This is a genomic window from Stenotrophomonas sp. STEN046 (assembly GCF_056759755.1).
Genome location: NZ_JBRRDR010000001.1, coordinates 1 through 229,887, shown reverse-complemented (window position 1 = coordinate 229,887; position 229,887 = coordinate 1). Strand labels below are relative to the sequence as shown.

At 65.9% G+C, this 229,887-nt stretch carries 203 protein-coding genes and 4 pseudogenes; 148 read left to right on the top strand and 59 right to left on the bottom strand.

Annotated elements, in window-relative coordinates:
• Positions 1 to 56 precede the first annotated feature (56 nt).
• The 5 genes from ACVOLJ_RS01035 (at position 57) to ACVOLJ_RS01015 (ending at position 6,169) form a co-directional block, all read left to right on the top strand.
• The gene (locus ACVOLJ_RS01035) at positions 57 to 761 is read left to right on the top strand and encodes a hypothetical protein (protein WP_481563212.1); all 705 of its coding nucleotides are present in this window, start codon (positions 57 to 59) and stop codon (positions 759 to 761) included.
• Positions 762 to 935: 174 nt separating this feature from the next.
• On the top strand, positions 936 to 1,646 hold the full coding sequence (locus tag ACVOLJ_RS01030; protein ID WP_481563211.1) for a hypothetical protein: 711 nt from the start codon (positions 936 to 938) through the stop codon (positions 1,644 to 1,646).
• A 30-nt stretch (positions 1,647 to 1,676) separates the two neighbouring features.
• On the top strand, positions 1,677 to 5,405 hold the full coding sequence (locus ACVOLJ_RS01025) for a hypothetical protein (RefSeq protein ID WP_481563210.1): 3,729 nt from the start codon (positions 1,677 to 1,679) through the stop codon (positions 5,403 to 5,405).
• 53 nt (positions 5,406 to 5,458) lie between these two features.
• Positions 5,459 to 5,752, top strand: coding sequence for a hypothetical protein (locus ACVOLJ_RS01020; protein WP_475278846.1), 294 nt, complete (start codon positions 5,459 to 5,461; stop codon positions 5,750 to 5,752).
• Positions 5,753 to 5,887: 135 nt separating this feature from the next.
• Complete coding sequence (locus ACVOLJ_RS01015; protein ID WP_481563209.1) at positions 5,888 to 6,169, top strand: hypothetical protein; 282 nt, start codon at positions 5,888 to 5,890, stop codon at positions 6,167 to 6,169.
• Between the two features lie 9 nt (positions 6,170 to 6,178).
• Here the strand turns inward: ACVOLJ_RS01015 and ACVOLJ_RS01010 are convergent, their stop codons facing one another.
• The gene (locus ACVOLJ_RS01010) at positions 6,179 to 7,426 is read right to left on the bottom strand and encodes an arsenic transporter (RefSeq protein WP_481563208.1); all 1,248 of its coding nucleotides are present in this window, start codon (positions 7,424 to 7,426) and stop codon (positions 6,179 to 6,181) included.
• An 85-nt stretch (positions 7,427 to 7,511) separates the two neighbouring features.
• Here ACVOLJ_RS01010 and ACVOLJ_RS01005 point away from each other — a divergent pair, with 85 nt between their 5' ends.
• Both ACVOLJ_RS01005 and ACVOLJ_RS01000 read left to right on the top strand, forming a co-directional pair.
• A complete protein-coding gene (locus ACVOLJ_RS01005) occupies positions 7,512 to 7,658 on the top strand; it encodes a hypothetical protein (RefSeq protein ID WP_475278843.1) in 147 nt (48 codons plus the stop codon).
• Positions 7,659 to 7,767: 109 nt separating this feature from the next.
• Positions 7,768 to 9,102, top strand: a complete 1,335-nt coding sequence (locus ACVOLJ_RS01000) for a putative bifunctional diguanylate cyclase/phosphodiesterase (RefSeq protein WP_481563207.1) — start codon at positions 7,768 to 7,770, stop codon at positions 9,100 to 9,102.
• Positions 9,103 to 9,120: 18 nt separating this feature from the next.
• On the opposite strand, the gene ACVOLJ_RS00995 is transcribed toward ACVOLJ_RS01000, so the two are convergent.
• From ACVOLJ_RS00995 to ACVOLJ_RS00985, 3 genes are all read right to left on the bottom strand, one after another.
• Entirely contained in the window at positions 9,121 to 10,461 is a 1,341-nt protein-coding gene (locus ACVOLJ_RS00995) for a chloride channel protein (RefSeq protein WP_481563206.1), read from the bottom strand.
• A gap of 81 nt (positions 10,462 to 10,542) precedes the next feature.
• Complete coding sequence (locus ACVOLJ_RS00990) at positions 10,543 to 12,204, bottom strand: fatty acid--CoA ligase (protein ID WP_481563205.1); 1,662 nt, start codon at positions 12,202 to 12,204, stop codon at positions 10,543 to 10,545.
• A gap of 25 nt (positions 12,205 to 12,229) precedes the next feature.
• The gene (locus ACVOLJ_RS00985) at positions 12,230 to 14,065 is read right to left on the bottom strand and encodes a 3-hydroxybutyrate oligomer hydrolase family protein (RefSeq protein ID WP_481563204.1); all 1,836 of its coding nucleotides are present in this window, start codon (positions 14,063 to 14,065) and stop codon (positions 12,230 to 12,232) included.
• Between the two features lie 88 nt (positions 14,066 to 14,153).
• Between ACVOLJ_RS00985 and ACVOLJ_RS00980 the strand changes: the two genes are divergently transcribed.
• Positions 14,154 to 14,828, top strand: coding sequence for a response regulator transcription factor (locus ACVOLJ_RS00980; RefSeq protein ID WP_481563203.1), 675 nt, complete (start codon positions 14,154 to 14,156; stop codon positions 14,826 to 14,828).
• A gap of 7 nt (positions 14,829 to 14,835) precedes the next feature.
• Here the strand turns inward: ACVOLJ_RS00980 and ACVOLJ_RS00975 are convergent, their stop codons facing one another.
• The 4 genes from ACVOLJ_RS00975 to ACVOLJ_RS00960 are packed head-to-tail and all read right to left on the bottom strand — an operon-like array spanning position 14,836 to position 21,766.
• Positions 14,836 to 18,174, bottom strand: a complete 3,339-nt coding sequence (locus ACVOLJ_RS00975) for a hybrid sensor histidine kinase/response regulator (RefSeq protein ID WP_481563202.1) — start codon at positions 18,172 to 18,174, stop codon at positions 14,836 to 14,838.
• A gap of 46 nt (positions 18,175 to 18,220) precedes the next feature.
• Complete coding sequence (locus tag ACVOLJ_RS00970) at positions 18,221 to 18,706, bottom strand: MaoC family dehydratase (RefSeq protein ID WP_475278836.1); 486 nt, start codon at positions 18,704 to 18,706, stop codon at positions 18,221 to 18,223.
• Positions 18,703 to 19,581, bottom strand: coding sequence for an alpha/beta fold hydrolase (locus ACVOLJ_RS00965; RefSeq protein WP_481563201.1), 879 nt, complete (start codon positions 19,579 to 19,581; stop codon positions 18,703 to 18,705). The genes ACVOLJ_RS00970 and ACVOLJ_RS00965 overlap by 4 nt, the downstream gene beginning before the upstream one ends.
• 10 nt (positions 19,582 to 19,591) lie before the next feature.
• Positions 19,592 to 21,766 (bottom strand): TonB-dependent receptor, encoded by a 2,175-nt coding sequence (locus ACVOLJ_RS00960; RefSeq protein ID WP_481563256.1) that lies wholly within the window; start codon positions 21,764 to 21,766, stop codon positions 19,592 to 19,594.
• A gap of 181 nt (positions 21,767 to 21,947) precedes the next feature.
• On the opposite strand from ACVOLJ_RS00960, the gene ACVOLJ_RS00955 reads away from it, so the two are divergent.
• The 5 genes from ACVOLJ_RS00955 to ACVOLJ_RS00935 all read left to right on the top strand — a co-directional run bounded on the left by ACVOLJ_RS00955 (position 21,948) and on the right by ACVOLJ_RS00935 (position 26,227).
• Positions 21,948 to 23,351: a GntP family permease gene (locus ACVOLJ_RS00955; RefSeq protein WP_475278834.1), complete on the top strand. Its 1,404-nt coding sequence runs from the start codon at positions 21,948 to 21,950 to the stop codon at positions 23,349 to 23,351.
• A gap of 87 nt (positions 23,352 to 23,438) precedes the next feature.
• On the top strand, positions 23,439 to 24,443 hold the full coding sequence (locus ACVOLJ_RS00950; protein WP_475278833.1) for an extracellular catalytic domain type 1 short-chain-length polyhydroxyalkanoate depolymerase: 1,005 nt from the start codon (positions 23,439 to 23,441) through the stop codon (positions 24,441 to 24,443).
• A 219-nt stretch (positions 24,444 to 24,662) separates the two neighbouring features.
• Positions 24,663 to 25,022, top strand: a complete 360-nt coding sequence (locus ACVOLJ_RS00945) for an HVO_A0114 family putative DNA-binding protein (RefSeq protein WP_481563200.1) — start codon at positions 24,663 to 24,665, stop codon at positions 25,020 to 25,022.
• 96 nt (positions 25,023 to 25,118) lie between these two features.
• A complete protein-coding gene (locus ACVOLJ_RS00940) occupies positions 25,119 to 25,688 on the top strand; it encodes a TetR/AcrR family transcriptional regulator (protein WP_481563255.1) in 570 nt (189 codons plus the stop codon).
• A 62-nt stretch (positions 25,689 to 25,750) separates the two neighbouring features.
• On the top strand, positions 25,751 to 26,227 hold the full coding sequence (locus ACVOLJ_RS00935) for a nuclear transport factor 2 family protein (RefSeq protein WP_481563199.1): 477 nt from the start codon (positions 25,751 to 25,753) through the stop codon (positions 26,225 to 26,227).
• 39 nt (positions 26,228 to 26,266) lie between these two features.
• On the opposite strand, the gene gcvA is transcribed toward ACVOLJ_RS00935, so the two are convergent.
• Positions 26,267 to 27,166: a transcriptional regulator GcvA gene (gcvA, locus tag ACVOLJ_RS00930; protein WP_481563198.1), complete on the bottom strand. Its 900-nt coding sequence runs from the start codon at positions 27,164 to 27,166 to the stop codon at positions 26,267 to 26,269.
• A 131-nt stretch (positions 27,167 to 27,297) separates the two neighbouring features.
• Between gcvA and ACVOLJ_RS00925 the strand changes: the two genes are divergently transcribed.
• From ACVOLJ_RS00925 to ACVOLJ_RS00905, 5 genes are all read left to right on the top strand, one after another.
• A complete protein-coding gene (locus ACVOLJ_RS00925) occupies positions 27,298 to 28,119 on the top strand; it encodes an MBL fold metallo-hydrolase (protein WP_481563197.1) in 822 nt (273 codons plus the stop codon).
• Positions 28,120 to 28,214: 95 nt separating this feature from the next.
• The gene (locus tag ACVOLJ_RS00920; protein ID WP_481563196.1) at positions 28,215 to 28,982 is read left to right on the top strand and encodes an MBL fold metallo-hydrolase; all 768 of its coding nucleotides are present in this window, start codon (positions 28,215 to 28,217) and stop codon (positions 28,980 to 28,982) included.
• 43 nt (positions 28,983 to 29,025) lie between these two features.
• Complete coding sequence (locus ACVOLJ_RS00915) at positions 29,026 to 29,712, top strand: hypothetical protein (RefSeq protein ID WP_481563195.1); 687 nt, start codon at positions 29,026 to 29,028, stop codon at positions 29,710 to 29,712.
• A gap of 42 nt (positions 29,713 to 29,754) precedes the next feature.
• Positions 29,755 to 30,132: a nuclear transport factor 2 family protein gene (locus ACVOLJ_RS00910; RefSeq protein WP_481563194.1), complete on the top strand. Its 378-nt coding sequence runs from the start codon at positions 29,755 to 29,757 to the stop codon at positions 30,130 to 30,132.
• A gap of 170 nt (positions 30,133 to 30,302) precedes the next feature.
• Positions 30,303 to 31,301 carry a tetratricopeptide repeat protein gene (locus tag ACVOLJ_RS00905; RefSeq protein WP_481563193.1) on the top strand — a complete coding sequence of 333 codons (999 nt, stop codon included), beginning with the start codon at positions 30,303 to 30,305 and terminating at the stop codon, positions 31,299 to 31,301.
• Between the two features lie 28 nt (positions 31,302 to 31,329).
• Here ACVOLJ_RS00905 and ACVOLJ_RS00900 read toward each other — a convergent pair whose 3' ends face one another.
• A complete protein-coding gene (locus ACVOLJ_RS00900; RefSeq protein WP_481563192.1) occupies positions 31,330 to 31,608 on the bottom strand; it encodes a hypothetical protein in 279 nt (92 codons plus the stop codon).
• 213 nt (positions 31,609 to 31,821) lie between these two features.
• Here ACVOLJ_RS00900 and ACVOLJ_RS00895 point away from each other — a divergent pair, with 213 nt between their 5' ends.
• From ACVOLJ_RS00895 to ACVOLJ_RS00860, 8 genes are all read left to right on the top strand, one after another.
• The gene (locus ACVOLJ_RS00895) at positions 31,822 to 32,349 is read left to right on the top strand and encodes a DUF6622 family protein (protein ID WP_481563254.1); all 528 of its coding nucleotides are present in this window, start codon (positions 31,822 to 31,824) and stop codon (positions 32,347 to 32,349) included.
• A 126-nt stretch (positions 32,350 to 32,475) separates the two neighbouring features.
• Positions 32,476 to 33,093, top strand: a complete 618-nt coding sequence (locus ACVOLJ_RS00890; protein WP_481563191.1) for a TetR/AcrR family transcriptional regulator — start codon at positions 32,476 to 32,478, stop codon at positions 33,091 to 33,093.
• 81 nt (positions 33,094 to 33,174) lie between these two features.
• Entirely contained in the window at positions 33,175 to 34,293 is a 1,119-nt protein-coding gene (locus tag ACVOLJ_RS00885; RefSeq protein ID WP_481563190.1) for an efflux RND transporter periplasmic adaptor subunit, read from the top strand.
• Positions 34,290 to 37,358: an efflux RND transporter permease subunit gene (locus tag ACVOLJ_RS00880; protein ID WP_481563189.1), complete on the top strand. Its 3,069-nt coding sequence runs from the start codon at positions 34,290 to 34,292 to the stop codon at positions 37,356 to 37,358. Before ACVOLJ_RS00885 ends, ACVOLJ_RS00880 begins: the two co-directional genes overlap by 4 nt.
• Positions 37,358 to 38,638 (top strand): beta-ketoacyl-ACP synthase II, encoded by a 1,281-nt coding sequence (fabF, locus tag ACVOLJ_RS00875; protein WP_481563188.1) that lies wholly within the window; start codon positions 37,358 to 37,360, stop codon positions 38,636 to 38,638. The genes ACVOLJ_RS00880 and fabF overlap by 1 nt, the downstream gene beginning before the upstream one ends.
• 14 nt (positions 38,639 to 38,652) lie before the next feature.
• Positions 38,653 to 39,222, top strand: a complete 570-nt coding sequence (locus tag ACVOLJ_RS00870; protein ID WP_475278818.1) for a TetR/AcrR family transcriptional regulator — start codon at positions 38,653 to 38,655, stop codon at positions 39,220 to 39,222.
• An 87-nt stretch (positions 39,223 to 39,309) separates the two neighbouring features.
• Positions 39,310 to 40,203 carry an NAD(P)/FAD-dependent oxidoreductase gene (locus tag ACVOLJ_RS00865; protein ID WP_481563187.1) on the top strand — a complete coding sequence of 298 codons (894 nt, stop codon included), beginning with the start codon at positions 39,310 to 39,312 and terminating at the stop codon, positions 40,201 to 40,203.
• 193 nt (positions 40,204 to 40,396) lie between these two features.
• Positions 40,397 to 41,221 (top strand): S1 family peptidase, encoded by an 825-nt coding sequence (locus ACVOLJ_RS00860; protein WP_481563186.1) that lies wholly within the window; start codon positions 40,397 to 40,399, stop codon positions 41,219 to 41,221.
• Between the two features lie 17 nt (positions 41,222 to 41,238).
• On the opposite strand, the gene ACVOLJ_RS00855 is transcribed toward ACVOLJ_RS00860, so the two are convergent.
• Positions 41,239 to 41,982 (bottom strand): SDR family NAD(P)-dependent oxidoreductase, encoded by a 744-nt coding sequence (locus ACVOLJ_RS00855; RefSeq protein WP_481563185.1) that lies wholly within the window; start codon positions 41,980 to 41,982, stop codon positions 41,239 to 41,241.
• Positions 41,983 to 41,995: 13 nt separating this feature from the next.
• Complete coding sequence (locus ACVOLJ_RS00850) at positions 41,996 to 42,406, bottom strand: DoxX family protein (RefSeq protein WP_481563184.1); 411 nt, start codon at positions 42,404 to 42,406, stop codon at positions 41,996 to 41,998.
• Between the two features lie 93 nt (positions 42,407 to 42,499).
• Between ACVOLJ_RS00850 and ACVOLJ_RS00845 the strand changes: the two genes are divergently transcribed.
• A complete protein-coding gene (locus ACVOLJ_RS00845; protein ID WP_481563183.1) occupies positions 42,500 to 42,880 on the top strand; it encodes a winged helix-turn-helix transcriptional regulator in 381 nt (126 codons plus the stop codon).
• Between the two features lie 123 nt (positions 42,881 to 43,003).
• Here the strand turns inward: ACVOLJ_RS00845 and ACVOLJ_RS00840 are convergent, their stop codons facing one another.
• Complete coding sequence (locus ACVOLJ_RS00840) at positions 43,004 to 43,354, bottom strand: hypothetical protein (protein WP_475278812.1); 351 nt, start codon at positions 43,352 to 43,354, stop codon at positions 43,004 to 43,006.
• Between the two features lie 171 nt (positions 43,355 to 43,525).
• Entirely contained in the window at positions 43,526 to 43,882 is a 357-nt protein-coding gene (locus tag ACVOLJ_RS00835) for a hypothetical protein (protein ID WP_481563182.1), read from the bottom strand.
• Positions 43,883 to 44,572: 690 nt separating this feature from the next.
• Here ACVOLJ_RS00835 and ACVOLJ_RS00830 point away from each other — a divergent pair.
• Together ACVOLJ_RS00830 and ACVOLJ_RS00825 are read left to right on the top strand one after the other, a co-directional pair.
• Positions 44,573 to 45,328 (top strand): DUF72 domain-containing protein, encoded by a 756-nt coding sequence (locus ACVOLJ_RS00830; protein WP_481563181.1) that lies wholly within the window; start codon positions 44,573 to 44,575, stop codon positions 45,326 to 45,328.
• Positions 45,321 to 46,103: a DNA-formamidopyrimidine glycosylase family protein gene (locus ACVOLJ_RS00825; RefSeq protein ID WP_481563180.1), complete on the top strand. Its 783-nt coding sequence runs from the start codon at positions 45,321 to 45,323 to the stop codon at positions 46,101 to 46,103. Before ACVOLJ_RS00830 ends, ACVOLJ_RS00825 begins: the two co-directional genes overlap by 8 nt.
• Here the strand turns inward: ACVOLJ_RS00825 and ACVOLJ_RS00820 are convergent.
• The 3 genes and pseudogenes from ACVOLJ_RS00820 to ACVOLJ_RS00810 all read right to left on the bottom strand — a co-directional run.
• Positions 46,068 to 46,664, bottom strand: a complete 597-nt coding sequence (locus ACVOLJ_RS00820) for a cysteine hydrolase family protein (RefSeq protein ID WP_481563179.1) — start codon at positions 46,662 to 46,664, stop codon at positions 46,068 to 46,070. The two genes, ACVOLJ_RS00825 and ACVOLJ_RS00820, sit on opposite strands and share 36 nt — an antisense overlap.
• A 59-nt stretch (positions 46,665 to 46,723) precedes the next feature.
• Complete coding sequence (locus ACVOLJ_RS00815) at positions 46,724 to 47,221, bottom strand: YciE/YciF ferroxidase family protein (protein WP_481563178.1); 498 nt, start codon at positions 47,219 to 47,221, stop codon at positions 46,724 to 46,726.
• A 165-nt stretch (positions 47,222 to 47,386) separates the two neighbouring features.
• Positions 47,387 to 47,767: pseudogene (locus ACVOLJ_RS00810) on the bottom strand (DUF6766 family protein); the annotation flags it as partial.
• A gap of 400 nt (positions 47,768 to 48,167) precedes the next feature.
• Here ACVOLJ_RS00810 and ACVOLJ_RS00805 point away from each other — a divergent pair.
• On the top strand, positions 48,168 to 48,617 hold the full coding sequence (locus tag ACVOLJ_RS00805) for a BLUF domain-containing protein (protein WP_481563177.1): 450 nt from the start codon (positions 48,168 to 48,170) through the stop codon (positions 48,615 to 48,617).
• 99 nt (positions 48,618 to 48,716) lie between these two features.
• Here the strand turns inward: ACVOLJ_RS00805 and ACVOLJ_RS00800 are convergent, their stop codons facing one another.
• Positions 48,717 to 50,060, bottom strand: coding sequence for an SDR family oxidoreductase (locus tag ACVOLJ_RS00800; RefSeq protein WP_481563253.1), 1,344 nt, complete (start codon positions 50,058 to 50,060; stop codon positions 48,717 to 48,719).
• A gap of 132 nt (positions 50,061 to 50,192) precedes the next feature.
• On the opposite strand from ACVOLJ_RS00800, the gene ACVOLJ_RS00795 reads away from it, so the two are divergent.
• Positions 50,193 to 50,729, top strand: coding sequence for an NADPH-dependent FMN reductase (locus ACVOLJ_RS00795; RefSeq protein ID WP_475278805.1), 537 nt, complete (start codon positions 50,193 to 50,195; stop codon positions 50,727 to 50,729).
• Here the strand turns inward: ACVOLJ_RS00795 and chrA are convergent.
• Entirely contained in the window at positions 50,722 to 51,993 is a 1,272-nt protein-coding gene (gene chrA / locus ACVOLJ_RS00790; protein ID WP_481563176.1) for a chromate efflux transporter, read from the bottom strand. The two genes, ACVOLJ_RS00795 and chrA, sit on opposite strands and share 8 nt — an antisense overlap.
• A 139-nt stretch (positions 51,994 to 52,132) precedes the next feature.
• On the opposite strand from chrA, the gene ACVOLJ_RS00785 reads away from it, so the two are divergent.
• Positions 52,133 to 52,480 carry an RcnB family protein gene (locus ACVOLJ_RS00785; RefSeq protein WP_475278803.1) on the top strand — a complete coding sequence of 116 codons (348 nt, stop codon included), beginning with the start codon at positions 52,133 to 52,135 and terminating at the stop codon, positions 52,478 to 52,480.
• 79 nt (positions 52,481 to 52,559) lie between these two features.
• Here ACVOLJ_RS00785 and ACVOLJ_RS00780 read toward each other — a convergent pair whose 3' ends face one another.
• Positions 52,560 to 52,877: a hypothetical protein gene (locus ACVOLJ_RS00780; protein ID WP_481563175.1), complete on the bottom strand. Its 318-nt coding sequence runs from the start codon at positions 52,875 to 52,877 to the stop codon at positions 52,560 to 52,562.
• Between the two features lie 103 nt (positions 52,878 to 52,980).
• Here ACVOLJ_RS00780 and ACVOLJ_RS00775 point away from each other — a divergent pair, with 103 nt between their 5' ends.
• Together ACVOLJ_RS00775 and arsN2 are read left to right on the top strand one after the other, a co-directional pair.
• Entirely contained in the window at positions 52,981 to 53,628 is a 648-nt protein-coding gene (locus tag ACVOLJ_RS00775; protein ID WP_481563174.1) for a hypothetical protein, read from the top strand.
• 79 nt (positions 53,629 to 53,707) lie between these two features.
• On the top strand, positions 53,708 to 54,112 hold the full coding sequence (gene arsN2, locus ACVOLJ_RS00770) for an arsenic resistance N-acetyltransferase ArsN2 (RefSeq protein ID WP_481563173.1): 405 nt from the start codon (positions 53,708 to 53,710) through the stop codon (positions 54,110 to 54,112).
• 25 nt (positions 54,113 to 54,137) lie between these two features.
• Here arsN2 and ACVOLJ_RS00765 read toward each other — a convergent pair whose 3' ends face one another.
• Complete coding sequence (locus ACVOLJ_RS00765) at positions 54,138 to 55,175, bottom strand: LacI family DNA-binding transcriptional regulator (protein ID WP_481563172.1); 1,038 nt, start codon at positions 55,173 to 55,175, stop codon at positions 54,138 to 54,140.
• 15 nt (positions 55,176 to 55,190) lie between these two features.
• Between ACVOLJ_RS00765 and ACVOLJ_RS00760 the strand changes: the two genes are divergently transcribed.
• From ACVOLJ_RS00760 to ACVOLJ_RS00720, 9 genes are all read left to right on the top strand, one after another.
• A complete protein-coding gene (locus ACVOLJ_RS00760; protein ID WP_481563171.1) occupies positions 55,191 to 55,313 on the top strand; it encodes a hypothetical protein in 123 nt (40 codons plus the stop codon).
• Between the two features lie 265 nt (positions 55,314 to 55,578).
• Positions 55,579 to 58,710, top strand: a complete 3,132-nt coding sequence (locus ACVOLJ_RS00755; protein WP_481563170.1) for a TonB-dependent receptor — start codon at positions 55,579 to 55,581, stop codon at positions 58,708 to 58,710.
• Positions 58,711 to 58,778: 68 nt separating this feature from the next.
• Positions 58,779 to 59,537 carry a SapC family protein gene (locus tag ACVOLJ_RS00750; protein ID WP_481563169.1) on the top strand — a complete coding sequence of 253 codons (759 nt, stop codon included), beginning with the start codon at positions 58,779 to 58,781 and terminating at the stop codon, positions 59,535 to 59,537.
• A gap of 3 nt (positions 59,538 to 59,540) precedes the next feature.
• A complete protein-coding gene (locus ACVOLJ_RS00745) occupies positions 59,541 to 60,560 on the top strand; it encodes a cupin-like domain-containing protein (RefSeq protein WP_230109535.1) in 1,020 nt (339 codons plus the stop codon).
• On the top strand, positions 60,560 to 62,104 hold the full coding sequence (locus ACVOLJ_RS00740) for a tryptophan halogenase family protein (protein ID WP_481563168.1): 1,545 nt from the start codon (positions 60,560 to 60,562) through the stop codon (positions 62,102 to 62,104). Before ACVOLJ_RS00745 ends, ACVOLJ_RS00740 begins: the two co-directional genes overlap by 1 nt.
• Before the next feature lie 64 nt (positions 62,105 to 62,168).
• Positions 62,169 to 63,662: a xylulokinase gene (xylB, locus tag ACVOLJ_RS00735; protein ID WP_475278795.1), complete on the top strand. Its 1,494-nt coding sequence runs from the start codon at positions 62,169 to 62,171 to the stop codon at positions 63,660 to 63,662.
• 43 nt (positions 63,663 to 63,705) lie between these two features.
• Positions 63,706 to 65,040 carry a xylose isomerase gene (gene xylA, locus ACVOLJ_RS00730; protein ID WP_481563167.1) on the top strand — a complete coding sequence of 445 codons (1,335 nt, stop codon included), beginning with the start codon at positions 63,706 to 63,708 and terminating at the stop codon, positions 65,038 to 65,040.
• 47 nt (positions 65,041 to 65,087) lie between these two features.
• Entirely contained in the window at positions 65,088 to 66,497 is a 1,410-nt protein-coding gene (locus tag ACVOLJ_RS00725; protein ID WP_481563252.1) for a sugar porter family MFS transporter, read from the top strand.
• The gene (locus tag ACVOLJ_RS00720; protein WP_481563166.1) at positions 66,494 to 69,058 is read left to right on the top strand and encodes a glycoside hydrolase family 3 N-terminal domain-containing protein; all 2,565 of its coding nucleotides are present in this window, start codon (positions 66,494 to 66,496) and stop codon (positions 69,056 to 69,058) included. Before ACVOLJ_RS00725 ends, ACVOLJ_RS00720 begins: the two co-directional genes overlap by 4 nt.
• 20 nt (positions 69,059 to 69,078) lie before the next feature.
• Here ACVOLJ_RS00720 and ACVOLJ_RS00715 read toward each other — a convergent pair whose 3' ends face one another.
• Positions 69,079 to 70,137, bottom strand: a complete 1,059-nt coding sequence (locus tag ACVOLJ_RS00715) for a LacI family DNA-binding transcriptional regulator (protein WP_333622324.1) — start codon at positions 70,135 to 70,137, stop codon at positions 69,079 to 69,081.
• Positions 70,138 to 70,248: 111 nt separating this feature from the next.
• Here ACVOLJ_RS00715 and ACVOLJ_RS00710 point away from each other — a divergent pair, with 111 nt between their 5' ends.
• The 7 genes and pseudogenes from ACVOLJ_RS00710 (at position 70,249) to ACVOLJ_RS00680 (ending at position 82,019) form a co-directional block, all read left to right on the top strand.
• On the top strand, positions 70,249 to 72,363 hold the full coding sequence (locus ACVOLJ_RS00710) for an alpha-glucuronidase family glycosyl hydrolase (RefSeq protein ID WP_481563165.1): 2,115 nt from the start codon (positions 70,249 to 70,251) through the stop codon (positions 72,361 to 72,363).
• Positions 72,360 to 74,342: a sialate O-acetylesterase gene (locus ACVOLJ_RS00705; protein WP_481563164.1), complete on the top strand. Its 1,983-nt coding sequence runs from the start codon at positions 72,360 to 72,362 to the stop codon at positions 74,340 to 74,342. The genes ACVOLJ_RS00710 and ACVOLJ_RS00705 overlap by 4 nt, the downstream gene beginning before the upstream one ends.
• Complete coding sequence (locus ACVOLJ_RS00700; protein ID WP_481563163.1) at positions 74,342 to 76,033, top strand: glycoside hydrolase family 43 protein; 1,692 nt, start codon at positions 74,342 to 74,344, stop codon at positions 76,031 to 76,033. Before ACVOLJ_RS00705 ends, ACVOLJ_RS00700 begins: the two co-directional genes overlap by 1 nt.
• Positions 76,030 to 78,702, top strand: a complete 2,673-nt coding sequence (locus tag ACVOLJ_RS00695; RefSeq protein WP_481563162.1) for a glycoside hydrolase family 3 protein — start codon at positions 76,030 to 76,032, stop codon at positions 78,700 to 78,702. Before ACVOLJ_RS00700 ends, ACVOLJ_RS00695 begins: the two co-directional genes overlap by 4 nt.
• A 10-nt stretch (positions 78,703 to 78,712) precedes the next feature.
• Positions 78,713 to 80,194, top strand: a pseudogene (locus tag ACVOLJ_RS00690) (MFS transporter); the annotation flags it as partial.
• Positions 80,186 to 81,175 carry a glycoside hydrolase family 43 protein gene (locus tag ACVOLJ_RS00685; RefSeq protein WP_481563251.1) on the top strand — a complete coding sequence of 330 codons (990 nt, stop codon included), beginning with the start codon at positions 80,186 to 80,188 and terminating at the stop codon, positions 81,173 to 81,175. The pseudogene ACVOLJ_RS00690 and the gene ACVOLJ_RS00685, both read left to right, overlap by 9 nt.
• A complete protein-coding gene (locus ACVOLJ_RS00680; protein ID WP_481563161.1) occupies positions 81,165 to 82,019 on the top strand; it encodes an aldose epimerase family protein in 855 nt (284 codons plus the stop codon). Before ACVOLJ_RS00685 ends, ACVOLJ_RS00680 begins: the two co-directional genes overlap by 11 nt.
• Here the strand turns inward: ACVOLJ_RS00680 and ACVOLJ_RS00675 are convergent.
• A complete protein-coding gene (locus tag ACVOLJ_RS00675; protein WP_481563160.1) occupies positions 82,016 to 82,228 on the bottom strand; it encodes a hypothetical protein in 213 nt (70 codons plus the stop codon). The genes ACVOLJ_RS00680 and ACVOLJ_RS00675 overlap by 4 nt on opposite strands.
• A 234-nt stretch (positions 82,229 to 82,462) precedes the next feature.
• On the opposite strand from ACVOLJ_RS00675, the gene ACVOLJ_RS00670 reads away from it, so the two are divergent.
• Both ACVOLJ_RS00670 and ACVOLJ_RS00665 read left to right on the top strand, forming a co-directional pair.
• On the top strand, positions 82,463 to 83,515 hold the full coding sequence (locus ACVOLJ_RS00670) for a sensor domain-containing diguanylate cyclase (protein ID WP_481563159.1): 1,053 nt from the start codon (positions 82,463 to 82,465) through the stop codon (positions 83,513 to 83,515).
• A gap of 125 nt (positions 83,516 to 83,640) precedes the next feature.
• Positions 83,641 to 84,990, top strand: a complete 1,350-nt coding sequence (locus ACVOLJ_RS00665; RefSeq protein WP_222389619.1) for a chloride channel protein — start codon at positions 83,641 to 83,643, stop codon at positions 84,988 to 84,990.
• A 37-nt stretch (positions 84,991 to 85,027) separates the two neighbouring features.
• Here the strand turns inward: ACVOLJ_RS00665 and ACVOLJ_RS00660 are convergent, their stop codons facing one another.
• Entirely contained in the window at positions 85,028 to 86,275 is a 1,248-nt protein-coding gene (locus ACVOLJ_RS00660) for an arsenic transporter (RefSeq protein WP_481563158.1), read from the bottom strand.
• Positions 86,276 to 86,613: 338 nt separating this feature from the next.
• Here ACVOLJ_RS00660 and ACVOLJ_RS00655 point away from each other — a divergent pair, with 338 nt between their 5' ends.
• From ACVOLJ_RS00655 to ACVOLJ_RS00615, 9 genes are all read left to right on the top strand, one after another.
• Entirely contained in the window at positions 86,614 to 88,143 is a 1,530-nt protein-coding gene (locus tag ACVOLJ_RS00655; protein ID WP_481563157.1) for a serine hydrolase domain-containing protein, read from the top strand.
• Between the two features lie 230 nt (positions 88,144 to 88,373).
• On the top strand, positions 88,374 to 88,898 hold the full coding sequence (locus ACVOLJ_RS00650; protein WP_475278777.1) for a DUF6622 family protein: 525 nt from the start codon (positions 88,374 to 88,376) through the stop codon (positions 88,896 to 88,898).
• 130 nt (positions 88,899 to 89,028) lie between these two features.
• Positions 89,029 to 91,680, top strand: a complete 2,652-nt coding sequence (locus ACVOLJ_RS00645) for an excinuclease ABC subunit UvrA (RefSeq protein ID WP_481563156.1) — start codon at positions 89,029 to 89,031, stop codon at positions 91,678 to 91,680.
• A 48-nt stretch (positions 91,681 to 91,728) separates the two neighbouring features.
• On the top strand, positions 91,729 to 92,001 hold the full coding sequence (locus ACVOLJ_RS00640; protein ID WP_481563155.1) for a hypothetical protein: 273 nt from the start codon (positions 91,729 to 91,731) through the stop codon (positions 91,999 to 92,001).
• Between the two features lie 327 nt (positions 92,002 to 92,328).
• Entirely contained in the window at positions 92,329 to 92,997 is a 669-nt protein-coding gene (paoA, locus tag ACVOLJ_RS00635; protein ID WP_475279130.1) for an aldehyde dehydrogenase iron-sulfur subunit PaoA, read from the top strand.
• Positions 92,994 to 93,944 carry an FAD binding domain-containing protein gene (locus ACVOLJ_RS00630; protein WP_481563154.1) on the top strand — a complete coding sequence of 317 codons (951 nt, stop codon included), beginning with the start codon at positions 92,994 to 92,996 and terminating at the stop codon, positions 93,942 to 93,944. The genes paoA and ACVOLJ_RS00630 overlap by 4 nt, the downstream gene beginning before the upstream one ends.
• A complete protein-coding gene (gene paoC, locus ACVOLJ_RS00625) occupies positions 93,944 to 96,148 on the top strand; it encodes an aldehyde oxidoreductase molybdenum-binding subunit PaoC (RefSeq protein WP_481563153.1) in 2,205 nt (734 codons plus the stop codon). The genes ACVOLJ_RS00630 and paoC overlap by 1 nt, the downstream gene beginning before the upstream one ends.
• A 9-nt stretch (positions 96,149 to 96,157) precedes the next feature.
• A complete protein-coding gene (locus ACVOLJ_RS00620; RefSeq protein ID WP_481563152.1) occupies positions 96,158 to 97,219 on the top strand; it encodes an XdhC family protein in 1,062 nt (353 codons plus the stop codon).
• Complete coding sequence (locus tag ACVOLJ_RS00615) at positions 97,195 to 97,821, top strand: nucleotidyltransferase family protein (RefSeq protein WP_481563151.1); 627 nt, start codon at positions 97,195 to 97,197, stop codon at positions 97,819 to 97,821. The genes ACVOLJ_RS00620 and ACVOLJ_RS00615 overlap by 25 nt, the downstream gene beginning before the upstream one ends.
• Before the next feature lie 15 nt (positions 97,822 to 97,836).
• Here the strand turns inward: ACVOLJ_RS00615 and ACVOLJ_RS00610 are convergent, their stop codons facing one another.
• The 4 genes and pseudogenes from ACVOLJ_RS00610 to ACVOLJ_RS00595 all read right to left on the bottom strand — a co-directional run bounded on the left by ACVOLJ_RS00610 (position 97,837) and on the right by ACVOLJ_RS00595 (position 101,821).
• Positions 97,837 to 98,943, bottom strand: coding sequence for an XVIPCD domain-containing protein (locus tag ACVOLJ_RS00610; RefSeq protein ID WP_481563250.1), 1,107 nt, complete (start codon positions 98,941 to 98,943; stop codon positions 97,837 to 97,839).
• 339 nt (positions 98,944 to 99,282) lie between these two features.
• Positions 99,283 to 100,200 (bottom strand): annotated as a pseudogene (locus ACVOLJ_RS00605) (peptidoglycan-binding domain-containing protein); the annotation flags it as partial.
• A 54-nt stretch (positions 100,201 to 100,254) separates the two neighbouring features.
• The gene (locus tag ACVOLJ_RS00600) at positions 100,255 to 100,890 is read right to left on the bottom strand and encodes a lysozyme inhibitor LprI family protein (protein WP_475278770.1); all 636 of its coding nucleotides are present in this window, start codon (positions 100,888 to 100,890) and stop codon (positions 100,255 to 100,257) included.
• Positions 100,891 to 101,236: 346 nt separating this feature from the next.
• Positions 101,237 to 101,821 carry a GNAT family N-acetyltransferase gene (locus tag ACVOLJ_RS00595; protein WP_481563150.1) on the bottom strand — a complete coding sequence of 195 codons (585 nt, stop codon included), beginning with the start codon at positions 101,819 to 101,821 and terminating at the stop codon, positions 101,237 to 101,239.
• Between the two features lie 288 nt (positions 101,822 to 102,109).
• On the opposite strand from ACVOLJ_RS00595, the gene ACVOLJ_RS00590 reads away from it, so the two are divergent.
• Complete coding sequence (locus tag ACVOLJ_RS00590) at positions 102,110 to 102,958, top strand: S1 family peptidase (protein ID WP_481563149.1); 849 nt, start codon at positions 102,110 to 102,112, stop codon at positions 102,956 to 102,958.
• Positions 102,959 to 103,035: 77 nt separating this feature from the next.
• Here the strand turns inward: ACVOLJ_RS00590 and ACVOLJ_RS00585 are convergent, their stop codons facing one another.
• Both ACVOLJ_RS00585 and ACVOLJ_RS00580 read right to left on the bottom strand, forming a co-directional pair.
• The gene (locus ACVOLJ_RS00585; protein ID WP_481563148.1) at positions 103,036 to 103,509 is read right to left on the bottom strand and encodes a hypothetical protein; all 474 of its coding nucleotides are present in this window, start codon (positions 103,507 to 103,509) and stop codon (positions 103,036 to 103,038) included.
• A 42-nt stretch (positions 103,510 to 103,551) separates the two neighbouring features.
• Positions 103,552 to 103,908 (bottom strand): hypothetical protein, encoded by a 357-nt coding sequence (locus ACVOLJ_RS00580; protein ID WP_481563147.1) that lies wholly within the window; start codon positions 103,906 to 103,908, stop codon positions 103,552 to 103,554.
• A gap of 509 nt (positions 103,909 to 104,417) precedes the next feature.
• Between ACVOLJ_RS00580 and ACVOLJ_RS00575 the strand changes: the two genes are divergently transcribed.
• The 6 genes from ACVOLJ_RS00575 to ACVOLJ_RS00550 all read left to right on the top strand — a co-directional run bounded on the left by ACVOLJ_RS00575 (position 104,418) and on the right by ACVOLJ_RS00550 (position 111,316).
• A complete protein-coding gene (locus ACVOLJ_RS00575) occupies positions 104,418 to 105,128 on the top strand; it encodes a hypothetical protein (RefSeq protein WP_481563146.1) in 711 nt (236 codons plus the stop codon).
• Positions 105,129 to 105,457: 329 nt separating this feature from the next.
• Positions 105,458 to 105,967 (top strand): hypothetical protein, encoded by a 510-nt coding sequence (locus tag ACVOLJ_RS00570; protein WP_481563145.1) that lies wholly within the window; start codon positions 105,458 to 105,460, stop codon positions 105,965 to 105,967.
• A 155-nt stretch (positions 105,968 to 106,122) separates the two neighbouring features.
• Positions 106,123 to 106,671, top strand: coding sequence for a HEPN domain-containing protein (locus ACVOLJ_RS00565; protein ID WP_481563144.1), 549 nt, complete (start codon positions 106,123 to 106,125; stop codon positions 106,669 to 106,671).
• 204 nt (positions 106,672 to 106,875) lie between these two features.
• Entirely contained in the window at positions 106,876 to 107,616 is a 741-nt protein-coding gene (locus ACVOLJ_RS00560; RefSeq protein WP_481563143.1) for a S1 family peptidase, read from the top strand.
• A gap of 56 nt (positions 107,617 to 107,672) precedes the next feature.
• Positions 107,673 to 108,572, top strand: a complete 900-nt coding sequence (locus tag ACVOLJ_RS00555) for a toll/interleukin-1 receptor domain-containing protein (protein WP_481563142.1) — start codon at positions 107,673 to 107,675, stop codon at positions 108,570 to 108,572.
• A gap of 311 nt (positions 108,573 to 108,883) precedes the next feature.
• Positions 108,884 to 111,316 (top strand): hypothetical protein, encoded by a 2,433-nt coding sequence (locus tag ACVOLJ_RS00550; RefSeq protein WP_481563141.1) that lies wholly within the window; start codon positions 108,884 to 108,886, stop codon positions 111,314 to 111,316.
• A gap of 158 nt (positions 111,317 to 111,474) precedes the next feature.
• Here ACVOLJ_RS00550 and ACVOLJ_RS00545 read toward each other — a convergent pair whose 3' ends face one another.
• The 5 genes and pseudogenes from ACVOLJ_RS00545 to ACVOLJ_RS00525 all read right to left on the bottom strand — a co-directional run bounded on the left by ACVOLJ_RS00545 (position 111,475) and on the right by ACVOLJ_RS00525 (position 117,088).
• Entirely contained in the window at positions 111,475 to 112,149 is a 675-nt protein-coding gene (locus ACVOLJ_RS00545) for a hypothetical protein (protein ID WP_481563140.1), read from the bottom strand.
• Positions 112,149 to 113,330 carry a nucleotidyltransferase domain-containing protein gene (locus ACVOLJ_RS00540; protein WP_481563139.1) on the bottom strand — a complete coding sequence of 394 codons (1,182 nt, stop codon included), beginning with the start codon at positions 113,328 to 113,330 and terminating at the stop codon, positions 112,149 to 112,151. The genes ACVOLJ_RS00545 and ACVOLJ_RS00540 overlap by 1 nt, the downstream gene beginning before the upstream one ends.
• A gap of 10 nt (positions 113,331 to 113,340) precedes the next feature.
• Positions 113,341 to 114,501 carry an SAVED domain-containing protein gene (locus tag ACVOLJ_RS00535; RefSeq protein WP_481563138.1) on the bottom strand — a complete coding sequence of 387 codons (1,161 nt, stop codon included), beginning with the start codon at positions 114,499 to 114,501 and terminating at the stop codon, positions 113,341 to 113,343.
• 152 nt (positions 114,502 to 114,653) lie between these two features.
• Positions 114,654 to 114,908 (bottom strand): annotated as a pseudogene (locus ACVOLJ_RS00530) (site-specific integrase); the annotation flags it as partial.
• A gap of 914 nt (positions 114,909 to 115,822) precedes the next feature.
• Positions 115,823 to 117,088 carry a hypothetical protein gene (locus ACVOLJ_RS00525; RefSeq protein ID WP_481563137.1) on the bottom strand — a complete coding sequence of 422 codons (1,266 nt, stop codon included), beginning with the start codon at positions 117,086 to 117,088 and terminating at the stop codon, positions 115,823 to 115,825.
• A 212-nt stretch (positions 117,089 to 117,300) separates the two neighbouring features.
• Here ACVOLJ_RS00525 and ACVOLJ_RS00520 point away from each other — a divergent pair, with 212 nt between their 5' ends.
• Entirely contained in the window at positions 117,301 to 117,927 is a 627-nt protein-coding gene (locus tag ACVOLJ_RS00520; protein WP_475278753.1) for a response regulator, read from the top strand.
• Between the two features lie 2 nt (positions 117,928 to 117,929).
• Entirely contained in the window at positions 117,930 to 120,251 is a 2,322-nt protein-coding gene (locus tag ACVOLJ_RS00515) for an ATP-binding protein (RefSeq protein WP_481563136.1), read from the top strand.
• A 1-nt stretch (position 120,252) separates the two neighbouring features.
• Here the strand turns inward: ACVOLJ_RS00515 and ACVOLJ_RS00510 are convergent, their stop codons facing one another.
• The 10 genes from ACVOLJ_RS00510 to ACVOLJ_RS00465 form a co-directional block, all read right to left on the bottom strand.
• Entirely contained in the window at positions 120,253 to 121,008 is a 756-nt protein-coding gene (locus tag ACVOLJ_RS00510; protein WP_475279128.1) for a SapC family protein, read from the bottom strand.
• A 111-nt stretch (positions 121,009 to 121,119) separates the two neighbouring features.
• A complete protein-coding gene (locus tag ACVOLJ_RS00505) occupies positions 121,120 to 121,392 on the bottom strand; it encodes a hypothetical protein (protein WP_025877210.1) in 273 nt (90 codons plus the stop codon).
• A gap of 158 nt (positions 121,393 to 121,550) precedes the next feature.
• The gene (gene fusA, locus ACVOLJ_RS00500) at positions 121,551 to 123,587 is read right to left on the bottom strand and encodes an elongation factor G (protein ID WP_475278751.1); all 2,037 of its coding nucleotides are present in this window, start codon (positions 123,585 to 123,587) and stop codon (positions 121,551 to 121,553) included.
• A 399-nt stretch (positions 123,588 to 123,986) separates the two neighbouring features.
• Positions 123,987 to 124,727: a hypothetical protein gene (locus tag ACVOLJ_RS00495; RefSeq protein ID WP_481563135.1), complete on the bottom strand. Its 741-nt coding sequence runs from the start codon at positions 124,725 to 124,727 to the stop codon at positions 123,987 to 123,989.
• A gap of 104 nt (positions 124,728 to 124,831) precedes the next feature.
• Positions 124,832 to 125,335: an energy transducer TonB family protein gene (locus ACVOLJ_RS00490; protein ID WP_481563134.1), complete on the bottom strand. Its 504-nt coding sequence runs from the start codon at positions 125,333 to 125,335 to the stop codon at positions 124,832 to 124,834.
• A gap of 172 nt (positions 125,336 to 125,507) precedes the next feature.
• Positions 125,508 to 126,269, bottom strand: a complete 762-nt coding sequence (locus ACVOLJ_RS00485) for a heme ABC transporter ATP-binding protein (RefSeq protein WP_481563133.1) — start codon at positions 126,267 to 126,269, stop codon at positions 125,508 to 125,510.
• The gene (locus tag ACVOLJ_RS00480; RefSeq protein ID WP_475278747.1) at positions 126,266 to 127,309 is read right to left on the bottom strand and encodes a FecCD family ABC transporter permease; all 1,044 of its coding nucleotides are present in this window, start codon (positions 127,307 to 127,309) and stop codon (positions 126,266 to 126,268) included. Before ACVOLJ_RS00480 ends, ACVOLJ_RS00485 begins: the two co-directional genes overlap by 4 nt.
• Positions 127,306 to 128,352: a heme/hemin ABC transporter substrate-binding protein gene (locus ACVOLJ_RS00475; protein ID WP_475278746.1), complete on the bottom strand. Its 1,047-nt coding sequence runs from the start codon at positions 128,350 to 128,352 to the stop codon at positions 127,306 to 127,308. The genes ACVOLJ_RS00480 and ACVOLJ_RS00475 overlap by 4 nt, the downstream gene beginning before the upstream one ends.
• 51 nt (positions 128,353 to 128,403) lie before the next feature.
• Complete coding sequence (locus ACVOLJ_RS00470; RefSeq protein ID WP_481563132.1) at positions 128,404 to 129,783, bottom strand: YncE family protein; 1,380 nt, start codon at positions 129,781 to 129,783, stop codon at positions 128,404 to 128,406.
• Between the two features lie 122 nt (positions 129,784 to 129,905).
• A complete protein-coding gene (locus ACVOLJ_RS00465) occupies positions 129,906 to 130,934 on the bottom strand; it encodes an alpha/beta hydrolase (protein ID WP_481563131.1) in 1,029 nt (342 codons plus the stop codon).
• 283 nt (positions 130,935 to 131,217) lie between these two features.
• Here ACVOLJ_RS00465 and ACVOLJ_RS00460 point away from each other — a divergent pair, with 283 nt between their 5' ends.
• Positions 131,218 to 131,592, top strand: coding sequence for a hypothetical protein (locus ACVOLJ_RS00460; protein WP_481563130.1), 375 nt, complete (start codon positions 131,218 to 131,220; stop codon positions 131,590 to 131,592).
• An 83-nt stretch (positions 131,593 to 131,675) separates the two neighbouring features.
• On the opposite strand, the gene ACVOLJ_RS00455 is transcribed toward ACVOLJ_RS00460, so the two are convergent.
• Both ACVOLJ_RS00455 and ACVOLJ_RS00450 read right to left on the bottom strand, forming a co-directional pair.
• Positions 131,676 to 132,047 carry a DUF805 domain-containing protein gene (locus ACVOLJ_RS00455; protein ID WP_475278742.1) on the bottom strand — a complete coding sequence of 124 codons (372 nt, stop codon included), beginning with the start codon at positions 132,045 to 132,047 and terminating at the stop codon, positions 131,676 to 131,678.
• Positions 132,048 to 132,123: 76 nt separating this feature from the next.
• Positions 132,124 to 133,422 carry a replication-associated recombination protein A gene (locus tag ACVOLJ_RS00450; RefSeq protein ID WP_481563129.1) on the bottom strand — a complete coding sequence of 433 codons (1,299 nt, stop codon included), beginning with the start codon at positions 133,420 to 133,422 and terminating at the stop codon, positions 132,124 to 132,126.
• 304 nt (positions 133,423 to 133,726) lie between these two features.
• Here ACVOLJ_RS00450 and ACVOLJ_RS00445 point away from each other — a divergent pair, with 304 nt between their 5' ends.
• The gene (locus ACVOLJ_RS00445; RefSeq protein WP_481563128.1) at positions 133,727 to 134,896 is read left to right on the top strand and encodes a hypothetical protein; all 1,170 of its coding nucleotides are present in this window, start codon (positions 133,727 to 133,729) and stop codon (positions 134,894 to 134,896) included.
• Between the two features lie 90 nt (positions 134,897 to 134,986).
• On the opposite strand, the gene lolA is transcribed toward ACVOLJ_RS00445, so the two are convergent.
• The 3 genes from lolA to ACVOLJ_RS00430 all read right to left on the bottom strand — a co-directional run bounded on the left by lolA (position 134,987) and on the right by ACVOLJ_RS00430 (position 140,077).
• The gene (gene lolA, locus ACVOLJ_RS00440; RefSeq protein ID WP_481563127.1) at positions 134,987 to 135,625 is read right to left on the bottom strand and encodes an outer membrane lipoprotein periplasmic chaperone LolA; all 639 of its coding nucleotides are present in this window, start codon (positions 135,623 to 135,625) and stop codon (positions 134,987 to 134,989) included.
• Positions 135,626 to 135,736: 111 nt separating this feature from the next.
• On the bottom strand, positions 135,737 to 137,680 hold the full coding sequence (locus ACVOLJ_RS00435) for a DUF3857 domain-containing protein (RefSeq protein ID WP_481563126.1): 1,944 nt from the start codon (positions 137,678 to 137,680) through the stop codon (positions 135,737 to 135,739).
• 36 nt (positions 137,681 to 137,716) lie between these two features.
• Positions 137,717 to 140,077 (bottom strand): DNA translocase FtsK, encoded by a 2,361-nt coding sequence (locus tag ACVOLJ_RS00430; RefSeq protein WP_475278737.1) that lies wholly within the window; start codon positions 140,075 to 140,077, stop codon positions 137,717 to 137,719.
• Positions 140,078 to 140,309: 232 nt separating this feature from the next.
• Between ACVOLJ_RS00430 and trxB the strand changes: the two genes are divergently transcribed.
• A complete protein-coding gene (gene trxB / locus ACVOLJ_RS00425) occupies positions 140,310 to 141,281 on the top strand; it encodes a thioredoxin-disulfide reductase (RefSeq protein ID WP_475278736.1) in 972 nt (323 codons plus the stop codon).
• A 107-nt stretch (positions 141,282 to 141,388) separates the two neighbouring features.
• Here the strand turns inward: trxB and ACVOLJ_RS00420 are convergent, their stop codons facing one another.
• Positions 141,389 to 142,894 carry an N-acetylmuramoyl-L-alanine amidase family protein gene (locus ACVOLJ_RS00420; protein WP_475278735.1) on the bottom strand — a complete coding sequence of 502 codons (1,506 nt, stop codon included), beginning with the start codon at positions 142,892 to 142,894 and terminating at the stop codon, positions 141,389 to 141,391.
• A 191-nt stretch (positions 142,895 to 143,085) separates the two neighbouring features.
• On the opposite strand from ACVOLJ_RS00420, the gene ACVOLJ_RS00415 reads away from it, so the two are divergent.
• Positions 143,086 to 144,210: a GNAT family N-acetyltransferase gene (locus ACVOLJ_RS00415; RefSeq protein WP_481563125.1), complete on the top strand. Its 1,125-nt coding sequence runs from the start codon at positions 143,086 to 143,088 to the stop codon at positions 144,208 to 144,210.
• A gap of 172 nt (positions 144,211 to 144,382) precedes the next feature.
• Here ACVOLJ_RS00415 and ACVOLJ_RS00410 read toward each other — a convergent pair whose 3' ends face one another.
• Entirely contained in the window at positions 144,383 to 145,651 is a 1,269-nt protein-coding gene (locus ACVOLJ_RS00410; RefSeq protein ID WP_481563124.1) for a hypothetical protein, read from the bottom strand.
• Positions 145,652 to 145,708: 57 nt separating this feature from the next.
• Between ACVOLJ_RS00410 and aat the strand changes: the two genes are divergently transcribed.
• The 3 genes from aat to ACVOLJ_RS00395 all read left to right on the top strand — a co-directional run bounded on the left by aat (position 145,709) and on the right by ACVOLJ_RS00395 (position 147,353).
• The gene (gene aat / locus ACVOLJ_RS00405; RefSeq protein ID WP_475278732.1) at positions 145,709 to 146,449 is read left to right on the top strand and encodes a leucyl/phenylalanyl-tRNA--protein transferase; all 741 of its coding nucleotides are present in this window, start codon (positions 145,709 to 145,711) and stop codon (positions 146,447 to 146,449) included.
• An 86-nt stretch (positions 146,450 to 146,535) separates the two neighbouring features.
• Positions 146,536 to 146,754, top strand: coding sequence for a translation initiation factor IF-1 (gene infA, locus ACVOLJ_RS00400; protein WP_005409596.1), 219 nt, complete (start codon positions 146,536 to 146,538; stop codon positions 146,752 to 146,754).
• A 209-nt stretch (positions 146,755 to 146,963) separates the two neighbouring features.
• A complete protein-coding gene (locus ACVOLJ_RS00395) occupies positions 146,964 to 147,353 on the top strand; it encodes a hypothetical protein (protein ID WP_475278731.1) in 390 nt (129 codons plus the stop codon).
• A gap of 72 nt (positions 147,354 to 147,425) precedes the next feature.
• Here ACVOLJ_RS00395 and clpA read toward each other — a convergent pair whose 3' ends face one another.
• The gene (gene clpA, locus ACVOLJ_RS00390; protein WP_475278730.1) at positions 147,426 to 149,708 is read right to left on the bottom strand and encodes an ATP-dependent Clp protease ATP-binding subunit ClpA; all 2,283 of its coding nucleotides are present in this window, start codon (positions 149,706 to 149,708) and stop codon (positions 147,426 to 147,428) included.
• A 138-nt stretch (positions 149,709 to 149,846) separates the two neighbouring features.
• On the opposite strand from clpA, the gene ACVOLJ_RS00385 reads away from it, so the two are divergent.
• The gene (locus tag ACVOLJ_RS00385; protein WP_481563123.1) at positions 149,847 to 150,659 is read left to right on the top strand and encodes an APH(6) family putative aminoglycoside O-phosphotransferase; all 813 of its coding nucleotides are present in this window, start codon (positions 149,847 to 149,849) and stop codon (positions 150,657 to 150,659) included.
• Between the two features lie 100 nt (positions 150,660 to 150,759).
• Here ACVOLJ_RS00385 and clpS read toward each other — a convergent pair whose 3' ends face one another.
• On the bottom strand, positions 150,760 to 151,086 hold the full coding sequence (gene clpS, locus ACVOLJ_RS00380) for an ATP-dependent Clp protease adapter ClpS (protein ID WP_475278728.1): 327 nt from the start codon (positions 151,084 to 151,086) through the stop codon (positions 150,760 to 150,762).
• A gap of 111 nt (positions 151,087 to 151,197) precedes the next feature.
• On the opposite strand from clpS, the gene ACVOLJ_RS00375 reads away from it, so the two are divergent.
• The 9 genes from ACVOLJ_RS00375 (at position 151,198) to ACVOLJ_RS00335 (ending at position 158,033) form a co-directional block, all read left to right on the top strand.
• Positions 151,198 to 151,680, top strand: coding sequence for a hypothetical protein (locus ACVOLJ_RS00375; protein WP_481563122.1), 483 nt, complete (start codon positions 151,198 to 151,200; stop codon positions 151,678 to 151,680).
• Between the two features lies 1 nt (position 151,681).
• Positions 151,682 to 152,143, top strand: coding sequence for an NUDIX hydrolase (locus ACVOLJ_RS00370; protein WP_481563121.1), 462 nt, complete (start codon positions 151,682 to 151,684; stop codon positions 152,141 to 152,143).
• Positions 152,140 to 153,282 (top strand): tRNA 2-thiouridine(34) synthase MnmA, encoded by a 1,143-nt coding sequence (gene mnmA / locus ACVOLJ_RS00365; RefSeq protein WP_481563120.1) that lies wholly within the window; start codon positions 152,140 to 152,142, stop codon positions 153,280 to 153,282. The genes ACVOLJ_RS00370 and mnmA overlap by 4 nt, the downstream gene beginning before the upstream one ends.
• A complete protein-coding gene (hflD, locus tag ACVOLJ_RS00360; protein ID WP_481563119.1) occupies positions 153,279 to 153,893 on the top strand; it encodes a high frequency lysogenization protein HflD in 615 nt (204 codons plus the stop codon). The genes mnmA and hflD overlap by 4 nt, the downstream gene beginning before the upstream one ends.
• 136 nt (positions 153,894 to 154,029) lie before the next feature.
• On the top strand, positions 154,030 to 155,220 hold the full coding sequence (locus tag ACVOLJ_RS00355; RefSeq protein WP_475278723.1) for a methyl-accepting chemotaxis protein: 1,191 nt from the start codon (positions 154,030 to 154,032) through the stop codon (positions 155,218 to 155,220).
• Between the two features lie 98 nt (positions 155,221 to 155,318).
• The gene (locus ACVOLJ_RS00350) at positions 155,319 to 155,534 is read left to right on the top strand and encodes a hypothetical protein (protein WP_475278722.1); all 216 of its coding nucleotides are present in this window, start codon (positions 155,319 to 155,321) and stop codon (positions 155,532 to 155,534) included.
• 67 nt (positions 155,535 to 155,601) lie between these two features.
• Positions 155,602 to 156,129: a hypothetical protein gene (locus tag ACVOLJ_RS00345; protein WP_481563118.1), complete on the top strand. Its 528-nt coding sequence runs from the start codon at positions 155,602 to 155,604 to the stop codon at positions 156,127 to 156,129.
• A 122-nt stretch (positions 156,130 to 156,251) separates the two neighbouring features.
• Positions 156,252 to 157,367, top strand: coding sequence for a GAD-like domain-containing protein (locus ACVOLJ_RS00340; RefSeq protein ID WP_475278720.1), 1,116 nt, complete (start codon positions 156,252 to 156,254; stop codon positions 157,365 to 157,367).
• A 120-nt stretch (positions 157,368 to 157,487) separates the two neighbouring features.
• Positions 157,488 to 158,033: an Imm26 family immunity protein gene (locus tag ACVOLJ_RS00335; protein WP_475278719.1), complete on the top strand. Its 546-nt coding sequence runs from the start codon at positions 157,488 to 157,490 to the stop codon at positions 158,031 to 158,033.
• Positions 158,034 to 158,464: 431 nt separating this feature from the next.
• Here the strand turns inward: ACVOLJ_RS00335 and ACVOLJ_RS00330 are convergent, their stop codons facing one another.
• Positions 158,465 to 161,227, bottom strand: a complete 2,763-nt coding sequence (locus ACVOLJ_RS00330; protein ID WP_475278718.1) for a bifunctional diguanylate cyclase/phosphodiesterase — start codon at positions 161,225 to 161,227, stop codon at positions 158,465 to 158,467.
• A 132-nt stretch (positions 161,228 to 161,359) separates the two neighbouring features.
• On the opposite strand from ACVOLJ_RS00330, the gene ACVOLJ_RS00325 reads away from it, so the two are divergent.
• Together ACVOLJ_RS00325 and ACVOLJ_RS00320 are read left to right on the top strand one after the other, a co-directional pair.
• A complete protein-coding gene (locus tag ACVOLJ_RS00325) occupies positions 161,360 to 163,462 on the top strand; it encodes a sensor histidine kinase (protein ID WP_475278717.1) in 2,103 nt (700 codons plus the stop codon).
• 4 nt (positions 163,463 to 163,466) lie between these two features.
• Entirely contained in the window at positions 163,467 to 165,242 is a 1,776-nt protein-coding gene (locus ACVOLJ_RS00320; RefSeq protein WP_475278716.1) for an EAL domain-containing protein, read from the top strand.
• Between the two features lie 33 nt (positions 165,243 to 165,275).
• Here the strand turns inward: ACVOLJ_RS00320 and ACVOLJ_RS00315 are convergent, their stop codons facing one another.
• The 4 genes from ACVOLJ_RS00315 to flgA all read right to left on the bottom strand — a co-directional run bounded on the left by ACVOLJ_RS00315 (position 165,276) and on the right by flgA (position 167,960).
• The gene (locus ACVOLJ_RS00315; protein WP_481563117.1) at positions 165,276 to 166,493 is read right to left on the bottom strand and encodes an ATP-binding protein; all 1,218 of its coding nucleotides are present in this window, start codon (positions 166,491 to 166,493) and stop codon (positions 165,276 to 165,278) included.
• Positions 166,494 to 166,584: 91 nt separating this feature from the next.
• A complete protein-coding gene (locus ACVOLJ_RS00310; RefSeq protein WP_475278714.1) occupies positions 166,585 to 166,923 on the bottom strand; it encodes a flagellar protein FlgN in 339 nt (112 codons plus the stop codon).
• Positions 166,920 to 167,225, bottom strand: a complete 306-nt coding sequence (gene flgM / locus ACVOLJ_RS00305; RefSeq protein ID WP_025879113.1) for a flagellar biosynthesis anti-sigma factor FlgM — start codon at positions 167,223 to 167,225, stop codon at positions 166,920 to 166,922. The genes ACVOLJ_RS00310 and flgM overlap by 4 nt, the downstream gene beginning before the upstream one ends.
• A gap of 75 nt (positions 167,226 to 167,300) precedes the next feature.
• On the bottom strand, positions 167,301 to 167,960 hold the full coding sequence (gene flgA, locus ACVOLJ_RS00300) for a flagellar basal body P-ring formation chaperone FlgA (protein WP_481563116.1): 660 nt from the start codon (positions 167,958 to 167,960) through the stop codon (positions 167,301 to 167,303).
• A gap of 148 nt (positions 167,961 to 168,108) precedes the next feature.
• On the opposite strand from flgA, the gene ACVOLJ_RS00295 reads away from it, so the two are divergent.
• The 59 genes from ACVOLJ_RS00295 to ACVOLJ_RS00005 all read left to right on the top strand — a co-directional run bounded on the left by ACVOLJ_RS00295 (position 168,109) and on the right by ACVOLJ_RS00005 (position 229,698).
• Positions 168,109 to 169,053, top strand: coding sequence for a chemotaxis protein (locus ACVOLJ_RS00295; protein WP_475279127.1), 945 nt, complete (start codon positions 168,109 to 168,111; stop codon positions 169,051 to 169,053).
• 167 nt (positions 169,054 to 169,220) lie between these two features.
• Positions 169,221 to 169,616, top strand: a complete 396-nt coding sequence (flgB, locus tag ACVOLJ_RS00290; protein ID WP_089241053.1) for a flagellar basal body rod protein FlgB — start codon at positions 169,221 to 169,223, stop codon at positions 169,614 to 169,616.
• A 3-nt stretch (positions 169,617 to 169,619) separates the two neighbouring features.
• Positions 169,620 to 170,027 carry a flagellar basal body rod protein FlgC gene (gene flgC / locus ACVOLJ_RS00285; protein WP_475278712.1) on the top strand — a complete coding sequence of 136 codons (408 nt, stop codon included), beginning with the start codon at positions 169,620 to 169,622 and terminating at the stop codon, positions 170,025 to 170,027.
• 23 nt (positions 170,028 to 170,050) lie between these two features.
• The gene (locus ACVOLJ_RS00280; protein ID WP_481563115.1) at positions 170,051 to 170,734 is read left to right on the top strand and encodes a flagellar hook assembly protein FlgD; all 684 of its coding nucleotides are present in this window, start codon (positions 170,051 to 170,053) and stop codon (positions 170,732 to 170,734) included.
• Positions 170,735 to 170,766: 32 nt separating this feature from the next.
• A complete protein-coding gene (gene flgE / locus ACVOLJ_RS00275) occupies positions 170,767 to 171,990 on the top strand; it encodes a flagellar hook protein FlgE (protein WP_475278710.1) in 1,224 nt (407 codons plus the stop codon).
• Positions 171,991 to 172,022: 32 nt separating this feature from the next.
• Positions 172,023 to 172,772: a flagellar basal body rod protein FlgF gene (locus ACVOLJ_RS00270; protein WP_475278709.1), complete on the top strand. Its 750-nt coding sequence runs from the start codon at positions 172,023 to 172,025 to the stop codon at positions 172,770 to 172,772.
• Positions 172,773 to 172,875: 103 nt separating this feature from the next.
• Positions 172,876 to 173,661: a flagellar basal-body rod protein FlgG gene (gene flgG / locus ACVOLJ_RS00265; protein WP_025879105.1), complete on the top strand. Its 786-nt coding sequence runs from the start codon at positions 172,876 to 172,878 to the stop codon at positions 173,659 to 173,661.
• Positions 173,662 to 173,683: 22 nt separating this feature from the next.
• Entirely contained in the window at positions 173,684 to 174,376 is a 693-nt protein-coding gene (gene flgH / locus ACVOLJ_RS00260) for a flagellar basal body L-ring protein FlgH (protein WP_475278708.1), read from the top strand.
• A 2-nt stretch (positions 174,377 to 174,378) separates the two neighbouring features.
• Complete coding sequence (locus ACVOLJ_RS00255) at positions 174,379 to 175,521, top strand: flagellar basal body P-ring protein FlgI (protein ID WP_481563114.1); 1,143 nt, start codon at positions 174,379 to 174,381, stop codon at positions 175,519 to 175,521.
• A gap of 1 nt (position 175,522) precedes the next feature.
• Complete coding sequence (flgJ, locus tag ACVOLJ_RS00250; RefSeq protein ID WP_481563113.1) at positions 175,523 to 176,728, top strand: flagellar assembly peptidoglycan hydrolase FlgJ; 1,206 nt, start codon at positions 175,523 to 175,525, stop codon at positions 176,726 to 176,728.
• An 8-nt stretch (positions 176,729 to 176,736) separates the two neighbouring features.
• The gene (gene flgK / locus ACVOLJ_RS00245; protein ID WP_475278705.1) at positions 176,737 to 178,617 is read left to right on the top strand and encodes a flagellar hook-associated protein FlgK; all 1,881 of its coding nucleotides are present in this window, start codon (positions 176,737 to 176,739) and stop codon (positions 178,615 to 178,617) included.
• Positions 178,614 to 179,816, top strand: a complete 1,203-nt coding sequence (gene flgL / locus ACVOLJ_RS00240; protein ID WP_475278704.1) for a flagellar hook-associated protein FlgL — start codon at positions 178,614 to 178,616, stop codon at positions 179,814 to 179,816. The genes flgK and flgL overlap by 4 nt, the downstream gene beginning before the upstream one ends.
• A 392-nt stretch (positions 179,817 to 180,208) precedes the next feature.
• On the top strand, positions 180,209 to 181,432 hold the full coding sequence (locus ACVOLJ_RS00235; protein WP_475278703.1) for a flagellin: 1,224 nt from the start codon (positions 180,209 to 180,211) through the stop codon (positions 181,430 to 181,432).
• A 72-nt stretch (positions 181,433 to 181,504) separates the two neighbouring features.
• Complete coding sequence (locus ACVOLJ_RS00230) at positions 181,505 to 182,701, top strand: flagellin (RefSeq protein WP_481563112.1); 1,197 nt, start codon at positions 181,505 to 181,507, stop codon at positions 182,699 to 182,701.
• Between the two features lie 86 nt (positions 182,702 to 182,787).
• Positions 182,788 to 183,957, top strand: coding sequence for a flagellin (locus ACVOLJ_RS00225; RefSeq protein ID WP_481563111.1), 1,170 nt, complete (start codon positions 182,788 to 182,790; stop codon positions 183,955 to 183,957).
• A 445-nt stretch (positions 183,958 to 184,402) separates the two neighbouring features.
• Positions 184,403 to 185,821 carry a flagellar filament capping protein FliD gene (fliD, locus tag ACVOLJ_RS00220; protein WP_481563110.1) on the top strand — a complete coding sequence of 473 codons (1,419 nt, stop codon included), beginning with the start codon at positions 184,403 to 184,405 and terminating at the stop codon, positions 185,819 to 185,821.
• Between the two features lie 130 nt (positions 185,822 to 185,951).
• Entirely contained in the window at positions 185,952 to 186,368 is a 417-nt protein-coding gene (fliS, locus tag ACVOLJ_RS00215) for a flagellar export chaperone FliS (RefSeq protein ID WP_475279906.1), read from the top strand.
• The gene (locus ACVOLJ_RS00210; protein ID WP_012510978.1) at positions 186,365 to 186,658 is read left to right on the top strand and encodes a flagellar protein FliT; all 294 of its coding nucleotides are present in this window, start codon (positions 186,365 to 186,367) and stop codon (positions 186,656 to 186,658) included. Before fliS ends, ACVOLJ_RS00210 begins: the two co-directional genes overlap by 4 nt.
• Positions 186,655 to 187,233: a PilZ domain-containing protein gene (locus ACVOLJ_RS00205; RefSeq protein WP_481563109.1), complete on the top strand. Its 579-nt coding sequence runs from the start codon at positions 186,655 to 186,657 to the stop codon at positions 187,231 to 187,233. Before ACVOLJ_RS00210 ends, ACVOLJ_RS00205 begins: the two co-directional genes overlap by 4 nt.
• A gap of 91 nt (positions 187,234 to 187,324) precedes the next feature.
• Entirely contained in the window at positions 187,325 to 187,957 is a 633-nt protein-coding gene (locus ACVOLJ_RS00200) for a response regulator (RefSeq protein WP_475279918.1), read from the top strand.
• A 276-nt stretch (positions 187,958 to 188,233) separates the two neighbouring features.
• Positions 188,234 to 189,643: an RNA polymerase factor sigma-54 gene (gene rpoN, locus ACVOLJ_RS00195; protein ID WP_475279903.1), complete on the top strand. Its 1,410-nt coding sequence runs from the start codon at positions 188,234 to 188,236 to the stop codon at positions 189,641 to 189,643.
• A gap of 14 nt (positions 189,644 to 189,657) precedes the next feature.
• A complete protein-coding gene (locus ACVOLJ_RS00190) occupies positions 189,658 to 190,035 on the top strand; it encodes a response regulator (protein WP_049460600.1) in 378 nt (125 codons plus the stop codon).
• On the top strand, positions 190,032 to 191,540 hold the full coding sequence (locus ACVOLJ_RS00185; protein WP_475279902.1) for a sigma-54 dependent transcriptional regulator: 1,509 nt from the start codon (positions 190,032 to 190,034) through the stop codon (positions 191,538 to 191,540). The genes ACVOLJ_RS00190 and ACVOLJ_RS00185 overlap by 4 nt, the downstream gene beginning before the upstream one ends.
• Positions 191,541 to 191,746: 206 nt before the next feature.
• A complete protein-coding gene (locus ACVOLJ_RS00180; protein WP_481563108.1) occupies positions 191,747 to 192,163 on the top strand; it encodes a hypothetical protein in 417 nt (138 codons plus the stop codon).
• 457 nt (positions 192,164 to 192,620) lie between these two features.
• Complete coding sequence (gene fliE, locus ACVOLJ_RS00175; protein ID WP_303639075.1) at positions 192,621 to 192,986, top strand: flagellar hook-basal body complex protein FliE; 366 nt, start codon at positions 192,621 to 192,623, stop codon at positions 192,984 to 192,986.
• A 12-nt stretch (positions 192,987 to 192,998) separates the two neighbouring features.
• Positions 192,999 to 194,645 (top strand): flagellar basal-body MS-ring/collar protein FliF, encoded by a 1,647-nt coding sequence (fliF, locus tag ACVOLJ_RS00170; RefSeq protein WP_475279900.1) that lies wholly within the window; start codon positions 192,999 to 193,001, stop codon positions 194,643 to 194,645.
• A 10-nt stretch (positions 194,646 to 194,655) separates the two neighbouring features.
• Positions 194,656 to 195,642: a flagellar motor switch protein FliG gene (gene fliG, locus ACVOLJ_RS00165; RefSeq protein ID WP_475279917.1), complete on the top strand. Its 987-nt coding sequence runs from the start codon at positions 194,656 to 194,658 to the stop codon at positions 195,640 to 195,642.
• Complete coding sequence (locus ACVOLJ_RS00160; RefSeq protein WP_481563107.1) at positions 195,639 to 196,280, top strand: FliH/SctL family protein; 642 nt, start codon at positions 195,639 to 195,641, stop codon at positions 196,278 to 196,280. Before fliG ends, ACVOLJ_RS00160 begins: the two co-directional genes overlap by 4 nt.
• The gene (locus ACVOLJ_RS00155) at positions 196,277 to 197,674 is read left to right on the top strand and encodes a FliI/YscN family ATPase (protein ID WP_475279898.1); all 1,398 of its coding nucleotides are present in this window, start codon (positions 196,277 to 196,279) and stop codon (positions 197,672 to 197,674) included. Before ACVOLJ_RS00160 ends, ACVOLJ_RS00155 begins: the two co-directional genes overlap by 4 nt.
• A complete protein-coding gene (gene fliJ, locus ACVOLJ_RS00150) occupies positions 197,671 to 198,138 on the top strand; it encodes a flagellar export protein FliJ (RefSeq protein ID WP_481563106.1) in 468 nt (155 codons plus the stop codon). Before ACVOLJ_RS00155 ends, fliJ begins: the two co-directional genes overlap by 4 nt.
• The gene (locus ACVOLJ_RS00145) at positions 198,138 to 199,313 is read left to right on the top strand and encodes a flagellar hook-length control protein FliK (RefSeq protein ID WP_481563105.1); all 1,176 of its coding nucleotides are present in this window, start codon (positions 198,138 to 198,140) and stop codon (positions 199,311 to 199,313) included. Before fliJ ends, ACVOLJ_RS00145 begins: the two co-directional genes overlap by 1 nt.
• Before the next feature lie 172 nt (positions 199,314 to 199,485).
• Complete coding sequence (locus tag ACVOLJ_RS00140; protein ID WP_475279895.1) at positions 199,486 to 200,001, top strand: flagellar basal body-associated FliL family protein; 516 nt, start codon at positions 199,486 to 199,488, stop codon at positions 199,999 to 200,001.
• A gap of 10 nt (positions 200,002 to 200,011) precedes the next feature.
• A complete protein-coding gene (gene fliM, locus ACVOLJ_RS00135; RefSeq protein ID WP_475279894.1) occupies positions 200,012 to 201,016 on the top strand; it encodes a flagellar motor switch protein FliM in 1,005 nt (334 codons plus the stop codon).
• Positions 201,013 to 201,348: a flagellar motor switch protein FliN gene (fliN, locus tag ACVOLJ_RS00130; protein WP_089241007.1), complete on the top strand. Its 336-nt coding sequence runs from the start codon at positions 201,013 to 201,015 to the stop codon at positions 201,346 to 201,348. Before fliM ends, fliN begins: the two co-directional genes overlap by 4 nt.
• Complete coding sequence (gene fliO, locus ACVOLJ_RS00125; RefSeq protein ID WP_481563104.1) at positions 201,345 to 201,752, top strand: flagellar biosynthetic protein FliO; 408 nt, start codon at positions 201,345 to 201,347, stop codon at positions 201,750 to 201,752. The genes fliN and fliO overlap by 4 nt, the downstream gene beginning before the upstream one ends.
• Position 201,753: 1 nt before the next feature.
• A complete protein-coding gene (fliP, locus tag ACVOLJ_RS00120) occupies positions 201,754 to 202,533 on the top strand; it encodes a flagellar type III secretion system pore protein FliP (protein ID WP_481563103.1) in 780 nt (259 codons plus the stop codon).
• A 109-nt stretch (positions 202,534 to 202,642) separates the two neighbouring features.
• Entirely contained in the window at positions 202,643 to 202,912 is a 270-nt protein-coding gene (locus ACVOLJ_RS00115) for a flagellar biosynthetic protein FliQ (protein WP_005413254.1), read from the top strand.
• Between the two features lie 16 nt (positions 202,913 to 202,928).
• The gene (gene fliR, locus ACVOLJ_RS00110) at positions 202,929 to 203,720 is read left to right on the top strand and encodes a flagellar biosynthetic protein FliR (RefSeq protein ID WP_475279891.1); all 792 of its coding nucleotides are present in this window, start codon (positions 202,929 to 202,931) and stop codon (positions 203,718 to 203,720) included.
• Between the two features lie 224 nt (positions 203,721 to 203,944).
• Positions 203,945 to 206,077: a putative bifunctional diguanylate cyclase/phosphodiesterase gene (locus tag ACVOLJ_RS00105; RefSeq protein ID WP_475279890.1), complete on the top strand. Its 2,133-nt coding sequence runs from the start codon at positions 203,945 to 203,947 to the stop codon at positions 206,075 to 206,077.
• Between the two features lie 127 nt (positions 206,078 to 206,204).
• The gene (gene flhB / locus ACVOLJ_RS00100) at positions 206,205 to 207,335 is read left to right on the top strand and encodes a flagellar biosynthesis protein FlhB (protein ID WP_475279889.1); all 1,131 of its coding nucleotides are present in this window, start codon (positions 206,205 to 206,207) and stop codon (positions 207,333 to 207,335) included.
• The gene (flhA, locus tag ACVOLJ_RS00095; RefSeq protein ID WP_481563102.1) at positions 207,332 to 209,437 is read left to right on the top strand and encodes a flagellar biosynthesis protein FlhA; all 2,106 of its coding nucleotides are present in this window, start codon (positions 207,332 to 207,334) and stop codon (positions 209,435 to 209,437) included. The genes flhB and flhA overlap by 4 nt, the downstream gene beginning before the upstream one ends.
• 145 nt (positions 209,438 to 209,582) lie before the next feature.
• Positions 209,583 to 211,214 (top strand): flagellar biosynthesis GTPase FlhF, encoded by a 1,632-nt coding sequence (gene flhF, locus ACVOLJ_RS00090; RefSeq protein WP_481563101.1) that lies wholly within the window; start codon positions 209,583 to 209,585, stop codon positions 211,212 to 211,214.
• Positions 211,201 to 212,088, top strand: a complete 888-nt coding sequence (locus ACVOLJ_RS00085; RefSeq protein WP_176020780.1) for a MinD/ParA family ATP-binding protein — start codon at positions 211,201 to 211,203, stop codon at positions 212,086 to 212,088. The genes flhF and ACVOLJ_RS00085 overlap by 14 nt, the downstream gene beginning before the upstream one ends.
• A complete protein-coding gene (locus ACVOLJ_RS00080) occupies positions 212,085 to 212,828 on the top strand; it encodes an RNA polymerase sigma factor FliA (RefSeq protein ID WP_475279886.1) in 744 nt (247 codons plus the stop codon). Before ACVOLJ_RS00085 ends, ACVOLJ_RS00080 begins: the two co-directional genes overlap by 4 nt.
• 57 nt (positions 212,829 to 212,885) lie before the next feature.
• The gene (cheY, locus tag ACVOLJ_RS00075) at positions 212,886 to 213,278 is read left to right on the top strand and encodes a chemotaxis response regulator CheY (protein ID WP_005413247.1); all 393 of its coding nucleotides are present in this window, start codon (positions 212,886 to 212,888) and stop codon (positions 213,276 to 213,278) included.
• On the top strand, positions 213,278 to 213,883 hold the full coding sequence (locus ACVOLJ_RS00070; RefSeq protein WP_475279885.1) for a protein phosphatase CheZ: 606 nt from the start codon (positions 213,278 to 213,280) through the stop codon (positions 213,881 to 213,883). Before cheY ends, ACVOLJ_RS00070 begins: the two co-directional genes overlap by 1 nt.
• Positions 213,884 to 213,885: 2 nt before the next feature.
• A complete protein-coding gene (locus ACVOLJ_RS00065; RefSeq protein WP_481563100.1) occupies positions 213,886 to 215,724 on the top strand; it encodes a chemotaxis protein CheA in 1,839 nt (612 codons plus the stop codon).
• A gap of 146 nt (positions 215,725 to 215,870) precedes the next feature.
• Entirely contained in the window at positions 215,871 to 216,611 is a 741-nt protein-coding gene (locus ACVOLJ_RS00060; RefSeq protein ID WP_475279883.1) for a flagellar motor protein, read from the top strand.
• A 1-nt stretch (position 216,612) separates the two neighbouring features.
• Positions 216,613 to 217,656 carry a flagellar motor protein MotD gene (motD, locus tag ACVOLJ_RS00055; RefSeq protein ID WP_475279882.1) on the top strand — a complete coding sequence of 348 codons (1,044 nt, stop codon included), beginning with the start codon at positions 216,613 to 216,615 and terminating at the stop codon, positions 217,654 to 217,656.
• Between the two features lie 4 nt (positions 217,657 to 217,660).
• Positions 217,661 to 218,443: a ParA family protein gene (locus ACVOLJ_RS00050; protein ID WP_475279881.1), complete on the top strand. Its 783-nt coding sequence runs from the start codon at positions 217,661 to 217,663 to the stop codon at positions 218,441 to 218,443.
• The gene (locus ACVOLJ_RS00045) at positions 218,440 to 219,594 is read left to right on the top strand and encodes a chemotaxis protein CheW (RefSeq protein ID WP_481563099.1); all 1,155 of its coding nucleotides are present in this window, start codon (positions 218,440 to 218,442) and stop codon (positions 219,592 to 219,594) included. The genes ACVOLJ_RS00050 and ACVOLJ_RS00045 overlap by 4 nt, the downstream gene beginning before the upstream one ends.
• 222 nt (positions 219,595 to 219,816) lie before the next feature.
• A complete protein-coding gene (locus tag ACVOLJ_RS00040) occupies positions 219,817 to 220,125 on the top strand; it encodes an STAS domain-containing protein (protein WP_481563098.1) in 309 nt (102 codons plus the stop codon).
• On the top strand, positions 220,122 to 220,487 hold the full coding sequence (locus ACVOLJ_RS00035) for a response regulator (protein ID WP_025878971.1): 366 nt from the start codon (positions 220,122 to 220,124) through the stop codon (positions 220,485 to 220,487). Before ACVOLJ_RS00040 ends, ACVOLJ_RS00035 begins: the two co-directional genes overlap by 4 nt.
• Before the next feature lie 45 nt (positions 220,488 to 220,532).
• Positions 220,533 to 222,509: a chemotaxis protein CheA gene (locus ACVOLJ_RS00030; RefSeq protein ID WP_475279879.1), complete on the top strand. Its 1,977-nt coding sequence runs from the start codon at positions 220,533 to 220,535 to the stop codon at positions 222,507 to 222,509.
• Between the two features lie 364 nt (positions 222,510 to 222,873).
• The gene (locus ACVOLJ_RS00025) at positions 222,874 to 225,126 is read left to right on the top strand and encodes a methyl-accepting chemotaxis protein (RefSeq protein WP_475279878.1); all 2,253 of its coding nucleotides are present in this window, start codon (positions 222,874 to 222,876) and stop codon (positions 225,124 to 225,126) included.
• Between the two features lie 177 nt (positions 225,127 to 225,303).
• Positions 225,304 to 226,077 (top strand): flagellar brake protein, encoded by a 774-nt coding sequence (locus tag ACVOLJ_RS00020; protein ID WP_481563097.1) that lies wholly within the window; start codon positions 225,304 to 225,306, stop codon positions 226,075 to 226,077.
• 136 nt (positions 226,078 to 226,213) lie between these two features.
• Positions 226,214 to 226,705 carry a chemotaxis protein CheW gene (locus tag ACVOLJ_RS00015; RefSeq protein ID WP_475279876.1) on the top strand — a complete coding sequence of 164 codons (492 nt, stop codon included), beginning with the start codon at positions 226,214 to 226,216 and terminating at the stop codon, positions 226,703 to 226,705.
• Positions 226,706 to 226,840: 135 nt separating this feature from the next.
• The gene (locus tag ACVOLJ_RS00010; protein WP_025878966.1) at positions 226,841 to 227,224 is read left to right on the top strand and encodes a hypothetical protein; all 384 of its coding nucleotides are present in this window, start codon (positions 226,841 to 226,843) and stop codon (positions 227,222 to 227,224) included.
• A 98-nt stretch (positions 227,225 to 227,322) separates the two neighbouring features.
• Positions 227,323 to 229,698 (top strand): methyl-accepting chemotaxis protein, encoded by a 2,376-nt coding sequence (locus tag ACVOLJ_RS00005; RefSeq protein ID WP_475279875.1) that lies wholly within the window; start codon positions 227,323 to 227,325, stop codon positions 229,696 to 229,698.
• Positions 229,699 to 229,887 lie beyond the last annotated feature (189 nt).

The following is a 229,887-nucleotide window of genomic DNA, read 5'->3' as shown; positions in this document are numbered from 1 at the left end:
CAGGTAGCGCGCCTCTGCATCATTCGCACCGCCCACCCGCGGTGATGGCGCAGGCGATGATCGATCAGCCCGACGACATGCTTCCGATCGCTGCGTGGCAATGCGCCATGGCATCTGCGCCGCGTGATTATCCTTCACGCAAACGGATTATCTTCACTTTCATCTTTTGCGACGCCGCGCACGAAACTTCGATAATTTCGGATCATAATCCCGGCCAACTGCAGAAGCGGATGCAAGGTCCGCCATCCAGCCGGAGCGCAATCATCCGGCCCAGTGCAGATGCGGGGAAATACGCTCGGCGCGATACGAATGCAGGTTCATACGTACGTCCAAATGCGAGGGGGCAGGGGATGCGCACGCGAACGCTTGGAATGCTGGCCGTCGGCACGGTTGCCTTGTTGGGTTTCGAAGGCGCCGCGTTTGCCGATATGCCAAGGAACATGATCTTCTTCATGCCGGGCACCGACTGCCCCAAGGGCAGCAGCCGGCTTGCCAACGCCAACGGCCGCATGCTGCTGGTGGCCAACGATGCCGGCGCGATCGGCTCGACCTACGGAAAATCGCTGGCCGACCGCGAGGATCGCAAGCACAAGCACAAGGCAACGGTGTCGACCAAGCTCAACGAGCACTCGATTTCCGCTGCCAGCAGCTGCTGCAACAGCCAGTCGACCCGCAAGGGCGAACACTCGGCAACGCTGGATACCGATGAGGCCGCGTCCGCGCTTCCCTTTGTTCAACTGCTGGCCTGCAAAGTCGATTAGCACGCACGCCTGCACGCGCGTTTTCCACCGGGATGCTTGTCCTTTGCTTCCACCTACATCAACAGGTGCGACATGGCTATCACGCGTCGGTTACATCGGTTCTTCCTGCCCGCGGCCCATGCAGGCCTCCTTCTTTGCGTGATGGCGCCGCCGTTGGCAGCGGCAGCCGATGCAATGCCACTGTTCACCCAGGCCTATTTTGCCGGCACCTGCCCGGAGGGATGGATCGGCGTGGACGGTGCCAAGGGCCGCTTCATCGTGCCGGCGCCGCTGGGGGCCGGGGTGGGGGGCTTTGCGGGCGAAGCGCTGGATGGCAAGAAGGCGCCTCAGCACAAGCACCAGCGCATCGAAGGCAAGATATCGCTGCCATCGAAGAATTTCGTGCTCATTGGCGGCTGCTGCAACGGCAGCCTGGGTGATTCGGGCAACTACGATATCTCCGGGGCGTCCGACGAAGCCACCGGTGACCTGCCGTATGCCCAGTACGGGCTTTGCATGAAGACCACGCCTGACGATGGCTCGCCGGTTCCATCGGGAGTGATGACCTTCATGGCGCAGACCTTGTGCCCTGCAACCTGGAGCGTGGAGAACGCGGTGGCCGGGCGCTACATCGTTGCGCTTCCCGACAACGGCACGCCTTACTACCAGTTCGGCGGCAAGCCGCTGGAGCCCAGTGAAGTGCGCGCACACGCACATGGCATCCAGGGCAAGATTTCATTCGACGGCCATGACATCGCCGGCGCCAGTGGCTGCTGCGCCAGTGGCTACGCATCCAAGGGCGACTTCAGCGTGGTGGATGCCAAGACCGTGCCCGTTACCACGCAGCCGTTCGACAGCGCCGTGCAGGCGCCGTACTACACGGCCTTGATGTGCCGCAAGAACTGATGCCAGACAGACAGGCGCAGGGAGAGCACCATGACGCGGATACCGTGCGACAGCGAACGCGGACAAGCACCCCCTGCGCGATCGCCTGACGATGCCGTTGGGCCGCACCCGTCCAGCGCGTGCAGCCGCAGCCTGCGCGCCGTTGCGCGCGTACTTGCCACGATGTGCCTGGCCGTTGCCACCGGTGCGGCGGCCGAAGATGTACGCCCTGGCGAGACAGACCCCATCAACAACCCGAAGAAGCTCACGCTGTTTCCGGTCAGCACGGTCGGCCTGCTGGCCAGCCAGAATTCCTCGCTCTACAGCGACCTGTTCGACTACGCAGCGGCCGACGCACAGCTGAAGCAATGGACGGTATCGGCGCAGAAGCTGCAGGCTGGTGATACCTGCCAGCAGTCACAGCGCAGGCGCTTGGGTCATGGCCGGGTGTCCACGCCGGAGTTCGAACAGGCGGTGTGCATGACCAATTTTGGCCTGACCGTCTACACCAGCCCGCTGAAGATCAACGATGGCAGCCGCGCAACGCTGTCCTTCCCCAGCCCCTCCACCAGCGCGGCAGGGCGCAACTTCGACCTCGCCATCGGCGAACTGGTGCGTCGGCCCAGCCAGGACGAGCAACCGCGTCAGGCCATCGTCGCGGCATACGCCAACCTGGAGAACCGGCTGCAGATCGATGTGATCATCTGGGTGCCCGAAGCTGGCCAGCCGCCGAAAGCGGGCGCGCAGGGCAGGCTGGAATTGGCCGCCTCGTATGTGGGCCCGGCCGACGAAGCGCCAACCGGTGACGTGGCGGTAGCGCTGGGCGATTTCATGAATGACGGCACGCTGCAGATCATCAGCGCGGCCGATGCCACGGCCAGCCCGGGGCCCGGCCGGGTGCGCCTGGCTGCCTATCGCTACGCCAGCGATGGCGGCACCCACACACTGCAGCGCGTTGGCTCAGCCTATGCCTACGACGTCGCCGAAGGCAGGCCGAGCTCGCTGGCGCTGGCTGCGGCCGACTTCACCGGTCGCGGCCACGAGCAGTTCATCATGAGTTATCTGGTGCCGCGCGATGCCAGCACCCAGCAGATGGCGCTGGTGTACTTCGACCCCGCTACGCTGGATCGGATCGGTCCGGCCAAGGACAAGGCCGTGGTGGGCCCGGTCGCGGCCAACACCTACGCCGACATCGCAACGGGGCTGTTCAAGTTCGACCCCAAGGCAACCGCATCGGTACGCGATCCGTTCTTCCGGCGGCAACTGGCGATCGCCTATGTAGCACCGGATTCACGGGTGCTGGGCAGCGTGCTGCAGGTCAATGATGGCGATCCACCCCGCCTGCAGATGGGGCCGACGGCACAGTTTTCGGCGCAGAAGATGCCGGCGGCAACCCCTGCGCTGGGGCCGTTGATCGCGGCGGGCAACTTCATCGGCTTCAAGAACGATGGCGTCGATCCGCGCCACCAGATTGCCGTTGCGCTGCCCGGCCGTGGTCAGCAGCCCGGCCGGATCGTGCCGGAACTGGTTGTTGCCCGCGTCAACAACGAGACGATGGCGATCGATCCGGTGTACAGCCATCGCATGCCGAACTACGAGGCCAGCGGCCTGGTCTTCGGGGTACCGATCGTGGCCTATGACCGCGGCGGTGATTCGTTGTACCTCGGCAATCCGGCCCACATCACCATCCAGGACATGATCGATCCACAGTACGTGGTCGGCATGCCGCCGCGTCACGTCGATGCACTGCCGGTGCCCTCCGGCGAACAGCCCTATACGATCGTCAACCTGTTGGGCATGTCCGGGCCATCGTCGTTCAATGTGACCCTGCGCGACAGCGCCGACAACACGCTGACCGAAACATCGACCAACGCCAGCTCGGCCCGGTTCGGCAGCGGCACGACCCAGACCGTGGGCAGCACGGTGGGCGGCGGCTTCATGAACATCGCCAACTTCGAGGCCTCGCTGTCGGTCAGGGCCGGTGTTTCGTACGAGACCAACAGCATGGAGCGCAACCTCAACAGCGCCTATCAATCGGTCACCACGCAGAAGGCGGCGACAACCACCCAGGATGACCACCTCGTATTCAACATGCGCCTGCTGGATATATGGCGGTACCCGGTGTACGGGGTGAACCAGAAGCGTTCAGACCGTTTTCCGTTCTACGACATCGTCATTCCCGGGCAGATGATGGAGTACAGCGGCGGCGGCCTGAACTACGACTGGTACAACCCTTCGCACCAGAATTACAACGCCATCAGCTATCCCGAAATTCCGGCACAGGGCCTGTTCGCCACCGACATCGGTAAATTCAGTTACAGGAATGAAGCCGGCAAACAGGTGGAAGTGGCAGGCAAGCCGCTCAACAGCCCCATCGCGCGTGCGTTCGACGGCAATGCGCAGAGCTTGAGCCTGGATTACACCACCGAGTCGGGGTCCAGCAGCGAGAAATCGTTCTCCTACTCACTCAGCAGGAGCCTGGATATCACCACCGGTTTCCGGGCATCGGCGGACGTGCGCATGTTCAGCGGCAGTGCGAACTACGAGGGCACCGTCAGCCTGTCCGATACCTCCAGCTGGGAGAGCAGCGTGGTGTCCCAGCGCACCATGCGCAATTCGCGCGGCATCACCCTGGAACAGCCGGATGTCACCGGCATCGCATCGATGGCCTACCACTACCAGACGCTGATCTACGTCACCGGCAACGGCGGCATCAAGGTGGCGCATGGCACCGATTTCCTGCGTTCCAGCGGCGGTGCCCGCTGGTGGAAGAACACCTATGGGGGGCGGCCCGATCCGGCGCTGAACCTGCCGTGGCGAATGGCCTACGACCCGATGCAGGGTGCCTGGACGCTGGCGCCGGAGGATGCGTACTTCCGCCTGCGCGGGCTGAAGATCACCGAAGCGCTGCCGGACGCGGTGACGGGGGAGTACGCGCCGCTGCTGGGCGGCGTTGATGCGGGCACCAAGGTCAGGCTGGTGGTGCCGGTGCACAACAACTCCCTTGATACCGCCGCGCAGAAGGTCGTTGTCGCCTTTGCTTACCACGCACGCGCGGCGGACGCCGACAGGCTGGCCCATGGCAAGCGCGTGAAACCGGGTGAGGAAACATTTGTCGAGTTCGCACGCTCCAAGCCGATCACCATCGCGCCACGTGCAATCGCCAATGTCGAGGCGCTGTGGGATACCTCCCGGCTTGGCGGCAGTGATGCCGGCATCGCCTATGACATCAAGGTCACCGTGGATCCTGACGACACGATTCCCGACAAGCTGCACGGGTCGGACCCGGCAGCGGGCGCGCAGACCATCGGGCGCTGGCCCTGGAATGGCGGCTTCTGGATCTTCAACACCACCGCTGCCAGCGCCGCCGATGTCGCCGGCAAGCGTCGGGCGCCGCAGGCGCCACGCCTGGCGTTGCGCCTGCCGCCGCCAGCGGCAGCGGCGACAGGCCGGGGCAGGGCGGCTGCAGATACCGTCACGGTAACCATCGACATGCCCGTGGCGGACCGGTCGCTGCGGCGGGTGGTGATCAGCGGCGTGGATGCGGCCGGCAAGCACATCGCGCTGGCCTCGCGTTCGCTCTACGGCCTGGGCCCGGGCCAGCATCAGTTCGACATTGCGCTGGGGGCGCCCGATGCACTCGCCGGGCTGTCCTCGGTGAATGCCTGGTTGTCGTCGGGTGCGTTGCGTGGCGAGCCGCACGGCGGCATCGGTGCTGCGCTGGTCGGAGCGGCCGGCCCGGAAGCGAAGCAATCCCGTCCAGCACAGAAGGAGAAATAGCGCGTATGGCGCAGCAGCGGAACATCGACGTCAACTCAATCAGGAGTACTCCAATGAAAGCGATCTTCATGGCTGCGGTGCTGGTGATGGGCGCCATTCCCACCGCCAACGCGGTGCAGTGCTACCAGGGCAAGGCAACGGTGAAACAGTCCGCGCCCGCGAACATGTGCACACCCAAGGAAAAGGGCTATGCCAATACCGGCAAGGGCCCGCTCACGCATGCTGGCTGCACCGCTGCCAAGAACCAGGCGGCGGGCAAGCTCAGGCCACGTCTGCAGCAGTCATGCCGTGCGTACGTGCAGACCAATGAGCCGTGCACCGTCATCGAGCTTCCGGCCTGTACCTGAGGCGGGGGCTGCACCGGAGCCGCGGTGCATGCGGGGCGGCAGGGAACAGGTTGGCCCGGGGCGGTGTGCCTGGGCCAGTTCAATGGCACGCCGGGCGCAGCCATGCGCCGCGGTGATCGCAACCAGGAGAGTGCGATGAGCGACTGCAGAACATTCAACGGTGTTACCGAAGCCATCTTCAGTTGCGTCAAGAAGAAGAGCTTCGATGAACATGGCACCGTCTACGAGCCGGCGAACGGCAACCAAGGCAGGGCCACAACGAAGGTGCCGGTGGTCGGCACCGTCATCGTCAGCTTCAACTTCGATCCGGGCACCGCGGCCATCACCTACTGTATTGTTTCCAAGCCGTGGATCGTTTCCGCCAGCCAGGTCTTCGATGGCGTCGGCGATACCATCAACAGCTGCCGCAAGCAGTAGCCCGCCCCTTCAGAGCAGCAGCAGCGCTGCAATCAGGGCGGGTGGCATCACCAGCGCGCCGATGGCAAGAAAGCGCAGGCCGCTGACCTGCACGCCCTCGCGGCGCAGTGCCACCAGCCACAGCAGGGTGGCCAGCGAACCGGTCACCGACAGGTTCGGGCCCAGGTCCACGCCGATCAGCAGCGCGGCGCGGGTCTGCGCGGGAAGCTCGGCCATCTGCCCCAGCGAACCCGCAGCGAGCCCCACCGGAAGGTTGTTGGCCACGTTGCTGAGCAGTGCTGCGCTCGCCCCAGCCAGCCACGATGCCTGGCTGGGTGAGGTGCGCGCCAGCGCTTCCAGCGCGTCGGCCGCGGCGCGTATCACCCCGGTCTGCGCAACCGCTTCAACCAGTACGAACAGGCCCGCCACCAGCGGCAGCACCCCCCAGGAAACATGGCGCAGCAGGGACAGGGGGCTTCGGCGCTGCTGCACGGTCACAACGGCCACGCTCGCGGCGCCAGCGCAGAAGGTCGCCAGCCCCAGCGGGCCATCGAGCGCAGAGGTCAGCAGCAACACCGCGCCGGTGACGGTCACGCCGATGGCGCTCAATCGACCACCTGCCGACAGTGGGCGGTACGCCGGCGATGCCGTGAGCGGCTGCGCGATGTCGCGCCGATGGACCCAGCGCAGCACCAGATAGGTTGCGGCGATGGCGGCCAGCGAAGGCAGCGTGAACTGCGTCAGCCAGGCCGACAGCGGCGGCATGTGGCTGCCAAACACCACCAGGTTGGCCGGGTTGGAGATCGGCAGCACGAAACTGGCGGCATTGGCGATGAACGCGCAGACGAACAGATAGGGCATCGGGCTGGCCTTGGCCGCACGGCACGCGGCATAGACTGCCGGCGTGAGCACCACGGCGGTGGCATCGTTGGACAGGAAGATGGTGACCACCGTGCCCACCAGGAACACCAGGTCGAACAGCCGCCGGCCCGAGCCGCGTGCGTGCTGGACCGCGTACAGGGCCAGCCAGTCGAACAGGCCCTCGCGCCGCGCCAGCTCGGCCAACACCATCATGCCGATCAGGAACAGGTACACATCCGTGCCTTCGGCAACGGCGCCCAGCGCGGTGCCCAGCGGCAGCAACCCGCAGGCGGCAAGCAGCACCGCCGCACCCAGTGCCCATACGTACTCCGGCACGCGCCAGGGTCGGAAAATCACGCCGCCAGTGGCAACAGCAGCGACCAGCCAGATGATCAACGACGAAAGCGGAAAGGACATGCGGTGCTCTTGATGGCTTCAGGGGCAGGCGGATCTCGATGACGCCCGCGTTCCGGGTGACCGCGGCGCCAGCAGAAGGACCGGAATGGCAATCACCGCCAGCGCTGCGAAGGCGGCATCATACCCGGCCCGTCGATGCGCCAGCGAGGGGCTGCAGGCGGCGCCGGCCGAGGTGTTATCCGTACTTCATCGTGATGATGGCGTGGTGCACCGATACGCGGCGGAAATCTGACGCTGTTTGGTCTGGCCACATGCTTTGCTACTCTCGCTGGCGGCGCCGGTTCAGGCATGCGCCATGCGAAGTCTTCCAGGTCTGCTTGTGTAGAGAGGGGTTGCGAAGGATGAGAACCAAGCCTGGACACCCCAGGTTCCAGGACGCGGCACGCCGGGAGAAAGTAGCCGCGATTCTGTCGCTCACCGGTTTTTCCTGCATCAGCGTGGGCCTGGCATGGACGGCCTGCTACCTGTATTTCGGGCGCGCGGAACTGTCGGTCGTCTTCATCGTGCTGGTGGTGGTGGGCGTGCTCGCACTGTGGCGCAGCCGGCGCAGCGATGGCAGCTCGCTGCTGGTGGTCGCGCACGGCATCTTTTTCGCCATCTGTGCCATCGCGTTGATCGATGCGTCCATTGCCTGGGTACCGCGCTCGGTTCACCTGTTCCTGCTGCCACTGGCTGCGGGGGCGGCATTCACCTTCGAGCCACGCGAACGCTACGGCTCGACCGTCCTTCCACTGCTGTGCCTTGCCACATTCGTGGCCTTTGCCACCGGTGCCCTGGACCGGCTGGCGCCTGGCATCTCGCCGCCGCTGCAGGTGCGCGCCGTGGGTGCGATCACCAACACCACGCTGTCGATGGCACTGCTGGCAGCGATCTTCGCCATCTACCGCCGCGACAGCGGCAAGCGCCTGCGGCTCGAGCGCGAACTGGGCCGGGCCGTGCGCAATGGCGAAATCCAGGTGCACTACCAGCCGCAGGTGCTCGACAATGGTGCCGTCACCGGTGTCGAAGCCCTGGTGCGCTGGCGTCATCCATCAGGCGATCTGCTGCCGCCGGATACCTTCATTCCGCTTGCCGAAGAAAGCACGTTGATTCGTGACATCGGCCTGGAAGTGCTGCGGCAGGCCTGCCAGACCCTGTCGCAGTGGTCTGATGATCCTGGCCGGAACAACCTGCGGGTTGCGGTCAACATCAGCCCGGCGCAACTGCTCGATGATGCATTCGTAGCGGCCGTCTGCGCTGTCATCCAGTCGGCCGGTGTGCGCCCGCAACTGCTGGAGTTCGAACTGACCGAGTCGGCACTGTGCCTGGATGCCGCGTCGGTCATCCGCAAGATGAAGGCGCTTGAGTCGTTCGGCGTGGCCTGGGCGCTGGACGATTTCGGAACCGGCTATTCATCGCTGGCAACGTTGCGGACCCTGCCGGTGTGCAGGATCAAGATCGATCGGCAGTTCGTCGACGAAGCCACAAGCCAGGAACGTGCGCAGAAGCTGCTGGGAAAGATTGTCGAAATCTCCCATGTGATGGGCATGAGCGCGCTGGCCGAGGGGGTCGAAACAAGCGCGCAGCGTGATCTGCTGGTTGGCCTGGGCTGTCGTCATTTCCAGGGTTACCTGTTTGCCCGGCCCATGCCGCGTGCCGCGCTGGAGACCTGGCTGCAGGCCCGCCCGTCGCAGTAGCAACAACTGCGGCGGCGGTCAGCCCTTGCCGGACGCAGCGGCGGGCGGCTCTACCGTGGCGGTACCCGCCATCAGCGCCTCTGCCAACCCTCGATAGATCGGCACGCGGCAGACCAGGCCTGATACACCGCGTGCAATCAGCACCGTGGCCAGGATGGGCAGCAGCAGGTCGCCGCTGTCGGTCAGCTCCAGTGAAATCACCGCCGAGGTCAACGGCGCCTGGGTAACGCCGGTCAGGTAGGCACACATGCCCAGCAGGACGAACGCGCGCGAATCGACCGCCGGCATCAATACCGCCAGGTTGTGGCCGAGCCCTGCGCCCACCGCCAGCGCAGGGGAAAACAGGCCGCCGGGAATACCAGCCACATACGATGCCAGGTTGGCGAGCAGTTTCATCAGGCCGAATTCGTGGCCCACCAGGGCCTGGCCCTGTACCAGGCTGCGGGCCTGCTCGTAGCCGGTACCGAAGGCGCCTTCGCCGAAGGCCATCGCCAGCGCCACCACCACCAGCCCGCAGGTGGCGGCCAGCACGACCGGGTGCCGTTGCCGCAGCCGGCCCAGCCAGCGCGGCCGGCCCGCTACGGTCAGCAGCACCGTGCGTGCGAACAGGCCGCCGAGCAGGCCGGCCATCACGCCGCACAGCAGGATGGCCAGCCAGCCCTGGCCCAGTGGAAGCCGCGCCGATACATGGCCGAAGTAGGTGTAGTTGCCGAGCAGGCCAAGCGAGACCACGCCGCCGACGATCACAGCAGTCAGCAGGGTGCCCGAGAATCGATGCTCGAAGCGGCCACTCAGTTCTTCGATGGCGAACACGATGCCCGCCAGCGGCGTGTTGAACGCCGCAGCGATGCCTGCCGCGCCACCGGCCAGCAGAAAATGCGAAAGCTCGCGCGGGTCCTTGAACCCGAACCAGCGACCGAACAGATACATCAGGCTGGCGCCCACGTGCACCGTGGGTCCTTCGCGGCCCACCGACGCGCCGCCGAGCAGCGACAACGACGTCAGCAGCAGCTTTCCTGCCGACACGGCGGGCGAAAGATTGTTGGCCCGGAAGGACGCATCCGGACGCTCCAGCGCCGCAATGACCTGGGGAATGCCACTGCCACGGGTGGGCTTGAGCGCGCCACTGGTCAGCCAGGCAAGCAGCGCAAATACCCCGGGAGTCAGCAGCAGCGCCCACCACGGGGAATGGGCAATGGCCCGCTGGAACAGGTGGAACGCCGCATCGCTGGCCTTGGCGAACAGGATGGCCACCAGCGCAACAGCCACTGCGCCACTCCACAGGGCCGCGCGACGGCGCCAGGCCTCGCTGCCGATATGCGCTGCCAGATGGGCGCGGATTCTATGGAGGACGGCCATGGGCGCAGTATGGTCCGTGCTGCCGGCGGCCGAAAGCGGGCGCCGTGGCCGCTCACCTTGCCGCATCCGGCGGCTGGGGCGTCAACCCACGCCCGTCGCAACCTCCCGGTCATGCACGCTGCGCAGTTTCTTCTTGTTGATCTTTCCCACGCTGGTGCGCTCGATCGCGTCCACGAAGCTGACCCGGTCCGGGATCGCATAGCGGGAGATGTCACCGGCACGGCTGCGTGCGGCCACCAGCTCGATGATCTCCGCTTCGCTCACTTCTGTGCCGGCCTGCCGGACCACCAGCGGTAAGGGCCTTTCGCCCCATTTCGCGTCGGTGATACCGATCACCGCGACCTCGCTCACCGCCGGATGCAGGGCAATGATGTCTTCCAATGCCAGCGAGGAGATCCACTCGCCGCCGGTCTTGATCACGTCCTTGATCCGGTCGGTCACGCGCAGGTAGCCGCGCGCGTCGATGGTGCCGATATCGCCGGTATGCAGGTAGCCGCCGGCCCACAGGGCGGTCGAAGCATCCGGGTCATGCAGGTAGCCCTGGGTCAGCCAGGGTGCACGCACCACCACCTCGCCGGTGGCGATGCCATCGTGGGCGACATCGCCCATGTCCACGTCAACGATGCGCAGGTCCACCAGCGGCACCGGAATGCCGGCCTTGGTCCGCAGTGACACGGCTTCATCGCACGTGCCCAGTGCGTCCACATCGATCTGTGCAAGGGTAAGCAGGGGGCAGGTCTCGGACATGCCGTAGCCGCCGAAGATGTCGATGCCGCGTGCCAGCGCCTGCTGCGCCAGTGCCCGCGGCAGCGCTGCGCCACCGATGATCACCTTCCAGCCGTGCAGGTCGGTCGCGCTGGCGTCAGGATGGGAAAGCAGCATGTGCAGGATGGTCGGCACGCAGTGCGAGAAGGTCACTTTCTCGCGGGCGATCAAGGCCAGCAGCTGCGCGGGCACATAGCGGCCCGGGTAGACCTGCTTGATGCCCAGCAGCGTGGCCACGTACGGCACTCCCCAGGCGTGTACGTGGAACATCGGGGTGATCGGCATGTACACATCGCCGCGGTGCAGCCGGCCCTGGCTGGCTGCACTGCCCAGTGCCGCCATCGCCGCCAGCGAGTGCAGCACCAGTTGCCGATGGCTGAAGTACACCCCTTTGGGCAGACCGGTGGTGCCGGTCGTATAGAACGTCGTGGCGCGCGTGTTCTCGTCGAGGTCGGGGAAGTGGCTGACCGGCGTGGCATCGCGCAGCCCGGCTTCGTACTCGGTCACGAAACCTGGCGGCAGCGGGCCGCCGGCATCATCCAGCAACACCCGCGTGCGCAGGTCCGGCAGCTGGTCGGCGATGCCTTCCAGCAGCGGCAGGAACTCGCGGTTGGCCAGCACCACCCGTGCGCCGCTGTGGTTCAGCGTATAGGCAATCTGCTCGGGGGCCAGGCGGATGTTCACCATCATCAGCACCGCGCCGATCATCGGTACGGCGAAGTAGCTTTCCAGGTAGCGGTTGCTGTCCCAGTCCATCACCGCCACGGTATCGCCGTGTTCTACCCCCAGCGATTCCAGCAGCCCGGCCAGTTGGCCGATGCGTGCCTGCAGGGTGCGGTAGTCGAAGCGGACCGTGTCGCCGTAGACGATCTCCTGCTGTGGCTGCACGGCCAGCGACGACTGCAGCAGCTGCTTGATCAGCAGCGGGTAGGCAGCGGGATCGGGCCTGGGCACGTCTGCGGTGGTGTTCAGTGGCATGGGTTTGTTCCTGATGGGCGGCGTATCAGCGGCCGGGAATGGAGAGCTGCGCGCGCAGCAGCGGCGCCTCTGCACGGGGTGTCGGCTGGATGAGGGCATCCTGCGGAAATGCGTTGGCGGAATCCTCAAGATGACCCCACACCTGGTCCAGCGCCGCGAACATGTAGGGCAACAGCGGTACATAGCGCTTCCGGTAATCGGGGAAGGCCAGCAGCGAATCAAAATGCTGTGCGTTGTTCACCCGCCAATAGGCGATCTGCGCGCCGCCCTTGCGTGCAAGCGGCACGTAGCGGTCGCTGGTCATGCTGATCGGCACCAGCCCGTCGTCAACGCCGTGCACGACCACGATCGGCAGCCCGCGATGCGGCGCCTTGGCGACCGCGCCGGCGATGCCCGCACGGACCCGCTTGGCATCGGTGCTGTCGCTGCTGCCGAGCGCGCGCAGGCAGTGCAGGCCACGCAGTGGATCATCGGCCGGCGGTGTGGCGTTGCCTTCCAGCAGCACCACGCCGCTGCCCGGGGCAATACCGCTGGCTTCGCTCCACCAGCTGGCACGTACCTGCGCACTGGCCGGCCCGGGAGTGCCGTCCGCCGCAGCAGCCGAGAACCGGTACCCGCAGGGATGTTCTCCAGCGCTGTAATGCCCATAGGCCGAGGCATAGGTCACCGCGATGGCACGCCACAGATCGAACCCGGTCGGGAAGGCGCCGGCGCGAAGCACGGCGTCGCCCAGGCCGGCGTCTGCGAACTGCTGCCGCGCCGATCGCGCCTGTGCCGCCGTGTCATCGCCTTGTACCTGCCCGGCGGCTTTCAGCACGGCGCAGCGTTGCGTGCCTGCCGCTACGGCCTGCGCCTGCATCGGCGGTTGCGGCAGATCATCCACGGCCAGCAGCGCGCAGGGCATCAACAGTGCCGCCTGGGTTACGAAATCGTACAGGGGTGGCGCACCCGCTACTGAAACGTTGGGTTCACCGGCCACCATCGCATCGAACCCGTCGCCTTCGATCTCTGCGGCGCGCAGTACAGCGCCGCCGCCGTTGGATACCCCCACGCCCAGTGTGCGCGTGTTCGCTGCGGTGAACGGGGCGGCTGCAGGGTAGGCGCGGTCCAGTACCTGCCAGCCGAACTGCAGCGCCTGCTGCAGGTGCCGGCCCCAATCCGCTTCCGGGTTGTCACCGGAATGGGCGTGCTTGAAAGCGATGCCCTGTGTGCCGGTCGCAGCGGTGGGAACGAATGCCAGCGCGCCCTGGGTGGCAGGGGTGCCGTCGGCCTGGAATCCGCTTCCGGCGTCCAGATCGTAATAGTCACTGCCGGCGCCCTTGTCGGTATAGGCAACGGCGCATCCATGGGCCAGGCCCCAGCTGCCGGCAACCGCGATCGCGCCATAGATGCCACGCGAGCCGGAAGACGCGGCGACCACCAGGCAGCGTCGCGTGGCGTCGAAGTTGTCGGGCACCTGCACCAGCACGCGATGTGGGTGGCGGGCGCCGGGCACCCGCGCATAGGCGGAGAATTCGCGTCCGGGGGCCCCCTGCAGATTGCCGTAGACCTCGCCGAAGCCGCCGCCCGGGGTCAGATCGGCGATGCCGCGCCAGCTGCTCCAGATCGCGCGGCGGCGCGCCTCCTCGGCCGTGGGCTGGTCCGGATTGGCAAACAGCGGTGCGGTGGGCGAGCGCAGGGCGTCGATGGCCAGCCCCGCTGTCAGCAGATCGTCGTTGCCCTCGTGCCGGCTTTGCCGCCAGTGCTCGAACACCGGTGCGGAGACGGCAGGTTTCGGCGTGGCGGCAGTGGCCACGGACACGCAGCCGCACAACAGCGGCAACGCGACACACAGCAGGGTAACGGGGCGGCGGATGTTCATTGCCCCACACTAGCAATCCACCGGCCGGGCGCCAGCGTACCTAGGTACCTGTGCCCAAGCCCGGGCGATTTGCTAACCTCGCTTGCACATGCAGACCCTGCTTATCGCCGATGACCACCCCTTGTTCCGCGCTGCACTGCATCGCGCGGCCGAAGAGGCAGTCGCTGACCTGCAGATCAGCGAGGCCGATTCACTGGCAAGCGTGCTTGAAACCCTCGAGAGCCAGCAGATCGACCTGATGCTGCTGGACCTGCATATGCCCGGCAACCATGGCCTTGCCGGCTTGGCGACCATCCGGGCATTGCAGCCCGGGTTGGCGATCATCATCGTCTCGGCCAATGAAGAGCCGCATGTCATCCGCCGGGCCATCGACCTGGGTGCAGCCGGCTATCTGCCCAAGAGCTCAGGCCTGACCGACCTGCAGTGCGCGCTGCAGACCGTGCTGGAAGGTGAGCGCTGGATCCCCTCGATGCTGCGCGAAGCCGTGGCACGGGTGGCACCCTTCAGCAAGGACGCTGACCTCGCCGCACGCTTATCCAGCCTGTCCGCGCATCAATACAAGGTACTGAGCCTGGTGGCCGAAGGGCTGCTCAACAAGCAGATCGCCGATCGCCTGGGCGTGCAGCTGCGCACGGTCAAGGCACACATGACGCGCATCATGGAACGGCTGGGGGTGCGCAATCGGGCGCAGGCGATCCGTGTGCTGCACGAAATGGGGCTGGCCGACCCCTCCCGGCAGATCGAAGAAGCGCAGGACGCCTGATCCCGGGTCAGGGCGTTGCCGTGTCGGGCGTCGCCAGCAGATGGTTGATCGCCCAGCGCAGCGCCAGGGGCTTGAACGGCTTGTTCAACAGAGACAGGCCCACCCCACGCACCGCTTCGCGCGTATCGCTGCCGGTATCGGCGCTGAGGATGACGGTTGGCCGCGCCCCATGGGCGGCCACCAGCCGCTTCCACAGCGCCACGCCGGTATCGCCATCTTCAAGATGGTAGTCGAACAACCACAGCGCGGCCTGCTGCGCCGATGAATCGAGCGCGCCGATGTCGCGCACCGCGATGACATCGCAGCCCCATGAAACCAGCATCAGCCGCATGGCCTCCAGCGCATCCGCGTCGTTGTCCACCACCAGCACGCGGATTCCCTTGATGGTGCTGGTGCTGGTGCTGCCGGTGCCGGGCCCGGCATGCGGGCTCGCAGGCGGCGCGGCACGCGCAACGGCAATGGAGAACGCCGCACCTTGGCCGGGCGCGCTACGCAGTTCCAGTGGTGCATGCAGCAGACCGGCAATGCCGCTGGCGATGGACAGGCCAAGCCCCAGGCCCTGGCCATTGCTGCGGTCGCCGCGGTGGAACTCTTCGAAGACTACCGCCTGCTGCTCGGGCGCGATGCCGGGGCCACTGTCATGCACGCCAATGGACAGCTGGTCATCGTGTCGACGCACACCCAGCAGCACGCGCCCCTGGCGGGTGTAGCGGATGGCGTTGGCCAGGAAGTTCTGCAGCACCCGGCGCAGCAGCAACGGGTCGCTGTGCACCCACGCACGGGTGCGCACGTAGCGGAACTGCAGGCCACGCGCCGCCGCCAGCACGGCAAACTCCTGCGCAAGCGGATCCAGCACGGTCGACAGTGCGAACGGGCGCGGGTCGGCCACCAGTCCACCGGCCTGCAGCCGCGAGATATCCAGCAGGCCCGACAGCAGATCGTCGGTAGAGTCCAGCGCACCGCGGATCTGCCGCAGGAAGCTGTCCAGGAACTCCGATTCAATGTGCTGCGACATCGCATCGGCAAGCAGCTGTGCGGCGTGCAGTGGCTGCATCAGGTCGTGGCCCACGGCAGTCAGGAAGCGTGTTTTTGCCACGTTGGCACGCTCGGCTTCGTGCACGGCATGTTCCAGCCGGGCAGTGCGGTCCTGTACGCGGCGTTCCAGCGTCTCGTTGCTGCGCTTGAGTGCATCCTCGGCCCGGCGGAAGGCGGTGACATCGGTGAAGGTCGCCACGTAGCCGCCACCGGGCATCGGGTTGCCGCGGATCTCGACGATGGTGTTGTCCGGGAAGATGCGCTCGGACAGGTGCGGCGTGCCGCGCCGCATGTGCACTACGCGGCGTTGCAACGCCTTGTCGGGCGAATCGCCAGGCACATCGCCGATGTTCAGCTGTGCCACCGCCCAGGCGGTCAGGTTGGCCACCGGCTGCCCCACCTGCAGCAGTTCCGGAGGGAATCTGAACAACGCGGCATAGCGGCTGTTCCAGGCCACCAGCTGCAGCTGCGCATCGACCACGCTGATGCCCTGGCTCATGTTTTCCAGTGCCGCTTCCAGCAGGCGCTGGTTGAAGCGCAGCACCTGGGTGGCTTCACCCACGGCGCGGGTCACCGCATCCAGCGGCGCCGCACCGCCATCGCGTGCGGCTTCCACCAGCAGCCGCGCCATGCCGGCCCCGACCACGGCGGTCAACTCGCGTTCGATGGCGGTGACCCGGTCGTCATCCAGCATCTGCCCGGCGTGCCCGTCCATCAGCTGGCGTGCGCGTTCCTGGCCCAGGAAGCGTCCGGCCGTCTTGCGCAGCGACGCCGCCGCTACTGCATCCCGTTGCCGTGGCAGCGAGGGGCGCACCGCACGCGATACCAGCAGCACCGTCAGCAGATTGACCGCCAGGCTGGCGCCCATGCTGATGGCGATGTGGCCCGGCTGCAGGCGCAGCGAGAACATCGCCAGCCAGTGCAGCCCTTCGGCGCCGGACGAGGGCGGGGCGGGGACCACCATCGGCAGCAGCACCAGCCACAGCCATACCAGTGAACCCAGCACGATGCCGGCGATGATGGCCGGGGAGGGGGTGCGCGGGCGATACACCGCCAGCAGCACCGCCGGCGCCAGCTGCGAAAGCGCGGTGAACGACATCAGGCCGAAATCACTGAGCGCCTCGGTGCCGCTCATCGCACGGCTGTACAGCCACGACATGAGGAACACGGCGAGGATGCCGGCACGCCGGAAGGCCAGTACGCGTGGACGCAGGTCAACGCTGGTGACGCCGCCCACGATGCCGCCCAGCAGGCGTGAACCGAACCCATGGTTGCCGAGCATGATCGACAGCGTCAGCCCGGACAGGATCATCATGCCGGTGGCCGCACTCAGGCTGCCCAGGTAGGCCACCAGCGCCAGCAGGTGATGACCGCCGGCCTGCGGAAGGGCCAGCACGTACAGATCGGGCGAGACCGAGGGCGGCAACTGCGCGGCACCGTACAGCGCCATCGGTACCGACGGCAGGCCGATCAACAGCAGGTACAGCGGGAACAGCCAGCGGGCGGTCTTCAGGTCAGACGGCTGGCGCAGTTCCACCACGCCCACATGGAACTGATGGGGCAGGGTAAACGCGGCCATCGCACCGAGCGCCACCATGGTGAGGAAGTCCGGGACCACGGCCGGCGGCGGCAGGTGCGCCATCTTTTCCAGCAGCGGCGTGCCGGCCTGGCGTACCGATACGGCGGCATACAGGCCGATCGCCAGCAGCGCGGCCAGCTTCAATATCGATTCCAGGCCCAGCGCGACCACGATGCCGCGGTTGTGCTCGGTGGCAGATGCCTTGCGCGCACCGAACAGCAGGGTGAACGCGGCCATTGTCAGCGCGAACCAGAACGACATGTCCAGCTGCCAGCCAACCGGCGCGAAATCATTGCCGAGCAATGCGGCAAGCCCCTGGCTGACCGCTTTCAGCTGCAGTGCGATGTAGGGAATGATGCCGAACAGGGCAACCAGGGTGATGGTGATGCCCAGCCCCTGGTCCGTACGCAACCGTGCTACCACCAGGTCGGCGATGGTGGCGCTGTTGTGCTGCTTGGCCAGGCGCCCCAGCCGGGCAAGGAACGGCAGCCCCAGGGCGAAGATCAGCGCCATGCCGATCAGCGTCGGCGGCATCGCAAAACCCCATTGCACGCCCTGCGAAGCGGCCCCGTAGTAGGTCCATGCGGTGCAGTGCACGCCCAGCGACAGCGCGTAGATGGCCGGCCACAGACGCGCCAGCCGGTGCCCCTGGCGCTCGCCCCACAGGGCCACGCCAAACAGCAGTACGGTCCACGCAATGCAGGCGAACAGGACGATGGAAGGCGTCAACATCGCTCCAGTGTAGAGAGAACCCGCGCTGGCGTGCAGCGGGCCGGCGTCAGCCGGCGAGCACGATCAGTGACAGCTGCTCGGCGACCAGTGCCACATCGCCGCCGGGCAGCACTTCCACAGTCTTGTGCTGGGTCAGCAACCATTGCCCGGGCTGGCGGGGTTGCAGTGAAAGCAGCCGCGAGCGCACCTGCACCTGCGAACCGCTGGGCACCGGCGCCAGGAAACGCACCTTGTTCAAGCCGTAGTTCAACACGTGGGCGATGCCGGCAAAGCCAGCCAGAGCGGCCACATCGTCTTCCACGGTAAGCGACAGCAGCAGGAAGCCATGGGCGATGGTCTGCCCACCCGGCAACGCGGCCTGCGCACGCGCCGGATCGACATGGATCCAGTTGTGGTCGCCGGTGGCATCGGCAAAGGCATCGATGCGCGATTGCGTGACGTGCGTGCTGGCGGCCAGCCGCTCGCGTGCTGCCCAGTGCCGCAATGCCTGCAGGGCAGCGGGAAGCTCATCCATCGAAGTATCGGCATTCATTGAACGCGCTCCAGCAGCGCCAGGATCGCGTCACGCGCCTCCGGTTCGGACAGCATCGGCGCATGGCCCACATCCGGCACTTCCACCAGGCGGGCGGTGCCGGACGATGCTGCCATCTGCCGGGCAACATCGGCGGGCAGGATGTCTGACAGCGCACCGCGCACCACCAGTACAGGCACCCGCGCGGTCAGCCCGCGCACGGCCCGCCACAGCACCGGGCGCAGCAGCCACAGCACCCACGGCCGGGTGGTGCGGATCACTGCCGGGTCGTAGTCCAGCTCCAGCAGGCCGTCGTCGCGCCGGCGGAAGGTGCGCGTGGCCATGGCCTGCCAGTCCTCGGCGGTAAAGCGTGGGAAAGCGGCCTTGCCGATCGATTCCACATAGGCCGCCGCCTGCGCCTGGTCCATCGGCGGCACCGGCTTGCCGGCGTACTTGCCGATCCGCGCCAGCGCTTCGCGCGGCACCTTGGGGCCGGCATCGTTGAGCACCGCAGCGGCGATCCGCTCCGGTGCGCGCGCAGCCAGGGTGATGGTGACCAGCACGCCCAGCGAGGTGCCGATGAACACCGCCTTGTCGATGCCCTGCGAGCGCAGCAGGGCCACCATGTCATCGGCATACGCGCGCGGGTTGTAGCTGGACGGATCAGGCGCACGTTCCGAGCCTGCACGGCCCCGCAGGTCCACCGCGATCACCCGCCAGCCTGCCGCCGTCAGTGATGCGGCCAGGGCGTCGAAGTCGGCACCGTTGCGGGTCAGCCCGGGAATGCACACCACGGTGCCACGGGCAGGCTCGGCGCCTGCCGGTGCATGGTCACGTGCGTGCAGACGCAGGCCATCGGGGCTGTTCCAGTACAGATCTTCGTAAGACGGCGTCATGCAGGGCTTCCTAGAAATCGTAACGGGCGCTGAGACTATATTGGCGCGGCGGGCCGTAGAAGCCGATCAGCGTGCCGACCGCCGGAATGTTGTAACCGGTGGTGCGGTACTCCTTGTCGGCCAGGTTGGTGCCCTGCAGCGAGAACGTCCAGGCGTCATCCAGTTTCCAGATCACGCCGGCGTTGACCAACCCGTAGCCGTCCTGGCGGATCACCGGGCTCAGGTCCGTGGTCGGCCACACCTCGCTCTGGTAGCTGTAGCTCACCCGTGCCGACAGGTTGCCGCCGTTGCCCAGGTCGGTGCGGTACTCCACGTTCAGTGCGCCAGAGAAATCCGGGGCGTTGGTGAACTTCATCTGCTTGGCCACGTTGACGCCACGGTCCATGTATTCATCGTACTTGGCGTCCAGCCAGGCCAGGTTGCCGGAGATCAGCCAGTGCTGGGTCGGCAGGTACTGGTACTCGATTTCCAGGCCGTTGATGGTGCCGGCACCGGCATTGGTGAAGTCGCCGAAGAAGGAATCGTCCACGCCATCGCCATTGGTATCGATGCCGGTGAACACCGATAGCTGGATGTCCTTGTACTTGTTGTGGAAGGCCGACAGGTTCAGGAACAGGCGCTGATCGAAGAAGGCCATCTTGCTGCCGATCTCGAAGCTGTCCACGGTCTCGTCGTCGAACGGCTCGGCCGAGCGCGGCACCGCCACCGCATTGGCGCGGATGTTGTAGCCACCCGACTTGAAGCCGCGCGTGGCCAACCCATAGACCATGATGTCCGGGGTGATCTGGTAGTCCAGCGACACCTTGGGCGAGACGTTGCTGAAGTTGGTCTTCTTGTCGAAATCCGCGGCCACCGCGATGGGCCTGCTGAAGGTCGCATCGGCATAGAAGCGGTTCAATACGATCGCGCGCTTGTCCTCGTCGGTGTAGCGGGCGCCGACATCCAGCTTCAGCTTGCTGGTCAGGTCGAAGGTCCAGTCGGCATACAGCGCGATGCTGTCGGTCAGCACCTTGCCACGGGTATCGCCGAACTGCAGGTTGAAGAAATTGTTGCGGATCTGGCCGCCGGCTTCGCCGCTGAACTGGTAGAGGCCGACCACACCGCGCACCTTGCCGCCGGCATCATAGTTGAGCTGCACCTCGTTGCTGACCTGGTTGTCGGTGTAGGCGCCGCCCACATCGGCCAGCTTGACCGGCGTGCTGTCGAAGTCGATGTTGGCATCGCTGTCCGACTCGCGCTTGGCCACCACGTACTTCAGTGCGACGTCTTCATTGGGTCGCCAGTTCACCGTTGCCGACGCGCCCTTGGTCTCGACACTGTTGAGGTTGCGCATGCCCGAGCGAATATCGTAGCGATCGTCCATCGGCGGGTAGGCCGGGGTGAACGGATTGGGTGCCAGCATCTTCGAGCCGCGCATGCCGGACTGGTCGTCGATCCAGTCCAGGGCGAACTGCACGTCGAAATCGTCACCGGCATAGGCGCCCACGTTCAGCCGCGCCGCATTGATCTGCTTGTCGCTGACCGGCTGGCCGTTGAAGGTGTTCTCGCCGAAGCCGTCACGATTCATGCTGGCCACCGCCACCCGCGCGCGCAGGCCGCTGTCAGGCCCGCCGATGGGTCCACCAAGGGCCGCCTTTGCATCCAGCTGGCTGTAGTTGCCCACTGTGATCTGGGCGAATCCCTCGGTCTCGGTAGGCAGGCCGCGCGAAATGTACTTGATCGCACCGCCGATGGTGTTCTTGCCATACAGCGTGCCTTGCGGGCCACGCAGCACCTCGATGCGCGAGACATCGAACACGTCCAGCAGTGCACCCTGCGGGCGCGCGATGTAGACATCGTCCAGGTAGATGCCCACGCCCGGGTCAGCACCCCAGGTGGGATCGGACTGGCCGATGCCGCGGATGTAGGCGGTGACCGTGCTGCTGGCACCGCGAGCGGCGTAGATGGTGAGGTTCGGCACCTGGCCGTCCAGGTCACCGATGTCCTGGACGTTCATCTTGTCCAGCGCTTCAGAAGTGAACGCGGTGACTGCCACCGGCACTTCCTGCAGGGTTTCCTCGCGCTTGCGGGCGGTCACCTTGATGCTGTCCAGGGTGGTGGCCGAGGCCGTGCTGCCCGCATTCGGCGTGGACGATGGCGCGTCCTGCGCCAGTACCGGACCGGAAACCAACAGCGCGCCGATCATGAGACTCAAACAATTCCGTTGCATTCGGTCCTCCCCCAAGGCATGTGCGTGGCAGATGGCCCATTGCCACCCATGGACCCTAGGCTAACGGCGCCGTGCTGCCCCAGCGAGTGGACCTAGGTCCAGTCGGCAGCGGCCATCAGATCCGGATACTGGGCGCGACCTCCATGGGAAGCGCCGTATGTCGTTACTGATCGTACTTGCAGCGCTGGGCTTCCTCATCCTGGTGGCGTACCGCGGTTACAGCGTGATCCTGTTCGCGCCCGTCGCCGCCCTCGGTGCAGTGCTGCTGACCGATCCCTCGCTGGTGGCGCCGATGTTCACCGGCTTGTTCATGGACAAGATGGTCGGCTTCCTCAAACTCTACTTCCCGGTATTTCTACTGGGCGCGGTGTTCGGCAAGCTCATTGAACTGTCCGGCTTCTCCCGGTCGATTGTCGGCGCGGCCATCAAGCTGTTCGGCCCCCAGCGGGCCATGCTGTCGATCGTACTGGTCGCCGGCCTGCTCACTTACGGCGGGGTGTCGCTGTTTGTGGTGGTGTTTGCGGTGTATCCCTTCGCGGCGGAGATGTTCCGCCAGAGCAACATCCCCAAGCGCTTGATCCCGGCCACCTTGGCCGTCGGCGGTTTCAGCTTCACCATGGATGCGTTGCCGGGCACGCCGCAGATCCAGAACATCATCCCCACCGCATTCTTCGGCACCGATACATGGGCGGCGCCGGTACTGGGCACGCTGGGCGGCGTTTTCGTGCTTGCAGTGGGCATGACATACCTGGAGTGGCGCCGCCGCGTTGCGCTTCGCAACGGGGAGGGTTACGGCGATCCGGCGACCCTCGTCAACGAGCCGACACCCTTCGCCGGCACCCATCTGGCGCACGCCGGTGTTGCCGTGTTGCCGCTGGTGCTGGTGTTCGTCTCCAACAAGCTGTTCACCCTGGGCATGCCGCACTGGTATGGCAGCGCGCACAGCTTCGTGCCCGCCGTGATGGGCAGTGCCGCACCGGTGGTACAGGAGGTGTCGAAGATCGGTGCGATCTGGGCGGTGATCGGCGCGCTGCTGGTCGGCATCCTGTCGGTGCTGGCGCTGGCCTGGCGCCCGGTGGTTGCCCAGTTTGCCGAGGGCACCCGCAGTGCCATCGGCGGCGCGGTGCTGGCGGCCATGAACACCGCCTCCGAGTACGGCTTCGGTGCGGTCATCGCCGCGCTGCCGGGGTTCATGGTGGTCGCCAATGCACTGGGTGCCATCAAGGATCCGCTGCTGCATGAAGCGGTCACGGTCACCGGCCTGGCCGGCGTTACCGGTTCGGCGTCCGGCGGCATGAGCATCGCCCTGGCCGCCATGTCAGAGACCTTCATCGCCAACGCACAGGCGGCAGGCATTCCCATGGAAGTGCTGCATCGGGTGGCCTCGATGGCCTCTGGCGGCATGGACAGCCTGCCGCACAACGGCGCGGTCATCACCCTGCTGATGGTGACCGGGCTCACCCATCGCCAGGCCTACAAGGACATCTTCGCGGTCACCGTCATCAAGACCGTCGCGGTGTTCGTGGTGATCGGCATCCATTACGCCACCGGCTGGGTTTGACAGCGGCGTCGCAACACCCTCGGGAAGGCTGGTCCACGAGGCGTTCCGGTACCCCTTCATCCACGAACCACGCATGAGGATCTGGTCATGAAATCTGGAATCGATTCGTTCAAGACACTGCTGCTGGCGTTGTGCGCCTGGTTGGGTGCGGCCGGCAGCGCCGTTGCCGCCGACCCGGCCGGGCATTGGGATGTTGGCCTGTACGGCAATCTGTTCGGCGCCCGCGAGTACCAGGTGTGGGTGCCCGCCGGCTACGACGCAAGCCAACCGCTGCCGCTGCTGCTGGTACTGCATGGCTGCGTGACCGGGCCGAACCTGATGGGCGAGGCCTCCGGCTTCAACGACGTGGCCGATACCGAGGGCTTCATCGTGGTGTACCCGCGGCAGAACGTCACCTCCAACCCCGCACGTTGCTGGAACTGGCAGCTGCCGATCAACCAGGCACGTGACAGCGGCGAGCCCTCATTGCTGGCCGGCATCGTGGACAAGGTGAAGGCCGGTTACAGCATCGATCCGCACCGCGTTTATGTCACCGGCATCTCTGCTGGCGGCGCGATGACCTCCATCATGCTGGCCTGCTATTCGGACGTCTTCGCTGCAGGCGCCATCCATTCCGGCGGCATGTACAAGGGTGCCACCACCATCTCCGGCAGTGCCTACGCGCTGCTGGCCGGCAGCATCTACTCGCCGGAAAGCAACGGCCGGCTGGCCTGGCAGTGCTCGGGATCGCCGTCGCCACGGCCGATGCCGGTACTGGTGTTCCATGGCAGCGCCGACGCCACGGTCAACCCGGTAAACGGACAGCAGGCCGTGCGCCAGTTCCTGCAGACCAACGACCTGGCCGACGACGGGCTGGACAACGACTCGGTGAAGTACGTGCCGACCAGCACCTTCCATGGACAGGTGCCGGGTGGCCGTGCGTACACGGTCGACACCTACACCTATGGCGGCCGCACGCTGGCCCAGCATTACGTGGTGCAGGGAATGGGGCATGCCTGGAGTGGCAGCCAGTCCGGGCTGCCGTTCACCGACCCCAAGGGGCCGGATGCCACGCTGATTACGTGGTTGTTCCTGAAGGATCAGCAGCGCTGAGCGCAGGCGCTGCCATGGCGGCGCGCCTACTCGATCGAGGGTAGGGGGGCCATCGTCCGTGCAGCAGTCATCGGCTGCCGCACGGGCGCATGGTTCGCCAGTAACGAGCGCTGGCCCGGCAGATTCCATGGCGCAACGCCGTGGGAATGCGCGGTTTGTTCAATCGCAAAAGACAGTCGCGCGAGAGGATAGCCCCCTCCCTCATCCACCTGCGCACCCATGACAGATCCCCGCCTGCTTGCCCTGCCTGACGCCCACACGCTTCGACGATGCATCATCGATGGCGAACGCAGCGGCAGGTCAGCACCGCCGCAGGGTGGCCCCGGCACGATTGCGTTTGCATCGCTGTCTTCGCTGACGGCCGTACTCAGCGAGGGGAATCGCAGGCTGCTGCATATGCTCGGCGAGCTTCAGCCCAGCTCACTCACGGAGCTGTCCGAATACAGCGGCAGAAAGGTCCCAAGCCTCTCGCGGACCCTGCGCATGATGGAGGGCTACGGGCTTGTCCGGCTGGAGCGGGTGGGGGCCTCGATCAGGCCTTCGGCGCTGGCCACCCGGTTCGTCGTCATTCTGGACTGAGGTTGTGCCGGTGCCGATCCGGTGCACAAGCGCTGCAGTTTCCCGCCCCGCATCCCACCTGTTGACAATGTAGAACGCTCGTTCTACCTTGGAGCCATGAACAAGACGGCCAACGACACCCGGCAGAAGATCCTGACCACAGCGGAGGCGCTGATCTATCAGAACGGGATACATGCCACGGGCATGGACCTGTTGGTGAAGACCTCCGGCGTGGCACGCAAGAGCATCTACCGCCACTTCGAAAACAAGGACCAGGTCGCGGCCGCCGCATTGAATGCGCGGGACGTGCGTTGGCTCGACTGGTTCCAGCGCGAATGCAACAAGGCCGATACCCCGGCGCAGCGCATCCTGGCCATGTTCACCGTGCTCAAGACATGGTTTGAATCGGAAGGCTACCGCGGCTGTGCGTTCATCAATACGGCAGGCGAGGTCGGAGACCCGGATGATCCGATCCGGCACATCGCCAGGCACCACAAGCAGAAACTGCTTGATTACACGCTCGAGCTGACAGAGCAGTTGAACATCGAGCAGCCGGCCGCGCTGGCCCGGCAGCTGCTGGTTCTCATGGAAGGCGCAATCACCGTATCGCGGGTAATGGGCGACTACGACGCCGCAGACAACGCAAGGGACGTTGCGCAGCTGCTGTTGAAGCAGGTCCGCCGATAGCGCCTGCGTAACCCAGATCCACGGAAGCACCCCATCCATCCATTTCCACTGGAGGCCCCACCATGTCCGCTCCCCAGATCCGTCCGCCCCTTCCGCCGTTCACCCGCGAATCTGCAATCGAGAAAGTTCGTCTCGCCGAAGATGGCTGGAACACCCGCGATGCCGACAAGGTCTCGCTTGCCTATTCGCTCGACACCACGTGGCGCAACCGTGCCGAATTCACCAGCGGCCGGGAGCAGGCCCGGCAGTTCCTTGCCCGCAAGTGGAAGAAGGAACTGGACTATCGCCTGATCAAAGAGCTGTGGGCCTTCACCGAAAACCGTATCGCCGTGCGTTACGCCTACGAATGGCACGATGATTCCGGCAACTGGTTCCGCTCGTACGGGAATGAAAACTGGGAGTTCGGGGCCGATGGCTTGATGGAGCGTCGCTTCTCGTGCATCAACGACATGCCGATCCAGGAAGGCGAGCGCAAGTTCCACTGGCCGCTGGGGCGTCGCCCGGATGATCACCCGGGGCTGTCCGATCTGGGCATGTAAGTCGGGCTGGCCAGCACGGGGGCACGCCGCTCGCCTCCGTCATTGCTCATCGCCCAGCCACTTGCAGAACGCCTCCACATCGGGGCGATCCTGCTGCAGCTCGCGGCGGATCAGCCAGAACGCGTAGCTGTTCTCCAGCGCCAGGTCGAAGGGCTTCACCAGCCGGCCCGCTCGAAGATCGTCTTCCACCAGCGGCGCCACGCCAAGTGCCACGCCGTGGCCCGCCACGGCAGCGTCCTGTGCAAGATAGATGCTCGGAAAGACCGGCCCATTGCCGGCAATGACGCCGGTCGTGCCGGCAGCGGCCAGCCACTGTGGCCATGCCGGCACGCCGGGGCGGCCAGTGGCGCTTTCATCGTGCAGCAGCGTGTGGTGGCGAAGATCTTCCGGCTGCTGCAGCCGGTGCGGGCCATCGGCCAACAGTGCCGGCGAACACACCGGAAACACCGGCGCCTTCATCAGCAGCGCTGCGTGTACGCCGCTGTAGTTGCCGGCGCCATAGCGGATGCCCACGTCGAATCCCCCGCGCAGGAAATCGCCGTGTTCGTTGCCGGTATCGATACGCAGCCGGACATCGGCATGCGCGGCATGGAAGCGGTGCAGGCGCGGAGCCAGCCACTTGGCGGCGAAGGACTCCATGGTCGTCACCCGCAGCTCGCGCGGCGCGCGTGCCCTGGCCCGGTCCAGCGCCAGGTCCAGCTGCCCAAGCAGCTCGCCGACCGTTGTTGCCAGCGCAGCGCCCTCCGCGGTGAGCGTGACGGCGCGATGGTTGCGCTGGAACAGGCTCACGCCCAGATAGGCTTCGAGATGCTTGACCTGGTGGCTGACCGCGGCCGGGGTGACGAACAGCTCGCGCGCGGCCAGATTGAAGCTGAGGTGGCGTGCCGCCGCTTCGAACGTGCGCAGTGCATTGAGCGGGGCAGTGGGTCGGGCTTTCACGGGTACCTTCGCCGGCAGGATCGACGCCATCGTAGCGCGTTAGTTTTTCTCATGCGAAGCACAGAAGTACTCGTTTGTCAGGCCCTGCGGGGGCTGACGATGATGCAGGCCCTCCTTCAGGAATGCCCTTCGTGCGTATTCAGGAACTCGCTGCAGATGTTCTGATGTTCGTCGGCAACCACGTTGAATCGGTCGCCACTGCCTTCATCGATGGTGATCAGGTGCTGCTGGTCGACGCCTTGGGCAGCGAGGAAGACGCCGTCTGGCTCCGGGAGGTGCTGCATGGCCAGCTGGGCAAGGTGGTGCGGCTGGTTGCTGCCACCCATTTCATGAGTGACCACATCGCCGGACATACCTCCTTTCCCGAAGCGCTGACCCTGGCGCACCGGCACCACCGGCAGGCCTTTCTTTCGCAGAACCGGCAAGTGGCATCGCTGTACCGCGAACCGGATATCGTGTTCGACAATCTGGCCATGCGCTGGGGCCGTCACCAGCTGCGCTTCCTGTACAACCCCGGCAAGACGATGGACCACATGAGCGTGGATGTGCCGAGCGCCGATCTGGTCTGTGTGGGCGACAACATCGTCGGCAACATCGTCTATCTCTCCCGCTCGGACCCGGCCCTGCAGCGCGCTGCCATCGGGCGCATCCAGCAGTTCGGGCGCAGCAGGGTGGTGGGTGGGCACATCGGGGTTTTCGACGCACCGGTGCTCGACAACGCGCTTCACTACCTGCAGCGCATACAGCAGCTCGTCGTGGCGATCCGCCTGCAGGCAACCCCCGCCGAGGTTGCGCCGTTGATAGCCGATATCCGGCTGGAGGACTGCCTGGCGCCCGGGGTCGCACCGACAGCGTTCGAACGCGAATGGCATGGGCACAACCTCGGCACGATCGTCGCGCAGTCCATTTTTTCGCTGGACGCCGCGCTGGTGGCACGGGAGCAGGCCGCATGAAGCGTGATACGATGAAATCGCAGGTGTCGGGAAGTCGCAGGCGCTTCCTTGCAGGTTGCGCGGGCGCAGCTGCAGCAGCGTTGATCCCGCTCGGCATGGCCGCGCCACCCGCACCGGCGCCGACCCTGCGCGTGCAGCGGCTGGCGTGGGCCGGGATACGGCTGCAGCTGCCAGGCAGCACGCTGCTGATCGATCCACTGGTGAACCCTGCAACGTGGGGCAGCGCGCTGCCGGACACGCTGGTAGCGGTGAATGACCTTCCGGAAGAGCGCCACGTACTGATCACCCACACCCATTCGGACCACTTCGATGCAGACGCGGTAGCGGCAGCGCTGGCGAAAGGGGGCACCATCGCGTATCCCGCCGGGGTGCAGCCCGCACCGCTGCCAGCAGCCGCGCGGCCGCGACCGAGTGCGCCATGGGAGCCGCAGTTGCTGGGCGACTTCACCGCCACCCCGGTCCCGGCATCAGACGGCTACGGCGACACGCAGGTGTCCTGGGTGGTAACCGCCGGCGGCCGGCGCATTTTCCATGGCGGCGACACGCAATGGCACGGCCACTGGTGGCGCATCGGTCGTCAGTTCGGTCCCTTCGATGCAGTCTTCCTGCCCATCAATGGCGCCACGTTCGGTTGGCGCGAACCGGTAAGCGGGCAGCCGGGCGTGCTCACCCCGGAGCAGGCAGTGGCGGCAGCGACCATTCTTGGCGCCCGCGTTCTGGTACCCATTCACTACGGCATCACCGGCATGGACAAGTATGTGGAAGTGGGGGATGCGCTGGGCCGACTGCGCAGCGCTGCCCGCAACCGTGCGTTGCCTGTGCAGGTCATGCAGCCGGGCGCATGGCTGAGCTGGCCGGCGTAGCCCATTGCCAGCATGTGAATCATTCCTGCCCTTGGGAGCATCCATGAAACAAGCACATCGCATTGCAGTGACCCTCGCGCTTATCCCCACGTCCATGGGCGCCCTCGCGGCGGAAACGGACGGCCCCAAACGCCCCTCGGTCGAGCAGCTGCAGAAGCTGATCGTCAGCACCTCCCCGGGTACACAGGTGGATGCGCCGGACCAGGAGCGCATCACCGCGCGCCGCATCGATATCGTCGACGAGAAGGGCGTGATCCGAATGACCCTGTCCGGGCAGACACCAGCGCCCATCATCGATGGCATCCAGTACAAGCGTGCATTCAATGTCGCTGGCATGGTGCTGTACGACCAGAAGGGCAGCGAGCGCGGCGGCTTCGGTACCGCAGACGTGGAAGGCGGCATGGCGGTGCTGGCGTTGGACCACCCGGCCATGGATGCCATCGGCTGGCGCGTGTCGCCAGATGGCAACGTGCGATTCTCGATCAACCAGGCGCCGCCGTTGATCCGTGAGCCGCGCCTGGGCAACCGGTTGATTCCCGGCGTGCAGACACCCACCCGCATTGAGATGGTGGTCGCTGCCGACGGCACGCCGGCGATCGCGTTGAACGACCGGCAGGATCGCACCCGACTGCGCCTGACCGTAACCCCGGAAGGCTATGGCGCCATCGAATTCCTGGATGCGCAGGGCAAGGTGATCCATACCTTGGCGCCGGAGGCCCAGCGGCAATGACGGCGGCCCCCCAACGAAGCAGCATCGCCCAACGGAGGCAGCATGGACACTGAAATACGGCAACGTGAGGAAACGCTGCGCATCGCGATGCTCAGCAGTGATGTGGCAGCGCTGGATGCGCTGATCGCAGACGAACTGGTCTTCGTGGGCCCCTCAGGCGAGGTCTTTGGCAAGCAGGACGACCTGGCCCTGCACCGGTCAGGGCGCCAGCGGCTGAGCGTGGCCGAGTGGCAGTCGGTGGACGTGGTCCTGCATGATCAGGCGGCCATTGCGCTCACCACTGCAAAGCTGGCCGGAACCTTCGACGGCACAGCTTTCTCCGGCCGTTTCAGGTATTGCCGTTTCTGGGGGAAGCGCACTGGAACATGGCAGGTGCTGGGCGGTTCGGTGGTCGCGCTGCCGGCTGAGCAGACCGGCTGAGGCAACCCCATCTTTCCGCAGGGGCCGACGAGTGCAATATATCCCTTGATGTGACATGCATTGCACGGGCCGGCTTCGAGCGGTTTGCCGCCGAGCGCGTGCCGTTTCGTTATCCTTGCCCGCTACACACGGGGAACAAGCGCGCAGTGGTTGCATTCATGGAAGAGTCGATGGGCACCTTCAGTCGTGCCGCTCTCTGCGTCGGGCTGGCCGTCCTGGCCTGCAGCGCCCACGCCGTGGCCAGTGACAGCACGGGCTCTCTGGAAAGCGTGCGGGCAGCAGCAGAGGCGGGCAGCGCGAAGGCCGAGAATGAGTTGGGTGACCGCTATCTGCAAGGCAACGGCATCGCCCGGAATGCAGAGCAGGCGGCAGTCTGGTACCGCAAGGCGGCCGACCAGGGGTATGCGCGGGCGCAATCGGCTTTGGGGGCGCTGTACCTGCGCGGTGTTGGCGTACCCAAGGACGACGCCCAGGCCATCACCTGGGTGCGAAGGGCGGCCGAACAGGGCGAAGCGTTGGCGCAGTCCGATCTGGGCATGATGTATCTGCAGGGTATGGCCGTGCCACGCAGCGATGCCCAAGCAGTTTTCTGGCTGCGCAAAGCAGCCGAGCAGGGCTCGCCTGCGGGACAGCACAACCTTGCCAGCCAGTATCAGAAGGGATCGGCCGGCCTGCCCCAGGACGATGCTGAAGCCATCCGCTGGTATGCCAGAGCCGCGTTGCAGGACGCCTGGCAGCTGGGTGTCAGGCAATCCCGCCTGAAGCTGTGCGCTTATGGCGGGGTCAACGCGGTGTGGTGCGCCGAGGTCGACACGCCGGGGGCGTTCGGGCCGGTGCAGGATCTAACCGCAGCGGCCGAGCGCGGCGATGCCGCAACCCAGCACACACTGGGCAACATGTATCGCAGGGGCCTGGTCGTGCAGAAGGACGGAGCCCAAGCGGCCGCTTGGTATCGCAAGGCGGCGGAGCAGGGCTACGCACCGGCGCAGACCATGCTGGGCTACATGTATTCCAACGGGGTGGGCGTGCCCGAAAATGCCGAGGAAGGCCATTCCTGGTACTGCCAGGCGGCGGCGCAAGGCGACTTCCGGGCGCGCGCTAATCTGGAAATCATGCGGACCTACGATCTATTCGACCCGGATACCTGTGCCAACCGTCGTACACGATAAGCGCTGAGGCGCCTCGCGCCTCTCATGCTCAACCCGGTAGTTCGCACTGCATCTTGCCGTCCACGTAGTAGGGCTTGGGCACGTTCGGGTTGTCACTGGTCTTTTCGAAGACCACCGCGAATGACCCGGCGTCCGGCGTGCCCTTGCGGTCGGTGCAGGCGTCCTGCAGTTTCTTCTTGACCGCCGTGATACCCGCATCGCGGTTGGCGCCGTCAGCGCTGTTGGTCAGGTTCACCGTCTCGGCCGACGCCAACGGGCTGAGGGCAAGCAGGCAGCCGGCAACCATCAGGGTGTGCAGCTTGGTCATGGGGTGGCACCTCGCAGATATCCAATGAGGCCCTAGCATAGTGCGGGGCCGTTAACGGAACGTGGCCGGCGCCGGGCTCGGCCGGGCTTGCGGGCGTGCATGGGGGGAGCCCGCCTGCCCGATGACTGACAGGTGTCACTGGCTGCCGGGCATCCCAGCGCGAATAGTGAGTGCCACGGCGATGACGCCTCACCACTCACCAGGGGACCGACCATGTACATGCTCCAGCAACTTGCCTCGCAGACGCCACTCTGGGTCTGGCTGCTTCTGGCCTTTCTGATCACGCGCGGCGTGGCGGCCATGAGGCCGGGGCAGACCTCGCTGCAGAAGCTGGCCATCGTGCCGGTCCTGTTCACTGCTTGGGACGTGTGGTCGATCAGTCACCGCTACGGTGCATCTTGGGGTGCCTGGGGCGAGTGGTTGGCCGGCATTGGCACGGGCGCTGCGCTGGGCTGGCTGTTGCTGCATCGTGCGAAGCTGACAGTGAACGCTGCAACCGGCGCGTTGTGGCGCACCGCCGATTACAGCCTGCTGCCGCTGCTGCTGGTCACGTTCATGGTGAAGTACGGCTTCGAAACAGCGCTTGCCGTGTCACCGGGACTGAGTACTGATGCCGCGTTCAGTGCTGCCTATCTTCTGCTGTCGGGCGGGTTCACCGGCCTGTTCATTGGCAAGTACTGCCGCTACCTGGCCTCGTTGCGCCTGATTGCGGCGGGTAACGGGCTGAAGGTTGCCGGCTGACCGTTGCCGTCGATGCAGGGTGCGCTCGGCCGTGATGCATCACGTTAATTGCCGCTGAGCCAGGGTGACCAATGAATGTTCAGGTCACCATTTGTTGCAGTGCCGGCATGCCGGTAGACTCAGCGCATGAACAATGAAGCATCCCACTCGGCTTCAGCCCGGGGCCCTGAAGAGCACAACGTCCGCGACCAGATCGTGACCGCTGCAGCCGAGCATTTCAGCCATTACGGCTACACCAAGACCACGGTCTCCGACCTCGCCCGGACCATCGGCTTCTCCAAGGCGTACATCTACAAGTTCTTTGCGTCCAAGCAGGCCATAGGCGAGGCGATCTGCGAGACCTGCCTGCTTGGGATCGAGCAGCAGATCGAGGCGGCCATCGCCAGTGCAGAAAGCCCGCCTGAACAGCTGCGACGGATGTTCCGGGTCGCGGTGGAGGCCAGCGTGGAGCTGTTCAACCAGGACCGCAAGCTGTACGAAATCGCCGTCGCGGCGGCCACCGAGGGCTGGCCTACGGCCGTGGGCTACGAGGCCCGTGTGCGCACGCACCTGCAGAAGATCCTGGAGCGTGGCCGCGCCGCCGGGGATTTCGAGCGCAAGACGCCCCTGGACGAGACCTCGCACGCCATCTACCTGGTAATGCGCCCGTACCTGAACCCGCTGCTGCTGCAGGACAGCCTGCGTTACAGCGGCGAAGCACCGGCACAACTGTCCAGCCTCATTCTCAGAAGCCTGTCACCCTGACCGAAGCACTCCAGTGACTATTGACTATATTAGTCACTAGGAACAACAATGCCGGCCTGACCAGTTCCTTTTGGGTGCTTCATGCCGCTGCATCGTCGTTCGGGACCTCTGTCCCTGTCCGTCCTTTCCCTGGCCTTGGCCGCCTGTGGCGACACGCCACCTGCTGATCCCCGCATCGCGCCGCCACCGGTACGGGTCGCGGTCGTGCAGGCGGGCACCCAGCAGGCGCGGGCCTTCACCGGCACCGTGCAGGCCCGGGTGCAGAGCGACCTGGGATTCCGCGTTTCCGGCAAAGTGCTGGAGCGGCTGGTGGACGCCGGCCAGGAAGTGAAGCGTGGGCAGCCGCTGCTGCGCATGGACCCCGCTGACCTGGACCTGGCAGCCAGTGCCCAGCGGCAGGCGGTGGCGGCCGCCGGGGCGCGCGCCACGCAGGCCAGCCAGGACGAGGTGCGCTACAGGAGGCTGGCTGCCAGCCAGGTGGTTTCGCAGTCCGCCTACGACCAGATCAAGGCCGCGGCAGATACCGCACAGGCAGAACTGCGCGCATCGCGGGCACAGGCGGCGGTGGCCGCCAATGCCAGTGGCTACGCGGTACTGCTGGCCGATGCCGATGGCGTGGTGTCGCAGACCCTGGCCGAGCCAGGGCAAGTGGTGGCCGCCGGTCAGGTGGTGGTGCGACTGGCCCGTTCCGGCCCGCGCGAGGCGGTGCTGCAGCTGCCGGAGACCTTGCGTCCCGAACTCGGCTCCGTCGCCACCGCCAGCATCTTCGGCCGCGCCGGCGCACCCATCACAGCACGCCTGCGGGTGTTGTCCAGCACTGCCGACCCGCTCTCGCGCACGTTCGAAGCGCGCTATGTACTTGACGCACAGGGGCAGCCGGCACCGCTGGGCGCTACGGTGACGCTGCAACTGGCCACGCGCGCGAGTGCCACCGCGGAGGAGGGAGTGCGCGTGCCGCTGGCCGGACTCAGCGATGGCGGCAAGGGTTCGGGGGTGTGGCTCATTGCCGGAACACCGACGAAAGCCAGCTGGCGCCCGGTAAAGGTGCTGCGCATCGCCGATGACAGCGCCTACGTGTCCGGCAACCTGAAGGGTGGCGACCGCGTTGCCGCGCTGGGCCCACACCTGCTGCGCGAAGGCCAGGCGGTACGCGTTCTGGCGCCCGCCACCGCGGCACCCGCGGGAGCACCCACGCCGTGAGTGGTTTCAATCTATCCGCGTTGGCCGTGCGCGAACGCTCCATTACCGTCTTCCTGATTCTGCTGGTGTCGCTGGCCGGCATCATCGCGTTCTTCAAGCTGGGCCGCGCCGAAGATCCGGCATTCACTGTAAAGGTGATGACGGTCGTCACCGCCTGGCCCGGGGCCACGGCCCAGCAAATGCAGGACCAGGTGGCCGAAAAGCTGGAAAAGCGCCTGCAGGAACTGCGCTGGTACGACCGCAGCGAGACCTTCACTCGCCCCGGCCTGGCGTTTACCACGCTGAGCCTGCTGGACAGTACGCCGCCTGCGCAAGTGCAGGAAGAGTTCTACCAGGCGCGCAAGAAGCTGCAGGACGAGGCGGCGAACCTGCCTGCCGGCGTGATCGGGCCGATGGTCAATGATGAATATGCCGACGTCACCTTCGCGCTGTTCGCACTGAAGGCGAAGGGCGAGCCGCAGCGCGTGCTGGTCCGCGATGCGGAAGTACTGCGCCAGCGCATGCTGCACGTACCCGGGGTGAAGAAGGTCAACATCATCGGTGAGCAACCCGAGCGCATCTTCGTCGAGTTCTCGCATGATCGCCTGGCAACGCTGGGCATCAGCCCGCAGGACGTGTTCGCTGCGCTCAACGGGCAGAACGCGCTGACGCCGGCCGGTTCGGTGGAAACGCGGGGGCCGACGGTGTTCGTGCGACTGGACGGCGCGCTGGATGGGCTGGACAAGATCCGCAACACGCCGATTGTTTCCGCCGGCAAGACCCTCAAGCTGGCTGACATCGCCACGGTAAAGCGCGGCCATGAAGATCCCGCCACCTTCCTCATCCGCAATGGCGGTGAACCGGCGCTGCTGCTCGGCGTGGTCATGCGCGATGGCTGGAACGGCCTGGACCTGGGCAAGGCGCTGGACAGCGAAGTGGCGCAGATCAATGCCGAGCTGCCGCTGGGCATGTCGCTGGGCAAGGTCACCGACCAGTCGGACAACATCAGTTCCTCGGTCAACGAGTTCATGGTGAAGTTCTTCGTCGCTCTGGTGGTGGTGATGCTGGTCTGCTTCGTCAGTATGGGCTGGCGGGTGGGCGTGGTGGTGGCCGCAGCGGTGCCGCTGACGCTGGCCGCGGTATTCCTGGTGATGGCCGCCACCGGCAAGAACTTCGACCGCATCACCCTGGGCTCGCTGATCCTCGCGTTGGGCCTGCTGGTGGACGACGCCATCATCGCCATCGAGATGATGGTGGTGAAGATGGAGGAGGGCTTCAGCCGGGTGGCCGCCTCGGCCTACGCATGGAGCCACACCGCCGCACCCATGCTGTCGGGCACGCTGGTTACCGCCGTCGGCTTCATGCCCAACGGTTTCGCGCGTTCCACCGCCGGTGAGTACACCAGCAACATGTTCTGGATCGTCGGTATCGCGCTGATTGCTTCGTGGGTGGTAGCGGTGGTGTTCACGCCGTACCTGGGCGTGAAGCTGTTGCCACAGCTGAAACCGGCGCAGGGCGGCCATCAGGCGCTGTACGACACGCCGCGCTACAACCGCTTCCGTGGCGTGCTCAGCCGGGTCATCGAACGCAAGTGGTGGGTGGCCGGTTCAGTGGTGGCGCTGTTCGCACTGGCGATCCTCGGCATGGCCGCGGTGAAGAAGCAGTTCTTCCCGATTTCCGACCGCCCCGAAGTGCTGGTGGAAGTGCAGATGCCCTATGGCACCGCGATCGCGCAGACCAGTGCAGCCACGGCCAAGGTCGAAGCGTGGCTGGCCAAGCAGAAGGAAGCGCACATCGTCACCTCGTACATCGGCCAAGGCGCACCGCGCTTCTTCCTGGCGATGTCGCCGGAACTGCCCGATCCGGCCTTCGCCAAGGTCGTCATCCGCACCGACAGCCAGGAAGAGCGCGAGGCTCTGAAGCACCGGTTGCGCGAGGCGGTGGCGGCGGGCCTGGCGCCGGAAGCGCAGGTGCGGGTGAGCCAGCTGGTGTTTGGTCCGTATTCGCCGTTCCCGGTCGCCTACCGGGTGAGCGGCCCCGACCCGGACGTGCTGCGTGGCATCGCAGGCAGGGTTGAAGCGCAGCTGCAGGCCAGCCCGATGATGCGCACCGTCAACAGTGACTGGGGGGTGCGCACGCCGGCACTGCATTTCACCCTGGACCAGGACCGCCTGCAGGCGGTGGGGCTGAGCTCCAGCAGCGCATCGCAGCAGTTGCAGTTCCTGTTGAACGGCGTGCCGGTCACCTCGGTGCGCGAAGATATCCGTACGGTGCAGGTGCTGGCGCGATCCTCAGGCAGTACCCGCCTGGACCCGGCCACGGTGCAGGATTTCACCCTGACTGGTGCTTCGGGGCAGCGCATTCCGCTGTCGCAGATCGGCACGGTGGACGTGCGCATGGAAGCGCCGGTGATGCGCCGCCGTGATCGCGTACCCACCATCACCGTGCGCGGTGACATTGCCGAAGGCCTGCAGCCGCCGGATGTCTCCACTGCAATGACGGCCGCACTGCAGCCGTTGCGCGCAACCTTGCCCAAGGGCTACAGCATCACCGAGGCGGGCGCCATTGAAGAGTCCGGCAAGGCGATGGCGGCGATGCTGCCGCTGTTCCCGATCATGCTGGCGGCGACCCTGCTGATCATCGTGCTGCAGGTACGCTCGATGTCGGCGATGGTCATGGTGTTCCTGACCAGCCCGCTGGGCCTGATCGGCGTGGTGCCGACACTGCTGCTGTTCCAGCAACCGTTCGGCATCAATGCGCTGGTGGGCCTCATCGCGCTGTCCGGCATCCTGATGCGCAACACGCTGATCCTGATCGGCCAGATACACCACAACGAGGCCGAGGGCATGAGCCCGCGTGAGGCCTTGGTGGAGGCGACCGTGCAACGTGCGCGACCGGTGATCCTCACCGCCATGGCGGCCGTGCTCGCCTTCATCCCGCTCACCCACTCGGTGTTCTGGGGAACGCTGGCGTACACGCTGATCGGCGGCACTCTGGCCGGCACGGTGCTGACCCTGGTGTTCCTGCCCGCCATGTATTCCATCTGGTTCAAGATCCGCGCTGTTGCGGCGGAAGGAGCGAAGTAATGCAGGCACCCCACAGCCACCGCATCGTTGTCACCGGCATCGGTATCGTGTCGCCGCTGGGCACCGGCACCGAGGCGGTATGGTCGAAGCTCCTGCAAGGTGCTTCGGGCATTTCAATGCTGCCCGCCGATGTCTGTGAGGGCGTAGGCGTGTCCGTCGGTGGGCGCGTACACGGCGTGGACGAAGATCCCCTGACGGGCTACAACCGCCGGCGCAGCATCAGTGGCAAGGATCTGCGCAAGATGGATCGCTTCATCGAATTTGCGATCATCGCCGCCGAAGAAGCCCTGGCCCAGGCCGGCTGGTCGCCCGCCACCGAGCAGCAGCGCACCCGGACCGCGACTGTCATCGCGTCCGGCATCGGCGGCTTCGGCGCGATTGCAGAGGCAGTGGAAACCACCGAAAGGCGTGGCCCACGTCGCCTGTCGCCGTTCACCGCGCCGTCGTTCCTGGGCAACATGGCAGCGGGGCATGTGTCGATCCGCAATGGCTTCCAGGGGCCGATCGGCGCACCGGTTACAGCCTGCGCGGCGGGCGTGCAGGCCATCGGTGATGCGGCACGGATGATCCGCGCCGGTGAGGCCGACATCGCCATCTGCGGGGGAACCGAAGCCGCGCTGCATCGTGTTTCGCTAGGTGCGTTCGCTGCCGCCAAAGCATTGTCCACCGGCTATAACGACATGCCGCAATCTGCGTCGCGGCCTTTCGACCAGCATCGCGATGGATTCGTCATGGCCGAAGGCGCGGGCCTGCTGGTAATCGAATCGCTGTCCCATGCCCTGGCACGCGGCGCCACGCCGCTGGCCGAGCTGGTGGGGTACGGCACCAGTGCTGATGCCTACCACCTGACCGCAGGCCCGGAAGATGGTTCGGGCGCGCGGCGGGCGATGCAGCAAGCGTTGCAGCAGGCAGGCCTGCAGCCTAGCGATGTGCAGCACCTCAACGCGCATGCCACCTCCACCCAGGTGGGCGACCGCGCGGAACTGACCGCCATCCGGTCGCTGTTCGGCGCGGCATCGGGCTTGCAGATCACCTCTACCAAGGGAAGCACCGGCCATCTGCTGGGAGCAGCCGGCGGCATCGAGGCGGCCTTCACCGTGCTTGCGTTGCGCGACCAGATCGTGCCGCCCACGCTGAACCTGCAGACGCCCGATGCGCTGGCCGATGGCCTGGAAATTGTCAGCGGCCACGCGCGACCCGTGGCCATCGAGCATGCGTTGTCCAATGGCTTCGGCTTTGGCGGGGTCAACGCCAGCGTGCTTTTCAAGCGCTGGCCGTAGAGCGGGTCGCGACGATGGCTCCTGAACCGCGCGGGCAACGCTGGGCGCGCATACGCGCAGAACGACGCGAGCAGATCCTGGCGGGGGCGTCCCGTGTGTTCGCCCAGCACGGTCTGGACGATGCCAGCATGGCGTTGGTAGCGGCCGAGTGCCAGTTCAGCAAGGTGACCCTCTACGCGCACTTCCGCAACAAGGAGGTGCTTGCAGAGAAAGTGCTGCAGCGTTGGCTGAAGGCCGTTGAGTCTGATGTGAGTCAGGTCGGCGTTGATGCGGATGATCTCGGCGCACTCCTGTGGTCAATTGCCGAGGGCCTCACGCGGGTGAGCATGACAGATGACTACCGGTCACTATCCAGAGCGGTTCATCAAGGAATGGCGGTTCCCGAACCTGTCGTGGCGAGGTGGGAAAGGCGGTTCGATCGACAGTTCGGCACCCTGGCCAGCGCGTTCTCTTCCAAGGGATCGCAGGATGCCCGCATACACGCCAGCGCCTTCCTGGCGTTGATCGACCGGAATGGGCCCGCGCACGAGACCGGCGCGATAGTCAGGCTGTTCCTTGCCAACTATCAGGCCCACAAACAATGACCCTTCGCCTCAAGCGCGTATCGCAGGAACCGTCTGCACACGACGCACCTTCCATCCCCAGCCACCCACAACGCGGAGCCCATCACCATGGATGACGTCATCATCATCGGCGGCAGCTTTGCCGGTCTCGCCGCCGCGCTGCAACTCGGCCGTGCCCGCCGCAAGGTCACCGTTCTCGATACAGGTCTACCGCGCAATCGCTTCGCCGGCCACTCACATGGCCTGCTCGGTCACGATCACAAGCCGCCGCTGGACATTCTGGCCGAGGCGAGGAAGCAGTTGGCGCGATATCCAACCATCAGGCTGGTCAGTTCGCGGGCCGACAGCATCTCCGGCGCCATCGACAATTTTTCCGTCCTCACCGGCGATGGCCAGACCTTTGGGGGCCGCCGCCTGATTCTGAGCTATGGCGTCACCGACCAGATGCTGGATGTGCCAGGCTTTGCCGAAGGCTGGGGCGCGTCCATCGTGCCATGCCCCTATTGCGACGGCTTTGAAGCAGCCGGCCAGCATTGGGGCCTGGTCTGGTCCGGACCGCAGTCGCACAGCTATGTAAGGCTGTACCACGATTGGACGGACACGTTGACGGTGCTCGCCCATGGCCACGACATTGCCCCCGATATCCGGGCCGATCTGGCATGCCGCAACATACCTGTCATCGATGGCCGGATCACCGGGATCGTCCATCGAGGAGGCCACAACGCCACGATCAAGTTTGATACCGGTCCCGATATCGCGGTCGACATCCTGTTCGCGCATCCGCGCAACAGGCCATCCGCAAGCTTGCATGAGTCATTGGGCCTGGCCACGGTCGATACGCCTCTGGGCGTCGTCCTCAAGGTGGACGAGCGCCGCGAAACCAGCATTCCCGGCATCTACGCCGCCGGCGACCTCGCCAATCCGCTCATGCCCTCGGTCACGCTGGCATCCTCACATGGGGCCACGGCAGGCATCTCCGCGCAGCAGTCGATGTTGGTCTGAGAGCGCGCGATGAAGTTCGTTTCAGGCAGGGATGCTCCCGAACTCGGGTGTCATTTTCCGGCCTTCATCGCACCTGACGTTCGCTTGTCAGAAATCCGCTCCAAGGTTGTGCCTGCTCGGCTATATTGCAGCGCGACCCGCAAGAACACTGCGGAAGGCCCTCAGAGCGATCCCTGAAAGGAAGTGCGGACACATGAAGCGTCATCTCCTGGCTGCTCTCTTGATCCTGCCGTTGGCGGCGAACGCCGTTGTCATCCGTAGCGATGTTGACGATTCAGAGTATCGGATAGATCGCTCCGGGTTGTCAGCGCTGGCAGATATGCCCGGCGAAGGCCATGGCGTTCTCATCGCACGGAAGTGGGTTGTCACCGCCGCACACGCAGCGCCCATGGAAGGCATGGATGCCGAGGTGGCCATCAACGGAAACGCATACAAAGTTTCGCGCGTATTCGTGCATCCCGGCTACAAGCGAATGCCCGATGCGCTGGGCCAAGAGGCTTTGAAGACAGGCGATCCGTCCAGGATTCACACCTTCCTCGCCGGTTCGGATGACATAGCGCTGATCGAACTGGAGACGCCAGTGGAGAACATTGCACCGATAACGCTTTATCGAGCTAGCGATGAAGTCACGAACGTTGCCATGTTTGTTGGGAAAGGGGCAACCGGCAATGGCATCGAAGGGCAGAGTCCCAACGCTTCACATCGTGGCGTGCTGAGGCGGGCCTACAACGTCATCACCGGGGCGAACGATCGCTATGTCTGGTATCGATTCGATCCCCCCGCACAAGGCCTGCCGCTCGAGGGTGTTCTGGGGAGCGGCGACAGCGGCGGCCCGCTCGTTGTGGGCCGGAAGGACGCTTGGCAGCTCATTGGTCTGGGGTCGTGGATCACGGCGGTTCCAGAGCACGCCCTGGAAGCCGGCTTCTATGGACAGATGGTCTACAACGTCCGCATATCCCGATATGCCACGTGGATCGATGGTGTGATGTGCGCGGCCGATGGCAGCTCTTGCAGATAGGTTGGCCGATCTTCGATTCAACGTGCGCCGTCGATGACCATGCCACCATCGGGCGTGAGCGTATAGCCGGTCAGATATCTGGCATCGTCGCTCGCAAGGAACAGAACGACGGGCGCCACGTCATCCTCTGGCGAACCGTGCCGGCCGAGTGCGTTGGTTGCCGGCGGCGTGTTCGGCCCAGCGCCCCAAGTGTCGGCGACCGGTTGGATGTTGTTGACGGTAATGTTGTCAGGGCCCCATTCGCGCGCAGCGGTGCGTGTCAACGCGCGGATCGCTTCTTTCGCCATGCTATAGGGGGCGTATGGAGCCATGCCTAGCATCGCCGCGGGCGATCCGAAGTTGATGACGCGACCCGCCCCGCTGGCCTTGAGATAGGGATAGCAGGATTGCATCGTTCGGAGCGCGGCAATCGGACCGGTATCGAAGTTGCGCTGCAACTGTTCAACCGACAAGTCGATGACCGGCGAGCTGACCACCGACGGGTCGAAGGCATTATTTACCAGGATGTCGATGCGGCCATACGCCTCTACGACTTTTTCGACAGCGGCCTTGATCTGCGCAGCGTCACTGATGTCGCATGGCACGCCAAGCGCCGCTTCTCCCGCCGCTTCGATGTCGGCGACCACTGCATTGACGTTGGCCGGCGTAAGAGAAAGCACGGCCACTTTAGCGCCTTCCGCCGCGAAGAGCTTGGCGGTGGCGCGGCCGATGCCTCGGCCGGAACCAGTGACGATGGCTACTTTTCCTTTGAGTCGGGACATGAATTTCTCCTTCTTAGTTGAGGGCGGCAGCTCGCATTGCTGGCACCACGGCATAAGGCGTGGGGACATCGCGTGCGGTGTTCTGTGTGGTGAATGAGACGATCAGGAGCGCCAGGCCGATCGCGGCCGGTAGAGCGCCCTGGGGCTTGCGGACGCCGAGGTGGGCCGAACCTGAAAGAAGCAGGTGGAAGAAAATGCCGGCGTAAGCCAGGTCACTCAACAGCATGCTGAAGCGCGACAGTATCGCCAGCGGAGCCAGAACCTTCACGATCACCATGAGTGGCACCAGGTAGGGCGCTGGATAGTTCAGTTCGACAAGGGTCTTGCGCACCCAGCTCTTCTTGGCGATGTAGATCGTCGCTGACGACAGATAGAGCAATGCCAACAGCCCTGTACTTGTCCAGTATGCGTAGATCGCAGACACCAGAGATCTCCAGAAAGTGTTCCATATCGACTTGACCGAAGAATGTCGCCTAGCATGGAATCCATCAAGTAGGATCAATTAATGGTGGTTAGTATGAAAAAGCAGACCAGAGACGTCGATCAGGTCAACATGCACGAGGAGATGCGCCGGGCGTTTGCACTGCTTTCGGGCAAATGGAAACTGGAGATCATGTGGTTGCTCAACCAGCGGATCTACCGCTTCGGGGAGCTGCGCAAGGCAATCCCCGGTATCACCCAGCACATGCTGACAGCACAGCTTCGTGAGCTCGAAGCCGATGGCTTGGTAACGCGCACGGTGTATGCAGAGGTGCCTCCGCGAGTCGACTACGAGATCACCATCAAGGCACGTGGCCTCGGGCCGACGATGGCGGCGCTGACGGCTTGGTGGGAAGAGTACGGAGACACCATTCAGAAGAAGCCGGCCACACGCGGCCGCAAGCCCAATCTGGCTTGACTGGATTTCAAACGGATCGGCTCTGCTGATCGGCTCAAGCGGGGTGATCGTCATCCGTCCGTACCGCGATGGGACATATGTCGATGACTGGCGTCCGCTGCTGCCCGAAAGGCGGACGCAGTACTACGCTGGCACGCCACAGCGCGCATCCTCCGGCGCGGCACCCGCCCATACCAACCGCAGCCGATCCGTCACGGTAGGTTCCTGCACGCCCGCCAGGAACTGATCCAGGTACGGCAAGGGCTTCAGCGGCCACTGAAGTGTGGCCTGCAGATGAACGATTGCGGGCGCCCGCTGCCGGGCGCCCAGCGGCACCTTGATCAACAGGTGCGGTGGCTGGGTTTCCACGTGCAGCACCAAGGCACCCCTGCATAGCACCTGGAAGGAAGCCGCTGCCGGCGCGGCTTCCGCGAACTCGAAGCCTTCCCGCGACCGCGCCTCTGCGAAGCGGAGTGCGTGGGTGCGCAGCTTCAAGAACGCCTCCTCGGACACGCCACGGTAGGTGAAGGGTTCTGGGTCCACCGGCTTTGGCCAAAGCGTGAGTGCCACAATCACCACTGCCAGGCAGAGCGCCAGCACTGCCCAATGGCACGCCATCGCCAGGCGGCTGCCCGCATCTGCGCTCGGCCCCACAGCGACGGCCCTTCAACGTTCGGGCTGCAGTCGCTCGCTGGCATTGGCTACAAGGCCGAGGGCCGCCATGATCAACCCTTCCATCACCCGGTCGCCCACGTACTGGTCTGGGTCGCCGTTCTGGCGGGTGCGTTCGGCGGCCAGCAACACCTCCAGCACCACGCGCAGGCCTGTGAGCGAGCAGTCCGCATCGGCCAGGGCCATCTGCCGGCCGCGAAGCTGGTGGCGTTCCGGCCAGGGCTGGCCGTTGGCGGCAACACCGGCGCCGATGCTGTGCAGCAGGGCGATGAGGGTGTTGGGATCTGCGGCCGGCTCGGCCGAGGGCGCCTCGTGGATGGGCTGTGGGGCAGGGGAGTAGGACGTGGTCATGGCATGGCTCCTTGCGTGCAGGCAGAAGCCGCCACCGATAAAGGTGGCGGACGATGCGTGGTTCGAAACCCGGTCTACGCTAAAACCGGCAGGCACAAGGCCTCCACGCACCGCCCGCCATAGCCGGCCGACGGATTGCCAGCCGGCACCACCAGATAGGTGATGCCGGCTGGCAAGCGTTTACTTCAGCGTAAAACCGGGGTTTCGAAGCCCGACCACCGTTCTCGGTGGCGTGGCTAGGATTACGCCCGGTTGTGCGCGATGCCAATACAGTAAGGGCAATGCCGTCACCGCTTTCGACGTTTTCAGAATCGTTGCATAGCAGGGAGGGGGTAAGCTCCCTGAGCTGCAAGGCCTGCGCTGGCATTGCCTGATGTGGGCCTGATGGCTGGTGCCGCTCGACGATTGCAGCCAAGGGCAGGGCAGATGCGACAGAATGACTGCTGATTCGCAGCCGCCATCAGCCCTTCATCGCTGCCTTTGGCCCGTTTCAACCACGCCGTATTCGGGCCAGCGGCACGGGCATTTCATCGGTGCGAAGTGGCATGCCTGGACTCAACGGTTCTGGGCTTCAGGCCGCCAGCGCGAACGCCTTTCCAGCACCGCTGGCGTGGCGCAGGTGCCTGGGCTTCACACGATCACCGGGGTGCGTTCACCATCTGGCTACGGCGGTACCTACACCGTAGCGTCATGGTTACAACGGCATCCCACGATCATCGCATACGGGTCGGCTGTGCAGGCTGGTCGCTGCCGTCGCAGGTAGCGTCCGCCTTCGGTGCGGGTGACAGCGCCTTGCAGCGTTACGCTTCGCGCCTGCGCATCGTGGAAATCAACTCCTCGTTCTATCGGCCGCATCAGCCCGCCACGTATGCGCGTTGGGCGACGAGCGTGCCCGAGGGATTCCGTTTTTCGGTGAAGATGCCGCAGAGCATCTCCCATGTGGCCCGCCTGCGCGGCGCGTCACCGTTGCTCGACCCGTTCCTGCACGCTGTGCAGCACCTGGGCGACCGGCTGGGCGCGCTGCTGCTGCAGCTGCCGCCCAGCCTGGCCTATGATGGCCGCACCGCATCGGCATTCTTCCGCGCACTGCGTCGGCGCAGCACGCTGGCGGTCGCCTGCGAACCGCGCCATCCCAGCTGGTTCGAGGACAAGGCTGACGCACTGCTGTGTGCTCATGAGATCGCCCGCGTCGCAGCCGATCCCGCCCGTATCGCAGCGGCAGCTACGCCGGGAGGCGCGCGGCATTGGAGTTACTGGCGCTGGCACGGGCAGCCGCGTGTCTATTACAGCGCCTACGATGCCCCCAAGCTGCATCGCCTGGCCACAGCCGCGCAGCAGGCAGCGCGTCACGGTGATGCCTGGATCGTCTTCGACAATACCGCGCAGGGCCACGCAGTGCCCAACGCGCTGCAACTGCAGAAACTGCTGGAGCACGCCAATGCCTGAGGGTCCTTCGATCGTGCTGCTGCGCGAAGCGGCATCGCGCTTCAGGGGAAAGACCGTTCGCGAGGTCTCAGGCAACACCCGTCTGGATCTGAGCCCACTGGTCGGCCGCCGCCTCCGTGCCGTGCGCAGCTGGGGCAAGCACTTCCTGCTGGAATTCAGCCACCTCACGCTGCGCATCCACCTGATGATGTTTGGCAGCTGGCGCATCGACGAACGCAAGGACACGCCGCCGCGGGTCTCCCTGCGTTTCGATTCGGGCGAGCTGAATTTCTATGCCTGCTCGGTGAAGTTGATCGAAAAACCGCTGGACGAAGTCTACGACTGGCGCACCGATGTCATGAGCGAGAAATGCGACCCTGCGCTGGCATGTCGCCGCCTCAAGGCGATGCCCGACGTGATGGTCTGCGATGCGCTGCTGGACCAGGCGCTGTTCGCCGGTGTGGGAAACATCATCAAGAACGAAGTGCTGTACCGCATCCGCGTACACCCGGCCAACCGGGTCGGCGACCTGCCACCGCGCAGACTCACCGAGCTGGTCGCGCAGGCACAGCAGTACAGCGCCGACTTTTTGCGATGGAAGCGGGCATACGAGCTGAAAAGGCACTGGCAGGGGCATACAAAACGCACCTGCCCCGGCTGCGGCGGTCCAATCAGCAAACAGTACCTGGGCACCACGCACCGACGCACCTTCTACTGTCCGGTATGCCAGATCGACTATCGGGCGACCTCTGCGGCGCGCTCAGCGTCGGCCCGCGGCAGCCGTCTGGCGCGCTGATCGTTCTGGTGCTGGAAGCAGCCGCACGATCTGTGGGTTGTCGAGTACCTGCGCAGTGCCAGAGCGCTGCAAGGTCTGCAGTGCCGGCGCGCGTCGTCCGGGCAACGCTGCAGTCGCGCCTGATGCGACCACGGTGGCGAACTCTCGCGAATTGGCGTCCATGGCGGTGGCCAACACACAGGAATCCAATGCCATGCCGGCCAGAACGAGTCGGCCCACACCCAGCTTGGCCAGCAGCACCGGCAACGGCGTTGCCAGGAACGCGGAATGCTTGGGTTTCAGGATGAAATAGTCGCCCGTGCGCGGCGCCAGCTCGGTAGCTATCCGCGCCGACGCACCGCCCTTCAATCGGCATGCCTGCACCAGTTGTGGGAAGTCACGCTGCCAGTCGCCGAAGTTGTCGTTGGCATAGATGACCGGCAGATTGCGTGCATCGAATGCCGCCCGCAACGCCGCGGTCTGCACAGCCGCGCGCACCGCCAGTGGCGCCAGGCGACGCCCTTGGGGGAAGTCGAACAGGCTGAAAAAGTCGATGATGAGCAGGGCGACCGTCGAGTCCATGGCAGGTTTCCGGAGGCGGCGCCCACCCTGTTGCTGTCAGGGAAGGGCGCCTGTGGGGCTCAGGCTGCCTGTGCGGCCTTGGCGTTGCCACCGCCCTTGGCAAGCAGCGTCAGCTTCTCGTCGGTGGCCTTTTCTTCTTCCAGCGTTTCCAGCAGCAGTGGCAGGGCGTCCTTGTAGCCCAGCTGCTTGGCCAACGCTGCAGTGGTGCCGTAGGAGGCAATCTCATAGTGTTCGACCTTCTGCGCGCCACCGATCAGCGCAGCATCCCGTACCGGCCCCTTGTCGATACTGTCGATGGCGTCCTTGCCTTCTTCGACCAGGCCTTCCATCGCCGCGCACTTGATCCGCTTCAGGCGGATGCCCAGCAGTTCCACCACTTGGTCGATACGTTCGATCTGGCCTTGGGTTTCCTCCAGGTGGGTTTCGAATGCCATCGCCAGATCAGGGTTCTCGGCCGCCCGGGCCAGGCGGGGCAGCGCCTTGGTCAGCTGCTTTTCGGCGCTGTAGATGTCGGACAGTTCGTGGATGAACAGGTCTTCTGCGGTCTTGATGGCCATTGCTGTGTTCCAGATGGGTAGTGAGCGTTGAAGCTAGACCTGTCTGCGTTCGCGTAGGGCGCAGGATCAGTGAACAGCACATGCGCATCGGCATGCCCAGCGCATGCATCGCCCTCACGTGGCCAGGCCAATGCGGTCCACGCCACCCGTGGCAACGATGAGCCCTCAGTCTCCGGTCTGCGCGTGCGGCGCCCGCAGCCCCTTGGATTGGGGTGAATCCTTTTGCCGCAGGAAGATGGTCAGCACCACCAGCGCAAGGACGGCAAGAAACTCGCTCTGCCAGTTCTGCATGGATTCAAACCAGAACGTGCTGCCGGTCACGTGCTGCAGCAGGGTCGGCGGCGGCAGGCCCTACAGCGTCTGCTCAAGCTGTTGCGCGCGCCAGCTGCCCAGCGCGTGCAGGCAGAAACTGGCGAGAAAGAGCAGGCCGAAGGCGATTGCAAGAGAGTGTCCGTAAAGTGTCTTCCAGAGCCCACCACGCAACACCGGCCACGGCGTCGGCCCGTTCTCCACGCGCTCGCTCTCCTCGGCCGGATCCAGCGGGCGGATCCAGCGGGCGGGATTCGGCCGAACCGCGCTGCCGCTTGGCGGCCTCCGCACCGCGCACCGGCGAGCAACGTCCCATGGGGTATGGATTCGAGGTGGGCGCCGGTCGACCGGGTCACATGGTGGCAGTTGTTGCAGCGCACGCTGATGGCGACCACGCTTTGAATATTCCCCTGCTGGTCACGCATGGGATCAATGTCGAGAATGTAGAAAAGGCCTGTGTCAGGCATGGTCGGGTACCGGGAAGTCGGTGCATCCTGCAGGGGCGGGCGCCTTCATCTTGTGACGAAAGTCCGAATTCAGCACTCCACCAAGCTGAAGCGTTATGGATTCTGGATGCATCTCGACGCGCAGTTGAGCCCGGCCCTGTTAAGTTCGCTGCTTACCACGGAGGTGCGCCATGCCTGTCAGGGCGGTCGTATATGCCAGCGAAGCCAGTGCAGCGATCGCACTGGACAAGCCGGGGCAGGCCAGCGGCAAGTTGGACGCGATCGTGGACGATGCGTGCCGATTCAACCGGGACGCTGGCGTAACAGGCGTTCTGCTCTTCGATGGGCAGCGGTTTCTGCAGTACCTTGAAGGGCCGGAAGACGGACTTGCGGTAGCCTATTCGCGTGTCCTCGGCGCACGCAGCCACTCAGCATTGGTCGAGTTGCAGCGGGGCAGGGCCGGGCAGAGGCGTCTCCCTTTCTGGCCGATGCGCTGGCTGCCTGTAGAGGCCGCGGACTTGCGCACCCTTGCCCACGCGGACTGGACGGGTTTCAAGCAGCATGGCGATATCGAATCGACGAGCGCCACCGGCATGGATCGTCTGAAAACGCTGGTCGAGCGCTACGCGGTTGCTGCCTGATCGCCGCGTCCCGCCCGGTGATCGATCGAAGTGGCATCATCCAGCCAGCGCGGGCGCACCCTTTACGTGCTGGACGAACCCACCACCGGCCTGCATGTGTCAGACGCAGACAGGCTGCTGGTGCAGCTGCAGCTGCAGCGGCTGGTGGATGCGGGAAACACGGTGGTGATGATCGAGCACGACATGCGCGCGGTTGCGCAGGCGGACTGGGTGATTGATGTCGGGCCTGGCGCAGGCAGTGCGGGTGGCACCATTGTGGCCAAGGGAACGCCGCATCAGGTCGCCCGCGCCAGGGCGAGCAGGACGGCGCCGTTCCTTGCGTGGGAGCTGGGGCAGGGCGGCTGATCGAGGGGCGGATGCATCGAAGAAGACACCGGGCGCGACCGAGGTATCGGCGCCCGATGTCCTGCCGCCGGATCCTGCTTTGTCGAGCTGATCGCTCCCTTGGCCGCATGGTCGATCGTGTGGGCGGACCACCTTGGGCTGCGCCATGAAGACTGCATGGCTTGCCGAAACATTGGTGATGCGGGCGTTGATGCGCTCGCCCATGTGGATGAGCAACGGCTGGTCGAATGCCTGGTCTTCGGTGGCAATGACGGCCCAGCTGGCTTTCGTCCGCCAGGCGGCCTGTCTCGGCTTCGTGGCGAACGCCGACATGTTGATGGGCACCTGCGACTCGCGCAGGAATGCGGCGTCAGCGTCCGTGGTGTCGTATGCGAAGCCGGCCTTGAACGCGGTCTGGCTGATGAACCCGAAGCGGTCGCTCCCGGCTTCAATGACGAACCTGGGGGTGGGGGCGAACCCTTCGTACTGCTGCGCGGTGGTCTCACCTGCATCCGGTGCCAGCGCATCCATGACCATCTGCCTGGCACCTTCGTAGTCGGTGCCGGCATTGGCGGCGATGCCGCCGAGGAAATCGACCGCAGCTTCCGTCTCGATCCAACCCGGCAGGACACGGATCACGCGCACGCCCTTGGGAGTCACTTCCTTGGACAGTGCCTTGCTGTAGGTGGACAACGCCGCTTTGGCTGCGGCGCAGGTGCTCGTGGCGTCATGCAGCGGCAGCACGCTCTGGACCTGCCGCCCCTGGGCACGGCGGACCAGCGCCTTGATGCGCGCGTCCAGCTCCTTCAGGGAAAAGGGCTTGACCAGGTAATCATCCGCACCCAGCGCGAGCCCCTGCACGCGGTCTTCCACCGGAGCACGGGCGGTCAGCATCAGGACCGGCACCGGATTCTGGAATTCCTCGCGGAGTGTCTGGCACAGTGCCATGCCATCAAGGCGGGGCAGCACCAGGTCCAGCAGGATGGCATCGTAATCATTCTGCGTTGCCCTGCGCAGGCCGCTGGCACCATCTCTTGCATCGTCAAGTACGTAGCCCAGTGGTTCGAAGAACGCATCAAGGTTGGCAACCAGCTCGGGGTTGTCTTCAATGATGAGCAGTCACGTCATGGGCTACGCGCATCCGTGCATGAGCAGCGGACTTTGGACGACCACCGGTGGTTTGCCAAGTGCGGGGAGGTGCTGCAGGCCATCGTCGGACAGGGCGACAGGCGCCTGTGATAGCGTGCCGGGATGAAGATCCTTGCCATATCCGGCAGTGCTCGCCGGCTGTCCACCAACACCGCATTGCTGAGGGCGCTGGAAGGAATCGCGCCGCCGGATATCGCACTGGCCACCTACGCCGATCTTGGCGGACTTCCCGTTTTCTCTCCCGACCTTGAAGATCTGCCCTTGCCTGACAGCGTCGTGCGCTTCAAACAATGCATTGAAGCCAGCGATGGCATCCTGATTTCAAGCCCCGAGTACGCGAGAGGCATTCCCGGCGGCCTGAAGAACGCCATGGATTGGCTTGTATCGGGCGACCTTGTGGTTGCAAAGCCCATCGCCCTGGTACACGCCTCCCATCGCGGCGACGACATGCTCGCGTCTCTCCGGCTTGTGCTGTCGACCGTCAGTTCCCGCTTCAACGAGGAACTGTTCCTGCGCTTTCCCTTCATCAAGATGGAGCCGGAGGCCATTGCCAGTGCTGTACGACAACCGGACAATCGCACGCCGGCAGAGGCCTTTCTTCAGGCGTTCGCCCGCTACTGCGGGCGGACTGCTACATGAGCCGCTGTGCGGCCAGCGCAGCAAAGACGCACCACAGCACCACCCACGCCGCCGACATCCGCGCAACCGCCAGCAGTGCAAAGCCCACTGCGGCGATCGCAAGATCGATCGCCCCCCGCACGCCTTCGATCCACACCGGATCATGGAACGCGGCAGCCAGCAGGCCGACCACGGCCGCACCGGCTCCGGCCACTGCTCTGGCCGCCCACCGTCGGCACACCAACTGGTTCCATATCGGCAATACCGACAGCAGCAGCAGGAATCCCGGCAGGAAGATGGCCAGCAGCGCAATTGCTGCGCCCGCCACCGCTGGCAGGCCCGATGAAGCTTCTGCACCAAGGAACGCCGCAAGCGAGAACATCGGACCGGGCATCGCCTGCGCTGCACCGTAGCCGGCTAGGAACGTGTCCGGTTCTACCCAGCCGCTGTCGACCACCGCATGCTGCAGCAGTGGAAGTACGACGTGGCCTCCACCAAAGACCAAGGCCCCTGCCTGATAGAACGCGCCTGCAATGCGGGGCCCCGTCGGCGGGGTGGAGGAGGGCAGCGCCAGCGAAGCCGCCAACCCGACCACAAACAGCACCAGGCTGATGGCGGCGCCACGTGCGCCGTACCGAACCGGAAATACCGCAGCAACCGGCGCCCGTGCGTGGGTGCACAGCCACATGCCCAGCAGGCCGCCCAGCCCCACCGCGATCAACGATCCCCACGCGCTACCGGCCAGCACCGCTACGGCCAGTGCGAGGCAGGCAATCAACACGTGCCGCATATCGGGCAACAGTTGCCGCGCCATGCCCACCAGGCCGTGGGCGACCACCGCCACGGCCACCAGTTTCAGGCCGTGGATGACGGCCGGGTAGACTCCGTGATGCAGTCGAGAGGCTGCTGCGGCAGAACCAAACATCAACAGCGCAGAGGGCAGGGTGAATGCAGCGAATGCCGCAAACGCGCCCCGCCAGCCGCCCCGGAACAGGCCGATGGCGAGGCCCATCTGGCTGCTGGCCGGCCCCGGCAGGAACTGGCAGACCGTCAACAGTTGGGCGAAGCCGGCATCATCGAGCCAGCGACGGCGCTGCACGAATTCACGGTGGAAATAGCCGAGATGGGCGATAGGCCCACCAAAGGATGTCAGCCCCAGTTTGAGGAAGACAAAAAACACCTCCATGGCGCTGCCGCGGCCTTTCAACGCATCAGCGGCATCAGCTTCGGGCGGGGGCGGCGATCCGGTCACGGGCCGAGGATACACAGTCCCGATGTCGTTCATTGCAGTCGCCGTTCCGGACCGCGGAACGGGGCGGGGCACGCTGAACCGTTACCGGCCGAGCGCATGGACTCGTTCACAGGCGCTGTTCTATATTCCGGGCCAAGACGCCGCATGCCGCGGCTGTAGCGGGAGTCTTCCCATGAAAACCGGACGTTTGCTTGGCATTGCCCTGGGCGCGGCAGTCACCCTGGTGGCCGCCCCTGCCTGGGCCGATCCGCCGCACCATGCACGTGGCAACGGACCGCCGCCCCATGCAGGTGGCCCCCACAACCGCGACGCTCCCCCGCCGGGCTGGCAGAAAAAGGCATGGCGCCGCGGCGACCGCTTGCCCTGGACCGAGGTTGACCGCCGCTACTGGGTGGACGACTACGCGCATTACCGTCTGCGCGACCCCGGTCGCGGTCAGCGGTGGGTGCGGCAGTCGGATACGGAATACCTGCTGGTGGAGATCGCCACCGGCGTGATCATCGACGCCTTGCGTCGCTAGGGATTCCGGCACGCGCCCCCGGGCGGCACGCAGCCGCAGCGGGGGTAATGGCGGCACGACCGCCGGTGACATCGCGCTCTCACCCCGGCAACTCGCACTTCATCTTGCCGTCCACGTAATACGGCTTGGGTACGCTCGGGTTGTCGCTGGTCTTCTCAAAGACCACTTCGAACGACGCTGCGTTGGGCGAGCCCTTGCGATCGTTACACGCGTCGTGGAGTTTTTTCTTGACCGCAGCAATGCCGGCCTCGCGGTTGGCACCGTCGGCGCTGTTGGTCAGGTTTGCGGTTTCAGCCAGGGCCAATGGGCTGAAGGCAGACAGGCAGCCGGCGATCATCAGGGTATGCAGCTTGGTCAAGGGGGGCACCTCGCGGAAGTCCAATGAGGCGGTCAGCATAATGCGGGAGCGTTAACAGCACGTGCCCGTTTGCGGCAGTTGGCTTGGCTGCCGTTGTTTGGTACAAGCCAAGCTATCGAAGATCAGAGAATGGGCGCGAGCCATGTCCGAACCGTATTCGGCCCTGCTCAGGCTGCAGCTGCCGCGCGAGCGTCTTGCACGCTGGTTGGCTGCCCCGGTGCCTGCAGCATCGAGGTGGGATGACTGGCGATCCATCGCCGGCCGGTGGCGCCTGCCCGGCGGCGTCGATCTGGCTACGTCCAGTGATGTGGAGCTGGGTGATTTCCTCTCCGATTGCACTGCAATGCTGGCCCGGCATGCGGATAATCGCGCAGCGTTGGCCGCCTTCTTGGAATCGGCGCAGGCGGAGAACATCAAGGTTGCGGCCTACGATCGGGCCGGGGCTTACTTCGTTGCAGGGTCACTGACGTATTCCGAGAACCTCTATGACCTGGTCGTGTTTCTGGCCATGGCGCGCGGCGCCGCCGATTTCCTTGAGCCTGGCGAGCACGGCGTGGCACTGGTGCACGACTACCTATGGGCCGAGGACGGTGAACGAGAGACGGTTGCTGCGGTCCACCTCGCCGGCAAGGGCGATTCCGGCTTCATGACGCCGGCGCGGTCCGGCGAGGCCGCTGCAACCTTCGATCCAATGGTCGAGCTCATGCTGGATGGAGCGGACGACCCGCAGTTCACTCCACGCAATCAGTTCGACCGTATCCAGGACCGCGCCCACGCGGCGCAGAGATGACGATGAGCCCGCGCCGCCGCTGCAGGTCGCCGGACCGGAACGAAGGGGCTGCTGCCGCATGCGAGTGATGGAGACAGCGTTGTCTGCCGACGTGCTGGCCCTGCTGGAGGCCAGCGGCCTGCCTACGGAGGATCTGCGTGCAGGCCGGCCAATCACCTTTCTGGCAGCGTCGTTGAACGGAGAGCTGCTCGGTTGTGTGGGCTATGAATCGAGCCGCGACGTCGTGCTCCTGCGCTCGTTGGCGATCCAGCCGATGTCGCAGGGCAGGGGCCTGGGGCGGCAACTGGTGGTGGAACTGGAGCAGCATGCCAAGGCGGCGGGTGGCAGGACCGTGTTCCTTCTCACGACCACGGCAGCACCGTTCTTCGAGCAGCTTGGCTATGAGCGCGTCGCGCGCGATGCAGCACCGGGATTCATCGCTGCGTCGACGCAGTTCAGTGAACTGTGCCCAGGCTCCGCCCAGCTGATGATGCGTCGGCTGTAGGCCAACCGTGACCGGAGCGGGTGCTTCAGCGCTCTTCTCCAATGCTATCCGGGACTTGCCGCGTTGCGATCCGTGATCCCTCGAGTCCAGAGGACAGCTGCGGTGTCGATACCGAGGCGCGCGTGATCAACTGGTGCGCAAGCACGTGGTTGACGGTTGTGCGCCTTGAAGACGCGGAGCGGCGCATTTCCCGCAGCAGGATGTCTATCGCGTTGTCCGCCATCTCTGCGACCGGCTGATGGATGGTGGTCAGTTCCGGCCACACCATTGTCGCGGCGGAGGTGTCGTCGAAGCCCACCACCGAAAGATCCCCCGGCACCTGCAGGCCGCGGCGGTGGGCCACTGAAACAACCGCCGATGCCATGTCATCGTTGCTGGCGAAGATCGCACTGGGTGGCGGGCCCTGGGCCAGCAGCCGCTCGGCTGCCTCCAGGCCGGAACGGTAGGTGAAACAGCCGGGTTGCACGAGCGCGTCGTCGTAGCCGATGCCGGCGTCGGCCAGTGCATCCCGGTAGCCCTGCCAGCGGTGCGCGCTGGCGGTCTGGTTCGGGTCGCCCTTGATATAGCCGATGCGGGTATGCCCGTGGGCGATGAGGTGCGACACCATGTCATGGCTGGCCTGGCGGTCGTCGATGCGCACGCAGGAGATCCTGTCGCTGAAGCGGCTGGAGGCGATGGAGACGACGGGAATGCCCGCGTTGACGAATACCTCGACGATGTCCTTCGATTCACACAGCGGCGGCGGAAGAATCACGCCTGCCACGGTGGTGGTCAGTTGCCGTGCCGCCTCGCGACGCGCCGGGGTGCCCAGCTCATCCCAGGCAGCGATGACCAGCTGCGCCGCCGACCGGGTGGAACCGCGCAGCGCGCCGACCAGCAGTTCGCGCAGGTAGCTGGAGCTGGGGTTGGTGTAGATCAGGGCGATGCAGGTGTGCTGCGCCGCGGCCAGGGCGGAGGCAGCAGGGTTGGGCCGGTAGTCCAGAGCCAGCACGCTGCGCAGGACGCGTTCGCGGTTGCCTTCGCGTACCCCGGCATGGCCGTTGATGACGCGTGACACCGTCATGGCCGAAACACCTGCATGGGCAGCGACGTCATCGATGGTGATGGCGCTTGCTTTCCGACGGACCGCTTTATGGCCGCTTTTCAAGGCTGGATTCCTTTGCTGCGCTGCATGATGACAAGCGCGATTGCGGATGAGTAGTCTGCGCCCTGACGCGATGGTAGCGCTACCACTTGGCCGCTGTAAGGCCAGCGGATGCCCCCCTTTACCGCGCGGCTGTTCCGCAAGTCTGAAAGCGAGTTTGAGTCGCAGTGAATGCAAAGCGCACTGCGATGTTCGGTGTGGAAGACGGGCGTCGCCCGTACGTGCCCCCAGGAGGGGCGGTACATCCATTCGATCGTATGTCAGAGGGGAGAGTCATGAGCGCTGCTACTTTCCGTCGTACCCCAGGCCGGAGGGCTCGTCGATGAGCCGGACGCTGGCGAAGTTCACTTCCAGGGCCATGTTCACCTTTGTGGGTGGCGTCCTGGTCATCAACCCCGCATTCGCACAAGAGGCGTCAACGCCGGCGCCCGTCGCCGGGCAGCAGAATCCGCCCAGCCCGACACAGCTGGACACCGTGCAGGTCACCGGCATCCGCAACAGCCTCAGCCAAGCCATGGACATCAAGCGCGATTCGGCCGGCGTGGTCGATGCGATCAGTGCGGAGGACATCGGCAAGTTCCCCGATACCAACCTGGCCGAATCCCTGCAGCGCATCACCGGCATTTCGATCGAGCGCCGTGATGGTGAGGGCGCACAGGTAACGGCGCGTGGCTTCGGCCCTCAGTTCAACATGGTGACGCTCAACGGGCGGCAGATGCCTGGCGCCGATGCGTTCGGTGCGTCGGGGCAGGTCGCCATCGGTGGTGTCGATGGTGGCACCCGGGCCTTCAACTTCGCCCAGCTGGCCGCTGAAGCCGTCAATGGCATCGAGGTCTACAAGACCAGCCAGGCCAATGTCCCCAGTGGTGGCATCGGTGCCACCATCAACATCCTGACCTCGCGCCCGTTTGACCACGAGGGCATCGTCGCCAGCGCCGGGGCGAAAGCCGTCTCCGACCGCAGCCAGCCGTTCGGCGACGACCTGACGCCGGAGCTGTCCGGCATCTTCAGCTATGCCAATCCGGACAAGACCTTCGGCGTAGGCGTGAGCGCGAGCTACCAGAAGCGCAAGGGCGGTTCGGTGCAGGCCACCGACAACTACTGGAACGTGCAGCCGTGGACCGGCACGATGCCGGGCAACCCGAGGGTGGTCAATGCACCGGCGATCGGTGCGCTGTATGCGCGGCCGAACGACCTGCGCTATGCCTTCTCCGAATTCGAGCGTGAGCGCATCAACGGCCAGGCCGTGCTGCAGTTCGCGCCGACCGATGCGGTGACCTTGACCCTGGATTACACCTATTCGACCAACGAGATCACCGAAAATCGTGGCGAGCAGGGCATGTGGCTGCAGAACAGCAACTACACCGATGTCGAATTCGATACCAGCGGTGCGGTTGCCACGCCCATCTATATCCGTGAAATCGCCGGCACCAAGGACTTCGGCCTTGAGCAGCAGCGCAGCATGCAGAAGTACAAGCTGGGTTCGCTCGGCCTGAACGCGGTCTGGAATGTGACCGACCGCTTCAAGCTCAGCTTCGATGCGCACAACTCGAAGAACGAAAGCCGCCCGAACGATCCGCTCACCGGTGGCGGCTCCATCTTCAGCAGCATCGCCGGCACCAACAACTGCACCGCAGGACCGCATTGCGGTGGGTCATGGGTGCAGGAAATGAACTTCAACAACGGCCTGCCGGTGGGCACCCAGGTGTGGTTCCCGAGCACCGCCGATGCCATCGCCAACACCAATGGCGTGGTCAATCCGGGTTTCGCGCCGGGCGAAATCGGTTCGCAGGTGTTGCGCATCAACTCACAGACCCAGATCAGCGAGATCAAGCAGGGGCGTGTCGACGGTGAGTGGAGCTTCGACAAGGGGCGCTTCCAGTTCGGCGTGGACTCGAGCAAGCAGACCACCCACCGCATCCAGGCCGCGGAGAACTACAACACCCTGGGCGATTGGGGCGTGGCCAATGTTGACGGGGATGTGGCCAACGGGCTGATGGACCTGCTGCAGCCGGTCAACATCGTCGGGCTGTTCAACGACTTCAATGCCAACAGCTTCACGGCCTGGCGCGGCGACGCGGGTCGTCTCGCGCAGTGGGCGGCGGACAACTATGGCGCCAATCTCGGCGTGAGCCCGCAGCGCGCCGCCGACAACCTGGTGGAAGAGAAGACCAAGTCGGCCTACTTCCAGGTTGAGCTGGATGGTGAGCTGGGCGGCATGCGTACCAATACCCGACTGGGGGTGCGCTATGAAACCACCGACGTTGTCTCCACCTCGAACATTGCCATCCCGGAGGCCATCGAGTGGCAATCCAACAATGACTTCCGTGTCGTGCTCTCCGACGAACAGCAGCCGTTCACCGAGAAGAACAGCTACAGCTACATCCTGCCCAATCTGGATTTCAGCATCGATCTTCGCGAGGACCTGAAGGGGCGTGTCTCGTTCGGCAAGAGCATCGCACGCGCACCGATCGGCAACCTGTATGCCGGCCCGACCGCCCAGCAGCCGTTCGGCTCGGTCCTCATCGACCCGTCCTCGCGGGCCAGCGGTACCGCACAGAACCCGCAGCTGAAACCGCTGGAATCGGACAACCTGGATCTGGCGCTGGAGTGGTATTTCGCCGATGCGAGCTACGTCTCGCTGACCTACTGGAACAAATCGGTCGACAATTTCGTCGGCAACACCATTGTCCAGGAGAATCTGTACGGCCTGCGCGATCCTACCGCCGGTCCGGATGCGCAGGCGGCGCTGGCGTTCCTCACCAGCGGCGCCTGCGTCACACAGGTCGGCGCTGCCAATGCGGCGGCGTGCTCGGCCAATGACACCTCGCTGTTCACGGCCCTGGCCCTGCTGCGCAACAATCCCGCCGGGTTGGGCGCCTACAACGGTACCGATGCCCAGGTGCTGGCCACTGAAGCAGCCTACGACCTGTACGGTACGGCCGGCGATCCGCTGTACCAGTTCAACGTCAATCGTCCCATCAACCAGAACAAGGCCAAGCTCCACGGCTGGGAACTGGGCGGGCAGTACTTCTTCGGCGATACCGGCTTCGGCATCCTGGCCAACTACACCCTGGTCGATGGCGATGTGGGCTTCAACAACGCAGGCGATCCGGGTATCGACCAGTTCTCGCTCACCGGCCTGAGCGACACCGCCAACGCCGTGCTGATGTATGAGAAGTACGGCTGGTCGGTACGCCTTGCCTGGAACTGGCGCGACCAGTACCTGATCCTGGCCAACCAGGGTGCCAGCCGCAATCCGTACTATGTGGAGGCGTATGAGCAGTGGGATCTCAGCGTGAACTACACCCTGGATGATCACTGGTCGTTCGGCCTGGAGGCGATCAACCTGACCGGTGAGGATGTCCGCTGGCGCTCGCGCACCTCGCAGATGATCGTCAAGCTGGCCGACCAGAGTCCGCGGTATATGCTCGGCGTGCGCTACAAGTTCTGAACCGTGGGGGGTGCAGCTGCCACGGCAGCTGCACCGGTTGAAGGCATCTGACCGAACGGGACACGTCCATGCCGCGTTACGAAATGCTCAACAACGTTGCCCACCGCGATCTTCGCGTTGCCACCGGCTTCGGGCCGGAGTTCGGCGATGCGGTCGGCATGGTGCCGGCGTACCCGAGTGAATTTGCAGAACTGCAGCGGGAGTACCCGATCTTCCTGCGCAGGGATGCCGACACCGGTGGCTGGCAGTCGGTGGCTCTGCTGGGCTTCGAGCAGCACGAGAACCTGTTCCTGCAGGGCGACCGCTGGAATGCGGCGTACCTGCCCGGTGCGGCGGCCAAGGGGCCATTCCTGATCGGCTTCCAGGAGAACCACGTTGATGGCGCGCTCACCCGGGAGGCCGTGCTGCATGTGGATCTGGACCATCCGCGCGTGAGCGCGATGCAGGGGGAGCCGGTGTTCCTGCCGCAGGGAGGGAACTCGCCTTATCTCGAACACGTCGCCGGCGTGCTGCGCGGCATTCACGATGGCCATGCGTTTGCCGCGGAGATGTTCGCCGCCCTCGATGCGAACGGGCTGATCCAACCGGTCACGCTGGACGTGCGGATCGATCCGGAGCATCGGATCGGTGTCAACGGCCTGCATGCGATCGACCGTGATCGGCTGGCGCAGCTGGACGGTGCCGCGCTGGCCGCGCTCAACCGCGCCGGCTATCTGGAAGGCGCCTATCTGATGCTGGCGTCACTGCACAACATGCGCCGCCTCATCGCCGAGAAGCAGCGGCGACTGCGGGCGCAGGATGCCGCTGCTGCGGCAGGCAGGAACTGACCGGTGCTGGACGGCCTCCCGATGCGTACCCTGGAAGGGCTCGATGCCACTGCGCTGCCGCTGGAGTCGCTGGTGGCTGCCGGCGAACCGGTGGTGCTGCGCGGCATCGCGAACGGATGGGGGCTGGTGCAGGCCGGTGCACGTTCCCTGCAGGAGGCGATGGCCTACCTTCGCGGCTTCGACGCAGGCGTGCCGGTTCCCTATTCCTTCGGCGGCCCCGAGATCGAAGGGCGCCCGTTCTACAACGCCGACTTCACCCGCTTGAACTTCGAGGTCCGGCGTGGCGTGCTGACGGAGGTGCTGGACGCAATTGGCGATCATCTGGATTCGCCGAACCCGCCCACCTACTACGTCGCTTCGCTGCTGATCGCACGGGCGCTGCCCGGGTTCGCGCAGCACAACGATGCCGGCCTGGCCGGACAGGGCATCGATGCCTCGGCCAGCATCTGGATCGGCAACCGGGTGACGGCCTCCTGCCATTACGACATCCCCGACAACCTGGCGTGCTGTGCGGTGGGCCGGCGCCGCTTCACCCTGTTTCCGCCGGAGCAGATCGACAACCTCTACCCGGGGCCGATGGAGCCGACCCCGGGAGGACAGGTGGTCAGCACGGTGGACTTCGAACGCCCGGACGTCGACCGCCATCCGCGCTTCCGTGATGCCATGGCAAGCGCGCAGACCGCCACGCTTGAACCCGGGGATGCCATCTTCATCCCGGGCCTGTGGTGGCACCACGTGCGCAGCCTGGAACCGTTCAACGTGCTGGTGAATTACTGGTGGCGCAGCGCGCCGGCCTTCCTGGGCTCGCCCCTGCCGGCGCTGCAGCATGCGATGTGGGCCCTGCGTGATCTACCGGCACGCGAGAAACAGGCCTGGGCAAGGATCTTCGATTACTACGTGTTTGGTCCCGGCGAGCGGGCAGGGCAACACCTGCCCGAAGCCGCCCGGGGGGAGCTGGCACCGTTCGACGAGACGCAGGCGCGGCGCATGCGCGCGCAGCTGCTGGGTCGACTCAACCGCTGATGGGGAGCATCGCATTGAACGCTGCGGACACTACACAAGGGCGGATCCGGAGAGTGGTGATCGCCGGTGGCGGCACTGCCGGCTGGCTGGCCGGCTGCGCGCTGGCGCACCAGTTCCGCCAGCAGCTGGACATCACCCTGGTAGAGTCCGAGCAGATCGGTACCGTGGGTGTGGGCGAATCCACCGTGCCGCCCATCCGCACGTTCCACCGTTTCCTGCAGATCGATGAGCAGGAGTTCCTGCGTGCGGTCGCCGGCACGTTCAAGTTGTCGATCTCGTTCGAGAACTGGCGTCGCCCCGGTGAACGCTTCATCCATCCTTTCGGCACGATCGGGCAGGGCACCTGGGCCACGCCGTTCCATCACTTCTGGCTGGACAGCCTGCGCCGCGGCATGCACTCCGAGCTGGGCGGCTTCTGCCTGGAAAGCGCCGCTTCCCTGGCCGACAGGTTCTCGCTGCAGACCCAACCCCAGGTCAACTACGCCTACCATTTCGACGCCGGGCTCTATGCCAGGTTCCTGCGCGGCAAGGCCGAAGCAAACGGCCTGCGGCGGGTGGAGGGCAAGATCCGCGAAGTCCGCCAGCATCCCCATGACGGCTCGGTTGCGTCGCTTGTGCTGGACGACGGGCAGGTCATCGAAGGCGATCTGTTCATCGACTGCACGGGATTCCGCGGCCTGTTGACCGAGCAGACCCTGCATACCGGCTATGAAGACTGGAACCAATGGTTGCCCAGTGATCGCGCCGTTGCCGTGCAGACCGACTCGCCCGCGCCGCCGGTGCCCTACACCCGTGCCATCGCGCACGAGGCCGGGTGGCGCTGGCACATCGCGCTGCAGCACCGGGTCGGCTGCGGGCTGGTCTTCTCCAGCCGCCACATGTCCGATGACGAGGCGCAGGCCAAGCTGCTGCGTGATGTCGACGGACAGCCCCTGCGCGATCCGTGGCTGGTGCCGTTCCGCAGCGGGCGCCGGTTGCAGGCCTGGAACAGGAACGTGGTGGCGCTCGGGCTGGCCAGTGGCTTCATCGAGCCGCTGGAATCGACCAGCATCCACCTGACCATCAGCGCCGTGGTGCGCCTGATCCAGCTGTTCCCGTCCGACGGCATCACCCCTTCGCTGGTGGCGCTGTACAACGACGTGAGCCGCCAGGAGATGGAGCACGTGCGCGATTTCATCATCCTGCATTACCACGCCAACCAGCGCGACGAGCCGATGTGGAAGGCCTGCCGCGAGATGGCGCTGCCTGAATCGCTGCAGGTCCGCCTGCGCGCGTGGCGCGAGCGGGCCCATGCCTGGCAGGACCCTGGCGAGCTGTTCCGGGTCGACTCCTGGACCAGCGTCCTGATGGGCCAGGGTATCCAGCCCGGACCGCCGCACCCGCTTGCGCGGGCCATCGGTGATGCCGATCTGCGCACCCTATTGCGTCGCATCCGGCAGCCGGTGCAGGAAACGGTGGCGAAGATGCCGACGCAGGCAGAGTTCATCGAGCGCTACTGCAAGGCGGCGCCGGACGCATGGCAAAGGGGCAGGGCCGTGGCGTAGCCGCAGTGCGCGCTGTTGCATCGAATTGGTAGCGCTACCTTCAAACCACTACGGGGTGCAGTGAATGGAATTGGTTGCGGGAATCGACGCTGGTACGCAAAGCCTGAAGGTGGTCGTCTACGACCCTGAAGGGCGCAGTCTCGTGGCCAGCGCCAGCGCGCCATTGCAGCTGACCAGCGCTGCAGACGGCAGCCGGGAACAGCGGCCGGCCGATTGGGTGACGGCACTGCACGCCTGCTTTGCTGCGATCGATCCGGCGGTGCGCTCGCGGATTGCCGCGCTGGCAGTCTCAGGACAGCAGCATGGGTTCGTGCCGGTCGATGCGGCCGGGGAGGTGCTGGCACCGGCCAAGCTGTGGTGCGACACCAGCACCTCGGCCGAATGCGTGCAGATCATGGACGCCGCAGGCGGCACGGCGCGCACCATCGCGTTGGCCGGCAACCCGGTGCTTGCCGGTTACACCGCCTCCAAGCTGCCGTGGACGAAAACGCACCGGCCCGACGCCTACGCGCGGCTTGCCACCATCCTGCTGCCGCACGATTACCTCAATTTCGTGTTGACCGGCGAGCGCTTCTGCGAATACGGCGATGCGTCGGGCACCGGCTGGCTGGATGTGCGCACCCGAACCTGGTCGGCCGAGCTGCTGCACGCGACCGATCCGCAGCGCGATCTCGCCGACTGCCTGCCACGCATCGCCGCGCCCGAAGAGATGTTCGGCATCACCCCCGCCGCGGCGGCGGCGTTGGGCCTTCCCGCATCGGTGAAGGTGGCCGTCGGCGGTGGCGACAACATGATGGCGGCCGTGGGTACCGGCTGCGTCGTACCCGGTCGCCTGGTGATGAGCCTGGGTACATCCGGCACCCTGTTTGCCTTCTCGGACACGCCCGTGGTCGACCCGGGCGGAGCATGGGCCGCGTTCTGCTCGTCCACCGGCGGCTGGCTGCCGCTGATCTGCACGATGAACTGCACCGTGGTGACCGGACATGTCGCCGACACCTTCGGCTTCAGCAGTCCCGAGGGCGACCGGCACCTGCAGGCCACGCCGCCCGGTGCCGACGGTCTGGTCATGTTGCCGTTCCTCAACGGCGAACGCACGCCGGACCTGCCGCAGGGCAAGGGCGTGCTGGCGGGCCTGGACACGACCAACATGACGCCGGCGCACATCTACCGCGCGGCCATGGAAGGGGCCACCTACGCCCTGAAGTATGGCTACGACGCATTCGTCGGCGCAGGCATGCAGTTCGAACGCATCGTGCTGACCGGCGGCGGCAGCAACAGCGCGCAGTGGCGGCAACTGGTGGCCGATGTGTTCGGCCTGCCGGTGGACGTGCCGGCCCAGTCCGAAGGCGCGGCATTCGGTGCGGCATTGCAGGCCCTGTGGGCATTGGGCCACGGCCGCGGCGATGCCGCCTCCATCGCCGACGTCGCCGACCGCCACGTTGCGCTTGACCCGCTGCGTTCGGCACGCCCGGACCCGGCGCGCGCCGAAGCCTACGCCACGGCCTACGCCCGTTTCCTTCGACATCTCGACGCCATCACGCCGCTGTACCGCGGCTGATCTCCCTTCCGCGACACCTCGCACAACGACAGGAAGACGCACCATGAGCACGCAACCTTTCATCGGCGCCAAGGAATACTTCCCCGGCATCGGCCGCATTCCCTTCGAAGGCCGGGGCTCGGACAATCCGCTCGCGTTCAAGGTCTACGACGCGGACAAGGTCATCGGCGGCAGGACCATGCAGGAACATCTGCGCTTTGCAGTCTGTTACTGGCACACCTTCTGCAATGCCGGGCACGATCCGTTTGGTCCGGGTACCCGTCATTTCCCCTGGGAGGCCGGCTCGCCGATGGCGACCGCCGAGGCGAAGGTGGACGCGGCATTCGAGTTCTTCACCAAGCTGGGCGTGCCGTACTGGTGTTTCCACGATATCGACCTGGCGCCGGACGCCGAGGATGTCGGGCAGTACGAAAAGAACCTGAAGCACATGGTGGGCCTGGCCAAGGCGCGCCAGGATGCAACCGGCATGAAGCTGCTGTGGGGCACGGCCAACCTGTTCTCGCACCCGCGCTACATGAACGGTGCGTCCACCAACCCGGATTTCGCTGTGGTGGCGCGTGCCGCCGTGCAGGTAAAGGCGGCGCTGGAGGCCACCGTTGAACTGGGCGGCGAGCATTACGTGTTCTGGGGCGGCCGCGAAGGCTATGCCGCGCTGGCCAATACCCAGATGAAGCGCGAAGTCGACCACCTCGCGCGGTTCCTGACCATGGCGCGCGACCATGGCCGCAGCATCGGCCTGAAGGGCAACTTCCTGATCGAGCCCAAGCCGATGGAACCGATGAAGCACCAGTACGACTTCGACAGCGCCACCGTGGTGGGGTTCCTGAAGGAACATGGCCTGGACAAGGATTTCAAGCTCAACATCGAGGCCAACCACGCGACGCTGTCCGGCCACACCTTCGAACACGATCTGCAGGTCGCCTCGGACCACGGCCTGCTCGGCAGCATCGACGCCAACCGCGGCAACGCCCAGAACGGCTGGGATACCGACCAGTTCCCCACCGACCTGTACGACACCGTGGGCGCGATGCTGGTGGTGCTGCGCCAGGGCGGCCTGGAAGGCGGCTTGAACTTCGACGCCAAGGTGCGCCGTGAATCGACCGACCTGGAAGATCTGTTCATTGCCCACGTCGGCGGCATGGATGCCTTCGCCCGCGGGCTGGAAGTGGCCCATGCGCTGCTGAACGATTCGCCGCTGGAGCGGTGGCGCAAGGAGCGTTACGCCAGCTTCGACAGTGGTGCCGGAAAGGACTTCGCGGGCGGCGCGCTCAGTCTCGCAGAGCTGGCTGCACTGGGTGCCAAGGGCGGCGAGCCCAGGCAGATCAGCGGCAAGCAGGAGCGCTACGAGAACCTGATCAACCAGTACCTGCTGCGTTGAGCACAACGGCTCGCATCGATGACACCGAACCGGGGAGGGGCACGGCAATGCAGCAGGCAATGAGCGGTGGAGAGAACACCCGGCTGATCGTATTGATCAGCGTGGTGGCGACGATTGGCGGATTCCTGTTCGGGTTCGACAGCGGCGTGATCAACGGCACCCAGGACGGCCTGCACCAGGCGTTCAGATCCGGCGAGTGGATGCAGGGGTTCGAGATCGCCTCGATGTTGCTGGGCTGCGCCGTGGGTGCCTTCAGCGCCGGCCGGCTGGCCGATCGTCTTGGCCGGCGCAACGTGCTGATCGTCTCGGCAGTGTTGTTCCTGCTGTCGGCGATCGGCGCCGGCGCCGCATCCTCCTCGGCGATGTTCATCGTCGCGCGGGTGTTGGGGGGCTTTGCGGTGGGGGCTGCCAGTGTCATCTCCCCGGCCTACATCGCCGAAGTCGCGCCGGCGCGCTACCGTGGCCGACTCGCCACGGTCCAGCAGATCGCCATCATCAGCGGGCTGACCGTCGCGTTCCTGTCCAACTATCTGTTGGCGGCCACCGCCGGTGCGTCCACCGAGGCACTGTGGGGCGGGCACGCAGCGTGGCGCTGGATGTTCTGGATGCAGGGCGTGCCCTCGCTGCTGTTCCTGGCACTGCTGCTGACCATTCCGGAAAGCCCGCGCTACCTGATGGTGAAGCGCCGCAAGGACGAGGCGCTGCAGGTGCTTGCGCGGCTGTACGGCGGTGTCGAGGCGCAGGCGAAGCTTGCCGAGATCGACGCTTCGCTGTCGGCCGATCACCATCGGCCGCGGCTGTCGGACCTGCGCAGCAAGGCCACCGGCAGGATCCGCCCGATTGTCTGGGTCGGCATCGGCCTGGCCACCTTCCAGCAGCTGGTCGGCATCAACGTGGTGTTCTACTACGGCGCCGTGCTCTGGCAGGCCGTCGGCTTCTCCGAGAACGACGCGCTGCTGATCAACGTGCTGTCCGGTGCGCTCAGCATCGGCGCCTGCATCGTCACCGTGCTGTTGATCGATCGCATCGGGCGCAAGCCATTGCTGTGGGTTGGCTCGGCCGGCATGGCGGTGTCACTGGCGCTGCTGGTGGCCGCATTTGCCAGCGGCTCGCTGGTCGATACGCACCTGCAGCTGCCTGCGGGCATGGGCACGCTGGCGCTGGTGGCGGCCAATGCCTATGTCGTGTTCTTCAACATCTCGTGGGGCCCGGTCATGTGGGTGATGCTGGGCGAGATGTTCCCCAACCAGATCCGCGGTTCGGGCCTGGCGGTGGCCGGTGCGGCGCAGTGGACCGCCAATTTCGCCGTCACCGTGACCTTCCCGATTCTGCTGGCCGCCACCGGGCTGGCAGCCACGTACAGCATCTACCTGGTGGCAGCGGTCATTTCGGTGTTCTTCGTACTCAGGTATGTGCACGAAACCAAGGGCAAGGAACTGGAGCAGATGGAAGGATGAACGCGATGACCCTTCGACACGTTGGCCGCGCCCACGCTGGCGTGCTGCTGACCACGCTGCTGCTGGCACTGGCGGCCTGCGGCAAGGATGAAAACGTTGCCGCAACTGCAACCGCGACGCCGGACCCGTGGCCGCAGGTCGCCTGGCCACTGGCCGAGGACCCCGCGCTGGAAAAGCGCATCACCGACCTGATGGCCACCATGACAGTGGAGGAAAAGGTCGGCCAGCTGGTGCAGGGAGATATCGCCAGCATCACGCCCGACGACGTGCGCCACTATCGGTTGGGCTCGGTCCTGGCCGGCGGCAATTCCGATCCCGGTGGCCGTTACGATGCCGCGCCGGCCGAATGGCTGGCGCTGGCCGATGCGTTCTACGCAGCGTCGATGGACACCTCCACCGGTGGCAAAGCGATTCCGGTGCTGTTCGGCATTGATGCCGTGCACGGGCAGAGCAACATCATCGGCGCGACGCTGTTCCCGCACAACATCGGCCTGGGCGCGGCCCGCAACCCGGATTTGCTGCGCCGGATCGGCGAGGTGACCGCGCTGGAGACCCGTGCGACCGGGATGGAGTGGGCGTTCGCACCGACCGTGGCGGTACCGCAGGACGACCGCTGGGGGCGCACCTATGAGGGCTATTCCGAATCGCCCGAGGTGGTGGCCAGTTATGCCGGTGCAATGGTCGAAGGCATGCAGGGAAAAGTGGGTACGCCCGCCTTCCTTGATGGTCGTCATGTGATCGCCTCGGTGAAGCACTTCCTCGGCGACGGTGGCACTACCGATGGCAAGGACCAGGGGGATACCCGGATCAGCGAAGCGGACCTGGTGCGCATCCACGCGGCCGGCTATCCGCCGGCGATCGCTGCAGGCGCACAGACCGTCATGGCCTCCTTCAACAGCGTCAACGGCGAAAAAATGCATGGCCACAGGCAGTACCTGACCGATGCGTTGAAGGGCCGCATGCATTTCGGTGGGTTCGTGGTGGGCGACTGGAACGGCCACGGGCAGGTCAAGGGCTGCACGACCACCGATTGCCCGGCCACCATCAATGCGGGCCTGGACATGGCCATGGCCTCGGACAGCTGGAAGGGCTTCTACGAGACCACGCTGGCCGCCGTGAAGAACGGCACCATCAGCCAGCAACGGCTGGACGAGGCGGTGCGCCGGATCCTGCGAGTCAAGATGCGGCTGGGTCTGTTCGAGGCCGGCAAGCCGTCCACACGTGCGGTCGGCGGCCAGTTCGCCCTCATCGGCGCACCGGAACATCGTGCGCTGGCACGGCAGGCGGTGCGCGAATCGCTGGTACTGCTGAAGAACCAGGGGGGCGCGTTGCCACTGTCGCCCAGGCAACGGATCCTGGTCGCCGGAGACGGCGCCAACGACGTGGGCAAGCAGGCCGGCGGCTGGACACTGAACTGGCAGGGGACCGGCACGACCCGCAAGGACTTCCCCAATGCGGACACGATCTACGAGGGCATCGCCCAGCAGGCGTCGGCCGCGGGTGGCGAGGCAGTGCTGGCGGTCGATGGGAAATATGTGACGAAGCCGGATGTGGCCGTGGTGGTATTCGGCGAGAGCCCGTATGCCGAGTTCCAGGGCGATCTGCCAACGCTGGCCTACAAGCCGGGGGACGATGCCGACCTTGACCTGATCAAACGGCTGAAGGCCGACGGCATTCCGGTGGTGGCCGTGTTCCTGAGCGGACGCCCGCTGTGGGTCAACCGCGAGATCAACGCCGCTGATGCGTTCGTGGCGGCGTGGCTGCCCGGCTCGGAAGGTGCCGGTGTTGCCGACGTGTTGCTGCGCGGGCCTGATGGCAGCGTGCAGCACGATTTCAAGGGCAGGTTGAGCTTCAGCTGGCCGCGCACGGCGACGCAGTACGCCAACAATGTGGGGCAGAAGGATTACAACCCGCAGTTCGCCTTCGGCTTCGGCCTGTCCTACGCCGACAACGGCGATCTGCCGGCGCTGCCGGAAGTCTCCGGGGTAACTGGCAATGAAGGTGCCACCGGCGTGTTCTTCGCGCGCGGCGAAGCCGGTTCAGGCATGGCCCTGCGCCTGCAGAACAGCACGGGGCAGGGCGTTACGGTCACCAAGGTGCCGGAGGCCCTGGAGGGCGATCTGCTCAAGGTCACCGGCGTGGACCACCTGGCACAGGAAGACGGCCGCCGCCTGGCCTGGTCGGGCAAGGCTGAGGCAGTTGCCGCGCTGCAGTCACACACGGCACTGGACCTGCAGCGCGAAAGCAACGGCGACCTGATGCTGCTGACCACGTTGCGGGTGGAGTCTGCACCCCGTGGCGAGGCCTGGTTGGCGGTGGGCTGCGGCACGGGCTGCTCGGCCCGCATTGCGCTCACGCCGACGCTGGCAAAACTGCCGGTGGGCCAATGGACGCGCGTGGGCGTGCCGCTGAAGTGCCTTGCAGCCGCAGGTGCGGACGTCGGCAAGCTGGATCGCCCGTGGTCGATCGGAACGGCGGGGGCGATGACACTGTCGGTGTCACATGTCGCGCTGGGCGCCCTGAACGAGGCGGAGACCGGCATCGGGTGCGCAGGCGCGTGACCGTGACGCTGCGTCCTGCGCTATCGGGAACCGGGTGGGCGCGTGACCGAATCGCGCACCACCAGCCGGTGCGGCACCACGTGGTCGGTCAACACGCGCACGCCCTCGCTGCGGCGGCGGATGGTGCGCAGCAGGATCTCGATGGCGGCATCGGCCATCGAGGCGATGGGCTGATGGATGGTGGTGAGCTCGGGCCAGACCGTCGTGGCGGCGGAGCTGTCATCGAAGCCCACCACCGACAGGTCGCGGGGCACCTCCAGGCCACGCCGGTGCGCGACGGAGATCGCCGCCGCGCCCATATCGTCGTTGCTGGCCAGGATTGCGGTGGGCGGCCTGGGCTGGCACAGCAGTTTCTCGGCAGCGGCCAGCCCGGAGCGGTAGGTGTAGTCGCCCTGTTCGACCAGGGCGGGGTCAACCTCCAGCCCGGCGTCGTGCAGCGCGCTGACAAAGCCGTCATAGCGCCGCGCGCTGGCACTGAGGTCGGTGCGCCCGCAGATGAAGCCGATGCGGCGGTGGCCCTGCTGGATCAGGTGTTCAGCCAATTCCCTGCCGGCGTGGAAGTCATCGATGCGCACGCAGGAAATGTCATTGCCGAGGTGACCCGGCGCGATAGCCACCACCGGGATGCCGGCCTTGACCAGCTCGGTCACCACGGGCTTCGATTCGCACAGCGGCGGCGGCAGGATGACGCCGTCCACCCGCCCGGCCAGAGCACGCGCGGCCTTGCGCTGGGCCGCGGGGCCCGGCTCCTCCCAGTAGTCGATGACCAGCTGGATGGCAGCGTTGGACGCTACGCGCAGCAGGCCGACCAGCAGTTCGCGCAGGTAGGCACCGCTGGGGTCGGTGTAGATCAGTGCAATACGCGTGTGCTGCGCGGCGGCCAGCGAACTGGCGGCGAGGTTGGGCGTATAGCCCAGTTCACGCACTGCGCGCATCACGCGCTCGCGGGTGACGTCGCGCACCTTGCCCTGGTTGATCGCCCGCGACACCGTCATCGGCGACACTCCGGCCAGGGCCGCCACCTCGTCGATCGTCACGCCACTGGTTTTGCGGCGGACCGATTTCTTCGGCTTGTCCAATACGCGCTCCCGTTCTTCTCTGTGACGCTGCCGAAGCCCGCGCACGTTCGGAGCTTACAAGGTTTGCCGGCCGTCCAACGGTCCGGTCCGGATGGCGAGCGGTGTCATTGGATGTTCGCTGCCGTGCTGGCGCTGCTGGCCTGCATGGGCGACGCGCGCGCAGAGGACGGCCATGCCCTGTGGATGCGCTACGTTCCGCTCGAACCGGCCCTCGCTGCCGACTACCGCACCCGCCTGGGGCAGGTGGTGGCCCCTGATCACACAGCCACGCAGCGCGCCGCGCGCGATGAACTGCAGCGTGGACTGGCCGGGCTGCTCGGCAGCGCTCCGCAGTTGGCAGGTACGGCAGCCACCGGCCCCATGCTGGTGCTGGGTACGCCGCAGTCGTCGGCGTTGATCGCGCCGTTGCGTGCGCAGATGCAGCCGCTGGGCGAGGAAGGCTACCTGCTCAAGCGCACACGGGTAGGCGGGCGCGATGCGCTGCTGGTCGCCGCACCGCGGGATATCGGCGTGCTGTACGGGGTGTTCCACCTGCTGCGGCTGCTGCAGACGGGCGCGGCACTGGACGCCCTCGATGTGCGTCAATCGCCACGGCTCCGGCTGCGCGTGCTCAATCACTGGGACAACCTGGATGGCCATGTCGAACGTGGCTACGCAGGCCGTTCACTGTGGGACTGGCAGACGTTGCCGGAGTGGCGCGACCCGCGCTACACCGACTATGCACGCGCCAACGCATCCGTAGGCATCAACGGCACCGTGCTCAACAACGTGAATGCAAACGCACAGAGTCTTGCGCCGGACTATCTCGACAAAGCGGCGACACTGGCGGATCTGTTCCGGCCGTATGGCATCCGTGTCTACCTGAGTGCACGCTTCAGCGCACCCATCGAGCTGGGCGGACTCGACACCGCCGATCCGCTCGACCCGGCCGTGCAACGCTGGTGGCGCGACAAAGCCGGCCAGATCTACGCGCGCATTCCCGATTTCGGTGGCTTCCTGGTGAAGGCCAATTCGGAAGGGCAGCCCGGCCCGCAGGACTACGGCCGCTCGCACGCCGACGGCGCCAACCTGCTGGCCGATGCGCTGGCCCCGCACGGCGGCGTGGTGATGTGGCGCGCCTTCGTCTATGCGCACGACGTTCCTGCGGACCGCTCCACGCAGGCCTACAGCGAATTCGCCGGCCTGGATGGTGCGTTCCGCCCGAACGTGGTGCTGCAGGTGAAGAACGGGCCCATCGACTTCCAGCCGCGGGAGCCGTTCCATCCGCTGTTCGGGGCCATGCCGCGCACGCCGCTGGTGATGGAAGTGCAGATCACCAAGGAGTACCTGGGCTTTGCCACGCATCTGGTTTACCTGGGGCCGTTGTACGAGGAAGTGCTGCGGGCCGACACCCGCACACGCGGCAAGGGGGCCACCGTGGCGCAGTCCCTGGCCGGCATGGCCGGGGTCGCCAACATCGGCACCGACCGCACCTGGAGTGGATCGCACTTCGACCAGGCCAACTGGTACGCCTTCGGGCGTCTCGCGTGGGATCCGCGGCAATCGGCCCAGGACATCGCGGCAGACTGGGCGGCGCTGACGTTCTCGGCCGATCCCGGCGTGGTGCGGCCCATCGTCGGGATGATGATGGCCTCGCGCGAGGCTGCGGTGAACTACATGACGCCGCTGGGCCTGCACCATCTGATGGCGCGCGGGCACCACTATGGTCCCGGTCCATGGATCGATGGCGGCCCGCGCGCGGACTGGACGTCGGTGTACTACCACCGTGCGGATCACAACGGCATCGGCTTCGACCGCACCGCACGCGGCAGCAACGCCGTGGCCCAGTATTCCCCCGGCGTGGCCGAGCAGTATGGCGACCTGGCGCGGGTTCCGGAGCCGCTGCTGTTGTGGTTCCACCACGTGCCGTGGGATCACCGCATGGCCTCTGGGCGGACGCTGTGGGACGAACTGGTCGGGCGCTACTCACAAGGGGTACGGCAGGTGCAGGGCATGCAGGCCACCTGGGCGGGGCTGCAGGGCAAGGTGGATGCGCAACGGCATGCGCAGGTCACGGCCTTCCTGCGTATCCAGCAGCGCGAAGCACAGTGGTGGCGCGATGCCAGCGTGGCGTACTTCCAGTCGGTGAGCGGCAGACCGTTGCCCGCAGGCGAAGCCGCGCCGCCGCATCCGCTGGCCTGGTACCAGGCCCTGCAGTTTCCCTCCGCGCCAGGAGATGGCCGATGAAGCCGACCTCGTGGGTGGGCTGGATGCTGCTGGTTGCCATGGGCGGCAGCGCCACGCGTGCAGCGGCACAGGAACCAACGATGGCGCTGCTGCATCCGCTGTTCCAGGATCACGCCGTGCTGCAGCGTGACCGGCCGATTCCGGTATGGGGCCACGCCACGCCGGGTGCCCCGGTTTCCGTGGTGCTTGCAGGGCGTACTGTCAGCACGCTGGCGGCTGCCGATGGCCGCTGGCACGCAACGCTGCCGCCTGCCGCAGCCGGGGGACCCTACGACATGTCGGTCCGGTCCGGGCATGCCAGCCAGGTCGTGCGCGACGTGCAGATCGGCGATGTCTGGTTGTGTTCCGGGCAGTCGAACATGGAGCTTCCGGTGTGGCGCGCGCTTGATGCAGGCAGCGAGATCGCCTCCGCCACGGAACCGGGAATCCGCCTGTTCACCGTGCCGAAGGCGGCGGCGGTTTCACCCCTGAGTGATTTTCCGGCGCCGGTAGCATGGCGCCCCGCGTCACCGGACACCGTGCGTGACTTTTCCGCCGCGTGTTTCTACTTTGCGCGTGAACTGCGCAGGACCGTCGACGTTCCGATGGGGCTGATCCAGGCAGCGTGGGGCGGCTCGCGTATCGAGGCCTGGACCAGCAGCAATGCCCTGCGCATGCAGGGTGGCCTGGGCCCAGCGCTTGACGTGCTCGGGCTGCACGCGCGTGATCCGGCGGCGGCAAACGAACGGTGGGGCCAGCAGTGGCAACACTGGTGGACAACACGCGCCGATGCCGTCGCCGCCGATGCACCCTGGCAGCCAGGCAACGACAGCCGTGGATGGCAACGCGCACCCGCCACGCTCGGGGCGTGGGAGCGCTGGGGTGTACCAGCGTTGGCCGGTTACAACGGCATGGTCTGGTACCGCACCCAGGTAACCCTGAGCGCCGACCAGGCAGCCAAGCGCGCACAGCTTGAGCTCGGCCCCATCGACGAGACGGACATGACCTGGGTGAACGGCGTGGCCGTGGGCAGCCAGTCCGGCGCGGGTGAGCGGCGAACCTATGCGCTGCCAGCCGGGTTGCTGAAAGCCGGTGCCAACACCGTGGTGATCAATGTTCTGGACACCTACGGTGAGGGTGGCCTTGCCGGGCCCGCGAGCACGCACGCCATCGGCCTGGATGACGGTACGCGCATCGAACTGGATGCCCGCTGGCAGTACCGGGTGGCGCCCGGTGCACAGGTGCCGCCGCTGGCGCCGTGGCACGCCGCCACGGGATTGTCGACGCTGTACAACGGCATGATCGCGCCGCTGGGCGCCTATGGCCTGCGCGGCGTGCTGTGGTACCAGGGCGAATCCAACACCGGCGACGCAGCGGTATACCTCGCGCGCCTGCGCAGCCTGCGTGACGACTGGCGGGGGCGGTTCGGCGCGCAGACGCCGCTGCTGCTGGTGCAGCTGGCCGGCTATGGCCAGCCACCGGTGGCGCCGGTTGAAAGTGGCTGGGCGCAGGTGCGCGAGGCGCAGCGGCTCGCTGCGGCGGAAGACCCGCGCACCGGGCTGGCCGTGGCCATCGACATCGGCGATGCCTACGACATCCACCCGCCGAACAAGCAGGAACTGGGCCGGCGGCTGGCGCGGGCAGCGCGCCATGTGGTCTATGGCGAGCGCAGCCTGGCGCCCGCCGGCCCAACTGCACGCGAAGCATCGGCCACGCGCGCCGGCGTGCGTATCCGCTTCAACGGGATCACCGGCACCCTGGTCACGACCGGCGCGAACGGCCCCATCGGCTTCGAGCTGTGCGACGCCGATGCGCACCACTGCCACTTCGCCGACGCGGTGCTGGACGGGCACGACGTCGTGCTGCGCAGCCCGTTGGCAGACGCGGGCGGGCGCGTGCGCTACTGCTGGGCCGATGGCCCGGTGTGCACCCTGCGCGACAGCAACGGGGTGCCCGCCGGCCCGTTCGAGCTTTCCATCAACCCTGCGGAGGTTCCCTGATGCGTCTGCTGCTGGCTCCAGTACTCGTGTTGATGTCGTTGCTGCCGCAGGCGTGGGCAGCGCCGCCTGCGCCGCCGGTCTACTTCGATTGGTTCGAGTACAGCGGTCGCGACGCGGCCTTCGATGCGCCGTTGCCGGCCGGGCACTATCGCAACCCGATTCTTGCCGGGTTCCATGCCGACCCCAGCATCGTCGCCGCAAACGGGCGCTTCTATCTGGTCAATTCCAGCTTCACCTACTTCCCGGGCATCCCGGTATTCGAAAGCGTGGACCTGGTGCACTGGAAGCAGGTCGGCAATGTGATCGACAGACCGTCGCAGCTGGACTTCGACGGACTGGGCGTGTCGCGCGGTATCTTCGCGCCGGCCATCAGTTACCACGACGGCATGTTCTACGTGGTCACCACGGCCGTCGACTGCGGCGGCAACTTCATCGCTACCGCCCGTGATCCTGCCGGTCCCTGGTCCGACCCGCACTGGCTGCCTGGCATCGATGGGATCGATCCGTCATTGTTCTTCGACAACGACGGCACCGTATATCTGCTCAACAACGATGTACCGCCTGGCCCGCCACGTTACGAGGGCCACCGTGCCATCTGGATGCAGCAGATGGATCTGGCGACCTTCACCCCGGTAGGGCCCCGCAAGGTGTTGATCGACGGCGGGGTGGAGCCGGCCAGCAACCCGATCTGGATCGAGGGGCCGCACATCTACCAACGCGATGGCTGGTACTACCTCTCCGACGCGGAAGGCGGCACCGGGCCGCAACATTCGCAGGTGGTGCTGCGCAGCCGTGATGTGTGGGGGCCCTACGTGCCGTATGCGGGCAATCCGATTCTCACCCAGCGTGACCTGCCCGCCGACAGGCCGTTGCCGATCACCAATGCCGGACATGCGGATCTGGTGGAGGGGCCGGACGGCTCATGGTGGGCGGTGTTCCTTGCCAGCCGCAACTACGACACGCGCCACTACAACACCGGGCGCGAGACCTATTTGCTGCCGGTGCAATGGCGTGACGGCTGGCCGGTGATCCTGCCGGCCAACCAGGTCATTCCGTATGCGGCCAGAGCGCCCTCCTGGATGCAGGGCGAAGCGGCGCAGGCGCCGTCCACCGGCAATTTCACCGAACGCGACGAATTCGATGCGCCGGCACTCGGCAGCGGCTGGCTGCGCGTGCGCATCCCCAGGCAGCCGTGGGCGGACCTGCGCGAGCGACCGGGGGCCTTGGCCGTGCATCCGCTGGCGGAGAACCTGGACACGCTGCGCAACCCCGCGTTCCTCGGCCGGCGCCAGCAGCACCTGCGCTTCGAATCCAGCACAGCCATGACCCGGCCGGCGGCGGGCGTGGCCGCAGGCCTGGCAGCTTTCCAGAGCGAGACCCACTGGTATTTCCTTGGCGTGCGCAGCCTCGGCGGTGACCGCGTGGCGGTCTTCCTGGAAGCGCGCGACGGCAGCGGGGTCACCCGCACCCTGGCAACGCGCCCGGCAACGGCAGCGACGTCGCTGCGCCTGAAGATCGCCGGTAACGAAGGCCGCTATGCGTTCGCCTTCGACAGCGGCGACGGGCGTGGCTGGCAGACACTGGCCGATGACGTGGACGGAACGGTGTTGAGTACGGATCGTGCAGGCGGCTTCGTCGGCGCCCTGCTGGGACCATTCGCGCGCGACGAGCGTGCATTGAGGAGCAAATGATGACGCGCACTCCCATCTTCCGCACGCTGGCCCTGTGCGCTGCCATCGCGCTGGCGGGCACGGGTTACGCAGCCGAGCCCGCGCCCTGGCTCGACACCTCGGCCAGCTTCGAAAACCGCGCCGCTGCCCTGGTCGCACGGATGACCCTGGAGGAGAAGGCAGCGCAGATGCAGAACGCCGCGCCCGCGATCGAGCGCCTGGGCGTTCCGGCCTACGACTGGTGGAACGAAGGCCTGCATGGCGTGGCGCGGGCAGGGCAGGCCACCGTGTTTCCGCAGGCCATCGGCCTGGCGGCCACCTTCGATGTGCCGCTGATGGGGCAGGTGGCCAGCACCATCAGCGACGAAGCCCGTGCCAAGCATCACCAGTTCCTCCGTGAAGGTTCGCATGGCCGTTACCAGGGGCTGACCTACTGGTCGCCGAACATCAACATCTTCCGCGACCCGCGATGGGGCCGCGGCCAGGAAACCTACGGCGAGGACCCGTACCTCACCGCCCGCATGGGCGTGGCCTTCGTGCACGGTCTGCAGGGCGATGACCCGGTGTACCGCAAGCTCGACGCCACCGCCAAGCATCTGGCCGTGCACAGTGGCCCCGAGGCCGACCGCCACCACTTCGATGCGCGCCCGAGCAAGCGCGACCTGTACGACACCTACCTGCCCGCGTTCGAGGCGCTGGTGAAAGAGGGGCAGGTGGACGCGGTGATGGGCGCCTACAACCGGGTGTACGGCGAGTCCGCCAGCGCCAGCCGGTTCCTGCTGCGCGACGTGCTGCGCCGCGACTGGGGCTTCAAGGGCTACGTGGTGTCCGACTGCTGGGCCATCGTCGACATCTGGAAACATCACCAGATCGTTCCCAGCCGCGAGGCGGCTGCCGCGTTGGCGGTCGGCAACGGCACCGAACTTGAGTGCGGCCAGGAATACGCCACGCTGCCGGCGGCGGTGCGGCAGGGCCTGATCAGCGAGGCGGAGATCGACGATGCGGTGACCCGCCTGTTTGCCGCGCGGATGCGGCTGGGCATGTTCGATCCACCCGAGCGCGTGCGCTGGGCGCAGATTCCCGCGTCGGTCAACCAGGCTCCGGCGCATGATGCGCTGGCCCTGAAGGCCGCCCAGGAATCGCTGGTGCTGCTGAAGAACGATGGCGTGCTGCCGCTGTCGCGCAACCTCAAGCGCATCGCCGTGATCGGCCCCACGGCCGATGACACCATGGCACTGCTCGGCAACTACTTCGGCACCCCGGCCGCGCCGGTCACCCTCCTGCAGGGCATCCGCGATGCCGCCAAGGGAATCGAGGTGAGCTACGCACGGGGCGTGGACCTGGTTGAAGGGCGCGACGATCCCAGCGCCACACCCTTGATCGAAGCGACCTACCTGCGCCCGTCGGCTGACTCGCCGGAGCGCGGGCTGCGCGGCGAGTACTTCCGTACCGCCGATCTTTCGGGCACTCCGGCCCTGGTCCGCACCGATGCCCAGATCGGATTCCGCTGGGATCGGGGCTCCCCGACCGACAACCTGCTGGCCCGTGGTGAAGCCGCACCGGGGCAGGGCATCCCCAGCGATGGTTTCAGCATCCGCTGGACTGGCCAGTTGCTGCCGCCCGTCTCGGGGCGCTACCGGATCGAGGCGGCCGCCGACGATGGTTTCCGCCTCTACGTGGACGGCAAGCGTGTGCTGGACCATTGGGCCAACAGTGATCGCCTGCACGGCGATGGCGTGGACCTGGACCTGCAGGCCGGCCGCGCCTATGACCTGAGGCTTGAGTACTTCGACGCCGAGCGCGATGCCGGCGTCCGCCTGGGGTGGCGCATGCCCGGAGCCAAGCCGCCGTTCGAAGCGGCACTGGAGGCCGCGCGCAACGCCGATGTGGTGGTGTTCGTGGGCGGCCTCACCGGCGACGTTGAAGGCGAAGAGATGAAGGTCAACTACCCGGGCTTCGCCGGCGGTGACCGTACCGACCTGCGCCTGCCCGCGCCCCAGCGCTCGTTGCTGGAAGCGCTGCATGGCACCGGCAAACCGGTGGTGATGGTCCTCACCGGCGGCTCTGCCATGGCGGTGGACTGGGCGCAGCAGAATCTGTCCGCCATCCTGATGAGCTGGTATCCCGGGCAACGCGGCGGCACTGCCGTCGGCCAGGCGCTGTTCGGCGACGTCAATCCGGGCGGGCGCCTGCCGGTGACCTTCTACAAGGCGGACGAGGCGATGCCGGCCTTTGACGACTACACGATGGAAGGACGCACCTACCGCTACTTCCGCGGTACCCCGCTGTATCCGTTCGGGCACGGGCTGTCGTACACCCGCTTCGACTACGGCAGGCTGCAGCTCGATTCAACGCGCATCGCCAACGACGGGACACTCAAGGTGCAGGTCGAGATCGCCAACACGGGCAAGCGCGCCGGCGACGAAGTGGTCCAGCTGTATGTGCGACGGCTGCAGGCCGGGCCCGGCGACGCACGCCAGACACTGCGCGGCTTCCAGCGTGTGCACCTGGCCGCAGGCGAGCGGCGCACCGTGGTGTTCGACCTGGAAGCGCAGCAGGCCCTGCGCCACTATGACGACGCGCGCGGCGGCTATGCCGTGCCGGCGGGCGCGTACGAGGCATGGGTGGGCAGCTCCAGCGCCGACATCCGCGCGAAGGCCGGGTTCACCGTGGAGACCAACCGTGACTGATGCGCGCCGCATCGAAAGCACCGGGCACACGCTGTCCATCCGGGAGAAGCTCGGCTACAGCCTGGGCGACCTGGCCGCCAACCTGATCTTCCAGACGCTGATCACCTACCTCGCGTTCTTCTACACCGATGTGTACCGGCTGCCGCCCGCCACGGCCGCCACGATCATCTTCGTGATCGGCGTGCTCGGTGCCTTCGTGTTCACCCCGTTGATCGGCATCGCCGCCGATCGCACGGTCAGCCGCTGGGGCAAGTTCCGGCCGTGGATCCTGTGGACGGCCATTCCCTTCGGGGTGCTGTCACTGCTGGCCTTCAGCACCCCCGACCTGGCGCCGCGCGCCAAGGTCGTCTACGCCCTGGCCACCTACGGCCTGTTGATGCTCGTGTATGCGGCCAACAATCTGCCGTACTCGGCACTCAGTGGCGTGCTCACCGGCAGCATGGCCCAGCGCAACAGCCTGTCGGCCTACCGCTTCGTGGCGGTGATGATCGCGCAGTTCATCATCCAGGTCCTGCTGCTGCCGATGGTGCTGATCCTCGGCGACGGCGACCGGGTGCTGGGCTTCGAGCGGGTCATGACGGTATTTGCGGTGGTGGGAACGGTGTTCTTCCTGATCACCTTCGCCACCACGCGCGAGCGCATCGTACCGGCGAAGGAACAGACTGCCGGGGTGCTGCAGGACCTGTCCGACCTGCTGCGCAACCGCCCGTGGAAGGTGATGCTGGCGCTGACCATCCTGGTCTTCATCAACCTGTCGCTGAAGGGCGGCACCTACGTCTACTACTTCCAGTACTACATGAGCGAGACCGTCCTGGCGGGCTTCCTCGACAGCTCCGGCTTCAATCGCTGCATCAGCGCCATCAATGCGGCACTCAGCGGTCTGGGCCTGGCCGGCTTCGCCTGGCCGAAGGATCCGGCAACCTCGGCCTTCAGCCTGTTCAACGCCTGCGGCATCGTCTGCATGATCCTGGGCATCGGCGTATCGCGCCGCCTGGCCGACCGTTTCGGCAAGCGTGATGTCTTTGGCGGTGCCTTGCTGGTGTCCACCGTATTCCTGCTGGCGTTCTATTTCTTCCCGCCCACGGCGGTTGCCGTGGCCTTCGCTGCCTTCATGCTGCACGGGTTCTGCTACGGCATCACCATCCCGCTGCTGTGGGCGATGATCGCCGACGTCGCCGACTACTCCGAATGGAAGAACCATCGCCGTGCCACCGCCATCGTCTTCTCGGCGATGCTGTGTGGCCTGAAGATCGGGCTCAGCATCGGTGGCGCGCTGGTCGCCGGCATCCTCGCCCATCACGGCTACCAGGCAGGCGCACCGCAACAGCCCGAAGCCGTGGTGGACGGCATCCGCCTGACGGTGAGCGTGTACTGCTCCCTGCCGTTCCTGGCTGCAGTAGCGCTGCTCTTCCTCTACGAGATCAACAAGCGCATGGAGACCCGCATCGAGCAGGACCTGCAGTCGCGGCGCCAGGGCAGCGATCTGCAGCAACTGGCAGCACACGCCATCTCCCAGCCCCTGGTAAGCCACATCTACACGGCCGACCCTTCGGCCCATGTGTTCGAGGGGCGGCTGTACATCTATCCATCGCACGACATCGACAGCGGCGCCCCCTTCGACGATGAGGGCGGCCACTTCGGCATGCAGGACTACCACGTGCTGCGGATGGAAACACCGGAGGGCGAGGCGACCGACTGCGGCGTGGCGCTGCATGTGCGCGACGTGCCCTGGGCCAGCCAGCAGATGTGGGCACCGGATGCCGCCTCCCGCAATGGCCGCTATTACCTGTACTTCCCGGCCAAGGACGCCCATGGCATGTTCCGCATCGGCGTTGCGGCGGCGGATCGGCCGGAGGGCCCGTTCACTCCAGAGCCCGAACCCATCGAGGGCGCGTACTCGATCGACCCGGCCGTGTTCGAGGACGACGACGGCACGCACTACCTCTGTTTCGGTGGCATCTGGGGTGGCCAGCTGCAGAAGTACCGCGACAACCGCTACGACCCGGCGCATGAAGAACCTGCAGGCGAGGCGCCGGCACTGGGCCCGCGTATCGGGCGACTGGACGCCGGCATGACCCGGCTTGCCGAACCCACCCGGGAGATCGTCATCCTGGACGAGCACGGGCAGCCGCTGCGCGCCGACGACCATGCCCGTCGCTTCTTCGAAGGACCGTGGCTGCACAAGTACCAGGGCCGGTATTACCTGTCGTACTCCACTGGTGATACGCACCTGCTGTGCTACGCCACCAGCGACAGCCCGTACGGGCCGTTCACCTATCGCGGCGTGATCCTCACCCCCGTGGTGGGCTGGACCACCCATCACTCCATCTGTGCGTTCCAGGGGCGGTGGTACCTGTTCTATCACGACGCGTTGTTGTCCGGCGGGGTCACCCACCTGCGTTCGGTCAAGTGCACACCGCTGTACATGGAAGCAGACGGCAGCATCCGGACGATCCATCCCTATGGCGCCTGAGCCGACCTCGCCCACGGATGATGCGCAGGCGCAACTGCCTGCCGGCCCACTGCACTGGTTCCGGGCAGGCAGGCTGGAGGTCGCGCTTGCACCGGAAGCCGGTGCGCGCATCGCGCAACTACGCTGCGACGGTATGGACTGGCTTGTCGACGAACATGAAGTCGGGCAGGCAAGCATTGCGTGGGGGTGCTATCCCATGCTGCCTTGGGCCGGGCGCATCCGCCACGGGCGCTTCGCCTTCGACGGCAGGCCCTATCAGCTGCCGGTGAACTTCGGAATGCACGCCATCCATGGCGTCGGCTTCTCACGGCCCTGGCGCATCGACCGCCTTGAACCGGACGGCGCCTCGCTGTCGCTGGACCTCCCTGAGGATGCCTGTTGGCCCTTCGGGGGCAGGGCATCGCAGCACATCCTCGTGCAGCCCGACCGCCTGCAGCTGCGCCTCGCGGTGCAGGCCGGTGCCATGGCAATGCCAGCCGTGCTTGGCTGGCATCCCTGGTTCCGCAAGCCGGATCGACTGCTGTTCGCGCCCAGCGCGATGTACCCGCGCGACGGGGAGGGCATCGCCACCTTGCCCTGCGTGCATCCAACGCAGGGGCCATGGGATGACTGCTTCATCAACCAGGCCGAAGTGACGCTGGTTGCCGCCAGCCAGCGGCTGCGGCTGAGCGCCGACACCGATCACTGGGTGGTCTACGACGGGGCGGCGCACGCGACCTGCGTGGAGCCACAGACCGGCCCGCCCGATGCGTTCACGCTGGCGCCGACCCGGCTGCAGCCGGGACAGCGACTGGAACTGAACTTCGAGCTGCGTTGGGAGATCGACACTGGCGAAGGACACTAGCCGCTCCTGCGGGCGTCCGTCGGATCGGGATCAGGCCGTTCATAATCGTCGGGCGTTGCTTTGGGATCATCGCCATCATCGGGCATGTCGTGCTCCTTCCATGTCGCGTTGTCATTCCTGAGCCTGTCCGGGGTATGGCTCTTCGACGCATCATCCACGTCGGCGCCAGGGTTGAAAGGCAGGTCATCCTGCAGCTTCTTCTCGTTCACTGGAGTGCTCCTCGGGCGTGTCGACCAGCCTCTGCCAGTGAGCGTTAACGCTGCAACACAGGCGGATGAAGGGTCGCCGCACGGCCGATCAACCCATGTGCGCAGCCTCGGCATGCGGCTGCGATGGCAGCGCCCCTTGCCTCATTGACCTGTCGTTGACGCACAGATGTCAGACTCGCGCACAAAGGGGTGTCCGGGTGAATTGCAGGGGAGTGATCATCAGGAGAGCTGGCAATGCCGTTCTTCACTGACTCAACAGAAGTCGCCGTCGAGGGCGTTGGCGCGGCGCGGCGCATCGGCTGGATGCGCTTCGTGGGAAACGGCCTGGGCGCGCTTCCGATTGCGTCGATCATTCTGGAGCGTCAAGCGGATGCTGCCCTCTGGGTGCTGCTGTTGCTCAACGCCCTCGCATGGCCGGCGCTGGCGATGCTCCTGACACGTCGCGCCCGCGCGCCGGCAGCGGCGCAGTTCCGCTGCATGATCGTCGACTCTCTCTTGGGAGGCGCATGGATCGCCTTCATGGCCCTCAGCACGGTGCCCAGCGCGTTGTTTGCCGCGCTGCTGGTGGCCGACAAGATCGCCGCCGGCGGCATCCGCCTGGCCACAAGGGCAACGCTGGCGCTGGTGGTCGGCTTTGCCATCGCCTGGCTTGCCCTGGGCTTGCCCTATCAGCCCATCACCTCGCAGCGCACGGCCGTCCTCAGCCTGCCGTTCCTGTTCGTCTATGGCATTGGGTTGAGCCTGCTGAGCTGGCGACTGGCGCGCCGGGTGAAGTCCCAGAACCGCCAGCTGCAGCGCCTGAGCCGGATGGATCCGCTGGTGGAGCTGGCCAACCGCGGCTTCCTGATCCAGCGCGCCCAGCAGGTGCTGCAGACGGGGCAGCATCTGGGCGGGAATGCCTGCCTGCTGATGCTCGATGTGGATGATTTCAAGCGGATCAATGACTCGCATGGCCATCGTGCCGGCGACGAGGTGCTTCGCCGCATCGCGGCGGTGCTGCGCCAGTTGGCCCAGCCGGGCGACACGCCGGCGCGGCTGGGCGGCGATGAATTCGCCATCCTGCTGGTCCAGCGGACACCGGTGGAGGCCATGCGTGTGGCCGAGCAGATCAGGCACTACCTGCAGGAGCCGGGCGCGCCCGGAACAACCGATATCCAGTTCAGCGTCAGTATCGGCATCGCCGCAGCGGCTGGCACGGCGACCGCAGAGGACTGGCTGGCGAAGGCGGACAAAGCGCTGTATCACGCCAAGCGGCACGGCAAGAACACCGCAAGCTGCGCCGAGTGATCTGCGACGGGGGCGGTGTACTGTTCATGTGAGTGGAGAGCAGCCTGCCATTTCACCGGATGCAGGAGGGTCAACCGCCACACTCGCCACTTCCGTTGGGCCACCGGCATTTGCAGAATCGCCCGATGTTCAATCTTCAACATCTCCGCACCCGCATTTCAGCGATGGTGCTGACCGAAGGATGGCGCCGGCGCGCGGCATTGTGGAGTGGCGCGGTGGCCGTGGCGCTGGTCGCCATTGTGTTCGCCAAGGCCAGTGATGCCGCCTTCCATGTCTTCCAGCGTGTCATTGCCCATTCCCCGTGGTGGGCGTTGCTGCTTACCCCGGGCATCTTCGCGCTGCTGGCGTGGCTGACCGTCGGTGCGCTCAGGCCCACCCGTGGCAGCGGCATTCCGCAGGTCATCGCTTCGCTGGAACAGCCGGACCCGCAATTCAGGCAGACCAACCTCTCGCCTGCGGTATCGGCGGGAAAACTGCTGCTGACCTCGCTGTCCCTGCTTGGCGGCGCGTCGGTTGGCCGCGAAGGCCCCACCGTGCATGTGGGGGCCAGTCTGATGTACCTGTTCGGGCGCTGGTTCGGGTTCAAGGATCCCCGCGAGCTGTCGCACTTCCTGCTGGCAGGGGGCGCGGCAGGCATCGCCGCAGCCTTCAATACGCCGCTTGCGGGCATCGTGTTCGCCATCGAGGAGCTGAGCGGCCGGTTCGAACACCGCTTCTCGGGCACCCTGCTCACGGCGGTCATCGTGGGCGGCGTGGTGTCCCTGGGCCTGCTGGGCAACTACACCTACTTCGGGCATGTCACGGCGTTGCTGCCCTTGGGCCAGGCGTGGGGCGCCATCGTGCTGTGTGGCGTGGTCGCCGGCCTGCTCGGCGGTCTGTTCGCCCGGGTGGTACTGCTGACCATGTCAGGTCATCCGCGCTGGCTGGGCAGGCTCAAGGGGGACCATCCCGTGGTACTGGCCGCTGCCTGTGGCGTGATCGTGGTGGTGCTGGCGCTGGTCTTCGGCGACGGCGCGTTCGGTACCGGCTATGAGCAGGCGCGCAGTCTGGTGCAGGGCCAGGCCATCGTCGGTCACGAGTTCGGCCTGATGAAGCTGCTCGCCAACCTGGCGTCCTACGTGGCGGGCATCCCTGGCGGGCTGTTCTCACCCGCCTTGGCGGTGGGGGCAGGGTTGGGGCACAACCTGGCGGTGCTGATGCCGGCGGTGGACCCGAAGGCATTCGTGCTGCTGGGCATGTGCGCCTACCTGACGGGCGTAACCCAGGCGCCATTGACCTCGGCGGTGATCTCGCTGGAGCTGACCGACAGCGGTGACCTGCTGCTGCCGATCCTGGCCACCGTGCTGATTGCCCGGGGTGTGTCAGGCATGGTCTGCCGCGTGCCGATCTACCGCGGGCTGGCCGAACAGCTGCTGGCCAGCAGCGCGCTTCCCGTGGGGCAGCAGGGCGCCCCTGCATCTCGCGCTACGGAGTAGACGCTCACCTGCAGGCGAACGTCCCGTCCGCGCCTGATCAGAGCAGCAGCAACGCCCCGATCAGCGCGGGCGGCATCACCAGCGCGCCGACACGCAGGAAGTCGAGCGCGCTGACATGCTCGCCTTCGCGGCGCAGCGCCGCCAGCCACAGCATGGTGGCCAGCGAGCCGGTCACCGACAGGTTCGGGCCCAGGTCCACGCCGATCAGCAACGCCGCGCGCGTCTGCGCCGGCAGCTCGGCCATCTGCCCCAGCGAGCCCGCAGCCAGGCCCACCGGCAGATTGTTGGCCACGTTGCTGAGCAGTGCGGCAGCGCCTCCGGCCAGCCAGCCGGCCTGGTGCGGCGAGGTCTGCGCCAGCGCCTGCAGGTTGCTGGCCGCTGTCTGGATGACACCGGTCTGCGAAACCGCTTCAACCAGCACGAACAGGCCGGCCACCAGCGGCAGCACGCCCCAGGAGACGTGGCGCAACAGCGGCAGCGGGCTGCGGCGCTGGCGGATCGCCACCACCGCTATGCTCAGGGCGCCCGCACAGAACGTAGTCAGGCCCAGTGGGCCGTTCATCGCGGAGGTCACCAGCAGCACGGTGCCGGTGAACAACACGCCCAGCGCACTGAGGCGGCCACCCTCGGTAAGCGGGCGATGCTCGGGCGACGCTGCCAATGGCTGTGCGATCTCGCGGCGATGCACCCAGCGCAGCACCAGATACGTGGCACCGATCGCGGCCAGCGACGGCAGCGCGAACTGCGCCAGCCACTGCAGCAGCGGCGGTATGTGGTTGCCGTACACCACCAGGTTGGCCGGGTTGGAAATGGGCAGCACGAAGCTCGCCGCATTGGCGATGAACGCACAGACAAACAGATAGGGCAGGGGGTTGGCGCGGGCCGCCTTGCACGCCGCATAGACCGCGGGCGTCAGCACCACCGCCGTGGCATCGTTGGACAGGAACACCGTCACCACCGTGCCGACCAGGAACACCAGATCGAACAGCCGCCGTCCCGAACCGCCCGCATGCCGTGCCGCATACAGCGCCAGCCAGTCGAACAGGCCCTCGCGCCGCGCCAGCTCGGCCAGCACCATCATGCCGACCAGGAACAGGTAGACGTCCCGCCCTTCGGCAACCGCGTGCCAGGTCGTGCCTAGCGACACCGCCCCAAGCAGCGGGAGCAGCGCTGCCGCGCCCAGCGCCCACACGTACTCCGGAATGCGGAACGGCCGGAACAGCAGGCCGGCGGTGGCAACGGCCACCGCCGGCCAGATGATGAAGGGGGAACAGGAAGCGAGCATGGAGTGGGTGGGGTCTCGGCTGCACCGGCGCGTAGCCAACAGCAAACGCGCGCTACAGCGATGGCAGGTGCGAGAAAGTCGGCATCATACCGTGCCGGCTGTAGCGCCGGTCCCACCAGTAAAGGGCCGTCCGCAACGTTCGTATGAGCCGCTACATGGGCTGTATCGGGACTGGCGCAAGACCGCTTGCTGGTTGATATCACTCACCGTGACGCGTCACGCTATTTCCGGATTCCAACTTCCGCATTACAACGCCGTGCTGGCCATTTGCGGGCAACGGACGGCATTATCCTGGTCTTAGGATCATTGCCCCCTTTTTTCCGCAGAAGGCATCAGCGATGCGCGGCATCAATCGCACGGCGCGGGGAAACCCACTTTCCGGTCTGTTCCGCACCCGGCCCGGCGTTGTGTCCATCCTGCTGATGCTCGTGGTGACATCGGCACCTGCGCAGGAGTTGGCACCCGCCATCCAGTCGCGGATTGCCCGTGTGGAACAGGGTCTTTCCAGCCGTGTCGTCGTCAAGGGCGCGCCTGGCCAGAACGCATCGATTGCCACTCGCATGGCCTTCCACAGCGTTCCAGCGGTCAGCATTGCCCTCATCAACGATGGGCAGCTCGAATGGACTCGCACCTACGGCGTACTCGATACGGCCAGTCAACGCGCCGCTACGCCGGCGAGCCTGTTCCAGGCTGGCTCGATCAGCAAGACGATCAGCGCACTGGGCGCGCTGCGCATGGTCGAGCAGGGCAAGCTGTCCCTGGACGCTCCCGCCAATGTGCAGCTCAGCAGCTGGAAGATTCCGGACAACCGCTTCACCCAGCAACGCCCTGTCACGCTACGCGGTCTGCTCAACCACAGCGCCGGCATGAACGTGCATGGTTTCTACGGCTACGCACAGGGCCAGCCGGTGCCCTCGCTGCTGCAGGTGCTGGATGGCCTGCCGCCAGCGAACTCCGAACCGGCTCGTGTGGAAGCTACGCCCGGTACCGGGTGGAAGTACTCCGGAGGCGGCTATAGTGTCATCCAGTTGATGATGACGGAGTCAGCGGGCAAGCCGTTTCCCGAGTTGATGCAGGCGTTGGTCCTCGGCCCGCTGGACATGAGGGACAGCACGTTCGCATTGACACTGCCGCCGGCGTGGCAGGCACGGGCCGCTTCTGCCCACGACAGCAACGGAACACCCCTGGCCGGCGGCTGGCATGTGTATCCGCAATCGGCAGCCGCCGCGCTTTGGACCACGCCGACGGATCTGGCCCAGGTGATCCTCGACATCCAACAGGCGCAGTCCGGAAAGCCCGGCAAGGTTCTGTCCAGTGCGATGACGTCCACAATGCTGACCCGGGGACAGGGTGAGTACGGCCTGGGGCTGTACGTTGAGCAGATTGGCGACGGCACCAGCTTTTCGCACTCGGGTGGCACCGACGGGTTCCGCTCGCAGCTCTATGGCTACACCCACACCGGGCAAGGCGTGGTGGTGATGACCAACAGCGACAACGGTGCAGCGCTGATCGAGGAGATCCTCGTCAGCGTGGCGGCGGAGTACGGCTGGCCAGAGTTCCAGATTACCGAGAAGGTGGCGTTGGCGCCCGACCCTGTGGCCAATGCGACGTTTGCGGGCAACTACACCCTGGCGGGCAAGCCTGCGCAAGTCATCGCCGAAGGAGACCGGCTGTATCTGCAGAGCGAACTGTTCGCCAAACGCCCAATGGAGCTGTTTGCGGAATCAAAGACGCGGTTCTTCATGACCGCACAGGACATGACGGTCGAGTTCCAGCAGACAGCTGGCGGCACGCCGGGCAGTTTCTTGCTGAAGCGCGGTAGCAGCACCTATGTCGCCACGCCGGCCCGCGAGCCGCCGAGTCGGTAGCCGCGGCATGCCCGCTTCTGGCTGAGAGCGGAGGCGGGGATGGGAGGGCATGGAGGAATGCCCGTCAGGACGGGGCACGCTTCGGCGTCCGGCCGGAAGGCCGGCATGCGCCCGCGCCTGACACTTCCAGATCGTATCGCTGACACCTGTCACTTGTCCGGGCAATGCGTACCGCCAATAGTGAGCGCCACCGCCGCCTGCCTGGCCGGCACTCACCGAGAGGACCTTCCGTGAACCTGCTGCAGCAACTTCTCTGGCAGACCCCCATCTGGGTCTGGGTACTTCTGGCGTTCCTGGTCTCGCGTGGCATCGCGGCCATGCGGCCGGGGCAGACCTCGCTGCGGAAGCTGGCCATCGTGCCGGCGCTGTTCAGCGTCTGGGGCATCTGGTCGATCAGCCACCGCTATGGCGGCTCGCCGCTGGCGTGGGGCGAATGGCTGGCCGGCATCTGCGCCGGCGCAGCAGTGGGCTGGCTGCTGCTGCGCCGGGCAACGCTGACCGTGGATCCCTCCACGGGCACGCTGTGGCGCAGTGCCGACTACAGCCTGCTGCCACTGCTGCTGGTCACGTTCGTCATCAAGTACGGTTTTGAAACGGCGCTCGCCGTGGCGCCCGGCCTCAGCAGCAACGCAGGCTTCAGCGCCGCCTATCTCCTGCTGTCTGGCGGATTCACCGGCATCTTCATCGGTAAATACTGCCGCTATCTGGCGGCGTCGCGCGGGGCAACGCCCGGCGGGATGCAGCCTGCGGGCTGAGTCCAGCCCAGGATGAGGGGGCGGTGCACGCGCTTCGGCCGCGCCCTCACCACATTCACCTCGCAGCAGCGAAAATGCAGCCTTGGGCGCGCTCCAGGGCGCATCGATCACTGCCTGCAGGAACGCAACGATGTCCAACAACCCTTTCGGTGAATCCTCATGCGCGGCCGCAGCCAACGGTTGCGTGGAGGTGCGCGGCGCGCGCGAGCACAACCTCAAGAATGTCGATGTCTCCATTCCGCGCAATGCACTGGTGGTGTTCTCCGGGGTGTCGGGTTCGGGCAAGTCGTCGTTGGCCTTCGGTACCGTCTTCGCCGAGGCGCAGCGGCGCTACTTCGAGTCCGTAGCGCCATACGCGCGGCGCCTGATCGACCAGGCGGGCGTGCCCGATGTGGACACCATCGACGGGCTGCCGCCAGCGGTTGCCCTGCAGCAGCAGCGCGGCGCCAGCAATGCACGCTCCTCGGTGGGCAGCGTGACCACGCTGTCCAGCCTGGTGCGCATGTTGTACTCGCGCGCCGGGGCCTACCCCGCCAACCAGCCCATGCTGTACGCCGAGGATTTCTCGCCCAATACGCCGCAGGGCGCCTGCAGCACCTGCCATGGCCTGGGGCATGTGTACGAGGTGACCGAAGCGCTGATGGTTCCGGATCCGTCGCTGAGCATCCGTGAACGTGCCATCGCCTCCTGGCCGCCGGCATGGCATGGCCAGAACCTGCGCGACATCCTGGTCACGCTGGGCTACGACATCGACGTGCCGTGGAAGAAGCTGCCGAAGAAGGACCGCGACTGGATCCTGTTCACCGAGGAAACGCCAACCGTGCCGGTCTATGCCGGCTTCACGCCCGCAGAGACCCGTGCCGCACTGAAGCGCAAGCTGGAACCCAGCTACATGGGCACCTATACCGGTGCGCGCCGCTACGTGCTGCACACCTTTGCCAACACCCAGAGCGCGCTGATGCGCAAGCGCGTTTCGCGCTACATGGAAGGCAGGTTGTGCCCGGCCTGCCACGGAAAGCGCCTGAAGCCGGAAGCGCTTTCGGTCACCTTTGCCGGCGTGGATATCGGCGAGTTCATGCGGCTGCCGCTGGACCAGTTGGCGGACCTGCTGGAGCCCATCGCGCAGGGCGATTTCAGCGCGCACAGCCGCGGCGCGCGTACCAGCGGCAGCGCCACGAAACGCGATCGCACGCAACGGGCTGCAAACGGCCGCCCTGTCCACGCTGGAGCCCCCGACGTTCGACTGACCTCGGCCCTGTCGGAAGAGAAGCGCCTGGCCGCTCAGCGGCTGGCAGGCGGGGTCATGGCGCGCGTGCACCAGCTGCGAGGCCTGGGCCTGGGGTATCTCTCGTTGGATCGCGCCACGCCAACATTGTCGGCCGGCGAACTGCAGCGCCTGCGGCTGGCCACGCAGCTCAGCTCGTTGCTGTTTGGCGTGCTGTACGTGCTTGATGAGCCCTCGGCCGGCCTGCACCCTGCCGACAGCCAAGCGCTGTACGACGCGCTGGACCGGCTGCGCGACGGCGGAAACTCGGTGTTCGTTGTCGAGCACGACCTGGAGCTGATGCGCCGCGCCCAGTGGCTGGTGGATGTTGGCCCGGAGGCGGGTGAGCACGGCGGGCGCGTTCTCTACAGTGGCGAGCCCGACGGCCTGCGAAAGGTCCAGGAGTCGCGCACCGCCCGGTATCTGTTCGACCAGGTGCCTGCAGCCGCCAGCCGGCAGCGCAGCGCCAACAGCTGGCTGGAACTGAAGGGCATCCACCGCCACAACCTGCAGGGTGTGGATGCACAGGTGCCGCTGGGGCTGCTGACCGCAGTAACCGGTATTTCAGGATCGGGCAAATCCAGCCTGATGGCACAGGCGCTGCCCGAGCTGGTGCTGCTGCACCTGGGGCATGAGCCCGAAGACAACAGCGCCGACAGTGCGCCCACCGACGCGCCGACCGTGATCGAAGCGACCCGGGGCCGGCTGGCTGGCGATGTGGACGCCATCCAGCGGGTAGTGCAGGTGGACCAGAAGCCCATCGGCCGCACCCCACGCTCCAACCTGGCCACCTATACCGGGCTGTTCGATCACGTGCGCAAGCTGTTTGCCGCCACGCCCGCCGCGCGCCGCCGGCGTTTCGATGCCGGCCGTTTCTCGTTCAACGTGGCCAAGGGCCGATGCGAGACCTGCGAAGGCGAAGGTTTCGTCAGCGTCGAACTGCTGTTCATGCCCAGCGTCTATGCGCCGTGCCCCACCTGTCATGGCGCCCGCTACAACGAAGCTACGCTGAAGGTGCTGTGGAATGACCGCAACATTGCCGAGGTCCTGCAGATGACGGTGGACCAGGCGCACGCGTTCTTCATCGAGGAAGAGGCCATTGCCCGTCCGCTGCAACTGCTGCAGGAGATCGGCCTGGGCTATCTGAGGCTGGGCCAGCCGGCCACGGAGCTCTCAGGCGGCGAAGCCCAGCGCATCAAGCTGGCGACTGAGCTGCAGCGCAGCCAGCGCGGACGCACGCTTTACGTACTGGACGAACCCACCACCGGCCTGCATGCATCGGACGCGGACAGGCTGCTGGTGCAGCTGCAGCGACTGGTGGACGCGGGCAATACGGTGGTGATGATTGAACATGACATGCGCGCGGTCGTGCAGGCGGACTGGGTGATTGACGTCGGACCTGGCGCAGGCGGGGCAGGGGGCACCATCGTGGCGAAGGGAGCGCCGCAACAACTGGCGCGTGCCAAAGGCAGCAGGACAGCGCCCTTCCTTGCGCGGGAGCTGGGGCAGAGTGGGTGATGGGCGAATCCTGGCAGGTTCGTTGAATACGCCGATTGGAGGTCTGTGATGAGAGACATTGATCAGATCGGGCGCATGCTCGTTGAGTGCTATCCCGAGACCAGGATTACTCAGCTGGGGGGGCTGCATGACGGCGATGACAATGGGCTCTGGCTCATTTCTCATCCGGCCAGTCGACACGAGGTACAGCTGGAGTCCACAACAGGACAGTGCCCGTTCCTTCTGGAAAGCGACCGGGATGATCAACGGATCACCGTAGCGACAGTCAGCCAGGCGATTGTCGATGTTGTCGCCACGCTCGGGCTGCCTACCATTTCCTGATTGGCCCCTTCGCCGCGGGCTGACCTGGCAGCAAAAGAGTTCTGCCCTACGGCCTTTGTCCGCTGCACAGCGTCACCCGATACCACCAGCTTGTCGGTCACAGTAGTTTCCTGCACGCCCAGCAGGATGGCGGTCACGGTAGTTTCATCCCCGGCAGCGACGTCCCGATCATCGGGGGCCATTGCCGATGCCTTCCATGGACCGGACTCCAGCAAGCCCTGGAAGGGCTTCACAGATCTGTACCACGCAGGCCCGCATAGTGCCCCCTTGGGTAGTGTGAACGCGTCCATCCAGCCACGGGGTTTCCCCGAACGCCAGGAGGTCACTGTGCCAAGTTGGGATGAAAAATTTAAGTTGACGCGTCGGCAGGTGATTGCCGGCGGGGCCACGACAGTGGCGATGTCCGCCGCACCGGGGGCGTCATCGCTCGCCGCCGAACTGGCAGCGTCACCCCCACCCAGGCCGCCGGTCACCAGCAAGGTCGCGTTGACGGTCAACGGCACGCACCGTGAGCTCGAACTGGACACCCGCACGACGCTGCTCGACGCCCTGCGCGAACATCTGAAACTGACCGGCACCAAGAAGGGCTGCGACCACGGTCAATGCGGCGCCTGTACCGTGCTGGTCAACGGTGAACGCATCAATGCCTGCCTCAGCCTGGCGGTGCAGCACCAGGGCGATGCCATCACCACCATCGAAGGCCTCGGCACCCCCGATAACCTGCACCCGATGCAGGCCGCCTTCGTAAAGCATGACGGCTACCAATGCGGCTACTGCACGCCGGGGCAGATCTGTTCGGCGGTGGCGGTGCTCGACGAGATCAAGCGGGGTGTCCCCAGCCATGCGCAGGCCGATGTCAGCGCACGGCCCCAGGCCACCAGCATGGAGATGCGTGAACGCATGAGCGGCAACCTCTGCCGCTGCGGCGCGTATTCCAACATTGCCGAGGCGATGCAGGAGATCGCTGGCGTGACCTCTGCAAGGGGGCGCTCATGAAGGCCTTCAGTTACGAGCGCGCGAAGTCCCCGGCTGAAGCAGCCAAGGCCGTCGCCGGTACCGAGGGCGCGAAGTTCCTGGCAGGGGGGACCAACCTGCTCGACCTGATGAAGCTGGAGGTCGAGACGCCAGCGCACCTGGTCGACGTGCAGGACATCGGCCTGGACAGGATCGAACCTACAGATGACGGCGGCCTGCGCATCGGCACGCTGGTCACCAATACGGCGCTGGCCTCGCATGAGCGCGTGCGCCGCGACTACGGGGTGTTGACCCGCGCGATCGTGGCAGGCGCCTCCGGGCAGCTGCGCAACAAGGCCACCACCGGCGGCAATCTGCTGCAGCGCACGCGCTGCCCGTACTTCTACGACCCCCATCTGCCCTGCAACAAGCGCCTGCCCGGATCAGGCTGCGGCGCGCTTGAAGGATTCTCGCGGCAAATGGGCGTGATCGGCACATCGGACAGCTGCATCGCGACCTATCCGGGCGACATGGCGGTGGCCCTGCGCGTGCTGGACGCCTCGATCCAGACCGTCAAGGGCGATGGCAGCACGCGCAGCATTCCGATTGCCGACTTCCATCGTTCCCCCGGCGACAAGCCGCAGCAGGACAACGTACTGCAACGCGGCGAGCTGATCACCCACGTCACGCTGCCGGAACCGCCCGGCGGGCGGCACGTTTACCACAAGGTACGTGACCGCGCCTCCTACGCATTCGCGCTGGTGTCGGTCGCGGCAGTGGTGCAGCGTGACGGCTCGGCGCGGTTCGCGTTCGGTGGGGTCGCACCGAAGCCCTGGCGGATCGAGGCAGCGGAACCGATGTTGCGCGAGGGCGTGAAGGCCGCGACCCGGCAGGTGTTCGCCGGTGCGCGTCCAACGCAGGAGAACGCGTTCAAGATCGCGCTCGCCGAGCGCACGCTCGCAGCCGTCCTGGCCGAAGGAGAGCGCTGATGCCCCTCGAATTCAACGCCCCCGCCGGCGACAACCTGTTCGACAAGGCCAAGGTGGTCGGCAAGTCGACGCCGCGCATTGATGGTCCACGCAAGACCACCGGCACCGCCCCGTATGCCTACGAGCGCCATGACGTCGCGCCTAACCAGGCCTACGGCTATATCGTCGGCGCGGGCATCGGCAATGGGCGCATCATTTCGATGGATGCCTCCCGCGCACGTGCCGCGCCGGGCGTACTGGCGGTGATCACCGCACCGGAAACCAAACCGGTCGGCACATCCAACTGGAACAATGCGCCACTGTTCGGCGGGCCCGAGGTCGCCCATTACCACCAGGCCGTTGCCTGCGTGGTGGCCGAGACCTTCGAGCAGGCCCGCGCCGCCGCGGCGTTGATCCGCACCCGCTACGAGCGGGGCAAGGGCCGCTTTGATTTCCCCGCACTTGCGCCATCCGCGCCGCTGGCCAAGGGGCGCGACGGCAAGCCCGATCGGCAGGCGCTGGGAGATTTCGACAGCGCCTACGCAGGCGCCGCGGTCAAGCTCGACGAGACCTACCACACGGCCGACGAAAGTCATTCGATGATGGAGCCGCATGCCACCATCGCCGCATGGGAGGGCGACAAGCTCACCCTGTGGACGTCGAACCAGATGATCGACTGGGCCAGGCAGGCCATGGCTGCGATCCTCGGTATCGATGCTGGCAATGTACGCGTGGACTCGCCCTATATCGGCGGCGGCTTCGGCGGCAAGCTGTTCATCCGCGCCGATGCGGTGCTGGCCGCACTGGCCGCCAAGCAGGTCGGGCGGCCGGTGAAGATCGCGTTGCAACGCCCATTGATGCCCAACAACACCACGCACCGGCACGCGACCCTGCAGCGCGTCCGGATCGGCTGCGGGAAGGACGGCAGGATCTCCGCCATCGCCCATGAAAACTGGTCGGGCAACATCAACGGCGAGGACGGCGAGAACGGCACCCTGCAGACGCCCAAGCTCTATGCAGGCGCCAATCGCCTGGTGGCCAACTACATCGCCACGCTCGACTTGCCCGAAGGCAATGCGATGCGCGCGCCGGGCGAAGCACCGGGCCACATGGCGCTGGAAGTGGCGATGGACGAAATGGCCGAGAAGCTCGGCCTCGACCCGATCGCGTTCCGCATCCTCAACGAGCCGGAGGTCGTGCCTGGCGATCCGAGCAAGAAGTTCTCCGACCGCAACCTGGTGCGCTGCCTGCGCGAGGGCGCCGAACGCTTCAACTGGAAGGCGCGCCATGCCAAGCCAGCACAGGTGAAGGATGGGCAGTGGCTGGTCGGCATGGGCGTGTCTGCCGGCTATCGCGGCGCACCCACCATGAAGTCGGCGGCACGGGTTCGTCTTGACGGCCAGGGCGGGGTGATCGTGGAAACCGACATGACCGACATCGGTACCGGTTCCTACACGATCATCGCGCAGACGGCGGCCGAGACGATGGGCGTGCCGCTGGAACGGGTCCAGGTGACCCTCGGCGACTCCCGCCATCCTGCCTCCGCCGGCTCCGGCGGCCAGTGGGGCGCGGCAAGTTCCACCGCCGGCGTGTACGCCGCGTGCATCAGCCTGCGCCGCAAGGTGGGCGAAAAGCTGGGGTTCGATGGTGACAAGGCACACTTCGCCAATGGCCGCATCCAGGCAGGCGAGCGCACCGTCGATCTGGCCGAAGCGGGGCCACTATCGGCGGAGGACGGCATTGCCTTCGGCGATTTCAAGCAGGGCTACGACGTCGGCACCTATGCCGCGCATTTCTGCGAAGTCGCCGTGCATGCCTACACCGGAGAGACGCGCATTCGCAGGATGCTGGCCGTATGCGATGGCGGCCGGATCCTCAACCCGCTGTCGGCACGCAGCCAGGTCATTGGTGGGATGGTGATGGGTGCGGGCGCGACGCTGATGGAGGAACTGGTGGTCGACAAGCGGCTCGGCTTGTTCATCAACCACGACCTGGCCGGATACGAGGTTCCCGTGCACGCCGATATTCCACACCAGCAGGTGGTCTTCCTCGATACGCTGGACCCGGTGATCTCGCCGTTGAAGGCCAAGGGTGTGGGTGAGCTGGGCATCTGTGGGGTCGGCGCCGCGATTGCCAATGCGGTCTACAACGCCACCGGCGTGCGCGTACGCAACTATCCCATCACCCTGGACAAGCTGTTGCCCGGCTTGCCAGACGTAGGCTGACCGTTGCGCATGGAACGACCCGCTGCCTCGACCGCCATGGATGCATCTGTAGCAGCCGGCGTGGAGTCCAGGAATCTTGCCGAGCATCTGTCCCCAGCGCCGGGCTTCCTCACCGAAGGAAGCCCGCGCGGCGTGCTCGAGGCGGCCGTGACGCGTCTGCGCGCGGGGGAGCACGCCGTGCTCGCCCTGGTGCTGGAAACCGATGGTTCCACCTACGCCGGTGCCGGCGACATGGTGCTGTTCTGCAACGGCAGCCAGACCGGCTGGCTCAGTGGCGGATGCCTGGAGCCCGAACTGGCGCGACGCGCGCAGCAGGTGGCTGAAGCAGGGCAGGTCGATTGGATCGAGATCGACACGCGCAGTGACGAAGACCTGCTGAGCGGGTCCGCGCTCGGGTGCCGCGGCCGGCTGCGGATTGCGCTGCTGCCACTGCATTCCATGGCAGGTATCGACGTAGTGATTGAGGCCTGGCTTTGCGAGGGTGTGGCACTCCAGCGGGACGTTCGCACATCGGGGGAGATCGTCTTCCGCGCCGGTAATCGCGAGAAAGTTTGGCAGCTGGATTCGATGGACGGGGCGCAGCCCTTTGGCGAGAGCGCGTGGCGCTTGTCCTTGCCCCGGCTTCCGCGGGCCCTGGTGTTGGGTGGCGGCCCCGAAACGCCCTTCCTGGTTCCACTATTGCGTGGCCTTGGGTGGCGCGTCAGCGTGGCCGAACGGCGAGCCCGCTGGGCCTCCGCGGGGCAGGGCGCGGATGCACATCTCCAATCCAGCCCTGCCGAGGCACTGCATGGCGACGCGTGCGACGCGGTACTGGTGATGCATCACGACTTCGAACTGGACCGCGAGGCCCTGGTGGCGCTGGCCGATACAAAGGCTGCCTTCATTGGGCTGCTGGGTCCACGGCGAAGGCGTGAGGACCTGTTCAAGCTGCTGACACCAGATCAGCGCAACCGGCTGTCTTCCAGACTGCGATCTCCGGTCGGCCTGAATATCGGAGGCCGCGGGCCAGAGGCGATTGCGCTCAGCATCGCCGCGCAGCTGCAGCAATGGCGCAGCGCGGCCGGCACGTGACGGCCCCACATGCGGTGGTTGTGCTTGCGGCGGGCGGGAGCACCCGTCTTGGCCAACCCAAGCAGCTCCTGACCCGGCAGGGCGAGCCCCTTGTACATCGCGTGGTGCGGTTGGCCTTGGAGCTCGCGCCATCGCAGGTGCTGGTCGTGGTGGGCGCGAACGCGCAGGCCGTGACATCCAGCATTGCCGGGCTGGATGCCACCCCGGTAACCAACCCCCACTGGGAAAGCGGCCTGGCGAGCAGCCTGCAGGCGGCCGGCGCACACCTGCTGCCCAGTGTGGCCGCCGTGATGCTTGTGGCATGCGACCAGCCCGCGATCGAGCATGCCCATCTGCAGGCGCTGCTTTCCGGTGCCAGCGTCTCTGCGTCAGGGTGCGCCGGCACCCGTCACGGAAACGCGCTTGGCATTCCCGCAGTGGTACCACGCGCATGGTTCAACCCGGTGGGCGCAACCGGTGACCGCGGCTTCGGGAAGCGCCTGCGGCAACTACCCACCGATGCGGTGCACGCCCTTCAAGCGCCGGAACTAGGCCTGGATATCGACACGCCAGAAGATCTGGCGCGTGCGCGGGATTCAGGCTGGATCGATGCTGGGGATTGAACCTGCCGCGCTCTCTTACAGCCCTCGCGCGCGATTCTGTTCCTGCTCGCGCTGCTGGTTCTGATCCTGCTGGTTCTGCGTCTGCGTAGTGGACTGCTCCGCCTGGCGGGTGCTGGCCTCCACGGTCTGCGAAATCGCCTGGCCATGCTCGACAACGGCACGGCGTGCAGCCGGGTCGTTCATCTGCCCCTGCACGGCAAACACGCCCGAGCCATCCAGGCGGGCCACCACCGAGTCGATCCGGTCCATGCCGGCACCCTTGCTCGCCACCACCAGCTGACCAGCGGCGCGCTCGATCTGCTCGTTGTCGGCGAACACCGGCCGCATGCCCACCTGCGCCCGCTGCTTTTCCATGTCGTGCAGCTTGCCGACAGCTTGCTCGAAGCGTGCAGCGTCCGGGTGGGACGCGTCGCGCATGCTCGGCTCGGCCTGTGGCGGCTGTTTCTTTTCCGCCACCGCCGCGTCCAAGGCCGCCAGCGTCTTGTCGCCGGCCTTGCCGTCGTCCTTCAGCCCGTTGGCACGCTGGAAGGCCTGGACCGCAGCGAACGTGTCATCGCCAAAGTAGCCGGTGGTCGAAAGCGGCTTGCCGTCCTTGCCCTGATAGCCCAGACCAGCCAGCGTTTCCTGCATGGCTTTGACTTCGTCGCCGCGCTCGGCCCTGGCCAGCATGCCGTCGGCCATGGCGTTCTGCGCCGGCGCCCGGCGGGCCGGCGCGTCCTGGCCCAGGGTCAGCCGGTCGTTCAGCATGTCGCCCAGGTACTTGCGGTACTGGTCCGGCTCCAGCTCGATATGGGCATGCACCGCGCCCGGCGAACCGGCATCGGACTGCTTGATCAGCGGCGCACCATATTCAACGTAGTCGCCGGTCTTGTACGGCGAACTGCCGCGCTCACCGTGCAGCACCTGGCCCAGCAGCTCGCGTTCCGGGTGGCCTTTGGGGTGGCTCCAGATGCTGACGGAGTTCCAGGTGTTCTCCTTCACCTCCACATAGCCGGCCACCGGATTGGGGATCATCACGTCGCGCTTCCAGTTCTGGTCGGTCAGGATCAGATCCTTGTGGACCAGCGGAATGCCGTTTCGATCGCCGTCCCTGCGGGTGGTTTCCATCTCGCCTTCGATCATTTCCGAATGGCGGTCGGCCAGGTTGGCGTTGCCGGTACGCACGGCTTCGCGGTTGGTCTTGGGGTGATGAATCTGCAGATCGCGGAACGCGTCATCGCCCGTGATGCCATGCGGAATGGTGCGGTTCGCGCGGTTGTCCGCACTGCCCATGGGTTCGACCACACGGATGCGCTCGCCCGAGCTCAGGTCACGTGCAGGCGCAGCCTGGTCCTGCACGGGTGCGACCGGTGCGACCGGCGCGGCCGGTGCCGCGGGCGAGGGGGCAGGGCGCTCAGCAGGTGCAGCGGGCGCCGGCACGGCATTGCCTTGCTGGCGGACGGTGCTTTCCAGCGTGTCCAGCGTGTTCCTGCCGGCCTTGCCGTCTTCGGTCAGGCCGTTGGCCTTCTGGAATTCGCGCACGGCATGCTCGGTATTCGGCCCATAGTGCTTGTCCGCCGTCAGCGGCTGGCCATCCTTGCCGGTGTAACCGGCCTGGATCAGCTTGTTCTGCAGCGCTTCCACCTCCGCGCCACGCTCACCGGACACCAGCATGCCGTCGGCCATGGGGTTGGCGCGGCCGCGTCCACGCGACTGCTGCGGCTCGGGTTCACCGAAGGCCTGCTGGTAGTCCTTGCCCTGGTACGGCTCGGGGGTGCGATTGACCTGGTCGTAGCGCGCCAGGGCTACCAGATCGCCCTTTTCAGACACCGCGCGATCGCGCAGCCCCGGCCACCAGTCCGGCGAGCTCTTGAAGTTGGTTTCGACGTGGCTGATCTTGTAGTCCTGCGCGGCGCGGATGATCTGCTCGTCGCTCAGCTCGCCCAGGTTGTAGTGCTCGCCGTAGGCCTCTTTCAGGCCGGTCTGGAACACCGAGCGGGTCAGGTCGCGGTACTGCACCGACGTGCTCCACAGGGCATCCTGCACGGCAGCACCGCGCCCGGACAAGTCGATGCCCACGTCCTGCAGGCGCTCCATCTGCTTGTCGTAGTACAGGGTCTGGATGAAGTCGTGCTGGTCCTGCGCAAACGCTACCGGATCAGCGGCGGCCACTTCCTTCCACTTCGCGCCAAATGCCGGCGTTCCAGGCTCCAGGCCAGCGAACTGGTCGCGGTAGGCGGATGCGGCGATGTACTCGGCGGCGCCACCCATCTTGGTCGAGAACTGGTAGGTGCCATACGAAATGCCACCGTGGTCACCCACGCCGGTCGACACCGCACCCGGGCCGCGCCCACCAGACTCGCGATGCGCCGAGGTCTGGCCGATGTGCCAGCTGTCCATCTTCTGCTTTGCTTGATCCACAACATCCATGACTGCATTCCTTTGCGGTGGGGTTTACTTCTTGATCAACGCTTCGAGGGCGTCGGCACGATTGGCGAAACGGTTGATGCGGCACGATTGCGCGTCCAGCATCTGGCCCTGGCCTTGGGTGGCCGGGTCGAAGCGGCAGTAGCGATCGGTGTCGCGCATGTAGGCGTCCTGTTCGTCGCCCAGCTTGTCCTTGAACTCGCTGTCGGGGCCGGCGTCGATGGTCTGCAGGGCAGCGCGCATGCGCTTCTGCTGCCACTCGAACTCTTCGTCTGCGCAGGCTTCCATGGCCGAGGTCACGGCATCGCTGGCGGCTGCGCACTTCTTGAACTCGGGTCGCAGATTGGCGCGGTTGTACGAATCATCCGGTCGGTACGGATTGCCGTCCTCATCGGTGATGGGGGCGCCATCGTCGGCCTTCGCCGGTGCGGACTGTCCGGGGGCAGCGGCTTCGGCCTGGGTTGCCGACGCTGGCGCCTCAGTCGGCGCAACGGAGTCGGCGGGGGCCGCAGGCGCGCTCGCCGCTGCTGGCTCGGCCACGGCGGCAGATTCCGCCTGCGGTGCCTGGCAGGCCGCCAGCAACACGCCCAGGGCAAGCACGGACCAGCGTGCCTTGCCGCCTGTGGCGCGAACGAAAAGAGCAGGGGCCTCAACTTGCTGCATCTGTCTGGTCTCCTTGGAACGGGTTACGGATGGACGCGCAGCACGGCGCGTCAGCGCGGCTGATGGGCGCGTCCTGGGGGGTTCTGTTCGTGTCCTGCATTGTTCCGCTTCTCCCTGCGTGTTGCCGCGCCTGTTGAGGCGTGCGGCGGCTGTCGTGTCCTTACTGCACAGCGGAATCGTTACCACCCGGCGAGCAGGTGCTGCCTATGGCCGGTGGCCTCCCCCTGAGGCCGCTTTGGAGGATTGTACGGGATTGGCGTCAAATTGATGACGCTGGGGTCGACGGGTCATTGACCGGCCATATGGCCGGTCCGGCAGGCGAGCTGGAGATTGTTGGTCCGCCGGGCTACTTCGCACTGATCACGAACATGTGGAAGTCTGACTCTTCCGGTGCGGTGGGAACGCGGTACACCATCCCCATTCTCGGAAAACTCCGCTCCCAGTGGGCGTGCGCAGCCGTGTCCTTCCGGAAAGTGGCCAGCAGCCATTCGCCCGTTTCGGGGCGCACCAGGCCTCTGACCACCGTAGCTGCGATGCCCTTGCCTCGATGCTTTGGGAGCACGAAGAGATCTGCCAACTCCGGCAGACGCCGCCCTTCAAGTTCGACCTCATCCACCTGGACGAATCCGCACAGTGCGCCATCAAGCCAGATCAGGCGGGTCCATCCGGGCTCAGCCCGCAAGCGGGACTGGACGTCGGCAAGCGAGCAGTCGTAGAGCCCATCGGAGAGGATCTCTTCATCACTCCAGGCCGATGCCTCGAAGTAGTACAGCTGCATCAGTCTGAAAACAACGTCTGCATCCTGCGCCGTGGCTTCAACGAGTGTCAGTCCATCCATCGGGAGAATTTCATCCACATCAACCGCGGTGATCGCGTTGTTTGCTGGAAAAGGATGGGACACCGAATCAGTGCTTTCTGCAAGGGCAGCCATCGGCTCCTGATACTCCGTCACCACGCTAGACTACGTGAGCCTGGCCCAAACGTGAGCCTGGGCGGGCACGCTGTTCGGACCTGTGATTTGTCCCGGCGAGGCGTGGGCTGAGCAGCGCGGGCAAGAATCCTCCCGGACTCAGGCCTCGTTTCCCGGCGTTCGTCGCACGTGACGCCGCCTTGTCGAAAATCCTGTCTGGCATTGAGACTGTCCGGTCATACTGAGGCGAGGCGTGCACGAACGCCACGGGTGAACCTCAGGCCACTACCTGAAAGGATGTTTCGACATATGAAGTTCCGGCTTCTACTTGCGCTCTCCATCCTGCCGTTCGCAGCGAACGCGGTTGTCATCCGTAGCGATGTTGACGATTCAAAGTACCGGATAGATCAATCCAAGTTTCCTGCGCTGGCAGATATGCCCGGCGAGGGACACGGCGTTCTCATCGCGCGCAAGTGGGTCCTCACCGCTGCACACGCCGCGCCCATGGAAGGCATGGACGCCAAGGTGACTATCAACGGCAAGGAATACAACGTTGCCAGGGTGATCGTCCACCCTGGCTTCAAGCGCATGCCCGACGCATTGGGCCAGGAAGCGTTGAAGACGGGCGATCCATCCAGGATTCACGCGTTTCTGGCCGGTTCGGATGACATAGCGTTGATCGAGCTGGATACGCCGGTGGAGCACGTTGCACCGGTAGCTCTTTACCGAGGCAACGATGAAGTCACCGAAGTCGCCATGTTTGTCGGCAAAGGGGCAACCGGCAACGGGGTTGACGGGCAAAGCGCCAGCTCCGCACATCGAGGCGTGCTCAGGCGGGCCTACAACTCCATCACGGGCGCCAACGATCGCTTTGTCTGGTATCGATTCGATCCGCCCGCACAAGGCCTGCCACTTGAGGGGGTGTTGGGAAGCGGGGACAGCGGCGGCCCCCTCGTTGTGCGTAAGCAGGATGGGTGGCAGCTCATTGGCCTGGGGTCGTGGATCACCGCGGTTCCAGAGCACGCCCTGGAGGCGGGCTTCTATGGACAGGTGGTCTTCAACGTTCGCATCTCACGGTATTCCAGTTGGATCGATAGCGTGATGTGCGTTGCGGATGGCAGTGCGTGCATAGACGCCATCCAGCGCGCTGAGCACTAGAGGGTTTCGCGCCAAGCCCATCGAGAGGCCGCCTCTGAACGAAAGCGGACATTGCCTGAGCGGTGTTCGTTCAACTCTCATCCCCCACACCGTGCATCCTCCGGCACAGTACCCGCCCATACCAGCCGTACCCGATCCATCACGGTAGGTTCCTGCACGCCCGCCAGGAACTGATCCAGGTACGGCAAAGGCTTCAGCGGCCACTGAAGCGTGGCCTGCAGGTGGACGATTGCAGGCGCCCGCTGCCGAGCGCCCAGTGGCACCTTGATCAACAAGTGCGGCGGATGGGTTTCCACATGCAGCACCAAAGCACCTCTGCATAGCACCTGGAAGGAAGCCGACGCGGGTGTTGCTTCCACGAAGTCGAAGCCTTCCCGCGACCGCGCCTCTGCGAAGCGGAGTGCGTGGGTGCGCAGCTTCAAGAACGCCTCATCGGACACGCCACGATAGGTGAAGGCCTCCGGGTCCACCGGCTCTGGCCAAAGCGTCCGTGCCGCAACGATCAGTGCCAGGCACAGCGCCAACACTGCCCAATGGATCGCCATCGCCACGCGGCTGCCGGCGTATGCGCTCGGCCCCACAGCGGCGGCCCTTCAGCTCTGCGGCTGCAATCGATCGCTGGCATGGGCCACAAGGCCGAGGGCCGCCATGATCAACCCTTCCATCACACGGTCGCCCACGTACTGGTCCGGCTCGCCGTTCTGGCGGGTGCGCTCGGCGGCCAGCAGCACCTCCAGTACAACGCGCAGGCCAGTGAGCGAGCAGTCCGCATCGGCCAGGGCCATCTGCCGGCCGCGAAGCTGGTGGCGTTCCGGCCAGGGCTGGCCGTTGGCGGCAACACCGGCGCCGATGCTGTGCAGCAGGGCGATGAGGGTGTTGGGATCTGCGGCCGGCTCGGCCGAGGGCGCCTCGTGGATGGGCTGTGGGGCAGGGGAGTAGGACGTGGTCATGGCATGGCTCCTTGCGTGCAGGCAGAAGCCGCCACCGATAAAGGTGGCGGACGATGCGTGGTTCGAAACCCGGTCTACGCTAAAACCGGCAGGCACAAGGCCTCCACGCACCGCCCGCCATAGCCGGCCGACGGATTGCCAGCCGGCACCACCAGATAGGTGATGCCGGCTGGCAAGCGTTTACTTCAGCGTAAAACCGGGGTTTCGAAGCCCGACCACCGTTCTCGGTGGCGTGGCTAGGATTACGCCCGGCTGTGCGCGATGCCAATACAGTAAGGGCAATGCCGTCATCACTTTCGACGTTTTCAGAATCGTTGTATGACGGGTCGGGCAGGCGGGGCTTGCCCTGCAAGGGCTGTGGGCGGTCCCGGCTAGCCCGCATCTTCTGTGCCGGTGCCGACATGCTCCGGCCAGGAGCGGGGCGGACGCGACACATTGCATGGCTGACGCTGCGCTCCACGACGTGGCACTATCCGGGAAGCGTCAAGGTCGCTTGAGAGGGGATGTACATGGAACGTACGCAGGAAAAGCTAACCATGGCCGACGTGGCCGGCTGGGGTTCGGCCGTCGTCACGTTTGGCCTGATTCAAGGGGCGCTATATCTGAAGGCGTACTGGGGCCACTTTGGCCTTGATCCCTTTCAGTTTGTTGCTGTGAGCGAACTGGCCTTGGCCGGCCTGACAGGCATCGGGATTGTGTTGTTTCTCATGCTGCTAGGTATGCTGTTTGGTGGCTGGTTGGAAGTAAAGGTGACGAGCAGCCGCTCCAAAAACAAGCTGTTCGCCTGGCTGTTTCCAATGTTTTTCTTCGCTGGCCTGGGGCTGCTGCTTTGGTGGTCGAACACGTGGCCTCTTCTGATAGGGCTTCTTCTGACGGTCATCTGTGCGCTGATCGTGCATCTCTCGCCGGTGGTGCCAACCGCCGTGAAAGATTCCCCCTTCTTGATCTATGCCCTGGTGCTGCTGGTGTACGTCTCGATCGTGTCAAACATGCTTGGCTTCCAGCGCGCCGAAAGGATTTCCTCTGGCGACGGCAAGCACGTGGCAACTGTGACTGTTGATGGAAAAGTACAGGGGGGCTTGGGTCTGATTGGCCGCCTTGGCGATAGCTATGCGCTATGGGACCCGGCCCGGAAAGCTGCTCTGCTTGTGCCTGTTGGCGATGTCGGCAGGCTGGAAATTGTGCGAAAGGGCACGATGCCTAATCCGGTTGCTCAATAGAACTCGGCTTTGACATGTCTCAGGCAGCAAGCTGCGGTGCGCCATTGTTGGCAGTAGTGATAAGGGGTATCTATTGAGGGTAGGGGGCGCGGCTCCTTCCTTCAGAGACGCTGGCCCTGTCCGGAGCCCAGCTGCCCCGCTAACTCCTAAGCTAGCCCAACGGCGTTGTAGGCCACACTTGAAAGCGACGCCTCGATGACGCACAGTTGATTCCACTCAAGCTTTGACTGGAAATCGAGCATGCTGGATCTACTGATAGGGCGGATTGACTAGCATTCACCGAGGGAACTATGCCATTTACGCTTACCCGGACGGTCCTCGGAATTTTGGTGCCAGGCCTGATCGCCATCACTCCTTGGTTGCTCGCTCTCGTCCAGCACACTAAGGCAACTCTTGGCTTCGACTCAAACTCCACCCTTGGGCATGCCCTGATCTTCTCTGCCGCAATCGTAGCCGGTACGTTTTTCGAGGCGCAAGGGACGAAGCTTGAGGTCAAGTGGGACAACAGCAAGGAGGAGGCGCATCAGGTTTCGGAGAACTGGTATACCTATCTGTCCCAAGTCCTAGATAAGGAGCCGGTTGGTTATCGCTACATGAGTAGGCTCGCCACGACTCTCTACTTTGAGCTCGCCATGATGTGGGCTGCGCCGGCCTTTCTGCTCGGAGCCACGATTCTTGCGTCACTCCGATTTCCGGAAGCCTGGGTCATCCTAGGAATTGTTGGGCTTGCCGCCGCCGTGGGGGTTGGATTCTATTTTCATAGTCAGGCGAATAGCACCCACGACGTGATCTGTTCTACCCGAAAAGAACTCGTATCGCGCCTTCCAAATATGCACTAGCCACAGTCAGCGGGGCAGGCCACTCCCAGGCCTACAAGCAGCCCTACAGTTGCCCAAGGCAAAGCTGTGACGTCGCGGCTCAGTGCGCCAGGGCTGTCTGTCAGGGGCAGCGAATCTAGCTTCACGCTCTTTCGTCAGCCAAATGGACTTAGCAAATGGCGTCTCAAGCACTGCAGAGCTTCAACCATGTAATTCAGGATGCTGTAGATCTGCTTGCACATTTTGACGCTATAAATTCGCAGCCACCACCCGACAGTGCTGAGGTGCTGAAGCGCGCAAGCCTAATTATGGCCCTCGCGGCACTTGAGACCTACATAGAAGACCGCATCAGTGAGGCCGCAGGGCAGGTCGTGGGAAGGGACGGCTCTGTCGGAAGGATTCGGGAATTTTATCTCAACTCGCTCCAGAACGATTTAAAGTACTTCCACACTCCGACACCCGATCGTGTCGGGCGACTCTTTGAGAAGTACTTACAGATAAACGTATTCGAAGGGTGGGTCTGGAACAACTACGATCAGGTGCGTGCTAAAAAACACCTAAACGCGATTGCCAAGAAGCGTGGAGATATTGCGCATCGTTCGCTCCGACCTGTGGACGGACAAACATCGGCACACGCAGTCATCCGAGAAGATCTTAGGAAGCACATCCGCTTCATTCAAGACCTGGCGGCTGCAACCGATAGGTACATTGAAGCTAACCTCTGAAGGGTCAATGATTAGGAAGATTTATCAGGCGTACGGAAGGGTCGCACTCGACCAGCAACGGCCATCCACCAGCTTGATCTGCGGCCTATCCGCCTTTAGCGTCGGGTGCAATAAATGGGCTGATCAAAAGATCGGCGCTGGGTGAATGGCTCGAGTCTTGAATCTTCGAATCCCGAATCTTCGCGGTGGCGTCAAGGGGGGGGCATGCATAATTTCAAGTTTTGGGCGAGACGGACATTTGCGGAGTTTCGCGGCGGAGTGGCTTACATTGGATCGACGGGCGCTGACGGAAGCGAAGGGATAGGGACTGCATTCCATGTAGGAAATGGGGTCTTTGTCACCGCGCGACATGTTGTGGAGGGCCGAGAGATCAAAGAAGTTGGGATCGACGATCAATCAATGATTCATGCCCTCAACAGGCAAGCGGCGCTATCGAAGTCTTACGAACTGCCGCAGCTCGCCATTACAAGCGGCCCGTTCTTTCATAGAGAACCAAGTGTTGACGTGGCATGCTTCACCCTAAGCGTGTCGCCTGATTCATACATTCCGCTGGGAGGACACCTAGATGACTGGCTTGGTCAGTACGAACTAGTCCTCAACAGAACACTTGTGTTGGGTTACCCGCCAATCCCGCTATCTAAGGAACCAATTCTTTTCGCATCGAGCGGAGAGATCAACGCGCTCGTTGACCTTTACGGAGGCACACACCATCCTCACTTCTTAATATCAAGCATGGCCCGGGGTGGATACAGCGGCGGACCAGTTCTGGTCGCTTACGACGAAGACAACGAGGATGGGGGAACCGCCTTGCTTGGAATAGTTACACAGTCGTTGGTCAAGGATGAGAGCTCAGCAGAAGTGGGTTACTTCGCCGTTCTAACTGTGGAGCCGATATATGACTGCCTTGAGCAGCATGGACTTCTTCCTGATTTCCAAAGACTTTAACCTAATGCTTAGTGGCGCAGCCTATCGCTTCAAGTAGCAATAGCTAAGAGGCTCTTATGTACAACCTGCTTATGGTCTATCGCGAAGGAACTTGGGACGAGGACGAGTTTTTTCTCGAGCTTCCGAGGTACTTGGAGCACACGGCGCAACCAGTAAAGGATGGGTTCAATGCGCTCAACGACCAGGTTATCGATGCTCTTAAAGCAATGCCGACGCTATTCGCCTACGAAGACAGAGGTCGAGATATAGGGATCCCTGCACGCGTAGGATGGATTGATCAGGTTCAAGTGCGCTATGGCGGGATTAGGATTACCTGGCGATTCGACGCATCGATTTCGCCAATTCCTGCAGAGCGCCTTCGCGAAATGTTTGCAGATCTGGATATACGAGAGCGGAACTGGGAACAGACAAGGACCCATTGGGCGATAAAAAACGTTGATCTGCGTGCGGTACTCGTCGCACACGGTCTCGCTATCGAACTCCGCGCCCCGACGGTATTTGTGTCCTACTCCTGGGATTCAGAGGAGCACCGAAATTGGGTGCGCCAGCTCGTTCTAGAGCTGCGGGCTAACGGCATTGACGCCATGGCCGATATGACGCACGTCAGACCAGGCCAAGATCTGGGCCGCTTTATGGAGCAAACCGCAAATTGTGATCGAGTAATCGTCGTCTGCACCGCAAACTACATGAGTCGCGCGAACGGTCGCGTTGGCGGGGTGGGCTACGAACACCTAGTAACGGCGGCGCAGTTGATGGCAGATCCTGGCTCAGTTCGATTCATTCCAGTTCTCAAAGATCACGCCGATGCCGCGCACTTGCCTATAAATCTTCGCGGGCGAATGTATGTTGATCTTAGCGATGGCCCGAATCGCAACGCAAACTTTCAAGACTTAGTCCGCGATTTGCATAACGCGCACGAGCCCATACCGCCGCTAGGGCCCCGGCCGAGATTCTAGAGTTCGCAAACTAGATCACTTATCGGAACTAATTCGGGACCGCCTACGGGCCTTATGGCAGGTGGCCGCCGCGGTTCATCCCCCGAAATGACGGACACTTACGAGACGGCCGATCTAGGTAATTCCGCGCTCCCAAATAGCCGATTCGGGATCTCGCCGGAGGCGAGAGCAGAGGATTAGGAGGCTTTATCAGCCATCGGCCAGAGGCTGGCAGGAGACGCGAAATCCCGGCAAGTCTCAATCCAAAGCGAACAAAGATCTGATGAGAATGTAGTCTGGACCAGATCCCCTCCAATTGAGCTGGAGTTCCGGTGCACCCACCCCAAAAAAAAGTTCAAGGATCATCCCGCCAGAATCACTATGTACCGGAGTGGTACCAGCGTGGCTTTATCCTCGATGGCGGCCAGCACTGGCTCCTCGACTTGTCACCGCCGCGCCAGCGTCCCGACGGTGCGCCGATACCGTCCAGGGCGCTTCGGCGGGCGCCCAAGTCGGCATTCTGGGAGCAGGATCTCTACGTCACGCGGTTCGGTGAGCAGTTCAACGACGAGGTAGAAACAGTGCTCTTTCAAGGCATCGACGATTTTGGTGCGCTTGCGGTACGTGCGTTTCTCGGTGGCGACGCAGGTCAGGTCCACGCGCAGTACCAGGCACTACTTAGTTATTTGGGCGCGCAGAAGTTACGCACTCCAAAAGGCCTGGACTGGATACGAAGTCGATATCCGGTGCTTTCGCAGGTCGATCTGCTTGTGGAGATGCAGCATCTGCGTCACATGTTCGGCGCTCTGTGGACCGAGGCCGTCCATGAAGTGGTCTCGGCCGAGGATTCGGATGTCAAGTTCCTCATCGCCGACCACCCCGTAACGACCTTCAATGCCGTGCTGCCAAGTGACGCGACCGCCCAGGCCTATCCCAACGACGCTCCCATAACCTGGAACGGCACGCAGACGCTGTTCCCACTCGACAGCAATCAGTTGCTAATTCTGACGCACGTGGATTACGCCAAGTATCCCAGTGATGTCGCTCTCGCGGCAAAACGAACGAACGCACGCTATTTCGGTGATGCGATTTTGCGCACGGATCGTCTTATCCGAGGGCGTCGCTTCAGTAGAGAAGAAGTCGTCACCGTGAATGCTTGGCTTAAGGGGCGCGCGCGCCGCTACATCGCCGCAGGAAGGCCGGAATGGCTGTATCCGGAATTGGATCGGCCTTTAGATCACGCCCGTCTGGCCGAGCTGCTGCGCCCGCCTGAAGCAGAGCTATGGCGCTACGGCGGCGACACATACATCGGCTTCAAAGATGGCACTTATGGCTTTCGAGACGCCTATGGGCGAACCTCCCGTGAGCACGAGTTCGTGGCCAAGGCACCTCCATTGTCGCCGCCGCAGACCGTAGAACCTTGTCCATGCGGCAGCGGTGGCCCCTACGACACGTGCTGCGAGCTGTTGGCCCCATGGGAGCGACCGCGGTGGGATGAGCTCAGCCTTCGCGAGCGAAACCTAGCATTTCTGCGCGCGATCGCTGGCGTGTTGAACTTGAACGAAAAGAACGCGTGGAGGCGTGTCCAACATACGCTGTCCGACGAGCAAGTTTCCCAGCTGCATCGGATCTCGCAGGGGTTGTGGCCAGAAAACACCGATCTGACTGCGCTGCTTCCCCGGCAGAGTAACGGTCGTGTGCGTGCGGTGTACATGGGGCCATCCGATCCGCGCACAGCAGGCGAAAGTTTCATAAGCCTCATACCGCTGTTCGATCAGATTCTGGTGATGGATCCGTTCCTTGTCTCACGCAATCTTCGCCCCGATTTCAGTCCTGTCACATCCCCGGAGCAGCACAAACTGCAGTTTTTGAAGAACGTTTGGTTCTGGTTGTTGCTTGAGCCGCTCATCGTCGCAGGGAAGGTGCTCGTCTTCCCGAATCCTGCTGACCTTAGTCCGGATTTCCAACGGGCGATGCAGGAGATGGCGCAGACGCGCACCGCAAAGTGGGTGCCTGCACCGGAAGATCTGGCCAAGTTCGAGAAACTTGCCCGTGAAGACTTCCAGCGATCGCTACTGCTGTTGCCGGACGACACTCTACTCCCGATGTTCAAGAGGAGCGCGCCGGATAAGCCGGACGCGTACGTGCAGGGAGTTATCGACTACATGCGGCGTGAAGCCGAGAGCGATCCCATGGCACTGCTCCAGGTTCTGGGAACGGGCAAGCGGCTTAGTCAGGCGATGGTTACCAAGAGCGTGACCTTGGAGGTAGCGATTTTCATCGCACAGGCCACTGGGGCGGTCCCGGTCACAGACGTCAAATCACTGTGGAACCAACTTCATGATCACACTCGCGCAGCGCAGGGCGGGGGCAGCGCGCCGACCAATCTGTGTGGATTACGAGCGCCAGCAGTTCTCAATCCCTTCAATGGACTCACCCTCGCCGAATCCATCGCCGCAGTGGAGGTGCGAGCGGCCTTGCGCGGGGCGCTTGAGACCTTGGCGTTGCGTTCAAAAGACAAGGCTCTGGAGGACTTTGAAGCCCTGGGTGCGCGCCTGGACCGCCTGACGGATGAGGCGGGTCATCTGTGCATTTCAGACGCTTCAGTTGCGCAGCTGCTCACTCCTTCTACGCCGACGGGCGGGTTCGAGTTGCCCGCGACGCAGCGGCTTGTGGTGGGTTTTGGCCGAGGCGAGCCCCCCATCTTTCTAGGCTTGGCACTGCTCAGGACAACTCTGCGCAGCACCGCAAGCGACGCAAGCTAAAGGCTATACATCCGCGTGTTCTCGCCGCCGCATAAGGTGCTTGCCCAGCAGCGCTTCGCGCGCCGCACCTAAGGAACGCAGGCCACGAGGGCAGGGCGCGTGACAACAGGGTTACGCATGCAGCGCTTGTTGCTGGCAAGCTTGAGGCGGCGCTGGGCCTACGGCGCCGCGAGTGCATCCAACGCAAGCAACTGTGCCAAGACCTTACGGAAGAAAGCTCGTGGCGCAAGCCTCCTCCAAGCATTCAGAGACGCGCGGTAGTTGCACCGCCCCAGTCGCCCCGCGCAACCACATGGGCATGGCAGTTTGTTGGCAACGCGCTTTCGCTTGGTCAGCGCCCGCAGTGCCGCCCGCACCGCGGGAGCGGTAGGCAGGCCAAACAGGCGCTGATAGTCGTCGTAAAGGCCAGGGGCGCCATGCTCCAGCTCTTCGAACGGGTAGCCCGCGTAGCCCCGTTGCCGCCAAGATGCAGCGTATAGGAACGGGATCACGCACTGATCGACGTAGGCGAGCAGGGTCGGTGAAGGACCGAGCTTGAGCTGCAGCTGCAGCGGCGACCCTAGGCACAGGTTGCCGGCGCTGTTGACGTGGTTGTCCGGCGTGCGCGGGACACGTTGATCCTCCTCGTACACATCCGGTAACGTCTCTGTCGAAAACAGCGGCACCTCCAGGCGTACCCGGTATGTGTCGGCGATGGCGGGGCGACCCGGCGGCGTCCAACTGAAGTCGAGGACGCCGCCGACGATCACGACGTCGGCACGGCGGCTCGGCCGTCGGCGCAACCGCGGCCACGCCGTCAACAGCTCGTCGACGTGGGTCTGCAAGAATTGCATCACTGGCGCCAAGGGCGCGCCGGCGTGGAGTCAACATGCACCTTCCGGAACACCGCCGGCGCTGCGACGACACCAGCTAGGCCACGGAATGCGTCCTGCGACAGCTTCAGTCCGAAGTGGTCTTCTGCCATCTCGACGAGACGTCCGGCGTGCGGACTGTCTAGGAACGCGGCGAAGTCGCGGTTGGCGGCTTCGATCCACTCGTGGAAGTGGCGCTTTAGCTCGAGTTCGAGGCAGTCTTGGCGGTGCCAGCGATCGGCAAAGTTCTCCTGCGGGTTGATCGGGTTGCGGATCTCGTCGGCGCCTGAAAGCCTGACCTCGTCAAGCTCCAGCAGGACCCGGCGCAAGGTCTGGGTCAGCGATTCGCCATGAACGTACACCTGGCCGGCGATGGTGGTGAGCACGATCGAGGCCGGCTTGACGTCGGGATCGCTGGCGAAGCGAATGTCGCGGTGCCGCTTCAGCAGTTGCACGACCTGCTGCAACGCTGTCTTGCTGCGGTAGACCGGGACCGGGTCGATCTGGGCCTCGGCAAGTACACCGCGTTGTTCGGGCGCTCGCATGCGCGACAGGAACCATTGCAGGTAGCCACCGGGGTTGCTCGACGGCCAATCACGGCTGCGCGTGCGGTAGGTGCGATGCTGCTGGTCGGTGATCCACAGCGCCTTGCGGGCGATGTCCTGGGCCAGCGCCGCCGGGACGCCATGCAGTTCCATTTGCTCGCGCAGGTAGCGGCGGCGGTCGTCGTCGGCCCGGATACCGGGAACCACGTCCAAGTGGAACGGGAGCTCCTTATCCTTGTAGCGCAGGCGCCAGCAGCGGTTCTTCGGCTGCAGCGGCCGGTCGATCTGACGGGCATGGCGGTACGCCGCCAGCTCACCCCCGACCAGGTCCTTCAGATCCTGCTGGGAATGCGTATCGCGTGACAGGCCTTCTCGAAGCTTGCAGGTGAAGTCCAAGTCGTACTCGTCGTCGTCGTTGATCGGCCGGATCGCGGTACCGAGTGCGAAAGACCCCTGCACGAAGACATGGGCGTCGTGTCGGGCCAGCGTGGATTCAGGGCGCGCGATCCACTGTCCGAGATCCTTATAGCGGCTTTCTGCCTGCTCGTAGGCATGAGCGGGCAGATCGATGTCCTTGAGCAGGACTTCTAGGCGCGAGTTCGGGGCACGGGTGTCCATCACAATCACCTCAACGTTCGATCAGGGGCAGAGAAAGGGCCGGATGAAAGGCGCCGTGGCCTTTGTCCGCGTCGTACACATGGAAGGGGAAACTGACCTTTGGCTTGACCGCGATGCCGAAGGCCATCGCAAGCGAGGCGGGCATCGCAGGAAACACATGGATCGGCGCGGTCTTCGGCAACTGGGTTTCCAGTTGCGCCACCACGCTAGCGACCGTGGCGCGAAACGCATCGATCGTCGCGGGCCCCTGGACGAGATCCAGCCGCGGTTGGTCGACGGTGACGTGAATCACTGAGGGTTGATCGTGGTTGAGGGCAGTGCAGATGCGCTCGGGTTCGATCACGCCGGACAGCGAGAACACTAGGACAACCGGACCATCCCAGTGCGTCGGCCATTTGATGTCGAAGACACAGGCCGGTGCATCCTTGTCGGGGAACTGCCAGCTCTGCGCGTGGCGGTCCCACTGGAACGGGTACAGCTCACTGGAGTGGCCGAGCGCGAATCCCATCACCATCAGCGCCGGCATGTCGGCAAGACCGAACAAGGCAATTGCGCGATCGGAGTCAGGGCGCGCTTGCAGCATCCGCACCTTCTGGCGGATGGCAGTCAGTATGTGCAGCCAGTACTCCGCACTCTGCGGCTCGTAGCCACTGGCATCAACGTCGACCTCGACCGGCCGCTCAGTCAATACCAGCCCGCGCTGAACCGCGGCCTTCAGGGCGCTGGTCGCATCCCCGGCCATGATCTGGCGCCCGATAACCCCACGAAAGTGCAGCCCGAGCACCTTGCGGCCATGGCTGTGCTGGCCGGCGACGCGCACCGCGGCCTCGTGCTGTTGTTTCCACTGCGCCAGCAGGGCTTCGGGGTAGTGCTCTTCCCAACCAGGCTTATCGACCACGGCGTGGTGTGTGGGGCAGAACAGAATCAGGTTGTCGGAATCGTCCGACAGCGGGTGAGAGCGCCGCGCATCGCCACGCGGTCCGTCGGCACTGGCGGCAACATTGTGGGCGAGCTCACCGAATCCACTCGGCGTCAGGTAGAGGGGATCCTGATACAGCACCGCGCCGCAGCCCGGCCACGCGCATACGCCGGCACCGCGGGCCCACACCTCTCGTTGCGTCGCCGGTGAGACCGCCTTGCCGCGCGTCGATTTCCCAGCCGCCTTGCCCATCTGTCATCCCCCAAAAGGTGGTTGCGTGTCCGATCGTGCTCGCCCGATGTCGCACACGCTGCGACAAAACCCCAAGGACTAGACACTGAATGCGACGCTTACCCATCCATCTTGTGGCGCGTGACACTGTTTCAAGGGGGCCACTTGACCGACAACCAGTCCTGGAGAGCGAGAGCGACCCGATCGAGCACCGGCTTGTCCGGCGTCGAGGTGGCCGTAACGCCGGCTAGCTGCGTCTTGCTGTGCTCCAGCCGGTACATATAGCCCGCCTCGCCAATCCGGCGCAGGTCGCGAAGGTCCGCGGCGGCGATCTCGCTGCGCCGGCGCCCGCCGCTGGCAAATCCGAAGCAGAGTAGGGCGCGGTCGCGCAGGCCTTCCAGGCTGTCGTCACAGGTGGCCAGCATAGCTGCTGATGTCAAATCGAAACCCAAGCGGCCGACCCGATTGGCGCGAACTGGGGTCGAATTTGAAGCAAATTTGGCCCCAGTCGCGCCTCACGAGCTACTCCAGATTCGCAGCGCTCAACATCTGGCTGCCTTTGGGGTCAGGTAGAAGCTAGAAGCCCTGCCTTTAGCGGACGATCCGGATCCAGCGCGTACGTGGTCCGACCTGTCAGGCCGTCGAACACCTTCGGATTGGCATCGATAGCAAGCTCGCAGAGCAGCTAAGGCCAATGAGGCTCCTCGTCGCGGTGTCCCCAGCTAGCCGGGGACTTACTGGATCGGATCCAACCAACGTTGCTACTCCTTGGATCTAGCCCGAGTCGGCCCAAATTCGTGCACGTATCGTTCGTGCATGCTGCCACAGAACGAGGAAGTAGCACTTGTACCTGGCAGGATCGCCTCCAAAGGGCGAACCGAATCGCCTGAGCTCCCTAAGAGCGCTACTTACTTGATAGGGGCGCCGCCTTCAGACCTTCTTTGCAATGGCAACCTAAAAATCTCTGCGATGAACACCAGAGCCGCAGCCATTGCCACGTAGAGCCAACGAAGGCCGCGACCGACTGATACGAAATTTCGCATAATGTATATTATGTTCAAAGCACCATGGCAGCCACCAGCTCCCAGCCCCGCGACCCTGGCAACTCGACTAGGCTCACCGCGGGCAGCCCGGCAAGCATGCCTCTTAACCAGGGCCACACGCTCTCAAGCCAAGCTCCCAGCGCACAAACAGCCAGATCGACCAAGGCCTGATCCGCTCGCATCCATCACCCACAAAGCTCCCGCCGCCACGCTTCACCAGATCTTGAATTCTGAGGCCCAACCTGGCCCTCAGACCTGTAGATTTCGCCTTTCATCAAGGCCCATCGTGACGCGTCACGTTAATTGGCGCCGCCAGCCCCATCCACCACGCCAAAGTACTCACGAATCAGCGTCTTGTTCTCAAAGAACGCATCCAGCACTACATACAAGAAGTAGTTCCCGCCAATCTTGTGGTCCAAGGGAATGCTGGCGCCATCGATCTTGAACGTCTTGTACTTGGCGCTTCCTTTGACGCTCGCATCATGCCGCCGGCGTGCGTGGTCGGCTTCCGAGTACAGAATGAACTCGTGATCGATGTGGTCGATGACTTCCTGGCCCGCAGCGCCAGAGAACTGCAGATGCACCACCTGCGTTACCACCTGGCCATCCAGCACAGGCAGATCCGCACGCAGCTCTTCGAAGGTCACGCTGCGCGGGTTCTGTTCGACCTTGATCCACAACGCATCGTCATAGCAGCTGTCGCTGTAGAACTTCGACATCGATGGGGCCCGCAGGTCAGCCAGGTGGAACGTCTTGCCGAACTCAAGCTCCTCAAAACTGGGGCGTACATCCGACGCCGAATTGATGGCAAAGGCGATATGCGGAACCCGGCCCGCATCCCGCAGCGACTCGATCGCAGACAGCGCCGACCGGGGTACTTCGATTCCGAAATAGAGGCCATAGCCCTCATGCTTGAGCGCTTGAATGTAACGCTCGTTCACGATGCTCAACTCGCTGCCGAGCGAAAGCAGCTGGTATTTGTCGAACTGCGGGTCTGTCTTTGCAAGGTCCACGCCCTTGCCTGCATAGATGCCGGCCAGATCGCTGGCGAACGGTGCATGGAAGCGTTCAAGCAGCCCTCGCCTGCCCAGGTACTCCTCGTAAAGCAGCGCGCCGATCTCGAACAGGTGCGAATATTGCTTCACATAGGCGCCTGCATCCTCGCCGGGCTGGCGCTGCTCGCAGCGCTCGGCACGCAGCTCGCGCACGCCAGGCCAAAGCGCATCGCCCATGGCCAGGAATGCATCCAGAGAATCGACGTTGGGCCGGGCATCCAGGGCGGCAAGCTTTACCTCCTCGATATGGCAGGAATGGCCGGCCGCCCTTGCGTCCTGCATGGCCTCATTCAACTGGCGGCGCTCGCGCTCCAGTTGCTGCTTATACGCCGCAACCACCCGACCCTCCAACAGGCCATCGGCACGCGCCGTCTCTAGCGCCGGGAACAGGCCCTGCAGCAACAACGGAGAGCGTGTGCCGAACAACTCATCAAGGATGTACAGCGTGCCGGCATCATCCAGGGGGCGCACCACGTCGGCGTCGCGAATGGCGGAAAAACAAGTATCCATGTGTGATGCATTCCTTGCGGGCGCGTCCCGGCAGAAGATAGACGCAACAGACTACCTCTCCACTATTGCCCTGTGCTGGATCCGACAGAAAGCTGCAACGCTTCCTAGTGCTGCCCTAGGAATAATCGCAAAATTCGAACGTTTTCGATGCACGGTGCGGCAGTAGCAGCAGAATGGACGCCACGCCCTTGGGCGCCGACACCCCTACGCGCATGAATGGATATCCTGCACCGCGCCGGCTCCGGCTGGCCCTGCTCGACGACCACGACGTCGTGCGCCGCGGCACCGCCTTCCATCTTGGCAAGGATGCCCGCTTTGAAATCGTCGCCAGCCACAGCAGGAGCGAGACGTTCCTGCTGGCGCTGCAGCATTGCCGCGCCGATGTCGCCATCATCGACATCGCGCTGGCACGCGACGATGTCAGCGGCGTCACGCTGGTGCAACAGCTGCGCGGAGCGCTGCCGCAGGTCACCCTGCTCGGTTTCGCCGGGCAGAACTCGGTGGCCATCATCAATCAGCTGCTGGATGCAGGCATCAGCGGGTTCGTTGGCAAGGCCGAGCCATTGGCCGAGCTTTCCGACGCGGTGGTGCGCGTCTACCAGGGGCTCTGCCGCATTCCGCCCTCCTGCAAGCTGCTGAACCCATGCGATGCACTCAGCCGCAATGAACGCGAGGTCATCCAGCTGGTGCTGGAAGGGATGACCATCTCGGAAATTGCACTGCACCGCCACCGCAGCGTCAAGACCGTCAGCACCCAGAAGGTCGCCGCGCTGCGCAAGCTGGGCTTGAGCAACGACGCGGAGATCTTCGCCATGCGCCCGCACCTGCAGGCGCTTTGAGCATGGAGCGGCGCTGTGGCTGGCAGCCCTTGCTGCTGGCACTGCTCATCCTGCTTCCCCAGGATTCGGTGGGCGACACCCAGCGCGGACGCTGGGGGCCGGGCAGCGACGTACGCGTTGCCACCGGCCCCACGCTGCACCCTGCCCCTCAGGACGCACCCCACGCCGATGTGCTGCCGACCCTGGCGCATGGCTATGCGGCACTGGTATCGCGCCATTCCGGCCTGGTCTTCGTGGACACCCCCGTTGCCAGCAGCGCCGCCGGCATGGCCGCGGTCTGCGAAGGCAGGGCCGATCTTGTGCTGGTCCAGGGGGCCGGCAACGCGGTGCACCTGCCCTGCCCCAACCTGGTGGCGTCGCGCAGCTTTCATGGCGGCACCAGCGTACTGGTCGGGCGCGCCGGGGAGCGCCTGCCGTCGACAGCCTCCGACCTGGACGCGCTGTTGGTGGCCGCGGTTGAAGGGGGCCCGTATCCGCCCTGGCTGGCCGAGCATCATCCTGGTGCGCGCGTGCTGCCCATGCCCAACCTGCAGGCAACGTTGACCGCGGTGCAGGAAGGTGTCGCTGACGTGGCCATCGGCCTGGAATCGCCTACGCGCGCGCAGTTCAGGCGCCACTTCGCACATAGCCTGCGGCTGCAGGCGCTCGACGCGCGCTTTCCCACCCAGCTGCACCTGCTGGCCCGACGCGAAGACAAAGCGCTGCTGGAGCGCATCGAAACTGCCCTGGCCGAGATCACGGTCGAGGAGCACGCGGCCCTGCTGCAGCGCTGGACAGGACAGGCATTGCCCGCTGCGATCGATCAGGTCTTCGGCGGATGGATGGCACGCGCTGCGCCCTGGCTGATAGCTGTCGCAATCACGCTTGTGCTGGCCGCGCTGCTGGCGGCATGCCTGCTGCGCAGCGGATGGGGGCGTGAGCGCAACGCCGCGCAGGCCGCCGGCATGATCAGCCACGAAGTGCGCAATTCGGCGCAGGCCGTGCTGGCCTCGATCGACCTGCTGGGTCAATCGCCGCTTCCCGCCGGGCCGCGCGAGCTGGTGACGGCCGCCGAAAATGCCAGCCAGACGCTGCGCCGGCTGCTTGACCGTACGTTGGACTTTTCTCGCCTGGCCAGCGGCACCTTCCGCCCACAGCTGCAACCCTGCGATGTGCCTGCGCTCTGCGCACAGGCGCTTGCAGCCGTCGCACCGCAGGCGCAGCGCAAGGCGCTCAGCCTTGAATTCGGTGCGCCGGATGCACCGTTCCCCATCGTGTCGACAGATGCGGACTGCCTGCGCCAACTGCTCGACAACCTGCTTGGCAACGCCATCAAGTTCACGGATGTGGGGGGTGTCGAGCTGCGGCTGCAACTGGAAGAACGGTCAAAGGCCACGTCCCTGCTGATCGAAGTCATCGACAGTGGCATCGGCATCGCGCCCACGCAGATGCATGCGCTGTTCGAACCGTTCCGGCAGGCCGAAGGCGGTAAACAGCGCGGCGGCAGCGGGCTGGGCCTGTCAATCTGCAGGGAGCTGGCCACCGCCCTGGGTGGCACACTGAACGCGCACAGCGTTCATGGCCGCGGCAGCCGCTTCATTCTGCGCCTGCCGGTGCAGCGCGCCCGGCCTGAGGCCGTTGACGGAGCCGTCGACGACAGGCATCCGCTTGAGGGCCTGCGCATCCTGCTGGTCGAAGACCATGACCTCAACCGCCAGATGATCGCCGCACAGCTGCGACACTGGGGTGCGACCGTATGCGCGGCCGCCGATGCCGCCACTGCGCTGGAACTGCAGCACGGCGCGCTGTGCCCGGTGATTCTGCTGGATATCGGCCTGCCGGGCATCGATGGCTATGGCCTTGCCCGTCAGCTGCGCCAGCGCGAGGCAGACGGTGCGCCGCGTGCGCTGCTGCTTGCGCTATCGGCCTTTACCGGCGACAGCCACGCATTGCGCTGCCGCGCTGCCGGCATCGACGCTGTGCTGGTCAAGCCGCTGCAGATCGATGCGCTGCTGGCCGCACTGGGCCTCACCCGGCTATCGGGCAGCCCCCTGCACGACGTGGACCAGGAGCTGGCCGACGCCTACGAAGCGGATATCGACAAGGAGTTGCAGTACCTGCTGGAGGCGATCGACCAGTGCGATGCCGAAGCACTGCAGTACCACGCCCATCGCCTGCAGGGCGTACTGCAGATGCGTGGCGCAGGCGACATTGATGCATTGGCGGGCGAACTGGAGGCAATGGCCAAGGCCACCACCCCCGTCTGGGACGATGTGCGTCGCCTGTTGCAGGCCGCACTCGCCCAGCGTGGCTCCCGGACTGCGGAAGCCACGCCACGGCCTTGAATCAGGCGACGGTACGACCTGCCTGGCGGCGGGTCAGGTCGTTGAAACGACCCAGCGACATCAGGTGCTGGTGGATCAGCGCCAGCCAGCCGTTACGGTGCCACTCGACAACCTTCGCTTCCGGCAGCGCGACGAACTTCTCCACGTCCACCACGAAGAAGCCATTGAGGTTGAACTCGCGGCCATCGGGCAGGCGCACGGTGGCGTTGCGCTCGACCAGCAGGTCGCTGTCGACCAGCGCCTTGGAAAACGCCTGGGTCTGTTCGTGTTCGCGGGTGAACTGGCCGCAGAACTCAAGCGCCTGCTGCACCATGTCGGTGGCCTTGCCGTCGGCGAACAGCGGCTGGCCTTCTTCACCGCCACGGACGATGCGCGGGCTCTCTTCATCGATGCCGAGCAGGAAGTCATTGTCCGCGCCGGTATCGATGAAGATGAAGGGATGGCGGCGCAGGTAGGCCGGGATGTAGGTCTCGTCGTCCCACAGGCCATCGGTGATGAACAGGTTTTCGGTGGTCACGCCCACCGCGGCCATCGGCACCGCCGTCGGGCCAGCGAACAGGATCGGGAAGTGGTGCAGCGCCAGCGAGAACTCGCCCAGCACCAGCGGAATGGAGTTGCTGCTGGCGGCAAATTCAAGCTTGCCCGGCAGGATGCGCAGGTCAGCGTGCAGATCGGCCTGCAGCGGCACCGGACGGGTGTAGAAGAGGGGCGCGTTGTTCGGCGCAGCTTCGGTGGTGGTGTCGCTGGTGGTGGTCATCATGAAAACCGTATCGATCATGCGCGCCTGCCATCCCGGGCGCGCCAGCGGGAACAACCTGAATCCCGCATTATCAACAAGGTGGGTGACAACAACCACCCCGGCGCAGCTTTATTTCAGCTGCAGTGGATAGCGCTGCCACAGCACATGGACCAGGAACCCGGCCAGTTCGGTATCGCGCGCACTCACTGCGGCACGGATCTTGTCCAGCAGGACCATGTCACTGCAATGCCGCACATCGGCATGATTGGCCTGCCCTGCCCGCCGTGCCCGGTAACGCGCAGCCCGCTGCGCATCGCTCATTGCGTACCCGAACTTGGGCGGCCGACCGCGCTTGCGCGGCAGGGTCAGCTCCAGGGTTCCGGGGTCATTGTCATCACGCATGGGCAGGGTGCGGGCGGCGGAAAGCAACGGGGGGTGCGCAATTTATCGTGAGGCATCACTTTAATCCAGCTTTTTCTGCAGTTTTGTTGCAATGCAGTGCAACAAAGCGCGCCCACAAAAAAAGGGAGCCCGCGAACGGGCTCCCCTGCGCTGTTCCACTATGCACTGCGCACCGGCTCGTAACCATGCAGCTGCGCCTCGCTACTGGCCCGTCCCTGGCTGAGCGAGCGCAGCGCGGTGGTGTAGCCCACCAACTGCGCCAGCGGTGCGAAGCCGCTCACTTCGGCGCGACCCTCCTGGTCATCGATGCGGGCAATGCGGCCATGGCGACGGTTGAGATCGCCCACCACGTCACCCACCGACGCCGACGGCGAATGCACCGTCACCGCCATCACCGGCTCCAGCAGCTGCGTACCCCCCGTGGCCAGCGCCGCCTTGATCGCCTCGCTACCGGCGCGGTGGAATGCCATCTCCGAAGAGTCCTTGGCATGGGTCTGTCCATCGACCAGGCTGATTTCAATGCCGACCACCGGATGCCCCTGCGGGCCTTCCGACAGCGTGGCACGCACGCCTTTTTCCACCGCGGCGATGAAGCCACGCGGGATAACGCCACCGACGATGCGATCGTTGAACACGACTTGATCGTCATCGCGCGGCGCCACGTCCAGCACCACATGCGCGAACTGGCCCTGGCCACCACTCTGCTTGACCACCCGGCCCACCGCGCCTTCAACGGCGCGCAGCGGCGTTTCCTGGTAGGCCACGCGCGGCGCACCAATGCCCACGTCCACCTTCCACTCACTGCGCAGGCGCTCCACCATCACCTCCAGGTGCAGCTCGCCCATGCCCCAGATGAGGGTCTCGCCACTGTCGCGCTCGGTTTCAACGCGGAACGACGGGTCCTCCTGGGCCAGGCTTGCCAGGCCCTGCGCGATGCGGATCAGGTCAGCCGCGCGCGCCGCTTCCAGCCGCCACGCCAGCACCGGTGCCTGCGCCTGGATGCTCTCCAGCCGCAGCGGCTGCCCTCGCCCGCTCAGCGTTTCACCGCTGATGGCATCCTTCCAGCCCAGCACCGCGACGATGTCACCGGCCACGGCCTGCTCGATGTCGTGGGTCTGCTCGGCCTGTACCCGCACCAGCCGGCTGACACGCCGTCCCTGCGGGTGCAGCGAACTGGCCACGCTGTCGCCTACCTTCAAGGTGCCCGAGTACAACCGCACAAAGCTCAACGCACCGTGCTGCTGGTGGGTGATCTTGAACAGCAGGCCCGCCAGCGGACCCGCCGGATCCGGCGGAAGCAGTACCTGGCCATCATCGCTTTCGGCGCTCACGGCAGGACGATCCAGCGGCGATGGCAGGTAATCGACCACTGCATCCAGCAGCGTTTCGATACCCTTGTCCTTGAACGCTGCACCGGCAAGCACAGGCACGCCGGCACCGGCCAGGGTCGCGCGGCGGATCGCTGCACGCAGCATTTCCGCGTCCACCGCCCGCCCTTCCAGCCAGGCATCGGCCAGCGTTTCGTCGTGGTCGGCCACCGCCTGCACCAGCGCCGCCCGCTGCGGGCCCCACTGGGCGTGCTCATCATCGCTCCATGGGGTCACCGTCGCCACGCCGCCGTCCTGCCACCGCAGCACGCGCTGGTCGACCAGGTCGACCCAGCCGTTGAAGTCGCTTTCGCTGCCCAAGGGCACGCCCAGCGCCCACGGTCGCGCCCGCAGGGTGTCCTGCAGCTGCTGCAGCACGCGCTCGAAGGACGCACCGATGCGGTCCATCTTGTTGACGAAGGCGATCAGCGGCACACCATGCCGGCGCGCCTGGCGCCACACGGTTTCCGACTGAGGCTGCACGCCGTCCACTGCCGAGAACACGGCTACGGCACCGTCGAGCACACGCAGCGAGCGCTCGACTTCGATGGCGAAGTCGATGTGGCCGGGTGTGTCGATCAGGGTCAGCCGATGCGGCGGCAGGTTGCGCGGCGCCCACTGCGCCTGCACGGCGGCAGCGCCGATGGTGATGCCGCGTTCGCGCTCGATCGCCGAAAAGTCGGTGGTCGCGTTGCCGTCGTGGACTTCGCCGACGCGATGGATCTCGCCGCTCTTCCACAGCAGGCGTTCGGTCAACGTGGTTTTGCCAGCGTCGATGTGGGCAATGATGCCGAGGTTGCGGCGAAGGGAGAGAGTCTGGGTGTTCATGGAATAGGTTCCTGCAAGGCCAACTTCGAGGGCCGCACACCCCGGTTGGCAACAGGGTGCGCGGCTAGCGTTCGGTCTCGGCGATCTGGTGCATGGCACGTTCTCCTTGCGGTGCAGCGGGTTGAGGAATGGGGGACGGAAACGAAAAGAGCGCCCCGGAGGGCGCTCTGTGGATGGTCCATCGGTGGCCGATCAACGGCCCCGTGGCACTCCAGGCAGACACGCCCGTTCCGCGCTTGCGCGGGTCAGGGTGAAAAACTTCAGGAGCGGCATCCGGTTCATGGGGCGCATTCTAGACCTGCCAATCTGGCGCGCAAGTGAATATTGCGCACATGAATGGAACGATGAGCGCCACTGGAGCCACCCCACGGGTGGCTGCGGCCCAGACCGTCATGAAACCTACTTGCAGCCGTGCAGGCGGCGCGCTTCGCCCACCGTGGCGCCCTGTGCATCGACGGTCGACACCCAGCCCTTCAGCGACATCGCCGGATCGTTGCCAGGCTGGCGCGGCGTGCCATGGATCACCAGCTCGGTCCAGCTGCCCACCGGCGCCAGCTCGGCCAACCGCGCGGCCTGGTCATCGTCGGTACTGAAGGTGTCGTCCGGCGTGGAGGGCTTGGCCTTGTTCACCGTCGCGGTCTTGAGCGCACGCACCCGCACCGCGCCATCGGGCAGGCGCTGGCTGGTCACTTCGTAGCGTTCCACGCCATAGGCCCACGAGTGTTCGCCGGTGCTGCGCCGTTCGCTGCCGTCGTCGGCGTATTCGATCGTCTCGCCGGTGACCCCGGCCAGTGTGGCGATACCTCCGATTCCGGCCATCATCGCCTCATAAGCAACCATCTGCCGCTGTTCGGCGGTCAGCTTGCCCGCCTCCGGCTTCATGCCGGGCAGGTTCAGGTACGCAGCTTTCCGGCACAGCAGCAGCACGCGCTGGTTGTCCCACCCCATCATGATTTCGCCATTGGCGAAGTACTGGGTGGTGAAGGTGGTCACCGCAGCGCCCGGCCCCTTCGAGTAGCGGGTCTCGATGCTGGCAGCGTTCTCGGCTGCATCCTCCAGCGACAGTGTGCCGGCGTGGGCACTGCCCGCCAGGGCGATCAACGAAACAGACAGCGCACAGCGGCGAACGACAGGGCTCATGGGGGTCAATCCTTTGAAAATGCGAACCGCCAATGATAAAGCCTTGTGCAACGGCAGGCTTTACCCGATCGGGTTGCCATCATCCATCGCCAGCGCGGATGTACCTACGGCGCGTCGATGTCGAAAGAGAACCGGTGCTCGACGAACCCGCCGACATCCTTCCCTTCGCGTTGCGCAGGCACGTAGCACCAGTCCCACACCCGTTCTGCGGCCGCCGCATCCTGCGCTGGGTCACCGCTGGACTGCACGACCTGCACCGATTGCAGTTTGCCTGCCGCATCCACCTGCATCTGCAGCACAGCCGTTCCACCCACACGTTGGCCAGGCGGGTAGTCCAGGGGGTTCAGCAGGACCGAGAAGAATGAGATCGACGGTTGCGCGGACCGCGTCGACTTCGCAGAGCATGCATCGCGCGCATCGAACCGCTTCCCACGCTTTGCCACAATCCGCTTCAGCGCTTCCTCCGCCTTGTTCGCACATGCCTCTGCTTGGTTCGTCAACTTGCTGCGACACACCGGCTTGGCGACGCGCTCCCGATCAAGCTGCGGCGTACAGCCCGCCAGCGCGGGCAGGCAAGCCATCACGGCCAGCAGGGAAAGGGATTTCATCGTCGCAGCCGCAGCAACCAAGGGCATAACAGGATTTCATCCCCCGCTGCACCGCTCCATACAACTTGTCTGAAACGTGCATTGCCAAGCGGCTCACCGAACATCGGGCGAGCATTGCCAGGCGCATCCTGCGGGCTGCTGGATGCAGTCGCCGTCAGCAGCCCGCTTGGCGCTACGTCACCACCACCAGCGGTACACGCCGCCGCGGGTGCTGCAGCACCACCACATCCTGCTGATAGACCCGCTGCAGGTTGTCCTCGGTCAGCACCTGCGCCGGCGTGCCATCGGCGGCCACCCTGCCCTGTTCCAGCAGCACGATGCGATCGGCGTAGCCCGCCGCCAGGTTCAGGTCATGCAGCACCACGATCACGCAGGCGCCGGCTTCTGCACACGCGCGCACGCTGCGCAGCGTGCGTTCCTGGTGCCGCAGGTCCAGCGCGGCGGTGGGTTCGTCCAGCAGGATCAGCGGCGTGTCCTGGGTCAGCACGCGGGCGAAGGTGGTGCGCGCCGACTCACCGCCGGACAGCTGCTGCACTTCGCGCAGGCGCAGCGCCTGCAGTTCGGCCGCGTCGATCGCACGCTCCACCTGCGCATCATCCACCGCCGGATCCGGTGGGTGCGGCAGGCGCCCCATGGCCACCACTTCTTCCACACTGAAGGCGAAACGCACGCCGTGCTCCTGCGGCATCACCGCGCGCTCGCGGGCCAGTGGACCTGCGCGGTAGTCACGCAGCGGCCGCCCGTGCAGATGCACCTCGCCGTCGTCGGCACGCAGATCGCCTGCGGCCACGCCCAGCAGTGTCGATTTGCCCGCACCATTGGGCCCGACCAATGCAGTGACCGTGCCGGGTTCGAAGGCCAGGGTGATGCCATGTAGAATCTCGCGCTGTTGCCGGCGCACCACCACCGCGTGCAGTTGCAGGAATGCGCTCATGCGGCGGCCTTGCGGCGCTGCTGCAGCACCAGCCACAGGAAGAACGGCGCACCCAGCGCGGCCGAGAACAGCCCCAACGGAATTTCGGCGGGCGGGTCGAGCGTGCGTGCGGCGGTGTCGGCCACCACGATCAGCAGCGCACCGAGCAGGCCGGACAGCGGCAGCAGCCAGCGATGCCCCGGGCCGACCAGCAGCCGCGCCACGTGCGGCACCACCAGCCCGACGAAGCTGATGGAGCCGGCGAACGCCACCGCCGCCCCGACCAGCAGCGCACTGAACGCCACCAGCCGGCGCCGCGTGCGGGCCACATCCAACCCCAGGTGCTGCGCCTGGCGCTCACCCAGCGCCAGCATGTCCAGCGGCGTGGCCAGACGCTGCAGCGCCAGCGCGCCCACGGCGAACAGCGGCGCCACGGCGGCCACATCGGCCCAGTTGGCGCGCGCCAGTGAACCCATCTGCCAGAACACCAGCGACTGCAGCTCGCTTTCGTTGGCGATGTAGGTCAGAAAGCCGATCAGCGCCGAACAGAACGCCGCCATCGCAATGCCGACCAGCAGCAGCGTCGCATTACCGCTGCCCTTGCCCGGCCGCGCCAATGCGTAGGTCAGGCCGATGGCTGCTGCGCCACCGCCGAATGCGGCCACCGGCACCAGCCAGCCGGCGGCACCGGCAGCGCCCAGCACGATGGCCGCGACGGCCCCCAGTGCGGCACCCTGGCTGACGCCCACGATGCCGGGGTCGGCCAGTGGATTGCCGAACAACCCCTGCAGGCTGGCACCGGCCATCGCCAGCGCGGCGCCGACCATGGCCCCCAGCAGCGCACGCGGAATGCGCAGCTGCCAGACCACGGCCAGATCACGGCTGCTGACCGACTGCGGGTCGAGCAGGCCCAGCTTCACGCCAAGGGCCTGCAGCACTTCCAGCGGTGGCAGGCGCAACGGACCCACCGCGAAGGACGCCAGCACCGCGCCCAGCAGTGCGACCAGTGCGATCAACAGCATCGTCCGCCCACGACGGCGGCGGCGATCAGCAGGACTCATGCCTTCGGCAACGTCGCCAGTGCCTTGGCCAGCGCCAGCGCGCCTGCGCCCGAGCCGATGCTGGCGTACTTCAGCTGTGCATCCGGCATCACCCAGACCCTGTTGGCCTGACCGGCCGGGGTCTGTTTCAAGGTCGGATAGGCCTTCCACAGGCCCTCGGCGCCACCGAACAACTGCAGGTCATGCTCGGTCACCAGGATCACCTCCGGTGCCGCCGCAACCACGCCTTCGTTGCTCAGCTGCGAATAATTGGCCACGCCGGCTTCGGTGCCGATGTTGAGGCCACCGGCCAGCGCGATCAGCTTGGCCGATGCGCTGTCGGCGCCGGCCACGGTCGGCGCGCCACCGGCACCGGTTGCCGACACGTGGATCACCCGCGGCGCATGGCCCAGCCCCTTGCCGATCGCCGCCGCCTCATCCAGCTGGCGCTGCACCTGCGTGGCCAGGGTCTGGCCGGCGTCGGCAACACCCAGCACCGCCGCGATCTTGCGCACCTTGTCCGGCGCCGCCTGCAGATCATCGATCACCACCGCAGGCTCGCCCACTTCGCGCAGCTTCTTTGCCAGTTCGGTGTGGCGACGCAGGCTGTTGCCGATGAACAACGACCCCTGCAGGCTCAGCACGCCTTCCACGCCGGTGGTGCGGTTGAACAGGAACTGGTGCGGCGCCGCCAGGCCGGCCGCGGTGGTGGTATTGGTCGGTGCGGCGAACACCTGCTTGCCCAGCCCCAGCGCTTCGATCACCGCGATGATGTCGTCGCCGCCGGCAATGATCCGGCTGGTGTCATCCACCTCGACACCGGCGCCATCGTCGGACTGCACCTTGGTCGGCAGCACGGCCTGCTGCCCCGGCAGGGTCGGCACGTCCGTGCCTGCCACCCGCTGCCAGCCTGCGGGCAGTGCCCCGGCCTCGGCGGTGGCGGCAGCCGGTGCTGCTGCGCCTGGGTTGCCGGCAGACGGCGGCGCTTTATCACCACAGGCGGCCAGCACCAGTGAAACGGCAATCGGGAGCGCACACAGGCGCAGACGAGAAGCGATGTTCATGCGGGTTCTCCTTGCTGGCAGGGCGGCAGCGATGCCGCCCTGCCCTGTGGCTTACGGCTGGCGCAGACTGATACGGGTGATGCGGTCGCCCTTGGGGTCTTCGGCGCCGCGCGACTTGTTGACGGCAAACACGTTGCCCTTGCCATCGGCACGCACGTGGTTCGGGAAGGTGCCGCCATCCAGGTTGCCGACGATCCTGCCATCACGATCCACTGCGGTGACCGTGCCGGCGCCGCGATTGGTGACGTAGGCCAGGCCACTCTTGGCGTCGAAGGCCACGTTCAGCGCACCGGCGCCGACCGGCACATCGTGCACAACCTTGCCGCTGGCCACATCGACGATCAGCAGGTTGTCGGTGCCCTGCGAGGCCACGTACAGGCGATTGCGCGCCGCATCGAAGGCCACGCCCGAGGCGCTGATGGAATTGCCCAGATCGATCACCTTGTCGACCTTGCCGCTGGCCACATCGATCACCGCCGCTTCCGGCGTGCCGATGCTGACGGTGAACAGCTTGCCGCTGGCTTCATCCAGCACCAGGCTCATCGGCACGAACTTTTCATCGTCCACGCCCGAGGCCAGGGTGATCGGCTCCAGCGCTTTCAGCGTCTTTGCATCGAACACCGACAGGTGGTCTTCACCGGCAGCCGAGGCGAACACCTTGCCATGCTTGCTGTCGACCACGACGTCGCGTGCGTGCGGCACGGCGCCCACCGGGAACTGGTGCACCAGCGACAGATCGGCCTGGCGGTATACGGCCACGGTGTCCTGGCGGGTATTGCTGACCCAGACATTGCCGTTGGCATCATCCACGCCCACGCCATAGACCGCGAAGACCGCACCATTGGTGCTGCCCGGCACCTGCGCCGGCGTGATGGCCTTGGTCACCTTCAGCGACTTCGGGTCCAGCTTCAGCAACTGCGACTGGGTCACCGGCGGGCGGCCCACGGCCGAGGTGACGAACACCGAATTGCTGGCGGCGCTGTAGGCCGACTGGTACAGGCCCGGCACCAGCTTGCTGGACTGGGTGGCGAACTGCGCCTGGCCCGACAGCGGAACCTGCGGCGACACCCGCAGCTTCAATACGGTCGCGGCGGCCGGCTGGCTCGCGCGCACCACCACCGGGTGGGTGCCCGGCACGGCGTCGGCCGGAATCGCCAGCTGGGTCTTGAAGTTGCCATCGGCATCGACCACCACCGGCTGTGCGTTGAGCACGCTGTCGCCACGCAGCAGGCTGACCTGCTGGCCCGGCACGAAACCACGGCCGGTGACATCGGCGGTGCTGCCGGGCACCACGTTCTCACCACGTGAGACAACCTGGCCCTTGAAGGTGGCGCTGGCGGGCTGGTCGAACACCGGCTGCGCGGTGGCGGTGACCGCCAGCAGCAGGCCGGCTGCCAGAGAGGTAAGACGGAAGGAAGGACGGAACGACATGGAAGGCTCCTTGCACACGTAGGCCGCGCCACGTGGCGCGGGATTCATCGGTTGCCTGGGCCGCTGCACGTCGCAGCACAGCCTGGGTAGTGAGGTCGCACGGCACGGCCGTGCGGAGAGATTCATTCGGCGGCGTTGTCACTGCCATTGGGCGCGCCGTCGCCCGCACTGCGGTCGGTCACGCCATACAGTTCGTGCAGTGCCGCATGGAAGGATGCCGGCAGCATCGGCCCATGGCCGAGCCCAGGGAACTCGCGGTAGCGCACGGTCAGCCCCTGCACCTTGCCCAGGCGTTCGGACAGCTGCATCGCCGCATCCGGCGTGGCGCCGCCAATGCGGCGCAGGTGCGCGACCACACGCGGGTTGCTCATGTCGCGCTTGCCGCGATCGCCCACGCGTTCGGCACCCCCCAGCATCAGCCAGACCTTGGCCGGCTGCCCGTGCAGGTTCTGCACGAACTGCTGTTCCGGATCGCCCAGCGCGGCGCCCTGGCTCCACCACAACGACGGGCTGGCGGCCAGGAAGTACTGGAAGGCTGCCGGACGCGCGTACAACGCATTGAGCACGAACAGGCCGCCCAGCGAATGGCCCCACAGCGCCTGCTGCTGCTGATCGATGCGGGCGCGGCGCTCGACTTCCGGCTTGATGCGGCGCTCGATCAGATCGAGGAAGGCGTCGGCGCCGCCACCGACGGCCTGGGTGGTACCGCTTTCGTCGTCGGCACGATCGATCCATGCGGTGTAGTCGCGGGTGCGCGCCTTCGAGTCGATGCGCAGGTCGTTGTCATAGCCGATCAGCACCAGCACCGGTGGTGCCTTGCGCGCGGCCAGCTCGGCCAGCAGCGGTTGATCGAGCACCATTGCCACCGCGTTGCCGTCCAGCGCGTACAGCACCGGCGCCGGCGTCTTTGCCGCCTTGGCCGGAATGGCCAGGTTCACCCGCCAGCGACGCTGCTGGTCGGGGCTGTCGATCACGAACGTCTCGAAGCGATAGCTTGCCGCTGCCTCATCGAGCACGGTGTGGCCGATCTTCTGCAGTGGATTGCGCTGCTGCGCATGGGCGTACGAGGTAGCCAGGAGCAGACCCATCATCAGGACGGCCAGGCCGCAGGCCAGCGGGCCACGGCGCGTGGGCAGGACGAAATGCTTCATCAGCGGCGACGGAAGCGGCACACGGCCGCCGGTTCACAAGGGACCGCAGTCTACCTCAAACGCGAATGATTATCACATCGATCAAACGCTACGCTGTGTATCACGCGCGCGGATGCGCTTGCGCCTGAAGCACCCCATCCACTACTTTCCCCAGCCAACGGGGCGCAGGAGCGCCCCGCCCTCGCAGGGCCGCGGATGGGATGGGCAGCAGCGCCATCGCCCGGAGTCCTGCCCCCCTGCTGCACAACCTCCACGGGATTGGATCCTGTGACTGTGAGAAACCTTGAAGCGCACCGCCCTGATCGCACTTTCCCTTGCCCTGCTTGCGCCGTCGGCCGCCCATGCCGCGCAGGATCTGCCCACGCTTTACCAAGCCTATGAAGAAGCCGGCTATTCGACGCTGAGCATGGAACAGCTCAACCAGACGGTGACCTTCACCGCCGTCGCACTGGGTGTTTCCAGCAACCTGCAGGGCGAGCCCTTGATCGAGGCCGGCGATGACCAGGGCCAGGTGCTGGCCCGGCTGACCAGCTCCGATGACCAGCAAGGTGCCAAGCTCAGTGCACTGGAAGAAGGTGCCTCGTTCACCGCCAGCTGCACGCTACAGTTCAGTTCCGGCTCGGACTACCTGTCCTTCGGCGACTGCGCGCTGCAGTAACCGCTCCGGAAGTAGAAACCGCACGTGCAGAAACGACGAAGCCGGCCCAGGGCCGGCTTCGTTGCATTCACTGTGCGACAGCCTCAGGGGCTGGTCGGGACCGGGCCGTACTGATTGTCTTCCGGGGTGCCGGGCAGCAGCGAGAACACCAGGATCACCAGGCCACCCAGCGGCACGAAGGCCAGCAGATACATCCAGCCCGACTGGTTGCAGTCGTGCAGGCGACGCACCGTCACCGCCAGCACCGGCACGAACGTGGCCAGCCAGAACAGGCCGAACAGCACGAATGCGGCCACCATCAGCCAGTCCGTCTGGGTGATGGCAGCCACCACCACCGGAATCATCAACACCACCGAGACCAGGAACAGGAACAACTGGAACATCCAGTACTCCCGCCGGTTGGCGCGGCCATCGAACTGGGCATAGCGTTTCAACGCCAGAGTCATTTCCTGCACGGCATCGTTCCTTGAAGAGAGAAGCCGCGCAGTGTGCCAAACGCATTCATCTGAGGCAATGCTGGCGGTGGCCGGCCTACCTGCCCTTCGCCGCCCGCGCCGCCTCGCGCTCCGCGCGCAGTCGGTCCAGCTTTTCCTTCAACTTGATTTCCAGCCCGCGCGGCACCGGGTTGTAATACACCCGCTCGCCCATCGCATCGGGGAAGCCGGTCTGGTCCAGCGCGATGCCGCCCTCGGCATCATGGTCATACTGGTACTCAGCGCCGTAGCCCAGCTCCTTCATCAGCTTGGTCGGGGCATTGCGCAGGTGCAGCGGCACTTCTTCGGTACCGCTCTCGCGCACATCGGCCTTGGCCTGGTTGAAGGCGGCATAGCCGGCGTTCGACTTGGCGGTACTGGCCAGGTACAGCACCAGCTGGGCGAAGGCGAGCTCGCCTTCCGGGCTGCCCAACCGCTCGTAGATGTCCCACGCTTCCAGCGCCATGCTCTGCGCGCGCGGATCGGCCAGGCCGATATCTTCGATGGCCATGCGGGTCAGCCGGCGTGCCAGATAGGACGGATCGCAGCCGCCGTCGAGCATGCGCGTAAGCCAGTACAGCGCCGCATCGGGATTGGAGCTGCGCACCGATTTGTGCAGCGCCGAGATCTGGTCGTAGAACTGCTCGCCGCCCTTGTCGAAGCGGCGGGTGCGGTCGGCCAGCACCTGGGTGAGGGTCTGCGGGGTGATGCGGCCACCCTCGCCCCCGGCCAGCTCGGCGGCGATCTCCAGCAGGGTCAGCGCACGACGTACGTCGCCGTCGGCGGCCGTGGCGATTTCCAGCAGCAGCTCGGGGGCCACGTCAATGCCCTCCTCGCCCAGGCCGCGCTCGCGATCACCCAGGGCACGTTCCAGTGCCTCGACGATATCGGTGGGCGACACGCCTTCCAGCACGTGCACGCGGCAACGCGACAGCAGCGCCGAGTTCAGTTCGAACGACGGGTTCTCGGTGGTCGCGCCGACGAACAGGATGGTGCCGCGCTCGATGTGCGGCAGGAATGCATCCTGCTGCGCCTTGTTGAAACGGTGCACTTCGTCGACGAACAGCACGGTGCGCCGGCCTTCAGCGAAACGCTGTGCGGCTTCGGCCAGTACCTGGCGCACTTCCGGCAGACCGGACAGCACCGCGGAAATGGCCCGGAACTCGGCGTCGGAATACTCGGCCAGCAGCAGCGCCAGCGTGGTCTTGCCGCAGCCCGGTGGTCCCCACAGGATCATCGAATGCACGCGGCCGGATTCGACCGCACGGCGCAGCGCGCTCTCTGGCGCGAGAAGCCTCTTCTGCCCGACCATTTCGTCGAGCGTTCGCGGGCGCATGCGCTCGGCCAGCGGGCGCATGTGTTCCCGATCGACGCTCAGCAGATCGGGGCCGGGGAAGGAAGTGGAGCGATGTCTTGGCACCCGCTCATTGTACCGCGCCGCCCAGTGGTAGCGCCGGGCCATGCCCGGCGGAGCCCGCGATGTTCGACGATGGGTAGTGCCGGCCGCTGACCGGAAGCCCAGCAATTTGTCGGAAATGGGCCGCAATGGGTATTGCCAATCCGCAGATAAGTTACTGATATAAATACGGCGCGTTCCCGCAGCCCCCTCCGAAGCGAGCAGCGACCGAGAATACGAACCTCAGCCATCCAGGACCCACGCCGTGCGCGATCCCGAATCCAATGTTCTTCAGTTTGTCGCTGGTTGTGCTGTCGACGCGGACATCTACTACTTGGCTGCGAGGATTGGCCCTGGTCACGAATGCTACGACCCGGATCCCGGTCCGCCCTCCCGGATGTTCTTCTATCAGAATCAAACGAGTGAAAAGTGGTTCTACCACGACCTGTCCGATTGGCAGGTTGAGTCCACCGCCTTCATCCCTGAACACCCGGATGGGCGTGCTCGCAGGGTGCTGGCCCTGGACTTTTACGGTCAGCTCGAAGATCTCACTCGAGGGGGCACCACGTGCGAGTACATTTCTCCTGAAGGCGATGACTTCCCCGGGGGCCTGACCCGGATTCGGCAGCTGGGCGAGGATCTGTTCTGCTGCGGCGTACACGGAATGATCTATCACCGTAGCGAAACTGGCTGGAAGCAACTTCCCACCCACTTACCCGCACCCGAACGCGGGAATCTCAAGGACGATCTTGAGTCAATTGATTTCGACAACTGGCTTGCCTGCGTTGGCCATCTGTTCGAACTGGACGGAGTACCACCACTACCAGCTGACCCTGCGGAACGCGACGCAGAGCTTCGGCGAAGATTTGAAGAATCACGCGCCGATCTAGCGCAAATCGGCAAGAATCAAGCGCTCGATCAGCTACTCGCTGATTTGGATCTGGCAAGCGTGAATGACCTTTGCGGAACCGGCTTTACCGATCTCTATGCGATCGGTTCTGACGGCCTGATTGCGCACTGGAATGGCGCGAGCTGGACCATTCCAGAGCAGATCACCTCCGCCGAACTGCTGCATGCATCCAGGACGGATTCGGGCGAACTGTTCCTGGTCGGCACCGAGGCAACAATCGTGACGGGACGGATCAATACGGGTTTCACGCCCATCCTGCATCAGATCAGCCCTGACATCCCGTTCTACTGCGCCTGCCAGTACGGACAATCCATCTACATCGGCCCAGAGAATGGACTCTATCTCTACAGCCCCACCTCTGGAGTGGTTGAACACCTGGAGGCAGGCATTCCTGAAGAACTGGTGGACGCCGCCATTAACGACATCAGTTCCGCCGATGGAGTGCTGTGGGTGCTGACGCCTTGGGATCTGGTCCGCTTCGATGGCTTCCAATGGCAGGTCATTGTTCACCCTGACAACGGATGAGCCAGCCGAAAGCGTGCCAACCAAGGTTGGCACCTACCGGGGCGGATCAGGTCAGATCGCGGTAGCGCCAGGCCATGCCCGGCGATGCAATCAGTTACCGATGACGTCGGTACCCTTCGGCGGGGTGAAGCTGAAGGTACCGGCCGCGAAGCCCGGGTTGCGCTTCCAGCCGCTGAAGGTGATCACGGTGCGCTGGCCCACCGCATCGGTGATTTCCATCTTGGCCAGACCCTGTGCATTGAAGCCCAGCGCGGCGTACTGGAAGCTGGCTTCGGTCTCGCGCTTGGGCGACAGCGAAAGCCACTGCAGGCCATCACGGGCGGCGGCCTCTTCACTCACGTCGTACTGCTGCTCCAGCAGTGCCGGATTGATCAGCGCGGTCAGCGGGCTGTTCTGCTCTTCCTTGCCCTGCTCGCGCACGGTGGCCTGCTCCAGGTCCGGCTCGAACATCCAGACCTTCTTGCCATCGGCCACGATCAGCTGTTCGTGCGGGCGCACGTATTCCCAGCGGAACAGGCGCGGTGCCGACAGCGCCACGCGGCCGCTGGTGGATTCCTTGACCTTGCCACGGCTGTCGAACACCTGCTGGCTGAACTGCCCGTCCAGACCTTTCAGGCCGATGGTGAAGGTCTTCAGGTCATCGCGGGCGCCAGCCCAGGCGCTGCCGGCAGCGGCGCAGGCCACGGCCAGGGTGGTGGTGGCAAGGATACGGCGGAGACGGAAATTCATACGGAAATCCTGTGGGCGCGCGCGCCAGGAAAGATGGGTACCAGTGTGCCCGGAAAAAGATGAATGGGCGATCAGGGCGCCATTATGACGCCCCGCCCGTCCATCGGCGATTCAGCCGCCAACCCCCGGCACCTTGCCGTACAGCACCTGGCCACGGAAACCGCGCCGGACCTCGCGGTACAGGGCCCGGAAGGCCGCGTAATCCTGCGGCTGGCACAGGGCATCGGCGCCGCGCACCGCGTTCTGCTGCAGCCGGTGGTGCACGGTCACTTCCTGGCCCTGCCGGCTCCAATCCACCCGGTACTCACCCGCCGCATTGGCGAAGCGCTGGCTGGCCGGCATCGCAATCACCGGCGCATTGGCCGGGAACTGCAGCCGGTAGGTCTCTTCACGCAGGCTGGCGTAGCAGTAGAACGGCGTTTCGTTGTCCGGCGCCGACGCGGTGGCGTACAGCCCGCGCACCGACTCGCCACCGGGCGGATCGGGCACCGCCATGCCGCCAGCGACGCCGAAGTCCACGTAGTCTTCGGCCTGGAACGCCATGCGGTAGCCGAACGGCCGGGTCAGATCCACCGGCACGCCCTGCAGCTGCAGCTGGCCGCGGCCATCAAAGCCGGATGCCGCCATGATCGATTCTTCCGCCCGCGCCCGGTTCTGTGCATTGAGCTGGGCAAACTGCGCGCGCATGCCGATCTCGGCGTTGTCGCTCAACTGCGGCACGGTCTCACCCTGCAGATTGCCCTGCGCATCGAAGGTGAAACGCACGTCCATCACCGTCGCGTTGCGCTGCGGATCGTTGGCCGGCGTCCGCGCCAGGGTCGCATCGCGGGTATGCAGCACCGGCGCGCCGAGGTCACCATCCGGCAGCTGGCCAAAACGCGCCCACGCACTGGTCGAATCCAGGTAGAGATCGAATTCGGGCACATAGGTGATGGCGTGGTTGAAGCGCCCCAGCAGGGGAATCTTCGGCAGCGTCGGGCCGCCACCGGCACCGATCAGCACCGCCGAACTGGTGATGCCCTTGGCAGCGAGCAGCGCCTCCAGGATGGCCACGTGGTCCTTGCAGTCACCATAGTGATTGTCGAGGATGCTCTGCGCGCTGTTCGGCTCCAGCCCGCCATTGCCCAGGTAGACCGCCACGTATCGGATGTTCTGCGCCACCCAGCGATACAGTGCGTCGGCCTGCGCACGGCGGTCGCTGATGCCTGCGGTCACCTCGTCGGCCAACGCCTGGATCTCCGGCGTCACCTGCGCGGCCTGCCCGGCTTTCAACTGGTAGGCGCGCCCCATCTGTGCCCAGTCGCGGTAGGTGCTGGCCATGATGTTCGGGCCGAACTCCCACACCGCCGCCGACCAGTTCTGCACCTGCATCGGTTCCCGCCGCTGGTAGCGCCAGCGCCATTGCGCCTGGCCGTTCTTCACCACCGGACGGTCACTGCCCTGCACGCCGCGGCTGTCCACATGCATCGGCAGGTTGGCCGGCGCACTCAGGGTCACCTCGGCATCGTCGTACTGGGTAAACACATTGAAGGTCTCCCAGAGGCCGAAGTAGCCCGGGAAGTACGGGGTCAGCTGGGTGCGGCGCACCTGGTAGAACAGTCGTGTGCCGGGCGCCAGGTTCGGGAACACGATCACCCGCACCTTGCGGTCGGCATACATGGCCGCCGAGGCGCTGGAATAGCTTTCCTGGGTATAGATGCGGTCGGCCGGCACTTCGCGGCGCTGGCCATCGGCGGTCAACGTGTAGGCGTTGACCACGTCCAGCGTTTCCATCTTCTCGCTGTAGCTCAACCGTACCTGGCTGAACTGCTCCACCGCGGCCTTGGTCTTGAGCAGGATTTCGTACGTTTCGGTCTGTACGTTGCCGGCATCGGCGCGCACCTGGTAGTCGGCGCGATAGCGTACGAAACTGAAGTTGTTGCTGGCCTCGGCATCGCTGCCGGTTGACGGCGGCGCCACCGCAGGCTGTGCGGCAGTGGCGGCCGCATCAGCCAGCGCCGGGCCGGCCGCCAGCAGACAGGCCAGCGCCAGCGCGCTGGAAACGGGTCGAAGCATGCGTCGGTTCCTTGGACGTCGGGGTTGCGGCAGGGCTTACTTCGGCGGCGGCGGTGCCAGCACCGTGCGGTCGCCGTTGTGCTCGGGCGAACTGACCACACCGGCCGCTTCCATGGCCTCGATCAGCCGCGCTGCACGGTTGTAGCCGATCTTCAGGCGACGCTGCACACCGGAAATCGATGCGCGACGGGTCTCGGTGACCACGCGCAGCGCCTCGTCGTACAGCGGATCGGATTCATCGCCGCCGGAATTGGTCTCCGGCAGGCCGGTGGCACCCACCACCACGCCATCGCCCATCGTCTGCACTTCATCCAGCACGCCGTCGACATAGTCGGCCGGGCCCATCGCCTTGAGGTGTTCGACCACGCGATGCACTTCTTCATCGGACACGAAGGCACCGTGCACACGCTCTGGCATGGCCGTACCGGGCGGCAGGTACAGCATGTCGCCGTGGCCGAGCAGCGTTTCCGCGCCGGACTGGTCGAGGATGGTGCGCGAGTCGATCTTGGAGCTGACCTGGAAGGCGATACGGGTCGGGATGTTGGCCTTGATCAGGCCGGTGATCACGTCCACCGACGGGCGCTGGGTGGCCAGGATCAGGTGGATGCCGGCCGCACGCGCCTTCTGCGCCAGGCGCGCGATCAGCTCTTCGACCTTCTTGCCGACGATCATCATCATGTCGGCGAATTCGTCGATGAAGATGACGATGAACGGCAGCGTCTCCAGCGGTCGCGGCGCTTCGCCCAGCTCCGGGTTCGGCTTGAACAGCGGGTCCATCATCGGCTGGCCGGCGTCCTGGGCGTCCTTCACCTTCTTGTTGAAGCCGGCCAGGTTGCGCACGCCCACCGCGCTCATCAGCTTGTAGCGGCGTTCCATCTCGGCCACGCACCAGCGCAGGCCGTTGGCGGCCTCCTTCATGTCGGTGACCACCGGCGCCAGCAGGTGCGGAATGCCCTGGTAGACGCTCAGCTCGAGCATCTTGGGATCGATCATCAGCATCCGCAGGTCTTTCGGCGATGCCTTGAACAGCAGGCTGAGCACCATGGCGTTGACCGCCACCGACTTGCCCGAACCGGTGGTACCGGCCACCAGCAGGTGCGGCATGCGCGCTAGGTCGGCCACGGTCGAGCGGCCGGCAATGTCCTTGCCCAGCGCCAGGGTCAGCACGCTGGCCGACTTGTCGTACTCCTTGGAGCGCAGCAGTTCGGACAGGTAGATCATCTCGCGGGTGACGTTGGGAATTTCCAGGCCGATCACCGATTTGCCCGGAATGACATCGACCACACGCACCGACTTCACCGACAGGCCGCGGGCGATGTCCTTGTCCAGCGAACTGATCTGGCTGACCTTGATGCCCGGTGCCGGCTCGATCTCGAAGCGGGTGATGACCGGCCCCGGGTTGGCGCCGACCACCTGCGCGTCGATGCGGAAGTCTTTCAGCTTGAATTCGATCTGCCGCGACAGCGCATCCAGGGTGTCCTTGTCATAGCCCACCGGCTGCGGCTTGGGATCATCCAGCAGGGCCAGCGGCGGCAGATCCGAGCCGTCGCCATTGACGCCGCGGAACATCGGAATCTGGTTGTCACGCTTGGCGCGGTCGCTCTTCTCGATCACCGGTTCCGGACGCGGCTCGATCTTCACCGGCTCACGCTTGGCGCGCACTTCGGCATCGGCCTTGCGCACTTCCTGGCGCTCCTCGCGCAGCACGCGGGTCTGCTTCCATTCGGTGACTTCTTCCTTCTTGCGCTCCAGCAGCGGGGCCAGCGACATCACCCCGCGCCCGATCTTTTCCATGACCACAAACCAGGACAGCCCGGTGGCCAGGGTGATCGAGGCCAGCAGCAGTACCAGCACGAACAGGTTCGCGCCCAGCGCGCCGAAGCCTACGCTGAGCGAGTTGCCGACCAGCTTGCCGAGAATGCCGCCAGCATGGGAAACGTCGCCACTGAACAGGCGCACGTGCAGGAAACCGGTGCCTGCGATCAGGAAACCGACCAGGCCGACCAGGCGCAGCGCCGGGTCCAGGTCGTTCTCGCCCTTGCTCTCGCGCTTGAGGCCGAACATGGCGATCCACGCCAATGCGCCCAGCACCACCGGCAGCAGGAAGGCGATGTAGCCGAACAGCTGCAGCAGTACGTCGGCGATCCAGGCGCCCGCGCGGCCGCCCATGTTGTGCACCGGCGCAACCACGCTGCCGGTATGCGACCAACCCGGGTCGGTTGCTGAATACGTGAACAGACTGGCTGCCAGATACAGCAGCGCCGGCGCGATGGCGATCAGACCCAGGTCGCGCCACAGGCGCTGACGGCGTGGATTGTCGGTCGTGGGCGCTGCCGCCGAGCGACGCGACGGCTTGCTGTCGTCGGACTTGGAGCGTTCGGGGACCTGCTTCGCCACCTTAGACCATACCTTTGGAATGCGCTGTTAGTGTTTGATAATAAACGAGACGGCGTCAGTTTTCAGTTATCCGGTGTCGCACGGGCGTGGACAGGCCCTGAAACCGCCCATGGATGACGGCGTTCTGTTCATCGGCTTGAATCGCCCTGCCCCAGCCGCCACTCTATGACCTGCCAAGGATGCTGTGCAAACTTCGCCGCGCCTTGTCCCATCTACCTTTTCGCGAGTCTACATGAGCACCAGCCTGCCCTCCCGCCACCAGCGTCTTGTCATCCTCGGTTCCGGCCCGGCCGGTTGGACCGCTGCCGTCTACGCGGCCCGCGCCAACCTGAAGCCGGTCGTCATCACCGGCCTGCAGCAGGGTGGCCAGCTGATGACCACCACCGAAGTGGACAACTGGCCGGGTGACGCACACGGCCTGATGGGCCCGGACCTGATGACGCGCATGCAGGCCCACGCCGAGCGCTTCGAGACCGAGGTCATCTTCGACCACATCCACACCGCGGACCTGTCGCAGCGCCCGTTCAAGCTGATCGGCGACAGCCACGAGTACACCTGCGACGCCCTGATCATTTCCACCGGCGCGACGGCCAAGTACCTGGGCATCCCGACCGAGGACGAGTTCAAGGGCCGCGGCGTGTCCGCCTGCGCCACCTGCGACGGCTTCTTCTACCGTGACCAGGACGTGGTCGTGGTCGGCGGCGGCAACACCGCCGTGGAAGAGGCGCTGTATCTGTCCAACATCGCCCGCAAGGTCTACCTGGTCCACCGCCGCGACACCCTGAAGGCGGAGAAGATCATGCAGGACAAGCTGTTCGCCAAGGTGGCTGCCGGCAAGATCGAAACCGTCTGGCACCACCAGGTGGAAGAAGTGCTGGGCAACGACGCCGGCGTGACCGGCGTGCGCGTGAAGTCGACCCTGGACGGCAGCACCCGCGACATCGATGCCCACGGCTTCTTCGTGGCCATCGGCCACCACCCGAACACGCAACTGTTCGACGGCCAGCTGGCGATGAACAACGGCTACCTGGAAATCCGTTCGGGCCTGGGCGGCAACGCTACCCAGACCTCCGTGGAAGGCGTGTTCGCCGCCGGCGACGTGGCCGACCAGCACTACCGCCAGGCGATCACCTCGGCCGGCTTCGGCTGCATGGCCGCACTGGACGCAGAGCGTTACCTGGATGCACAGGGCAAGGCCAGCTGAGAAGCTGACCTGCATCTGTAGCGACTAAAAGGCCGGCGCGAAAGCGTCGGCCTTTGTGCTTTCAGTAGTGCCAGGCCATGCCTGGCAAGCTCGATACGGCGAACCGCCTACGCAAGAACGCAGGACTGATTGAATTCCTGGTACTCCGTCACCACGCCGTCTGCTTCACGAAGGCGGGTGCGCCAACGGACGGTTCCCGCACCGCTTCCATTGCAGAAAAGTTCAAGACTCACAGGCTGGCCAGGATCGGTGAACTCCACGTCCTCCGGAGTACACGCTCCTCCGACGCATGAGGCGACAACCAATTCAAGCACTACGGGAAACTGGGGGTTGCCCTTGAACGCGACCGGCACAATGAGAGAGGTGCGGACCGGGATCTGCACGTCGGCAATGGAGTCGAGCGCAAGGGGTTCGCATGTCTTGCCTGTGGCCCACAATCGGTAGCCCTTCTCGACGCCCTTCATTGCGGCGGACCGAAAGGCCGGGTCGAGAAGCGCTTTGGCGTCATCCGAGTTCGTGTGGAAGGCGGTCTCCACGATGATCGATGGCATATGCGCCTCTCGATTCTCGCCCTTGTTGTCGGAATGCACATCAGGAGCGACGGCGAAGGACTCGTAGCCCGATTGCGCCTGGACAACCTCCTTCATCGCACACAGTACGCTCCGCCCCAACGCCGCATCCTCCGCCTGCCCCGGCTGTACGATGACACGCGCTCCGCGTACGTTCCCCGTCGCTTCTGCGTTGCTGTGCAGGTGGATGGCCACCTCTGCGTCAATATGATTGGCCAAAAGCGGCCGACTATTGATGTCCTCACGTTCCTCCCTATCCCACAGAGTGCTGCCCGCATAGGTATTCCAGATCGCGACATTGCCGGGATATTGTTCGGCTATTGCATAGCGCGCAGCCATCGTCCACCACTCCTTTCCACTGGGCGGGTGAACCAGACCACCCCCTTGCTGTACACGGGGACGAACAGCCGGCATTCGGCTTCGTTGTTCGATCAATTGCTTCAGCTCGTCTGCATACGACGGGGTTACGATCCCTTCGGAAACGCCATGAACTTCCGGACGAGACGTCACCCAGTCGTTCGATCTGTGACTGTAGAAATAGCCGTGCCCAGCGGCAACAAAGGCCATCCCAGCGCCCTTTCCTGACCTTTCTCGTCGTTTCCGCCGCACCTCGCGGGCTGCGCTATCCGCCTCCTGCACAGCAGGAAAATAGTGCTCGACCTCTTTTCCGTCATACAGAAAGATGACACGACTGAACGGAGCCACCTGCTCGGCCCAATGCAGCAGCCCAAAACTGATCTCGCTTCTCTGATCCTCGAACGACGGTCCGTAATCGGCAGGCAGGAAGTTCCGATCCAAGGCCACGGTCACAACACCGTTGGCGATATCCGCTGACACCTCGACCCGGCGGCTCCGCGCCTGCCCATCGACGAGACGGACGCGTTCGAGGATGTCGCGCGTCTTCTGGGTCAAGAGTATGTCGAGCCCCGCGTCCTGCTCCATTGGGCGGCGGGATTCAGCGGCCTGCGCAGGGCTGGTCATAAGCACGCCCCCCAACAGGGACAGCAGCGCGGGAAGTGTTACAGAGCAAAGCGTTCGGTTCATTGTGGCTACTCCATGCGTGAAATGAATGCACCGCTTCTGCGGCGCAACACACCCTGGCCCGTCTCCGCGCTGGCGTTCGGCACCACGCGCACATCAACGCAGAATTCGAACTTTCCTCACCCTCAGCCAGAACGAACCAACCCGCTTCCGCCAACACCGTTCGCGATCGTCCTGCCCTATCCTTTCTTCCCATGCACTCCGCCCGCTTCCTCAACTCCCTGCAGTCCATTCCCGCCACCGACTGGGATGCCCTGCACGACGGCCGCAACCCGTTCGTCAGCCACGCCTTCCTGTCCGGCCTGGAAACCTACGGCTGCCTGCGCGAGGACTGGGGCTGGCAGCCGCAGCACTTCACCCTGTGGGACGGCGACACCCTGGTCGGCGCGATTCCCGGCTACTTGAAGACCAACTCGCACGGCGAGTTCGTGTTCGACCATGCCTGGGCCAACGCCTATGCGCGCCATGGACGCGACTACTACCCGAAGTGGCTCGGTGCGGTGCCGTACTCGCCGGTCACTGGCCCGCGACTGCTGGCCCGTCACGATTCGCAGCGCACGGCCTTGCTGTCCGCACTGCGCGATCAGCTGACGACGCTGGACGTTTCTTCAGCACACATCAATTTCCACACGGCAGCTGACGAAACAGCCTTCGGCGACGAGTGGCTGCTGCGTGAAGACATCCAGTTCCAGTGGCAGAACCCAGGCGACTGGGCCACGTTCGAGCAGTTTCTCGGCGCGATGAACCACAAGCACCGCAAGAACATCCGCCAGGAGCGCGCCAAGGTCGGCCGCCAAGGCATCAGCTTCCGCGTGGTGCACGGCGACGAAGCCAGCCGCGCCGACCTGCAGGCGATGTACCGCTTCTACCTGCAGACCTTCCTGGAATACGGCAACGCGCCAGCACTGACCGAGGCCTTCCTGCGCCATCTGGCGATTTCACTGGGCCGTGGGCTGGTGCTGTTCCTGGCCGAACAGGACGGCGAGCCCATTGCCGGTGCGCTGTGTCTGCGCGGTGGTGACACGCTGTACGGCCGCTACTGGGGCGGCGCCACCCTGCCCGGCCTGCATTTCGAGGCCTGCTACTACCAGGGAATCGAGTACTGCCTGCGCGAGGGCCTGACCCGCTTCGAGCCCGGCGCGCAGGGCGAACACAAACTGGCGCGCGGCTTCCTGCCGACGCTGGTGCGCAGCCGGCACTGGGTGGCCGACGCGGAGTTCGGTGAGGCGCTGCAGGACTGGTGCAGGCAGGAGAGGCGGGATGTGCGGCGCTACCAGCAGGAGCTGCAGGGGCACGGGCCGTTCCGCGCAGAGCTGTAGCGTCGGGGTTGCTTGACCTGCGGAGCGGCTACCAGGCCGTGCCAACCAAGGTTGGCACCTACCACGGCAATGGGCCAAGCATGCCAACCAAGGTTGGCATCTACCAGGGCAACTGGCGAAGCATGCCAACCAGCGTTGGCATCTACCGGGGTCATTGGCGGGGCCGCTGTACTCAGGTGCACTGCCAGAAGTGCCCGCTCACCTGGCACTTCGCACACCAGAACGAATAGAGCATGCCGCCGCTGCCCCACAGCAGCGTGCCCTCGTTTGTGGTCGGCAGTGTCGAATCCAGCTGCATCACGAATTGCATTTCCTCGCCGCAATCGATGCACGCCGGATACTGCGCACTCTGCACCCAGCTGGGCGCGCCACCCACCCGCGACAGGTTCTGCCGGTGATTGGACTGACCCCAGTCCTGCTGCTGCCAGCGGGGGCTGTCCATCAGCGCCAGGCCCATCTCGGACTGCATCAGATCGCCGCTGTCGGTGGGACTGATCGGCACCGCGCAGTGCTGGCTGGGGTGGCAGCTCGGCAGGCCGTCCGCATCGTGGCGATAGAAGCGCACTGGCGGCTCTTCCCAACCGCAGCAGTCCAGGCACAGGCCAAGCGTGATCGCGCCGGTCGCACCGTTCACCAGCGCGGCCGCGTCGGTCTGCAGCAGCCGCTGCAGTGGCGCATGGCAGCTGCCGCACACTGCATCGAGAAGCCCGCCCATGCGTGCCGGGTGTTGCACCTGGCCACCATTCCAGGTGGGATGCAGCCGCCAGATCCGTTTGCGCCAACTGGGTTCTTCAGCCGTCTGCGCGCGATGCTGCTCACGACCAAAGCGCAGATGCAGCGGTTGCTGGCCATGCAGCCGGCGCAGCCGAGGGCCATCAGCCACACCCGCCCAGTGCGCCCATACATCGGCATCCAGATCGCTCCAGTCAGCCAGGTAGCCCCGGGCGGCGGCGTAGGTGTCAGGCTGGGCGGCCAGCAGCAACGCCTTGGCCCGCTCCAGTTCGCGGTCGTCGCCGGCCTCGGTCAGGCGGTGCGCCCATTGCGCAGCGACCGGCGCCGGAAGCGCCTGCCAGAGCTGCGAGGCCAGTTGGATGTCATCCTCGATGGCGATCTGCAGCAATGCCTCCCAGTCGCCCTGCAGCGTGTGCGGTGCCTGGTAGCTGGCGAACTCCAGCACGCTGGTCAGCAGCTCGCCGCGCTCGCCGTCACGATAGCGCTGCAAGGCATCGGCACAGACCGGCGCAACCGCCTCGTCCGGCAACAGGTCCAACGCCGTGTCGAGGAAGGTGGAGCCGGGCGAGGGTCGTCCCAGGGCCTGCAGCAGCAACACCCCAAGTTGTGGGCGGTCCTCACCTGCCAGGCTCAGCAGCATGCCGAGGCTGTCGTTGCGGGTGCGCGGCGCATCGTGCAGGTCGAGGATGGCGCTGATCGGATCGCTCATTGGGGGCTCCTTGCCAATGCCGCCGATGGTGCCAGACATCGCGAATACAATGCAGGCATGACCCGCCAGTTGCCCTGGCGCCTGGCCGACGCGCCGGACGCTGCCTTCCCCCCGGCCGAGACCGCGCTGCGCCAACCCGATGGGCTGCTGGCCGTGGGCGGCGACCTGCACCCGCTGCGACTGCTGAACGCCTATGCCGGCGGCATCTTCCCGTGGTTCAGCGAGGGCGAGCCCATTCTGTGGTGGTCGCCCGACCCGCGCATGGTGTTCCGCACCGACGGCGTGCACCTGTCCAGTCGTTTCCGCCGCCAGTTGCGCGGCAGCGGCTGGGACGTGACCGCCGATACCGCCTTCAGCCGCGTCATGCAGGCCTGTGCGGCGGCGCCCCGCCCCGGCCAGGACGGCACATGGATCAGCCCGGCGATGATCGATGCCTACAGCCAGCTGCATGACCTGGGCTTCGCGCATTCCTTCGAAGTGTGGGACCGGCAGACGCTGGTCGGCGGCATCTACGGGGTGGCGATCGGCGCCATGTTCTTTGGCGAGAGCATGTTCAGCGGCGCCAGCGGCGGCTCCAAGGTTGCCCTGATGGCACTGGCATCGACCCTGCACGACTGGGGCTGGCCCCTGATCGATGCGCAGGTGGAAAACCCGCACCTGCTGCGGATGGGCGCCGGGCACATGCCGCGAGCCGAATTCCTGCAGGAGGTGCGCCGTGCCGTGCAGGAACCCGGGCAGGAAGGCCCGTGGACGCACCGCGTTGGACGTGTGCCGGCAGCCGGTTTTGCCGGCGGTTAACACAAACTTTGCAAGCTGGGCGTTTGACGCGTAAAATGCTGCGCCTTAGGCCCATCGTGGCCGTTTTCTGAACCGCACAGGACTACATGTCGAAAGACGATTCCATCGAGTTCGAGGGCACCGTCAGCGAGACGCTGCCGAACACCACTTTCCGCGTTCGTCTGGAAAATGGGCACGAAATCATCGCCCACATCTCCGGCCGCATGCGCAAGAACTACATCCGCATCCTCACCGGTGACCGGGTCAAGGTTGAAATGACCCCGTACGACCTGACCAAGGGCCGTATCACCTACCGCATGAAGTAAGCGGCTGGCGCGTTGCGCCACCCCGACAAGGCCAGCCCTGGATGCTGGCCTTTTGTCATGCCTGCAATCCGGCCCTGCCGGACGGCACCCTGACCGAATGCACCGTGACATCGGTCAGCCATGCTTGCGGCAGATTCGCATTTGCGTCGGCGGCGGCATCGTGGCACCCGGTCCAGTCCGGATCGCCACCCCCTGCCCCCGCCATGAACATGCCTCTGTTGCACACCGGCTTTGCCGCCCTCGTACTGGTCGCCGGTGCCCTGGCCGCGCCCGCCGCCCAGGCCGCCGATGCGCCTGCTGCAACCTCCAGCGAAAGCTGCATCGCCTTGAACGAGGATCAGCAGATCATCCGCGCCGGCGCAGATCGCGATGTGCTGCTGCGCAATGGCGACCAGCATTACCGCGTGGTCTTCACCGCATCCTGCAACAGTGCCGTGACCTCGCGCCGCCTGGGCTTCGAAACCCAGGGCGAGAGCTCCCAGCTCTGCGGCGGCTCGCGCAGCGTGCTGAAGACCGACCGCGCCAGCTGCACCGTCGAGCGCGTGGAGCCGCTTGAGGCTGCCACCTTCCAGCGCATGGCCCGCCAACGCAGCCGCTGAGGACTGACACGACAAGGGCGGCCTGGGCCGCCCTGTCGTTGCTTCCAGTGCCGGGCAGCGCCCGGCACGACCTCACTCCACCGTGGCCGGCAGCAACCGCTCCGGCTCGGCCTGCGTTTCGACCACCAGCTCGTCGTCGCGCACATCGATGCTGACCTTGCCGCCGTTGATCAGCTTGCCGAACAGCAACTCGTCGGCCAGCGGTCGCTTGATCTTGTCCTGGATCACGCGGGCCATCGGGCGCGCGCCCATCAACGGGTCGAAGCCATGCTGGGCCAGCCAATCGCGCGCGGTCGGGGTCGCCGACAGGCTGACATGCTTGTCCTGCAGCAGCATCTCCAGCTCGATCAGGAACTTGTCCACCACGCGCAGAATGTGCTCGAAGCCCAGCGCCTGGAACTGCACGACCGCATCCAGGCGGTTACGGAATTCCGGCGTAAAGGCGCGACGGATGGTTTCCATCGCGTCGGTGGCATGGTCCTGCTTGGTGAAGCCGATGGTGCGCCGCGAGGCCTGCGCCGCGCCGGCATTGGTGGTCATCACCAGCACCACGTTCTTGAAGTTCGCTTCGCGACCGTTGGTATCGGTCAGCACGCCGCGGTCCATCACCTGCAGCAGGATGTTGAAGATATCCGGGTGCGCCTTCTCGATCTCATCCAGCAGCAGCACGCAGTGCGGGGTCTTGACGATCTTTTCGGTCAGCAGGCCGCCCTGGTCGAAGCCGACGTAGCCCGGGGGCGCACCGATCAGGCGGCTGATCGAATGCGGCTCCATGTATTCGGACATGTCGAAGCGGACCAGCTCGATGCCCAACTGCAGGGCCAGCTGCTTGGTCACCTCGGTCTTGCCCACGCCGGTGGGGCCGGCGAACAGGAAGTTGCCGATCGGCTTTTCAGGATTGCCCAGCCCAGAGCGCGCCAGCTTGATGGCCGACGCCAAGGTGCCGATGGCCGGGTCCTGGCCGAAGATCACCATCTTCAGGTTGCGCTCCAGGTGCTGCAGCACATCCTTGTCGGTGGCGCTGACCTGCTTGGCCGGAATGCGCGCCATCTTGGCGACGATCGCCTCCACTTCCTCGACGTCGATCAGCTCCTTGCGCTGCCCTTCGGGCAACAGGCGCTGGCGGGCACCGGCCTCATCGATCACGTCGATGGCCTTGTCCGGCAACAGGCGGTCGCCGATGTGCTTGACCGACAGGTCGACGGCGGCCTGCAGCGCCTCATCGGAATAGGTCACGCCGTGGTGGGCCTCGTACTTGGCCTTCAGGCCCTGCAGGATTTCGTAAGTCTCGCCGACGGTGGGTTCGACGATGTCGATCTTCTGGAAGCGGCGCGCCAGCGCCCGGTCCTTCTCGAAGATGCCGCGGTACTCCTGGAAGGTGGTGGAGCCGATGCAGCGCAGCTCACCCGATGCCAGCGCGGGCTTGATCAGGTTGGAGGCATCCATGGTGCCGCCCGACGCCGAGCCGGCGCCGATGATGGTGTGGATCTCGTCGATGAACAGCACCGCGTTGGGCACCTTCTTCAACGCGGTCAGCACGCCCTTCAGGCGCTTCTCGAAGTCGCCGCGGTACTTGGTGCCCGCCACCAGCGCGCCCAGGTCCAGCGAATAGATGACGGCATCTGCCAGCACATCCGGCACCGAGCCTTCCACGATACGGCGGGCCAAGCCCTCGGCGATCGCGGTCTTGCCGACGCCGGCCTCGCCCACGTACAGGGGGTTGTTCTTGCGGCGACGGCACAGGACCTGGATGGTGCGCTCGATCTCGTCGGCGCGACCCACCAGCGGATCGATACGGCCGGCACGGGCCTGCTCGTTGAGATTGCTGGCGAACTCGGTCAGGGCATCGCCCTTGGGCTCGCCCTCGCCCCCTTCCATGCGGCCTTCGCCTTCGGCCGAGGACGGCTGCTCGCCCTCCTCGCCCAGCTTGGCGATGCCGTGGGACAGGTAATTGACCACATCCAGCCGGGTGACGTCCTGCTGGTTGAGGTAATAGACGGCGTGGGAGTCCTTCTCGCCGAAGATGGCGACCAGCACGTTCGCGCCGGTGACCTCCTTCTTGCCGGAGGACTGCACGTGGTACACGGCGCGCTGCAGCACGCGCTGGAAGCCCAGGGTCGGCTGGGTATCGCGGCCGTCATCTTCGGCCAGGCGGGACACGGAGGCCTCGATGGCCTGCTCCAGCTCCTGGCGCAGGCGGTCGGCGTCGGCGCCACAGGCTTTCAGTACGGCCTGGGCGGACGGGTTGTCGAGCAGTGCCAACAGCAGGTGTTCGACCGTCATGAATTCATGGCGGGCCTCACGGGCGCGCTTGTAGCACTGGCCGATGGTGTGTTCGAGGTCTTTGCTGAACATGGATTACTCCGGCGGCAGTTGGGAACAATATGCGGCCTGACTACGCGATTTCCATCACCCTAGCGGATTGCGACGTTCAGATGGCGTTAGCAGTACCAAACGCGTGATCATCATTCACCCCGGGACAGCCTACCCAGCATGTGCGAACCCTACCTGAGCCGCTGGCGATTGCGACGTGATGGTCCTGCGATCCACACCCCCCATGCCCGGCTGTGGCCGGTGCTGACCGCCTCTGGCGAGGCGGCCATGTTGAAGGTGAGCACGGAACCGGAGGAACAGAACGGCCATCGCCTGCTGCGCTGGTGGAGTGGCGACGGCGCCGCCCGCCTGCTGGCCCACGAGGGGCCGGCCATCCTGATCGAACGGGCCAGCGGCGAGTCGCTGCGGCAACGTTCGATTGAAGGCGACGACGACGCCTGCACCACGATCCTGTGCCAGGTCCTGCAGCAGCTGCACCGGCCACGGAGCGCGCCGCCAGAAGACCTGGTCTGCCTGCGTAGATGGTTCGTCGATCTGCTGCAACCAAGGGCGCCGCTGCCGCCATTGCTGGAACAGTGCAGATTGCTGGCGGTGGCAGTGCTGGAGAACGAGCAGGAGGTGCGACCGCTGCACGGCGACCTGCACCACGACAACGTGCTGGATTTCGGCGTGCGCGGGTGGCTGGCCATCGATCCCAAGCGCCTGCTGGGCGATCGTGCGTTCGACTACACCACGCTGTTCAGCAACCCGGACCTGTGCGGGCCGGGCATCCACGTGGCCACCCGGCCGGAGCGTTTCCATGCCCGGCTGCAGCAGGTCTGCCAGCTCAGCGGCATTGGCCGCACGCGGCTGCTGCACTGGATCGCGGCCAGCGCGGCATTGTCTGCCATGTGGTTCCGCGATGACGGCGACCCGGCCGACATCGACGAGACGGTGGCCGCGATGGCCCTGGCGGCGCTGGCCGAAGCGTGAACCCGACCCGGCGGATGCCCGCCGTGGCGGGCCTGCTCTGGTAGATGCCCACCTTGGTGGGCCTGCCCTGGTAGATGCCCACCTTGGTGGGCATGCAATCTCAGGCCTTTTCCATCGTGCACAGCAGCGGGTGCTGGTTCATCCGCGCGTACTCGTTGACCTGGGCAACCTTGGTCTCGGCCACTTCACGGGTGAATACCCCGCACACGCCACGGCCGCGGGTATGCACGTGCAGCATCACCTGGGTGGCCTTGTCCAGGTCCAGGCTGAAGAACTGCTGCAGGACGTCCACCACGAAATCCATCGGGGTGTAGTCGTCGTTGAGCAGCATGACCTGGTAGAACGGCGGCGGCGCCACTTCCGGGCGCGCGGGTTCCACGGCAACGCCGTGCTCGTGGTGGGAATCGGGGGCGGACTCGCGAGGCATCCGCCCATTATAGGGGCTGCAACGGGCCTGCGTCGGCCCGCGGCAGAATGGACGGCACGCACGGCCGCCGTCACAATTGCACCTTCCCACACCACGTTTCACAGGATCTTCATGAAAAGGACCCTTCTGCCCGCCCTGCTGATCGCGCTGGCTGCCGCCGGCACTGCAGGCGCTGCCAGCGACAACGCCAAGGCCGACAAGGGCATCGCCCGTCACCTGGAAAAGCTGGGCTACACCTACGAGGTGGACGAGGACGGTGACTTCCAGATGGTGTTCGACGTTGAAGGCGATCGCACCCAGATGGTCTATGTTCGTTCGTCGGTGGAAGACTTCGGTACCCACAACATCCGTGAGATCTGGTCGCCCGGCTACACCTCGCCGAGCAAGCAGTTCCCGGCCGCGGTGGCCAACCGCCTGCTGGAAGATTCGCAGGATGCCAAGATGGGCGGCTGGGTGAAGCAGGAGTCGACCGCGATGTTCGTGGTGAAGATCGACGCCGACGCGACGTCCGACCAGCTCAGCGACGCCATCGATGCGGCCATCCGCACTGCCGATGCGATGGAGCTGGAGCTGACCAAGAAGGACGACCTCTGAGTTGAACGCCTTGCCGGACCCGCGCTGGGCACCGCATGCCACTGTTGCCACCGTGGTGGTCGACAGTGGCCGGGTGCTGCTGGTCGAAGAGACCATCGACGGCCGGCAGGTCTTGAACCAGCCGGCCGGGCACCTGGAGCCGGGCGAAAGCCTGGCAGCGGCGGCCCTGCGCGAGACCGTCGAGGAGACCGGCTGGACGGTGGAGCTGACCGCTTTCATCGGTTGCTACCAGTGGACGGCGGCCGACGGCACCACGTTCCTGCGCTTCTGCTATGCCGCGCGGCCGCTCTCGCACGATCCGGCGCGGCCGCTGGATGCCGGCATCGACCGGGCGCTGTGGATGACCCCGGCCGAACTGCAGTCAGCGGCCGGGCGGCATCGCAGCGAACTGGTCTGGCAGGTGGTGGCCGACTACCTGGCAGGCCAGCGCCATCCACTCACCTTGGTACGGGAGGTCGCATGAGCAGCCCACGGGTGATCGTCGGCGTATCCGGTGGCGTCGATTCTTCGGTGGCCGCCTGGCGCCTGGTGCAGCAGGGCGAGGCCGTGGCCGGCCTGTTCATGCAGAACTGGGCCGAGGATGGCAGCGGCGACTGCCGCGCCGAGGATGACCGCCGCGATGCGGTGGCGGTCTGCGGCCTGCTTGGCATCCCGTTCCACTTCCGCGATTTTTCCAGCGAGTACTGGCAGGGTGTGTTCGAACACTTCCTGGCCGAGTACGCCGCCGGGCGCACGCCGAACCCGGACGTACTGTGCAACCGCGAAGTGAAGTTCAAGCACTTCCTCGACGCCGCCCGCGAACTGGGCGCCGAGCGCATCGCCACCGGTCACTACGCGCGCATCGCCCAGCGCGGCCAGCACTGGCTGCTGCTGCGCGGCGCCGACCGCTCCAAGGACCAGAGTTACTTCCTGCATCAACTGGGGCAGGAGCAACTGGCCGCCACCCTGTTCCCGATTGGCGACCTGGAAAAAAGCGACCTGCGCAGGATCGCCCGCGATGTCAGCCTGCCGACCCATGCCAAGAAGGACTCCACCGGCATCTGTTTCATCGGCGAGCGCGATTTCCGCGAATTCCTCGGCCGCTACCTGCCGGCCAAGACCGGCCAGATCCTGGACCCGGGCGATGGCAGCGTGATCGCCGAGCATCCCGGCGTGTTCTATTTCACCCTGGGGCAGCGCGAGGGCCTGAACATCGGCGGCGTGCGTGGCCGTCCTGCCGCGCCGTGGTACGTGGTCGGCAAGGACGTTGCCAGCAATGTGCTGTACGTTGACCAGGACCGCGACAGCCGATGGATGTTGTCTGGCCGCCTGCGCTCGGAAACCGCGCACTGGATTGCCGGCGCACCGCCGGCACGGCGTTTCGACTGCACGGCACAGACCCGCTACCGCCAGCCGGATGAACCGTGCACGGTGGACGTGCTGGACGATGGCAGCGTACAGGTGACGTTCGCCCGCCCCCAGCGTGCGGTCACCCCTGGCCAGTCGCTGGTGCTGTATGACGGCGAGGTCTGCCTCGGTGGCGCGGTGATCGCCGCCACCGATGCACCGCTGGAACAGCGCCTGCGCACCACCCCTTCCCCTTTTGAGGTAATCGCTGCATGAGTTTCACTGTCGACGACCGCGTTCTGGCTTTGGCCGGCATTGCCCAGGCCCTGCAGCAGGTACGCCGAATCGCCGATACCGGCCATTCCGACGCGGCGGCCGTGCGCACCGCCGTGGACAGCATTTTCCGCATCGATGCGTCCTCGCCGCAGGCGGTGTTCGGTGACCGGGACGTGCTGAAGTCGGGCCTGCGCCTGCTGCACAACCACTTCCGCAACCAGGGCCAGGACCCGATCCTGCCCAAGCTGGCACTGTCGGTGCTGCAGCTGGAGCGCCGCTTCGTGCAGGACGGCGCCACCGTGAACAAGGTGGCTTCGGGCATCGCGCAAGCCCAGCGCCAGGCGGCCGAGCTTGGCGACAGCGGCCATCCCGACGTGCTGACCGCGCTGGGCGGGCTGTACGCGGACACCATCAGCCACCTCAAGCCGCGCGTGATGGTGCAGGGCAACCCGCACTACCTGGGCCAGGCCGGCGTGGTGGCCGAGATCCGCGCACTGCTGCTGGCCGCCGTGCGCGCCGCGGTCCTGTGGCGGCAGCTGGGCGGCAGCTACTGGGACTTCCTGCTGAACCGCAAGGCGATGGTCGAGGCCGTGGACCGGCAGCTGGCCTGAGCGGGCCACCCGCCGGGCCATGCCCGGCGAGCGCGCCGGAAAACCGGCGCATTCAGAATGCATTTCCGGGCACATCGACGTTAAAGAGAAAGGGGGTACGGCCGATACATCCTCCGTGCACCTCCCGAGAACGTCCATGTACTCACGCATTTTCATCCGTCTGGCCGCCCCCCTGGCTCTGACCCTGCTGCTCCCCTTCGCCATCGGTTTCGAATGGCCGGCCGCCCTGCGTTGGGCGATCCTGACCACGATGACGCTGAGCTGGCTCGGCTTTGCGTGGTGGACCACCCGCGCCCAGGCGCACCGTTCCCCGGAACATGCCCGTGTCCTGCGTGAGCAGGATCAGCTGCTGACCGAACTGCGCAACTTCGTCGGCAACGAGATCGACGGTTCGCGTGGCGAAGTGGAACGCGCCCGCGACCTGATCCGCCAGGCCGTTTCCAGCCTCGGTGGCAGCTTCGATGCGATGAACCGCAAGTCGCGCCAGCAGAGCCAGGCGCTGTCGCGCATCGTCGACCGCGCCGGTGACGAAGGCAATGCCGGCCTCGACGTGGCCCGCTTCGCCCAGCACGCCAGCAACCGCATGGAACAGCTGGTGGAAGCGCTGGAACAGGTCAGTGGCCAGAGCAGCACCACCGTGCAGCACATCGACCAGATGGCGCAGCACCTGGATGGCATCTTCGCCCTGCTGGAAGACGTCAAGTCGATTGCCGACCAGACCAACCTGCTGGCGCTCAACGCCGCCATCGAAGCTGCGCGTGCCGGTGAAGCCGGTCGTGGTTTCGCGGTGGTCGCCGACGAAGTGCGCAATCTGTCCGAGCGCTCGACCACCTTCAACGAACAGATCCGCAAACTGGCGCACAGCTCCAAGGACGCCATTGCCAAGGTCCGCGAGACCGTCTCGCACATGGCCTCGCGCGATATGGACCGCTCCCGCGAAGCGCGCCAGGAAGCGGCGGCGATGCTGGACAACGTGGCGCAGATCAATGCCTCGCTGGGCGACGGCATGCGCGAAGTGTCCGACTGCGCCCGTTCGATCGATGGCAGCGTGGCCGAGGCCGTTCGCGCCCTGCAGTTCGAAGACATCGCCACCCAGGCGCTGGGCGGCGTGCATACCCATCTGGACCGCCTGACCGCGATCAACCGCGAAGCGGTGGCCCTGCAGGAACTGCTGCACCGCAATGGCGGCGTGTTCGACGAAGAAATCGCCAGCGCCCTGCAGCGCACCGGCAGCCGCCTGCGCGAACTGCGCAGCGAATGGGAACGCCCGCCGCACAAGCCGGTTGCCCAGCAGAGCATGGGCGCCGGTACGGTCGAACTGTTCTGATCCTGATGTCCGCTGCCTCTTCCGGCAGCCCGCAAGGCCCCGGTTCTGCCGGGGCCTTTGCCTGTAGCCCGCCGTTGGATGCATCCTGTACGCGCACCATGACCCTGATCCGCGCCCTGCCCCCGATCGAACACAACGAGCGCCCGCGCAATGCGGGTGTACGTGAGCAGCTGCGACAGCTGGAAGACGTGGCCCGCGAGGAAATGCAGGAACTGCTGCAGTTGGCCAACGCCCGCCCTGCCCCGCCGGTGCCGGGCGATGACCTGCTGGCACTGGCCTGGGATCTGGGGCTGGATGGGGATGCGTTGAAGTAGAGCCACGCCATGCGTGGATGGAACTGCCTACGTGGCATGATGCCCCGATCCCGTTCACGGAAGACCGATGGCCATCGCCCTGATCGCATTGCTGCTGATCGAAATCCTGCTGCTGGTGCTGTGGGCGCCGTTCTTCTTCCGCACCGGCATCGCGCTGTTCAACCAGCGCATTGCCGCTACGCCGGCAGAGCTGGCGCAGCTTTCGCTGGCCGGGCTGGAGCATGATCTGCCGGCCGATACCTGGCTTCGCCTGGTGTTCCGCGCACTGCCGGACGGCAGTATCGCCTTCCGCGAGAGCTTCGCGCCGAGTTTTGGTGGGCGCTATTTTCCGCTGATGCGCGGGCGGGTGATGATCGACGCACGGCGCAGGGAGGTGCGGGTGGTCGGGCTGTGCAGCTGGTTCGCGCTGGGCCTGACACTGATGCTGGTGCCGATCATCCTGTGGAGGCCAGCGGCATGGCCGATGCTGGTGGCACTGCTGCTGTTCTACATGGGCTATTTCATCCAGCGCCGTCGCTATGCAGGCGTGGTCGGTGCGGTACGCGCGCGCCTCCGCTGCGAATTTCCGCAGCGAACGGCTGCCGCATTGCAGTAGATCCACGCCATGCGTGGATGATCGCCGGTAAAGACGCGCAGATTCGGATTGTTTGCATGGACCTGGGCCGAATCACCCCTCATCGTGCAGGTCCGATTTCGGTTCAGATCAGTCCAGCGCCCATGACCAGCGCCGCCCTCTGCCTTTCAGTTGCTTTGCAGCTCCCGGTTGCCGCAGAACCGCTTGCCCTGGAGCCCGATTCCCTGCGTGCGCTTCATCAAGCTCTCCAGTCATTCGGCGATTTCCAGCAGCCGTACTCCGCGCCTATGGATGTGAACGATCCTGATGCAGGTGCGACCGACGCAACCGTCGAGGTCTCCGCCGGCTGCCTGCAGGGTGGTCCGCAGATCATCATCCTGGACGCTGATGTCGACGAGGCGCCGGAGCGGTACCTGGTGCTGGACAAGCCTTGGCATGGACTTCCTGCGGGCACGTTGCTGCTTGTCTCCGGACGCTCAGCGACCGTCATTCCAACCCACGAGGGGAGCCCGGAACTTGCACGGGCGGAGACACTACTCGCCTTCCTGGACTACCTGCCAATCAGCATGGATTGGGATGCGCTGGCCGTACCGAACACCGCGTTGCCTGTGACGGAGCGGGATCCTGACGAGTTCCTTCAGGGCTTCATTCCGAGCTCCACGGGTGAAGCAGTCCAGGAAGCCACCCTGGCTGCATGGGAAGGCGTGCTGCCCGACCTGCTGCTGGCGCTGTGGCGCCGTGACGGGTTGGCACGCTATCGCAACGACAAGGTGGCAATGGTCGATCCTGGGCGGTACGCAGGGCTTGTCGCAGCGCACCTGCGTGGAAATCCGCTGGAGGGTGTAGATACCTTTCACGCTTACGCCGTGACAGCCTTCGGTCAGCTTCTGATATGCGGGGAGACTACCGCGATACATATCAGCGTCGATGCACACAGCGGCGACGTTTCAGCGGACCGGGATGGAGAAAATCCCGGCGATGCTGCTGAGCGCGACTTCAGCCTGGAGCTTCTGCTGACGTTCCTCGATGGCCCTTATCTTGATGTCACCGACGAAGATGGGCAGCCCCTGTATGAGCATGCTCGTGAACGTCTGGGGCCATTGGCTCCGCAGGAGATCTACAGCTTTTCGCCTGTGGTTTCCGAAGGCGGTTGGAATGCGGCGCACCTGGTAAAGGTGGATCGCCTCGCTGAGCTGGAAGCTCTTGCCCGGATAGCACCCGGGAAGCCGCCGAGCCAACCGGATGCCGACAACCGGTAGCTCCGCGCCATGCTTGGATGGTGCGCTAATGTTCACGCATTTCGGATTGTTTGCATGGACCGTGGTGATCGACCTCCTCAACACTCGACTCCTCCTGAACTGGACAATGAGTGAAACGCTATGGCGAAGCCAGCACCAAAGAGGACGAAGAAAGAAGCTGTAGCCACCGGTGACGTTCTCAATGGCTGGACCAAGAAGCATCGAACAATGCTCCGCTTCATCCGCGCAGGCGATGTATTCTGCTTTACCCGCAATGATGGTTTTTACCACTTCGGACAGATCATTTCCGAGATCCCCATTGGCCATTCCGCACATATCTTTGGGACCCGCCGCAGGGAGACGACCCTCGCCCTTGCCGATCTGGAGCAAGCTAGACCACTAATGAATCCAGTCATCCTGGATAGCTACTCACTCTTTGACAGGAAAAGCGATCAGGATGGGGATTGGCGGGTTATCGGTCGACATGAACTTATCCATGCGACTGGCCTGGAGAACTACTTCTTCGTCTACGGCACCCCAGGGATCTGGCACAAGAGAAACGCAACCAACTCCATTCACTGCTCTGCAACCGAAGAGGAAGCGGCGGTTCTACCCTCCCTGACTCCGTTGAACAACTTCAAGATATGGAGAGCAATCGACACTCTCTCTAATCGTTGGGCGGAGTAGGTCTGGCCGCCAAAGCCAGCTCACCCACGGGAACCGACGGAAAAGACAACTCCCAGTCGGTCTTCGCTCTACGGTAACAACCCTATTGATGTCGCACGCGCGGCAGACCTGCGTCACTTATGGATGATCACGCGTGCAAGCATTCGTGCCGACCAAGGTCGGCACCTACCAAAGCAGTTCAATGCGGTGCATTGTTCGGCGCACATGCGTGGTTGGTAGATCCACGCCATGCGTGGATGATCGCGGGCGCGCACATTCGTGTCGACCAAGGTCGACACCTACCAAGGCCCGTGGGTTGTTCGGGGCGCGCGCGTGGTTGGTAGATCCACGCCATGCGTGGATGATCGCGAGCGTGCGCATTCGTGCCGACCAACGGTCGGCACCCACCAAAGTCGGGCTGCGTCAAAGCCGACACCTGCCAGTGCAGAGTGTCAGCGCGCCAGCACGACCTCGCTGGCAGCGTCGGTGCGCCCGGGCGCGGCGTGCTGCTGCCGCAGCCATTGCGCCAGGTCGCGCGGGCTGAGCGGGCGCGAGTACAGGTAACCCTGGATCTCATCGCAGCCCTGGCGGCGCAGCATGTCTTCTTCCTGGTGCGTTTCCACACCCTCGGCCACCACCTTCATGCCCAGCGCATGGCCCAGGTGCACGATCGCCTGGGTCACTTCCGCTGTTCCCGAATCATGCAGCATGCCCTGCACGAAGCTGCGGTCGATCTTCAGGCGGCCGACCGGGAAACGGTTGAGGTAGTTGAGGTTGGAGAACCCCGTGCCGAAGTCGTCCACCGCCAACGGCACGCCATGGCGCTCGAGCACATCGAAGCAGTGGCGCAGGATCTCGGTGTCACGGATCAGGGCGGATTCGGTCAGCTCCAGTTCCAGGCGCTGCGGCGGCCAGCCGTGCGCGTGGCAGATGTCGATCACCCGTTCGGCAAAGCCGCGGTCGCGCAGCTGCACGGCCGACACGTTCACCGCGATGCGCTCGAAATGCAGGCCGGCGCGGTCCCATGCTGCGGCCTGGCGGCAGGCCTCGGCCAGTACCCAGTCGCCGATGCGCACGATCTCGCCGCACTTCTCGGCGATGGGGATGAATTCGGCCGGGCTGCAGTAGCCGACGCCGGGGCGGTGCCAGCGCAGCAGCGCTTCGATTGCCGGGGGCTCACCGTGGTGGGCATGCAGCAGCGGCTGGTAGGCCAGGCTGAACTCATCGCGTTCGATGGCACCGTGCAGCCCGTGCTCGATATCCAGCCGGCGCTGGATGCGTGCCAGTGCATCCTGGCTGTAGTACTGGTAAGTGTTGCGCCCGGCTTCCTTGGCGGCATACATGGCGGCATCGGCCGCGCGCAGCAGCGAGTCGAAATCGGTCTGCGACTCCCCGAGCATGGCGATGCCTACGCTGGCGCCGACCTTCAAGGTGGTGTCGCCGCGACGCAGCGGCTCGGCCAGCGAGGCGATCAGCTTGCGTGCCACGTGCCCGGCATCCTCCGGCTCGGCCAGGTCGCGCAGCACCACGATGAATTCGTCGCCACTGAAGCGCCCGAACAGATCGTTGTTGCGCAGGTTCTGGTGCAGGCGTGTCGCGGCGGCCTTCAGCAGCGCATCGCCGGTGGCATGGCCAAAGCTGTCGTTGATGTTCTTGAAGCCATCCAGGTCGATGAACAGCATGGCCAGCGAGGTGCCGCGATCACGCGCTTCCTCGATGGCTTCGGAGGTCTGTTCGCCCAGCAGCACGCGGTTGGGCAGCCCGGTGAGCAGATCGTAGTGGGCCAGCAGCTCGATCCGCTCGTTGGCTTCGCGTTCGCGGGTGATGTCACGGAACAGGACCACGAAACGCGCCGGCAGGCCATCACGACGATCCAGTTCGATCAGCACCTGTACCCATACCCGCAGGCCCGACTGACGGTAGAAACACAGGTCCAGCTGTTCAGGCAGGCCGCCGCCGGCAATGCGTGCCAGCGCCGTTTCAAATGCGGCCCGCGAGTCCTCCGCGTACAGCGCCAACGCCTGGTCCAGGGTGATGGGTTCCTTGCGCAGGCCGTGGATGCGGTAGCACTCCTCGGTCCACTGCATGTTGCGGGTGGCCACTTCGATCTCGCAGCCACCGATGCGCCCAAGCGCTGAAACCCGGTTGAGCAGCTCGGTACGCCACCGGATGAGGGCATCGGTCTGGTGTTGTTCGGTGATGTTCTGCACCTGCCCGAGCAGGCGCTTGGGCTGGCCATCCATGTCCAGCAGCGGCTGCATCCAGAGCCGCAGATGCTGCGACGGCTCGTTGGCGCCGCGGCTCAACTCCAGTTCGATGTTGGCGGCGCGGCCGTCGCGCCACAGGCGGCGCCAGGCCGCGCGCAACGCGCCCCGCGAGCGCGGATGCAGCTGCTTCAGCCAGCGCCGCTGCCCGGGCGAACTGCCCTGCTGAAGGGCCAGCAGCGAACGCAGCTCTGGCGACCACCAGAACGCGCGGCTGTGCGGATCGAACGACCAGCTGCCCATGCTGGCAATGCGCTGGGCCTCGCGCAGGTGCAGCTGCTGTTCCTGCAGCAGGCCTTCCAGCTGTTTCTGCTGCTCGATATCGGTATGCGTGCCGACCATGCGCAGTGGCTGGCCATCGACGGTGCGGGCGACCACGCGACCGCGATCCAGTACCCACCGCCATTGGCCATCGCCCTGGCGGAAGCGGAACTGGGCACTGTACTGCTCGCTGTGGCCGCGCAGGTGCTCGTCGAGTGCGGCGCGCACCTGGACGATGTCCTCGGCGTGCACGCGCGTGAGCATCTGGGTGGCGGTCTCGTCGCCAAGCGCGGGCGTGCGGGTCACCCGGTCGCTGGGAATATCCCAGTCCCACAGGCTGTGCCCTGCACTGTCCAGCGCCAGCTCCCAACGTCCGCCACCGTCGACCGGCACCGGCTCGGGAACGCTCAGGGTGAAGGCCAGCAGGTTGCCGTTGCCATCATGCACTGCACGCAGGTGACCGTCGTAGTGGCCACGCGGGCCACCGGGCAATGTGCAGGCGACGATACCGCCGTCGGCGGCCAGCAGCCGCAGGTCTTCGAGCATCGGCGCGTAGGCGGCCACCGTGGCCGGCAGGCCGTGCTCGCGCGCAGCCGGATTGGCCGCGAGCGGACGCCCGCTACGGTCGACGATGACCAGCGCCGAGGCGAGCGGATGCTGCAGCAGGCTGGCGATGATCCCTTGGTCCACGCGATCTTGCTCCGGATGACACGCCCGACAGCGGGGCACGCAGTGGTTAACGGCGCCTGCGGCGGATAATTGAGTGGCCACGGCACACCTGCGCGGTAAGATGGCCTGCGCCCCCTCATTCCCGCCCTGTCCATGCCCGCAGAACCGACCGGCACTGCCCCTGTTCCCGACCCGCGGATGGCGCAGGCGCTGGGGCGCGACCGTCGGCGGGTGGTGCTGAGCTATCTGGTGATGGCGCTGGCCTGGATGATCGCCACCGACGTGGCCGTGACAGCGCTGGTGCCTGACCCGCAACAGGCGGCGCTGTGGCAGAGCGTGAAGGGATCGTTCTTCGCGCTGGCCAGCGCTGGCCTGCTCTACCTGCTGCTGCGGCCGCTGGCCGAGCACGTGCTGCATACCCACGCGCGCCTGCAGGCCTCGGAGCTGCGCCTGCGGCAGATGTTCGAGGGCAACCCCGGCCCGATCCTGGTCTACGACCTGGATACGCTGGCCATTCTCGATGCCAACCCCGCCGCCTGCAGCACCTTTGGCTGGCAACGCGACGACCTTCTGGAACAGACCATCGGCGTTCTCTGGCCCCCCGGCCAGGACCAGGCCCTGCAGACCAAGCTGGAGGAGATCCGCGGTGCGCCGGAGCTGCTGTGCATCCTGCGCGCACAGCTGCAGCTGCGCGATGGCAGCCTGCGGCAGATGGAGCTGCGCTCGAACGCGATCGACTACGACGGCCACAATGCGCGCCTGCTGATCGCCATCGACCGCACCGCCGAAGACCTGGCCCAGCTGCGCCGCGACCAGGCACTGGCGCGGGTGGAAGAGGCGCATGAACTGGCCCGCATCGGCGCCTGGGAACTGGACCCCTCCAGCGGCCAGGGACGCTATTCAAACCAAGTGTATCGCCTGCTTGGTCGCCGCCCGCCGGAGGCCCGGCGCTGGCACCGCTTCGACGAGCTGCTGGTGGCTGCAGATCCGGCCACCGCCGCGCAGACCGAGCAGCTGCTGGCCGAGCTGTGCTCGGGCGAACAGGTGCAGGTGGACGTGCTGCTGCCGCTGCTGGCGATGGATGGCCGCGCGTTGATGGTGCACCTGCGTGCAGCCAGCGGCGTGGATGAAGCTGGTCGTGACCGGGTGCTGGGCACGCTGCAGGATGTGACCGAGCGCGAACAGTCGCGGCGCCTGCTGCGCGAGCGCGAGGAACAGTTCCGCGAGCTGGTGCGGGTGCTGCCCGATGGCGTGGTGATCCTGTCCGACGAGCATGTGCTGTATGCCAATGCCTGGGCCGCCGACCTGTTCGGCTTTGGCAGCCACACCTTGCTGGGCGAGCCGCTGTCGGCACTGGTGGCCGCCAGCGATCTGGCCCGGGTGCGTGCGCAGATGCGCGCCGGGCAGCCGCAGCATGGGCCGGGCCACAGCAGCGTGGTGGCCATGCAGCGCGCCGACGGTCGCAGCTTCCATGCCGGACTGGCGGTGGGTGAGGTGCGTTACGGTGGTCGCGACTGCAAGCTGCTGATCGTGCGTGACCTGAGCGAATCCGAGCAGACCCGCCGTGCGCTGGAAACCAGCAACCGCGAGCTGCAGGCGATGGCCGGCCGGCTGTTCTCGCTGCAGGAAGACGAGCGCCGTGCGATCTCGCGTGACCTGCACGATGACATCGGCCAGGCCATCACCGCGATCAAGCTGTCGGCCTATGCGGCGCAGGACGAGGATGATGCGCAGCGGCGAGGCGAGGACCTGGCGCAGATCGTCAGCCTGGCCGACACGACCGTCGCCAAGCTGCGTGACATCTCTACCCTGTTGCGCCCGCCACAGCTGGACGCGCTGGGGCTTGAGGCGGCGCTGAGCTGGCAGGCGCGGGTGCTGTTCCGCTCATCCCCGGTGGAGCTGCTGGCCGAGATCGAGTCACTGCCCACGCGGCCGGACAACAGCATCGAGCAGGCCTGCTTCCGCATCGCCCAGGAAAGCCTGACCAATGTGCTGCGCCACGCCTGCGCCAGCCAGGTGCAGCTGCAGCTGCGCGACATCGACCAGCGCGGCCTGCACCTGCAGATCCGTGACGATGGCGAAGGGTTTGATCCCGATGGCCCGCGCGGCCTTGGCCTGATCGTGATGCGCGAACGCGCGCAGAGCGTGGGCGGGCACGTGCGGATCGAGTCGGCGCATGGCGCCGGCACCCTTGTCGATGTCCATCTTCCTTACCAGGCCGCCACCACGGCGACCGTCGAGTCTTCGGAATACTGAGCCCATGTGGAATCCCAACCTGCCCCCGGTCAGCATCGATGATGCACCTGATCGCCTTGGCGCCGGCAACCCCGAGCTGCAGGCGATGGTCGCCGAGGCCGCATCCGGCGGCACCGCGCTGATGCTGATGCACGTGGACATCGATCACTTTGCTTCGGTGAACGAGAACATGAGCGCCGAAGTGGGCGACCAGGCCCTGGTGTTGGTGGCGCAGCGGCTGCAGTCGTACCTGCGCGGGCGCGGCAAACTGTGGCGGCATGGCAGTGACGAGTTCCTGATCGCGGTACCGCGCAGCGCGGACCTGCCGCTGCCGGAGGACTTCGCCGAGGAGATCCGGCAACAGATGGAGCTGCCGCTCTCGGTGCTGCCCTATACGCTGTTCATGACCGGCAAGCTGGGCGTGAGCCTGTGCCCGGAACATGCCAGCAATGCCTCGCGCCTGCTGGACCACGCCGAGGATGCGCTGTACCTGGCGGCACGCGAAGGTGGCAATGCCGTGCGCATCCACGCCGTGGATACACCGCCCAGCGCGCACAGCGAGAGCATCATCGCCCGGCAGATCGTCGACGCCATCCCCAATGGCGAACTGAAACTGCGCTACCAGCCGCTGGTGAGCGCACGCGACGGCCACGTGGTGGGCATGGAAGCGCTGCTGCGCTGGCAGTCGCCGACCCTGGGCATGCTGGTGCCGGAGCGATTCATGCGCACCGCCGAGCGGTTGGGCATCATCGTGCAGATCGGCACCTGGGTGCTGGAAGGCGCGCTGAAGCAGGCACGGCTGTGGCGCGACCAGGGCTTTGATGACTTCACCATCGCGGTGAACGTGTCGACCCTGCAGCTGCTGCGGCCGAATTTCTTTGCCGAAGTGATGGGCGTGATCCAGGCCTCGGGCGTGCCGGCGCAGATGCTGACGCTGGAGATCAACGAAAGCGCGCTGACCAACAACGTCAATTTCGTCCACGAAACCCTGGCCAACCTGCGCAACGAAGGCATCAGCCTGAGCCTGGACAACTTCGGCACCGGCGATTCCAGCCTGAGCGCACTGGTGCGCTACCCGGTGGACAAGCTGAAGATCGACCGCAGTTTCATCAAGAGCGCGCCGGCCGGCAACCGCGAGGCCGCCATCGCCCGCGCGATCATCGCGATGGGCCACCAGCTGGGCATGACCGTGATCGCCAACGGCGTGGAATCGCAGGCGCAACTGGGGTTCCTGCGCCGCAACGACTGCGATGTGTTCCAGGGCTACCTGTTCGGGGAGCCGATGTCGGCTGACGCGGCCGGCATGACCCTGCGCCGCCGCTACCTGCGCCCGGAAGCGTTCGCCGAAACGCGGCCGGACCGCACCCTGCTGCTGCTGGACGACGAAGAGAACGTGCTGCGCTCGCTGGTGCGTCTGTTCCGCCGTGATGGTTACCGCATCCTGGCCGCCGGCAACGTGCGTGATGCGTTTGACCTGCTGGCCATCAACGATGTGCAGGTGATCCTGTCCGACCAGCGCATGAGCGACATGAGCGGCACCGAGTTCCTGGGCCGGGTGAAGATGCTGTACCCGGACACGATCCGGCTGGTGCTGTCCGGCTACACCGACCTCAACACGGTGACCGATGCGATCAACCGCGGCGCGATCTACCGCTTCCTGACCAAGCCGTGGAACGACGATGAGCTGCGCAAGCACATCCACCAGGCGTTCCGCACGTATGAGGAACAGCGCCGCAGCAATGGCGGGCTGGTGGCCGCCGAGCCGGCCGACGGCGGTGAGGATCGTTCGCCGCTGCGGTAACCGCATTCGCCGGGCCATGCCCGGCGACCGCGATCAGCGCGGCTGCTTGATCGGCAGCACCAGGCGGAAGCGCGAACCGACGCCGGGCGTGCTGTCCAGGTCGATGCGGCCGTGATGCTTGTTGATGATGCTGTAGGAAATCGACAGCCCCAGGCCGGTACCGCTGCCCACCGGCTTGGTGGTGAAGAACGGATCGAAGATGCGCTGGCGCAGTTCCGGTGAAATGCCGCCACCGGTGTCCTCGAATTCCACCCACACCGTCTCGGCATCCACACCGGTGCGCACGGTGATCGTGCCGCGCTCGGCGATGGCATGGCCGGCATTGAGCAGCAGGTTCATGTAGACCTGGTTCAATTCCGAAGGCAGGCATTCCACCAGCGGCAGCTGGCCGAACTCGCGCACCAGGTGCACTTTGTACTTGAGCTCGTTCCAGATGATGTTGATGGTCGATTCAAGACCCGAATGCAGGTCGACCAGTTTCCAGGACTCGTCGCGGCCGGAATAGGAGAAGTCCTTCAGGTCGCGCACGATGCGGGTCACCCGCTCGATGCCCTCACGGGATTCGGCCATCAGCTGCGGCAGATCGCGGCTGATGAAATCGATGTCCAGGCGGTCACGGATATCGTCGATTTCCGGGATCAATGCCTTCGGATCAGGCGCGCGCAGGGCGCGTTCGTAGGCTTCGATGACGGTGAACAGGCTGCGCAGGTATTCCTGCAGGCTGCCCAGGTTGGAGTGCACATAGCCGATCGGATTGTTGATCTCGTGCGCCACGCCTGCGGCCAGCTGGCCGATGGACGCCATCTTTTCCGATTGCAGCAGCTTTTCCTGGGTACCGTTCAGGCGCAGGTACGCCTGCCGCAGCTCGGCATGGCGCTGCTGCAGTTCGCGCTCGTAGTCTTCCTGCCCTTCGATGTGGCGGAACAGTGCCAGGAAATGCCCGGAACCGGGCTCGCCATGGAAATACAGATGGGCGATGACCACGCCCTCGCCCAGCGGCAGGCTGCCGTTCCAGTGACCCTGCTGGCGCGCGTGTTCCAGCGCATCGGGCGGCAGCAGCTCGCGCAGGCGCTGCGGTGCGGGCAGTGCACCTTCATCGCCACCCAGCAGGTTCTGCGCGGCCGGATTGGCCAGTGCAATCTGCCCGTCCTCGGTGAACAGCAGCAGGCCTTCGCGCAGGCGCTCGAGCAGGGCCTGCAGCACCGGCTGCGGCGGAAGGGGGGCGGTAACCAGGGCGTTGGCGGCGGACACGGCGACTCGGGGCGATCAAACAGGAGCCCAATATACGCGCTCGTGCGGCGGGCTACAGCCCGGCCACGGCGGCCAGGCGACCGCCGGTCTGTCAGGCGACGGCGAGCGGCCGTCGCGCGGTGACCGTATGCGATTGGCCCTTGGCGTCGTATGCCGAGGACTCTTCGGTGCGGCCCATCTGCCGCAGCGCCCAGTTGACCTCACGGCGCCGCCGCGACAGCAGCACGCCGTTGGCCCGGTTGCGCTCGGCCAGTTCCTGCAGCTGCTCGCCCTGCCCCACCGGTGGCGCGCCTTCCAGCGCACGCAGCGCTTCCAGCTTCGCACCGGTGGCACGGATCAGGGCGTGCACGTCGTGCTCGACCAAGGCCTGGCGTTCAACGTCCAGGGCCTCGGCAAGACGCTGCAGCGACTCGCTCATCGCCGCGGTCATCCTTGCAGCTGCTGGTCCAGCTCAAGCATGCGCGAAGCGATCGCGTCCGGATTGATCTTGTAGGTGCCGTTCTGCAGGGATTCGCGCACAGCGGCAACGCGCTGGGCGTCGATCGCCGGGGCGGTGCTCAGCTCACGCTCGATGGCCTGCAGGTTGGTGGCTTCGCCGGTCAGGCGCAGGCTGTCAGCCGCCTCGACCGGGCGTGCCGCCGAATCGGTGCTCACGCCGGGTTTTGCCGCCGGAGTGGTCACGCTGCGCAGTGCCTGGGGGACCTGCAGGTTGCCGTCGATTTTCTGGCTCATGGGGTGTCCTGGAGTTGCCGTACACAAGGGATAACGGCCGCAGGGCCGTGATCTTTAGGGGAATTCTGCATTATTTCAACGCGCCACGATTACGTCACCGGCCGCATCCACCATGCCCTGCACGATACGGCGCGAGGACAGGTTTTCCACAGAAACGCGCTCGTTCTGCCCGGCATCGCCCAGTGCGCGTCCGGCGATACGGACTTCCACCGAGCCGCGCCGCGACACCAGCGCCACACTGTCTCCTCTCTTGATGAGACGCTGTGCCACCAGGTCATTGCTCGACAACAGCGTCCCCGCCGACAGCGGCCGGCGGGCGATGCGCCCGATGGCGGCGGCCGGATCGGCCAGTACAGCACCTGCAATCCGTGCCGCGTCACGCTGGGCAGTACTGATATCGGCGGCGGCGATGGTTTCTCCAGTGCCGATGCCACGGGTCAGCACCAGCACGGTCTGGTTGCGGCGCACCTTCACCGGTACGAACAGGCGCCAGCCGCCGGCATCGGGGCAGCTGACTTCCACCGTGGTGTTGGCGGTGGGCTGCACCTGCAGGGCGCTTCCACAGCGCGGCAGGCGCAGCGCATCGGCAACGACCGCCTCGCCTTCGGTGCCGGCTGCCAGGGTCGACAGCGCGGCCGTACGGATGCTGGCGACCGGCTGCCAGTCGGCCGCGGCGGCCCACGGCGCTGCCATGGCCAATGCCATCGCCATTAGAAGTGATGTGACCCGGCGCATGGCGCCTCCTGTCGGTAGGATCTGGCCCGGGGAGGTGCAAGCGCTGTGCCAGAGGACGGGCAGCGCCAATCGAACATGGCGCGAGGCTGTAGAAGCGGTGTTGAAGACCACCCTCAAGTTCCGCCACTCCGGCGCCGATACAGCAGCCATGTCCCATGACCTGCTCAACCGGATCGACCAGCGAACCCGACTGGCCGGCCACAACCGCCTGGCGCTGCTGCTGTTCCGCCTCGGCGGACGTCAGCTTTTTGGCGTCAATGTCTTCAAGGTGCAGGAAGTACTGCGCCGCCCGGAACTGTTCCAGGTGCCCGGCCTGCCCAGCCAGTTTGCTGGCGTGGCCGACGTGCGCGGCCGTTCGGTGCCGGTGCTCGACCTGGGCCTTGCCATCGGCCACCCCGAGCGCGAACCGGATGCGGATACCGCGCCGGGCTATCTGGTGGTGACGGAGTTCAACCGCTCCATCCAGGGCTTCCTGGTCAGCGGCGTGGAGCGCATCGTCAACATTGCGGTGGAAGACATCCACCCGCCGCCGGAACTGGGCGCTGAATCGAGCTACCTGACGGCGGTGACCCGCTTCCAGGGTGAGCTGATCCAGGTGATCGACGTGGAAAGCGTGCTGGCTGACATCGCCCAGGTGCGCGGCGAAGCCGTGCTGGACCCGGCCATGGCGATGCCGGCCGATGCGCCGCAGCTGCAGGTGCTGGTGGTCGACGATTCGCGGGTGGCGCGCCAGCAGATCCGCAGCGTGCTGGACCAGCTGGGGGTGGGCGCGACCCTGCTCTCGGATGGCAAGCAGGCGCTGGACCACCTGCTGCAGATCCATGCTTCGGGCGAAAACCCGGCCGAACGCTATGCCATGGTGATCTCGGACATCGAGATGCCGGCCATGGACGGCTATACGCTGACGACGGAAATCCGGCGCCACGCCGGGCTGTCCGGACTGTACGTGCTGCTGCACACCTCGCTGTCGGGCGTGTTCAACAACGCGATGGTCGAGCGGGTGGGCGCCAACGCGTTCGTCGCCAAGTATTCGCCGCACGAACTGGCCGACTTCGTGCTGGACCGCCTGCGCAAGGTGGCGATGGCGGCGTAAGGCCTGCCGGGCTTTCCGCCGGGCATCGCCCGGCGCTACCGGATACTGGCGGCACTACCAGGTAGCGCCGGGCGGCCATGCCCGGCGAGCGCAGTGGCGCACCGCCGCCCTTCCCTTTTGGCACACCCCTTGCAGCTTCCCGGGCAACGTTCCCGTGGGAGTGCACCGTGCGCAACCTGATTACCGACTACCTGGGCGTCCACGCCCAGGCCATGCCGTTGCGCGAACAGCGGATGAAGCTGATCGCCAGCAATCTCGGCAATGCCGACACCCCCGGCTACAAGGCCCAGGACCTGGACTTTGATTCGGCCCTGCGCCATGCCCAGGGCCTGGATGCCAACGGCCTGATGACCACCACCAACGAACAGCACTACGAAATCAGTAGTGGCCTGAATCCGTTCCAGGTGGCCCGCGAAGGCGTACAGCCCAGCATCGACGGCAACACCGTCGACCCCGACGCCGAGCGTGCCGCCTATGGCCGCGCCGCGCTGGAGTACCGCGCCTCGCTGAGCTTCGTTGAAAGCAAGGTGCGTTCCATGCTCACCGCGATCACGGGGCAATAAGCCATGAGCAACCTGCCGATCTTCGACATCGCCGGCTCCGCGCTGCAGGCGCAGTCGGTGCGCATGAGCACCATCGCCTCCAACCTGTCCAACGCCGACAGCATCGCCGGTTCCGCCGACGCGGTGTACAAGCCGCTGGAACCGATCTTCCAGGCCGTGACCAGCAAGACCGACCCGAACATCACCTCGGTGAAGGTCAAGGAAATCACCCAGAGCGATGCGGCGCCGATCAAGCGCTACGAGCCGGGCCATCCGCTGGCCGACGGCGATGGCTACATCTACCAGCCCGACGTCGATCCGGTGGCGCAGATGGTCAACCTGATCTCGACCTCGCGCAATTACCAGGCCGGCGTGGAGATGTTGACCACCGCCAAGGAACTGGCCCTGGCCACCCTGACCATGGGCCGCTGAGGCCCGCTGCACCGGACATTGCCATGACCACTGCCGTCAACAACCAGAGCAACCAGGACGTCTACACCGCCCTTGGCCTGAACGCCCCCAACAGCAACGCCACCAAGAAGAAGAACACGCTGGACCAGGCCGATTTCCTGCGCCTGATGACCGAACAGCTGCAGCACCAGGATCCGCTGAAGCCGATGGACAACACGCAGATGGTCTCGCAGATGGCGCAGATGTCGACCGTGCAGGGCATCACCGATCTGAACAAGTCGGTGAAGGGCTTCCAGGAGTCGATGGCCAGTGACCAGGTGCTGCGTGGTGCCGCGCTGGTCGGCCACCAGGTGCTGGTGCCGTCGGAAAAACTGGTGCTGGAAAAGGAAGGTTCGGTGGAAGGTACCGTCGCCGCACCGGCCGCCGGCATCGTCACCGTGGACGTCACCGACGCCAATGGCGCCAAGGTCACCTCGATCAGCGTGGAAGCCAAGGCCGCCGGCGAAACCGCCTTCACCTGGGATGGCAAGGATGCCAACGGCAAGCGCATGGAACCGGGCAAGTACAACATCGTCGCCAACCATGTGGATGGCGCCGGCAAGAGCACCACGCTGTCCACCTTCGTGCAGGCGCCGGTGGAAAGCGTGACCGTCGGTTCCGACGGCCTCTACCTGAATCTCAAGGGCCTGGGCACGGCCCCTCTTGACTACGTGCTCCGCGTCAGCTGAGCCGCACCCACCGCATCCAACAGGAGCATCCCATGGGCTTCAATATTTCCCTGTCCGGCATCAACGCTGCCAACTCGGACCTGAGCGTCACCGCCAACAACGTCGCCAACGTCAACACCACCGGCTTCAAGCAGTCGCGTGCTGAATTTGCCGACCTGTTCGCCGCCACCAGCTATGGCCTGTCCAAGAACGCGATCGGTTCGGGCGTGCGTGTCTCCAACGTCGCCCAGCAGTTCATCCAGGGCAACAACGAGCAGACCGGCCGCAGCCTGGACATGGCCATTTCCGGTGAGGGCTTCTTCACCATGAACATGAACGGTGCCCGCGTGTACTCGCGTGCCGGCAACTTCCAGACCGATGCCGCCGGTTACGTGGTCAACCCGCAGGGTGCACGCCTGCAGGTGTTCGCACCCAACGCCGATGGCACCAACTTCGACGCCGGCCGCATGGTCGACCTGCAGTTGCTGACCACCGACAGCCCGCCCAAGCAGACCAGCGAGGTCAAGGTCGGCTTCACCCTGCCCGGCAATGCCAAGCAGCCGACGGTGACCACCTTCGACCCGACCAATTCCAACAGCTACAGCCACTCCAGCGGCGGCATCACCGTGTACGACTCGCTGGGCGTGAGCCACACCCAGGTGTCCTACTTCGTGAAGGAAGCGGCCACCAACGCCTGGACCGTGCACAACTACGTCGATGGCCAGCCGGCGGGCACGCCGACGCCGCTGACCTTCGACAACGCCGGCAAGCTGACCGCACCGGCCAACGGCAGGATCAGCCTGGGCACGTTCACCCCGACCACCGGTGCCGGCGTGCTGAACATGACCCTGGATGTGAGCGGCTCGACCCAGTACGGCGAGAAGTTCGCGCTGCGCAACACCCAGCAGGATGGCTACGCGGCCGGCAAGCTCAACGAGATCACCGTTTCGGAAACCGGCGTGGTGTTCGCCCGCTATTCCAATGGCGACGACAAGCCGCTGGGCCAGGTGGCACTGACCAGCTTCAACAATCCGCAGGGCCTGGAACAGAAGGGCAACAACCTGTGGGTGGAGACCTTCGATTCGGGCACGCCGCGTACCGGTGCAGCCGACACCTCCAACCTCGGCAAGATCCAGGCCGGTTCGCTGGAATCGTCCACCGTCGACCTCACCGAACAGCTGGTCAACATGATCACCGCGCAGCGCAACTTCCAGGCCAACGCGCAGATGATCACCACCCAGGACCAGATCACCCAGACCGTCATCAACATCCGTTGATGACCTGCTGACCCTGTCACGGAACTCCCCGCATGGATAAAGCCCTTTACGTGGCGATGACCGGTGCCCGCGCCTCCCTGCAGGCGCAGGGTACGCTCAGCCACAACCTCGCCAACTCCGACACCCCCGGCTTCAAGGAAGCGCTGGCCAACACCGAAGCCTTCCCGATCCGCGGCCCGGGCTTTGCCTCGCGGGTGGATGCGCTGCACGTCGACGCCGGCTTCAACCGCACCGCCGGCGCGCAGCACATCACCGGCAAGCCACTGGACCTGTCATTGCAGACAGGCACCTGGCTGGCCGTGCAATCCACCGACGGCAGTGAAGCCTATACGCGTGGTGCCGCGCTGTCGGTCACCCCGAACGGCCAGCTGGTGACCTCCAGCGGCCGCCCGGTGCTGGATGACAACAACAACCCGATCGCGATTCCGCCCTACCAGGCAATGGAGATCGGCAACGACGGCACGATCTCGATCATCCCGCAGGGCGAAGGCCCGCAGACCATGGCGATGATCGGCCGCATCAAGGTCGTGCAGGCCCCGGACGAGCGCCTGGAACGCGGCCTGGACGGCCTGTTCCGCAACACCGACCCGCTGCAGCCCTTCGCCCAGGCGCAGGGTACGGCCGTGCACAGCGGCCAGCTGGAAGGAAGCAACGTCGATGCCGCCGGGGCACTGGTGCAGATGATCCAGCTGCAGCGCCAGTACGAAATGCAGGTGCAGGTGATCAAGCACGGCGATGACAACGCACGCAGCGCCAACAGCATGCTGCGCCTGGGCAGCTGACGGAATTCCGGCACCGGCACGCGCCGGTGCTGGCACGCCGCTTGCACCACCTCCCCCATGGGCCGCACTGCGCGGCCGGTTTCACCCAGACAGGACTCCGAAGATGAACCAGGCATTGTGGATCGCGAAAACCGGACTGGATGCGCAGCAGATGCGCATGTCGGTGGTTTCCAACAACCTCGCCAACACCAACACCACCGGCTTCAAGCAGGACCGCGCCAGCTTCGAGGATCTGCTGTACCAGCAGGTGCGCCAACCCGGTGGTTCGTCTTCGGCACAGACCCAGCTGCCTACCGGCCTGCAGATCGGCACCGGCGTGCGCGTGGTGGCCACGGCCAAGAACTTCGAACAGGGCAGCCAGCAGCAGACCGGCCGCGCGCTGGACGTGATGGTCAACGGCCGCGGCTTCTTCGAAGTGCAGATGCCCGACGGCAGCTCCGCGTACACCCGCGACGGCTCGTTCAAGATCAACCAGGACAGCGAGCTGGTCACCAACAGCGGCTACCCGGTGCAGCCGGGCATCCAGATTCCCGAAGGCGCGCAGTCGGTGACCATCGGTACCGACGGCACCATCAGCGTGAAGATGGCCGATGGCGCCGCCTCGGTGGAAGTGGGCGCGCTGACCCTGACCGATTTCGTCAACCCGGCAGGCCTGCAGGCACGTGGTGAAAACCTGTTCCTGGAAACCACTGCATCGGGCCCGGCACAGAACGGCAACCCTGGCTTGAATGGCCTTGGCACCGTGGTGCAGGGCGCGCTGGAAGGCAGCAACGTCAATGTGGTGGAAGAACTGGTGTCGATGATCGAAACCCAGCGCGCCTACGAAATGAACGCCAAGGCGATCTCCACCACCGACTCGATGCTGGGTTACCTCAGCAACAAGCTCTGACCGGCCCAACCGGATAAACGCCATGTCGCCCCTCTCTTCCCTCGCCCGCACTGCCCTCGCCTGCGCCGTGGCTGCCCTGCTGGGTGGCTGCGTGATCGCCGGCGATGTGCGCCCCTACCCGACGATGGCGCCGCTGCAGCCGATCATGCCCCCGCAGGCCGAACCGACCGCCGGCGCGATCTACGCCGCCGGCCCGACGCTGCAGCTGTACTCGGACCGTCGCGCGCGCGATGTCGGCGACCTGCTGACGATCACCCTGCTGGAAAACACCACCGCGCAGACCAGCGCCAACACTGCCACCAACAAGGAATCGAACCTCAGCCTGGGCACGCCGTCGATCCTGGGCGCGCCGGTAACGCTGGGTGGCAAGGACATCCTCAGCGCCACTGCCAAGGGCGCGCGCGATTTCACCGGCAAGGGCAACAGCGCGCAGAGCAACCGCCTGCAGGGCAACGTGACCGTGACCGTGGTGCAGCGCCTGCCCAACGGCAACCTGGTGGTGCAGGGGCAGAAGAACCTGCGGCTGAACCAGGGCGATGAACTGGTGCAGGTGCAGGGCATCGTGCGCCCCGGCGACATCAGCGCGGACAACACCGTGCCCTCCAGCCGCGTGGCGGAAGCCCGCATCGTCTACGGCGGTCGCGGCCCGGTCGCGCAGTCCAACGCGATGGGCTGGTTGAGCCGCTTCTTCAACTCCGGCCTGACGCCGTTCTGAGTATGGCCATGAAACTTTTCATCTCTTCTTCCTGGCAGCGACGCACGGCGTCGCTCTACTGTGCAGCGTTCATGCTCCTGGCGGCGGCTTCCCCGGCCAGTGCCGAGCGCATCAAGGATCTGGCCCAGGTCGGTGGCGTGCGCGGCAACGCGCTGGTGGGTTACGGCCTGGTGGTGGGCCTGGATGGCAGCGGCGATCGCACCAGCCAGGCACCCTTCACCGTGCAGAGCCTGAAGAACCTGCTGGGCGAGCTGGGCGTGAACGTTCCCGCCAACGTCAACCCGCAGCTGAAGAACGTGGCGGCCGTGGCCATCCATGCCGAGCTGCCGCCGTTCGCCAAGCCGGGCCAACCGATCGACATCACCGTTTCCTCGATCGGCAATGCCGTTTCGCTGCGCGGTGGCTCGCTGCTGATGGCCCCGCTGCGCGGTGCCGATGGCCAGGTCTATGCGATCGCGCAGGGCAACCTGATCGTGGGCGGCTTCGGCGCGCAGGGCAAGGACGGTTCGCGGGTCTCGGTGAACGTACCCAGCGTCGGCCGCATTCCCAATGGCGCCACTGTCGAACGCGCCCTGCCGGACGTGTTCGGTGCCAGCGGCGAGATCACCCTGAACCTGCACAACAGTGACTTCACCACCATCTCGCGGATGGTCGGCGCACTCAACAATGCATTCGGCGAAGGCTCGGCCCGCGCCGTGGACGGCGGCACCGTGGCGGTGCGCGCACCGACCGACGCCGGTGCCCGCATCGGCCTGCTGGCCCGCATCGAGAACCTGGAACTGACCCCCGGCGCAGCACCGGCCAAGGTGGTGGTCAATTCGCGCACCGGCACCGTGGTGATCGGCCAGCAGGTGCGCGTGGGCCCGGCTGCGATCTCGCATGGCTCGCTGACCGTGACCATCCAGGAAAACACCAACGTCAGCCAGCCCAACGCGTTTGCCGGCGGCCAGACGGTGGCGACCCCACAGTCGACCATTACCGCCACCAACGATGGCAGCCGCATGTTCAAGTTCAACGGCGGCACCACGCTGGATGAAATCGTGCATGCGGTCAATGCCGTTGGCGCGGCCCCGGGTGACCTCATCGCGATCCTGGAAGCACTGAAGCAGGCCGGCGCCCTGAGCGCCGAACTCGAGGTGATCTGACATGCGCATCACGCCAGCATTTGAGCTGACGCCGGCCCAGCAGAACGATCCGGCAAAGATCGACAAGGTCGCGCGCCAGCTGGAAGGCCAGTTCGCGCAGATGCTGGTCAAGAGCATGCGCGATGCCAGCTTCGGCGATTCGCTGTTCCCGGGTGAAAACAAGATGTTCCGGGAGATGTACGACCAGAAGATTGCCGAGGCGATGACCCGCGGCAAGGGCCTTGGCCTGTCGAGCATGATCACCCGCCAGCTGTCCGGCGCACAGGCCGATGGCCCGGCGCTGGATACCCGCATGGACCCGGCCAAGGCCACCCGCGCCTACCAGCTCAATGCACCCGCGCAGGCGCCATCGTTGCCGTTGCAGGATGCCAGCCAGGCGGTGCGCATGCTGCAGCAGATGGCAGCCGGCAGCCAAGACGGTGCACAGGCGTCGATCGATCCGCAGGTCGCGCCGATGGAGCAGGCGCTGGACCTGATCGCCGGCCGCGAGAGCAGCAGCATGCATCGCGCGATGGGCACCGATGATCCGTATGCCGGCGCGATCGGCGGCGCCGACTGGGCCGCCAGCAGTGACCAGTGGGCGCCCACCGCCAGCAACCGCGGCAGCCGCACCACCACCGATGCGCTGGCCACCCGTACCGCCGTGGCCCAGCTGGGCGCACACACCCCCGAGGGTTTCGTGGCCAGCATCTGGCAGCACGCCCAGAGCGCAGCAAAGGAACTGGGCGTGGACGCCCGCGCCTTGGTTGCCCAGGCAGCGCTGGAGACCGGCTGGGGCAAGCGCCAGATCAAGCATGCCGACGGCAGCACCTCGCACAACCTGTTCGGTATCAAGGCCACCGGCTGGAAGGGCCAGAGCGCCAGCGCCGGCACCCATGAGTATGTCGACGGCGTGCGCCGCAACGAAACCGCCAGCTTCCGCGCCTACACCTCGCCGGCCGAGAGCTTTGCCGACTACGTGCGCCTGCTGAAGACCAGCCCGCGCTACCAGCAGGCACTGCAGGCCGGCACCGATGTGCAGGGCTTCGCACGCGGCCTGCAGCGCGCCGGCTACGCCACCGATCCGCGTTACGCGGCCAAGATCGCCGCGATCGCCGGCGGCCCGACCATCGAGCGCGCGGTGAACGCCGTGGCCGATGCGGGCTCGCGCCTTGGCCAGACCTTCGCCAGCACCGCAACCGCGGCGCTGGGTATCACTCGTCGTTGAGGAACACCATGTCCAGCGTCCTTTCCACCGGTACCAGTGCCCTGCTCGCCTTCCAGCGTGCATTGGCCACGACCAGCCACAATGTGGCCAACCTCAACACGCCCGGCTACAGCCGGCAGAAAGTCGACTTCGCCACCGCCACGCCGCAGAACTACGGCTATGGCGACGTGGGCAACGGCACCCGCATCGTCGACATTCGGCGTTCGGCCGACCAGCTTGCGATCTCGCGCCTGCTCGACAGCAGCGGTGAACTGGCGCGCTTGAAGCAGCTCTCGGGCATGGCCGACCGGGTCAACGCCCTGGTTTCCGACCCGGCCACCAATGTGGCGGGCGTGTGGTCGAACTTCTTCGATTCGGTCAGCGGGCTGTCCTCCAACGCCGCCGGCACTGCCGACCGGCAGAACATGCTGGACGGCGCCAAGGCACTGGTCAGCCGCTTCGGTCAGCTCAACACGCACCTGAACAACCTCAATGGCGAGGTCAACAACGGCCTGCAGGCCGGGGCCACCGAGGTCAATCGCCTGGCTTCGGAAATCGCCCAGATCAACGGCGCCATCGGCACCAACATCGCCAATGCCGCACCGGATCTGCTGGACCGCCGCGACCAGTTGATCTCGCAGCTGATCGGCTACACCGGAGGTACCGCTGTCATCCAGGACGGCGGCATCATGAACGTCTACACCGCCGGTGGCCAGGCGCTGGTGGTGGGCACCACCGCCTCCAAGCTCACCACGGTCTCCGACCCGTACCAGCCCGAGCGCCTGCAGCTGGCCCTGCAGACCCAGGGCGGAACCATCACCCTGGACCCGAAGGCGGTCGGCGGCCAGATCGGCGGCATGCTGGAATTCCGCGACACCGTGTTGACGCCGGCCCAGGCCGAACTGGGCAAGCTGGCCATCGGCCTGGCCGACACCTTCAACAGCACCCACCGCCAGGGCGTGGACCTGTACGGGAAGATGGGCGGTGACTTCTTCAACATCGGCAACCCGCGCGTGACCGGCAATGCCAGCAACACCGGCAGCGGCTCGATCACCGCCAGCTTCGGCGATCTGGGCAAGCTGGAAGCGCAGAACATCGTGCTCAAGTTCGATGGCACCAACTGGGCGGCCAGCCGCGCCGACACCGGCGCCGCCGTGCCGCTCACCGGTACCGGCACCGCTGCCGATCCGCTGTTGATCAACGGCGTCAAGCTGGTGGTCGGTGGCACCCCGGCAGCCAACGACCGCTTCCTGCTGCAGCCGACCGCCGGCGTGGCCGGCAGCCTGGAAATGGCGATCACCGATCCCTCGCGCATCGCCGCTGCGGCCGCCATCAAGGGCGCTGCCGCGCTGGCCAACACCGGCACCGGCAAGCTGAGCGGTGTCAGCGTGACCGACGCAGCCAATCCCAACCTGCGCAACCCGGCGGCGATCGTATTCACCTCGGCCACCACCTACACCATCGATGGGGGCCCGCCGCAGACCTATACGCCCGGCCAGACCATCAGCGCCAACGGCTGGAGCTTCGTGCTCGACGGCGCGCCCAAGAACGGCGACACCTTCAACATCACCCCGACGCCGGCCGGCTCGTCGGACAACAGCAACGCCACCAAGCTGTCCAAGGTGGAAGATGCGAAGACATTCAATGCCGGCACCGTCACCCTGAACGGCGCACTGGGCGGGCTGACCACCCAGGTCGGCGCCGCCGCACGCTCGGCCGAATACTCGCTCGACGCGCAGCAGGTGATCACCAACCAGGCGCAGACTGCGCGGGACGAAGTATCCGGCGTCAACCTGGATGAGGAGGCCGCCGACATGCTGCGCCTGCAACAGGCCTACCAGGCTGCCTCGCAGCTGATTTCCACCGCCGACAGCATGTTCCAGACCATCCTGGGAGCGGTCCGTCGATGAGCAGCCGTATCTCCACCAGCATGATGTACAGCCAGTCGGTTGCACTGATGATGGCCAAGCAGGCCAAGCTCAGCCACCTGGAACAGCAGATCGCCACCGGCAGCAAGATCGTCAGCGCCAAGGACGATCCGGTCGCCGCGGGCACCGCTGTTGGCCTGGACCGCAGCCTGGCCGCGCTGGATCGCATGAAGCTCAATGCCGGCAACGTGCAGAACCGCCTGGGCGTGCAGGAAAACACCCTCGCCCAGGTCAACGACCTGATGGCGCGCGTCAACGATCTGACCATCCAGGCCAGCAACCCTGCGCTGAGCGCGCCGGACAAGAAGACCCTGATCACCGAACTGAACCAGATCCGCGATGGCCTGCTGTCGCTGGCCAACAGCAGCGACGGCACCGGTCGCTACGTGTTCGGCGGCACCAATGACAGCGATCCGCCGTTCGCCAAGATCGATGGCAAGGTGGTCTATCGTGGCGACCAGACCCAGCGCCAGGTGGAAGTGGGCCCGGACACCTACGTACGTGATGCCCTGCCCGGCAGCGAGATCTTCCTGCGCATTGCCACCGGCGATGGCTTCGTCGATGGTGGCCCGGCCACAGGCAATACCGGTAACGGCGTGCTGACCAACATCACCCGCGACGGCAGTGACAGCTGGAACGGGCAGTCGTTCAGCGTGCGATTCACCGCTGCCAACCAGTACGAAGTGCTCGATGGCGCTGGCAATGTGACCGGCACCGGCACCTACAAGGCCGGCGACGACCTGGAGGTCAACGGCGTGCGCCTGCAGATCGCCGGCGCGCCGGCGGCCGGCGACAGCTTCAACGTGCAGGCTGCCAGCAGCCGCGACATCTTCGGCACCATGGACAAGTTGATCGCTGCGCTTGATGCCGACACCGGAACCCCGGCCAAGATGGCTGCGCAGCAGAACGAACTGCAGAGCGCGCTGCGCGACGTTGCACGTGCCGGAGAGCGGATGATCGATTCGCGCGCCGCCGGTGGCGCGCAGCTGAAAGCACTGGACAATGCGGCGGACATGCGTGAGGCCAACGGGGTCACGCTGAAGACCACGCTTTCGCAGATGCGCGACCTGGACTACGCCGATGCCCTGAGCCAGTACCAGCTGGAAAGCACCGCGCTGCAGGCTGCACAGACGCTGTTCTCGCAGATGCAGTCGATGTCGTTGTTCAACAAGATCCGCTGATCCAGCGCGCCAGCGCAGGACCCCAAGGCGGCGATGCCCTGCATCGCGGCCTTTTTCGTTTGCGTTGCGCCACAGGATCCACCGGGCATGGCCCGGCGCTACCGAAACCTGCCATGCCCGGCGCAGCACATCAGCGTTCAGCTTGCCCGGCGGGCGCCGATACCTTCTCCAGCGCTGGCCGGGCCCTGCCCGGCCGCCCTTCCGGGGGCAGCACAAACCCCGGAAAAACAGCCTTTCGCCACGAATTACGGCTTCCACGGAATTCCCGGCTAAAGGTTGTTGACAAAGCGCCGTTATTCATTTGGCAACGGCGAAGCACACAGCCAAACAAAAAAATCAGGCGGCGCTTCGTTTCTTTCACCAACGGGTTCCATATAAGAGGAGACGACCCCATGGCACAGGTAATCAACACCAATACGATGTCGCTCAACGCTCAGCGCAACCTGAGCACCAGCGGCAACTCGCTGGCCACCACCATCCAGCGCCTGTCGTCCGGTCTGCGCATCAACAGCGCGAAGGACGACGCCGCCGGCCTGGCGATCTCGGAACGCTTCACCACCCAGATCCGCGGCCTGGACGTGGCCATCCGCAACGCCAACGACGGCATCTCGCTGGCCCAGGTCGCCGAAGGCTCGCTGAGCGAAGTCGGCAACAACCTGCAGCGCATCCGTGAACTGGCCGTGCAGTCCTCCAATGCCACCAACTCGGCCAGCGACCGCAAAGCCCTGCAGGCCGAAGTGACCCAGCTGGTTTCGGAAGTGGACCGCGTCGCCAAGCAGGCCGACTTCAACGGCACCAAGCTGCTCGATGGCAGCTTCACCAGCCAGCTGTTCCAGGTGGGCGCCAACGCCGGCCAGTCCATCGCCATCAGCAGCGTGGTCAACGCCAAGGCCGACGCCCTGGGCGCGGCGAACTTCGCCAACGCCTACACCGGCACCAGCCTGGCCGCGGCTGACAAGGCCACCGCTGACACCACGTTCTCGCAGCTGCAGGTGGTAGTCACCCCGCCGGGCGGCACCGCAACGTCCATCAACATCGGCGACATCTCGGTGAAGTCCGGTGAGTCGATCAGCGCCGCCACTGCGGCTGCGATCAACAACAAGATTGGCGAAACCGGCGTGGTTGCCTCGGTCAATGCCGGTGTCGTCAGCCTGGCCTCGGTCAAGGATGGCCAGACCTTCAGCCTCGGCGTGGCCGGCCCGGCCTCCACCGTTCCGGGTGCAGTGGTCACCGACCTGGCCAATGTCGGCCTGACCCAGAGCAGCACCAACGGCGGCACCCTCACCGGCGTCACCAGCAGCTTCGTCAAGGATCTGGATGTCACCACCGCCGTTGGCGCGCAGAAGGCCATGTCGGTCGTCGACAAGGCGCTGGAGTCGGTCAACAGCGTGCGCGCCGACCTCGGCGCGATCCAGAACCGCTTCTCATCGGTGGTCGCCAACCTGCAGACCTCCTCGGAGAACCTGTCCGCATCGCGCAGCCGCATCCGCGATACCGACTTCGCCAAGGAAACCGCCGAACTGACCCGCACCCAGATCCTGCAGCAGGCCGGTACGGCCATGCTGGCCCAGGCAAACCAGGTACCGCAGAACGTGCTCAGCCTGTTGCAGCGCTGACATGAGCCGCCCCTGAAGCACGTCAGGGGCGTCTGACCCAACTCACGTGCAACCGCTCAAGGACCTCTCCTCATGGCACAAGTCATCAACACCAACACGATGTCGTTGAATGCTCAGCGTAACCTGAGCACCAGCGGCAGCTCGCTGGCCACCACCATCCAGCGCCTGTCCTCCGGTTCGCGCATCAACAGCGCCAAGGACGATGCGGCCGGCCTGGCCATCTCCGAGCGCTTCGGCACGCAGATCCGCGGTACCGACGTGGCCATCCGCAATGCCAACGACGGCATCTCGCTGGCCCAGGTTGCAGAAGGCTCGCTGACCGAAATCGGCAACAACCTGCAGCGCGTCCGCGAGCTGTCGGTGCAGGCCTCCAACGCCACCAACTCGGCCAGCGACCGCAAGGCGCTGCAGGCCGAAGTGACCCAGCTGGTCTCGGAAATCGACCGCGTTGCCAAGCAGTCGGACTTCAACGGCACCAAGCTGCTGGACGGTTCGTTCTCCAGCCAGCTGTTCCAGGTCGGTGCCAACGCCGGTCAGGCCATTGCCATCGACAAGACCATCGATGCCAAGACCAATGCTCTGGGTGGCGCGCAGTTCGCCAGCGGCAAGCTCGCCGTCACGATTCCGGCCGCCGCGGGTGACGATGCGAATATCACCGCCATCACCATCACCGACAGCAAGGGTAATGCGGTGAAGTTCGATGACCTGAAGGTTGCCAGCACCGGCGTGGCCGCTGACACCCAGAAGGCTGCCGCCAAGGCTCTGTCTGCTCACATCAATGCCAAGATTGGTGAAACCGGCGTCTATGCCGAAATCAATGCGGCGGGTACGGGCGTGGATCTGACCTCGGTCAAGGACAGCGTCGACAAGGATGGCGCCTACAAGGGCTTCACCGTGGCTGCCACCGGCGCGACCTACACCGACGACGTGACCGCTCCGGCGGCACCGGCCAAGCAGTTCGCCGACAAGCTCGACGTGTCCACCGTGAAGGGTGCACAGCAGGCGATGGAAGTGGTCGACAAGGCCCTGGGTGCGATCAACAGCACCCGCGCCGACCTCGGTGCGATCCAGAACCGCTTCACCTCGGTGGTTGCCAACCTGCAGACCTCTTCGGAGAACCTGTCGGCTTCGCGCAGCCGCATCAAGGACACCGATTTCGCGAAGGAAACGGCTGAGCTGACCCGCACCCAGATCCTGCAGCAGGCCGGTACGGCCATGCTGGCCCAGGCCAACCAGGTGCCGCAGGGCGTGCTCAGCCTGCTGCGCTGATCCGCTCCTTGATCGACCACCGGGCGGTGGCTGAGCTGCCGCCCGGTTCCTGAAATACGTTCCACCTTCGCCAAAGGAAAAGCACCATGGCACAAGTCATCAACACCAACACCATGTCCCTGAATGCTCAGCGCAACCTGAGCACCAGCGGCAGCTCGCTGGCCACCACCATCCAGCGCCTGTCTTCCGGTTCGCGCATCAACAGCGCCAAGGACGATGCGGCCGGCCTGGCCATCTCCGAGCGTTTCGGCACCCAGATCCGCGGTACCGACGTGGCCATCCGCAATGCCAACGACGGCATCTCGCTGGCCCAGGTTGCAGAAGGCTCGCTGACCGAAATCGGCAACAACCTGCAGCGCGTCCGCGAGCTGTCGGTGCAGGCCTCCAACGCCACCAACTCGGCCAGCGACCGCAAGGCGCTGCAGGCCGAAGTGACCCAGCTGGTCTCGGAAATCGACCGCGTTGCCAAGCAGTCGGACTTCAACGGCACCAAGCTGCTGGACGGCTCGTTCTCCAGCCAGCTGTTCCAGGTCGGTGCCAACGCCGGCCAGGCCATCGCCATCGACAAGACCATCAATGCCAAGGCCAATGCCTTGGGTGGTGCACAGTTCGCAACGGCAACCGCTGACGTCGGCGGCGCTGATGCCGTCGATACGGCCATTGCGGCCTTCACCATCACCGACAGCAAGGGCACGGTTGTCAATTTTGACGCGATGACCGTAAAGAGCGTCGGCGACGCAGCAGCCAACGCCATCGCTGCTGGCAAGGCCGCAGCTACCGCGATCAACGCAAAGATCGGCGAGACCGGTGTATACGCAGAAACCGCAGCGGATGGCGCACTCACGCTTACCTCCGTCAAGGATAGCGTGAACAACGCTGGCGTTGCGACGGCCTTCACCTCGACCATCGCCGGTTTCGGCGCAGGTGCTGCCGCCACCAACCAGTACGCCGACAAGATCGACGTGTCCACCGTGAAGGGTGCACAGCAGGCGATGGAAGTGGTCGACAAGGCCCTGGGTGCGATCAACAGCACCCGCGCCGACCTCGGTGCGATCCAGAACCGCTTCACCTCGGTGGTTGCCAACCTGCAGACCTCTTCGGAGAACCTGTCGGCTTCGCGCAGCCGCATCAAGGACACCGATTTCGCGAAGGAAACGGCTGAGCTGACCCGCACCCAGATCCTGCAGCAGGCCGGTACGGCCATGCTGGCCCAGGCCAACCAGGTGCCGCAGGGCGTGCTGAGCCTGCTGCGCTGATTCAAAGGCAACAAGGCGTCGCTGCCCTCGGATCACACCGGCGGCAGCCACAACCCGAATGCCCCCGCGCTCACACGCGCGGGCCATGCCCGGCCCGGGAAACATCCCGAACCGGCTTGGCATCGCCCGCCCCTGCGGACCTCTCTTTCAGCGCTGTACTTTTGACTGTACGCACCGGGCGGCTTCGTCTCCCCCCGATTGTTCAGTAGCCTGATCCCTCCCCTGCTTTTGGGGGAGGGTTTTTTGCAGACTCCCGGCAGCCTGCGGTGAACCCACCCGCACCCTGCCCCAGACCTCCTGCAACCGGCGTGCCAGAACTGCCCGAGCGGCCAGTGGCACGGCGCATGCATCAACGAAGTCCTCAAGACCCAGCGGCGCAGGCCGCTATTTTCGTTGACGACGGGCCACCGCACGATGGCCAGGCCCGGATACCAGGAGAAACGACGTGGCAGACTTTGGATACGGTGGCATTGGCTCTGGCCTGAATATTTCAGACATCGTCAACAAGTTGGTCGCGGCTGACCGCAAGCCCGCCGACAATGCACTGAACCTGCAGCAGTCCAAGACCAAGATGCAGCTGTCGTCGGTCGGCACGGTCACCTCGGCCTTCGACAAGCTGAAGACCGCGCTGACCGCCCTGAAGGCCACCACCGCCTTCGACACCCGCACCGTCACCGCCACCGGCAAGGCTGGCCCCAACAATGCCGACGACGTGTTGACCGCGTCGGTTGCGCTGTACGACCTGGGCACGAGCAAGGCAGCCGCCGCCAACGGCACCCACAAGATCGACGTGAAAAACCTGGCGTCGGCGCACAAGCTGATCGCCGACACCTCGGTGCCCAAGACCGATACCTTCGGCGCCGGAACCTTGACGCTGACCGTGGGCGTGGGTGACAAGGCCAAGACCATGAACATCGAGGTCGAGGCCGGCGACACGCTGACCACGGTGCGCAACAAGATCGATGCCGCCGGCCGAAAGGAAGGCGTACAGGCCACGCTGATCAGTTCCGGCGACAACCAGTACCTGTCCATTGCCCAGGAAAAGACCGGCGCGGCCAGCGCGATCAAGCTGGAGTACGGTGGCAGCGACCCGAAGCTGGGCGCGCTGGTCGGCAGCCTTAAGGAAAACAGCCCGGCCACCGATGCACTGCTGACCATCGACGGCGTGGAAGTGGTGAGCGCCAGCAACACCGTGACCGACGCAGTGCCGGGGCTGACCCTGAATCTGAAAGTGAAGGGACAGAGCACCGTCGTCATCAGCACCGACACCACCGCCGCGACCAAGGTGATGCAGGAGTTCGTGACCGCCTACAACGCGGCCATCGCGGCGATCAACACTGAAACCAAGTACGACGCGAAGACCAAGGAAGCCTCCGCGCTGACCGGCGATGCACAGATGCGCGGCGCGCTCGCCCAGCTGCGTTCGACGATGTCCGGCGTGCTGTTGGACCTGGCAGGCGACAAGCTGGACGCCAAGGCGCTGGGCCTGCAGACGCGCGGCTACCCCAACGCCGACGGCACCTTGGTGCTGGATAGCACCAAGTTCGCCGCCGCCCTGGCCGCCCAGCCCGAGAAGATCCGCCAGGCGATCACCGGCGATACCGGTGGCGCCGGCCGCCTGTACACCATGGTCGACGGCTACGTGAGCACCACGGTCGGCAAGGAAGGTGCATTCGTCGCCCGCACCAAGGGCCTGAACAGCACCCTGGACAACATCGACAAGCGCCGCAAGGACCTGGACGCACGCATGGTCGGTGTCGAAGCCCGCTACAAGAAGCAGTTCGTGGCACTGGACAGCCTGATGGGCAAGCTGCAGCAGAGCAGCAACACGCTGTCGCAGCAGCTGTCACAGCTGAACCGCTGAGGAAACGCGCGCGACGCTCAAGTTTGGCGTCGTACGCACCGATAACGGACGCAACAGCAATCATCGCAGCGCCGGCGCCAACGGTCCCTTTCGACCGCACGCCGGCACCCAGCGCAAGGGAGAATCACGAATGTACGGTTCCAGCCGTCAATACGCCGAGCAATACCGCCAGGTGGGTGTGACCAGTGCGGTCGCCGATGCCGACCCGCACAAACTGGTGGCGTTGCTGCTGTCCGGCGCGCTGGAGCGCGTGCGCCGTGCACAGGCCACCCTCGACCGGGGCGACCAGGCCGGCAAGGGCAAGGCGATCGGCGAGGCCTGTGCGATCGTCGCCCACCTCAACGGATCGCTGGACCACGAAGCCGGCGGCGAGATCGCCGGCAATCTGTCGGCCCTGTACGACTATCTGCTGCAGCGCCTGACCGAAGCCAACCTGCATAACGACCGTGCCGCGCTGGACGAATCGCTGCAGCTGCTGGGCGAGATCGACGGCGCCTGGAATGCGATTCCGCATGAGCAGCGCCGCCCGGCGGCGGTGGCACCATGAGCGTGCTTGAACTCAACGCGCAGCTGGACGCCTTCGAGAAGGCGCTCGGCGAAGAAGCCTTCGAACAGGCCGACAGCCTGCTGGATGGCCACGACAGCGCCCTGCACGCCCTGCTGAGCCAGCCACTGACCGATGCCGACCACGCGCCGCTGTCGGCGCTGCTGGAACGCCAGCAGAGCCTGCTGGGCCTGCTGCGCCAGCGCCGCGATGCGGTATCGGTGCAGCTGCATGATGGCCGCCGCTCCCTTCGCGCCGCGCATGCCTACCTGCAGGCAGAATCGCTGGCATGACCCTCCTGCCGACCACGTCGCTGCACCACCCGGCTGAAAGCGAGCTGTTCGATGAAACGCTCAGCTGCGAACTGGCCTTGCCTGCCGAGTTCCAGGCCGGCAGTGCAGTGGGCCGCACCAGCAGCGCCGAAGGCCTGCTGCGCAGCCTGGCGCTGGTCGAAGACAGTCGTATCGACGAACACGAAGAACGCAGCGAGGCCAGCCTGCAGCTGCAGCGGCTGGAAGCCAAGGTCGACCTGACCATGGTCCTGCTCGGCCGCCTGATCCGCCAGCAGGGCCAGGAACCGACGCTGCGCCCGGTGCGCTGGTCGCGCCGCGGCATCCGCCTGCAGCTGGGCCCGCGCAGCGGCGCCATGCCCGGCCAGGCTGGCGTGGTGCGCCTGCAGCCCAGCGACTGGCTGCCCGACCATATCGACCTTCCGGTGGAAGTGATCGCAGAGGCCGCCGATGGCGGCGGTGGCCACTACCTGTGGCTGCGCTTCCATCGCCTGGGCGATGGCCTGGAAATGGCGATGGAGCGTCACCTGTTCCGGCTGCACCGCCGGCAGGTGGCCGAGGCCCGCCGGGCACGTTGAAACCTGCCACCGCGACGACGAACGGACGGCCCTTGGCGCCTTCGTTCAGCTAAGTTAAGGTGGTCTCCCCTCCCCAACCTCCAGCGTGCCTGTGCGAGTTCTCATCGTCGACGATCACACCCTGGTTCGCGCCGGCCTGGCGCGGCTGCTGCAGGGGTTTGCCGACGTGCAGCTCGTCGCCGAGGCCAGCAATGCCGAACAGGCACTGCAGATGGCCCTGCTGCACGCCCCGGACGTGGTGTTGATGGATCTGTCACTGCCTGGCCGCACCGGCCTGGAGGCGATGAGCGACATCCGCCTGCGTGCACCGGGCACGCGCGTGGTGATGATGACCATGCACGATGATGCCGCCCACGTGCGCGACGCACTCGATCGCGGCGCCGTCGGATTCGTGGTGAAGGATGCCGCCCCGCAGGAACTGGAACTGGCCCTGCGCGCCGCGCACGCCGGCCAGGTGTTCCTCAGCCCGCAGATCTCGGCCAAGATGCTGGCCCCCATGCTGGGCCGCGAGAAGCCAACCGGCATCGCCGCGCTTTCGCCGCGCCAGCGCGAGATCCTGCGCCGCATCGGCAAGGGCGAGAGCAACAAGGAAATCGCAGCGGACCTTGGCATCAGCGTCAAGACGGTAGAGACCCACCGCGCACGCATGATGGAATCACTGGGCTGCCGCCGCGCCAACGATCTGCTGTTGCTGGCAGCACGCCACCAGCACGAGCTGGAGTGACGGCCTGGCGCCACGCGCCGACGACGGAATGCCGTCACCCCGACAGGCGCTGACAGGAATCCGTACACGACACATCGCCGCAGAGGCCGGGCCGACCACCACGAATCAACAACTTAGGCGCAGCAGTCGTCAATATCCCGCACCGATGTAGGGGATATCCCTACACGCTGTCGGGATCACCACCAACGCCCTCAGGAACCCCCTGATTCCGCGCCCGCCGGATCAAAAGCAAGATGTGTTCCACAAGGCGTCGGGGAGCGACGCCGGGGAACCACGATGAAGGCTGCACTCTCGACCCAGCTGGGCCAACAACTTCACCTCACCCCGCAGTTGCTGCAGTCGATCCGGCTGCTGCAGCTCGACGGCCTGCACCTGGAACAGGAAATCCAGCGCCTGCTGGACTCCAACCCGCTGCTGGAGATCGAAGACGCCGAGGCGCCCGCCGCCGAAGCCACCGATGCGGCCAGCACCACCGTCGACACGGCCGCCTTCGACGAACTGCCCGAATCCTCGATGTGGGACGTGGCGGGCGCCAACTGGCAGGACGGCGATGACGACCGCATGGCGCGCATTGCCGCTGGCGAATCCAGCGACCCGCAGCTGCGTGTGCTGCAGCGCCTGGCGCTGGACCTGGACGAGCGCGAGCTGGCCGTGGCGGCGTTCTGGCTGGAACACTGCGACGACGCAGGTTACCTGCAGGCGCCGCTGGCACAGCTGCAGCTGCTGGCCAGCGCGCAGTTCGACATCGACGGCAACGGCGTAGAGGCCATCCGCCAGCACCTGCTGCAGGGCGAGCCGGCCGGCATGGCCGCGCAGGACCTGCGCGAGTGCCTGCTGGCCCAGCTGTGCAGCCTGCACGGCGTGGTGCCGGCACGCCACCTGGCCGCGCGCATCCTGGACGGCAAGCTGGATGCCCTGGCCGCACATGACTACCCCGCCCTCGCCCGCCAGCACGACGCAGAAATCGATGATGTGCGCGAAGCGGTGCGGCTGATCCTTTCGCTGCAGCCGCGCCCGGGCGACAGCCTGTTGCCCGAACGCAACGCGGTGGTGGTGCCGGACGTGGTCGCCTGGCACGCAGACGAGCAGTGGAAAGTCGCCCTGAACCCGGCCACCAGCCGCCGCGTGTCGATCAACAGCCAGTACGAACAGGCCCTGGCCGAAACCAGCGAGGCCGCGCCGGCGCTGCGCGAAATGCTGCAGGAGGCACGCTGGTTCAGCCGCGGCCTGTCGATGCGCTATGACACCCTGCTGCGTACCGCGCGGGTGATCGTCGAACGCCAGGCCGCCTTCCTGGTGCGCGGCGAGGAAGCCATGGCGCCGCTGACGCTGAAGGAAGTGGCCGAGGAGATCGGCATGCACGAATCCACCGTTTCGCGCATCACCACCGGCAAGTACCTGCAGACCCCACGCGGCACCTTCGAGCTCAAGCACTTCTTTGCCGTGCGCCTGGAGGGGGCAAGTGTTTCCGGCCAGGCGGTCAAGGCCATGGTCCGCCGCCTGATCGACGCCGAACCGGCCGGCCGGCCGCTGGCCGACGAGGCCATCGCCGGGCTGCTGTCGCGGCAAGGGGTGAACATTGCCCGCAGAACCGTCGCAAAATACCGCGAACAACTGGATATCGCCCCGGCCCGCGAACGGCGCCGGCTCAGCGCCAGGCAACCACAGCTGGCCCGGGTGGGCTGAAAAGGATGTTGGACATGAACAAGCTCACAGTCCTGCTGGTCGATGACCACGAGGGCTTCATCAACGCGGCGATGCGCCATTTCCGCAAGATCGACTGGCTGCAGATCGTCGGCAGTGCCGGCAACGGCCTGGAAGCGATCGAGCGCTCGGAGAGCCTGCGCCCGCAGGTGGTGCTGATGGACCTGGCGATGCCGGAGATGGGCGGCCTGCAGGCTACCCGCCTGATCAAGTCGCAGGACGATGCACCCTACATCGTGATCGCCAGTCACTTTGATGACGTCGAGCACCGCGAACACGCGCTGCGCGCCGGCGCCGACAACTTCGTCAGCAAGCTGTCCTACATCCAGGAAGTGATGCCGATCCTGGAAGGCCTCAGGGAGGATCGGTCGTGAGCGAATCGCGCATCCTGGTACTGGACAACGACGCCGTGCGTGCAGAACGCACCGTGGCGCTGCTGGAATTCATGGATTTCAACCCGCGCTGGGTGTCCGACGCGGCCGACTTCGACCTGGGCCGCCAGCGCCAGAACGACTGGATGGCGGTGATCGTCGGCAGCCTGGACGACAGCGCCGCCAGCACCGCGCTGTACGCCTGGCTGGGCGGCAGCAGCCTGCCACCGCCGGTACTGCTGGCCGATGGCGATGCGGCAGCGTTCGCCCACCAGCATGGCCTGCATGAAGCCAACATCTGGCCGCTGGAGGCGCCATTGCGCCACGCGCAGATGGAAGCGCTGCTGCGCCGCGCCAGCCTGAAGCGCCTGGACGCCGAGCACCAGGCCGGTGCCGTGCAGGAACAGGGCCCGACCGGCAACGGCGCGGCAGTCAGTGCGCTGCGCACGATGATCGATCAGGTAGCGGCCTTCGACACCACCGTGCTGGTACTGGGCGAGTCGGGCACCGGCAAGGAAGTGGTCTCGCGCAGCATCCATCAGCGCTCGCCGCGCCGCGATGGGCCGTTCGTGGCGATCAACTGCGGCGCCATTCCCGCCGAACTGCTGGAAAGCGAACTGTTCGGTCACGAAAAGGGCGCGTTCACCGGTGCGCTGAGCGCGCGCAAGGGACGCTTCGAAATGGCCGAGGGCGGCACCCTGCTGCTCGATGAGATCGGCGACATGAGCCTGCCGATGCAGGTCAAGCTGCTGCGCGTCCTGCAGGAACGCAGCTTCGAGCGCGTCGGTGGCAACCAGACCATCCGTTGCAACGTGCGGGTGATCGCTGCGACCCATCGCGATCTGGAAAGCCGCATCGCCGATGGCAAGTTCCGCGAGGATCTTTTCTACCGCCTCAACGTGTTCCCGATCGACGTGCCGGCCCTGCGCGAGCGCTGCGAAGATCTGCCGGCGCTGGTGGAAACCATCGCCACGCAGCTGGCCCGTACCGGTCGTGGCGAAGTGCGCTTCACCCCCGAGGCACTGCAGGCACTGGCCAGCTACGAATGGCCCGGCAACGTACGCGAACTGACCAACCTGGTCGAACGCCTGGCGGTGCTGCATCCGGGTGGCTCGGTGCGCGTGCAGGATCTGCCGGCGCGCTATCGCGGCGATGCCGCGCTGGCTGCAGTGGCCGTGCCCGCCGCAGCAGCGTCGGTGGCCGTCAACGAAGAACGCCTGGACCTGCGCAGCTTCTCCTTCCACACCCCGGGCAGCGGCAACCAGCCGTCGCTCGAACACGGTATCGAGGTCAATCGCGCGTCGGCCCCGGCAGCACTGCCGGACGACGGCCTGGATCTGCGCAACCACATGGCCAACATCGAACTGGGCCTGATCAACGAAGCACTGGAACGCACCCAGGGCGTGGTCGCCCACGCCGCCCAGCTGCTCGGCCTGCGCCGCACCACCCTGGTGGAAAAGCTGCGCAAGTACGGTATTGAACGCGAGCCGGCCGAACTGGCCAGCTGAGGCGCGTAACCAGCATGAAGGGGGCACGAACGCCTGGGCTTGCCCGGGCGTTGGTGTTTGTGGACAGCCACACCCAACCGGTAGATCCACGCCACGCGTGGATGGGGTTGGCCAGGCAGAAGCAACGCACCGCATCTGCAAGTTTTCCTACAGACAGGGCCGACGCATTGCGGAGCATGGCAGGAACTTCCCAACGAGGTTCCGCCATGCATCGCCTTACCCTGCTTGCCGCCCTGCTCTGCCCGGCCCTTGCCAGCGCCGCCGACTGCACCCTGCCCACCACGCTGGACCAGCGCCAGTTCACCAACCTCAGCGACCCGCTGTACCAGCCAGACAATCCCAATGCCGGACGCATGGTGCAGGTCAGCTTCGCCGGCAGCCAGTACGTGCTGGACATCCTCGGCACCGATCTCCGCATCGGCGGCAGCTACCACTACCAGCGCCTGACCCCGCATATCGCGGAAATCCAGATGACCGAAGCCCACCCAGCCGGCCCCACCCACTACACCTTGCTGCTGACCTGCCAGACCAATCACCAGGGCCGTTTCATCTACACCCAGCACGACGGCCCGATCGCACCGTGCCAGCGCCAGAATTCCGGCCGCTGGACCCTGCAGTCCTAGGCCAGAAAACCGACGCCGGTTAAATGGCGCGTTACACGCCCCAGGAGCAGCATCCACGCATGGCGTGGATCAAGCGTGTCGACCAAGGTCGACACCTACCAAGAACAGCGTGCCGACCAACGGTCGGCACCCACCATAAGCAGCAGGTTTCAACAGCTCGCAGGAAACCGTCGAAGGCGGGGTGGGTCCGGTTGCGGGGGTATCCGCGCCGTGGATGGCGCGGCTAAGCCTCCAGGGATGGATTCACGGCGTCCCCCGCCGCCGGCCCCCCCCCGCCACCCCACGGATAGCCCGCTTTTGACGTTGACGTTGACGTTGACCTTGATTCGGCGGGTGCAGGGCGCAGCCCTGCCAGCACACCCACACCCTCACCTCACTGAATCGAAAAGCGATTTCGGCACGGCACTTGCACTGCTTCCAGCAGATACCCCCATCCCTGTTTCTGGAACCGTTGCAGATGTCCCACTCCGTCACTTCGATCCTTTCCCAGATCCGCTCCTATCAGACCCAGATGGGACAGCCAGCGCTCAACCCGCTGGCCGAAGCGCCGCGTAGCAATGCCCTGCCGGGCACGGTGCTGGATGCGCCGCAGGTCCAGCCTGCCAGCTTCACCGAAACCCTGCGTGGGGCGATTGCCGGCGTCAACGACGCGCAACAGAAATCCGGCGCATTGGCCAAGGCCTTCGAGCTCGGCGAGCCCGGTGCCGACCTGGCCAAGGTGATGGTCGCCTCGCAACAGTCCCAGATCGCCTTCCGCGCCACCGTGGAAGTCCGCAACCGTCTCGTCCAGGCTTACCAGGACGTGATGAACATGCCGCTGTAAGGATAGAACCGCATGGCCCTGTCGCTCTCCAAGGAATCCCTGAACGCTGAAAAGGCGGGCCAGTGGTTCGATCGGCTGCAAAGCCTGCAGATCACCCGTCGGCTCGGACTGATGGCGATGATCGCCGTGGCCGTGGCGGCCGGGCTGTTCGTGTTCTTCTGGTCGCAGAAGCCGGGCATGGTTCCGCTGTATACGGGGCTGGACCAGAAGGCCACCGCTGAGGCGACCGACCTGCTGCGTGCCGCGCAGATTCCGTTCCAGCTGGACCCGGCGACCGGTGGCATCACCGTGCCGGAGAAGAACCTGCACGATGCACGCCTGAAGCTGGCCGGCTCGGGCCTGACCGACAGCGGCAAGCTGGGCTTCGAGCTGATGGAGCGCGACCCCGGCTTCGGTGTCAGCCAGTTCGTGGAAAGCGCGCGCTACCAGCACGCGCTGGAAACCGAGCTGTCGCGCACCATCAACACACTGCGCCCGGTGCGTGATTCGCGCGTGCACCTGGCCATTCCCAAGCCCAGCGCGTTCACCCGCCAGCGCGACGTGGCCAGTGCCTCGGTCACCCTCGAACTGCGCGGTGGCCAGCAGCTGGAACGCAGCCAGGTCGATGCGATCGTGCACATGGTGGCCGCGGCCATCCCCGATCTGGCACCGGAACGGGTGACCGTGGTCGACCAGAGCGGGCGCATGCTCAGCGTCAGCGACCCGAACAGCGAAGCGGCCGTCAACGCTGCCCAGTTCGAACAGGTACGCCGCCAGGAAACCTCGTTCAACCAGCGCATCCGTGAACTGCTGGAGCCGATGACCGGCCCCGGCCGGGTCAATCCGGAAGTAAGCGTGGACATGGATTTCTCGGTCACCGAGGAAGCCCGTGAGCTGTACAACGGCGAGCCGCAGAAGCTGCGCAGCGAGCAGATGAGCGAGAACAGCAGCAGCACGCCGGGCCCGCAGGGCGTACCGGGTGCCACCAGCAACAGCCCGCCGGGCCAGGCCGCTGCACCGGCAACCGCACAGACCCCGACCGAAAGCAGCAAGAACGCGACCCGCAACTACGAGCTGGACCGCACCCTGCAGCACACCCGTCAGCCGGCTGGCCGCATCAAGCGTGTGTCGGTGGCGGTGCTGGTGGACAACGTGCCGCGCGCCGGCGCCAACGGCAAGGTCGCGCCGCAGCCGCTGTCGGCCGCCGAGCTGACCCGGGTCGAAGCTCTGGTCAAGCAGGCGGTGGGCTTCAGCGCCGAGCGCGGCGACACCGTGTCGATCATGAACGCCCCGTTCGTGCGCGATACCACCCCGGTGGAAGGCCCCGCCTGGTGGGAGCTGCCGTGGGTGCACGATGCCGGCCGCATGCTGCTGGGTGCGCTGGTGGTGCTGGCCCTGCTGTTCGGCGTGCTGCGTCCGGCACTGCGCGGCATTACCGGGCAGAGCAAGAAGAACGACGATCTGGCGCTGGAACCGCATACCGCGGACGTGCAGCTGGTCGATGACGATGGCACCCCGTTGCCGGCGCTGGGCGCCGACCGGGCCAGCCTGGGCGGGCCGGAAGCATTGGCCCTGCCGGTGGATTCTTATGAGGAACGACTGCGGATGGCGCGTGAAGCCGTGAAGACCGACTCCAAGCGTGTGGCCCAGGTGGTCAAGGGCTGGGTGGCCAATGACTGAGGTCGCACCACTGACCGGTGTGCAGCGTGCTGCAGTGCTGCTGCTTTCGCTGGGTGAACTGGACGCGGCCGAAGTGCTGCGCCACATGGAACCCAAGGAGGTGCAGAAGATCGGCATCGCCATGGCCACCATGTCCGACATCACCCGCGAGCAGGTGGAACGGGTGATGGATCAGTTCAGCAACGAACTGGGATCGAAGACCTCGCTCGGCGTGGGTTCGGACGACTACATCCGCAACATGCTGGTGCAGGCGCTGGGCAGCGAGAAGGCCGGCAACCTGATCGACCGCATCCTGCTGGGCCGCAACACCACCGGCCTGGACGCGCTGAAGTGGATGGACCCGCGTGCGGTGGCCGACCTGGTGCGCAACGAGCATCCGCAGATCATCGCGATCGTGATGGCGCACCTGGAAACCGACCAGGCCGCCGACGCACTGAAACTGCTGCCCGAACGGACCCGCGTGGACGTGCTGCTGCGCATCGCCACCCTCGATGGCATTCCGCCCAACGCACTGAACGAACTCAACGAGATCATGGAGCGCCAGTTCGCCGGCAACCAGAACCTGAAGTCGTCCAACATCGGCGGCGTGCAGTGTGCGGCCAACATCCTCAACTTCATGGACAGCGGCCAGGACCAGGCCATCCTTGGCGAGATCGCGCGCATCGACGCACCGCTCAGCGGCCGCATCCAGGACCTGATGTTCGTGTTCGACGATCTGGTGGACCTGGACGACCGCGAGATGCAGCTGGTGCTGCGCGAAGTCAGTGGCGAACGCCTGGGCCTGGCCCTGCGCGGCGCCGACATCAAGGTGCGCGACAAGATCACCCGCAACATGTCCCAGCGCGCGGCCGAAATCCTGCTCGAAGACATGGAAGCACGCGGTCCGGTGCGCCTGTCCGACGTGGAAGTGGCGCAGCGCGAGATCCTGGCCATCGTCAAGCGCATGGCCGATGAAGGCACCGTCACCATCGGTGGCAGCGCGGAGGCCATGCTGTGAGCAACGTCGTGCGCTGGCTTGCCCCGGACCTGCTGGCCCAGCCCGAACCGGTGCTGGAGCAGGACGACACGTTCGAACTCACCGAGCCGGACCCGGAGCACGAGCCGGAGCCGCCGCTGCAGCTGCCCACGCTTGAAGAGATCCAGGCGATCCAGGACAGCGCCGAGAAGGAAGGTTTCGACCACGGCCACGCCGAAGGCTTCGGCCAGGGCCAGGCCGAGGTCCGTCGCCTGGTAGCGCAGATCGAAGGCATCCTGGACAACTTCGGGCGCCCGCTGGCGCGCCTGGAAAACGAAGTGGTGGGTGCACTCGGCGAGCTGGCGGTGCGCATTGCCGGCGCCCTGGTCGGGCGCGCCTATGAAGCCGACCCGGCATTGCTGGGGCAGCTGGTGGGTGAAGCGATCGACGCCGTGGGCGGCAGCAACCGCGAGGTGGAAGTGCGGCTGCATCCCGATGACATCACCGCCCTCGCCCCGCTGTTGACCCTGTCGCCACAGCAGCGCCTGGTGCCCGACACCAGCCTGACCCGTGGCGACCTGCGCGTGCATGCCGAAGCAGTACGCATCGACGGCACGCTGGAAGCCCGCCTGCGCGGCGCGCTGGATGCAGTGATCCGCCAGACCGGAGCCAGCGCATGAGCACCGCAGCACAAGCATCCTCGGCGCCGGCCGACTGGTCCGTTGCCCGCAACCTGCGCCTGGCCAACCGGCTGGACGGCCTGAAAGTGGATACCGCGCACGGCCGTGGCCTGATCCGCGAAGGCGTGCTGCGCCGCGCGGTCGGCCTCACCCTGGAAGCGGTCGGCTGTGAAGCCCCGCTCGGTGCCAGCTGCAAGGTGGAAGTGGTCGACGGCGGCTGGGTCGATGCCGAGGTGGTCGGCTTTGCCGGCGAACGCACCTACCTGATGCCCAGCGCCGAGCTGCATGGCCTGCTGCCCAATGCACGGGTAGTGCCCTCGGCCCGCCGCGGCGGCGTGGAAGTGGGCGAAGGCCTGCTTGGCCGCGTCATCGACAGTGACGGCGTGCCGCTGGACGGCAAGGGTCCGATCCGTGCTGAAGGCCACGTCGGCATGGCCGGCGTGTCGATCAATCCGCTGGCGCGCGAGCCGATCACCCAGCCGCTGGACGTGGGCGTGCGCGCGATCAATGCGTTGCTGCCGATCGGTCGTGGCCAGCGTGTCGGCCTGTTCGCCGGTTCGGGCGTCGGCAAATCGACGCTGCTGGGCATGATGACCCGCTACACCGCTGCCGATGTGATCGTGGTCGGCCTGATCGGTGAGCGTGGCCGCGAAGTGCGCGATTTCGTCGAAAGCACGCTGGGCGAGGAAGGCCTGCGCCGCGCGGTGGTGGTGGCCAGCCCGGCCGACCGACCGCCGCTGGCTCGCCTGCACGGCGCCTACCGCGCAACCGCCATCGCCGAATGGTTCCGCGACCAGGGCTTGAACGTGCTGCTGCTGATGGATTCGCTGACCCGTTTCGCCCAGGCGCAGCGCGAGATCGGCCTGTCGGTGGGTGAACCGCCCACCACCCGCGGTTATCCGCCCTCGGTGTTCGCCAAGCTGCCGGCCCTGGTCGAACGCGCGGGCAACGGGGCCAAGGGCCGCGGTTCGATCACCGCGTTCTACACCGTGCTGACCGAAGGTGACGATCCGCAGGATCCGATCGCCGACGCCGCACGCGCCATCCTCGATGGCCACATCCTGCTCTCGCGCCGCGTGGCCGACAGCGGCCTGTACCCGGCCATCGACGTGGAATCGTCGGTCAGCCGCGTGGTCACCGAAATTGCCGACGAACCGTGGCGCCTGCGCATCCGCAAACTGAAGCGGCTGGTCTCGGCCTATTCGGCCAACCGCGACCTGATCGCCATCGGCGCCTACCAGCGCGGCAACGATGCGGCCACCGACGAAGCCCTGGAACGCTGGCCGGAAATCATGGAGTTCCTTGGCCAGGACGTGGCCAAGGCCGCAGATCTACCGCACAGCCAGGCGGCGTTGCAACGCCTGGTGGAACAAGAGAATGAGAGGCTGTCATGATCCAGTCCAAGCGCTTCGACCCGTTGCTGAAGCGGGCCCAGGAACACGAGGATGCCGTCGCCCGCGATCTGGCCGAACGCCAGACCGTGCTCGACACCCATCTTTCGCGGCTGGATGAGCTTCGGCGCTACGCCGAGGAATACGCGAACGCGCAGATGGCCGCCACCAGCCCGGCGCAGCTGTTGAACCGCCGTGCCTTCCTGGACCGGCTGGACAGCGCCGTGGAGCAGCAGCAGCAGACCGTCAACGGCAACCGTGAAAAAGTCGAAGCCGAGCGCGCGCGCCTGATCCTGGCCAGCCGTGACAAGGCCGTGCTGGAACAGTTGGCGGCCAGCTATCGCGCCCAGGAAAAGGTGGTGACCGACCGCCGCGACCAGCGCGAGATGGACGACATCGGCGCACGCCGTGCACGCCTGGCGCAGACCGAAGGCCAGGACGATGGCGAACAGGGAGGCCGGTCGTGATGCCTTCCGCGCTGAGCAGCAACCCCACTGCCCCCACCCCCGGCGGCAGTGGCAACGGCCCGGCCGCAGGCGGCTCGCGCAGCCCGGCCGGCAAGGATTTCGGGCAGATGCTGCAGGGCGGTTCCGCCTCTGCCGGCACCACCAGCTCCCCGGCAAAGCCCGGCGCCGGCAAAACCCCCACAACGGCAAGCACCAGTGGCTCCAGCCCCGATGGCGATGCCAGCAAGGCCGGCCCGGGCCCTGCCGACAAGGACCCGGCGCTGACCGACCCGACCTCGGCCACGCCCGCTGCACCGGCACCGCCTGCGGCCGCCGCCGACAAGGACACCCCTGCCAGCGCGGAGGATGCGCCCTGGCCGCCGCTGGGACTGGCCGGCCTGGTGCTGGCTGTGCCCACCGGCGTGGACCCCGCCCCGCTGCCGCCACCGGCCGCTGGGGGCGATGCCGAGGCCAGCGGATTGCCCGCAGGCACTGCAACGCTTCCGGCGACGGCGCTGGCAAACAGCGCATCCGCAGGCACCCCGGCAACGGCAGCCAACGCCCCGGCAGCACCTGCTGCCGGCGACGGCGAGACTGCCGACCTGCCCTTGCCCGAACTGATGAAGGGCACCACGGCACTGGATCGCGTCGACGACGCCGATGGCCTGCAGATCGGCGACCGCGCACCGCCTGCTCCGCTGCAACCGCCGCTGCCCGCTGCCCTGCAGGATCTGAAGGCCGCGCTGGCCAGCAACACCGTCTTCAACGGCGAGCCCACGCCGAAGCCGGTGCTGGGCGACGATGGCTTCGACCAGGCCATCGGCGCACGCGTGGGCTGGCTGGCCGACCAGAAGATCGGCCATGCCCATATCCGCCTCAACCCGGAAGATCTGGGACCGGTGGATGTGCGCCTGCAGATGAACGGCGACAAGGTCCATGCCAGCTTCAGCAGCCCGCATGTGGACGTGCGCCAGGCACTGGAAAGCAGCCTGCCGCGCCTGCGTGAACTGCTGGGTGAGCAGGGCTTCCAGTTGGCCCATGCCGATGTCGGCCACCAGCACAGTGGCGAAGGCAGCGCGGGCAGCCAGGGCGGCGGCAGCGCGCGCGGTGGTGACGGAGAACCGTCACTGGGCGACACCACGGTGTCGGCATCGCAGTTGATCCGCCAGCGCGGGCTGCTCGACGCCTACGCCTGACCGCGGTAGCGCCGGGCCATGCCCGGCGAGCGCCAGGCGCGCACATCTTCCGCCGGGCATTGCCTGGCGCTACCGATGCAGGCCTCCGACGGAATTCCGTCGCACCCCTCCCCGCCCGCTGCGGCACACCCCTTGCATATCCCGGTGAAGCAACCCTCAGGAGCTTCACCCCGTGGCCGCAGCCGCTGACAAAACCAAGAAGACCGCCGACAAGGACAAGACCGCCAAGCCGCGCAGTCCGATCCTGATCACCGCACTGGTCGCCGTGCTCGCCGCCGGTGCCGCCGGTGGCGGCGTCTGGTTCTTCACCCAGTCCAAGCACGACGACAAGACCGCCCCGGCGCCGAAGAAGACCGCTACCCCTGCCCCGGCCCAGTATTTCGCGCTGGAGCCGGCATTCGTGGTCAACCTCAACGGTTCGGTCGATGGCCCGCGCTACCTGCAGGTGGAAGTGCAGCTGATGACCCGTGACCCGGCCGCGCTGGAGGCGATCAAGACCCACGCCCCGGCCATCCGCGCGCGCCTGCTGATGCTGTTCTCGCAGGTCAGCCCGGACCAGATCGCCGATATCGCCGGCAAGCAGAAGCTGCAGGCCGATTCGCTGGCTGAAGTGCAGAAAGTGCTGAAGGCCGAGACCGGCAGCAACGGTGCCGACGACCTGCTTTTCACCAGTTTCGTGACCCAGTAAGGGCGCCCCGATGAATGACCTGCTGTCCCAGGATGAGATCGATGCCCTGTTGCATGGCGTGGACAGTGGCGCGGTCGAAACCGAGCCGGATGCCCCGACCGGCGAGGCGCGCTCCTACGATTTCGCCAGCCAGGACCGCATCATCCGCGGTCGCATGCCGACCCTGGAAATGGTCCACGAGCGCTTCGCACGCCTGTGGCGGATCGGCCTGTTCAACCTGATCCGGCGATCGGCCGAACTATCGGTGCGTGGCATCGAACTGATCAAGTTCAACGACTACATGCACTCGCTGTATGTGCCGACCAACCTGAACCTGATCCGTTTCAAGCCGCTGCGCGGCACCGGCCTGATCGTGTTCGAACCCACGCTGGTGTTCGCCATCGTCGACAACTTCTTCGGCGGTGACGGGCGCTACCCCACCCGCATCGAAGGCCGCGAGTTCACCGCCACCGAAATGCGGGTGATCCACCTGCTGCTGAAGCAGACCTTCGCCGATCTGCGCGAAGCATGGGCGCCGGTGATGGAAGTGGACTTCGAGTACATCAACTCGGAGATCAACCCGCACTTCGCCAACATCGTGACGCCGCGCGAGTACGTGGTGGTATGCCGCCTGCATGTCGAACTCGACGGTGGTGGCGGCGACATCCACGTGACGCTGCCGTACTCGATGCTCGAGCCGATCCGCGAGCTGCTCGACGCCGGCATCCAGAGCGACCGCAACGACCGCGATGAAAGCTGGGGCCGCACCCTGCGCGAACAGCTCAACGTGGCCGAAGTGACCCTGTCCAGCGTGCTGGCCAGCAAGCGCATGACCCTGCGCGACCTGACCCGGCTGAAGGTCGGCGACATCCTGCCGATCGATCTCAGCCCGCAGGTGCCGCTGTGCGTGGAGAACATCCCGGTGTTCACCGGCGAGTTCGGCGTCGCCAACGGCATGAACGCCGTAAAGATCACCGCTACCCATCCGCCGGGCACCCGCCCGCGCGTACCCGTCATCCAGGAAGACCCGCAATGAACGATATCGACGCCCTCGAACCGACCCCGGCCCAGTTCAGCAGCCTGCAGGCCGATGAGGCGACCGGCCCGGATTTGAACCTGGACGTGATCCTGGACGTACCGGTGACGCTGTCGCTGGAAGTCGGCCGTGCCCGCCTGCCGATCCGCAACCTGCTGCAGCTCAACCAGGGCTCGGTGGTGGAACTGGAGCGCGGCGCCGGTGAATCGCTGGATGTGTTCGTCAACGGCACCCTGATCGCACACGGCGAAGTGGTGGTGATCAACGACCGCTTCGGCGTGCGCCTGACCGACGTGGTCAGCCCGAGCGAGCGGATCCGGAGACTGCGTTGATCCTGCTGCTCGCCACCGCACAGGCCGCGGCGAAGACCTCGCCGCAGATCGGCCAGCATGCCGCCGCCGCACCCAGCCTGTTCGGTGCGGTGCTGGCCCTGCTGGCGGTGCTGGCCCTGGTCATCGGCCTGGGCTGGCTGCTCAAGCGCCTGCCCGGCAGCGGCTTCCGCCCGGCCGAAGGCATGAAGCTGGTGGCCAGCCTGAATGTCGGTGCCAAGGAGCGCGTGGTGGTGGTCGAAGTGAACGGCCAGCAGCTGCTGCTGGGCGTTACCGCTGGCGGCATCAACACCCTGCACACCCTGTCCGAACCACTGCCGCCGCCCGCGCCGGTACGCGTGCCGGACTTCAAGAACCTGCCGAATTTCGCCCAGCTGCTGCAGCAGCGGCTGCGCAAGGACCCCTGACATGCGTGTGACCCGTTCCCGTCTTGCCACCGTGATGCCGTGGCTGACCCTGATCGCCCTGTGCCTGCTGCCTGCGCTGGCGTTCGCCGCGCCGGGCGCGCCGACCACGCCGCTGCCGGACATCAACGTCGGCAAGATCGGCGGCGCGCCGGTCAGCCTGCCGCTGCAGACCCTGCTGCTGATGACGGCGATCACCCTGATCCCCTCGATGCTGCTGGTGCTGACTTCGTTCACCCGCATCATCATCGTGCTGGGCCTGCTGCGGCAGGCACTGGGCACCGGGCAGACGCCGTCCAACCAGGTGCTGCTGGGCCTGGCCCTGTTCCTCACCGCGATGATCATGCTGCCGACCTGGGACAAGGCCTGGAGCACCGGCATGGCGCCCTACCTCAACGGTGAGATCGACTTCCAGACCGCCTGGACGCTGACCACCACGCCGCTGCGTGCCTTCATGCTGGCGCAGATCCGCGAGACCGACCTGATGACCTTCGCCGGCATCGCCGGCCATGGCACCTACGCCAATCCCGATGCGATCCCGTTCCCGGTACTGGTCGCTTCGTTTGTCACCAGCGAACTGAAAACCGCCTTCGAGATCGGCTTCCTGATCTTCATTCCGTTCGTGATCATCGACCTGGTGGTGGCCAGCGTGCTGATGTCGATGGGCATGATGATGCTGTCGCCGATGCTGGTATCGGCACCGTTCAAGATCCTGCTGTTCGTGCTGGTCGATGGCTGGGTGCTGACCGTCGGCACGCTGGCGGCCAGCTTCAATCCTGCGTGATCGCAGGGGCCGCCGAGCATGGCTCGGCGCTACACACGCGCGGATGGGCATTGCCGGCCGCCGCATTGACCACCGCCGGGCACGGCCCGGCGCTACCGATGGAAAGACGATGTCTCCCGAACTTGCCTTGACCGAACTGCGTGGTGGCCTGATCACCGTGCTGTGGGTGGCTGGCCCGCTGCTGCTCACCGTACTGGTGGTCGGCGTCGTGGTGGGTGTGGTGCAGGCTGCGACCCAGCTCAACGAGCCGACCATTGCGTTCGTGGCCAAGGCCGCCGCGCTCACCGCCGTGCTGTTCGCGCTGGGCAGCCTGCTGATCGGCCACCTGGTCGAGTTCACCACGCTGCTGTTCCAGCGCATCCCGCATCTGATCGGCTAGACGGAAGCGCACGCTGATGGATGCCGCCACCCAGATGGCCGCCGATGGGCTGAACGCCTTCGGCATGATCGGCACCGTGCTGTGGACCATGCTGCGCATCGGTGCGGTGGCCATGGCCATGCCGATGATCGGTACCCGCGCGGTGCCTGCGCGCGTGCGCGTGGTGCTGGCCGGTACCCTGGCCATCGCGCTGGCGCCACTGCTGCCGCCGGTGCCGGACTGGACCGGTTTCGACGCCGCCACCGTACTGACCATCGCCCGCGAGCTGGCCATCGGCGTGGCCATCGGCTTCGTGCTGCGGCTGGTCTTCGAAGCCGGCGCACTGGCCGGCGAGCTGATCGCACAGGGTACCGGCCTGGCCTTCGCACAGATGAGTGACCCACTGCGGGGTGGCACCTCGGGTGTCATCGGGCAATGGTTCTACCTGCTGTTCGGGCTGCTGTTCTTCACCGCCAACGGCCATCTGGCGCTGATCTCGCTGGTGGTCGACAGCTACCGCGCGCTGCCCATCGGCGCGCCCCTGCCCGACCCGCACGCCTTCTTCAGCATCGCCCCCACCTTCCTGCTGACCGTGCTGCGCGGCGCGCTGACCCTGGCCATTCCGCTCACGGTGGCGATGCTGGCGGTCAACCTTGCCTTCGGTGTGCTGGCCCGCGCTGCGCCGGCGCTGAACCCGATCCAGCTGGGCCTGCCGGTCTCGCTGCTGCTGGGGCTGTTCCTGCTGACCCTGCTGGTCGGCGAGATGGGGCCACCGGTGCAGCGCTTGTTCGATGCCGCCTTCCAGGCCGCCGACGCGGTCACACACTGACCCGATCATCGCGTCCGTGCATGCGCCCGTTGTAGCGCCGAGCGCAGGCTAGGCGCTACAACGGCGGGATTTCACGTTTTGCCGCTTGCCGTCCCCCCCGGTGCCCGCGTTAGAGTGAATGGGCAGCGACCAGGGGGACGCTGCAACCGGCGGCCCAGGCCGCTTGCCTTACGCATGCCCCACCGTAGTTTTTCCGTTGACAGGCAGGTCCGGGAGACTGACGAATGCTGGTAGGCACGTACAACCCATGGTTGGTGGCCACCTCGCTGCTGGTTGCAGTGCTGGCGTCCTACACCGCACTGGCGATGGCCGGGCGCACGGTCACCGCGCCTGGAAAAGGCGCAACCTGGTGGTGGCGCCTGGGCGGTGGATTTGCGATGGGGCTGGGCATCTGGTCGATGCACTTCATCGGCATGCTCGCCTTCGACCTGCCCATTCCGCTGGGCTACGACCTGCCGATCACCCTGCTGTCGCTGGCCCTGGCGATCGGCTCATCGGTGTTCGCGCTGTGGCTGGTCTCGCTGCGCACCCTGCCGCACGGCCGCCTGGCCGGTGGCGCGCTGCTGATGGGCAGCGGCATCGCCGGCATGCATTACGTCGGCATGGCCGCCATGCGCATGCAGCCGGGCATCGACTATGACCCGGTGTGGCTGTTCCTGTCGCTGCTGGTGGCGGTGGCCGCCTCGTGGGTGGCGCTGTACGTGGCCTTCCGCCTGCGCGCGCAGCACACGCGCAGTGTCGACCGGCTGGCGGCTGCCGGCCTGCTCGGCCTGGCCATCGTCGGCATGCACTACACCGGCATGGCCGCCGCACGCTTTCCGGAAGGCAGTGTCTGCGGTGCGGCGGTGGGCGATGGCCTGCAGAACAACTGGCTGGCAATGCTGGTGGTGCTGCTGACCGTGGCGATCCTGGCGGTGGTGCTGGTGGTGTCCTGGCTCGACCAGCGGGTGGAAGCGCAGCTGCTGCGACTGCGCAACTCGCTGCTCAGCACCTCGCTCACCGATGCGCAGCAGGAACTGACCCAGGCCGCGTTGCACGACCCGCTCACCCGGCTGCCGAACCGGCTGCTGCTGCAGCGGCGCATCGTGCAGGCCCTGGCCGAAGCCGAACAGGGTGGCAGCCGCTTTGCGGTGATGTTCATGGACCTGGATGGCTTCAAGCAGGTCAATGATGCCTACGGCCACCAGGCCGGCGATGCGCTGCTGGTGGCGGTGGCCGAACGTACCCGGCAGCTGCTGCGCCCGCACGACCTGTTGGCGCGGCTGGGCGGCGATGAGTTCGTGCTGGTCGTGCGCATCGAGCAGGACGAAGACCTGCCCACGCTGGCCCGGCGCATCCTGCAGGCGGTGGGCAGCGGCCCGCTGCTGCCGGACAACGAACTGCAGGTGACCGCCAGCATCGGCGTTGCGATCTGCCCCGACCACGCCGCCAGCGAACGCCAGCTGATGGCCTTCGCCGATGCCGCGATGTACCAGGCCAAGGAGTCCGGCCGCAACGCGTTCGTGCTGTTTGCCGACTGGATGAATGACAGTGCCGAGCAGCAGTTCCGCCTGCTGGCCGACCTGCGCCGGGCCATCGGCAGCGAACAGCTGTTCCTGCACTACCAGCCCAAGATCCGCGTTGCCACCCAGAAGGTGGCCGGGGCCGAAGCGCTGATCCGCTGGCGCCATCCCGAACATGGGCTGATCCCGCCGGACCGGTTCATCCGCCTGGCCGAACGCAGCGGCGCCATCAACGAAATCGGTCGCTGGGCGCTGGACCAGGCCTGCCAGCAGCTGCGCCGCTGGCACGACGCCGGGCATGACGGCTGGTCGATGTCGGTGAACCTGTCGCCGGTGCAGTTCAGCTCGCCACACCTGCTGCAGGACGTGCGCGAGGTGATCGAACGCTACAGCGTCGCCCCGCGCAACCTGGTGCTGGAGATCACCGAGAGCACGGTGATGCGCGATACCGATACCAGCCTGCGCCTGCTGCAGAGTTTTTCCGCGCTGGGCGTGGGCATCTCCATCGATGATTTCGGTACCGGCTACTCCAGCCTGCTGTACCTCAAGCGCCTGCCGGCCACTGAAATCAAGATCGACCACGCCTTCGTGCGCGACCTGGAGCACAGCGCCGAGGACGTGGTGATCGTATCGGCGATCGTGGCGCTGGGCCACGCGCTGGATATGGACATCGTGGCCGAGGGCGTGGAAACCGCCGCCCAGCGCGCCTATCTGGAACGCCTGGGCTGCGACTACCTGCAGGGCTTCCTGCTGGGCCGCCCGGTCGACGCTGCCCGCTTCATGCAGCTGCACGACCTGCCGCGGCCACGGGTGGAGCTGGCACAGAGCCCGCCGCCGGGCGATCCCGCCCGGTAGCGCCGGGCCATGCCCTGGCAGGTGCCAACCTTGGTTGGCACATCCCATCGGCGCCGGGAAACCCGCCGGCCGCCGTCACGGAACACTTCTTGCACGCGCCCTGGCATCTCCTGCCGTAGTGCCCGTGATGTCCGAGAACGAATCCGCCGGCGAAAAAACCGAACAACCGACAGAAAAACGCCTGCGCGATGCCCGTGAACAGGGCAACCTGCCGCGCTCGCGCGAGCTGGGCACGGCCGCCGTGTTCGGCGCCGGCGTGATCGCGGTGATGGCCACCAGCGGCTCGATGGCCAGCGGCGCGCGCGCCTGGATGAAGCAGGCCCTGAGCCCGCCACAGAGCCTGCGCCAGCACCCGCAGGAGCTGTTCGGCCACTTCGGCGACCTGCTGCTGCAGCTGATGTGGGTCATCACCCCGCTGGTGCTGGTGTGCCTGCTGGCCAGCTTCGTGGCACCGCTGGTGATGGGCGGCCTGCGCTGGTCGGCCAAGGCAATGATGCCCGACATCAACCGCATGAACCCGATGTCCGGCCTCAAGCGCCTGTACGGCGCCGAGGCCGTCGCCGAATTTGCCAAGTCACTGCTGCGCATCGCCTTCGTCGGCGTCGCCGCCGGCATGGTGGTCTGGACCGGCTTCAATACCCTGCGCGGCCTGATCCACCAGCCGCTGGAAACCGCCATCGGCGATGGCCTGGGCTTCACCCTGCGGCTGCTGCTGGCCACCGCCGGCGCCATGCTGGTGCTGGCCGCCATCGACGCGCCGTACCAGCGCTGGAACTGGATGCGCAAGCTGAAGATGACCCGCGAAGAACTGCGCCGGGAAATGAAGGAAAGCGAAGGCAGCCCGGAAGTGAAGGGTCGCATCCGCCAGCTGCAGCAGCAGATGGCCAACCGCCGGATGATGGAAGCGGTGCCGAGCGCCGACGTGGTGGTGGTCAACCCCACCCACTATGCGGTGGCACTGAAGTACGAAGGCGGCGCCATGAACGCCCCCACCGTGGTCGCCCTGGGCGTGGATGAAACCGCCCTGCGCATCCGTGAAGTGGCCGACGGCAACAAGGTCGCCATCGTCTCCGCCCCGCCTTTGGCACGCGCCTTGTATCGGGAAGGCCAACTCGGCAAGGAAATCCCCGTGAGACTGTATTCAGCCGTCGCCCAGGTCCTCTCTTACGTCTACCAGCTGCGCAGCTGGCGGACCGGCCCGATGCCGTCCGCGCCGCAGATCGCGGTGGATGAATTCGGCAACGGGGGTCGCCCATGAACGCGCAGACCTCCGGCTTCAACACCCGCCGCGCGCTGGAGATGATCCGCCAGGGCCTTGGCGCGCCGCTGATCGTGCTGGCCCTGCTGGCCATGGTCGTGGTGCCGCTGGCCGCGCCGGTGCTGGATGCACTGTTCACCTTCAACATCGCCATCTCGCTGATGGTGCTGCTGGCGGTGGTCTACGTGAAGCGCCCGCTGGACTTCACCATCTTCCCGATCGTGCTGCTGATCACCACCATGCTGCGGCTGGCGCTGAACGTGGCCTCCACCCGTGTCATCCTGCTCAACGGCCAGAACGGCCACGATGCAGCCGGCAAGGTCATCGCCGCCTTCGGCGAGTTCGTCATCGGCGGCAACTACGCGGTCGGCATCGTGGTGTTCGCGATCCTCACCATCATCAATTTCGTGGTCATCACCAAGGGTGCCGGCCGCGTCTCGGAAGTGACCGCACGCTTCATCCTCGACGCGATGCCCGGCAAGCAGATGGCGATCGACGCCGACCTCAACGCCGGTTTGCTGACGCGTGAAGAAGCCAAGCTGCGCCGCGAGGAGGTCCGCGAGGAAGCCGACTTCTACGGCGCGATGGACGGCGCCAGCAAGTTCATCCGCGGCGATGCCATCGCCGGCATCCTGATCCTGTTCATCAACATGCTCGGCGGCCTGGCCGTCGGCGTGCTGCAGCATGGCATGCCCTTCGGCGATGCTGCCGCCACCTACACCCTGCTGTCGATCGGTGACGGCCTGGTGGCGCAGCTGCCGGCGCTGCTGGTCTCCAGCGCGGTGGCCATGCTGGTCACCCGCGCCTCGCGTTCGCAGGACATGGCCCAGGCCATGAGTGGCCAGGTGTTCGGCCAGTACCGTGCGCTGGCCATCACCGCCGGCATCCTCGGCGTGGTCGGCCTGGTGCCGGGCATGCCCAACGTCGCTTTCCTGACGCTGGCCGTGATCCTCGGCTTCATCGCCTGGAAGGTGTACCGCAAGGGCCAGGCACCGGCCGCCGATGCCGGCGCCAGCAACAATGATGCCGCCGCGCTCAACGCGCTGGGCCGCCCCGCCGCGCCGGCGCCGACCGCCGAACTGAGCTGGGACGAACTGCGCCCGGTCGATCCGTTGGGCCTGGAGGTCGGCTATCGACTGATTTCGCTGGTGGACAGCAACCAGGGCGGCGAGCTGATGGCGCGCATCAAGGGCGTGCGCCGCAAGCTGACCCAGGATGTCGGCTTCCTGATTCCCTCGGTGCATATCCGCGACAACCTGGAACTGCCGGCCAACGGCTACCGCGTGCTGGTGCATGGGGTGCCGGTGGCCACCGCCGAGATCCACCCGGACCGCGAACTGGCGCTGGACCCCGGCAGCGCGCTGGGCCCGCTGGAGGGCATTGCCGGCAAGGACCCCGCCTTCGGCCTGGATGCCACCTGGATCCAGCCGCACCAGCGCGCCCAGGCCGAGACCATGGGTTACACCGTGGTCGACCCGGCCACCGTGGTGGCGACCCACCTTTCGCACCTGATCCGCGAACACGCCCCGGAACTGCTCGGCCACGAGGAAGTGCAGCACCTGCTGGCCAACCTGGCCAAGAGCGCACCCAAGCTCGTCGAAGATCTGACACCGAAGGCATTGCCGCTGTCGGCGGTGGTGCGTGTGCTGCAGAACCTGCTGATCGAACGCATTCCGATCCGCCAGCTGCGCAAGATCGCCGAAGCGCTGGTGGAACACGCCCCGCACAGCCAGGACCCGGCCGTGCTGACCGCCGCCGTGCGCACCGCACTGGGCCGCTTCATCGTGCAGGAGATCGCCGGAATGTCGGCGGAGCTGCCGGTGTTCACCCTCAACCCGCAATTGGAACGTGTCTTGCAGGAGTCCACGCAGGGCAACGGCGCCGCGCTGGAACCCGGACTCGCTGAGCGACTGCACCAGAGCCTGGCCGAATGTGTCAGCAAGCAGGAAGCCAAGAATGAGCCGGCGGTCGTGCTGGTGCCGGGCCCGGTACGTTCCGCGCTGGCCCGCCTGGTCCGCCACAGCGTTCCGTCGCTGTCGGTCCTGGCCTACAGCGAGGTGCCGGAAGACAAGCGTCTGAAGCTGGTTGGAACGATCAGCTGACGCCGGCGTCCGATGCGCCAGAAAACAGACACCACTTACACACCGCAGCAACAGACAGATTCCAAGGGGAACCCGAACCGTGCAGACCACCGACCATCCGCGTTCTCCGACCGCCACTCCGCCGACTTCGTCCCGTGACCACAGCATGAAAATCAAACGATTCGTCGCCGCCGACATGCGCTCGGCCATGAACCTGGTGCGCAAGGAACATGGTCCTGACGCCGTGATCCTGTCCAACCGCCGGATCGAGGAAGGCATCGAGATCGTGGCCGCCGCCAACTACGATGAAAGCGCGGTGCAGCGCGCCCTTGAAGCATCGCGCCGCGAGGTGGCCCCGCCGCCGCCGCCGAAGCCGCGCACCGCCGCCGATGCGGTGATTGCCGCGGTCACCCGCCGTCGCAGCAGCAGCCCGTCACCGGAACCGGTGGCCGCTACCACCTCGGCCGTTGCGGCCCTGGCCCGCGCCGCCGTCGGCGCTACCGGCCGCACCCTGGACAGCGCCGACGAGATCGTGCCGACTCGTGGCAGCACCGGCTTCGCCGCCACCCTGGCGCGCGCCGCCGTCAATGAATCGACGCTGCCGGAACAGATCTTCGCTCCCTTCGCCGAAGCCATCGTGGCACCGCCGGCCGCGGCTCCGGCGCCGCCGGCGGCGCCAAGCAACCGCGCGCGCTTCCAGATCGATCCGCCGCTGGAAGACCCGGCCCCGGCCCCGGCCATCTCGCCGCCGCCGTTGCCGGTCGCCGCAGCACCGGTCATGTCGCACCACGAAGACGAGCCGGCACCGGTTGCCGTGCAGCCGCAGGACCTTGCACCGGCACCGCTGCCTGCGCTGGCACCGGCGCCCGCACTGACCCTGGTGGCCCAGGACGACGCCGAGATCCGCCACCTGCGCCAGGAAGTGGCCGGCATGCGCCAGGTGATCGAGCGCGAGATGAACCGCTTCACCGATGAGCGCCTGCGTGGCTGCCCGGTGCGCGCCACCGCGCTGGACCTGATGGATGAGTACGGCTTCGACGCCGGCATCGCCCGCGACGTGGCCATGCAGATTCCGCTGGAAACCGAAGCCCATCGCGGCCGCGGCCTGATGCTGGGGCTGATCTCGCGCAAGCTGCCGATTGCCCCGGTCGACCCGATGGAGGAAGGCGGGGTGATCGCCCTGGTCGGCCCCACCGGCGCCGGCAAGACCACCACCATCGCCAAGCTGGCCTCGCGCTTCGCCGAAGCCCATGCGGCCCGTGACGTGGCCCTGGTCACCACCGATACCCTGCGCATCGGCGCCCGCGAACAGTTGTACGGCTACGGCCGCCAGCTTGGCATTGCGGTGCACGAAGCCAACAGCGGCACCGACCTGGACCAGCTGCTGGAACGCCTGAAGGACTACAAGCTGGTGCTGATCGACACCGCCGGCCTGGGCCCACGCGACCGTGCACTGGCCGCCCAGCTGCAGTGGCTGCGTGCCGCCCGCCAGGTCCGCACCCTGCTGGTGCTGCCGGCCAACACCAGCTTCGGCGACATGGACGAGGTGGTGCGCCGCTTCGGCGCGGCCAACCTGCAGGGCCTGGTGCTGAGCAAGCTGGACGAGACCGGCCGCTTCGGCAACGCCCTTTCCGTAGCCGTGGACCACAAGCTGCCGATCACCTGGGTGACCGATGGCCAGGACGTTCCCGACGACCTGCACCGGGCCAGTGCGGCCAATCTTGTACTTCGCCTTGAAGATTTGCGCCGCGCGGCCGATATGCCCTGCAACCCGGAGTTGAACCATGCCGTCGCGTGAGTACGCCAAGCTGACCACCACCTTCCCGCTGACGGCGACCCGCAGCGAGCCGCTCGGCCCTGTGCGCACCATTGCCGTGACCGGCGGCAAGGGCGGCGTGGGCAAGACCAACGTGTCGGCCAACCTGGCCGTGGCGCTGGCCGGCATGGGCAAGCGCACGCTGCTGCTGGACGCCGACCTGGGCCTGGCCAACATCGACGTGATCCTGGGCCTGAACCCGACCAATACCCTGGCTGACCTGGTCGCCGGCCGCTGCAGCCTGGACGATGTGATCATCGAAGGCCCCAACGGCGTGCTGGTGGTGCCGGCCGCATCCGGCCGCCGGCACATGGCCGAGCTGGCCCCGGCCGAGCACGTGGGCCTGGTCAACGTGTTCTCCGAGCTGGAACGCGAGCTGGACATCATGGTGGTGGACACCGCAGCCGGCATCAACGATGGCGTGCTGACCTTCTGCCAGGCCGCGCAGGACACCGTGGTGGTGGTCTGCGATGAGCCGGCCTCGATCACCGATGCCTACGCACTGATCAAGGTGCTGTCGCGCGAACGTGGCGTGGACCGCATCCAGGTGGTGGCCAACATGGTGCGCGACCCCAACGAAGGCCGCGTGCTGTACGAGAAGCTGACCCGGGTCTGCGAGAAGTTCCTGGCCGATGTCTCGCTGAACTACCTGGGCTGCGTGCCGCAGGACGATTGGCTGCGCCTGTCGGTGCAGCGCCAGCAGCCGGTGGTGAAGGCCTACCCGTCCAGCCCGTCGGCGCTGGCGATCACCGAGATCGCCCGCCGGACCGCACGCTGGCAGGCACCGACCGAACCGCGCGGTGGCGTCGAATTCTTCCTCGAGCGCATCATCAAGCAGCGTGGGGTGGCCGCATGAAAGGCGCCGCTCAATACAGGGAAGTCCAGCGCACTGCGGCCAATGAAGTCATTGCCCAGCACTCGGACCTGGTGCGGCGCATCGCCCATCACCTGGCCGCCCGCCTGCCGGCGAGCGTGGAAGTGGATGACCTGATCCAGGCCGGCATGATGGGCCTGATCGAGGCCTCGCGCAGCTACGACGCCGACCAGGGTGCATCGTTTGAAACCTACGCCTCGATCCGCATCCGTGGCTCGATGATCGATGAGATCCGCCGCGGCGACTGGGTGCCGCGTTCGGTGCACCGCCGCGCCCGCGACGCCGCCGCCACCATCCGCCGCCTGGAACAGAGTACCGGCCGTGCCGCCAGCGCCACCGAAGTGGCCGCTGCAATGGAAATGCCGCTGCCCGAATACCTGCGGCTGATGGAGGACGCCTCGCGCGGCCAGGTGCTGAGCCTGGAATCACGCATCGAAGACCAGGGCGAACTGGACACCATCGCCCAGGGCGGGCCGACCCCGCAGCAGGTGCTGGAGCGCGGTGAATTCGGCCGCGAACTGGGCAATGCCATCGGCCTGCTGCCCGAGCGCGAACAGCTGGTGCTTTCGCTCTACTACGAGCAGGAACTGAACCTGAAAGAGATCGGCGCGGTGCTCGGGGTGAGCGAGTCACGCGTCTGCCAGATCCACGGCCAGGCCGTGCTGCGCCTGCGCGGCCGCCTGAAGGTCTTCGAAGCCGCCGATGCCGGCCTTGAACAATGAACATGATCGGGGCGGCCGACGCCGGCCCCGAGAGCTGATCAACAAAGGAACTCTGCTTTGAACAAGAACATGCGCATCCTGATCGTCGACGACTTCTCGACCATGCGTCGTATCGTCAAGAACCTGCTGGGCGATCTGGGCTTCACCAATACCGCTGAAGCCGAGGACGGGCATGCCGCGCTGTCGTTGCTGCAGAGCCAGCCGTTCGACTTCGTGGTCACCGACTGGAACATGCCGGTGATGACCGGCATCGAGCTGCTGAAGGCGATCCGTGCCGATGCCAAGCTGAAGACCCTGCCGGTGCTGATGGTCACGGCCGAAGCCAAGCGCGAGCAGATCATCGAAGCGGCGCAGAACGGCGTGAACGGGTACATCATCAAGCCGTTCACCGCGCAGACGCTGGAAGAGAAGCTGGGCAAGATCTTCGAACGCCTGGCGGCCAGCGCCTGATGGACACTACGGTCGACAAGAGCGCCCTCGCCCTGCGCCTGCAGGAAGCCCTGGATGCACTGGAATCGGGCGACGAAGCCGCCTGGCGCCAGCGCATCGATGGCCTGGTGGCATTGCGCACGCAGCCGATGATGAGCGGCCTTTCGCGGCTGGCGCGCGAACTGGGGCAGGCGCTGGGTGAACTGCCGACCGTGCCTGATGAAGCCGGCGAGCTGGATGACGCCTGCGCGCGCCTGGACCACGTGGTGGCCATGACCGAGCAGGCCACCCACCGCACCCTGGACCTGGCCGAAGAGTGCCGCAACCTGACCGAGCAGCTGCGTGCCGATGGCCTGCAGCCGGGCCAGGACGCGCAGCTCGACCGCATCCGCCACAACCTTACCGAGATCGCCCTGACCCAGAGCTACCAGGACCTGACCGGCCAGATCATCCGTCGCGTGGTCGGCATCGTCCGTCGCGTGCACGAAGGCTTTGGCGCGCTCGGCCTGCCGCCGGAACAGCATCGCACCGACCCGGAACTTGCCGGGCCGGCACTGAAGGGACTTGACCGCCACGCGGTCTCGCAGAACGACGCCGACGACCTGTTGTCGGATCTGGGGCTGTAAGCATGGGCGCGGTAGCCGACGACATCACTGCCGATTTCATCATCGAGGCCCAGGAAATCCTGGATCGCCTGGGCGAACAGCTGGTGTCGCTGGAACAGGCACCGCAGGACAACGAACAGCTCAACGCGGTGTTCCGTGGCTACCACACGCTGAAAGGCGGCGCGGGCTTCCTGGGCATCACCGCGATGGTCGAGCTGTGCCACGCCGCCGAGGAAGCTCTGGGCGCCGCACGGGCCGGCCAGGCCGTGCTGCAGGCACATCACTTCGATGCCGCCCAGCAATCGCTGGACTACCTGCAGTCGATGCTCGATGCGGTGTCCTCCGGTACCGAACCGGGCTTTGCACCGCCCGAGCTGGTCGCACAGTTCGATGTGCACGGTGGCGCTGCCACCGCAGCGTCGGCCGTGGCCACGCCGGCAGGCGCCGGCGGCGACCTGATCACCGATGATGAGTTCGAGGCACTGCTGGACCAGCTGCACGGCGGCAAGGCCCCGACCACCATCGCAGCGACGGCGAAGAAAGCCGACGACATGATCAGCGAGGACGAGTTCGAAGCCCTGCTCGACCAGCTGCATGGCGGCGCCGTGCCGGGCGCGCAACCGATCGCTGCTGCCGTTGCTGCTCCGGCAGCGCGTCCGGCGCCGGCAGCGCTGCCGGCACCGGCGGCCAGCAAGCCGGCAGCCAACAAGCCGGTTGCCGAAGCCGAACACACCGTGCGCGTGGACACCAAGCGCCTGGATGCCATCGTCAACCTGATCGGCGAACTGGTGCTGTCACGAAACCGGCTGAAGACCCTGCGTACACGCCTGCGTGACGAAGAGCTGGATCGTGCCGTGTCCACTCTGGACATCGCCACCGCACGGCTGCAATCGGCGGTGATGCGCACGCGCATGCAGCCGGTCGGCAAGGTGTTCTCGCGCTTCCCCAAGGTGGCCCGCGATGTCGCGCGCTCGCTGAAGAAGGAAGTGGACCTTGAGCTGATCGGCGCCGAGACCGAGCTGGACCGCAACTTGGTCGAAGCGCTGGCCGATCCGCTGGTGCACCTGGTGCGCAACGCCATCGATCACGGCGTGGAAATGCCCGACCTGCGCGAAGCGCAGGGCAAGCCGCGGATGGGCCACGTGCGCCTGTCGGCGCAGCAGGAAGGCGACTACGTCAGCATCGAGGTGCAGGACGACGGCGCCGGCATCGATCCGGAAAAGCTGCGCGCCAAGGCACGCGAGAAGGGCCTGATCGACCCGGAAGCCGCCGCCCGCCTGAGCAGCGAGGAATGCCTGCACCTGGTGTTCCTGCCTGGCTTCTCGACCAAGCAGCAGGTCACCGACATTTCCGGCCGTGGCGTCGGCATGGACGTGGTGCAGTCGCGCATCCGCGAACTCAGCGGGCAGATCCAGATCCAGTCGGAACTGGGCCGTGGCAGCCGCTTCATGATCCGCGTGCCGTTGACGCTGGCGATCCTGCCGACCCTGCTGGTACAGGCCGGCGAGGATGTCTACGCGCTGCCGCTGGCGCGCGTGATGGAAGTACTGCATGCGCCGCGTACCTCGCTGGGCTGGTTCGACGGTCGCGCCGTACTCGATCGCCGCTCGCACACCCTGCCGCTGGTCGACCTGCGGCAATGGCTGGATGTGACGCCCGCCGCCTCGCCGCTGCTGACCATCGTCGTACTGCAGGCCGGCGAAACCCGCTTCGGCCTGGTGGTGGACCAGGTGCGCGGCCGCGAGGAAGTGGTCATCAAACCACTGCCCAAGGCATTGCGCGGCCTGCGCGGTTATGCCGGTGCAACCTTGATCGGCGATGGTCGCATGGCGCTGATCCTGGATGTGGACGGGTTGCGCTGAACCCCACCGGGCACGACCCGGCGCAACCGGAAACGGCCCCGCAGGGTAGCGCCGGGCCATGCCCGGCGACCCGAAAACTGTGACTACCGTCTGTACACAACCTCCCGGTGTCTCAAGTCCCATTCACACAAGCCGATACCGGACCCATGGATAGACTCAGCCTCATTGGACTTTTCCTCGCCCTGGCCTCACTGGTCGGCGGCAGCATCCTCAAGGGCGCCGGCCTGGCGTCGTTGTGGTCGCCTGCGGCGTTTGTAATCGTCATCGTCGGTACCATCGCCGCCATCCTGCTGCACACCTCGCCGGCCGTGTTCAAGCACGCCTTCAAGATCGTGCGCTGGGTGGTGCGCCCGCCGCACAGCGACCGCCGCGAACTGATCCAGCAGATCGTGGAGTGGAGCAACATCGCCCGCCGCCAGGGCCTGCTGGGCCTGGAAGCACAGGTGGAAGCGCAGCAGGACCCGTTCCTGCGCAAGGGCCTGCAGCTGCTGGTGGACGGCGTCGAACCGGAATCGATCCGGCACATGCTGGAAATCGAACTGGGCAGCCAGGAGCACCAGGACCAGGCCGGGGCCAAGGTGTTCGAGGCGATGGGCATCTACGCACCCACGCTGGGCATCATCGGCGCCGTGCTCGGCCTGATCGCGGTGATGAAGAACCTCGCCGACCCGAGCAAGCTCGGCCACGGCATCGCTGCCGCGTTCACCGCCACCATCTACGGCATCGCCTCGGCCAACCTGCTGTTCCTGCCGATCGCCGCCAAGCTCAAGAGTGTGATCTCGCACAACACCCGCGACCGCGAGATGGTCATCGAAGGCCTGATCTCGATCGCCCAGGGCGAGAACCCGCGCAACATCGAAACCAACCTCTCCGGCTTCCTGCACTGACATGGCCCGCCGCAAGCACCACGAAGAGCACGCCAACCACGAAGCATGGGCCATTCCCTATGCCGACCTGATGACGCTGCTGCTCGCCTTCTTCGTGGTCATGTACGCGATCTCCTCGGTCAACGAGGGCAAGTACCGGATCATGGCCGATGCCCTCACCGATGCCTTCGGCGGCGCACCGCGCACCATCAACCCGGTGCAGGTCGGCAACAAGCAGGTGCAGGGTGGCGGCTGGGACAGCCCGTCGGTGATCAAGTCCGGCACCAAGATCGGCCCGTCGGCGCCGGCGCCTTCGCACGACCCCACCCTGCTGCCGTCGATGGCCTCGCAGATGCGCATGCCGGTGTCGGTGCACAACCAGGAACAGATCGCGCGCGCCGAGCGCCAGCTCAACAGCATCGCCGACCGCCTGACCGCCGCGCTGGCGCCACTGATCGACCGCGGCATGATCAGCGTGCGCCGCACCGAACTGTGGATCGAGGTCGAAATCAACAGCGACATCCTGTTCCCCACCGGCTCGGCCGCGCTCGATGTACATGCGCGTGACACCCTGGCCAGCCTGGCCGGCGTGCTGCGCGATGTGCCCAACAGCGTGCGCGTGGAAGGCCACACCGACAACATCCCGATCGCCACCGCCACCTTCCCTTCCAACTGGGAACTGTCGGCCGGCCGCGCCGCCAGCGTGGTCCATCTGTTCGCCGACCAGGGCGTGCAGCCCTCGCGACTGGCCATGGTCGGCTACGGCCAGTTCCGCCCGCGCGAGGAAAACGACAGCGCGCAGGGTCGCAACCGCAACCGCCGGGTGATGGTCATCATCCTGGCCGACACCAGCCATTCGGTCGATCCGCTGGGCGAGCGCCTGAATGCCGCCACCGGTGCCGCCACAGGCAACGACGCCGGCAACCCCAGCCGCGCGCCGACGCAAGCCTCGGCGGCATCGCCGGCACGTACCACCCCCACACCCCCCATCGCACCGGTGCAGTTGCCGCCGGTGCCGGCTGGCAGCCGCGTCGGCGCCGCCGTTCCCCCGGCAATGAAGGAGTAATCCGATGCGCATCTGGGCAGTCGCCAACCAGAAGGGCGGAGTCGGCAAGACCACCACCACCCTCGCCCTCGGTCGCGGCCTGGCCGCGCTCGGCCACCGCGTGCTGCTGATCGATCTCGATCCGCACGCCTCGCTCACCCGCGCCTTCGGCGTGCCGATCGAACCGGCACCGGCCGGCGTGCTGGAACTGTTCGGCGCGCCACCGGCCGACCTGGCCACGCTCAGCCATGCCAGCAACATTTCCGGGCTGGACTACGTGTGCGCGCAGGCCTCGCTGGCCACGCTGGAACGGCGCAGCGCCAACCAGCCCGGTCTCGGCCTGGCACTGCAGAACGCGATGGCGCGCCACCAGGGCCAGCACGACTACATCCTGCTGGACTGTGCGCCCACCCTCGGGCTGCTGATGATCAATGCACTTGCCGCCGCTGATCGCCTGATCATTCCCACCCAGGCCGAGCCGCTGGCCCTGCACGGGCTGGATGGCATGGTCCGCACCGGCGAAATGGTCGAGCGCTCGCGCCGTCGCCCGCTGCCGATCTCGATCCTGCCCACCCTGTTCGACCGCCGCACCCGCACCGGCAACGAGTCGCTGCGCGCGATGCAGGACCGTCACGCCAGCCGGGTCTGGGAAGACGCCATCCCGATCGATACGCGCATCAGCAATGCCGCCGGCCTGACCCTGCCGAGCATCGGCGAGGACTACCCGGGCCGGGGCCTGGCTGCGTACCGGCGTGCACTGAACTGGATCCTCGGCGAAGACGCACGTGCGCTGGAGCAGGCTGCATGAACACCACCGGCCTGCTGGACGACTATCTGGACCAGCTGCTTGGCGACGCCATCGCCGCAGCACCGGCCATCGAACAGGAACCGGTCGCTGCCTCTGGTAGCGCCGGGCCATGCCCGGCGGACGCAGCACCCGAATCCGAACGCGAACCCACCTGGGACGATCTCCCGGCCGAGGTCGTCTACGAAACCGGCGCAGTCGCTGCCACCCCGGCCAGCGACGACGCCGCACTCGAAGCCGCCTTCGACGCGGCCACCGGTCGCGCCGGGCCATGCCCGGCGGACACAGCACCCGAATCCGAGCGCGAACCCACCTGGGACGATCTCCCGGCCGAGGTCGTCTACGAAACCGATGTGGTCGCTCCCGTCGCGGCCGCCCCTGCGGCGCCGGAACCGACCTGGGACGACCTGCCGGACGAGGTCATCTACGAAACCGACGCGGCCGACAGCCTGGCGCACACCGACAGCCCCGGGCTGCAGGCAGCCTTCCAGGCCGCCGCCGACGGTGAGGAGGTTCCTGCGATCGCCACTCCCGCCGCAGCCGTCGCCCCCGCACGCCCCGCCCCCGCGCCGATGGCCGCGATGGCCCCGATGTCACGCGCGCCCGTGGCACCGCCGCCGCGCGTGGCCGTCGACGCACCGGCCAGCAATCGCCCCGGCACCTGGCAGGAACTGCAGGCACAGGCACATCAGCCTGCCAGCAGCCCGCACCCGCAGAACCGCCGCGCCGGTGAGCGCGCCTCGCGCTGGTTGCGCCTGCGCTGCGGTACCCAGGCCTACGCCCTGGAGCTGCTGAAGGTGCAGGAAGTGGTGCTGCCGGTTCCGCTGCTGCCACTGCGCGGCACTGCCCCGGAAATGCTCGGCATCATGAACCTGCGCGGCCAGGTGGTGCCGGTGATGGACCTGGGCCTGCACCTGGGCGCCGCCTCGGCCGAGGACGATGCCCAGACCCGTATCGTGGTACTGGAAGAGAACGGCGAGACCCTGGGCCTGCGCGTGTCGGCGGTGGAAGACGTCGCCAACCTCACCGATTCGCAGATAGAGCCGCCCGATACCGCCCGCATCTGCCAGATCTCCAACGAACTGTTCCGCGGCGTTGCCCGCATCAGCCAACGCCCGATGATCCTGCTCGACGCCAGTCACCTGCTGGGCTGAGCAGGAAACGGCAGGGCGTCGGCGCTCCGCGCCGATTCCAAACCGTCCGTCAACCCCCGGCAGCAACGGCCACCGGGCAGTGGGGACGGCAGCTGCTGATTCGCAGAATCGGCTCCTTCCGTCCCCGAAAAGCCCCGCTTCGGCGCTCCGCGCCGATTCCTCCCCTAAAGAACCCCCCGCCGGTGCCGTTATGAATGTCGGAACCGTTTGTCCGGAGCAACGATGAGCACTGTCGAACTGGGTGAGGATCTCGGCATCGAGAGCAGCACCGAGCTCAAGAACCGCCTTTCGCCACTTGTGGCGGAAGCAGCCGAACTGACCCTGGATGCAAGCCAGGTCGGTCGCATCCATACCGCGAGCATGCAGGTGCTGTGTGCCTTCGTGCAGGCCCGCCGCGAGGCAGGCCTGGGCACCGGCTTCCACGGTTGCACTGCAACCTTCCGTGACGCTGCACGCCTGTTGGGCGTCACCCAGGCCCTGGGCCTGGACGTACCCCATGACAACCTGAAATCTGTGGAGAACGCTGCATGAGCGCACGTATCTTGGTGGTGGACGATTCGGCGTCGATGCGCCAGATGGTTTCCTTCGCCCTCACCTCGGCCGGTTTTGCCGTCGAAGAAGCTGAAGACGGCGCGGTCGCGCTCGGTCGTGCCAAGGGCCAGCGCTTCAATGCGGTGGTGACCGACGTCAACATGCCGAACATGGACGGCATCGCGCTGATCCGCGAACTGCGCCAGCTGCCCGACTACAAGTTCACGCCGATGCTGATGCTGACCACCGAGTCGGCCGCGGACAAGAAGTCCGAAGGCAAGGCCGCCGGTGCCACCGGCTGGCTGGTGAAGCCGTTCAATCCCGAACAGCTGGTCGCCACCGTGCAGAAAGTGCTGGGCTGATCGCCCCGCACTGCTCCCCCTCTTCGCTTCCGGATCGCCACTGCCATGAGCATGGACCTGCAACGCTTCCACGCCACCTTCTTCGAGGAGAGCCGCGAAGGCCTCGACGCCATGGAGGCCGGCCTGCTGGCCCTGGAATCGGGGCAACAGGACGCGGAGATCATCAACTCGGTGTTCCGCGCCGCCCATTCCATCAAAGGCGGCGCCGGCACCTTCGGCTTCGATGCCATCGCCGGCCTGACCCACGTGCTGGAGACGCTGCTGGATGAGCTGCGCGCCGGCAAGCGCGCACTGGAAGGCAACGCGGTCGACGCGATGCTGTCCTCGGTGGACGTGCTGCGCGCCCTGCTGCGCGAGGCCGAGCACGGCCAGGTCGCCGACCCTGCCGCCGTTGCGGCGGTGAAGGCACGCCTGGAAGCGGTGCTCTCCGGCCAGGCCGCCGCGACCCCGGCGCCTGCAGCGGCCAAGGTCGATGACACCCCGGAAGCGTGGCAGATCGGCTTCACCCCGGCGCCGTCGCTGTTCATGAGCGGCAACGACCCGCTGCGCATCATCCGCGAGCTGGAACACCTGGGCTCGCTGCAGGTGGCAGCACGCATCGACCGCCTGCCCGGTTTCGCCCAGCTGGACCCGCTGGAAGCCCATCTGGCATGGGACCTCGGCCTGGTCGGCAAGGTGCCGCGCAGCAAGATCGAAGACACCTTCGCCTGGGTGCTGGACGACTGCGAACTGGACATCCGTCCGGCCGCGCCGCCGAGCCTTGCCACCCAGGCGCCGGTTGCGGCCGCCGCAGCGCCGGCTCCTGCAGCCGCTGCCGCGCCCGCTGCCAGCAGCGGCGCCAGCCAGGAGGCGGAAACCTCCATCCGCGTCAGCGTCGACAAGGTCGATGCACTGATCAACCTGGTCGGTGAACTGGTCATCACCCAGGCCATGCTCAAGCAGGTTTCGCATGCGCTGGATCCGGTGCATGCCGAGAGCCTGTTCGCCGGCCTGGATCTGCTGGAACGCAACACCCGCGATCTGCAGGAGGCTGTCATCGGCGTGCGCATGCTGCCGGTGGACGCCGTGTTCCGCCGCTTCCCGCGCCTGGTCCGCGACCTGTCCGGCCGCCTCGGCAAGCACGTGCGCCTGCGCACCATCGGCGAAGGCACCGAGCTGGACAAGGGCCTGATCGAGAAGATCGCCGATCCGCTGGTGCACCTGGTGCGCAACTCCATCGACCACGGCCTGGAAATGCCGGACGTGCGTCGCGATGCAGGCAAGGACGAGACCGGCACCATCACCCTGGCGGCCTCGCACCAGGGCGGCCACATCGTCATCGAAGTCAGCGACGACGGCCGTGGCCTGAACCGCGAAAAGATCCTCGCCAAGGCCCATGAGCGGGGCCTGGCGGTGCCGGACAACCCGACCGATTCGCAGGTCTGGGACCTGATCTTCCAGCCTGGCTTCTCCACCGCCGATGCCGTCACCGATCTGTCCGGCCGCGGCGTGGGCATGGACGTGGTCCGCCGCAACATCCAGGCGCTGGGTGGCGAGGTGCAGATTGAAAGCGGCTTGGGCACCGGCACCCGCACGCTGATCCGCCTGCCACTGACCTTGGCCATCCTCGACGGCATGACCGTGGCGGTGGCCGGTGAAACCCTGATCCTGCCGTTGGCCTACGTGCTTGAGGCACTGCAGCCGCAGGCCGAGGACATCCGCAGCATGGCCGGCGAAGGCCGCGTACTGCGCGTGCGTGGCGAGTACCTGCCGATCCTGTCGCTCAGCGAGTACTACGGCTATGGCCAGCGCGAACCCGGCAGCGAATCGCTGGTGGTGGTGGTCGAAGGGGATGGCCAGAAGATCGCGCTGGAAGTGGACGAACTGGTCGGCCAGCAGCAGGTTGTGGTGAAGAACATCGAGAACAACTACCGTCGCATCGGTGGCGTGTCCGGTGCCACCATCCTCGGCGATGGCCGCGTCGCACTGATCGTCGACATCGGCGGCCTGGTGCGCTCGCTGCGGATGCCGCAGGCCGCCTGAACCGGCCGGCATTGCCGTCAACGACCGCCGCCCTCCGGGGCGGCGGTTTTCGTTTGCACGCCAACACAAGCGCAGCGCCGCCGCCTGCCCGACGGTACGGCACGCAGGATGCGTGACCTCCATCGCAGGCGCAGTTTCCACTGCAACCATCGATCAACGCGAAAGCCCCTACGCCGCAAGGCTTTCGGGCGTTCTGCCCTACGCTGGCGAATGTGACATCCGTCCATAAAGTACGGCGCAGCTGCGCCGCTATCTCGGATTGACGGCAGTCACCGAACCCCCACCGGGCCGACCGTTCCCTCCTGCAACGACCTTTTGCCCGCGGCGTCGCCGCCGGCATTCTGCCCACCTTGGAGCACCCTGCATGAAGTGGTTCCACGATCTGCCCATCGCCCGCAAGCTGGCTGTGGGATTCACCCTGACCACCCTGATGACCGTCGTACTGGGCGCCTTCGCCCTGGTCCGCCTGTCCGAGGCCAACGCGCAGCTGAGCGCGATGGCCGCCAACGATATTCCGTCGGTGCAGTATCTCGGCGAAGTGCGTTCGCAGCTGGGTGAATTCCGCACCTACGAACTGGCCCAGCTGAGCATGCTGGACCAGCCGGAAAAGGTGGCCGACTACAACAAGCGCATGAACGACACCGCCACCGTCGTCCGCGAACAGCTGGCGGCCTATGCCAAGCTGCCGGCCGGGGCCAAGGAACGCGAGCTCTACCAGGCCGTGCAGACCGACATCGACGGCTACTTCGCCGCCAATGCCAAGCTGCGCGAAGCCGCCACCGCCGGTGACGGCGTGGTTGCACGGCAGATTTCCGACGACCAGTCGCGTCCGCTGCGCCGCAAGGCATTCGAAGACCTCAAGGCACTGGGCGCTTACAGCAGCTCGCTGATGCAGGGCAAGATCGACGATGCCAATGCCACCCATCGCAACAGCATGCTGGCGATCATCGCCGCCATCGTGTTGCTGGTGGTGGTTGCCGCAACGCTGGCCGTGGTCATTTCGCGCGCGGTGGTCGGTCCGCTGGGCAAGGCCGTGCAGGCCATCCAGGCCGTCGCCCGCGGCGACCTGAGCGTCACCACCCAGAGCACCGGCAAGGATGAAGCCGGCCGCATGCTGGCCGCCACCGCCGAAATGACCGCGATGCTGCGTCGCTTCTCCGAGCAGACCCAGCTGATGGCGCAGATGCATGCCGGCCCGGATATCAGCCATCGCATTCCCGAAGATTTCCCGGGCGTGTACGGCCAGCTGGCCGGCGGCATCAACACGGTCATCTTCGAACACCTCGATTCGATCCGTGATGCCATCGATGTGCTCAACCAGTACGCCACCGGCAACCTCGCACCCGACGCGCGCCGCCTGCCGGGCAGCCGCGCGATCCTGCACGAGTCGATGGATGCGGCCAAGGCCAGCCTGCTGGCCATCAACACGCAGATCCAGCAGTTGGCCTCGGCTGCTGCCGCCGGTGATTTCAGCCAGCGCGGCGACGCGCAGCGCTTCGATCACGATTTCCGCGTGATGATCGAGCAGCTCAACAGCATGATGCAGGTGGCAGATGGCAACCTCGGCCAGCTCTCGCAGCTGCTGCAGGCGATCGCCGCAGGCGACCTCACCGCACGCATGGACGGCCAGTTCCACGGCGTGTTCGCCCGCATGCGCGACGATGCCAACACCACCGTCGCCCAGCTGACCCAGATCGTCAGCCAGATCCAGGCCAGCACCTCCAGCATCACCCTGGCCGCCGGTGAAATCGCATCGGGCAACAGCGACCTGTCGCGCCGCACCGAACAGCAGGCCGCCAACCTGGAAGAAACCGCCGCCTCGATGGAGGAGCTCACCTCCACCGTGCGCCAGAACGCCGAACACGCCCGCCAGGCCAACCAGCTCGCCATCGGCGCGCACGGTGTGGCCTCGCAGGGCGGTGAAGTGGTCGGCCAGGTGGTCAGCACCATGTCCGCCATCGAAGCCTCGTCGAAGAAGATCGCCGAGATCATCTCGGTCATCGACGGCATCGCGTTCCAGACCAACATCCTGGCACTCAATGCCGCGGTGGAAGCCGCACGCGCCGGTGAACAGGGCCGTGGTTTCGCCGTCGTGGCCAGCGAAGTGCGCACCCTCGCCCAGCGTTCGGCTGCTGCAGCCAAGGAAATCAAGGGCCTGATCGATGAATCGGTCGGCAAGGTCGCCGAAGGCTCCACCCTGGTCCACCAGGCCGGCAGCACCATGGGCGAGATCGTCGCCTCGGTGCAGCGCGTGACCGACATCATGGCCGAAATCTCGGCGGCCTCGCAGGAACAGAGTGCCGGCATCGAGCAGGTCAACCAGACCGTGGTGCAGATGGACGAAACCACCCAGCAGAACGCCGCGCTGGTGGAAGAAGCCACCGCCGCTGCGCGCGCCATGGAAGACCAGGCCGCACAGCTGGGCGAAGCGGTTGCCCGCTTCCGCCTTGCCGCACCCAGCCTGGGCAGCGCCGCCCCGCGTGCCACCCAGGCTGTCGCAGGCAGTGCACCGCGCAAGGCGACCGCAAGCGCCGCTGTGGCGCCGGCGCCGGCACGCGCCCGCAAGGCGATCCCGCAACCTGCTCTGGCCGGCGACGGCGACTGGCAGGAGTTCTGATGGCAGCAACGGGGTGGCCTCGCGCCACCCCGTTGCGAGTCAGACCGGCGCCGTGGTTCAACCGGTGCACCGGTAATCTCGAGCACGCTCGGCACTACATAATTCCGCCCCACGGCCGATACTTCTTTCGAGCCACGTGCCCACACGCGTCGGCGCCCGCCCCTGACCCAAGATTCCATGTCCGACGGCCACGACACTGCACCGCCCGAAGTCCATGCGGCCGACGCCGCCGACGATCGCTTCCTGGTCCGCAATCCGCGCCAGGTGCGGCAGCTGCTGCGCTCACTGATCGACCAGCGATCGTTGATCAACGCCCACATCGACGGCCGCGACCGCTCCTTCCCCACCGCCCTGCTTGAACTGGACGAGGACGACGACGTCCTGCTGCTCGATGGCAGCCCACAGGAAGCCTCCAACCGCGCCGCCGAACAGGCCGACCACCTGCTCTGCTTCGCCCAGCTGGAACGGGTGCTGGTGCGGTTCCGCCTGCAGGATCTGCAGCGCGTGGACAACGACGGCCATGTCGCCTTCCGCGCGCCATTGCCCGAAGAGCTCGTGCACCTGCAGCGTCGCGAGCTGTATCGACTGGAAACCCCCATCACCGATTCGCCGCAGCTGCTGCTGCCGCCGGGCGAGGCCCAGGCCGAGGCCCTGTCGATGCGGGTGGTGGATATCAGCGGTGGCGGCCTGGCCGTGACCGTGCCCACCGACTGCGCGATCTTCAGCCTGCAGCAACGCTACCGCGCGCAGCTGTCGATGCCCGATGGCCCGGACCTGCCGATCCAGCTGGTGGTCTGCAACCTGCTGCCGCAGCGTCTGCCGAACGGCACCGAGGTCAAGCGCGTGGGCATGCGTTTCGACGATCTGCCCCGCGGCGGCGACAGCGCCATCCAACGCTACATCTTCCGCATCGACCGCCAGCGCAAGGCACGCAAGAACGGCGACATGTAAGGCGGTTCCGGCGTGCCCCGGTAGCGCCGGGCCATGCCCGGCGAACGTCCCGGCACCACCAGACCTCTAAAGTCCCCCACCACGGGGCCGATATCGAGCCTGACACCGGCACTTCCGGCAGAACCAGGACCCCTCGATGAACGACAAGAACAGCTCCGCCGCCGGCGCCGATGGCGAATTCCTCAGCTTCACCCTCGGTGCCGAGCACTACGGCGTGGACATCCTCAAGGTGCAGGAAATCCGCGGCTACGACGCGGTCACCCGCGTGCCCGACGCTCCGGACTACATCAAGGGCGTGATCAACCTGCGCGGCACCATCGTGCCGGTCATCGACCTGCGCCTGAAGCTGCGCCTGGAAGACGCCCGCTACGACGCCTTCACCGTGATGATCGTGCTCAACGTCGAAGACCGCGTGGTCGGCATCGTGGTCGACAGCGTCTCCGATGTCATCCCGCTGTCGGCCGATCAGATCCGCCCGACCCCCGAATTCGGCGCCGCCGTCGATACCCGCTTCATTTCCGGCATCGGCACCCATGACGACCGCATGCTGATCCTGCTGGACATCGAAACCCTGCTCGACAGCGCCGACATGGGCCAGGCCACCGTCGTCGAAGACGCTGCGGCCTGAACAACGGACTTTCTTCACGTTTCTGTTACGCGACCCTTCAGTTCCCTCCATCCACGCCGATAGGGGGACAGAAGCCGGTCGCGCAGGAGCGCGCAGCACCGGATCCACTGTCACCATCCCCGGAGAATCACCCCGATGAAGTCCCTGCTTGCGTTCGTTTCGGCCGCTGTCCTGGCCACCACCGCTTCCTCCGCTTTCGCACAGTCGGCCGAGATGATTCCGCCGGAGATGGCACCGCGTGCAGTCGGCAAGGACGGCATGGTCTGCGGCAAGGTTGAGAAGGCCCGCTTCGCAGAAGGTTCCGAAGGCCAGCCGACCTTCCTGTACATGGGCGGCGCCTTCCCGCGCCACACCTTCTCGGCACGCATCGCCGGCGAAAACCGTGGCAAGTTCTCCTTCCCGCTGGAAACCCTGGAAGGCAAGACCGTCTGCGTGATCGGCAAGATCCAGCGCGATGCCTCGCGCGCGGAAATCGAAGTCAGCTCGCCGTCCAGCCTGAAGCTGGCCAACATCAAGTAATCCGCTGTCCGTCAGACCACGCCGGCCCACGTGCCGGCGTGGCTGTTGCAACCGGGCCGCGTGCCCGGCCGCGTCTGCCTTAGGAGATCGCAACGCCCATGCCGTGGATCAACAACCTGAAACTGATGCCGAAGCTCATGCTGACCTTCGGTGTCCTCTTGCTGGTGATGCTGCTGCAGGGCATCGTCGCCTACCGTGGCCTGCATTCGCTGAACAACGTCACCACCGAGCTGGCCGGTTCGCGCATGGAGAGCATCCGCCTGGCCGGTGAGATGCGCGGCATGCTCGGCGAGTACCGCAACAGTGCCTACCAGCAGCTGATCCGCGCCAGCGACGACGTCAAGGCCGACGCCCGCAAGCAGGCTGTCGAGCTGCGCACCAGCATGGACAAGTCGATCAAGGACTACCCCAAGCTGGTCGACAACGATCAGCAGAAGAAGCTGTTCGACACCTTCGCCAAGGACTGGAAGGAGGCGCTGGCGTCCTACGACAGCGTCACCGAAATGCTGGAGCTGGACCTGCCTGACGATGCGATCGATACCTTCGTCGGCGAGACCCGCACCAAGCACCGCAAGGCCGGCGCCGCGCTTGAAGCGCTGATCGCCGAAGACAACCGCCTCGCCCGCGCCTCGCGCGACGAAGCCGCCACCACCTACTCCGCCTCGGCCGTGCTGACCGTGGTCGCCCTGCTCGGCGGCGCCGCCCTCGGCCTGGTGCTGGTGTGGCTGTTTGCCCGCGCCCTGGTGGGCAGCGTGCGTGGCGCCGTCTCGGTGGCCAACGATGTTGCCGGTGGCAAGCTGGATGGCCATATCGATGTCAGCCGCCAGGATGAAGTGGGCGAACTGATGCAGGCCATGCAGCGCATGCAGCGCGACCTGCGCGAGCGCACCGAGACCGACCAGGCCATCGCCCGCGAGAACCTGCGTATCCGCACCGCACTGGACTACAGCTCCACCGGTGTCTACCTGACCGACCCCAGCAACACCATTGTCTACAGCAACCGCGCCCTGCAGCAGACCCTGGCCCAGTACCAGGACGAGCTGCGCCGTGACCTGCCGGACTTCGATGCGCACGCCTCGCTGGTCGGCAAGCCGGTCACCGTGCTCGAGCATCGCGGCGAGATGGACCACACCCTGCTGGCCAACCTCAAGCAGCACGGCGTCGCCCGGCGTCCGATGCAGTACGGCGATGCCCAGTTCGCGCAGGTCGTGTCGACCATCCGCAACGAAGAAGGCGACACCGTCGGCTACGTGGTGGAATGGCGCGACCGCACCCAGGAAGCCCAGGTAGAAGCAGAAGTGGCACGGGTGATCGCCCAGGCCGCCGCCGGCGACCTGTCCGGCCGCATCGACGCCAACGACAAGGAAGGCTTCTTCCTACAGCTGGCGCAGCAGATCAACGGCCTGCTGGACGCCAACTCCGGCAGCATCGAGCAGATCTCCGGCCTGCTGGCAGCGCTGTCGCAGGGTGACCTGACCGTGCGCATGCATGGCGATTACCAGGGCGTGTTCGCCCGCATGCGTGACGATGCCAACGCTACCGCCGCGCAGCTCAGCGAGATCGTCACCCGCATCAAGCAGTCCAGCCGCGCGATCAGTTCGGCTGCCGGCGAAATCGCATCGGGCAACAGCGACCTGTCGCGCCGCACCGAACAGCAGGCTGCCAACCTGGAAGAAACCGCCGCCTCGATGGAGGAACTGACCTCCACCGTGCGCCAGAACGCCGAACACGCCCGCCAGGCCAACCAGCTCGCCATCGGCGCGCACGGTGTAGCCTCGCAGGGCGGTGAAGTGGTCGGCCAGGTGGTCACCACCATGTCGGCCATCCAGGCCTCGTCGAAGAAGATTTCGGAGATCATCTCGGTCATCGACGGCATCGCCTTCCAGACCAACATCCTGGCACTGAACGCTGCGGTGGAAGCCGCACGTGCCGGCGAACAGGGCCGTGGCTTTGCCGTGGTCGCCAGCGAAGTGCGCACCCTCGCCCAGCGCTCGGCCGCAGCCGCCAAGGAGATCAAGGGCCTGATCGATGATTCGGTCGGCAAGGTCAACGACGGTTCGGCACTGGTGCACAAGGCCGGCGCCACCATGGGCGAGATCGTCGCCTCGGTGCAGCGCGTCACCGACATCATGTCCGAGATCTCCGCTGCCTCGCAGGAACAGAGCGCCGGCATCGAGCAGGTCAACCAGACCGTGGTGCAGATGGACGAAACCACCCAGCAGAACGCCGCGCTGGTGGAAGAAGCCACCGCCGCCGCGCGTGCCATGGAAGAACAGGCCGGCCACCTCAGCGAAGCGGTGTCGATCTTCGTGGTCGACGAGGCCGAGGTCGTGGCTGCCCCGCGCGCCGCAGCCCCGGCTCCGCGTGCAGTGGCACAGGCCGCCCCGGCACCGGCAGCACCGCCGGCACGTCGCAGCAACGGCGGCCGGCCGATGGCCACCGAACTGGCCGATGGTGACTGGCAGGAATTCTGATGCCTGCCTGACCTGACGCACGAGAACGCCCTGGCCCTGCGCTGGGGCGTTTTCGTTTACGGGGTATCTGGATATCCAGCCAACGGCGACGCCCCTCGGGGTGGTCGGTCGAAAAGCTTGCCTGCTGAGGGTTGGCCCGGGGTGGGGGGGGGGGTGGGGGGGGGCGGGGGGAAATAAAATTTGTGGGGG

Coding starts and splice junctions, on each gene's coding strand:
- ACVOLJ_RS01035 (WP_481563212.1), top strand. CDS start 57: ATGATCGATCAGCCCGACGACATGCTTCCGATCGCTGCGTGGCAATGC.
- ACVOLJ_RS01030 (WP_481563211.1), top strand. CDS start 936: ATGCCACTGTTCACCCAGGCCTATTTTGCCGGCACCTGCCCGGAGGGA.
- ACVOLJ_RS01025 (WP_481563210.1), top strand. CDS start 1,677: ATGACGCGGATACCGTGCGACAGCGAACGCGGACAAGCACCCCCTGCG.
- ACVOLJ_RS01020 (WP_475278846.1), top strand. CDS start 5,459: ATGAAAGCGATCTTCATGGCTGCGGTGCTGGTGATGGGCGCCATTCCC.
- ACVOLJ_RS01015 (WP_481563209.1), top strand. CDS start 5,888: ATGAGCGACTGCAGAACATTCAACGGTGTTACCGAAGCCATCTTCAGT.
- ACVOLJ_RS01010 (WP_481563208.1), bottom strand. CDS start 7,426: ATGTCCTTTCCGCTTTCGTCGTTGATCATCTGGCTGGTCGCTGCTGTT.
- ACVOLJ_RS01005 (WP_475278843.1), top strand. CDS start 7,512: ATGGCAATCACCGCCAGCGCTGCGAAGGCGGCATCATACCCGGCCCGT.
- ACVOLJ_RS01000 (WP_481563207.1), top strand. CDS start 7,768: ATGAGAACCAAGCCTGGACACCCCAGGTTCCAGGACGCGGCACGCCGG.
- ACVOLJ_RS00995 (WP_481563206.1), bottom strand. CDS start 10,461: ATGGCCGTCCTCCATAGAATCCGCGCCCATCTGGCAGCGCATATCGGC.
- ACVOLJ_RS00990 (WP_481563205.1), bottom strand. CDS start 12,204: ATGCCACTGAACACCACCGCAGACGTGCCCAGGCCCGATCCCGCTGCC.
- ACVOLJ_RS00985 (WP_481563204.1), bottom strand. CDS start 14,065: ATGAACATCCGCCGCCCCGTTACCCTGCTGTGTGTCGCGTTGCCGCTG.
- ACVOLJ_RS00980 (WP_481563203.1), top strand. CDS start 14,154: ATGCAGACCCTGCTTATCGCCGATGACCACCCCTTGTTCCGCGCTGCA.
- ACVOLJ_RS00975 (WP_481563202.1), bottom strand. CDS start 18,174: ATGTTGACGCCTTCCATCGTCCTGTTCGCCTGCATTGCGTGGACCGTA.
- ACVOLJ_RS00970 (WP_475278836.1), bottom strand. CDS start 18,706: ATGAATGCCGATACTTCGATGGATGAGCTTCCCGCTGCCCTGCAGGCA.
- ACVOLJ_RS00965 (WP_481563201.1), bottom strand. CDS start 19,581: ATGACGCCGTCTTACGAAGATCTGTACTGGAACAGCCCCGATGGCCTG.
- ACVOLJ_RS00960 (WP_481563256.1), bottom strand. CDS start 21,766: ATGATCGGCGCGCTGTTGGTTTCCGGTCCGGTACTGGCGCAGGACGCG.
- ACVOLJ_RS00955 (WP_475278834.1), top strand. CDS start 21,948: ATGTCGTTACTGATCGTACTTGCAGCGCTGGGCTTCCTCATCCTGGTG.
- ACVOLJ_RS00950 (WP_475278833.1), top strand. CDS start 23,439: ATGAAATCTGGAATCGATTCGTTCAAGACACTGCTGCTGGCGTTGTGC.
- ACVOLJ_RS00945 (WP_481563200.1), top strand. CDS start 24,663: ATGACAGATCCCCGCCTGCTTGCCCTGCCTGACGCCCACACGCTTCGA.
- ACVOLJ_RS00940 (WP_481563255.1), top strand. CDS start 25,119: ATGAACAAGACGGCCAACGACACCCGGCAGAAGATCCTGACCACAGCG.
- ACVOLJ_RS00935 (WP_481563199.1), top strand. CDS start 25,751: ATGTCCGCTCCCCAGATCCGTCCGCCCCTTCCGCCGTTCACCCGCGAA.
- ACVOLJ_RS00920 (WP_481563196.1), top strand. CDS start 28,215: ATGGCCGCGCCACCCGCACCGGCGCCGACCCTGCGCGTGCAGCGGCTG.
- ACVOLJ_RS00915 (WP_481563195.1), top strand. CDS start 29,026: ATGAAACAAGCACATCGCATTGCAGTGACCCTCGCGCTTATCCCCACG.
- ACVOLJ_RS00910 (WP_481563194.1), top strand. CDS start 29,755: ATGGACACTGAAATACGGCAACGTGAGGAAACGCTGCGCATCGCGATG.
- ACVOLJ_RS00905 (WP_481563193.1), top strand. CDS start 30,303: ATGGGCACCTTCAGTCGTGCCGCTCTCTGCGTCGGGCTGGCCGTCCTG.
- ACVOLJ_RS00900 (WP_481563192.1), bottom strand. CDS start 31,608: ATGACCAAGCTGCACACCCTGATGGTTGCCGGCTGCCTGCTTGCCCTC.
- ACVOLJ_RS00895 (WP_481563254.1), top strand. CDS start 31,822: ATGTACATGCTCCAGCAACTTGCCTCGCAGACGCCACTCTGGGTCTGG.
- ACVOLJ_RS00890 (WP_481563191.1), top strand. CDS start 32,476: ATGAACAATGAAGCATCCCACTCGGCTTCAGCCCGGGGCCCTGAAGAG.
- ACVOLJ_RS00885 (WP_481563190.1), top strand. CDS start 33,175: ATGCCGCTGCATCGTCGTTCGGGACCTCTGTCCCTGTCCGTCCTTTCC.
- fabF (WP_481563188.1), top strand. CDS start 37,358: ATGCAGGCACCCCACAGCCACCGCATCGTTGTCACCGGCATCGGTATC.
- ACVOLJ_RS00870 (WP_475278818.1), top strand. CDS start 38,653: ATGGCTCCTGAACCGCGCGGGCAACGCTGGGCGCGCATACGCGCAGAA.
- ACVOLJ_RS00865 (WP_481563187.1), top strand. CDS start 39,310: ATGGATGACGTCATCATCATCGGCGGCAGCTTTGCCGGTCTCGCCGCC.
- ACVOLJ_RS00860 (WP_481563186.1), top strand. CDS start 40,397: ATGAAGCGTCATCTCCTGGCTGCTCTCTTGATCCTGCCGTTGGCGGCG.
- ACVOLJ_RS00855 (WP_481563185.1), bottom strand. CDS start 41,982: ATGTCCCGACTCAAAGGAAAAGTAGCCATCGTCACTGGTTCCGGCCGA.
- ACVOLJ_RS00845 (WP_481563183.1), top strand. CDS start 42,500: ATGAAAAAGCAGACCAGAGACGTCGATCAGGTCAACATGCACGAGGAG.
- ACVOLJ_RS00835 (WP_481563182.1), bottom strand. CDS start 43,882: ATGACCACGTCCTACTCCCCTGCCCCACAGCCCATCCACGAGGCGCCC.
- ACVOLJ_RS00830 (WP_481563181.1), top strand. CDS start 44,573: ATGGTTACAACGGCATCCCACGATCATCGCATACGGGTCGGCTGTGCA.
- ACVOLJ_RS00825 (WP_481563180.1), top strand. CDS start 45,321: ATGCCTGAGGGTCCTTCGATCGTGCTGCTGCGCGAAGCGGCATCGCGC.
- ACVOLJ_RS00820 (WP_481563179.1), bottom strand. CDS start 46,664: ATGGACTCGACGGTCGCCCTGCTCATCATCGACTTTTTCAGCCTGTTC.
- ACVOLJ_RS00815 (WP_481563178.1), bottom strand. CDS start 47,221: ATGGCCATCAAGACCGCAGAAGACCTGTTCATCCACGAACTGTCCGAC.
- ACVOLJ_RS00805 (WP_481563177.1), top strand. CDS start 48,168: ATGCCTGTCAGGGCGGTCGTATATGCCAGCGAAGCCAGTGCAGCGATC.
- ACVOLJ_RS00795 (WP_475278805.1), top strand. CDS start 50,193: ATGAAGATCCTTGCCATATCCGGCAGTGCTCGCCGGCTGTCCACCAAC.
- chrA (WP_481563176.1), bottom strand. CDS start 51,993: ATGAACGACATCGGGACTGTGTATCCTCGGCCCGTGACCGGATCGCCG.
- ACVOLJ_RS00785 (WP_475278803.1), top strand. CDS start 52,133: ATGAAAACCGGACGTTTGCTTGGCATTGCCCTGGGCGCGGCAGTCACC.
- ACVOLJ_RS00780 (WP_481563175.1), bottom strand. CDS start 52,877: ATGCTGACCGCCTCATTGGACTTCCGCGAGGTGCCCCCCTTGACCAAG.
- ACVOLJ_RS00775 (WP_481563174.1), top strand. CDS start 52,981: ATGTCCGAACCGTATTCGGCCCTGCTCAGGCTGCAGCTGCCGCGCGAG.
- ACVOLJ_RS00765 (WP_481563172.1), bottom strand. CDS start 55,175: ATGACGGTGTCACGCGTCATCAACGGCCATGCCGGGGTACGCGAAGGC.
- ACVOLJ_RS00760 (WP_481563171.1), top strand. CDS start 55,191: ATGGGCAGCGACGTCATCGATGGTGATGGCGCTTGCTTTCCGACGGAC.
- ACVOLJ_RS00755 (WP_481563170.1), top strand. CDS start 55,579: ATGAGCCGGACGCTGGCGAAGTTCACTTCCAGGGCCATGTTCACCTTT.
- ACVOLJ_RS00750 (WP_481563169.1), top strand. CDS start 58,779: ATGCCGCGTTACGAAATGCTCAACAACGTTGCCCACCGCGATCTTCGC.
- ACVOLJ_RS00740 (WP_481563168.1), top strand. CDS start 60,560: ATGGGGAGCATCGCATTGAACGCTGCGGACACTACACAAGGGCGGATC.
- xylB (WP_475278795.1), top strand. CDS start 62,169: ATGGAATTGGTTGCGGGAATCGACGCTGGTACGCAAAGCCTGAAGGTG.
- xylA (WP_481563167.1), top strand. CDS start 63,706: ATGAGCACGCAACCTTTCATCGGCGCCAAGGAATACTTCCCCGGCATC.
- ACVOLJ_RS00725 (WP_481563252.1), top strand. CDS start 65,088: ATGCAGCAGGCAATGAGCGGTGGAGAGAACACCCGGCTGATCGTATTG.
- ACVOLJ_RS00720 (WP_481563166.1), top strand. CDS start 66,494: ATGAACGCGATGACCCTTCGACACGTTGGCCGCGCCCACGCTGGCGTG.
- ACVOLJ_RS00710 (WP_481563165.1), top strand. CDS start 70,249: ATGTTCGCTGCCGTGCTGGCGCTGCTGGCCTGCATGGGCGACGCGCGC.
- ACVOLJ_RS00705 (WP_481563164.1), top strand. CDS start 72,360: ATGAAGCCGACCTCGTGGGTGGGCTGGATGCTGCTGGTTGCCATGGGC.
- ACVOLJ_RS00700 (WP_481563163.1), top strand. CDS start 74,342: ATGCGTCTGCTGCTGGCTCCAGTACTCGTGTTGATGTCGTTGCTGCCG.
- ACVOLJ_RS00695 (WP_481563162.1), top strand. CDS start 76,030: ATGATGACGCGCACTCCCATCTTCCGCACGCTGGCCCTGTGCGCTGCC.
- ACVOLJ_RS00680 (WP_481563161.1), top strand. CDS start 81,165: ATGGCGCCTGAGCCGACCTCGCCCACGGATGATGCGCAGGCGCAACTG.
- ACVOLJ_RS00670 (WP_481563159.1), top strand. CDS start 82,463: ATGCCGTTCTTCACTGACTCAACAGAAGTCGCCGTCGAGGGCGTTGGC.
- ACVOLJ_RS00665 (WP_222389619.1), top strand. CDS start 83,641: ATGTTCAATCTTCAACATCTCCGCACCCGCATTTCAGCGATGGTGCTG.
- ACVOLJ_RS00660 (WP_481563158.1), bottom strand. CDS start 86,275: ATGCTCGCTTCCTGTTCCCCCTTCATCATCTGGCCGGCGGTGGCCGTT.
- ACVOLJ_RS00655 (WP_481563157.1), top strand. CDS start 86,614: ATGCGCGGCATCAATCGCACGGCGCGGGGAAACCCACTTTCCGGTCTG.
- ACVOLJ_RS00645 (WP_481563156.1), top strand. CDS start 89,029: ATGTCCAACAACCCTTTCGGTGAATCCTCATGCGCGGCCGCAGCCAAC.
- ACVOLJ_RS00640 (WP_481563155.1), top strand. CDS start 91,729: ATGAGAGACATTGATCAGATCGGGCGCATGCTCGTTGAGTGCTATCCC.
- ACVOLJ_RS00630 (WP_481563154.1), top strand. CDS start 92,994: ATGAAGGCCTTCAGTTACGAGCGCGCGAAGTCCCCGGCTGAAGCAGCC.
- paoC (WP_481563153.1), top strand. CDS start 93,944: ATGCCCCTCGAATTCAACGCCCCCGCCGGCGACAACCTGTTCGACAAG.
- ACVOLJ_RS00620 (WP_481563152.1), top strand. CDS start 96,158: ATGGAACGACCCGCTGCCTCGACCGCCATGGATGCATCTGTAGCAGCC.
- ACVOLJ_RS00615 (WP_481563151.1), top strand. CDS start 97,195: ATGGCGCAGCGCGGCCGGCACGTGACGGCCCCACATGCGGTGGTTGTG.
- ACVOLJ_RS00610 (WP_481563250.1), bottom strand. CDS start 98,943: ATGATCGAAGGCGAGATGGAAACCACCCGCAGGGACGGCGATCGAAAC.
- ACVOLJ_RS00600 (WP_475278770.1), bottom strand. CDS start 100,890: ATGCAGCAAGTTGAGGCCCCTGCTCTTTTCGTTCGCGCCACAGGCGGC.
- ACVOLJ_RS00595 (WP_481563150.1), bottom strand. CDS start 101,821: ATGGCTGCCCTTGCAGAAAGCACTGATTCGGTGTCCCATCCTTTTCCA.
- ACVOLJ_RS00590 (WP_481563149.1), top strand. CDS start 102,110: ATGAAGTTCCGGCTTCTACTTGCGCTCTCCATCCTGCCGTTCGCAGCG.
- ACVOLJ_RS00580 (WP_481563147.1), bottom strand. CDS start 103,908: ATGACCACGTCCTACTCCCCTGCCCCACAGCCCATCCACGAGGCGCCC.
- ACVOLJ_RS00575 (WP_481563146.1), top strand. CDS start 104,418: ATGGAACGTACGCAGGAAAAGCTAACCATGGCCGACGTGGCCGGCTGG.
- ACVOLJ_RS00565 (WP_481563144.1), top strand. CDS start 106,123: ATGGCGTCTCAAGCACTGCAGAGCTTCAACCATGTAATTCAGGATGCT.
- ACVOLJ_RS00560 (WP_481563143.1), top strand. CDS start 106,876: ATGCATAATTTCAAGTTTTGGGCGAGACGGACATTTGCGGAGTTTCGC.
- ACVOLJ_RS00555 (WP_481563142.1), top strand. CDS start 107,673: ATGTACAACCTGCTTATGGTCTATCGCGAAGGAACTTGGGACGAGGAC.
- ACVOLJ_RS00545 (WP_481563140.1), bottom strand. CDS start 112,149: ATGCAATTCTTGCAGACCCACGTCGACGAGCTGTTGACGGCGTGGCCG.
- ACVOLJ_RS00540 (WP_481563139.1), bottom strand. CDS start 113,330: ATGGACACCCGTGCCCCGAACTCGCGCCTAGAAGTCCTGCTCAAGGAC.
- ACVOLJ_RS00535 (WP_481563138.1), bottom strand. CDS start 114,501: ATGGGCAAGGCGGCTGGGAAATCGACGCGCGGCAAGGCGGTCTCACCG.
- ACVOLJ_RS00525 (WP_481563137.1), bottom strand. CDS start 117,088: ATGGATACTTGTTTTTCCGCCATTCGCGACGCCGACGTGGTGCGCCCC.
- ACVOLJ_RS00520 (WP_475278753.1), top strand. CDS start 117,301: ATGAATGGATATCCTGCACCGCGCCGGCTCCGGCTGGCCCTGCTCGAC.
- ACVOLJ_RS00515 (WP_481563136.1), top strand. CDS start 117,930: ATGGAGCGGCGCTGTGGCTGGCAGCCCTTGCTGCTGGCACTGCTCATC.
- ACVOLJ_RS00510 (WP_475279128.1), bottom strand. CDS start 121,008: ATGACCACCACCAGCGACACCACCACCGAAGCTGCGCCGAACAACGCG.
- ACVOLJ_RS00505 (WP_025877210.1), bottom strand. CDS start 121,392: ATGCGTGATGACAATGACCCCGGAACCCTGGAGCTGACCCTGCCGCGC.
- fusA (WP_475278751.1), bottom strand. CDS start 123,587: ATGAACACCCAGACTCTCTCCCTTCGCCGCAACCTCGGCATCATTGCC.
- ACVOLJ_RS00495 (WP_481563135.1), bottom strand. CDS start 124,727: ATGAGCCCTGTCGTTCGCCGCTGTGCGCTGTCTGTTTCGTTGATCGCC.
- ACVOLJ_RS00490 (WP_481563134.1), bottom strand. CDS start 125,335: ATGAAATCCCTTTCCCTGCTGGCCGTGATGGCTTGCCTGCCCGCGCTG.
- ACVOLJ_RS00485 (WP_481563133.1), bottom strand. CDS start 126,269: ATGAGCGCATTCCTGCAACTGCACGCGGTGGTGGTGCGCCGGCAACAG.
- ACVOLJ_RS00480 (WP_475278747.1), bottom strand. CDS start 127,309: ATGAGTCCTGCTGATCGCCGCCGCCGTCGTGGGCGGACGATGCTGTTG.
- ACVOLJ_RS00475 (WP_475278746.1), bottom strand. CDS start 128,352: ATGAACATCGCTTCTCGTCTGCGCCTGTGTGCGCTCCCGATTGCCGTT.
- ACVOLJ_RS00470 (WP_481563132.1), bottom strand. CDS start 129,783: ATGTCGTTCCGTCCTTCCTTCCGTCTTACCTCTCTGGCAGCCGGCCTG.
- ACVOLJ_RS00465 (WP_481563131.1), bottom strand. CDS start 130,934: ATGAAGCATTTCGTCCTGCCCACGCGCCGTGGCCCGCTGGCCTGCGGC.
- ACVOLJ_RS00450 (WP_481563129.1), bottom strand. CDS start 133,422: ATGCGCCCGCTGGCCGAGCGCATGCGCCCGCGAACGCTCGACGAAATG.
- lolA (WP_481563127.1), bottom strand. CDS start 135,625: ATGAATTTCCGTCTCCGCCGTATCCTTGCCACCACCACCCTGGCCGTG.
- ACVOLJ_RS00435 (WP_481563126.1), bottom strand. CDS start 137,680: ATGCTTCGACCCGTTTCCAGCGCGCTGGCGCTGGCCTGTCTGCTGGCG.
- trxB (WP_475278736.1), top strand. CDS start 140,310: ATGAGCACCAGCCTGCCCTCCCGCCACCAGCGTCTTGTCATCCTCGGT.
- ACVOLJ_RS00420 (WP_475278735.1), bottom strand. CDS start 142,894: ATGAACCGAACGCTTTGCTCTGTAACACTTCCCGCGCTGCTGTCCCTG.
- ACVOLJ_RS00415 (WP_481563125.1), top strand. CDS start 143,086: ATGCACTCCGCCCGCTTCCTCAACTCCCTGCAGTCCATTCCCGCCACC.
- ACVOLJ_RS00410 (WP_481563124.1), bottom strand. CDS start 145,651: ATGAGCGATCCGATCAGCGCCATCCTCGACCTGCACGATGCGCCGCGC.
- aat (WP_475278732.1), top strand. CDS start 145,709: ATGACCCGCCAGTTGCCCTGGCGCCTGGCCGACGCGCCGGACGCTGCC.
- infA (WP_005409596.1), top strand. CDS start 146,536: ATGTCGAAAGACGATTCCATCGAGTTCGAGGGCACCGTCAGCGAGACG.
- ACVOLJ_RS00395 (WP_475278731.1), top strand. CDS start 146,964: ATGCCTCTGTTGCACACCGGCTTTGCCGCCCTCGTACTGGTCGCCGGT.
- clpA (WP_475278730.1), bottom strand. CDS start 149,708: ATGTTCAGCAAAGACCTCGAACACACCATCGGCCAGTGCTACAAGCGC.
- ACVOLJ_RS00385 (WP_481563123.1), top strand. CDS start 149,847: ATGTGCGAACCCTACCTGAGCCGCTGGCGATTGCGACGTGATGGTCCT.
- clpS (WP_475278728.1), bottom strand. CDS start 151,086: ATGCCTCGCGAGTCCGCCCCCGATTCCCACCACGAGCACGGCGTTGCC.
- ACVOLJ_RS00375 (WP_481563122.1), top strand. CDS start 151,198: ATGAAAAGGACCCTTCTGCCCGCCCTGCTGATCGCGCTGGCTGCCGCC.
- mnmA (WP_481563120.1), top strand. CDS start 152,140: ATGAGCAGCCCACGGGTGATCGTCGGCGTATCCGGTGGCGTCGATTCT.
- hflD (WP_481563119.1), top strand. CDS start 153,279: ATGAGTTTCACTGTCGACGACCGCGTTCTGGCTTTGGCCGGCATTGCC.
- ACVOLJ_RS00355 (WP_475278723.1), top strand. CDS start 154,030: ATGTACTCACGCATTTTCATCCGTCTGGCCGCCCCCCTGGCTCTGACC.
- ACVOLJ_RS00350 (WP_475278722.1), top strand. CDS start 155,319: ATGACCCTGATCCGCGCCCTGCCCCCGATCGAACACAACGAGCGCCCG.
- ACVOLJ_RS00345 (WP_481563118.1), top strand. CDS start 155,602: ATGGCCATCGCCCTGATCGCATTGCTGCTGATCGAAATCCTGCTGCTG.
- ACVOLJ_RS00340 (WP_475278720.1), top strand. CDS start 156,252: ATGACCAGCGCCGCCCTCTGCCTTTCAGTTGCTTTGCAGCTCCCGGTT.
- ACVOLJ_RS00335 (WP_475278719.1), top strand. CDS start 157,488: ATGGCGAAGCCAGCACCAAAGAGGACGAAGAAAGAAGCTGTAGCCACC.
- ACVOLJ_RS00325 (WP_475278717.1), top strand. CDS start 161,360: ATGCCCGCAGAACCGACCGGCACTGCCCCTGTTCCCGACCCGCGGATG.
- ACVOLJ_RS00320 (WP_475278716.1), top strand. CDS start 163,467: ATGTGGAATCCCAACCTGCCCCCGGTCAGCATCGATGATGCACCTGAT.
- ACVOLJ_RS00310 (WP_475278714.1), bottom strand. CDS start 166,923: ATGACCGCGGCGATGAGCGAGTCGCTGCAGCGTCTTGCCGAGGCCCTG.
- flgM (WP_025879113.1), bottom strand. CDS start 167,225: ATGAGCCAGAAAATCGACGGCAACCTGCAGGTCCCCCAGGCACTGCGC.
- flgA (WP_481563116.1), bottom strand. CDS start 167,960: ATGCGCCGGGTCACATCACTTCTAATGGCGATGGCATTGGCCATGGCA.
- ACVOLJ_RS00295 (WP_475279127.1), top strand. CDS start 168,109: ATGTCCCATGACCTGCTCAACCGGATCGACCAGCGAACCCGACTGGCC.
- flgC (WP_475278712.1), top strand. CDS start 169,620: ATGAGCAACCTGCCGATCTTCGACATCGCCGGCTCCGCGCTGCAGGCG.
- ACVOLJ_RS00280 (WP_481563115.1), top strand. CDS start 170,051: ATGACCACTGCCGTCAACAACCAGAGCAACCAGGACGTCTACACCGCC.
- flgE (WP_475278710.1), top strand. CDS start 170,767: ATGGGCTTCAATATTTCCCTGTCCGGCATCAACGCTGCCAACTCGGAC.
- ACVOLJ_RS00270 (WP_475278709.1), top strand. CDS start 172,023: ATGGATAAAGCCCTTTACGTGGCGATGACCGGTGCCCGCGCCTCCCTG.
- flgG (WP_025879105.1), top strand. CDS start 172,876: ATGAACCAGGCATTGTGGATCGCGAAAACCGGACTGGATGCGCAGCAG.
- flgH (WP_475278708.1), top strand. CDS start 173,684: ATGTCGCCCCTCTCTTCCCTCGCCCGCACTGCCCTCGCCTGCGCCGTG.
- ACVOLJ_RS00255 (WP_481563114.1), top strand. CDS start 174,379: ATGGCCATGAAACTTTTCATCTCTTCTTCCTGGCAGCGACGCACGGCG.
- flgJ (WP_481563113.1), top strand. CDS start 175,523: ATGCGCATCACGCCAGCATTTGAGCTGACGCCGGCCCAGCAGAACGAT.
- flgK (WP_475278705.1), top strand. CDS start 176,737: ATGTCCAGCGTCCTTTCCACCGGTACCAGTGCCCTGCTCGCCTTCCAG.
- flgL (WP_475278704.1), top strand. CDS start 178,614: ATGAGCAGCCGTATCTCCACCAGCATGATGTACAGCCAGTCGGTTGCA.
- ACVOLJ_RS00235 (WP_475278703.1), top strand. CDS start 180,209: ATGGCACAGGTAATCAACACCAATACGATGTCGCTCAACGCTCAGCGC.
- ACVOLJ_RS00230 (WP_481563112.1), top strand. CDS start 181,505: ATGGCACAAGTCATCAACACCAACACGATGTCGTTGAATGCTCAGCGT.
- ACVOLJ_RS00225 (WP_481563111.1), top strand. CDS start 182,788: ATGGCACAAGTCATCAACACCAACACCATGTCCCTGAATGCTCAGCGC.
- fliS (WP_475279906.1), top strand. CDS start 185,952: ATGTACGGTTCCAGCCGTCAATACGCCGAGCAATACCGCCAGGTGGGT.
- ACVOLJ_RS00210 (WP_012510978.1), top strand. CDS start 186,365: ATGAGCGTGCTTGAACTCAACGCGCAGCTGGACGCCTTCGAGAAGGCG.
- ACVOLJ_RS00205 (WP_481563109.1), top strand. CDS start 186,655: ATGACCCTCCTGCCGACCACGTCGCTGCACCACCCGGCTGAAAGCGAG.
- rpoN (WP_475279903.1), top strand. CDS start 188,234: ATGAAGGCTGCACTCTCGACCCAGCTGGGCCAACAACTTCACCTCACC.
- ACVOLJ_RS00190 (WP_049460600.1), top strand. CDS start 189,658: ATGAACAAGCTCACAGTCCTGCTGGTCGATGACCACGAGGGCTTCATC.
- ACVOLJ_RS00180 (WP_481563108.1), top strand. CDS start 191,747: ATGCATCGCCTTACCCTGCTTGCCGCCCTGCTCTGCCCGGCCCTTGCC.
- fliE (WP_303639075.1), top strand. CDS start 192,621: ATGTCCCACTCCGTCACTTCGATCCTTTCCCAGATCCGCTCCTATCAG.
- fliF (WP_475279900.1), top strand. CDS start 192,999: ATGGCCCTGTCGCTCTCCAAGGAATCCCTGAACGCTGAAAAGGCGGGC.
- ACVOLJ_RS00155 (WP_475279898.1), top strand. CDS start 196,277: ATGAGCACCGCAGCACAAGCATCCTCGGCGCCGGCCGACTGGTCCGTT.
- fliJ (WP_481563106.1), top strand. CDS start 197,671: ATGATCCAGTCCAAGCGCTTCGACCCGTTGCTGAAGCGGGCCCAGGAA.
- ACVOLJ_RS00145 (WP_481563105.1), top strand. CDS start 198,138: ATGCCTTCCGCGCTGAGCAGCAACCCCACTGCCCCCACCCCCGGCGGC.
- fliM (WP_475279894.1), top strand. CDS start 200,012: ATGAATGACCTGCTGTCCCAGGATGAGATCGATGCCCTGTTGCATGGC.
- fliN (WP_089241007.1), top strand. CDS start 201,013: ATGAACGATATCGACGCCCTCGAACCGACCCCGGCCCAGTTCAGCAGC.
- fliP (WP_481563103.1), top strand. CDS start 201,754: ATGCGTGTGACCCGTTCCCGTCTTGCCACCGTGATGCCGTGGCTGACC.
- ACVOLJ_RS00115 (WP_005413254.1), top strand. CDS start 202,643: ATGTCTCCCGAACTTGCCTTGACCGAACTGCGTGGTGGCCTGATCACC.
- fliR (WP_475279891.1), top strand. CDS start 202,929: ATGGATGCCGCCACCCAGATGGCCGCCGATGGGCTGAACGCCTTCGGC.
- ACVOLJ_RS00105 (WP_475279890.1), top strand. CDS start 203,945: ATGCTGGTAGGCACGTACAACCCATGGTTGGTGGCCACCTCGCTGCTG.
- flhB (WP_475279889.1), top strand. CDS start 206,205: ATGTCCGAGAACGAATCCGCCGGCGAAAAAACCGAACAACCGACAGAA.
- flhA (WP_481563102.1), top strand. CDS start 207,332: ATGAACGCGCAGACCTCCGGCTTCAACACCCGCCGCGCGCTGGAGATG.
- flhF (WP_481563101.1), top strand. CDS start 209,583: ATGAAAATCAAACGATTCGTCGCCGCCGACATGCGCTCGGCCATGAAC.
- ACVOLJ_RS00085 (WP_176020780.1), top strand. CDS start 211,201: ATGCCGTCGCGTGAGTACGCCAAGCTGACCACCACCTTCCCGCTGACG.
- ACVOLJ_RS00080 (WP_475279886.1), top strand. CDS start 212,085: ATGAAAGGCGCCGCTCAATACAGGGAAGTCCAGCGCACTGCGGCCAAT.
- ACVOLJ_RS00070 (WP_475279885.1), top strand. CDS start 213,278: ATGGACACTACGGTCGACAAGAGCGCCCTCGCCCTGCGCCTGCAGGAA.
- ACVOLJ_RS00065 (WP_481563100.1), top strand. CDS start 213,886: ATGGGCGCGGTAGCCGACGACATCACTGCCGATTTCATCATCGAGGCC.
- ACVOLJ_RS00060 (WP_475279883.1), top strand. CDS start 215,871: ATGGATAGACTCAGCCTCATTGGACTTTTCCTCGCCCTGGCCTCACTG.
- motD (WP_475279882.1), top strand. CDS start 216,613: ATGGCCCGCCGCAAGCACCACGAAGAGCACGCCAACCACGAAGCATGG.
- ACVOLJ_RS00050 (WP_475279881.1), top strand. CDS start 217,661: ATGCGCATCTGGGCAGTCGCCAACCAGAAGGGCGGAGTCGGCAAGACC.
- ACVOLJ_RS00045 (WP_481563099.1), top strand. CDS start 218,440: ATGAACACCACCGGCCTGCTGGACGACTATCTGGACCAGCTGCTTGGC.
- ACVOLJ_RS00040 (WP_481563098.1), top strand. CDS start 219,817: ATGAGCACTGTCGAACTGGGTGAGGATCTCGGCATCGAGAGCAGCACC.
- ACVOLJ_RS00035 (WP_025878971.1), top strand. CDS start 220,122: ATGAGCGCACGTATCTTGGTGGTGGACGATTCGGCGTCGATGCGCCAG.
- ACVOLJ_RS00030 (WP_475279879.1), top strand. CDS start 220,533: ATGAGCATGGACCTGCAACGCTTCCACGCCACCTTCTTCGAGGAGAGC.
- ACVOLJ_RS00025 (WP_475279878.1), top strand. CDS start 222,874: ATGAAGTGGTTCCACGATCTGCCCATCGCCCGCAAGCTGGCTGTGGGA.
- ACVOLJ_RS00020 (WP_481563097.1), top strand. CDS start 225,304: ATGTCCGACGGCCACGACACTGCACCGCCCGAAGTCCATGCGGCCGAC.
- ACVOLJ_RS00015 (WP_475279876.1), top strand. CDS start 226,214: ATGAACGACAAGAACAGCTCCGCCGCCGGCGCCGATGGCGAATTCCTC.
- ACVOLJ_RS00010 (WP_025878966.1), top strand. CDS start 226,841: ATGAAGTCCCTGCTTGCGTTCGTTTCGGCCGCTGTCCTGGCCACCACC.
- ACVOLJ_RS00005 (WP_475279875.1), top strand. CDS start 227,323: ATGCCGTGGATCAACAACCTGAAACTGATGCCGAAGCTCATGCTGACC.